Origin of the sequence: Glycomyces sp. NPDC047010 (genome assembly GCF_040644205.1) — a bacterium.
In the GTDB taxonomy this organism is placed as follows: Bacteria; Actinomycetota; Actinomycetes; order Mycobacteriales; family Micromonosporaceae; genus Glycomyces.
In genome coordinates, this window is the sequence record NZ_JBEYVY010000013.1 from 1 (window position 1) to 187,256 (window position 187,256).

Sequence of the window (187,256 nt, forward strand, 5' to 3'; positions counted from 1 at the left end):
TACCGCCAGGTGCATGGCTGGTTGGCTACGTTCGGGAGCGATAACCGCTGAAAGCATCTAAGCGGGAAGCGTGCTCTAAGATGAGATCTCCGTCAGCAGTAATGCTGGTGAGGCGCCCTAAAGATGATGGGGTTGATAGGCCCGACATGGAAGAGCAGCAATGCTTGGAGTGGACGGGTACTAACCGCCGAGAACTTAACATTACACACGGCCTACAAGGTCGGAGCGAAACATGACATTCACGCACGCTATGCGATTCTGAGACAACACGCTCAGGCTCGATCGCGCACCCCCGCCCCGGAACGGGGCTGGGTGCCGCAGTCGCCGAGCAGACCCTCAAGGGTTTGTTTGGTGGTGAGAGCGGAAGTGACACACCCGGTCCCATTCCGAACCCGGTCGTTACGGCTTCCAGCGCCGATGGTACTGCACTCGAGAGGGTGTGGGAGAGCAGGACACCGCCAAACATTAAACGAACAGAAAGGCCCGACACACAGTGTCGGGCCTTTCTGCATGCCTGGCTGCATAGCTGGAAGCGGTTATGCGGCAATGAAAAAGGCCCCCACCTCGCGGTGGGGGCCTTTTGTCGTCTAGACGTACGGGCCGTCGATGTGCTCGCCGGCGTGCTGGCGGTACCAGAGGCCGCGGTAGCAGCGCCACGGCTGGGGGCGCAGCTGGGTGGGCGCGAAGATCTGTTCGAGGAGGCGGCGGGCCTCCAGGAAGAAGTCGAGGCGCTCGTCGGGGGCCGCGACGTGCTGGGAGTCGTCGACGGGGGTCTCCGCAGGGAGAATCGTCAGCGACGGCCACATCGTGGTCTGCTCGGCGAGGGGGAGGAGCCAGGCGCGCATCTCGTCGAGCGGTTCGCTGCCCACCGTGTAGGTGAACGAGGTGCGGTGGCCGGCTTCCCTAGCCGCCGAGAGGATCTCGGAGAGGCGTTCGGACTGGCGGCTGGCGACCGGCATGACCGGGTCGGCTGCCGCGGCGTCCTCGGGGACGATGGGTTCGGCCGCGAGTTCGGCGCTGTCGTCCTTGTACGTCTCGGTCGTGAGGAACAGCAGGACCGGGCCGACCTTCTCGGCGAGCTCGTTGAACGCGGTCTTGCTGCGCAGGGCCGGGGTCAGGACGCCGAGGGTAGTGGAGTCGGGGAGTCCTTCTGCGGTCATTGCCTCGCGGACCGCGAGGAGGTGCTCGACGATCAGCTGCTCGTCGCGGGCGCCGCTCGCGGAGAGGGTGACCTCGTCGAAGAGGTGCTGCTCGCCGTCGTCGGTCAGGTCGGAGGCGAGGGCTTCCAGGAGGTCCCGGTAGCACTTGACCAGTTCGGCGGACTCGACGTCGGCCTGGAGGAGGAGGGTGGCGGCGGTGCCGTCGGCGCGGAGGTACCCGCGGACCTCTTCCCCTGGTTCGGCTTCGATGATCTCGGCGACCGGGGTGCCGTCGACGCAGAGCTCGCTCAGGCCGTGCTGGGGCGAGGACGGGTCGACGTGGGCGCGGAGGCTGAACGGCGACGTCGCGCGGTCTGCCGGGAGGACGAGCATGAACTCCTCGTCCTCGGAGTTCAGCCGCAGGCGCATGCCCTCGCTGTTGTTGCCGCGCAGGCCGTAGAGGTTGAGTGCGATGAGCAGGAGCTCGCTCCACTCAAGGTCGTGTCGCACTGCGAGGCGCCGCCAGCGGTGCACCGTAGACGAGATCGGCCCGGCTGAATCAGCTGGTTGTATCGGCTCTTCCATGACCAGTTCCGATCTTTCCTCTCGTCCCCACCGCGGAAACTCCACCGTACAAGAGACTCGGCCGTACAGGTGGACGCGGTCCACCTCTATGCTAGGGCCGCTGACGGACAAAAGCACCCGTCGTGAGCTGCGGCACGCGGCCGGAATCGGGGCGGTCGTCACTAGCCGCGCGGCAAGGTAGGCTTTGCGCGGTGTCGGACCTGCGGTTCGGCGCGAATCCGTCCCCCCCGTTCGGCGATGGCCGGCGGTTGCGCAAAGGAGTCCCCCGTGGTCGACCAGGGTGTGGTCTGTTCCGTCGATCCCCACGTCAGCCGGATCGGCGCCGACGTGCTCGCGATCGGCGGCAACGCCGTCGACGCCGCGATCGCCGCCGGTGCGGCGCTGACGATCGTGGCCCCGCACCTGTGCGGCCTGGGCGGCGACCTGTTCGCACTGGTCCACGTGCCGGGCGAGGACGCTCCGGCGTACCTGAACGCCTCGGGCCGCGCCGGATCAGGCGCCGACGCCGAGGGGCTGCGGGCCGAAGGGCACAAGGCCATGCCGTTCCGGAACGACCTGCGTTCGGCGACCGTGCCGGGCTGCGTGGACGGCTGGTTCGCGCTGCACGAGCGGTACGGGTCGCGGCCGATGGCGGAGCTGCTGGCGCCCGCGATCGAGCTGGCGTCCAAGGGCTGGCCCGCCACGGCGATGCTCGCGAAGGCCGGGAAGATCCTTGAGGGCGTCCCCGGTGCCGAGGACCTGGTGGGCCTCGAAGCGGGGGCGACGGTGACGCGCGAGCGGACCGCCGCGGCGCTGCGCGCCGCCGCTGAGGGCGGGCGCGACGGGTTCTACCTGGGGGACTTCGGGCAGGGGCTCGTGGAGATCGGCAAGGGCCTGTTCACGGAGGCGGATCTCGCTGTGGTGCAAGCGCAGTGGGAGGAGCCGATCAGCGTGGACGCGTTCGGGCACCGGATCTGGGCGGCGGCGCCGAACTCGCAGGGGTACCTGCTGCTGCTCGCATTGGCGATCGCCGACAAGCTTGACCTGCCCGTGGACGCCGGCGACCCGCTGTGGGCGCACTACCTGGTCGAGGCCGCACGCCAGGCCGGGTACGACCGGCCGGAGCGGCTGTTCGACGGCGCCGACGTCGCGGACCTGCTGGCGGCCGCGGGGGAGCGGGCCGGGCGGATCAGTGCCGACGCGAAGGCCGACGTGCCGGTGCACCAGGCCGCGGGCGGCACCACTTACATGGCGGTGCTGGACCAGAACGGCATGGGCGTCTCCTACATCCAGTCGAACGCGGCCGGGTTCGGGACGTGGCTGTTCGAGCCGCGCACCGGCATCGGCCTCCAGAACCGCGGCACCGGGTTCAACCTGGAGCCGGGTCACCCGGCCGAGTACGGGCCGGGGAAGCGCCCGCCGCACACGCTCGTGCCGGCGCTCGTGACGCGCCCGGACGGGTCGCTGCGGCTCGTCGCCGGGTCGATGGGCGGCGACTCGCAGCCGCAGATCGTGTCGCAGCTGATCGCGAGGGTCCTGCACGGCGGCGAGACCGTCGAGGCCGCGGTCGCGGCGCCGCGGTGGCGGCTGTTCCCGGGCGAGACCGGGTTCGGGACGTGGACCGGCGTGTACGAGACGGACGTGGAGCTTGAGGCAGGGAGCCCTGAGGCGTGGGCCGAAGGCTTGAGCGACCGCGGGTTCGCGGTCGCACCGGCCGCGGCCGGGAGCGGCTTCGGGCACGCGCACCTCATCGAGATCGACGAGGCCGGACGCGTTGCGGGAGCGGCGGACCCGCGTGCGGAGACCGGGACCGTGGGGACGGCGCCGAACCGGGGCTGACGGATTGTCGGACCCCGGCGGTACGGTCGGGGGCGATCGGTGTGGCTCTCGGAGAGGACTGGTGCAGTGCCTGAGTCGTTGCGGCTGGCGGATGCGCGGCGGATCGCCATCGCCGCGCAGTTGCGGCCGAAGGCCGCGCGTTTCAAGACGGTGCTGGAGCGGCTCGGGTGCATTCAGCTCGACACGATCTCCGCGGTGCGGCGCGCGCACGAGCTGACGCTGCTCGCGCGGGACCTCGACGTCGAGGAGGCCGTGCGGAGCCTGGACCGGCGCAAGGCGCCGATCGCGTTCGAGTACTGGGCGCACGCGATGTCGCTGCTGCCGGTGTCGGCGTGGCCGTACCTGGCGCGGCGCCGGGCCTCGTGGCGCGAGCGGTACGCCGACGACTCACTTGCGGAAGCCGAGGCCGAGGTGCTGGCGCTGCTGCGCGAGCGCGGGGCGATCACCGTGTCGGACTTCCCCTCCGGTGCGATGCACCGCGGCCAGGGCGCCGGGAACATGGGCGACTCCTGGAACCTCCGCACCGACCACAAGCACGCCGTGGAGCGGCTGCTGTGGTTCGGGGAGGTCGCGTGCACGCACCGGATCGGGTTCAAGCGCGTCTACCAGCTCGCCGAGCGCGCGATCCCCGCTGAGCACCTGTGGGACGCCGATGACGCGGAGTGCCTGCGGTACATGGTGTCCACGGCGCTGCGGAACCTCGGCGTGGGCACGACGAAGGACGTCGCGGACTACTTCCGGCTCAAGATCGCCGACACCGAGCGGGTGCTGCGCGAGCTTGAGGTTGAGGAGGTCGCCGTGGAGGGCTGGAAGGGCCGCGCCTGGATCGACCCGCAGGTGAAGCGCACCCGGGTCACCGGCGCGGAGCGGGCCGTCGCGGTGTCGATGTTCGACCAGCTGGTGTGGCTGCGTGAGCGCATGGACCGGCTGTGGGGCCACGGCTGGAAGATCGAGATCTACGTGCCGGAGCCGCAGCGCACGTTCGGGTACTACTGCCTGCCGGTGTTCGTCGGCAGCGACCTGCCCGGGCGGGTCGCGCTGCGCCGCAGCAGCGGCGAGCTCGTCGTGGAGGCGGCGCAGTGGGACGACGCGCGGGCCGACCGGGAGCACCTGCACGCGGCGGTGGACCGGGCGGCCTCGTGGGTCGGGGCCGAGGTGCGGTGGAAGGCCGAGGTCCGGGGGTTCGACACCGCCTGAGGGCGAGGAAGGGGGCGCGGTTGGCGACGACATAGACAGGGGCGCGGAGAAGCCCCGGCCTAGGGTGGCGACCGGGGCTCCTGGGGTCCGAGCCGTTGCGGCTCAAGAGGTTCGGGCCCGGCCGTTGTCGATCCGGCCGGACCCTGCATTCGGTCCTACGTCGTGACGAGCGTCAGGCCCCACGCGGAGAGGGCCGGGCCGATCGGCTGGAAGTAGGTCGTGCCACCGGAGGTGCAGTTGCCGTTGCCGCCGGAGGTCATGCCCTGGGCGGAGTTGCCGGTGATGAACGAGCCGCCGGAGTCGCCGGGCTCGGCGCACACGTTGGTGCGGGTCAGGCCGGAGACGCTGCCCTCGGCGTAGTTGACGGTCTGGTTGAACGCCTGGACCGTGCCGCAGTGCCAGCCCGTGGTCGAACCGGAGCGGCAGATCGAGGACCCGACGGCGGCCTGGTTGGCGTTCGCGACGTCGCGCGAGCCCGAGTACATGTTGACCTCGTCGTAGAGCGGCTCGCTGGCGCCGACCGCGACCCAGGCGCGGTCAGCGCCCGGGAACACCGAGTTGCGGAAGGTGCCCGGGGCGGCCTCGCCGCTGGTCACCTGGTCGCCGGCCGAACCGCAGTGGCCCGCGGTCACGAAGCCGGGGGTCGAGCCCTGGCGGACCGAGAAGCCCACGGAGCAGCGCCACGAGTTCTCGATGATGTACGAGTCGCCGCCGCGCACGAAGAACAGCTCGGGCGCCTCGGCGGTCGCGAGGGAGACGAGCGCCGGGTCGATGCCCGCGGCGTCCACGGCCTCGGCCGCGACGGCCTCGTCGGCCGCCTCGACCACGAGCGTGTTGTTCTCCAGGTCGATGTAGTGGCCGTACAGGCCGTCGAGCGCGAGGGCGTCGAGGCCCGCGCCGGCCGCTTCGAGATCGGCGAGGGCGTGCTCGACGAGGACCGGGGTGGCCCCTTCGGCGCGCAGCTCGTTGAAGTCGGCGCGGTCGGTGGTGGCGACGAGGATCTCGTCGGCGCCCTCGGCGACCCACAGGCCCCCGTAGGAGGCGTCGAGCGAGTCCGGGACCTCGGTGAGGAGGTCGGACGCGACGGCCTCGACGGCGAGGCGGTCGTACGCCTCGGACTCGCTGAGCCCGAAGGTGTCAGAGAGCTCCTCGACGAGTGCGGGGGAGACGTTCCCGAGCAGGTCGGCGCGGGCGTCCGCGGCCTTGGCGTCGAGGATCTCGGCCGAGGCGGGTGCCGCGCCGGCGGCGAGCGAGAGCGCGGTGGCTACGGCGCCGGCGGCCGTGACCGCAAGTGCGCGTTGGCGATTCATGTGATGCATGCCTTTCGGGTGAGGGCATCGACGGCCGACGGGGTTCGCGACCGCCATGGCAGGGCCGGATGCGACCGCTGGTTGCGGTCTCACCCGAGGTGATGGGTGAGCCATGCCATACATGGAGATTAGAGGTAAACCGCACAAAATTAAAGATAGAAATAATTCAGTGAATATCGGGCTAAGTGGTCTTCGGTTTCAGAAATGCGAACAGACCTGTGATTTCACAGATTCACGCCAAAAGGGGCGTCGCTCCGGTCGGAACGACGCCCCTCGTCTCGGGCGGCTACTTGAACGCGTCGGCGTGCTCGCCCGCCCACTGCGCGAACGTGCGGGCCGGGCGGCCGGTGACCCGCTCGACCGTGTCGACCACGGTCTTCCCCTCCGGCGGCGTGTTGCCAAGGGCCTCAAGGAGGAACGCGATGAGGCCCTCGTGGAAGCCCTCGCCGCTCCACTTCTCGCGCGCCTCTTCGACGGTGAGCTCCACGTACTCGACCTCGCGGCCGATCGCCTCGCCGAGGATGCGGACCCGGTCCTGGAGCGTGAGGACCTCGGGGCCGGTGATGACGAGGTCGCCGCCGTCGTGCCCGCCGTCGAGGAGGACCCGCGCGGCGACGGCGCCGATGTCGGCGGGGTGGACCATCGCGCTGCGGCGGTCGCCGAAGGGCTCGCGGATGCGGCTCTCGGCCTTGATGGGCGCGGCCCACCACATGAGGGAGTTCGACATGAACTCGACGGGGTGGAGGAAGGTCGTCTCGATCGCGCTGGCGGCGAGGAGGGTCTCGAAGGGGCCGTCGGCCATGCCGCCGAGGACGGTGCAGCGGCGCACGCCCGCGGCCTCGGCGAGGGCGACGACGGCGGCCGGGTCGGGGATCGCGCCGTACTGCTCGCCCGCGAAGTTGATGAAGTGGACGGCGTCGACGCCCTTGAAGGCGTCGGCGAGGGTCTCGGGCGCGGACAGGTCGCCGACGGCGGTCTCGACGCCGGCGGGGAGGACGGCCTCGGCATTGCGGGTGAGGGCCCGCAGCTCGGCGGTGGGGTCGGCGGCGGCGAGCTGCTCGACGACGTTGCGGCCGACGGTTCCGGTGGCGCCGGTGATCAGGATGCGCATGGGGACTCCTCAGGAAAAACTCTGGAACGGAATGACTTGTTCCAAGTATATCAGAGCGGAATGATCCATTCCAATAGGTGGGTCGAAGTTTTCGGAAGGAGACGGGTTGCGGAGATGATGGCGCAGGTGGGAGGGCGTGTCGACCCCCGCGGTCGGGCGTGTCGGCGCGCAGACGCCCCCGGCTTCAAAGGTGCCCGGTAGGTACGACAGCGGAGGCGGGGTGGGGTTCTTGGGCAGGAGTGATGGTGGGGCGCGGTGAGTCGCCCCCGGCTTCAAAGGTGCCCGGTGGGTACGACAGTTCGGGTGGGCGAGGGGCAGGCGGGCTACTGCTCGCGGGGGTCTCCCGCGGTGACCAGGCCGGTCTCGTAGGCGCAGATGACGGCCTGGGCGCGGTCGCGGAGTTCGAGCTTGGCGAAGATCTTGCCGACGTGCGTTTTGACGGTCTGCTCGGAGACGAACAGGGCCGCGGCGATCTCGGGGTTGGACAGGCCGCGGGCGATGAGGCGCAGGACCTCCTCCTCCCGCGGGGTGAGGGCGTCGAGCCTGGAAGAGCGGCGCAGCGCCGGGCGGGCCTTGAAGCACTCCTCGATGAGGCGGCGCGTCACCGACGGGGCCAGGAGGGCGTCGCCGTCGGCGACCACGCGGACCGCCGCGATGAGGTCGCCGGGCGGGGCGTCCTTGAGCAGGAACCCGCTGGCGCCCATGCGGAGCGCCTCGTACACGTAGTCGTCGATGTCGAACGTCGTGAGCATGAGCACCCGCGGCCGCCGCTCCTCCGGCGCCGAGAGGATGCGCTTGGCCGCCTCCAGGCCGTCCATCGTCGGCATCCGCACGTCCATGAGGACCACGTCGGGGCGCAGGCGGGTGGTCTCGGTGACCGCCGCGACGCCGTCGGGGGCGTCGCCGACGACCTCGATGTCCTCCTGCGCGTTCAGGAGCGCCGCGAAACCGGCGCGGACCATGGCCTGGTCGTCGGCGATGAGCACCTTGATCGTCACGCGGACTCCTCTGCGGTCGAGCGGATCGGCAGGACCGCGCGGACGCGGAACCCGCCTTCGGGGGTCGGGCCCGCCGCCAGCTCGCCGCCGTCGAGGGCGACGCGCTCGCGCATGCCGACCAGGCCCAGCCCGGAGCCGTCGCGGCCCGTCGGGCCGGGGCCGCCGGGCGGCGGGCCGTTCACCACCGTAACCGCAATCGTCCCGTGCTCGGCCGCGACGGAGGCTTCCACCCGCGCGCCCGGGGCGTGACGCATCACGTTGCTCAGCGCCTCCTGGACCACGCGGAACACCGTGAGCGCCAGGGTCTCCGGGAGGTCCTCGGGGAGGTCGCCGACCACGAGGTCCACGGGCGTGCCCGTCCTCGTCACCGCCTCCGCGAGGCCGTGCAGCGCTTCAGGTCCCGGCTGCGGTTCGCGAGCGCCCGCGTCGTCCTCGGCGCGCAGCACCCCCAGCAGCCGCCGCATCTCCGCGAGCGCCTCGCGGGCCTGGTCGCCGATGGAGCGGAACTCTGCCTTCGCGTCCTCGTCGAGCCCGGCGATGCGGTACTCCGCGGTCGAGGACTGGACGGTGATCACCGACATGTGGTGCGCGACGATGTCGTGGAGCTCCCGCGCGATCCGGGCGCGCTCCTCCAGGAGGCGGCGGCGCTGGCGCTCGCCTTCGGCGACGCGCTCCTCCTCGGCGACGCGGGAGCGGCCCTGGCGCCAGATGCGCACCGTCAGGCCGACGAGGAACGCGAACGCGCCCAGGAGCAGGCCGAGCGTCAGGTTGTCGGAGGCCGGGTTCGGGTTCGCTTCGAGCACCGGCTGCGGCATGGGGCTCAGCTGGTGCGAGTTGACGCCCCAGACCGCGCCCGCGCCCACGGCCGCGTACCCGAGCCAGCAGAGGACGCCGACCCACGCGCGCCGGTCCCGGCCGAGTGCGAACAGCACGGTCATAAGGGCGAACAGGCTGGGGACGGTCAGCGGCCACGGCTCCCACTTCGTGGTCTCCGTCCAGAGGGCGGTCGCCACGAACGAGGCCATGACCAGCAGCCACGCCTCGACAGGCCGGAACCGCGCGAGGATGATCGCGGCTCCCGTGGCGATCGTGATGGGCGCGCCCACGGCGATGCCGTAGTTCGTGGCCATCAGCCCGTTCTGGATGGCGAACATCATGAGCGCGAACGGGACCGAGCCGGGGCCGAAGAGGGCGAAGGTGGAGGTGAAGCGCCAGCGCCAGTCGCCGTCGCCGAGGGGCGCGACGGGCACCAGGTAGCTGATGACCCGGCGGACGGGATGCGGGTTCGGTGCGGTCTCGGCGGTCACGTGCCTACGGTATGCCGCCGGGGACCTGCGCGCCCTCACTCCGGGGTACGGGGCGGGCGGGGGCGTCTCACCCCTGGGGGTGAGGCCGGATTCCACGCCTCGGCTTGAGGGAAGGGGACTTCCCGGAACCTACCGTTCGGCGCATGAACCGAGACTTCTTCCGAACGCGCGCAGCCGAGGTGACCGCCATGTCGGGGATCGCCGCCTCCCAGGCGGGCTTCGCGGTGATGCACTTGACGCAGGCACATGACGTGGACCCGGTGGCGATCCCGGTGTCCGCGTACGCCGTGACCTGGCCGGGGGTCCTCCTGTTCCCGCTGTCGGTGATCGCGCTGGCGGCGACCTGCTTCATCCTGGCGATGCGCGGGGTGGGGCTGGCGCGGGAGGGCTTCGTGCGGTTCCTGCTGGGGGCGACGGCGGTGATGCTGGTGTGCGCGGCGGTGTTCCGCACGGGGACGCCGGAGTCGGGGCTGACGTGGTGGGCGCAGATCCACCGGTATTCGGCGGGGGCGGCGTTCGTGCTGCTGACGGTGGTGGCGGGGATCTGCGCGGCGCGGATGCGGCATGCGGACGCGCCCGCGTGGGTGCGGCACGGGACGTGGTGGGCGACGGTGCTGGCGGCGCTGACGTTCCTGACGACGACGGTGAACACGTTCCTGCCGGGGGTCCTGGACGGCGGGGACTGGCGAGGGATTCCGCAGCGGGTGCTGCTGGTGGTCCTGTCGTCGCTGCTGTGGTTCCTGGTGGCGAACTCGATCCGGGCGGCGGTGCCGGTCCCGGTGGAGGAGCCGGTGCGGGTGCCGGTGCTGGCGGGGGTGCGGTCGTGAGGGCGTGGTTCGCGCGGGTGCGGATGGCGCTGGGGGGCTGCCGGTCCCGGCGCGGGGAGTTCGTGTTCTTCCACGGTGAGGGGCCGGGCTCGGAGTTCGGGAGCTGGTTCTAGCGGGGCGGGCCCGGCGTCGTCGCCGGGCCCGCCTTGTCATGCGGCGGCTTTGACGAGTTCCGGTGCGGGCGTGCCGGTCTCGGCGGAGCGCCCCGGGAGGAACGCGGCGATGGCGAGTGCGGCGAGGGACGCGAACGCGGCGATGAGGAAGATGATCTGGAAGGCGTCCTTGGACGGGACGGCGGTCCCCGCGAAGTCGACGGTGACGTGGGCGAGGACGACGCCGGCGATGGCGCTGGAGACCGAGGTGCCGATGGACCGCATGAGGGTGTTCAGGCTGTTGGCGGCGGCGGTCTCGTGGACGGGTGTGGCGTCCATGATGAGGGCGGGCATGGCGCCGTAGGCGAGTCCCATGCCGGCGCCCATGAGGGTGGCGACGAGGACGAGCTGCCAGATCTCGGCCATGAGGAACGCGCCGAGGCCGTAGGCGAGGGCGACGACGACGGCGCCGGCCATGAGGGTCGTCTTGGGGCCCTTGGCGTTGGTGATGCGCGCGGAGACCGGGGACATGGCCATCATGACCAGGCCGGAGGGCATCATGACGAGGCCGACCGTGAGCATGGACTGGCCGAAGCCGACGCCGGTGGCCTCGGGGATCTGGAGGAGCTGGGGCAGGACCAGCGACATGGCGAGCATCGCGAAGCCGAACACGACCGAGGCGAGGTCGGTGAGGAGGACTTGGCGGCGGGCGGTGGTGCGCAGGTCGACGAGCGGCTGCGGGGTGCGCAGTTCCCATGCGCCCCAGGCGAGGAGGACGACGATCGCGCCGAGTCCGAGGCCGAGGGTGAGCGGGTCGGTCCAGCCCCAGTCGGCGCCCTTGGAGACGGCGAGGAGCAGGCCGAGGAGGCCCGCGGAGAGGCCGACGGCGCCGACGGGGTCGAACCTGCCGCCGGACTTGACGCCGGATTCGGGGACGGTGGCGGCGACGAGGAGCAGGCACAGGAGTCCGGCGCCGGAGGCGACCCAGAAGAGGACGTGCCAGTCGGCGTGGTCGGCGAGGAGTGCGGCGGCCGGGAGGCCGAGGGCGCCGCCGATGCCGAGGGACGCGCTCATGAGGGCCATGGCCCCGGCGAGCTTGGCCTTCGGGAGTTCGTCGCGCATGATGCTGATGCCCAGGGGGATCACGCCCGCGGCGAGGCCCTGGATCGCGCGGCCGGTGATGAAGGACGCGAGGTTGGTGCTGAGCGCGGCGACGACGGAGCCGGCGGTGAGCAGCACGAGGCTGATGAGGAGCATGCGGCGCTTGCCGAACATGTCGCCGAGGCGGCCGACGACCGGGACGGCGACGGCGGAGGCGAGGAGCGTCGCGGTGACGGCCCACGAGGTGTCGCCGACCGAGGCGCCGAGGAGTTCGGGCAGTTCGGGCAGGAGCGGGATCACGAACGTCTGCATGAGCGAGACGACGATCCCGGAGATCGCGAGGACCGCGATGATGCGGTTCGAGCGGGCGGGTGTTCCGTCCGGCTCGGCGGTGTTCTGAGTCATCGGTGGTGGTTTCCATCCTGGTAGTGCATGTGACCCGAAATATTTTAAGTCAACTGCTTGACTTACTGTACTACGAGGGGTTGAATAGTGGGCAAATCGAACTGCCGCCGACGTATCAGGAGGACCACATGTCCGAGAACACCGCCCTCCAGTACCCCATCCCCAACGACGCCGTGCTCGACCCGCCGGCCGAATGGGCCGAGCTCAGGGGCAAGTGCCCCGTCGCGCATGTGACGTTCGCCTCGGGCGACCCGGCGACCCTCCTCACCCGGTACGAGGACGTCAAGGCCACCCTCGCCGACCCGCGCTTCACCCGCACCTCGGCCGAGGGGAACAGCGCCCGCGTCAGCGAGGAGTCCGGCGGCGTCCTCGACTCCGAGATGGCCTCCGTCCTCCCGCAGCAGGGCGAGGCCCACCTCGTGTGGCGCCGCACCCTCAACAAGTGGTTCACCGCCAAGCGCATGGCCGCGCTCCGCCCCGGCATCACCGCCATGGCCGACCGCCTCGTCGACGAGATGACCGCCGCGGGCGACACCGCGGACCTCAAGGCCGCCTTCGGGTTCCCCCTGCCGGTGTGGGTGATCTGCGAGATCCTCGGCGTCCCCGAGGACGACCGCGACAAGTTCTCGTACTGGTCCGACACGCTCCTGAGCATGACCAGGTACACCCAGGACGAGATCGTCGCCGCCCAGACCGAGTTCCACGTCTACCTCGCCGGGCACGTCGCCGCCAAGCGCGCCGAACCCGGCGACGACCTCCTCTCCGAACTCGTCACCGCCTCCGCCATGAGCGACGCCGAGATCATCGCCACCGGCCAGGGCCTCCTCGTCGCCGGGCACGAGACCACCGCGAACATGATCGGCAAGATGGCCGCGATGCTCCTCGCCGACCGCACCCGCTGGGAGGCGCTCCTCGCCGACCCGAAGCTCATCCGGTCCGCCGTCGAGGAGTCCCTGCGCATGGACGTCAACGCCGGGTTCGGCATGGTCCGCTACATCGACGAGGAGTTCGAGGTCGGCGGTGCCGTCATCGACCCCGGCACCACCGTCGTCTGCTCCATGGCCGCCGCCAACCGCGACGACGCCGCGTTCGAGGACGCCGCCGCCATGGACCTCGCCCGCACCCCCAACCCCCACTTGGCGTTCGGCGCCGGAGCGCACTCCTGCCTCGGGCAGGCCCTCGCCCGCACCGAGCTCCAGGTCTCGCTCGAAGTGCTCCTGCGGCGCCTCCCCTCCCTCGAACTCGCCGTCGCGCCCGAGGACCTCCAGCGGGTGGAAGGACTCCTGGTCGGCGGCATGGCCACCGTCCCCGTACGGTGGCGGACATGAGCACCAGCACCAGGGCCTCGCGGGTCGCGGCGACCCGCGAGGCGATCATCGCCGCCGCCGAGCGGCTCTTCGCCGAGCAGGGCGTCGCCGCCGTCTCCAACCGCCAGATCTCCGAAGCGGCCGGGCAGGGCAACAACACCGCCGTCGGCTACCACTTCGGCACCAAGGCCGACCTCGTCCGCGCCATCATCCGCGGGCACATGGAGGACATCGAGCGGGCGCGCATCGAGCGCCTCGACGCCATGGGCGACGAACCCGGCCTGCGCGACTGGGTCGAGTGCTTCGTCATGCCCACCATGGACCACCTCGGCGCGCTCGGCGAGCGGACCTGGTTCGCGCGCTTCGCCGCCCAGGTCCTCACCGACCCGGCCATGCGCGACGTGATCGCCGCCGAGGCCATGGAGGCGCCCTCGCTGCGCCAGGTCACCGCCGGGCTCAACGCCTGCCTGCCGGACCTGCCGCCCGACGTGCGCGACGAGCGCGACGGCATGGTCCGCCAGCTCGCAGTCGTCGTCCCCGCCGTCCGCGAATCCAAGATCGCGGTCGGCGAGGCCGTCGCCAGGGACACCTGGCATGAAGCGGGCCTCGGCCTGGTCGACGCCATCGTCGGCCTGTACGAGGCCGAAGTCACCGAACTCAGGGGGTTACACCGCCATGAAAGTCACCGTTGACGAGGACAAGTGCTGCGGCGCAGGGTCGTGCGTGCTCGTCGCACCCGACGTGTTCGACCAGCGCGACGAGGACGGGATCGTGATCCTCCTCGAACCCGTCCCCGCCGCCGAGTACCACGAGGCCGTGCGCGAGGCCGCGAGCGTCTGCCCGGCGCTGGCCATCGACGTCAGCGAGGTCGCGTGACGGCGAGCGTCCTCGTCGTGGGCGCCTCCGCGGCGGGGCTCGCCACCGCCGAGGCGCTGCGCCGCAAGGGCTTCGACGGACGCCTGACGCTCCTCGGCGCCGAACCGCACCTGCCCTACGACCGGCCGCCGCTGTCCAAGCAGGTCCTCTCCGGGGCCTGGGAGCCCGCCCGGGCGCAGCTGCGGCCCGACGCGATGCTGTCCTCACTGGACGCCGAGTTCGCGCTCGGCGAGGCCGCGACCGGCCTTGACGTGGCGAACCGGACCGTCACCACCGAGAACGGGCGGACGCTGGCGGCCGACGCGATCGTCATCGCCACCGGCATCCGGGCCCGGACGCTTCCGGGCGCGGCCGGGCTCGGCGGTGTGCACGTGCTGCGCACCATCGAGGACGCGCTGCGGCTGAAAGGCGAACTTGCGCAGGCGGAGCGGCTCGTGGTCGTCGGCGACGGCGTCCTCGGCGCCGAGATCGCCGCCACCGCGACCGGGCTCGGACCGGACGTGACGCTCGTGGGGCCGCAGGCCGCGCCGATGGAGCTCCAGCTCGGCTCCGGCGTCGCCAAGCACCTGGCCGAGATGCACACCGAGCGCGGTGTGCGGCTCCGGCCCGGGGTCGGCGTCGCGGGCCTGGAGGAGCGCGACGGGCGCGTCACGGGGGTGCGGCTCGACAACGGGGATACCCTGCCCGCGGACGCGGTGGTCGTGTCGATCGGGTCGATCCCGGTCACCGAGTGGCTCACCGGCAGCGGCCTGCGGATCGACAACGGCATCGTGTGCGACGCGAACTGCCTTGCCGCCGAAGGCATCTGGGCGGTCGGCGACGTCGCGCGCTGGCACCATGCGGGGCTCGGGCGCGACCTGCGCCTGGAGAACCGCACGAACGCCACCGAGCAGGCGGCCGCGGTGGCCGCGAACATCCTCGGCGCCGACCTGCCGTACAAGCCGGTGCCCTACTTCTGGACCGACCAGTTCGACGCGAAGATCCAGGTCTACGGCCTGCCTTCGGTCGACGGCGAACTCGACGTCCTCGAAGGCGACCCGGCCTCGCGCCGCTTCGTCGCCGCGTACCGTACGGACGGCCGGATCACCGGCGTCGTCGGCTGGTCCATGCCGAAGCAGGCCCGACAGCACCGTCAGTCTCTAGTGGAGTCGTTCGCCTAGCGTCCTCCGCGCCCCCGGATCTCATAACGCCCTTGAGCGTCGCCGTGCTGTGCCCAGGAACCAGTGCGGCGACTTGAACACCCGAACCGAAAGGAACGCGCGATGACCGACCAGGAGACCCCGGCCTACCCGATGGAGCGGGCCATGAAGTGCCCCTTCGACCCGCCGCCGCAGCTCAAGTCCCTTCAGGAGGAAGGGCCGATCACCAGGGTGCGCTTGGAGGACGGCCAGACGCCGTGGCTCGTCACCGGCTACGACGACCAGCGCACCGTCCTCTCGGACCCGCGCGTCAGCTCCGACACCGCGAGCCCCGGCTACCCGAACGCGGCCGTCGCCAAGAACTACGAGGCCGAGGGCGAAGCGCCGCAGGAGCAGCGGCCGAAGATCGGGTTCATCCTCATGGACGACCCCGAGCACGCGCGCCTGCGCCGCATGGTGACCGCGCCGTTCGCGATCAAACGCTCCGAGGCGCGGCGGCCCGCGATCCAGAAGATCGTCGACGACGCCATCGACGCGATGTTGGCCGGGCCCAACCCGACCGACCTCGTGGACGCGTTCGCGCTGCCCGTGCCGTCGCTCGTCATCAGCGAACTGCTCGGCGTCCCGTACGCCGACCACGACTTCTTCCAGGAGAACAGCAAGGTCATCGTCAACCTCGACGTCGCTCCTGAGGAGCGCATGATCGGGATGCGGAACCTGACCGTGTACCTCGACGACCTGGTCGGGCAGAAGATGAAGGCGCCGGGCGACGACCTCCTGTCGGGGCTCGTCGGGCGCGTCGAGTCCGGGGACATCACGCGCGCGGAGGCCGCGCAGATCGGCGTGCTCCTGCTCATCGCCGGGCACGAGACCACCGCGAACATGATCGCGCTGGGGACCTTGGCGCTCTTCGAGAACCCGGACCAGCTCGCGCTCCTGCGCGACAGCGACGACCCGGTCGTGGTCGCCAAGGCCGTCGAGGAGCTCCTGCGCTACCTCCACATCACCCACAACGGCCGCCGCCGGGCCGTCCTGGAGGACATGGAGATCGCCGGACAGGCCGTCAAGGCCGGCGAGGGCGTCATCCTCCCCGGCGACATCGGCAACCGCGACCCCGCCGTCTTCGCAGACCCGGACCGCCTCGACCTCACCCGCGACGCCCGCCGCCACATCGCCTTCGGCTTCGGCGTCCACCAGTGCCTCGGCCAGTCCCTCGCCCGCGTCGAACTCCAAGTCGTCTACAGCACCTTGTACAAGCGAATCCCCACCCTCGCCCTCGCCGGCGACCTGAAGGAACTCCCCTTCAAACACAACGCCGCCGTCTACGGCGTCTACGAACTCCCGGTGACCTGGTAGCGAACCGCCGGGCCCGCACGTCAGCGGGCTCGGCGGATTACCGCTCTTGCCGCTGGGAGGTAGGCGGGGTGGGGTTGCCAGGGGTGGTTGTCGGCTGTGGCGGCGTACTGGTCGGTGATCATTCGGTACATCAGGGCGCGCACTGTCATTTGGGGCCAGGATTCGAGGTTTGACCAGTGGTCGAGGAGCGTCGAGTCGGCTCCGTTCCAGCAGAGGGCGTCTACGGCGGTTACGGCGGCGGCCCAGGAGGTCGGGCGCCAGTAGGGCGGCCAGTCGATGATGGCGGGTGGGAGGCCCGGCTCGTAGAGGATGTTGCCCAGGAGGTCACCGTGGACCAGTTGGTGGGGGACGTCGATGGGGGTGCGGAACTCGGCGAGGGCGTGGAGTGTGGGGTCGGTTGGTTTTAGGTCGAGGTTCCAGGAGTCTCGGTCGGCCAGGGTCCACCAGTCGTCGCGGGAGGAGAGGAACCCGGGGCGGGGGAGGTGGGCGATGGCGGCGTGGAACGCCGCCCCGGCCGTGACGGCGTCGTTCCAGCGCTTCGGGTCGGTCGCACCGGGGAGGAGTGCGGTGGCCTCCCAGCCGTCCGCGGTCCAAGCGCCTTCGTGGGTCCGGATCGGGCGGGGGACTCGGAAGGTAGTGGACTCGGGGAGGGACGAGAGGGTCTCCGCGCGCCATTCGGCTTCTGCCTGGTTGTCCACAGGTTTGAGGACGACATCGCCGCTTCGCCAGGTGCGGCCCTGGCCGCCGTCGAGGAGCGTGGGCTTTTCGACGGCGCCGAAGGCTTCGAGGACGGTCCGGGGCGGCTGCATGGGGTGAGGGTAGCCGGGCGGGGACGGGTGGGCGAGGGGTTTGTCAGCGCCAGTAGGCCATGGTGTGGAGGCGGTCTTTGGGGAGGGCGAGGTCCTTGCGGGCGAAGGCGGTGAGGGCTCGGGTGGTGCGGGCTTCGCAGGTTATCCACAGGTATGTGGACGGGGTGGCGAGGGCGGGGAGGGCGGCTCGGACGGCGGATTCGAGGGCCGTGCCGTCGCCGCGGGGGATGAGGTGGAGGTCGTGGGCGTCGCGGGTGCGGAAGGGCAGGTCGTCGTCGGTGGTGGTCTCGAACCAGACGGTGGCGGGGGTGTCGGGGAAGGAGTCGAGGAGGGAGTTGATCGCGGGGAGGGACGCCGGGTCGCCGACGAGGAGGAGGCGCTCGGGGAACGGGTCGGGGGTGGCGAAGGCGGTGCCGTAGACGGTGGCGGCGATGGTGTCGCCGGGGGCGGCCGTCTCGGACCAGTTGCTCGCGACGCCGTCGTGGAGGGCGAACTCGATGTCGAAGGTGCCGGCCTCGGGGTCCGGGTCGACGAGGGTGTAGCCGCGCTGGTGGGGCTTGCCGTCGTACTCGAACCAGAGGCGGACCCACATCGCGGGGTGGACGGGGAGCTCGGCGAGGAGCCCGCCGTCGGTGAACGAGAGCCGCCGGTAGCGCGGGGCGACCTGCTCGGCGCCGGTGACCGTGAACTTGAAGTCCTTGGCGCGCAGGAGTTTCAGTACCGCGCCTTCCCAGCCCTTGCCCATGCCGGTCCTCTCGAAACTAGGGGTTCTCTTCAGTTAGGTTAGACTAACCTAATTATGAGGTTCGAATGCTATCGGGATTCCTGGGGGATCCCGCACCTGCGGGCACCCGACGCATCGGCGCTCGCCTACGCCCAGGGCTGGAACGCCGCCACCGACCGGGCCTGGCAGCTGGAGCTCCTCCGGCGCCGCGCCACCGGGACCGCCTCCGAGCTGCTGGGGAGCGAATGGGTCAACTGGGACCGGCTCGTCCGGCAGGTCCAGGTCACCGCGTCGGCGCGAGCCGCCTTCGATGGGCTTGAACCGGAGACGCAGGAGTGGGTCTCCCGATTTGTCGATGGGATCAATTCCGTTGGGACTTACGAGGGTTGGGAGCCCTGGACTCCGCTTGCCATCTGGCATGCCGAGCACCTGACGTTCGGGTCCGGGTTCCCCGCCAAGATCTGGCGCCAGCGGGTCCGCGAGACCCTCGGCGCGGAGGCTGTTTCAAGGTTCGCCATGGACGGGCCCGAACCTGTCGGATCGAACGGGTGGCTCGTATCGGGGGCGTTGACCGAGTCCGGTTCAGCGATCGTCGCCGGGGACCCTCACCGGTTCATTCAGCTTCCCGGGTCTTACCAGCAGATTCGGTTGTCCTGCGATGAGTTCGATGTCCTCGGGCTCGCCATGCCCGGTATCCCGGGCATCGCTCATTTCGGTCACGCCGGGGACGTCGCCTGGGGCATCACGAACGGCATGGCCGACACCTCGGACCTGTTCCAGGAGCAGCTGCGGCGCAACGCGGACGGGTCGATCGAGGCGTTCGGGCCCGACGGGTGGGAGTCGGTTCGGGCGTCGACTGAGACCTTCTCGGTGGCCGGTGGCGACGACCAGGTCGTCACGGTGCTGGAGACGCCCCGCGGGCCGGTTGTCGAGGACGGGCCCGAGGGCGTGCTCAGCCTTCGCGGGCCGGTGACCGCCGAACCGGATCTTGGCTTCGCCGCCCTGCCGAAGTTGCTGCGGGCTCGGACTGTTGCTGATGTCGATGCCGCCCTTGACGACTGGGTCCTTCCCGTCAACGTCGTCATGGCTGCCGACACGCGAGGTGGGCTGCTGCATCGCGCCGCGGGGAAGGTGCCGAAGCGTGACTTGGAGAATCGGAAGTATCCCGTTCCCGCCTGGGACGCGCGGTACGCCTGGCGTGGCTGGGAGCCCATGCCCCGCAAGGACGTCGACCGGGTCGCGACCATGGCGAACGACCGCGGGGTCGCCGCGCCGCTCGGGGTCGAGTTCTGCCAGCCGTATCGGGCCGACCGGATCCGCGAGCTGATCGAGGAGCGGACCGATTGGGCCGCAGCGGACATGGCGCGCATCCACACCGACACCCTCCTGCCCTCGGCCGGGATCGTCCTCGACCTGCTGCCCGCGCTCAAACTCGGACCCGAGGGCCGCGCCCTCCGGGAGCGGCTGCTGTTGTGGGACCGGCGCATGGACGCCGACAGCGTCGAGGCCGCCGCGTTCGCGCGCGTCCGGGGCGCGTTCGTGGAGCGGCTCGCCGAGCTGCCGGTGTTCGCGCCGCTCACCGAGTCGACTGGGTACTCGCCGTTCTTCGCCGGATGGCTGGCCCTGCTGCCGCGCATCGCGTACGCGCTGGAGCACGTGCTCGCCAGCGGCCTCATGAGCGACGAGGAGCGCGACGCCGCGCTGGCGACGGCGGTCGAAGAGGTCGCCGGACGCGAACCGGTCGCCTGGGGCGAGGTCCACCGGCTCGCGCCGTGGCATGACGCGGCGGAAGGGGACGAGGCGGTCGAGCCGCTCGACGGCATGGCCGGGGACGCCGACTGCGTGCTCTCCACTGCGGGCGGGCTCGGTGCGAGCGAGGACTTCCTGCGCGGGCCCGCCGCGAGGTGGGTGTGGGACCTCGCGGACCGGGGGAGCAGCCGGTGGATCGTCCCGTTCGGAGCGTCGGGTCGGCCCGGGGCGCATCAGCGGGACCAGTTCCCGCTGTGGAAGCGCGGAGAGCTGGCGAGGATCGAGACCGATTGGCATGAGCTGCAACTGGAGTACCGGATGATCGAGCGCCCGGCCGTGTTCGAGGAGCGGGTGGAGGGCTTCGGGCGCGTCGCGATCGTGCCCGTGCGGCCCGCCGAGGACCTCGACCTCATCTACGGGTGGGTCACCGAGGAGCGGGCGCGGTTCTGGGGGATGACCAAGCACTCCAAGGACCACGTGCTGGAGATCTACGAGTACCTGGACTCGCTCGACACGCACCACGCGTTCCTGATCCTGCGGGACGGGACGCCGATCGCCCTGTTCCAGACGTACGAGCCCGAGGCCGATCCGGTCGGCGAGTGCTACGAGGTCGAGCCCGGCGACATCGGGGCGCACCTGCTGGTCGCCGGGGCGAACGGGCGGGCCCTGCCCGGGTTCACCGGGCGGCTCATGGGGGTGCTGGCGCTGTACCTGTTCGCCGACCCGGCCCATCAGCGGATCGTGGTCGAACCGGACGCGAGGAACGTGCAGGCCGCGGCCCGCATGCGCCGCATCGGGTTCGACCTCGGGCCGCAGATCGAGCTGGGGGACAAGCGCGCGCAGCTGGCGTTCCTGCGGCGCGAGGACGCGCCCTGCCGTCTGAAGTAGACGTATGAGCGGCGGCCCCAACCCCAGGGCCGCCGCTCGCGGTTCAGCGGTGGTGCGGCTCAGGTCCCAATACCGGGCTGCGGGCCGCTGAACCGGCTCAGGAGGGCCGGCACCGCGCGGGCGGGGTCGAGCCGGTAGTCGTAGAAGTCGCGCGGGTCGAAGCCCTCGCCCTGCTCGGTGATCAGGCCCTCGTCCCAGGTGCAGTCCACTGTGACGTTCCCGCGTTGCACGAGCTCGCCGTCGACCGTGTAGTACGGGTTGTGGACCCGCTCGAAGAAGCTGTTCTCGATGACGCCGTTGGAGAAGCCGCGCACGTAGTTCCCGTACGCGCTGACGTCCTGCAGGTGGTTGTTGTACATGTGCAGGTTCGCGATGTTGTCGGCGCTGGGGTTGCGCTGCACGGTGTCCTTGAACCAGTTGTGGTGGATGGTCATCTGCGCGGTGACGTTCGGGGTCCAGCCGATGCCGAACGTCTTGTTGTTCTCGTGCAGGCGGTTCCACGAGACGGTGAGGAACGTGGTGTCCTTGCGGCTGTCGATGAGCCCGTCGTTCATGCGGGTCAGCGTGTTGTGGTCGATCCAGACGTGGTCGGCGGTGTCCATCTGGATGGCGTCGAAGTCGAACTCCTTGTCGTCCGGGTCGTCCTCGGGCATGAGGGTGTCGCGGATCGTCAGGTTCCTGATGATGACATTGTGGACGCCCGCGGCGAGGAAGAAGCCGCCGCCGACGATCTGGCCGCGGGTGCCGACGCCGACGATCGTCTTGTTCGAGGCCACGCGGATCTCGGTGCCGCGCGGGGCGATGTCGATCGCGGCGGCGACGCGGATGACGTACGGCTCTGCGGCCGTGGCGTACGCGTTCAACGCCTCCTGCGTGGTGACCGTGACGACCGCGCCCCCGGCGCCGCCGGTGGTCGGGCCGCGGCCGAGGCCGGGGAGGGACGCGAAGCCGTCGGCGCAGTCGGACCAGCGTCGCCCGGCGGCCTCCGCGGCGGTCGGCACGCCCGCGGCGAAGGCGCCCGCGACGGCGGCTGCGCCGAGGGTCCGGCGGGTCATTCTCGTTGTCTTCCAGGGGTTCACGCGAGGCTCCTTCGACTCGGGGAGGGCGGCGTCAGGGAGCAGTCTAAGCAGGTCGATTGATTATGGTCAATGGATTGCCCTAATCTCGGACCAATTTTTTTCATGACTTGACATAACCTCGGGAACGGTCGTAACCTGAGCGCCCAACCATCGAGTCCGATCGATACGCCGGGCCCTCGGCCCGCGTGAAGGGACCGCAAGCGTGACCACAGCACAACCCCCCTCCACCCCTCGGCAGGCGGTCAGCCGCCGCAACCTCATGAAGGCCGGCGGCCTCGGCCTCGCCGCCGCCCCCGCGCTCGCCGCCTGCGGCCGCGGCTTCGGCGGCGGCGGAGACGACGACTCCGGCGGCGGCGTCACCCTCAACATGGTCTGGTGGGGCGACGCCACCCGGGCCGAGAAGACCCAGGCCGCCCTCGACGCCTTCATGGAGCAGAACGAAGGCGTCAAGATCGAGGTCGAGTACCAGGACTCCGGCCCCTACCAGGACAAGCTCGCCACCCGCTTCGCCGCGGGCGACCCGCCCGACCTCATGGCCATGCGCATGGACTCGCTCCGCGAGTACGCCGACCGCGGCGCCCTCCTCGACCTCAACGAGTACGCCGAGGACCTCGACCTCAGCGGCCTCAGCGACAACGCCGCGACCATCGCCGAAGTCGGCGACAGCATCTACGGCGTCCCCGCCGGGCTCAACACCATCGGCTTCGTCGTCAGGAAGGACTTCGCCGACCAGTACGGCGTCCCCATCCCCGACGGCGACACCTGGGGCTGGGAAGACCTGGCCGCCTTCGCGAAAGCCATCACCGACGCCAGCGGCGGCGAGGTCTACGGCACCGGCTTCGAGGCCCAGACCCTCGCCAACATCCTCGTCTTCACCCGCCAGCGCGGCGAGGACTTCTTCACCGACGACGACCAGCTGGGCGTCACCGCCGCCACCGTCCAAGCCTGGTTCGAGCTCATCAACGGGATGCGCGCCGACGGCGGGTTCCCGCCCGCCGGGTTCTTCGAGAACATCGGCGGCTCGGCCGACCAGTCCTACATCGCGCAGGGCAAACTCGCCTCGCAGATCATCCCCACCAACAACTTCCTCGGCTACAACGAGGCGTGCGGCGGGACCCTCGAACTGCTCCGCGTCCCCGGCGAGACGCAGGGCGCGCGGCGCGGCCAGTCCATCGACTGCCCGCACCTGTGGTCGGTCGCGTCCGCCTCCGAGCACCCGGAGACGGCGCTGAAACTGCTGGACTTCCTGCTCAACGACCCGGACGCGTCCCTCGCGACGGGCACCACGCGCGGCGTCCCCGCGAACTCCGAAGTGGCCGAGGAGATCAAGTCCTCGCTGGAGCCGGACGACCAGCTCGCCACCGACTACCTCATCGCCCTCCAGGGCGAGGACCTGCCGCGCTCGCTGCTGTACCCGCCGGGCGGGTCCGCCGTGTTCGACTTCCTCGACGCGCTGGCGGTCGAGGTCGAGTTCGGGCGCGTCAGCCCGGCCGACGCCGCCGCGCAGTTCATCGAGCAGGCCGAAGGGGCCATCGCAGGGTGAGCACCGAGACCGCCGTCATGCCGGAGGCGGACGTTCCGCCGGCCCCGGAAGGAGGGCGCCCGTCCGCAGGGCGCTCCCGGGGCCGGCGGGCGCGTAAGGACCGCGCCGGCTACCTGTTCCTGCTCCCGTGGTTCATCGGGATGCTGTTCACCGTGGTGCCGTTCTTCGCCTCGCTGTACCTGGCGTTCACGGACTACAACCTCCTGAACGATCCGAAGTGGATCGGGCTTGAGAACTTCACCGCGATGTTCCAGGACCCGGTGCTGCTCAAGTCGTTGAAGGTCACGTTCGTCTACACGTTCGTGTCGGTGCCGCTGTCGCTGGCGGCGGCGCTGGGCGTGGCGATGATCCTGAACAAGGGCATCAGGGCGCTCCCGGTGTACAGGGCCGTGTTCTACCTGCCCTCGCTCCTCGGCGCGAGCGTCGCGGTCGTCCTGCTGTGGCGCTACGTCTTCGGCCTTGACGGAATCGTGAACGCGTTCCTCGGCTGGTTCGGGGTGCCCGCGATCGCGTGGACCTCCGACCCGGACTACGCGCTGACGACGCTGATCATCCTGCACATCTGGACGTTCGGTTCGCCGATGGTGATCTTCCTGGCGGGGCTGCGGCAGATCCCGGTCATGTACTACGAGGCCGCGGCGGTCGACGGGGCGTCGCGCTGGCGCCGGTTCCGCTCGATCACCTTGCCGCTCTTGAGCCCGATCATCTTCTTCAACCTGATCCAGTCGCTGATCGCGTCGTTCCAGACGTTCACGCAGGGCTTCGTGATGAACGACGGCGGCGGGGGTCCGGCGAACTCCACATTGTTCTACAACCTGTACCTGTACCAGCAGGGCTTCAACCAGTTCCACATGGGCTACGCCTCGGCGATGGCCTGGACCCTGCTGGTCATCATCGCCGCGTTCACCGCCCTGACGTTCTTCTCCGCGAAGTACTGGGTCAACTACGACAACTGAGGCCGCATAGATGTCAACGACCTTGCAAACGCCGAAGGCGCGCGAAGACGACGATGCGCTGATCGAGCGGTACGGTTCGAGCCGCAAGAGCCGCTTCACCAGGCATGTCGTGCTGTGCCTGATCGGCCTGTTCATGATGTACCCGCTGCTGTGGCTGGTGTCGAGCTCGCTCAAGCCGAACGGGCTGATCTTCTCGGACCTGTCGCTGTGGCCGGCCGAGTGGAGCCCGCAGAACTACTCGGACGGCTGGACGGCCTTGGAGTGGGACTTCGGGGTCTACTTCTCGAACTCGATCATCATCGTGGTGCTCAGCATCGTGGGGAACCTGTTCTCGTGCTCCCTTGCGGCGTACGGGTTCGCGCGGTTGAACTTCACGGGCCGGAAGCTGTTCTTCGCGCTCATGCTCGGGACGATGATGCTGCCGGGGCACGTGCTGCTCATCCCGCAGTACATCCTGTTCGCGAAGCTCGGCTGGCTCAACACCTACTACCCGCTGCTGGTGCCGAACTTCCTGGCCACCAACGCGTTCTACATCTTCCTGATGGTGCAGTTCATGCGCCAGCTCCCGCAGGAGCTCGACGACGCGGCCCGGATCGACGGCTGCGGGCCGTTCCGCACGTTCTGGAGCATCATCCTGCCGCTGTGCCGCCCGGCGTTCGCGACGACCGCGATCTTCACGTTCATCTCGGTGTGGAACGAGTTCTTCGGGCCGCTGCTGTACCTGACCGACCCGGAGCTGTACACGGTGCCGCTGGCGCTGCGGCAGTTCGTGGACTCGGAGGGGCAGTCGCAGTGGGGGCAGATGTTCGCGATGTCGGTGCTGTCGCTCGCGCCGATCATCGGCTTCTTCATCGCCGGACAGAAGTACCTGGTCAAGGGCATTGCCACGACCGGGCTCAAATAGAGGGAACGCCTTGACGAATCCGCTCCACGCCGACGCCCGCGGAGGCGCGAGTCCGATATGGACCGCCGATCTCGGCGACGGCACGTACCGCAACCCGGTCCTCAACGCGGACTGGTCCGACCCGGACGCGATCCGGGTCGGGGACGACTTCTACCTGACCGCCTCCAGCTTCCACCGGGTGCCGGGCCTGCCGGTCCTGCACAGCCGGGACCTCGTGAACTGGACGATCATCGGGCACGCGCTCACGAGGCTCGTGCCCGAGGAGGACTTCCGGACCCCGCAGCGCGGCGGCGGCGTCTGGGCCCCGGCCCTGCGCCACCACGCGGGGCGGTTCTGGATCGTGTACCCGGACCCTGATCGCGGGTTGTTCGTGACGAGCGCGGAGGACCCGGCGGGGACTTGGAGCGAGCCGCTGCTGTTGAAGGGCGGCAAGGGGCTCATCGATCCCTGCCCGCTGTGGGCCGAGGACGGTTCGGCGTACCTGGTGCACGGGTGGGCCAAGAGCCGGTCCGGGATCAACAACCGGTTGGCCGTGCACCGTATGAGCGCGGATGCGACCGAGCTGCTCGACGAGGGCACGGTCGTGATCGATGGTGACGAGCTGGAGGGGTACCGGACGCTCGAAGGGCCGAAGTTCTACGAGCGCGACGGCTGGTACTGGATCTTCGCGCCCGCGGGAGGGGTCGCGCAGGGCTGGCAGTCGGCGTTCCGGTCCCGGGACCCGTTCGGGCCGTACGAGGACCGGATCGTCCTCGCGCAGGGCTCGACGGTGGTGAACGGGCCGCACCAGGGCGCCTGGGTCGACACCCCGGGGGGTGAGGACTGGTTCCTGCACTTCCAGGACCGGGGGTTCCTGGGGCGGGTCGTACACCTTCAGCCGATGCGCTGGGGCGAGGACGGCTGGCCGGTCATCGGTGACGGCGGTGAGCCGGTGCTGCTGCACGAGAAGCCGATCCAGGGTGAGCCGGTGGCGGCGCCTGCGGCGGGTGACGACTTCGCGGACGGGATCGGACTCCAGTGGTCGTGGCAGGCCAATCCGGGTAAGGGGTGGATCGGCGACGGCGACGGCGACGGCGACGGTGACGGCGACGGCGGTGGGGGCGCTGGGGCGGCGCGAGTGGGGAGCCTGCGGCTGAACTGCGTGCCGGGACCTGCCGATCTGCGGTTCCTGCCGAACCTGCTGGGGCAGTTGCTGCCCTCGGACGACTTCCGGGCCGAGGTCGCAGTGTCGCTGGACGGCGCTGCGCCCTGCGACCGGGCCGGGCTCGCGATCGTCGGTGACACGTACGCGTGGATCGGGCTGGAGCGCAATGAGAGCGGGACCTTCCTCGTGCACCGCACCGCGGAGGATGGCGTGGAGACGGATGCGGCCGAACCGGTGGCGGTCGACGGAGCGGTTACGCTTGCGGTCGAGGTCGAGCCTGGGGGCCGGTGCCGGTTCTTCGCCGCGTGGAGCGGGGACGACTCCAAGTGGCAGAGAAGACGGATTCAAAACCCGTACAGTGTGGGTTCGAATCCCACCCGGGCTACCGAGCTTGTCGGCGGACCGTTCCAGGCGACCGAGGGCCGCTGGGTCGGGGCCGCGCTCGGATTGTTCGCGAGCGGCGCCGGGGGCGGCGGGTCTGCGGTGTTCGGGCCGTTCATCGTTGAGGCGTGGTCGGGTGACCATGGATGAGCAGGTCACGTTTGTTCAGACGCATCCGTTGAGCCTCGGTGGGGCGACGGTCGCGGAGTACGTGTGGCATCCGCATCTGCCGAGCCTCTTGTCGCCGCGGCCGTACCTCCATCCGGTGCGGACCCTTTCAGGGACCGAGGTCACCGAGGCGATGCCTGTGGACCACCTGCACCACCTCGGGGCGAGTGTGGCCGTACCGGACGTCGGGGGCGTCAACTTCTGGGGCGGGCGGACCTACGTGCGCGGCAAGGGATCGGTGCCGCTCCCGAACCACGGGGTGCAGCGGCACCACCGGTGGGAGGCCCGGACCGACGCCGTGATCGCGCACGAGCTGCGGTGGGTCGGGCCCGACGGGGCGACGGTCCTGCGGGAGCGGCGGCGGATCGCCGCCCGACCCCTTGACGACCGGGCCTGGGCGCTCGACTTCCGGTACGCGCTGCACAGCGCCGCGGCCGGGCCGCTGGAGTTCTCCAGCCCAGGGGCGAAGGGGCGCGACGGTGCCGGGTACGGCGGGTTCTTCTGGCGGGCGCGGCGCGGGCTGCGGAGCGTGCGGATTCTCGGGCCCGGTGCCGAGGGCGCGGCGCGGTTGCACGGGTCGCGTGGGCGGTGGGTCGCGCTGAGCGCGAGCGCGCCCGATCCGTGGACGCTCGTTTTTGTTGACGTTGCGGCGCAAGGCGACCCGTGGTTCGTGCGCGGGGACGACTACGTGGGGGTCGGCGCGTCCCTGGCCTGGGCGGAGGCGTTCTCGGTGGCGCCGGGGGAGGGACCGCGGCGTCGTATCATCACGGTAGTCGCGGACGGCGCGCTCGGGCCCCGGGAGGCCGAGGAGCTGGCGGCGTCGGTGTCCGCGGCCCCGGTGGAGCCCGGCCATGGATCGTAGATCCTATAGGATATCGGATCACGGGTCCGGTATCGTACGGCCGGGACCGGCCGTTCTCTTGGGAGGCGCAATGGAGCACTCCGGCACGACGGGCTCGGTGGTCGCCGAGCGGCCCGACGCGCTCGCATTGCACGTGGACGGGCGCGAGGTCGCCAGCTACGTGTGGCGCTCGCGCCTGCCCGCCTCGACCGCGCCCAGGCCCTACCTCCACCCCGTGCGCACCCTCGCGGGCACCGTCGTCACCGACGCGCGGCCCCACTCGCACACGCACCAGCTCGGCATCAGCATCGCCGCCCCCGACATCGGCGGCCGCAACTTCTGGGGCGGACGCACCTTCGTCCCCGGGCACGGCCCCGCCTGGCTCGACGACCACGGCGCACAGCAGCACCGCCGCTGGCTGCGGCACACCGAGTCCGAGCTCGCGCACACCCTCAACTGGGTCGACCGCGACGGCGCCGAACTGCTCTACGAGCGCCGCGAGATCGCCTGCCACCCCCTCTCTTCCGGAGCCTGGACGCTCTCGGTCCGGACAAAGCTAGCCAACGCCACCGACAGTCCCCTCCAGATCCGCAGCCCCGCCGCCCTCGGCCGCGTCGGCGCCGGGTACGGCGGGTTCTTCTGGCGCGGGCCGTCGCGGTCCGAGCGGGTCCGCGTGCTCAGCCCCGCCGGGGACGGCGAGCGCGCCGTCAACGGCACCACCGCCGAATGGGTCGCCGTGTCCGGTGCGGGCCAAGGCGAATGGACGCTCGTGTTCGCGCCCGCCGACGCCGTCACGGCCGCCGACCGGTGGTTCGTGCGCTCCCGCGACTACCTCGGCGTGGGCTCCTCGCTCACCTGGGACCGTCCACTGGTGCTGGAGCCGGGCGGCTCCATCGTGCGGCATATCCTCGCTGTCGTGGCGGACGGCACCCTCGACTCGGAAGCGGCCGGCGCGCTGGCCGCGGCGGCGCGGTCCGCGCCGTGACCGGCGACCCCGCGCGCCAGGAGCGCCTCCGCGAACTCAACTTGGGCCTGGTGTTCCGCGAGGTCCTCGCCGCCGACGCCCCGCTCTCCCGCACCGAGCTGGCCGCGGCCACCGGCCTGACCCGGCCCACGATCACCCGGATCGTGGAGGAGCTGCTCGCCGGGCGCCTCGTCACCGAGACCGGCACGAACCCCGACGGCCGCGCCGGGCGTCCCCGCGTCGGACTCACCCTGTCCCGCACCGGACCCGCGGGGCTGGGCCTCGACATCCGGTCCGACGGGCTCGCCGCGTGCGTCGTGGACCTGGCCGGGCGGGTGCGGCACCTCGCGTTCGCGCCGCTCACCGACACCGACGCGCCCGCGGTTCTCGACCGGTTGGGCCGCATGGCCGCCGAAGCCGTCACGGCCGCCGCCGCGGAGGACCTGACGGTGGTCACCGCGACCCTCGCCGTCCCGGGGCCCGTGGACGGCGGGATCGTGCGCACCGCGCCCGCGCTGGGCTGGCGCGACGTGCCAGCCGCGGAACTCCTCGACGCCGCGCTGTCGGGCCTGGGCCTGGCGACGGCCGTCGACTCGGAGGCGAACCTCGCCGCCCGCGGCGAACTGCACGCGACCGGCGCCGACCGGACGCTGACTCACTTCGTATACGTCTCAGGGGGACTCGACATCGGCGCTGGCCTGGTCATGGACGGGCGGCTCATGCGCGGCGCCCGCGGCTGGGGCGGCGAACTCGGGCACGTCACGGTCGACCCGGAGGGCAAGCCGTGCCGGTGCGGGTCGCGCGGGTGCCTCCAGACCTATGCGAGCCTGCCCGCGCTGCTCGGCGGCGAGGTCGTCCCGGCCGGGGCCAGCCCCGAGTCGGTGATCCTCGGCCGCGCCGACGCGGGCCGCCCGGAGACCCTCGCGGCCCTGGAGGCGGCCGCGAGCGCCCTCGGGGTCGCACTCGCGAACGTGTGCAACCTGCTCGGGGTGGACACGGTGTTCCTCGGCGGGAGCTTCGCGCTCATGGACTCGTGGCTGTCGGCGGGCGTGCGGGCGGAGCTGTCGCAGCGGGTGCTGTTCGCGGACTGGGCGCCGGTCACGGTGCGGCCCGCGACGATCGGCCCCGACGCCGCCGCGATCGGCGCGGCCCTCGCCGTCGTCGACCGCGTCAGCGCCGACCCGTCCGCCTGGTTGGCGGCCAATCGCTAGGCGGCCCTACCGGATGCCCGCGAACGGCCCTTCCAGTGCGGCCCACTGGAGGAGCAGCACGGTCTTGGCGTCGGCGATCTCGCCGGTGCGGACCATGTTGAGCGCCTTGGTGAACGGGAGCTCCACGACGGCGATGTCCTCACCCTCCTCGGCGACGCCGGCGCGGTCGGCGAGCGGGGCCGAGCCGTCGTACGGGGCCGCGAAGCAGTGGAGGCGCTCGGTGACCGACCCGGGGGACATGTACGGCGCGAACACGCGCTGCGGCTCGCCGATGGCGAGGCCGGTCTCCTCGGCGGCCTCCCGGCGGATCGCCTCCTCGGGGGCGTCGCCGTCGAGCAGGCCCGCGGGGACTTCGAGGAGCATCCCGTCGGGGTGCCCGTTCACGTACGCGGGCAGGCGGAACTGGCGGGTGAGGACGACCGTGGCGCGCTCGGCGTCGTAGAGGAGGACGGCCGCGCCGTCGCCGCGGTCGTAGGTCTCGCGCTGCTGCCGGGTCCAGGCGCCGTCGGGTCCGCGGTAGTCGAACGTGGTCTTGCGCAGCACGTACCAGTCGCTGGAGAGCAGCTCGACGTCGACGATGCGCACGTCCACGTTGCCGTCCAGGCCCCGGCCCTGCCGGTCGAGCCCGGTGCGGCCGCGGCGGTCCGGGGTGTCGATCCCTGCGGTCATCTCGACTCCTCTGCTCGATCATGAGTGAATATGTTCGATTTTGATGATATGCCGAGCCGCCGTGGAATGCACGGTCGCAAGCGTTTACGGGTTGCGCGCGTCATGGTAGTCTGCGTTACATACCGACCAGACGGTTTGGAGTCGTGCATGCAGAGGTTCGCGGGCAGAGTCGCCCTCATCACCGGTGCGAGCAGGGGGATCGGCTTCGCCGTCGCCCGGCGGCTCGTGGACGAAGGAGCGTCGGTCGTCGTCACCGGCCGCGACGAGGAGGCCCTCAAGGCCGCCGTCGGCGAACTCGGCGACGAGCGCGCCGCCGGGGTCCCCGGGAAGGCCGACGACCAGGGGCACCAGGCCGCGGCCGTCGCCCATGCCGTCGAGCGGTTCGGCGGCCTCGACCACCTCGTCAACAACGCCGGGATCAACCCCGCCTACGGGCCCCTCACCGCCATCGACCTCGACGCGGCCCGGAAGATCCTGGAGGTCAACGTGATCGCCGCCCTCGCCTGGACCAGTGCGGCCCTCAAGGCCGGGCGGCTCAAGTCGGTCGTGAACATGGCGTCGATCGCGGGCACCGCCGCCAGCCCCGGCATCGGCTTCTACGGGGTCTCCAAGGCCGCGCTGATCAACCAGACCCAGCAGCTCGCCGAGGAGCTCGCGCCCGCCGTGCGCGTCAACGCGCTCGCCCCCGCGGTCGTCAAGTCCCGCTTCTCGAAGGCCCTCTACGAGGGCCGCGAAGCGGAGGCCGCCGCCGCGTACCCGCTGGCGCGGCTCGGGGAGCCCGAGGACGTCGCCGGGCCGGCCGCGTTCCTGCTCTCCGACGACGCCGCGTGGGTCACCGGTCAGACGATCCTCGTGGACGGCGGTGCCAGCGCCCGCCTCACCTGGTGAAGGATGGGAGCCATGAAGACGAAGAACGTCGCCGACGAGGTGCTCCGCGCGGCCCTCGGCCTGTTCGCCGAGCAGGGGTACGCCAACACCAGCGTCCAGCAGATCGTGCAGGCCGCGGGCGTCACCAAGGGCGCCATGTACCACTACTTCACGTCCAAGGACGACCTGCTCTTCGCGATCTACGAGCGGATACTGTCGCTCCAGAAGCGGCGCCTCGACGAGATCACCGCCGCGGGCGGGGAGACCGAGGACGTGCTGCGCGCGGTGTGCGAGGACGTGGTGGTGACCTCGATCGACTTCCTGCCCGAGGGCACGGTGTTCTTCCGCAGCCAGCACATGCTCACGCCCGAGCGGCAGGCGGAGGTCACGCGCCGCAGGCGCGAGTACCACGACAAGTTCGCCGAGTTGATCGTGCGCGGGCAGGAGGAGAAGCGGTTCCGCGACGACGTGCCCGTCTCGGTGCTCATCGCGCACTTCTTCTCCGACATCCACTACCTGTCGCACTGGTACTCCCACGACGGGCCCGAGAACGAGGCCGAGCTGGCCGCGCAGATCACCGAGCTGTTCCTGCGGAGCCTGCGGAGGACCGATGGCTGAGACCATGCGCGCGTGGCGGATCACCGTCCACGGCGAGCCCGCCGACGTCATGGCCGTCGCGGAGGCGCCCGTGCCCGAGCCGGGGCCGGGCGAGGTCCTGGTGCGGGTTCGCGCTGTGGCAGTGAACTTCCCGGACGTGCTGCTCGCGAGGGGCATGTACCAGGAGCGGCCGCCGCTGCCGTTCACGCCCGGCATCGAGCTGTGCGGCGAGGTCGCCGCGCTCGGGCCCGGCGCGGAGCGGTTCGCGTTGGGGCGGCGGGTGGTCGCGACCGCGATCGGCGTCATGGCCGAGTACGCGGTGGTGCCGGAAGCCTCCGTCCACGATGCACCCGAGACGCTGGACGACGCGGCCGCCGCGGCGTTCCTCATCGCGTACCAGACCGCCTGGTTCGGGCTCCATCAGCGGGCCCGGCTCCAGGCCGGGGAGCGGCTCCTCGTCCACGCTGCCGCGGGCGGTGTCGGCACGGCCGCATGCCAGTTGGGCGCCGCGGCCGGGGCCGAGGTGACCGGGGTCGTCGGGTCCGAAGCCAAAGCGCCCGTTGCCGAAGCGTCCGGGGCGTCCCGGGTGCTGCTGCGCGGGGACGACTGGATCGGGGCCGTCAAGGGCGCCGGGGGAGCGGACGTCGTGTTCGACCCCGTCGGCGGCGCCGCGTTCACCGGCTCGACGAAAGTGGTGAACTTCGAGGGCCGGATCGTCGTGGTCGGCTTCGCCTCCGGGGAGGTCCCGCCCGTGCGCGCCGACCACGCCCTGGTCAAGAACTACAGCGTGCTCGGCCTCCACTGGGCCCTGTACCAGCGCCGCCGCCCCGACCTCGTGGCCGAGGCGCACGCGGCGCTCACTCGCCTCGCCGCCGAGGGCGCCGTGCGCCCCGTCGTCGCCGAGACGGTGCCCTTCGCCGATGCGGCACAAGCGGTCCAGTGGCTCGCCAACGGCGGCACCACCGGGCGGCTCGTCGTGGCGGTGGGGGAGTGAACGGCCTGGCCGGGCGCACCGCGATCGTCACCGGCGGCGCCCGCGGCATCGGCGAGGCGTACGTGCGGGCCCTCCACGCGGAGGGGATGCGCGTCGTCATCGCGGATGTTCTTGCGGACCAGGGGAAGGCGCTGGCCGAGGAGCTGGACGGGGCGCGGTTCGTCGAACTCGACGTCGCGGACGAGGCCGCCTGGGACACGGCGGTGGCCGAGACATTGGAGGCTTTCGGAGCGGTCGACGTCCTGGTCAACAACGCCGGGATCGCGAACGCCGCCCCCATCGAGCACTTCACGCTGGAGAAGTGGAACGCGGTCCTGGCCGTGAACCTGACGGGCACGTTCCTCGGGTGCCGTGCGGTCGTCCCCGCCATGAAGGCCGCCGGGCGCGGGTCCATCGTGAACGTGTCGTCGGTGGAGGGACTGCGCGGTTCCGAACGGCTGCACGGCTACACGGCCACGAAGTTCGGGGTCCGCGGGCTCACCAAGTCCCTCGCCGTGGAGCTCGGACCCGCCGGCATCCGCGTCAACTCGATCCACCCCGGGTTCATCCGGACCGACATGACGGTGCGCATCGACCCCGACCGGCTCCAGATCCCGCTCGGGCGCCCCGGCGCGCCCGGCGATCTCGCCGGGGCCGTGGTCTTCCTCGCCGGGGACGCCTCGGCGTACCTCACCGGCGCCGAGATCGTCGTGGACGGCGGCATGACCACCGGCATCCCCCACTCCTGAGCTGCCGCAACACCTGCAACATATCGAAATGGATTCACTGTCCTCACTACATACCGTCCGGTCGGTATCTACGGTATGGTGAGACCACCCCGACCCGAAGAGGTGCGAGCATGACCACCCCCTCCCCGCCCCGACTCGCAGTCCGCGGCCTCGAAGTCGCCTTCGGCGGCCTCACCGCCCTCGACGGCGTCGACTTCGACGTCCACCCCGGCGAGACCGTCGCCCTCATCGGCCCCAACGGCGCCGGCAAGACCACCGCCTTCAACGCGGTGTGCGGACTCGTCAAGCCCCGCAAGGGGACCGTCGAGATCGACGGCCGCCCCGCCCCCGCCAAGACCACGCAGCTCCTCGCCGCGGGCGTCGCCCGCACCCTCCAGGGGCTCGGCCTCTTCGACCGGCTCACCGTCCTCGACAACGTGCGCGTCCCCCTCGTGGCGCTCCGCGACCCCGACGCGGACGCCAAGGCCCGCAGCACCATCGAGGACCTCGGCCTCACCGGCCTCGCCCACCGCCCCGCGGGCGCCCTGCCCTACCCCGACCGCAAGCGCACCGCCCTCGCACGGGCCCTCGCCACCGACCCCGCGCTGCTGCTCCTGGACGAGCCCGCGGGCGGCCTCGGCCCCGGCGACATCGACGCCCTCGCCGAAGTCCTGGACGGCCTCCACTGCGCGATCCTCCTGGTGGAGCACCACGTCGACTTCGTCATGGAGACCGCCGACCGCATCGTCGTCCTCGACTTCGGCCGCGTCATCGCCGCGGGGACCCCCGAGGAGGTCCGCAACGACCCCGCCGTCGAAGCGGCCTACCTGGGTGTGGAGGCCGCCGCATGACCGCGCTCGCCTGCGAGGGCCTCACGGTCGGGTACGGCGACGGCGCCCCCGTCATCGACGCCCTGCACCTCGACATCGCCGAGGGCACGGTCACGGCCCTGCTCGGCGCCAACGGGGCCGGGAAGACCACGCTCCTGCGCGCGCTGACCGGACTCGTGCCGCTGCGCGCCGGGAGGATCGGACTCGGCGGGCGCGACCTGACGGGCATGTCCACTGAGGATCGGATGCGGGCCGGGCTCGGGCTCGTGCCGGAAGGGCGCGCCACGGTCGTCGAGCTCACCGTGGACGAGAACCTGCGGCTCGGCGGGCTCTGGCGCCACAAGGCGAAGGCCCGCAAGGCGGCCGTGGAGGAGATGTACGGGCTGTTCCCGGCCCTCGACCGGCGCCGCCGCGCGCCCGGGCACACGCTCTCGGGCGGGGAGCGGCAGATGCTCGCCCTGGCCCGCGCACTGCTCGCCCGGCCCCGGGTGCTGCTTCTTGACGAGCCGTCGCTCGGGTTGGCGCCCAAGGCGACCGCACAGCTCCTCGGGGTGCTCCGCGAGACCGCGGCCCGGACCGGCCTGACGGTGCTCCTCGCCGAGCAGAACGCCGCGAGCGCGCTCTCGGTCGCCGAACGGGGCGTCGTGCTCTCGCTCGGCTCGGTCGCCGCCGACCGCCCGGCCGCAGAACTCGCCGCCGACCCCGCCCTCCGCCACGCCTACCTGGGGTTCTGATGGAACGACACCACACCTTCGCGTCGGCCACGCGGCGACGCTCCACCGCCGCCTTCAGCGAGCGAAGTACCGCGATCAGGAGCGACGCGGCCGCCCCGGGACACCGCCGCACACTCGCTCGGCTTAGCGAGACCGCTTGGCGCCCAACGGTGGCGCCGCGACGGCGCCTCGCGTTCGCCGCTGCGATGGCAAGGGCGCAGCGCTGATGGACCGCTTCGTCTTCCTCCTCGCCGCCGGGCTCGCCCGCGGCGCCGTGCTGGCGCTGTTCGCGCTGTCGCTCGTGATCGTCTGGCGCACTGCGAGGGTCGTGAACTTCGCGCAGGCCGCAATGGCCGCCGCCGCCGTGTACGCGGCGTTCGCCGTCACCGCCGCGACCGGGTCGTACTGGGCCGGGCTCGCCACCGGGCTCGCCGCCGGAGCGGTCCTCGGGGCCGCAGTCGAGCGCGGGCTCATGCGGCGCCTGCCCGCGCACGCGCCGCTGCCGGGGATCATCGTCGCGATCGGGCTGGTGATGGTCCTCCAAGCGGGGCTCGCCATCGCGTTCGGGCCCGAGCACCGGCCGATGCACCCGCCGTTCTCGCAGCGGCCCTTCGTGATCGGCGGCGTGCCCGTGCTCTCCCCGTACGACCTGTTCACGCTCGCCGCCGCCGCGGCCGTCATGACCGGCCTCGCACTGCTCTTCAACCGCACGACACTGGGCCTGCGGCTGCGGGCCGCGGCGTTCGCGCCCGAGACCGCCCGGCTCGCCGGGGTGCGGGTGCCGCGGATGGTCGCGCTCGGGTGGGCCCTGTCGGTCGCCGCCGCGTCGCTCGCCGCACTCCTGCTGGTGCCCACGGAACTCGGGCTCAACCCGCACGCCGTGGACCTCCTGTTCGTGAACGCGTTCGCCGTCGCGGTCATCGGCGGCCTCGACTCTCCGGCCGGGGCGCTCCTCGCCGGGATCGGCACGGGCCTGCTCGTCAGCCTCGTCACCGGGTACGCGTCCGCGTCGGCGGCGCCGCTCGCGGTGCTCGCGCTCATGACCCTCGTGCTCCTGGTCCGCCCCGGCGGCCTGCTCGCCGCGAAGGAGGCCCGCACCGCATGAGGACCCCGCTGCGCGCCCTGCTGCTCACCGTCATCGCCGTCGGCGGCACGTTCGGGCTCGACCCGTTCCGCAACTACCAGCTCGCCACCGCCGCCGCGTGCTTCGCCGCCGTCGCCGGACTCACCGTGCTCGTCGGCCTCACCGGGCAGCTGTCCCTCGGCCACGCCGTGCTCATGGCCGCGGGCGGATACGGGTTCGCCTACGCCGCTTCGGCAGTGGACGGCCCGGCGCCGCTGGCCCTGCTCGTCGGACTGCTCGCGGCGGCCGTCGTCTCGGGCCTGCTCGGGCTGCTCCTCGGCGCGGCCGCCGCGCGCCTGCGCGGCCCCTACCTCGCCGGGCTCACGCTCGCGCTCGTCATCGCGCTCCCTGCCGCGGCGAGCACCCTGCCGCTCGGCGGGGACCAGGGCGCCCGCGCCCCGTTCTTCCCCGTCCCCGAGGCGCTCTCGGCGCTCATCGCCGTCGAGCAATGGCACGCGTGGCTCGCGATCGTCATCGCCGCGCTCGCCGTGACGCCCCTCGTCGTCCTCCGCTCCGGCCGCGCCGGACTGCGCATGCGGGCGGTCCTCGACGACGAGACCGCCTCCCGTCTGTCCGGAGTGGACCCCGGCCGGGTGAAGACCGGCGCGTTCGTCGCGAGCGCCGTCCCCGCCGGGCTCGGCGGCGCGGTCCTCGCCATCGCCACGCAGCAGGTCACGCCCGGCGGGTACGGGCTCGCGTTCTCGCTGTCGCTCGTCGTCGCGGCCGTCGCCGGGGGCCTCGGCAGCATCGGCGGCGCCGCGATCGGGTCGGTCCTGGTCACGGTGCTGCCTTGGGCCGTGGACGAACTCGTCGCGCTCGCCCCGGCCGACCTCGGGCAGCGGCTCGACGGGAACCTCGCCGTGCTGCTCTTCGGCGCCGGCCTCATCGCCCTCACCCTCGCCTGGCCCGGCGGCCTCGCCCGCCTGCCGCGCCCGGCCCGGCTCCTCCGCTTCGCAACCCCTTCCACGACCACAGAGAGGTGATCGTCATGCGAAACTTCCGACCCTTGAGGAGCGCGGCGGCACTTGCCGCGGCCGCGCTCGCGGTGACCGCCTGCTCCACCCCCGGCGGCGACGAGTCCGTCCCGGGCGTCACCGACGACACCGTCACCATCGGCACCCACCAGCCCCTGACCGGCCCGGCCGCCGCCGGGTACTCCGCGATCTCCGCGGCCACCGCCGCCTACTTCGAGTACGTGAACGCCAAGGGCGGCATCAACGGCCGCGACATCGAGTACCTCGTCAAGGACGACGCCTACGACCCCGCCGCCACCCAGACCGCCGTGCGCGAACTGGTCACCGAGGACGAGGTCTTCGCGATCGTCAACGGCCTCGGCACCCCCACCCACACCTCCGTCCTCGATTACCTCGACCAGCAGGGCGTGCCCGACCTGTTCGTGTCCTCCGGCTCCCTCACCTGGAACCAGCCGCGCGTGTACGAGAACACCTTCGCGTTCAACGCCGACTACGTGACCGAGGGTGCCGCGCTCGCCCAGTACGCGACCGAGCAGGACCCCGACGCCGTCATCTGCGTGCTCGGCCAGGACGACGACTACGGCGCCGGGATCACCGAGGGCGTCGAGGCCGTCGTGGGCTCCAACGAGCTCGCCGAGGTCCAGGAGTACTCCGTGTCCAGTGAGGACCTCACCGCGCAGATCGGCGCCATGATGAGCGCCGGGTGCGAGGTCAACGTCCTCGGGACCATCAACGGGTTCACCGCGATGGCCGTGGGCACCGCCGCCCAGATGGAGTGGTTCCCCAAGTGGTTCGTGTCCTCCTCGGGCGCCGACTACCCGACCCTCGCGGGCTACCTCGGCGAGGACCTCGCCCCGGTCCTGCTGCAGGGCATGGTGAGCGTCAACTACCTGCCCTCCAGCGCGGGCGGGGAGTGGGACGCCCTGTTCCGGCAGATCAACGACGAGTACAACGACGGCGCCCCGTACACCGGGAACACGATCTTCGGGATGAGCGTCGGCCACCTCTTCGCCGAGGCCCTCGCCGCCGCCGGGGACGACCCCACCCGCGAGTCCCTCGTGGCCGCCGTCGAATCGGGCGACCTGGTGGGCAACGGCATCGTGCCCCTCTCGTACTCCGCCGACGACCACGCCGCGTACCGGGCCGTGGGCGTCACCGTCGTCAACGAGGGCGTCCAGGACTACGCCGGGCCCGTGTACGAGGTGGCCGCGGGCGGCCAGGTGACCGCGATCGAAGCGTCCCCCGTTCCGCTGGAGAACGAGGGCATCCCGGGCTGAGAGGCCCACCGACAGAAGGAGACCGATGACCGACCTACCGGGGCTCGACACGGGCGGGCTCGCCCGCTGGCTGGCCCGGGAGCATCCCGGGCTCGCAGGGGAGGGCCCGCTGCGGGCCGCGCTGATCGACGGGGGCCGCTCGAACCTGACGTACCGCGTCGACGGCGCCAAGGCCCCGCTCGTGCTGCGCCGCCCGCCCCTGGGCCACGCGCTCCCCACCGCCCACGACATGCGCCGCGAGCACCGGGTCATCACGGCCCTGCACGGGACGATCCCCGTCCCGGACACCGTGGACGTCGTGGACGACACCGGGGCCCGCGAGGTCACCGGCACGGTCTTCTTCGTCATGGCGTTCGTCGACGGGGCGGTCCTCGACCGCCCCGCCCGCAACGCCGACTGGACCCCCGCGGGCCTCCACGGCCTCGGGATCGAGGTCGCCGAGATCCTCGCCGACCTCCACGCCGCCGAGCCCGAGGCCCTCGGGCTCGGCGGCTTCGGCCGCCCCGACGGGTACCTCGCACGCCAGATGGCCACGTGGGCAAGGCAGCTCGACGCCTCCCGCTCCCGCGAGGTCCCCGCCCTGGACGCGCTCGGCACCCGGCTCGCCGCGGCCGTCCCCGACTCCGCCCGCACCGGCATCGTCCACGGCGACTACCGGCTCGACAACATGATCGTCACCGGACCGCCCGGGGCGCCGCGCGTCGCGGCCGTCCTCGACTGGGAGATGGCGACCCTCGGCGACCCGCTCGTGGACCTCGGGATGCTCGGCATGTACTGGCACATCACCGAACTCGCCGGAGGCGAGCAGGGCGCGGGCGCCATCGTCCCCGGCGCCGGGTACCCGGACTTCGACGAAGCGGTCGACGCGTACGCCGCGCGCGCCGGGACCGCCGTCCCCGACCTGCGCTGGTACCGCGCCTTCGCCTGCTACAAACTCGCCGTGATCCTCGAAGGGGTTCACTTCCGCTTCACGAAGGGCCACACTGTAGGCGAGGGCTTCGATGCGATCGGGGCGCTCGTTGCGCCCCTGGCGGAGGAGGGGCTGTGGATTTCCGACCTGACGAGATGACCCGCGTGTTCGCCGACGAGGCGGCCGCGTTCATGGACGAGCACGTGCTGCCCGCCGAAGCCGTGCTCGCCGAGCAGGTCGCCGCCACCCCCGACGACTGGAGCACGCGCCCCGTCGTGCGCGCCCTCCAGGAGGCCGCCCGCGAACGCGGCTTGTGGAACCTGTTCCTCCCGCCCGGCCCCCACGGCTACGGCGGCGGCCTCTCCACCCTCCGGTACGCGCCCGTCGCCGAACTCACCGGCCGCAGCCCACGGCTCGCCCCGACCGCCATGAACTGCGCCGCGCCCGACACCGGCAACATGGAGCTCCTCGCCCACTTCGGCACCCCCGAGCAGCAGGAGCGCTGGCTCGAACCGCTCCTGGACGCCCGCATCCGCTCCGCGTTCTGCATGACCGAGCCCGGCACCGCCTCCTCCGACGCCTCCCAGATCGGGACGCGCGTCCACCGGGACGGGGACGAGTGGGTCGTCAACGGCCGCAAGTGGTTCGCCACCGGGGCCATGAACCCCGAGTGCGAACTCCTCGTCGTCATGGGCAAGACCGACCCCAACGGGCCCCGGCACCGCCAGCAGTCCATGGTCCTCGTCCCGCGCGGCACCCCCGGCGTCACGGTCGTGCGGCCCCTGACCGTCCTCGGCTACGACGACCGCGACCACGGCGGCCACGCCGAGATCCGCTTCGACGACGTGCGCGTGCCCGCCGCGAACCTCCTCGGCGGCGCGGGCGACGGGTTCGCCATCGCGCAGGCCCGCCTCGGGCCCGGCCGCGTCCACCACTGCATGCGCGCCCTCGGCATGGCCGAACGCGCCCTCGACTTGGTGCGCGCCAGGGCGAACGAGCGCATCGCGTTCGGCACGACCCTCGCCCGCCAAGGCGTGGTGCGCGAATGGGCCGCCGACGCCCGCGTCGAAGTGGAGGCTCTGCGGCTCCTCGTCCTCAAGACCGCCTGGCACATGGACACCGAGGGCAACCGGGCCGCCATGACCGGCATCCAGGCGATCAAGGTCGCCGTCCCCCGCGCCGTGCAGCGCATCCTCGACCGCTCCATCCAGCTGTTCGGCGCCGCCGGACTCACCGACGACCACCCGCTCGCGGCCATGTTCGCCGCCGCGCGGGCGCTGCGCCTGGCCGACGGACCCGACGAAGTCCACGTCGCCGCGCTCGGCAAGGCCGAACTCCGGCTACCCTCATCCACAATGGAAGGAGTTGTGCAATGACGCACCGACCCGACCCCTCTATGGACGGTCCCGGACACGGGACCCTCTCGATCGCCGCCATCCTCGCCGACACCGCCCGCCGCACCCCCGACGCGCCCGCCCTGCACTTCATGGGCCAGACCCTCCACTACGGCGACCTGTGGGACCAGACCCGCGCCTACGCCGGGGCCCTCGCCGCCCGCGGCGTCGGACGCGGCTCCCGCGTCGCGATGCTCGTGCCGAACGTCCCCGACTTCCCGCGCGTCTACTACGCCGCGCTCGCCCTCGGCGCCGTCATCGTCCCCGTGCACCTCCTGTTCAAGGCCGACGAGATCGCGTTCGTCCTGGAGGACTCCGGCGCCGAGCTCCTCGTCGCCGCCGCGCCCCTCCTCGCCGAGGCCGCGCCCGCCGCCGCCCGCGCCGGCGTGCCGCTCGTCTCCGTCCTCGCCCCCGAGGGCCTCGAAGTCGGCGGCCACCCGCTGCCGCGCCTCGAAGCCGAAGCGGCCCAGGCCGAACCGATCGAGCGGTACGCGTCGGTCAACCCGCTCGACGCCGCCACGATCCTCTACACCTCGGGCACCACCGGCACCCCCAAGGGCGCCGTGGGCTCGCACCTGGCGATGGTCGAGCAGGTCAACGTCTCGCTCATCGACTCGTTCCCGCTCGTCGTGGAGGACGTGGTCTACGGCGGCCTGCCGTTCTTCCACTCCTTCGGGCAGATGGCCGTCCTCAACGTCGCGTTCCGGCGCGGCTGCTCGATCATCCTGCTCCCCAAGTTCGACCCCGACGACGCGCTGGCGCTGCTGAACCTGCACGGCGGCACCGTGTTCACGGCTGTGCCGACGAACTTCGCGGGCATGGTCGAGGCGGCGAAGCGCAATCCGCAGCGGCCGCCGCTGCGGTTCGCCGTGTCGGGGGGTGCCGCGCTGCCGGTGGCGCTGCTGGAGGCGTTCGAGGCGGCCTTCGGGGCCCAGGTCCACGAGGGGTACGGGCTCACCGAGACCGCGCCCTCGGCGACCTTCAACAAGGAGGGCGAGCCGATCCGGCCCGGGACCGTGGGCACCCCGATCTGGGGCGTGGACGTCGCGGTCGCGGACGCCGAGACCGAGGACCGGATCGCGCTGCTCGCCCCGGGCGAGCTGGGCGAGATCGTCATCCGCGGCCACAACCTCATGAAGGGCTACCTCGGGCGGCCCGACGCGACGGACGCGGCCATCGTCGACGGGTGGTTCCGCACCGGCGACCTCGGCACGGTCACCGCCGAGCACGTGGTGACCATCGTGGACCGCAAGAAGGACATGATCATCCGCAACGGCTACAACGTGTACCCCACGGAGGTCGAGGCGGTGCTCGCGCGCCACCCGGCGGTGTCCATCGCGGCGGTCTTCGGCGTGCCGCACGAGACGCACGGCCAGGAGGTCCACGCCGCGGTCGTCCCGGCCGAGGGCCGCGAGGTCGACGCGGCGGAGGTCGTGGCGTTCATGAAGGAGAAGGTCGCGGCGTACAAGTACCCGCGGGTGGTCCACGTCGTGGAGGCCCTCCCGCTCGGCGCGAGCGGGAAGGTCCTCAAACGCGAACTGGTGCAGCGGTTCACGCCCTAGCCCGCGGCCTCGCCGATCCGCAGCTCCGCCTCCACGGCGGCGCGGACCGGCGCGGGCACCGGCACCGGGCGGCGGCCGGCGCGGTCCACGAACACGTGCGTGAACCGCCCCAGCGCGAGCGGCGACCCCCGGTCGGGGGCGCCCTCGCGCAGGATCGCCAGGTCCCACGTGATCGAGGTGGTCCCGAGGCGGGCCACCGCGATGTCCACCTCCAGGACCTCGGGGAACGAGGCGGGCGCGAGGAACTCGCACGACGAGGCCCGCGCCAGCCCGATGACGTCCCCGGCCGGGTCCAGGCCCGCGCGGCGCATCATCCAGGTGTTCACGCCCGAGTCCATCGCCTCGTAGTACACGGTGTTGTTCATGTGGCCGTACTGGTCGTTGTCGTTCCACCGCAGGGGGAACGGGTAGCGGCTGGTCACGGCGGCTCCTTCGGGGGGCGGCATGGGCATCGACATGCCACTAACATACCGACCGGTCGGTCTCAATGATCGGCCCGACCCGCGAGGAGACGCGATGACCGACGCACCCACCGGCCTCGACGCCGACTTCTACTCCTTCCAGGACCTCCTCGACCCCGTCGAGCAGGAGGCCGCGCTCCGCCTCCGCGACTTCATGGAGCGCGAGGTCCGGCCCATCGCCGACGACTACTGGGACCGGGCCGAGTTCCCGCACCACCTCATCCCCGGGATCGCCGCCACCGGCGTCATCGGCACCGCCTGGCCCGAGTCCCGCCGCTTCCCCAACAGCGCCCTCTTCCGCGGCTGGGCCGCCGTCGAGATCGCCCGCGTCGACGCCTCCTTCGCCACCTTCGTCGGCGTCACCTCCGGACTCGCCATGGGCGCCATCGGCGTCGGCGGGTCCGAAGAGCAGCGCGCCGAATGGCTCCCGCCCATGGGGCGCGGTGAGGTGATCGGCGCCTTCGGGCTCACCGAGCCCCTCGCCGGGTCCGACACCGCCCGCGGCCTGCGCACCACTGCCGTCCGCCGCGGCGACACCTGGATCCTTGACGGTGCCAAGCGCTGGATCGGCAACGCCACGTTCGCCGACATCACCCTCATCTGGGCCAAGGACATCGACGACGGCCAGGTCAAAGGGTTCATCGTCCGCAAGGACGCGCCCGGGTTCAAGACCGAGAAGATCGAGCGCAAGCAGTCGCTGCGCGGCGTCCAGAACGCCGACATCACCCTCAGCGCCGTCGAGGTCCCCGAGGCCGACCGCCTCCAGCGCATCGACTCCTTCAAGGACCTCGCCGGGGTCCTCGGCCCCACCCGCGTCGGCGTCGCCTGGGAGGCCATGGGCATCGCCGTCGGCGCCCACGAGGCCGCCGTCCGGTACGCCAAGGAGCGCGAGCAGTTCGGCCGCCCCATCGCGTCCTTCCAGCTCGTGCAGCAGAAGCTCGCCGAGAACCTCGCCGACGTCACCGCCGGGCTCGCCGTCTGCGTGCGCGCCGCCCAGCTGGAGGACGCCGGGAGGCGCCGCGACGAGCACGCCGCCATGGCGAAGGCGTTCTGCACCTCCCGCATGCGGGACGTCGTCGCCCGCGCCCGCGCCGTCCTCGGCGGCAACGGCATCCAGCTCGACCACGGCGTCGCCCGCTACTTCGCCGACGCCGAGGCCGTCTACTCCTACGAGGGCACCTACGACATGAACACCCTGATCGTCGGCCGGGCGATCACCGGACGCCAGGCGTTCGTCTAGAGAGGACACCACCGCATGACCGAGGCATACATCGCCGCCACCGCCCGCTCCCCGATCGGGCGCGCCCGCAAGGGCGCCCTGAAGGACGCCCGCGCCGACGACCTCGCCACCCAGATGGTCCGCGCGGCCGTCGGCAAGGTCCCCGGACTCGACCCCGCCCGCATCGACGACCTGCTCCTCGGCTGCGGCATGCCCGGCGGCCGCCAGGGCATGAACCTGGCCCGCATCGTCGCCGTCATGCTCGGGTGGGACACCGTCCCCGGCGCCACCGTCACCCGCTACTGCTCCTCCAGCCTCCAGACCACCCGCATGGCGTTCCACGCGATCAAGGCCGGTGAAGGCGACGTGTTCGTCTCCGCCGGAGTCGAGTCCGTCTCCGGCATGGACATCGGCTCCAGCGACGCGATCCCCGGCGCCAAACTGGAGAGCCCGGTGTTCGCCGACGCCATGCGCCGCACCGTGAAACACGCCGAGGGCGCCGCGGACTGGACCGACCCGCGCGAGGAGGGCCTGCTCCCCGACCCCTACATCGCCATGGGCCAGACCGCCGAGAACGTCGCCGCCCTCCGCGGCGTCACCCGCGAGGAGCAGGACGCCTTCGCCGCCCGCAGCCAGCAGCGCGCCGAGCGCGCGATTGCGGACGGGTTCTGGGCCAAGGACATCACCCCCGTGACCCTCCCCGACGGCACCGTCGTCGCCGCCGACGACGGACCCCGGCCGGGCACTACCGCCGAGTCGCTCGCCGCACTCGACCCGGTGTTCCGGCCCGGCGGGACCGTCACCGCCGGGAACGCCTGCCCGCTCAACGACGGCGCCGCCGCCCTCGTCGTCGTCTCCGACCGCGTCGTCGCCGAACTCGGCCTCGAACCGATCGCCCGCATCGTCTCCACCGGTGTCTCCGGGCTCTCCCCGGAGATCATGGGCCTCGGCCCGGTCGAGGCGTCGCGGCGCGCCCTCGCCTTGGCGGGCTTGGGGATCGGTGACATGGACCTGGTCGAGATCAACGAGGCGTTCGCCGCGCAGGTGATCCCCTCGGCCCGGGACCTCGGCGTGGACGAGGAGCGGCTCAACGTCAAGGGCGGCGCGATCGCCGTCGGCCACCCGTTCGGCATGACCGGCGCGCGGATCACCTCGACGCTGCTGAACGCCCTGGAGGACACGGGCGGGCGGTACGGCCTGGAGGCCATGTGCGTCGGCGGCGGCCAGGGCATGGCGATGGTGCTCGAACGCCTCTGAACCGGATTCCGCACGAGAGCGGCGCGGCCCCACGAGGGCCGCGCCGCTTCCCTATGCGGGGACGTAGAGGGTGAGCGTGCGGGCCACGAGCGCGGGTTTCGCGGCGCCCTCGATCTCCACGGTGACGTCGTACGCGGCGCGCACGCCCTTCGGGGTCGCGTCGGCGGCGGCGAGCTCGACGACGGCGCGGACGCGCGAGGCGGCCGGGACCGGCTGGAGGAACCGCAGCCGGTCGAGGCCGTAGTTGACGGACATGGCGAGGCCCTCGATCACGATGAGGCCCTTGAGGAGCCCTGGCAGGAGCGAGAGCGTCAGGTAGCCGTGGGCGATCGGCCCGCCGAAGGGCCCTGCGGCGGCGCGGGCGGGGTCGGTGTGGATCCACTGGTGGTCGCCGGTGGCCTCGGCGAACGCGTCGATGCGGTCCTGGTCGACCGTGAGCCACGCGCCGGTCGCCTTGGCGCCCAGCAGGTCCACGAGGTCGGCGGGGGAGGCGGCGGTGATCGTCATGCCTTCGGGCCCCCGGCGACGTAGAGGACCTGGCCGGAGACGTACCCGGCGTCCTCGGAGCAGAAGAACGCGACGGCGGCCGCGATGTCCTCCGGCTGCCCGACGCGCCCGACGGGGACCTCCTTGGCCGCGTGGGCGAGGAAGTCCGCGAAGGGGACGCCCACGCGTTCGGCGGTGGCCCTGGTCATCTCGGTCTCGATGAACCCGGGCGCGACGGCGTTCGCGGTGATCCCGAACTTCCCGAGCTCGATCGCGAGGGTCTTGGTGAGGCCCTGCATGCCCGCCTTCGCGGCGGCGTAGTTCGCCTGGCCGCGGTTGCCGAGCGCGGAGGTGCTGGAGAGGTTGACGATCCGGCCCCAGCCCGCGTCCACCATGGACGCCTGGACGGCGCGGGTCATGAGGAACGCGCCGCGCAGGTGGACCCCGAGGACGGCGTCCCAGTCGCCTGCGCTCATTTTGAACAGGAGGTTGTCGCGGAGGATCCCGGCGTTGTTGACGAGGATCTGCGGCGGGCCGAGCTCGGCGGCGGTGCGCGCCACGGCGGCCGCGGCGGCGGCCTCGTCCGCGACGTCGGCGCCGACGGCGATGGCCTTGCCGCCCTTGGCGTTGATGTCGTCCGCGACGGCCGCCGCCTGGTCCTCGGCGAGGTCCAGGACGGCGACGGCGTGCCCGTCGGCGGCGAGGCGGCGGGCCGTGGCGGCCCCGATGCCGCGCGCGGCTCCGGTGACGATGGCGGTCCGTGAGGTCATGGGCGTCCTTTCGGTCAGAACATGATGAGCTGGCGCAGTGCCTCGCCCGCGGCGAGCCGGTCCAGGGCGGCCGGGAGGCCGTCGAGGCCGATCCGGTCGGAGACGAGCCGGTCGAGCGGGAGCCGCCCGGCGCGCCACAGGTCCGCGTAGCGGGGGACGTCGTCGCCGGGGACGGCGGAGCCGAGGTAGGAGCCGACGACGGTGCGGGCCTCGGCGGTCAGGCGCAGCGGCGCGATCGACGCGCGCGCGTCGGGATGGGGGAGGCCCACCGTGACGGTGGTGCCGCCGGGCGCGGTGAGCGCGAACGCGGTCTCGAACGCGCGGGCCGAACCGGCGGCCTCCACGACCACCGGAACCCGGAGTCCTTCCGCCGCTTCGGGAGTGCGGGCCTCGGCGCCGAGCGAGCGGGCCAGGTCCAGTTTCGCGGGCACGGTGTCCACGCCGATCACGGTATGCCCCAAGGCTTGGGCGACGAGGAGCGCGGCCATGCCGACCCCGCCGAGGCCCACGACGGCCACCGTCGCGCCCGGTTCGGGCCTTCCGGCGTTGACGACCGCGCCGCCGCCGGTGAGCACCGCGCACCCGAGCAGGGCCGCGATGTCCGGCGGCACGTCGTCCTCGACGGGGACGACGGAGCTTGCGGACACGACCGCGTGCGTGGCGAAGGCGCTGACGCCGAGGTGGTGGGCAACGGGCTTCCCGTTGCGGCTGAGCCGCACCGCGCCGCCGACGAGCGTTCCCTCCGCGTTGGCCGTGGACCCGACCGCGCACGGCAGGCGCCCGAGCGTGCCGCACTCCTCGCAGCGCCCGCAGCGCGGCAGGAACGTCATCACGACCCGGCGCCCGACCGCGATCCCGGCACCGGGCCCGGCCGCCTCCACGATCCCGGCGGCCTCGTGGCCCAGGAGCATCGGCACCGGCCGCACCCGGCTGCCGTCGACCACCGACAGGTCCGAGTGGCACAGCCCCGCGGCCTCCACGCGGACCAGCAGCTCGTCCGGTCCGGGGCCGTCGAGTTCCAAGGGCCCCACGGTGACCGGCCGCGACTCGGCGTACGGCGCGGGGGCGCCGCAGCGCTCCAGCACGGCTCCGGTGATCTCCACGCCGACCTCCTCGTCGTCCGTCCGATGCCGTTCAGCATACCGACTGGACGGTTTGTAGCGCTACCCCGGCCCGCGGAATCCTGTGGCGATCCGCACAAGCGGATGCACTCAGTGCATCGTTGCATTTAGTGTAGGCGGCATGGCCGCACCCACCGGACCCGCCGAGCCGACCCCCGCCCCTCCCGTCGACCGCCGCGCCGCGCTCAAAGCCAAGAGCCGCAAGGCGATCCTCGACGCCGCGGCCGACCTCATGCGCGAGCGCCACGGCACCGGCTTCTCCGTGGACGAGCTCGCCGCGGCCGCCGACGTCTCCCGCCGCACCGTCTTCAACCACTTCAAATCCCTCGACGACGTGGCGACCGAGGTCGCCGGCCTGATGCTCGTCGAGGTCGTGGACCGCATGTCCGCCCACGCCGCGAGCGCCGACCGCGAACCCGACACCGTCCTCGCCGACCTCGTGGCGACCGCCTCCGGCGAGCACCTCGTCCCCGTCGTCGTCGAGCTCTTCGGCATCCTCGGCGGCGGCCCGCAGCCCGGCGACCGCGAGGCCCTGCTCATGCAGCGCGCCTTCAACCTCTTCACCGAGCGGATGACCGCCGCGATGACCCGCCGCCACCCCGGCACCGACCCCCTCGCCGTCCTCCTCCTCGTCGCCGCGTTCTGCGGCGGCCTCCTCGGATTCGTCCACAGATGGATCGAGGAGACCGGCGCCGCGGACACCCCCGCATCCCGCCGCGCATGGGACCGCCTCGTCGGCCGCGTCACCGAAGTCCTGCGAGAACCAGGCACCTGAGCACCAGGAACACCCGAAACCACTACCAGGAGAGCACCTTGGCAGAATTCCTGTACCGCGTCGGGCGCTGGTGCGCCCGCCGCGCCAAGACCGTCATCGCCGCATGGGCGCTGATCCTCGCGGCCGCCGCGGCCGCGTTCCTCCTCTTCGGCGGCGCGTTCGCCACCACGCTCTCGATCCCCGGCACGCCGACCGAGGAGGTCACCGACCACCTCGCCGAGGCGCTCCCGGAGGCGTCGGGCGGCACCGGCAGCATCGTCCTCTCCACCGAGAACGGCGACGCGTTCACCGACGAGCAGAAGGCCGCGATCTCGGCCCTCATCGCCGAGGCCGCCGACGTCGACGGCGTCGAGACGGTGGTCGACCCGTTCGCCACCGAGGCGCAGCGCGACGAGCAGCAGACCCAGATCGACGAGGGGCGCACCCAGATCGAGGCCGGGCTCGCCCAGGTCGAAGAGGGCCGCACCCAGATCGCCGCGGCCCGCGCCGACCTCGCCGCGTCCCAGCAGCAGCTCGACGCCGCGCGAGAGCTGGCCGGCGACTCCGCCGAACTCGACGCGCAGCAGGCCCAGCTCGACGCCGGGACCGCCGAACTCGACGCCCAGGAAGCGGAGCTCGAAGCGGGCGCCGCCGACCTCGACGCGCAGTCGCACGCGCTCGAAGACGGCGCGGTCCTCCTCGAACTCGCCGCCGACGCGGGCGTCGTCTCCTCCGACGGCAGCGCCGCCATCGTCACCGTCGCGTTCACCGAGCCGCAGATGGACGTCACGCCCGAGACCAAGGAAGACGTCACCGCGGTCTTCGACGACTCCCCTGTGGACGGCGTCGCGTTCGACTACTCCTCCGAGATGCAGGACTCCGTCCCCGCCATCGCGGGCGTCAGCGAGGTCATCGGCCTCGTCGTCGCAGGGATCGTCCTGGTCCTCATGCTCGGCACGTTCGTCGGCGCGGTCCTGCCGCTCGTGACCGCCCTGGTGGCCGTGGGCATCGGCGCGCTCGCCAGCATGTCGCTCTCCGGCGCCGTCGAGATGACCTCGGTGACCCCGATCCTCGGCGTCATGCTCGGCCTCGCCGTGGGCATCGACTACTCGCTGTTCATCGTCAACCGCCACCGCCGCCAGCTCAAAGAGGGCTACGACGTCGACGAGTCGATCGCGCTGTCGACCGGGACCTCCGGGAACGCGGTCGTGTTCGCCGGCGCCACCGTGCTCATCGCCCTGGTGGCGTTGAACATCACGGGCATCCCGTTCCTCGGCCTGATGGGCTCGATCGGCGCGTTCAGCATCGCGGTCGCGGTGCTCGTCGCCATCACGTTCATCCCGGCGCTCCTGCGCCTCGCGGGCCTGAAGATCCTCAGCAGGCGCGAGCGCAAGGCCCGCGAATCGCACGGCTCCGCCGAGCGCAAGCCCGACCCGCAGCCGATGCACACCGGCCGCGCCGTGCTGCGCGTCCTCGTGGGCCTCGGCGCGCTCGTCGCCGTCGCGCTCCCCGCGATGGACCTGCGGCTCAACCTGCCCGACGGCTCGTCGGAGCAGCACGACACCACGCAGTACCAGGCGTACGAGACCATCGCCGAGCGCTTCGGCGAGGGCCAGAACGGCTCGCTCCTCGTCGTCGCGGACCTCGCCGAGGCCCCCGACGACGCGGCGTCGCTCGCCGGCCAGGTCGCCGTCGCGCAGGCCGTGGCGGCCGAGGACGACGTGGTCGCCGTGGCGCCCATCGGGACCTCCGAGGACGGCAAGACCATGGCGTTCCAGGTGATCCCCGAGGAAGGGCCCACCTCAGAGTCCACTCAGGAACTCGTGCACGCCCTCCGCGACCTCACCGTCGACGGCGTCACCGACATCGGCGTCGCCGGGTCCGCGAGCGGCAACATCGACATCTCCGAGATCCTCGCCGACGCGCTCCCGGTATACCTCGCGGTCGTGGTGGGCCTGTCGCTCATCATCCTCATCCTGGTGTTCCGCTCGATCGTCGTGCCGGTGCTCGCGACCCTCGGGTTCATCCTCAGCTACTTCGCGGCCCTCGGCGGCGTCGTCGCGATCTACCAGTGGGGCTGGCTGTCCAGCGTCTTCGGTGTGGACACGCCCGGCCCGATCCTGAACTTCCTGCCGACGCTCCTGGTCGGCATCCTGTTCGGGCTCGCCATGGACTACATGCTGTTCATCGGCTCGGGGATGCGCGAGGCGTACGCCCACGGCGCCCCCGCGCGGCAGTCCGTCGTCCTCGGCGTGCGCGCCGGCCGGTCGGTCGTCACGGCCGCCGCGATCATCATGATGGCGGTCTTCGGCGGGTTCATCTTCTCCCACTCGACGATGATCCGGCCGATCGGCTTCGCGCTGGCCTTCGGCGTGCTGGTCGACGCGTTCCTGGTGCGGATGCTCATCATCCCGGCGCTCATGCACCTCGTGGGCGACAAGGCGTGGTGGCTGCCGAAGTGGCTCGACCGCATCCTCCCGGACGTGGACGTGGAGGGCGCCGCGCTGGAGCGCCGCCACCCGCACGTGGAGAAGGCCGAGGACTAGTCGGTCTCTGTCTGGGCCCCTTCGCCTTCGGGCGAGGGGGCCTTCCACTTGGGGTCACGGCCGAGGTAGGCGAGCAGCTCCTCCATCGTGCTCGCGTCGGCCGCGGCGGTCACCGCGGGGGCGAACGGCGCGTAGGGCCCGGTGCGGGCGGGGCCGGTCGCCGGGACCGAGAGGACCAGCGGCAGCACGGCGTCGAGCAGCGGCTGCGCGAACACGGGCGGGCGGCCGAGCGAGACGCCGACATCCCATGCGTGGACCACGTAGTCGATGAAGTGGAACCCCATCGCGGTCTCCCCGGGGACCTGGATCTCCTGGTCGGCCCCGGCCAGGATCGACCAGTTCCGCCCGGCGGCGCCTTCGGAGGCGAACGCCTCCAGCACCTCTGCGGCCGAGGCCCGGAACGCGGCGGGCGTCGAGGGCATCTCCGCCCAGGTCCGCACCTCGAAGCCGTCGCCGCGGGCCGCGGCCGCGAACCCGAGGTTCTGGCCCGTCATGTGCGCGACCAGCCGTTCGAGGTCCCACCCGGTGCAGGGCGTGGGCAGGTCGAGGCGCTCGGCCCCGTCCACGAGCTCGACGGTGGCGTTCAAGGCGACGGCGTGCATTTCGAGGAGTCCGGTCATGACCGGGATCATAGGCCCCCGCCGCCCGAGCGGATACGATGCCGGACGGCGCCCCCGCCCCCAGGGGCCGGGCCGCCGATCACCGAAGGAGCACGACATCAGTTCAGAGACCGACCGCCTGGTCGCGTTCAGCACCCAACTCCGCACCGTCCACCAGCGCCTCCGGCAGGCCCTCGACCTGGCCCGCCGCCAGATCGACGACGAGTTCGACGACCGCAACGGCGAGGACCTCCTCGTCTACTGCCGCGGCTTCTGCGCCGCCCTCAGCGGCCACCACCAGAGCGAGGACCGGGGCCTCTTCCCCGAGATCACCGCCGCCCACCCCGAGCTGGGGCCCGTGATCGCCAACCTCATGCGCGACCACAACATGCTCGAACACCTCCTCGGCGGCTTCGCCGCGGCCCTCGACGCGGGCGCCGACGACGACACCCTTCACCGCCACCTCGACGGCATCGGCGCGGTCATGGAGACCCACTTCGGGTACGAGGAGCGGCAACTGCTCACCGTCCTCGACGCCCTCGCCCTGGACGCCGACCCGAAGCACCTCCTCGGGGACCTCGCCTAAGCGCAGGCGGTGGCGAAGGCCGCCCAGATCACGGGGGAGTCCTCAAGGCGGCCTTCGGCTTCCCAGCGGTCGGCTTTCGCGCGCTGCCAGGCGTTCAGTGCGGCGACCGGGTCGGCCGCGCCGTGGGCCCCGTCCACGGCGCGGATCGCCTCAGGGAGGACCGTGGTCGCTTCCCTTGCGCCCGGAGCGAAGTGGCGCAGGCCCTCGTCAGTGGGGAGCGTCCAGCGGGTGGCGGTGACGTACGAGGCGCCGGTGTGGATCGCGGCCGCGACCAGGCCGACCGGTTCGGCGAAGCGGACCTCGCCGCCGCTCTCGCAGGCGATGAGCGCGACCCGGTTCGGCATCCGCCACGGGGCGGCGGGGCCGGGCCGGTGCCCCAAGAGGAGGTCGGCCGCGGTGAGGGGCCGGTGGCCGTTGACGACGGCGGCGCGGCCGGTCGTGCCGGGGCCGCAGCTCAGGTGGAGGCGGGCGTCGAGGCCGTGCTTGGAGGTCGTCACGTGGCCCACGTAGAGGAAGCGCGCCGCGTCGGCGAGGCGGGGCTCCAGGGCGTCGCGGTCGATCACCTCGCGCAGGCTCCCCAGGTCCTTGAGGCCGGAATCGTCGCCCAGGACCGAGCCGAGGTCCCGGCCCGCCCCCGGGATCTTCGGGTCCAGGACGGTGACGACCTCGCCGTCCGGGTCCCAGGCCGTGCGGCGCCGCTCGGGCGCGTTCCGGACCGTGGCGGGCGGGAGGACCGACACGTCGGCGTTCGTCACGAACCGCTCGCCCTCGTCCACTCGCAATGCCTCCCAAGGGACCTGCGCGGTCGACAAGGACGGCTGGATGCGCACGTGCGGTCGTAGGCCCTGCTCCAGGAGCGCGTTCATCTCCATCGCGAGCTGGAACGGGATGAGCGACGCGGCGAGGGCCGTCGCCAGCCCGGCCTCGCGGCCGCGGTCGGTGAGCGGGCCCGTGAGGGACCGCTGGAGGGCCTGGTCCACGGTCTCGCCCGGGAGCGGGGTCGGGAGGGCCTCGGCGAGCGCGTCGAGTGCGGGCTGCACGCGGCCGGGCTCGACCATGATGTTCTGGATCGCGCCGAGGTCGTGCTCCCAGCGCCACGAGTAGAACAGGCCGTCGGCGTCGACCAGCTTGAGCTGCACGGTCGGTCGGTTCACCATGTGTCGATCACCTCGTCGGAGCGGATCGGGAACCCGTATCGGCGCTCGGTCTCGCGGATCCACGGCTCCAATTGGGACTCCCGCCACGGGTTGACGCGCAGGCGCGGCGGGAGTGCGAATCGCGTCGCCGGGAAGTCGGGGGAGTTCCCCGTGATGAGCGCCGACGCCGTGAACGAGAGCCGTTCCCCTTGGGCCGGTTCGAGGGTCGGGAAGTCCGGGACCTCGTCCACCGCGTCGAACTCGACCGGCGCCGACGCGTGGAGCGACACGGTCGCGCTCATGTGCTCCAGCAGCTCCGACACGAGTGCGCCGTCGCGGAGGGCCGCGGCGAGGCTCAGCGCGTGGGCCATCGCGGGGATCGCCACCGTTGCGGCCCAGCGCTCCCGGGCGCGTCCGGGCGCGAAGCCGTGCCGGATCGCGTCCGTCGCGAGGGCCGAGGTGAGGGACAGGTCGAAGGCCCGGCGGAGCAGGCGCGTGCGCTGGCGTTCGGTGCGGGCGGCCGCGGCCTGGTCGGCGACGGCGAACGAGCGGCGCATGTCGAGGCGGGCGAGGTGGTAGCGGGCGCCGGACTGCTCGCAGACCTGCCAGGCGGCGAGGTACGACTCTTCGGCCTTGTCGTAGTCGCCCGCGGCGGCGAGGATGTCGCCTTGGACCGCAAGGGCTTCGGTGAGCATGGCCGCGTGGCCCGCCTGCCGCAGCACCTCGATCGCCGGTCCGAGGAGCTCGGAGGCCAGGGCGGTGTCGCCCGCTTGGAACGCGGCGTGCGCCCGGCTGTAGCGCAGCTCCGCGGCCCGCAAGGGCTGCTGGCCGTCGCTGAACGCCTGCTCGGCCGCGGCGAGGAGCCGCTGCCCGGCCTCGGCGTCCCCGGCGCGCATCGCCGCCCGGCCCTGGTTCGCGACCGCGAGCGCCGCCGAGACGGCGTCGCCCGCCATCAGGTGGACCTGCTCGGCGAGCCGCAGGTAGTCCATCGCGGCCTCATGGTCGTTGAGCGCCTGGGCGATCACCGCGAGGTTCGAGTACGGGTACCCGGTCAGGCGCGGGTCGCAGGCCGCGGCGAGCCGGAGCGTCAGCTGCGCGGCGGCCTCGGCCTCTTCGAGGCGTTCGAGTCCGATGAGGAGCACGGTCCGGGTGTTGTTGGCCGACACGGCGAGGTACGCGCCGTCGCCCTCCTCGCCCTCGCCCACGATGTCGAGCGCGCCGTTGACGTCGGCGAGCGCTTCATCGAGGCGGCCGAGGAGTTGGAGGGTCTGGCACCGGTTGACGAGGACCGAGGCGCGCACGGCCACGGTGCCGAACCGGTCGCCCGCTCGGGCCTCCGCGGCGTAGCAGGCTTCCAGCGCTTGCTCGGCGAGGCGCAGGGCCGCATCGGTGTCGCCCTGGCCTTCGGCGAGGCCCGCGAGGTTGCCGAGCGCGCGGGCGCGGCCGTCGAGACCCGCCGCGTCGACGTCATCGACGTAGGTGAGTTCGAGGGCCCGGTGGAGGAGCGCAATCGCCTCGGCCGCCTGGCCTTGGCTCGCGAGCTTCGCGGCCTTGTTGTTCAGCTCGCGGAACCCGGCCCACCGGGGGCCGCTGGTCTCCTTGCCGCGCAGGCCGATCACGTCGTCGTCGGTCATGCGGCGGACCGTTCGGTGAGCGTCGCGGCGGGGGAGGCGAGGCGTTCGCGGGCGAAGGCGATCAGGGCGGCGCGGCGTTCGGCCCGATCCGGGTCGGCGTCGTCCGCGGCGTAGCCGGGGGAGTGGACCTCGATCGGGCGGCCGCGGCCGAGACGCATCGCGAACTCGGGCGGCGCGGGCGCTTCGCCGCTGAACGTGTTGGTGTCCGGGTCCAGGTGGAGCGGGACCTCGACGGTGTCGACGACCGCGGTCAACGAGGCGGGGACCGCGCCGGGTGCCGCTGGCGCGGACACCGCGAGCATCCATGCGCCGGAACGGTTCTCGAACCGCCACGCCGCTTCGCCCGCGGCGTCGAGTGCGCGGGCCGGAACCCGCGACCAGTCGATCGGGGCGCTGCCCGAGGCGACCGCGAGGCCGGGTTCCGCTCCGCCCGCCGCCAGCGCCCAGTCCTCCCGCCGCAGTGCGGCGCTGCGGAGTTCGACGCCGAACGCGTCCGCGAGGTCGGCGAGCCCGGCGGCGAGGGCCGCGGTCTCGTGGTCGGTGCGCCCGGTCAGCGCGGTGAGGTCGACCTCGGCGAGCGCGCGTTCGACCGCGGCTTCGTCGTCCAGGAGGTGGTCGAGTCCGGCTGCGTACCAGGCGGTCTCGGCCCGCAGCAGGTCCACGGGCAGCGCGGGGATCGCGGCCGCGTAGGACGCGGGCCACCAGGCCCCCGCCCAGCGCAGGAGCGCCAGGTTCCGGGCGGCGTCGAGGACGGGCGATGCCCATTCGGTCGCAATCGATCCGGCCTCGCCGAGGACTGCGGCGGCCGCCTCCGGGCCGTAGACCTCCCAGAGCCAGTCGCCCGCGGCCCGCGCGTCGAAGATTTCCGCGGCCGGGTGGACGCGCAGGTCCAGGGCGTCCCAGTACAGGAGCGCCCCGCGCGCCTCCACGAGCATCGTCCGCTCCGGGTGCGGCGGGCGGTCGCCGACGAGGACCGCGCCCGCGTCCCGCCGGACCGTGAACGCCGTCATGACCGGTCCTCTTCGCGCTCAAGGGAACGCTTCAGCCGGTCGCGCTGGTCCATGACGACCGAGCGGAGGGCGCCGTCGAGGAGGTCCCACACCTCGTCGGCCGCGGTGGCCTCGCCGCGGAGTTCGCGGCCGTGGAGGCGCACCCACAGGCGCCGCAGGTACGCGCGCCGGGTGCCGCGCACTTCGACGCCCATCGCGGACGGGTCGGGGAGGCGCAGCACGCGGTGCACATAGGACTCGCGGCGCCAGCGGTTCAGCAGGCGGGCGTTGGCGTCCGAGGCCGCCTCGGGCTGGTAGTCGGCGCCCAGGCCGGCGCTGGCGTCGCGGCCGAGGGCCATGGCGACGCGACTGGGCTCCTCGGCGAGCTGCCAGGGGGCGGCCGAGCGCTGGATCTCGCCGGTGACCAGGGACGGGATGTCGGACATGGACTCGCGCTGGAACCAGGTGGTGAACGCCGCGAACAGCCGCTCCATGATGGACCGGTCGAAGGGCCTGGGGAGCTTGCGCTTCGAGGCCCGCTCGCCCAGTTCCGGGGCAGACGGCAGGTCGCGGTCGGTGAGCCCGTAGTCCCGGGCCACCCCGCTCCCGGCGAGGCCCGCGGCCTCGGCGGTGCCCACCGAGTCGGCGGCGAGGGCCTTCCACAGGCGCGGGTCGGGGGCGGTGGCGCAGTCGTCGAGGAACGCGGCCACCCCCGGGTGCGCCTCGGAAGCGGCGGGCGCGGGCCGGTGCGACCAGGCGTCCCGCAGGAGCCCGGCGAGTTCGGCGCTGCGCGCGGGGTCGGTGAGGAAGCGGCGCAGGCCGTCCACCGACACCTCGCCGCGCTCGGCGTGGACCTCGGCGACGGCCTCGGCCGCGATCTCGGCGGCGCCCGGGAGCGCGGCCGGGTCGCCGTGGACGTGCGCGAGCTCGTAGCAGCGCTGGAAGTACAGGTCCTGCGGGTGGCCGTCGGTGACGCCCGCGCGGCGGCGGGCCCGCTTGAGGAGCTGGAACCAGGCGGCCGTCGCGGCCAGGGCCGGGCCCGCGTCGAGGATCGCGGCGCGGAGCGCGTCCACGTGCTCTATGGCGACGACCCCACCGGAGAACCGCGGGTTCTGGGCGGGCCGGAGCACGAGCGGGTCCAGCAGGAGCTTCACGGTGCGCGCGAGGGGCCGGCCCGAGGCGTTGCTCAAGGGCGCCACGGCATCGCCGAGCTGGGACCAGGCGTCGGCGACGAGCATGCCGCGCGGCACGGCCGCCGAGGCCGCGAGGCCATGGACCATGCGCGAAGTGTAGCCGGGCCGTACGACTTCTACGGAAACCTGTGATCGGTAGGTGCGCGCGCGGGGCGACGCTGACGGCGTCGCCCCCACCGCACGCCCCCACAAGGAGGCCCCGATGTTCCAAGACTTCCGCGCGGCCGGTCCGCTCCCGCCGCACTCGCAGCTCGTGCGCTCCCCGTACGGCACCCCCGAGCACCCGCTCGAACCGAAGCGGCGCCCGCGCGGCGCGGGCGCCGGGATCTTCGGGTTCGCCCTCCTGCTCACCGCCGGGATCGCCGTCACCGCGATCGGCGGCGAGTACCTGACCGCGCCCGCACCGGACGTCATGCTGCGCACCGGGATCGCGTTCTCCGCCGACGGCCTCGCGCTCGTCCCCTACGACCGCGCCGGGTCCGGCGGGGTCCTCTCCGAGCTCGCCACCGACGTCAACGCGGTCCGCCTCGCGGCCGTCGACCTCGCCACGGGCGAGACCCGCTGGGACGTGCAGCTCGCCGACGAGCTCGACTGGGACGCCGCCGCGGTCGCCGCGGGGGAGGAGTACGCCTACATCGCGACCGCCGACGGCCTGGAGATCCGCGACCTCGACGACGGCGCGCTCGTCACCGAGGCGGGCGACGTGCCCGGCCTGGAGGGCGCCGGAACCGGCACGGCCGCATACGGTCTCGACCCCGAAGCGGGGGTCGTGGCGCTCGGCTTCGACGGCGGCCTGCGCACCCTCGCCCTCGACGCGCTCGAAGCGGCCCCCGCCGACGTCGCGGTCGCCGAGACCTGGGCGGGCCGCCTCGCCGCCGAAGGCGCCGCGCCCCAGCTCGGCGGCATGACCACCACCGAGGCGTCGATCGGCGAGGACGCGACGATCCGCGTCGAGCCGACCGCCGACGGGGCCGTCACCTCCGGCCTCGCCGTCATGGACGGCGGGGACCGCCGCGCCCTCGGCACCCGCACCTACACCGAGGCCGCGATCGTCCTCGACCAGACCGTCACCACCACGACCTGGGACCTCGACGTCGACGTGGACGGCCTCATCGACGACCTCCTGAACGACCCGAGCGCCGCCGAGGAACTCATGGACGACCCCACCGGGTCCATCGACCTCACCGTCCCCGCCGGGACCGCCGCGGGCGCCGCCTCCGGCCACGCCCTCGTCGAGCACAAGCGCGCCCCCGGCGGCGACGACTACGCGCTCACCGTCATCGACCTCGCCGACGGCACCGTCACCGCCTCCATCGACACCTCCGACCACGTCGGCCGCAGCATGACCGCGCCCGGCGGCCAGACCGTCGCCATCGTCGCCCCCGCCGACGGCCTCTACCAGAGCGACCTCCTGATCGTCGCCGCCGACGGCTCCGTCGACCGCGCCGTCTTCGGCGCGTTCGACCTGCTCGGCGACCCCGACATCGAATGACCCGCACCGAAACCTGTGACCGGTAGCCGCCGGTCCGGCCCGAGACTCATCTCATCAGCCACCGAGAAGGGAACACCCCGATGTTCAAGATCATCAACACCGTCCTCGTCATCGCCGGCCTCGCCTGCACCGCGATGTTCGTCATCACCGGCCTCAACGGCGAAGGCCCCGTCCCGTGGGTCAACGGCTGGATGGCCGGCCCGATCATCCTCCTCACCGTCCTCCCCGTCACCGGCATGATCGGCCGCCTCGCCGACGGCCCGCTCCGCGAACTCAGCGGCCGGGTCGCCAAGGGCTTCGAGAACACGCCGATCGCCATGGGCACCGTCGTCTCCGTCTCCCGCACCGGCCTCACGGTCAACGACCAGCCGCAGCTGGAGATCCTCTTCGACGTCGACACCATGGACGGCCAGTCGTTCCGCGCGGTCTCCCGCAGCCTCGTCGACATCACCGAACTCGCCGCGGTCGTCCCCGGCGCGATGCTCCCCGTCCGCTACCGGCCCGGCAGCACCGACGGCCGCGTCGCCATCGCCGTCGACGCCCCCCAGGCCGAGATGCAGGCCGCGTTCGACCGCGTCCGCGTCGCCAAGGGCCTCGTCACCCCCCGCCAGCTCCACATCGCCGAGCAGGGCCTCGACGGCCGCGCCGTCGTCCTCGCGCTCGCCCCCACCGGCGAGATCCAGGGCGACCGGGCCGTCATGGACATCGACCTGCGCATCACCCGCTTCGACGGCACCACCTTCGACCTGAAGCAGCGCAAGCCCATCGACGGCGGCGCCGTCGCCCAGATCCAGCCCGGCATGGTCGTGCGCGTCAAGTACCTCCCGCACGACGAGTCCGAGGTCGTGATCCTCACCGCCCTCAACCCCTGAACCGCCGTCCGCCCGGGCCCTCCCCGCAGGAGGGTCCGGTACGGGCGGAAACGCCCGGAACCCGCAGTTCAGGCGCAGCCCGCGCCCCCGGTCCCGTCACCCCCTCCGGGTATCCTCGCGAGGGCCCGCCCGGACAACGGCCGCCCGGATCCACCGGACCGGCCCCAGGGTCCACCGGCCCATCGCGGACCCCCCGTCCCTTCGCAGCCCCGAGTGAGTAGGACCCGTGAACGCTCCCGTTTGGCTCGCCGTCGACCTCGGCACCACCCACACCGTCGCCGTCATCGGCCGCGGCGGGGCCGAGCCCCGCTCCCTGCTCTTCGACGGCTCCCCGCTCCTCGCCTCCGGCGTGTTCCTCGACGCCGCGGGCGAACTCCACACCGGCCGCGACGCCCAGCGCCTCGCCGCCGCCGACCCCGGCCGGTTCGAGCCGCACCCCAAGCGCCGCATCGACGACGGCACCGTCCTCCTCGGCGACAGCGAGATCCCCGTCGAGGAACTCCTCGCCACCGGCCTGCGCCGCGTCGCCGAAGAGGCCGCCGCCTCCGGCATGAAGCCCACCGACACCGTGCTCACCTGCCCCGCCGACTGGGGCCCCGTGCGCCGCGCCAAACTCGAAGCGGCCGCCCGCCTCGCCGGACTCGGCGAAGTGCGGCTCCTGCCCGAGCCCATCGCCGCCGCCACCTACTGCGCCGAAGTCCTCGGCCAGGAGATCCCGGTCGGCGGCACCGTCGCCATCTTCGACTTCGGCGGCGGCACCTTCGACGTCGCCGTCGTCCGCCGCGACGACCAGGGCCTGCGCACCCTCGCGTTCGGCGGCCTCGACGACCTCGGCGGCCTCGACGTCGACATGGCCCTCGCCGCGCACCTCGGCCGCGTCATCGCCGGACGCGACCCCGAACTGTGGAAGCGCCTCAGCGAACCCGAGACCACCGCCGACCTACGCGACCGCCTCGCGTTCTGGGGCGAGGTGCGCGCCGCCAAGGAGATGCTCTCGCGCACCTCCACCGCGCCCGTCGCCCTCCCCGGCCACAACCCCATGGGCCTGCACCTCACCCGCGACGAGCTCACCAGCCTCGCCGACCCCCTCGTCGCCCGCGCCGTGGACGAGACCCGCCGCACCGTCGAACGCGCCGGGGTCGAACCCGCGCAGCTCACCGCCGTGCTCCTCGTCGGCGGCTCCTCCCGCATGCCGCTCGTCGCCACCCGCCTCCACTCGCGGCTCGGCGTCGCCCCGTCGGTCCCCGAGCAGCCCGAACTGCCCGTCGCGTTCGGCGCCTTCAAGCACGCGCTGGCCGAACCGGAGGCGCCCGCCCCGAGCCCGCCCGTGACGCCGGTCGGCTACGCGCCCTACCCGGTCGGCAGCCCGCCGCAGTACTCCCCGCAGGGCGGCCTCCCGCCCCACGGCTCGCAGCCGACCCCGCCGTTCGCGCCCTCACAACCGAACGCCCAGCCGAACGCCCAGTTCCCGCCGCCGCAGCCGACGCCGGCCGGGGCCGGTCAGCAGCCGTTCACCGTCCCGTTCCGGCCGACCGTCCACACCGGACCGCTGCCGACCGGCCTGCGGCCGTCGAAGCGGTGGGTCGCGATGTCGGTGGGCTCCTCGATCGTCACCGTGATCGTCATCCTCATCGTGATCGCCGTGAACAACCTCGGCATCAACGGCGTCATCGACGACCTCACCAGCGGGGACCTCCTCGACGGCATCGGCGACCTCGGCGGCGACGACGCCACCGAGGGCACCGGCCTCGACCTCGTCTACGAGCACACGCTCACCGGCACCGGCGCCGCCTCGGTGGCCGCCGCCGACGGCGTCGCCGTCATCGCCGAGGTCAACGGCGGCAAGACGAAAGTGGACGCGTTCGACGCCGCCGGAACCTCACTGTGGACGAACGAGTACGACCTGGAGCCGACCGAGCTGCACCTGTTCACCGTCGGGAACGTCCTCGTCATCGACGCCACCGCCTCCGCCACCGACGAGGGCCAGAACATGCGCGCGGCCGTCGCCCTCGACACCGGCGAGTTCCTGTGGAAGCAGCCGTGGGTCGACCGCAACGACGTCGCGTTCTACGGCACCGACGCGATCGTGGAGCAGCGCACCGGCTTCGACGACAACGCCGTCGTCCGCATCGACCTCACCACCGGTGAGGAGGTGTGGAAGAAGAAGGGGCCGGAGGACCTGTTCATCATCGACGAGTACCGCATCCGGGCGGAGACCGTCTGGAACGACGGCGAGGAGCACCCCGGCGCGGTCCCTCCGAACTCCTACTCGCTCTACGACAACCTCGCCGTCTCCGACCGGATCGTGGACCTCCAGCCCTACGAGGGCACCGCGACCGTGCGCAGCGCCGCCGACGGCGGCTCGCTCGTCAGCGGGGACCTGCCGCTGGACTCCGAGATGTGGACCGCGTTCGACGGCCTCGCGATCGGGCAGCTCTCCGACGAGGCGTCCCCGGGCCGCGCCGCCCTCGCCGGGTACTCCCTGGACGACCTCGGCCAGGCGTGGCAGCACGACTTCGACGCGGGCTACACCATCACGAACGTCAAGTCCTGCGGCGAGCACCTCGTCTGCGCCGCAGTGGAGAACAGCACCGCCGAGCAGTACCAGACCGTCGCGGTGAACACCGAGGACGGCACGCTCCTGTGGGAGCTCAACTCCATCGACTGGTCCGTCGAGGAGAGCTGGTACTCCACGCCCGCCGCCGTGCTGCACGGCGACCAGGTCTTCGACACCCTCGACGAGGTCCGCGTGGCCGACTTCGCGGGGGCCCTCAAGGACGCGGACGAGCCGTACATGTCGGTCCTCGCCGTCAAGGACGGCCGCGCCGTGGTCGACCAGGTCAGTTCCGGCATGAGCACCGTGTGGGAGGTGTTCGTCCTCGACCCGGCCACCGGCGACCGCACCCCCGTCCAGGACACCGGGCCCGAACTGCCCGAGCACGTCTCGATCGCGGGCGACCTCGTCGCCGTCCACACCGGGGACGGCCGGGCGCAGATCCTCGCCGCCTCCGGACTGGGTTAGTCGGCAGGGGCCACAAGGACTTTCGCGGCCGTCGACTGGAGCTCCTCCAGTCGCGGCGCCGGGATGCCGGGGTCGACCACGACCAGGTCGAACCCGGCGACCGGCGCGAGCCGGTACAGGCCGCGGCGGTCGAACTTGGTGTGGTCCACCAGGAGCACGCGGCGGTCGCACGCGTCCATGAGCGCCCGCTTCACCGCCACCGTCTCCGGCGACTGGTGGTAGCACGAGCCGCGGGTGATCGCCGTCGTGGACGCGAACAGCAGGTCCGCGTGCAGGCTCGAAATCGAGTCCACCGTGCGCAGACCGAGAAAGGCGTCGTACGCCGGGTAGTACGTGCCGCCCAGGGAGATCAGCTCGATCCCCGGGCTCCCCGCGAGCGTCTGGATCACCGGCCCGAAGTACGTGATCACCGTGAGCGGCGCGCGCTCGGGGAGCAGCTCGGCCAGCGCGAGCGCCGTCGTGGACTCGTCCAGCAGCACCGACTGCCCCGGCTTGACCAGGCGCAGCGCCGCCCGCGCGATGGCCTCCTTCGCTTCGGCCATGGCGCCCATGCGGTGCCGCACGTCCCCGTGGAACGCGGTCGAGGGCTGCGCGGTCGCGCCGCCGCGCACCTTCCGCAGCCAGCCCTCCCGCTGGAGGTAGTCGAGGTCGCGGCGGATCGTCATGGTCGTGACGCCGAGGTCGGCGGCGAGCTGCTCGATGCGCACGAACCCCTCGTCCACCACGCGGGCCCTGATCATTTCGCGGCGGGCGCGCGGGGCGCGGCCCCCTTCGCCTGCGGGATCGGGTTCCGGCGCCATCGTGGACCTCTGTTCGTTCCGTGTGAAGTGAACAACCCCCGGCGGCCGCGCGGGCCCGGGGTCCGGGCCCGCTGAGCGGCGTCTTCCTCGGTTCGGTGCAACGAGGAGCGATCGCCGCGGTGTGCGGCCCCGGACCTTCATAACACAATTACGGAGTCGCTTACAACACCGATGCTGTTCGTTTCGCGCGCGGTAGTGACATCCGGGCCGGTGCGGGTCTACGGTCGCAGTCACGACACAACCCCTCCCGTCAGGGAACCGACAAAGGAGTCGTCGATGAGCAGACTTGCAGCCGGTGCGCTCACCGGTGTGCTGGCCCTGGCCGCCCTCGCGGCCTGCGCCGAAGAACCCGGGGCCGAAGGCGGCGGGGACGGCGCCGGCACGGTCGCCTTCCTCATGCCCGACCTGGCCTCGACCCGCTACGAGCAGTACGACGCGCCCCTGTTCGAGGAGCGCATGGGCGAGCTGTGCGCCGACTGCGAGGTGATCTACCAGAACGCCGACTCGGACGCGGCCCTCCAGCAGCAGCAGGCCAACTCGGCCATCGCCCAGGGCGCCGAGGTGATCGTGATCGACCCGGTCGACTCGACCGCCGCGGCCACGATCGTGCAGACCGCGCAGTCCCAGGGCGTCAAGGTCGTCGCCTACGACCGGCCCATCCCCGACAAGCCCGCCGACTTCTACATCTCCTTCGACAACGAGGCGATCGGCGAGGCCATCGGCCAGTCCCTCGTGGACCACCTCGACGCCGAAGGCGCGCAAGGGGGCCTGCTCCAGGTCAACGGCTCGCCCACCGACGCCGCGGCCGGACTCATCAAGCAGGGCATCCACAACGCGATCGACGACTCGGGCTACGAGCTCCTCGCCGAGTACGACACCCCCGACTGGTCGCCCGAGGACGCGCAGCAGTGGGTCAGCGGCCAGATCGCGCAATTCGACGGGCAGATCGCGGGCGTCGTCGCCGCGAACGACGGCACCGGGGGCGGCGCGATCGCCGCGTTCAAGGCCGCCGACGCCGCCGTCCCGCCGATCACCGGGAACGACGCCGAACTCGCCGCGATCCAGCGGATCATCGCGGGGGACCAGTACAACACCATCTCCAAGCCGATCCGCATCGTCGCCGAGGCCGCCGCCGACGCCGCGTACGCGCTCATGCAGGGCGAGGAGCCCGAGGCCACGCACGACCTGTTCGACACCCCGTCGCAGCTGTTCGAGCCCACCGTGGTCACCCAGGAGAACCTCGCCGAGGTGATCTTCGGCCCCGACGGCGTGCTCGCGCCCGAGGACGTCTGCACCACCGAGTACGCCGACGCCTGCACCGCGCTCGGCATCGCGTAACCCCTTCGCACGCAAAGGAAATGACCAGACCATGACGAAGACAGGAGCGGCGACGGTGCTGTCGCTGCGCGGGATCTCCAAGAGCTTCGGCGCGGTCGCCGCCCTCGCCGACGTCGACCTCGACGTCGGCGAGGGGGAGGTCGTGGCGATCGTCGGCGACAACGGCGCCGGGAAGTCCACGCTCGTGAAGGTCCTCGCGGGCGTCCACCCGCCCGACTCGGGCACCATCGAGTTCGAGGGCCGCGAGGTGCGGCTTGAATCGCCCACGCAGGTCCACGCCCTCGGCATCGCGACCGTGTTCCAGGACCTCGCCCTGTGCGAGAACCTCGACGTGAAGGCGAACCTGTTCCTGGGCAGGGAGATCCGGCCGTTCCTCCTCGACGACGTCGCCATGGAGAAGCGCTCCTGGGAGCTGCTGCGGCAGCTCTCGGCGAAGATCCCGACGCTGAGCGTCCCCGTCGCGGCCCTGTCCGGCGGGCAGCGCCAGACCGTCGCCATCGCCCGGTCGCTCCTGGGCGACCCGAAGGTGATCCTCCTCGACGAGCCGACCGCCGCGCTCGGCGTGGCCCAGACCGCGGAGGTCCTCAACCTCGTGGAGCGCCTGCGGGACAAGGGCCTCGGCGTCGTCATGATCTCCCACAACATGGAGGACGTGCGCGCCGTCGCCGACCGGGTGGCCGTGCTCCGCCTGGGCCGCAACAACGGCGTCTTCGACGCCCGCACCGTCTCCACTGAGGACATCATCGCGGCGATCACGGGCGCCGCCGACAACGCCGTGTCGCAGCGGGCGTCCCGCACCGCCGACCGCGCCTCCCAAGCCCCCGCCCCTGAAGGGAGCGACGCCCGATGAGCCCCGAGACCCCGACCCTCGACCTCCAGGACGAGCGCCTGGTCGCCCCGCAGACCTTCGGCGACTCCGTGCGCGCCGCCGTGCGCCGCGTGCGCGACGGGGACCTGGGGATGCTCCCCGTCGCCGCCGGGATCGTCGTCATCTGGACGGTGTTCCAGCTCCTCAACCGCACGTTCCTGTCCAGCACCAACCTGGTGAACCTGTCGTTCGACATCGTGCCCGTCGGGTTCCTCGCCCTCGGCATCGTGTGCGTGCTCCTGGTCGGCCAGATCGACCTGTCGGTCGGCTCGGTCAGCGGCGTCGCCGCCGCCGTCACCGCCCTCGTCATGGTCCGGTACGAGCAGCCGATCTGGCTCGCGATCCTCGCCGCCATCGCGTGCGGGTGCCTCATCGGGTACGTGTACGCGCAGGGCTTCAACCGGTTCGCCGTGCCCTCGTTCGTGATGACCCTCGCCGGGCTCCTCGCGTTCCTCGGCGTGCAGCTGTGGCTGCTGCGCGGCCAGAACGCCGTCAACCTGCCCTACGACTCCGACCTGGTGCAGTTCGCGCAGCTGTGGTTCGTGCCCGAGTGGATGTCGTACCTGTACGTCATCATTGCGGCAGCGGGCTTCTTCGGGACGAGCCTGCTGGGGGCGCGCACGCGCAAAGCCGCCGGGCTGTCCGCGCCGTCGGTGCGGCTGCTGGTGCTCCGCGCGGCCCTGGTGCTGGCCGCGCTCGGGTTCACCGCGTTCTACCTCAACCGGACCCGCGGCGTCGCCTGGATGTTCGTGCTGTTCGTCGTCGTGGTCCTGGTCATGCACTACGTGCTCTCGCGCACGAAGTTCGGGCGCTCGATCTACGCGGTCGGCGGGAACCCCGAGGCCGCGCGCCGCGCGGGCATCAACGTGAAGTCCGTGTACGCGTGGACGTTCGTGATGTGCTCGACCCTCGCGGCCGTCGGCGGCGTGCTCGCCGCCGCCCGCCTCGCCGCCGCCACCCAGTCCACCGGCACCGGCGACGTCAACCTGAACGCCATCGCCGCGGCCGTCATCGGCGGCACCAGCCTCTTCGGCGGGCGCGGCTCCGCGTTCTCGGCGCTCCTGGGCATCCTGGTCATCCAGTCGATCTCCAGCGGCCTGACGCTCCTCAACCTCGACTCGTCCTACCGGTTCATGATCACCGGCGCGGTCCTCGTCCTCGCCGTCGCGCTCGACTCGTTCGCCCGCCGCTCGCGCCAGGCCCACGGGAGAGGATGACGCCATGACCTCCATCTCGATCGACGCGGGCACCACCGCGATCAAGGCCGTGGCCCACGGCGACGACGGCACGGAGCTGTTCGTCGCCCGCGGAGCGGTCGGCGTGCAGCGCCCCCGCACCGGCTGGGCCGAGCAGGACATGGCCGAGGTCTGGCGCGCGACCGCCGCGGCCGTCCGCGAAGCGGCCCGGCACCTCCCGGGCCCGCCCGACATGATCGCGCTGACCGCCCAGGGCGACGGCTGCTGGCTCGTGGACGCCGAAGGGCAGCCGACCGGGCCGGCCGTCCTGTGGTCCGACGGGCGCGCGGCGCCGATCGTCGACCGGTGGCGCGACGCGGGCGTCCTCGACGAGGCGTTCCGCGCCAACGGATCGCTCACGTTCCCGGGCCTGCCGAACGCCGTCCTCGCCTGGCTCGTCGAGCGCGACCCCGACCGCCTCGACCGGTCCCACGCCGCACTCACCTGCGGCGGATGGGTGTTCCACAACCTGACGGGACTGTTCGCGGCCGACGAGTCCGACGCGTCCGCGCCCTTCCTCGACCCCGCGACCCGCGACTACTCGCCGCGGCTCGTCGAGCTGTTCGGCCTCTCCCGGGCCGCCCGCCTCCTTCCGCAGGTCCTCGGCGACGCCGACCGCGCCGCCGCACTGCGCCCCGAGGCCGCCGCGGCGCTCGGACTCCCGGCCGGAGTACCGGTCGTCATGGCGCCCTACGACGTCGCGTCCACCGCGATCGGCGCCGGAGCCGCCACCGCGGGCACCGGCTGCGCGATCCTCGGGACCACCCTGTGCACCGAGATCGTACGCGCGGGGACCGACACCACCGGTGAACCCGCAGGTCTCACGGTCGCGCTCGACTCGGCCGGCCAGTGGCTCCGCGTCTACCCGACCCTCGCCGGGACCGAGGTGATCGACTGGGCCACTTCCATGCTCGACCTCCCCTCGCCCGAAGCGCTCGGCGACCTCGCCGCCGCCGCGCCGCCCGGCGCCGGGGGCCTCGTGTTCCTCCCGTACCTGTCCCCGGCCGGCGAGCGCGCCCCGTTCCTCGACACCGCCGCCCGCGGCACCTTCTGGGGCCTCACCCTCGAACACGGTCGCGGGCACCTCGCCCGCGCCGTCTTCGAGGGACTCAGCCTCACCATCAAGGACTGCCTCGCCGCCTCCGGCGCCCACGTGCAGGAGCTGCGGCTCTGCGGCGGCGGCGCGGGCAGCGACCTGTGGTGCCGCATGATCGCCGACGCCACCGGCGTCCCCGTCGTGCGCACCGCCGACACCGAGATCGGCGCGAAGGGCGCGTTCCTGTCCGGCCTCGTGGCCACCGGCGCCGAACCCGACCTCGCCGCGGCCGCATCGAAGTACGTGCGCCCCGGCGACCGCTTCGAGCCGCAGGAGACGAGCGTCTACGACGGCCTGTACGCCGAGTTCCTCGCCCTGCGCGACATCGCCCGCGCGGGCTGGCGGGCCCAGGCGGGGCGCCGTGGCTGACCGCATCTGGATCGGCGCCGACCTCGGCACGCAGAGCGTCCGCGTCCTCGCCGCCGACGACGCCGGACGCGTCCTCGGCCGCGGTGCCGCCCCGCTCACCGGCACCCGCGACGGCGCCCGCCACGAGCAGGACCCCGAGCAGTGGTGGACCGCGTTCCGCACCGCCGCCCGCCAGGCCACCGCGCCCCTCGACGTCTCCCGCATCGCCGGGATCGCCGTCGACGGCACCTCCGGGACCGTCCTCCTCGCCGACGACGCGGGCCGCCCGACCACCCCCGGCCTCATGTACGACGACGCCCGCGCCGAAGAGGAAGCCTTGCGCGTCAACGAGACCGGCGCGGAAGTCTGGGACCGGCTCGGCTACCGGCGCATGCAGCCGGGCTGGGCGCTCCCCAAGCTCCTCCGGCTGGTCGAGCGGTCCACGGGCGGAACCCGCCTGCTCCACCAGCCGGACCTCGTCACCTGGCGACTCGCGGGCCGCCAGCTCGCCGCCGACGCCAGCCACGCGCTCAAGACCGGGTACGACCTCGTCGAGGAGCGCTGGCCCGCCGACGTGCTCGACGCGCTCGGCATTCCGTTGTCGCTCATGCCGGACGTGGTCCGGCCCGGCACGGTCATCGGCGACGTCGGCCCCGACGGCGCCGCGGCCACCGGCATCCCCGCGGGGACGCCGATCGTCGCGGGCATGACCGACGGCTGCGCGGCCCAGCTCGCGGGCGGCGCGCTCGCCACCGGCTCCTGGAACGCGGTCCTCGGCACCACGCTCGTCCTCAAAGGAGTGTCCGAGCACCTGGTGCGCGACCCCGGCGGCGTCGTCTACTGCCACCGCGGCCCCGGCGGCACCTGGCTGCCCGGCGGGGCCTCCTCCAGCGGCGCCGGGGCCCTCGCGCGGCTCCTCCCGGGCGCCGACCTCGACGCGCTCACCGCCGTCGCCGCGCAGCGCGGCCCCGGACCCGTCGTCTACCCGCTCGCCGGGGCGCGAGGCGAGCGGTTCCCCTTCGCCGCAGCCGATCTCGAACCGTTCACGCTCGGCGAGACGCACGACGACGCCGACGTCCTCAGCGGCGTCCTCACCGGCCTCGCCTGCGTCGAGCGCCTCTGCTTCGACTACCTCGACCACCTCGGCGCGCCGACCGGCGGCGACCTCGCCTTCACCGGCGGCGGCAGCGCCAACCGGTACTGGTCCCAGCTGCGCGCCGACCTCCTCGGGCGCCCCGCGCGCCTCCCCGAGCACGCCGAGTCCGCGGCCGGTATGGCCGTCCTCGCCGCCACCTCCACCGGGAGGTCCATCGTGGACGTCTCGGCGTGGATGACCGGCACCGGCGACGCGATCGAGCCGGACCCGTCCCGGCACCGCGCGCTCACCGACCTGTACCTGCGCTTCACCGACCATCTCCATGAGCGGGGCCGGATCGACCGGCCGTTCCACGCCCATGTCCACCGGAGGGCCGAACACTGACCGACATCGTGATGGTGCGCCACGGCGAGACCGTCTGGCACGCCGAGAACCGGTACACCGGGACCACCGACGTCCCGCTCACCGACCGCGGCCGCGACCAGGCCCGCAGCCTCGGCGCGTGGGCCGCGGGCGCCGGACTCGACGCCGTCTGGTCCTCCGACCTGACACGCGCCGTCGAGACCCTCGCGCCCGCCGCCGCCTCGACCGCCCTGCGCCCCACCAGCGACGACCGCCTCCGCGAGGTCGCGTTCGGCGACGGCGAGGGCCTCACCGGCGCCGAGATGCGCGAGCGGTTCCCGGACCGCTACGCCGCCTTCGAGAAGGACCCCGTCGGCGACCACCTCCCCGGCGGCGAGGACCCCGTCGCGGCCGTCGCCCGCGCCAGCGCCTGCCTGGACGAGATCGCCGCCGCCCACGAGGGCGGGCGCGTGCTCGTCGTGTGGCACTCGACGCTCATGCGGCTCGTGCTGTGCGACTGGCTCGGCATCCCGCTCTCGGAGTACCGGCGCCGACTTCCCATGGTGCGCAACGTGGGGCTCACCGAAGTGCGGGTCGGTGCGGGGCGGCGCTCGCTGCTCCAGTACAACACCCCCGTCTGGACCGATGAGGAGGACCACCGATGACCCGAGTGCTCGCCGCGGGCGACAGCTTCGTCCTGCCCGGCCTGCTCGCCGCCGCGCTCCGCGAGCGCGTCGCCGGGCTGGAGATCCGCGAACTCGCCCTGGACTGGCCCGACACGCCGTTCGGCCCCGTCGCCGAGGTCGTGGAGGCCTCGGGCACGGAGGACGCGATCATCGAGGCGCTGCAAGGCGTCCGGGTATGCGTCACGCAGATGGCGCCGATCACCGCGCGCGTCCTGGAAGCCTGCCCGGACCTCGCATTCGTCGCGGTGGGCCGCGGCGGCCCCGTCAACGTCAACCTCGACGCGGCCACCAAGCACGGCGTCGCGGTCTCCAGTGCGCCGGGCCGGAACGCGACGGCCACCGCCGAGCACACGATCGCGCTCATGCTCGCGGCCATGCGCCGCATCCCGCAGGTCCACGGCGACCTCGCGGCGGGCACCTGGCGCGGCGACTACTACCGGTACGACTCGGTGGGCCTGGAGCTGGAGGGCCGCACGGTCGGCCTGATCGGCTACGGCGCCATCGGGAACCGGGTGGCGCGCATCGCGAACGGCTTCGGCGCGCGCGTCGTCGTCCACGACCCGTACGTCGACCCGGCCCTCCTCGCCGGCGTTGCCGAGCCGCTGGACCTGCCCGAGCTCCTGGCGCAGGCCGACGTCCTGTCGCTCCACGCCCGGCTCACCCCGGACACGCGCGGCATGATCGGCGCGGCCCAGATCGAAGCGCTCAAACCCGGCTCGGTCCTCGTCAACTGCGCCCGCGGCGCCCTCGTCGACTACGACGCGGTCTGCGACGCCCTCGACTCCGGCCGCCTCTTCGCCGCCGCCTTCGACGTCTACCCCGTCGAACCCATCCCCGCCGCCTCCCGCCTCCTGCGCACCGAAGGCATCGTCATGACCCCCCACCTCGCGGGCGCCAGCCGCGAGACCGCCCACAACGCCGCAGCCATCACCGCCGACGAGACCGCCAGGTTCCTCGCAGGAGCACCCCTCCTGCACTGCCAGAACCCCGACGCGCTCGGCTGACCGGATCGTTCCGGTCCCGGCCGGGATCGTGCCTGTCGGCGGGGGCGCGTCGGCGGCAGGATTGGGTGCATGAACCGAGCGCTGATCGTCATCGACGTCCAAGAGTCCTTCCGGCAGCGGCCCAACTGGGCCGCGACCTCCGACCCGGACGTCGCCGGGAAGGTCGCCCGCCTGGTCGACCACGCCAGGGCCAGGGGCGACCTGGTCGTGTGGGTGCTCCACCACGAGCCCGGCACCGGCAACGTGTTCGACCCCGCCCGCGGCTTCTGCACCTACATCGAGGGCCTGAAACCCGAAGCGGGCGAGCCGGAGCTCGCGAAGACCTCGCACAACGCGTTCACCACCACGAACCTCCAGCAGGTCCTCACCGAGCGCGGCGTCCGCGAGGTCGCGGTCTGCGGCATCCGCACTGAGCAGTGCTGCGAGACGACCGCGCGCGTTGCCTCCGACTTCGGGTACGCGGTGGACTTCATCGTGGACGCCACCGCGACCCACCCGATCCCGCACCGGGACTCGGACTACGACCGGCCCGTCGAGGAGGTCCTCGCCGACCCGCTGACGCTCCAGACCGCCGACGTCATCGAGCGCACCGTGTACGCGCTCGCGGGCCGGTTCGCGACGATCAGTACCGTGGACGAAGTGACCGCGCGCTGACCGGATCGGGAGGGCCCGCATGACCAGCGTCGTCTTCCTGCTGGTGCCGCAGCTGCACCTGCTCGACCTGGCCGGACCGGCCCAGGTGTTCTCGACGGCCGCCGACCTGGGGCTGGACTACCGGACCTGGTTCGTCGCCGACGACGAGGACGTGGCGACCGCGCAGGGCCTCCCGCTGCGCGCCGGGACCGAGTGGCCCGAGCTGGGCCCGGGGGACCTGGTGCTCGTGCCGGGCTGGCGCTCCCCGAAGACCGCGGGCGGGCCGCGCCTCACCGACGCTCAAGTGGCGCAGCTGCAAGCGCATCACGAGCGCGGCGGCACCGTCGGGTCCGTGTGCTCCGGGGCGTTCGCGCTCGGGCAGGCCGGGCTGCTCGACGGGCGCCGCTGCACCACCCACCACTCGCTCCAGGACGAGCTGGCGTCCCGGTTCCCGCGCGCCGTCGTGGAGCGCGACCGGCTGTTCGTCACCGACGGCCGGGTCGTCACGTCCGCAGGGATCGCCAGCGGCATCGACCTCGCGCTGCACCTGGTCGCGGTGCGGCACGGCCCGGCCGAGGCCGCGCGGATCGCCCGCGACATGGTCGTCTACGCCCGCCGCGGCGGCGACGCCGCGCAGGACTCGGCGATGCTGCGGCACCGCTCGCACCTCTCGGACGCCGTGCACCGCGTCCAGGACCTCATCGACGTGCGGTTCGCCGAACCGCTGCGCCTCGCCGACCTCGCCGCGGCCGCGGGCGTCTCCGAGCGCACCCTCACCCGCCGGTTCACCGAGGCCACCGGCATGACGCCCCTGCGCTACCAGTCGGTGCTGCGCCTCGAACGCGCCGAGCACCTCATCTCCCAAGGCGCCCAAGTGGAGTCCGCGGCCCGCACGGTCGGTTTCGGCGACGCCCGGATGCTGCGGCGGCTGCGGACAGCGGCAGGGGCCCGGACGTCCGCCCGGGCCCCTGCCGCCCCCTCTCGGAATCGAGTCTCGTTACGCCGCAGTCGACTACGGCACCGTGTACCCGGCGGTGCGCAGCAGCTCGTACCATTCGGCGCGCGTGAGCGGCACCTCCGAGCCCTGCGCGGAACCGGTGATCCGCTCGACGTTGGTGGTGCCGATGACCACCTGCATGTTCGCCGGGTGGCGGGTGATCCACGCGACGGCGATCGCGATCGGCGGGACGCCGTACTTCGCGGCGAGCCGGTCGACCGTCGCGTTCAGCTCGGGGTATCGCTCGGAGCCGAGGAATGGCCCGTCGAAGAACCCGGCCTGGAACGGCGACCACGCCTGGACCGTGATGTCGTTGAGGCGGCAGTAGTCCACGATGCCGTCGTCGCGGGACACGGACTGGTCGAGGCCCTGCATGTTCGCGGCCACGCCCTGCGCGATCAGCGGCGCGTGCGTGATCGACAGCTGCACCTGGTTCGCGACGATCGGCTGCGTCACGTACTTGCGCAGCAGGTCCATCTGGCGCGCGGTGTGGTTCGAGACGCCGAACGCCCGCACCTTGCCCGAGGCGGCGAGGTCGTCGAACGCGCGGGCGACCTCCTCGGGCTCCACGAGGGCGTCGGGCCGGTGCAGCAGCAGGATGTCCAGGTAGTCGGTGTCGAGCGCCGCGAGCGACTCGTCCACCGAGGTGGTGATGTGCTCGTACGAGAAGTCGAAGTGCGGGCCGGGGTGGCGGATGCCGGTCTTGGTCTGGATGACCAGGCGCTCGCGCTCGGACGGCGTGAGCTTCATGGCCTCCGCGAAGCGGCGCTCGCAGCCGTGGCGGCTACTGCCGTAGATGTCGGCATGGTCGATGAACGTGATCCCGGCGTCGAGCGCGGCGCCGACGATGGCCCGCACCTCCTCGTCGGTCTTCTCCTGGATGCGCATGAGCCCGAGCACCACGTTCGGTGCCTCGATCTCCGTGCCGGGCATGGTGAAGGTCTTCATCTGCGGTTCCTCGTGTCTCAGGCGGCGGACAGGCGCGCGACCTGGTCCTCGGTCAGGTGGAGCTCGGCCGCGCCGGCCGAGTCGCGGATGCTCTCGGGCCGCGAGGCGCCCGGGATCGGGACGACCACCGGCGCCAGCGCGAGCTGCCACGCCAGGGTCACCTGGTAGACGGAGACGCCGAGCTCCGCGGCGACCTCGTTGAACGCGGCGTGGCGCGACCCGAGTTCGGGCGCGCTCTTGATGCCGCCCAAGGGGCTCCACGGCAGGAACGCGACGCCGAGCTTCGCGCAGTGGTCGAGTTCCCCTTCGCTGGAGCGGAACCGCGGCGAGAACTGGTTCTGCACGGAGGCGAGTCGCCCGCCGAGGATCGCGTTCGCCTCGTCGATCTGCGCGACCGACGCGTTCGAGATCCCGGCGAGTTCGATGACGCCCTCGTCGAGGAGGTCGCGGATCGCGCCGACCGAGTCCGCGTACGGGACCTTCGGGTCGGGGCGGTGGAACTGGTAGAGGCCGATCGCGTCGACGCCGAGGCGCTGCGCGGACGCCTTGACGGCCTCCTTCAGGTACTCGGGGCGCCCGTCCTGGGTCCACGTGCCGTCGCCGGGGCGCAGGTGGCCGCCCTTGGTGGCGACCAGGACGCCGTCGGCGCCGGGGCCGTACGACTTGAGGGCCTTCGCGATGAGCGTCTCGTTGTGGCCGACCTCGTTCGCGTCGCGGTGGTAGGCGTCGGCGGTGTCGATGAGCGTCACGCCCGCGTCGAGCGCGGCGTGGATCGCGGCGACCGACCGCTCCTCGTCCGGGCGGCCCTCGATGGACATCGGCATCCCGCCGAGCCCGATCGCCGATACCTGCCGGTTCCCGATGGTGCGCTGCTGCATTGATGCACTCCCTGCTGCTGGGCCCGCCCCCGGCGGTGCGCACCCCCTGCGCGCCCGCCGGCCGACGGATGTCCAGGCCGATGCTAGGTATCCTCGATCTAGAAGTCCAACAACTGACGCTTCTGATATTGAGAATCCAGGGGAATGATTCATGGACCTGCGGCAGATGGAGTACCTGGTCGCGCTCGCCGATGAGAGGCACTTCACACGGGCGGCGGAGCTCATGGGGATCTCCCAGTCCGGCCTGTCGGCCGCGATCCGCAGCCTGGAGGACGAGCTCGGCACCGCCCTGTTCGTCCGCACCACCCGCCGGGTCGAGCCCACGGAGGCCGGTTTCGCGCTGCTCCCGTACGCGCGCATGATGCTGGAGCAGGCCGCGGGCGCCCGCGACGCCGTCGTCAAGGCCAGCCGCGCCGTCTCCGGGTCGCTGTCGATCGGCGCGGAGCAGTGCCTCGGCCTCATCGAGGTCAGCCCCCTGCTCGACCGCTTCCACCGCCGCCACCCGCAGGTCGAGACGATGTTCACGCAGTGCGGCTCCCACGACCTCATCGGCATGGTCCGCGCCGGGGAACTGGACGTCGCGTTCGTCGCGACCGACCGGCACCTCTCCGGCCTGCCGCACCGCGAGATCGGCAGCGAGCCCCTCGTCGTCGTCACCCCGCCCGACCACCACCTCGCCGCCCGCGCCTCCGTCCCGTGGGCCGCCCTCGACGACCAGGACTTCGTCGACTTCGGCGCCGCGTGGGGCGTGCGGACCCTCAACGAGTCGGTGTTCGCCGCCCGCGGCCTGCGCAGGCGCGTGCGCTGCACCGTCAACGACGTCCACACCCTCCTCGACCTGGTCTGCCGCGGCCTCGGCATCGCCGTCGTCCCCCGCCACGTCGCCGCCAAACCCCAGGCGGGCGCGCTGCGGGTCCTCCCGCTCGCCGACCAGGACGTGCCGCAGTGGACCGTCTCGGTCGTCTCCACCGCCTGGGACCAGGCCGACTCGCCCGCCGCCCACCTCCTCGAACTCCTCGAAGAGGGCCAGGTCCCCGACACCGCCCCGGCCGCCGCGTAAAAGAATCCGGAAAAGATCCGCCGGGGATGTCGAAAACCGCGGACCGGCCCCGTCGTCCCGGTGAAAGGTAAGACCCGACCGGCCACCAGGAGGCAGCCATGAAGTACGTCATCCTCATCCACTCCAACCCGCAGCCGTGGGGCCACCCGACGAGCGACTACGTCGCCGAGCACCAGGCGCTCCCCGCCGAGCAGCGCGAACGCCTGAACGCCGAGTTCGAGCGGCTCCTCACCGAGATGAGCGCCAACGGCGAGCTCATCACCGGCGAGGCGCTCGCCGACCCGTCGACGTCCACGCTCTACCGCTGGGGCGGCGGCGAGCCGCTCGCCACGGACGGCCCGTACTCCGAGACCAAGGAGCACCTCGCCGGGTTCTTCCTCATCGACGTGTCCGGACCCGAGCGCGCCCGGGAGGTCGCGCTGGCGTTCTCCGGCCCCGGCGAGACCGTCGAACTGCGCCCCGCGATGTGGCCCGGCGGCGAGGAGCACTGATGGATTCCGGTGTCGAGGACGTGTGGCGGCGCGAGTCGCCGCACGTCCTCGGTGCGCTCGTGCGCCGCTACGGGCACTTCGACGCCTGCGAGGACGCCGTCCAGGAGGCCCTCCTCTCCGCCGCGCTGCACTGGCCCCGCGAGGGCCTTCCCGCCAACCCCCGCGGCTGGCTGATCCGCGCCGCCTCCCGCCGCCTGGTCGACGCCCTCCGCTCCGACCGCGCCAGATCCGACCGCGAGGACGCCGCGAACCGCCTCGCACCAAGTGAAGCACCGCCCACCGACAGCGACGACTCGCTGCACGTGCTCCTCCTGTGCTGCCACCCGTCCCTGACCCCCGCCTCCCAAGTGGCCCTGACGCTCCGGGCCGTCGGCGGCCTCACCACCGAGCAGATCGCCGCCGCGTTCCTCGTCCCGCCCGCCACCATGGGCCAGCGCGTCAGCCGCGCGAAGGCGAAGCTCGCCGCCGCGGGCGCCCGCCTCGGCGACGTCACCCGCGCCGACCTGCCCGCCCGCGTCCAGTCCGCCCGGCAGGTCCTCTACCTGGTGTTCAACGAGGGCTACACCGCCTCCGGCGGGATCGATCTTATTGACGTGTCGCTCACCGCCGAGGCCATCCGCCTCACCCGCGAACTGGCGCAACGGCTCCCGAGCGACACCGAGACCGCCGGGCTCCTCGCGCTCATGCTCCTCACGGAGGCCCGCGCGCCCGCCCGCACCGACGAGACGGGGGACCTCGTACCGCTCGCCGACCAGGACCGCGCGCTGTGGGACCCCGTCCTCATCGCCGAAGGCGTGACCCTTCTGGAGCAGGCGCTCCCGTCGGGTCCGGTCGGCCCGTTCCAGCTCCAGGCCGCCATCGCCGCCGTCCACGACGAGGCCAAGACCTACGCCGAGACCGACTGGCCGCAGATCGCCGAGCTGTACCGGATGCTCGCCGCCCTCGCGCCGAGTCCGGTCGTGACCATGAACCGCGCCGTCGCCGTCGCCATGACCGACGGCCCTGACGCCGCTCTCGCCATGCTCGACCCCCTCCTCGGCGACCCGGCCCTCGACCAGCGCCACCGCCTCCACGCCGCCCGCGCCCACCTCCTGGACCTCGCCGGGCGCCGAACCGAAGCGCGCCAAGCCTTCCGCGAAGCCGCCCGCCTCACCACCAGCACCCCCGAGCAGCGCTACCTCCTCCGCCGCGCCGGATGACCGCTCGGCGCACGTTCGGCGCATCCAGGGCGCCGTCCGGCGCAGCGGGCTTGCCGCCGCACCGCCTTAAATCGATAATTCTCAATGTCTAAGTCAATCGCCATCGCTCCATCGTCCCCCTCATGACGACCACGGCCCTCACCCCGGGAACCGTCGACGCCGACTGATGCGCCCGTACTCCCAAGGAGGGCACATGCACGGCATCAGCCGCCGCATCAGACCGCTCATCGCCACCCTGTCCGCACTCGCGTTCGCCGCCGCGACCGCCGTCGCCATCCTCATCGCCAGCCCCGCGCAGGCCCAGACCTGCAACGGCTACGTCGGCCTCACCTTCGACGACGGCCCCAACCCGAGCACCACGAACAGCGTCCTCAACGCGCTCACCGCGAACGGCCTGCGCGCCACCATGTTCAACACCGGCCAGCGCGCCGCCGCCAACCCCGGCCTCGTCGCCGCCCAGGTCAGCGCGGGCATGTGGGTCGGCAACCACTCCTACACCCACCCGCACATGACCGGCATGTCCGCTTCCCAGATGGCCCAGGAGATCTCCAGCACCCAGTCGGCGATCCAGCAGGGCGGCGGCGGCACCCCCGTCCTGTTCCGCCCGCCCTACGGCGAGACCAACGCGACCCTCAAATCCGTCGAGGCCCAGTACGGCCTCACCGAGGTCCTGTGGACCGTCGACTCCCAGGACTGGAACGGCGCCAGCACCGCCGCGATCGTCGCCGCCGCGGGCAACCTCCAGAACGGCGGCGTCATCCTCATGCACGACGCCTACCAGACCACCATCAACGCCATCCCCCAGATCGCGTCCAACCTCCGCTCCCGCGGCCTCTGCGCCGGGATGATCTCCCCGTCCACCGGCCGCGCCGTCGCCCCCACCGGCTCCGGCGGAGGCGGCGGCGGGGGAGGAACGGCCACCGACCTGCTCCGCTCCACCTCCGCCGGCAAGTGCATCGACGTGCCGAGCGGGAACACCGCCAACGGCACCCGCGTCCAGCTCTACACCTGCTACGAGGGCGCGAACCAGCAGTTCACCGTGACCTCCGCGCAGGAACTGCGCGTCCTCGGCAAGTGCCTCGAACCGTCCGGGACCGCGAACGGCGCACTGGCGCAGATCAACACGTGCTCCGGTGCGGCCAACCAGAAGTGGACGTTCGGCTCCGACTCCACGATCCGCAACACCGGCACGGGCCTGTGCCTCGACGTCTACAGCTCCGCCGACGGCGCCCCCGTCCAGCTCTACTCCTGCTGGACCGGCACCAACCAGAAGTGGACCCGCGTCTGATCCGAACCACCGGTCCCGCGGCTCGGCCGCGGGACCGGCATCCGATACTTCCGTCACCCCGGTCCGATACCGCCGACCGATCCGCGAGACCTCCGTTTTCCCTACCTTCAGGGCATGACCGCCACCGAGACCGCGCGACCCGCCGCCGCGAGCACCGCCAAACGCACCCTCGCGCCCGACCTCGGCCGCGGCCTGATGCTCCTGGCGATCGCCCTCGCCCACGCCCACCTGGCCCTCTACGTCGCCGACTACCGGCCCGCGCCCGCCGACCAGGCCGCCGTGCTCCTGCGCGAACTCCTCGTGGACGACCGCGCCCGCCCGATGTTCTTCTTCCTCTTCGGGTACGGCCTCGTGCAGCTCACCTCCCGCCTCGCCGCCCGCGGCGCCGACCCCCGCAGCGTCAAGTCGCTGCTGCGCCGCCGCGGCTGGTGGCTGCTCCTCTTCGGGTTCGCGCACGCCGCGGTCATCGGCGTCGACATCGTCTCGGTCTACGGCTTCGCGCTCCTGTGCTTCGCGGGGCTCCTCGCCCGCAGCGACCGCACGCTCCTGCGCATCACGGCGTGGACGACCGCGGCGCTGGCGGCGTTCTTCTTCCTCATGTCGTGGAGTGAGGCGACCTCGAACGCGCTCATGGGCTTCGACCTCGCCGCGGGCGCCACGGACCTCGGCGAGATGCTCTCGTGGCGGTACACGGGCTGGGCGTTCGTGCTCATCGCGTTCGGCTGGCAGGTCCTCCCCGCGATGCTCCTGGGGGTCTGGGCCGCGCGCCGCCGCATCCTGGAGGAGCCGCACCTGCACCTCCCGGCCCTGCGCCGGACCGCCGTGGGCGGCATCGGGATCGCGGTCCTCGGCGGCCTCCCGTGGGCCCTGGTGTCGAGCCGCCTCATCGAGATCGACCCGCTCCCGGCCGCCGCCCTCGGCTCGCTCCACGCCGTCACCGGCCTCGCCGGGGGCATCGGCGTGATCGCTGCGATCGGCCTGGCCGCCAACCGGATCGGCCCCGACCGCGGCCCGCTCGCCACCGCTGTCGCGGCGCTCGGCCAGCGGAGCCTGACGTTCTACATGTTCCAGTCGGTGGTGTTCCTGCTCGTCTTCTCGCCGTTCACCACCGGCCTCGGCGCGCGCACCGGCTTCACCGGGGCCGCCCTCGCCGCCGTCGCGACCTGGCTCCTGTCCCTGGCCCTCGCCGAGGCGATGCGGCGCCGCGGGTCCCGCGGCCCGGCCGAGGTCCTGCTGCGCCGCTTGACGTACCGGTGAGGCGGCGGGCCCTCCGGCCCGCCGCCCGCCCGTCAGGCGCTCACCAGCTCCGGCTCCGCGGCCACGCGCTTGCGGCCGAGGTTGAACACCCCCACGGCCACCGCGACGACGGCCGCCGCGAGCGGCACCAGCAGCGCCGCGCGGTACCCGTCCAGGAGCGCCCCGGGCTCGCCCGAAGCCGTGGCGGCGACGTTCACCGCGGCCACGCCCGCCAGGCCGAGGGCCGCCCCGAACTGGAACGACGTGTACAGCAGGCCGCCCGCGAGCCCCTGCTCCTCCTCGGGGATGCCGTTGGTGGCGATGATCGTCATGGGGCCGTAGGCGAGCGTGAACGCCAGGCCCACGAACACCAGGCTCGGCAGCAGCTCCCAGTACGTGGAGTCGTGCCCGGCCGTCAGGAACAGCGCGAACGCGATCGCGGCCGACGCGAGCCCGGCCAGCAGCACCGGGGCGTTCCCGAAGCGGCGCACCAGCTTCGGCGTCAAGGTCGGTGCCAGCGCCACGTCGATGCCCATGACGAGCATCGCGAGGCTCGCCTCGATCGTCGTCCAGCCGCGCAGCTCCTGGAGGTACAGCACCGCGAGGAACTGGAACCCGAAGAACCCGGCCATGAACAGCATCCCGATCACGTTGGCGCGCAGCAGCGACCCGGACTTGAAGATCCCGAGCCGCACCAGCGGCGCGGCGTGGCGGCGCTCGACCGCGACGAACACGGCGAGCAGCACGGCGCTCAACGCCACCGTCCCGGCCGTCCAACCGATCCCGACGTGCGCGGCGCGCTCGACGCCCAGCACGAGCACCACGACCGCCGCGGTGACGGTGAGCCCGCCGAGCAGGTCGAACCGCTGGCCGGTCCGATCCGGCGGGGCCTGCCGCGGGATGAGCACGACCGCGGCGACCAGCAGCACCAGCGACAGGCCCACGGGCATGAAGAACACCCACCGCCAGTCGAGGGCCGTCAGCAGCCCGCCGATGACCATCCCGAGCGTGAAGCCCCCGGCGCCGATGGCGCCGTAGATCATCAGGGCCCGGTCGCGCTTGGGGCCCTCCTCGAAGCCGGTCGTGATGATCGACAGCCCGGCGGGCGTCATGAACGCCGCCGCGAGGCCGGTCACGAACCGCGCGGCCACGAGCACGGCCCCGTCCTCGGCGAGCCCGCCGAGGCCGGAGAACAGCAGGAACACCAGCAGCGCGGCCAGGAACACCCGGCGGCGGCCGAGGATGTCGGCGGCCCGGCCGCCCAGCAGCATGAAGCCGCCGTAGCCGAGGACGTAGGCGCTCACGACCCACTGGAGCGACCCGGTGGACAGCCCCAGGTCGTCGCGGATCGAGGGCAGGGCGATGTTGAGCATGGCGATGTCGATGCCCTCCAGGAAGATCGCTCCTGAGAGGACGAGCAGCACACCCCATTCACGGGCTTTCACGGGTTTCTCCTCTTGACGGGTTTCCCTTGCCCGCCAATCGTCGGTCCGGAGCCGTGCGGGAACAACGGCGAAGACCGCAACGTTCATTCAGTCAGACTTACCGATGGAGGACCCCGTGGAACGCGACGAACTCGAATGCTTCCTGATCCTGGCCGAGGAGCTGCACTTCGGGCGCACCGCCGCCCGCATGCGCCTCTCCCGCGCCCGCGTCTCCCAGCTCGTCCAGCGCCTCGAACGCCGCGTCGGCGCCCCGCTCTTCGAGCGCACCAGCCGCACGGTCGTCCTCACCGACCTCGGCGCGCGCTTCCGCGACGACGTCGAACCCCACCACCGCGCCATCGAGGAGGCCCTCGCCCGCACCGCGGCCGCCGCCAGCGGCTTCGGCGGGACGCTGCGCGTCGGCTTCTCCGCGTCCCTCACCGGCGAGATCGCCCTGAACGCCGTCGACGCCCTCCGCGCCGCCCACCCCGAACTCGCCGTCGAGATCTGCGAGATGTCCTTCACCGACCCGTTCTCGCAGCTCCGCGACCGCTACTACGACGTCGTCCTCATGGAGCTCCCCGTCCGCGAAGACGACCTCGCGAAAGGCCCGACCCTCCTCACCGAGGGCCGCATGCTCGCCGTGCCCGCCGACCACCCGCTCGCCGAGCGCCCCTGGCTCACCATGGACGACCTGGCCTCAGTGAACCTGATCGCCACCGACGGCGACCTCCCCGACTACCGCCGCGTCCTCCAGTCCCCGCAGGCGACCCCGTCCGGCCTCCCGATCCCGCGCGGCCCGATCGTCACCAGCCTCCAAGAGGCCCTGGTCTTCGTCGCCGCAGGCAAGGGCGCCCTCCTCATCGGCGCCCACGCCGCCGCCTACCAGGCTCGGCCCGGCATCGCCCACGTCCAGGTCGTCGACGCCGAACCCGTTCGCTACGGCCTCACCTGGCGCGCGGGGGAGCACACCGCCGCCCTCGACGCCCTCGCCGAGCACGTCACCGCCGCGATCCCGGCGGCGCACCGCTCCCTCACGGCCGCTTAGGCTTTCATGACTCTCAGCAGGGCGGGCAGTCCCTTGGCAAGCCCGTCCCGCTCCTCCGCGCTCATTGCCGACGCCCACGCCTCGTACCGCGCGTGCAGCACCTCAGCAGCGCTGCGGTGCAGCTTCCGCCCGGCCGCGGTGATCTCCAACCGGTAGAGCCGCCGGTTCTCCGGGTCGCGCTCGCGCGCGACCAGCCCGTCCGCCTCCAGATCGGCGACCAGTCGGCTGACGCTGCTCTTCTCCAACCCGAGCCGCTCGGCGAGCTCCCGCTGCGACATTCCGGCGTGGTGGTCCAGCTCATGGAGCGCGAACAACTGCGACATCGACATCGCCCGCCCGGGCACCACGTCCTCCATCAGGGCGAACTCCGCGGTGCGCACGACGTCCATCAGCAGGTGGTGCAGGTGATGCGCATCGGAACTCATAGTTGCATCCTACAACCAATCGGCGTACTCTCAAAGTTGTACAGCACAACTATGAAGGAGTAAGAAGATGCCGCACGGCCACGAAGCCCATTCCCACCGGCACGGTGAAGCCATTGAAGGAGGCCACAGCCGCCACTACAACCGCCTCGCCCGCCTCCTCATGAAGCCCCAGTACCGCCGCATCGCCGCCGACATCGCGGCCGCCGCCCCTCACAGCGCCGCCGTCCTCGACATCGGCACCGGCCCCGGCCTCCTCCTCCAAGCCCTCGCCGCCACCCGCCCCGACCTCCGCCTCACCGGCATCGACCTCGCCAAGGACATGATCGACCACGCCACCAAGAACCTCGCCGACCTGGACGTCGACCTCCGCGCAGCCGACGTAGCGGACCTCCCCTTCGACACCGCCGCCTTCGACCTCGTAGTAACCACGTACAGCTCCCACCACTGGTCCAACCCGGTAGCCGCCGCCGTAGAAATCAAGAGAGTCCTCCGCCCTGAAGGCCGCCTCCTCAACTACGACTTCGAAAGGGCCCCATTCAAAACCCTGGAAGAGGCCCTCCCGCGCACCTCCCGCACGAAGTTCCGCGCCCCATGGTCGTTGCTCATGAAGACGATCCGCTTCGAGGCAAGGCGACCGATGACCGAACAATGACGGTGCGATGCCGAACGCCCCTACCGTCCCGGGCATGAACCTGAACCCACTGTCGCCCGAACTCCACCAACTGGCCGAGCAGACCAGCCTCGGCACCCGAAGGGCCGAATACCGGCCCCGCCCGACGCCCTTCGTAGTCCCGCTCGCCGTCGCGCTTACGATCTACGCGCTGGTCATCGCCTGCCTCGCCGGAAGCAACATGCTGGAGAACAACTTCGGCGTCATCATGCTGGTCGTCTTCACCGTGTTCATCGGGCTCGGCGTCCTCAACATCCTCCACATGAAGCGCAAGTCAGGCGCCGGCGACGAGCTCCACCTCTTCGACCACGGCCTGATCGTCAAGGGCCCCAAGGCCCTCGTCTCGCTCCACCACTGGGACGACGCCACCGTCTACCAGCGCCTCTTCCACTACCCCCAGACCGGCCTGACGACCTACAACTACCTCCTCGTCGCCCCCGACGGCGCCGCCATCAGCATCGGCGACCCCAAGGGCGCCACCGGTTCCGCCCTCATGAACCTCCCCGACCTCGACCACTTCACCCTCGGCGCCGCCTTCGACCGCCCCGACGAATGGGGCCCGGCCGTCCAGTCCCACATCACCCGCGCCCAGCTCCCCGCCGTCCTCGCCCGCATCGCCGCCGGCGAGACCGTCACCTTCGGCCCCCTCACCCTCGACCGCGACACCCTCACCGTCGACGGCACCGCCATCCCCCTCACCGGCCTCCAGGACGCCGCCGTCAACGACGGCACCGCGGTCTTCAAGTCCTACAACCGCTACTTCAAGACCCGCGAACCCATCTACACCATCCCCAACTTCTTCGTCTTCAAAGAAGCCCTCCAATCCCAGACCAACCGCCCCTGGTCCTAGCGAGAACCGTTGCGGGAGTTGCCTAGGATGACGCCCATGTCAGTGAACATTCATCTGTACCTCGACGTGGACGACCTCAAGTCGCCGGACGAAGCCGACCGCATCGGAACCGCGGTGGACCTCGTCCTGAAGGACCACGGCATCGAGTCATGGATGGTCGTCCGCGTCCTCCACGAACCGCCGTCCCTCACCGCCAGCAGCGAGCCCTATCCGATCATCATCAGCGGATTCGGCAAGTGGAGCACCCGGTTCGAACACGACATCAAGACCGCGATCCACACCGCCGCCCCCCACGCCCGAATCCGCCTCGACTGGGGCTTCCCCGACGAGGAATAACCCCCGCAAGGGCCCGTGATCCGGCGATGCGGGTTTCAGGTCTCGGCCGGGGCGAAATACTCTGGCAGGATGGCACCACTCACACCGGAGGACCGGCTGCGGCTGGCCCGGGAGATGGACGAGACCCGGCTGCGCATGTTCCGCATGAACGTGCTCCGAGAGCGGCCGGGCATTGAAGCGCAGGAACTGAATCGCACCGTCCTGGACTGGATGGGCCGAGCAGGGATCCAGGACTTCGAAGACTCCGGTGGCGAGCATCCAAAGGCGCAGGAGACGTCCGAGGGGAACGGCCTTGAACGCTCCTACGCCCGCCTCGCCAGAGCATTCGACGGACTCGAAGCGCCATGGTCGCTCGCCGGGAGCCTCGCGGTCTCGGCCCGGGTCGAACCGGCGTACATGGCCCAGGCAAGCGTGATCCTGGCCGTCAAGGACGAGCAGGTCGCGCACGGCATCCTCGACGGTCTGGAGGAGTCGGGTCTCCGCGTGCTCAGCTTCACCGACCAGATGTCCGTCAAGGACTGGGACGACGAGCACGGCCGCCCGGCCAACCCGGAGAACTTCGAGATCGAGCACCACCCCAACGGCCTGGTCGCCGGAGCCCGCCTCGTCGACGAGGCCGGCGACCGCGACCTCGAAGTGGACTTGATCTTCGCCGCCTCCGGCATCGAAGCCGAGATCACCGCCGCCGCCGAGCCGCTGGAAATCCTTCCCGGCCAGGTGTTCCGGGTCGCCCGCACCGGCCACCTCATCGCCCTGACCCTCCTCACCCTCGGCGACACCGGCAGACAGCCCCGGCCCGAAGAGTTCGCCGAAATGGACGCCTTCGCCTCCGAACAGGCATTCAACGGCATCCGCGAACGCGCCGACCTCACCACACTGACCAACGCCGCCACCCCCGAGGACTGGCACCTCGCCTGGAAAGCAGTCGACCTGATGGCAACCCGAAGCGCCACCAGATCCCGAAACCTCCGCGCAGAACTAGCAGCATTCCTAGCCGACTCCGAAGGCTGACCCCCACCACCGTCAGGAGGCACGGGCACTGAAATGGCCCGGACCGAATGGTCTGTGCCTTTCTCACGCACGGTCGGACACAGGTGGAGCGCGCACGACCTGCCTTGCCCAGGATGCGCCCACGCACAAACCCGGTGCGCGGCGAGCCCTGGGCATGCCAAAGTCAGACCACCCCCTCGCTGAACGGAACCTGCACGATGCCTGATTCGAAGACGATGACCCTGTGGCGCCCCTGCGGTTCAGCCGAGCTTGCGCTGGTACGCGAGTCCGGATGGACCGCATGGCCTCCCCGCCTGCCCGACCAGCCGATCTTCTACCCGGTCCTCAACGAGGACTACGCGACGAAGATCGCCCGCGACTGGAACGCGCCCCGAGATGGCATCGGCTACGTGACCCGCTTCCAGCTCGACGGCGCCTTCGTCGAGCGCTACCCGGTCCAGCAGGTCGGCGGCAGCACCATCCTCGAACTCTGGGTCCCGGCCGAAGACCTCGACGATTTCAACCGCCACATCATCGGCCGCATCGAAGTGACCGCCGAGTACCGCAAGAGCGAGGCCTGAACCGGCTCGTCCGACCGTGCATGAACCAGCAAAAGCAAGGTGCTCACGCTTTCCCGACGGTCTCGACTGCGGCTCGGAGCCGCTTCTGCGTGTCGATGAACTTCGGCCAGGCGTCGGTGTCCTCGATCGAACCGAGTCGGTAGTCGGCGATCCTGCTCGCCTTCCTGCCCTCCAGCGCCTCGAATTCGAGCGAACTACCGTAAGAGGTCTCGAAGCTCGTTGACGGCTCAATCTGCTCCCGGTTGTGCAGGTAGAGCTCGGAGCGAAGTGAATCCCTGGTGAAACTCATCCCGTATTGCGTTCCACGAGGAGCCCCGGTCGAGAAGTCGATCCAGTTGACCGAGTTCCTACGACCGGGGCGGCACCATCCATGACCGCGCTGGCTGATCGCATTGGTCAGCTGTTCCCAGAACTCAAGGTAGATCGGTCTTTTACCCTCGCCGTGCTGCTGGGCCGCGGCGGTCGACCGGACTCGTTTCCCCCAGTCATTCGGGGCTGCGACGGTGCTCCTCGCGGAAGTGTCGCGCGATCCATACGACGGCCGCCGCATCGGTCCCTGCGGCGTAGGTCAGCAGCTGGCCGAGGTGGCCGTGGTCGGTGTCGGCGAGCTGGTTCTCGATGATGACTCGATCTCCGGTGGCGGCATCAGTACCGATGAGATCGAGCGAGAAGTCGCCGACCGGATGCTCCGCCAGGGAGGCCGCTCTGGAATCCACACACCGTCCATCTGCTCAGTCTTGTTCTGAGGGTTGTACAGAGAGTGCGGATACGCTAACGTCCTTCATGTAGTGAGGGCGTTACGCAAAGTGGGGGTAAGTCTGACGCCGTTCCTTCCCAAGGGAGGCAGCGTCATGACCGGAAGCGTTCGGGACATCCTTGACCACATTCGAGTCGCGTCGCAGACCAATGCGGAACGAGGCAGACGATTCGAGCAGCTCATGCTTGCCTTCTTCCGTACCGATCCGCAATGGCAGCAGCAGTTCTCCGAGGTGTGGATGTGGGCCGACTCCCCTCTTGCCGAGGACAATGCCACCGACATCGGCATCGATCTCGTGGCGCGAGAGCCCGGATCCGAAGCATTCTGCGCGATTCAGTGCAAGTTCTACGAGCCGGACAAGGTGATCCGCAAAGTCGACCTCGACTCCTTCTTCACCGCCTCGGGCAAGAAGGGCATCAACCGACGGATCATCGTGTCCAGCACCGACAAATGGGGCCCGAACGCCGAGGCCGCCCTCGCGGACCAGCAGGTCGAGGTGACCAGGGTCGGTATGTCCCAGCTCGACACGAGCCCGATCGACTGGAGCAAGGTCGCCTCCGAGCACGCGTGGGCCGCAGGGGAGCGTCTCGGGCCGCGCTATCTGCGCGCCAAGAAGGCGCCCATGTCGCACCAAGACGAGGCGATCGAAGCCGTGCTCGCCGGGTTCGAGACCCACGACCGTGGTCGTTTGACCATGGCTTGCGGCACCGGCAAGACCCTGACTTCGCTCAAGATCGCCGAACGGCTCGCCTCTGCACATGAAGATCCCATCAGCGTGCTGGTCCTGGTGCCGTCGATCGCCCTCCTGGCCCAGACCATGCGCGAATGGGTCTCCGAGGCAGAGGCCGCCTTGCGGCCCTTCGCGGTCTGCTCGGACTCGAAGGTCTCGAAGCAGCCCAAGCAGGCCGATTCAGGGGACCAGGCGGTGCACGACCTCGCTTTGCCCGCCACCACGAACGCAGTAAAGCTCGTTGACCGTATCCGCGGTGGCGACTACGGGCCCGGAATGACCGCGGTCTTCTGCACGTACCAGTCCCTTCCCGTCATTGCCGATGCTCAGGCTTCAGGCATGGACGCCTTCGACCTCGTCGTCTGCGACGAGGCGCATCGCACCACCGGCGCAATGCTTGCCGGGCGGGACGAGTCCAGCTTCACCCGGATCCACGACCCGCAGTACATCGCCGCCGAGCGGCGCCTGTACATGACCGCGACGCCGCGGATCTTCACCGAGCCCGCCAAAGCGGACGCCCAGCGGGCGAGCGTCGAGCTCTGCTCGATGGACGACGAGGCGAGGTTCGGACCTGAGTTCCACAAGCTGGGTTTCGGAGAGGCGGTCCAGGCCGGGTTGCTCGCGGACTACAAGGTCTTGGTGTTGAGCGTCGATGCGGGATATGCGGTCAAGACCTTGCAGGTAGAACTCGCCGACGACAACATGGAGCTCAATGTCGCCGACGCCGCAAAGCTCATCGGGGTTTGGAACGGACTATGCAAGCGCCTCGGGCCCTCGATCGAGGAGAGCGGGTTCCGCGCAGATGAGGTTCCCATGCGGCGAGCCGTCGCCTTCGCACAGAACATAGCCGCGTCGAAGCACTTGACCGAGGTGTTCTCCCAAGTGACCGAGCGGCTCGGTAGGACCTCCGAGGAGAGCCTCCGTTGCGAAGTGGAGCACGTCGACGGGACGATGAACGCGCTGGAACGCGGCAGGGCGCTCGAATGGCTGAAGTCCGACCCGGGTCAGGGAACCGCCCGAATTCTCTCCAACGCCAGATGTCTGTCCGAGGGCGTGGACGTGCCAGCGCTCGACGCGGTGCTGTTCCTGCACCCGCGCAATTCGGTCATTGACATCATCCAGGCCGTGGGCCGAGTAATGCGGCGGGCTCCTGGAAAGGAGTACGGCTACATCATCCTGCCGATTGCCGTTCCGGAAGGCGTACCCCCGAACGAGGCGCTCGACGACAATGAGCGCTACAGGGCCGTATGGCAGGTCCTCAACGCCCTCCGCTCTCATGACGACCGATTCAACGCCGAAGTCAACCGCATCGGACTCAACAAATCCCGCTCCGACAGGATCCTGACTGGGCACATAGCCGCCGACGACCCAAGCGACCTTGGGAACCTTGTGCAGGCCGCCCGCAGCGGCATGGCATCGGTCGAGGAATGGCGCGACGCCATCTACGCGCGGATCGTGCAGAAAGTGGGCACGCGGGTCTACTGGAAGGAGTGGGCCAAGGAGATAGCGGATATCGCGGGCAATCACATGACCCGTATCCGAACAGCCCTCGCTCTCCCCAGCAAGCGAGAAGCGTTCGACGCGTTCGTGGCCGCCCTGCGCGCGAACCTCAACCCCTCCATTTCAGAACAAGACGCGATCGAGACGCTCGCCCAGCATCTGATCACGAAGCCGGTCTTCGACGCTCTCTTCGAGCGGTACGCATTCGCGACGCACAACCCGGTCTCCCGAGCCATGGAGACTGTGCTTGATGTGCTGGACGATCAGGCATTGGACTCGGAACGCGATAGGCTCAAACGGTTCTACGAGCAGATTCGAGTCCGGATCGAGGGCATCGACAATCCCGCCGGACGCCAGAAGATTCTCCTGGAGCTGTACGAGCAATTCTTCAAGAACGCCATGCCGCAGGTTTCTGATCGGCTCGGTATCGTCTACACCCCGGTTGAAGTCGTCGACTTCATTCTCCAGCTCACCGACCAGGCACTGCGCAAGTACCTCGGCGCCTCGCTGAGTGACGAAGGGGTTCAGATCATCGACCCGTTCGCGGGAACGGGTTCGTTCATTGTCAGGCTCCTCCAGTCAGAACTCATCCGGCCCGAGGACCTCGTTCGGAAGTACAGCAGTGAACTGCACGCGAACGAGATTATCCTGCTCGCCTATTACATCGCGGCAGTCAACATCGAAGAGGCGTTCCACAGTCGGTCTGGGAATGCTGAGTACCGGCCGTTCGATGGCGTTGTCCTGACTGACACATTCCAGCTCTATGAAAGCCGACCTGAGGCTTCAAGCGGCGTACTTGGGGACAACATCAACCGCGCGGTGCATCAGCAGAGCGTCCGCATCATCGTTATACCCGCCAATCCACCGTACTCCGTGGGCCAGAACAACCAGAACGACGGCAACCAGAACCTGAAGTATCCGGAACTCGATCGGCGTATCCGCGAGACATACGCAGCCAGATCGACCGCCACCAACAAGAACTCGCTGTATGACTCCTACGTGCGGGCACTGCGCTGGGCGAGTGACCGGATCGAGGACGATGGTGTGATCTGTCTTGTCCTGAACAGCGGGTTCATCGACGGGAATACCGCCGCAGGGCTGCGCCGCACCCTCACCGAGGAGTTCGACGCGATCTACTGCTTCAATCTCCGAGGCAACGCGAGAACAGGAGGCGAACAGCGGAGAGCAGAGGCCGGCAATGTTTTCGGGGCCAGCACTCGCGCAGGGATTGCGATCCTTCTGCTTGTCAAAGGCGGCAGAGCGGCTGAGGGCGACGCGTGCCGTCTCTTCTACGGAGACATCGGTGACTATCACGATCGAAAGCGCAAGTTGGAGATAGTGGTGAACGGAACCAACCTAATCCGGGCGAAAGGCTTGGATGCCTTCGGATGGCAGCAACTCGACCCTGAAGCGGACGGCGATTGGATCAACGTTCGAGACAAGCGATTTCAGGGCTTCCTCGCGATGGGAGACAAGAATGCGGGGGCCATGGCACCGATCTTCGAGACGCATACGAGCGGGCTCAAGACAGGGCGAGACGCATGGATGTACAGCTTCTCCGGTCCTACTGTGAGCAGCAATGTGCAGCCGATGATCGACTTCTACAACGGCCAGGTGGACCGGCTGGAATGGTCGAGTGGAGGCGAGACCGACAACGTCTCGGCCGCTGGTGTAGCCAGCGAAGATATCGTCGCCGGCGAAAGCCGATTCAGTTGGAACAGAGCGGATCTAGGAAGGCTGCGGCGAGGAGAGCGGATTCGGTTCAATGAACACCGGGTATTCGAGGCCTATTACCGGCCGTTCACCAAACAACATGTCTACTTCACGGCCGATACCAGTGATTGTGTCTACCAGCTTGAACGATCATTTCCCGAACCGGACCTCGGGAACGTGGGTTTCTATACCGTCGGAGCGGGCTCGGCGGTCCCGTTTTCCGTGCTGGCGACCGACGCCGTTCCGAACCTGCATGTGACCGGAGCCGGTAGCGGCGGAAAGTTCTTCCCGAGATTCACCTACCTCAAGAACGCACCGGGTGGAACACTGTTCGATCAGAATCCTCCCCGGTACACACGAGAAGACAACATCAGTGACACCGCCTTGGCGGACTACCGGGAGACCTACCGAGACGGCTCGATCTCGAAGGACCACATTTTCCACTACGTCTACGGCATCCTGCACTCGCCGGTGTACCGGTCTGAGTTTGAAGCGGACCTCCGAAAGTCGCTGCCTCGCGTCCCCAAAGTCGCGCAGTTCCACGAATTCGCTCGTTTGGGTAGCCGACTGATGGGGTTGCACCTCGCCTACGAGTCGGTCGAGCCGTATTCCGGCATCCGAGAGATCGTTGGCGAAGCCAAGGCGGCCGCCCCTGCGGACCTCTACCGTGTCGACCGCAAGATGCGATTCGCATCCCGACAGGATCGCACCCGGATCGTCTACAACTCCCACGTCACGCTCACCGACATCCCTGAAGCCGCCTACCGCTACCAGATCGGCTCCCGTTCGGCCGTCGAGTGGATCATGGACCGCTACTACGTCCGCACCGACAAGGCCAGCGGCATCGTCAACGACCCCAACGACTGGTCCGAAGATCCGCGCTACATCGTCGACCTACTCAAGCGCATCGTGACCGTCAGCCTGGAGACCATGGCGATCGTGGACGCCCTCCCGCCGCTGGAGATCCTGCCGGATCAATGACCTGATCTCACTGCGAACAAGCCGAACTCTGCCAGAAGTCCGCGTTCCGGGGGCGTGTCCGGTATGCGACACGTTCGAGGGACGCCCGATTCGATGGAAGTCGGTAATATCCCCACTACTGCACGCCCCCTCATCGAAGGGCAGTCGGCCCATGGACTCGATTCCGCACCAGGAATCCCGAGCTGAAATCATTCGTGCCGTCAAGGCCAAGTCGACGCGGCTCCGGACCGCAACCTCGAACACCCTCGTCGCCGTCATCGGGGCCGCGGCCCTCGCGCCGGTCATCGCCGCGGGCGCCGGTTCGGCTCCGATCGCACTCGCGGTCGCCGGGGTCATCGGCGGTGTCGGCGGAGGCCAGCTCGTGACGCTGCTGCAACGCAGCGCCGATCGCATCCGCGGGCAGCGCCCAGGGACTCCCGACACCGATCTCCCCCAACTCATCCAGCAGACGATCCAGACCGAGATCGCGACGCGACTGGATCGCGGTGACGCCGAGGCCGGACACCTGCTCGCCGAGGTCGTGCAGTTCATTGAGCGCGTCGACGGGTTCGAAGCGGCCCTGGACGGCGCCGCCGGCGAACTGCACGACCGCCTCCGCGCCGAGTTCGCTGCCCTGGAGGGTCGCACTGGAGACATCCTCGAATCACTGGCGGACATTGAAGCCGGGCAGACTCATCTCATCGACCGCTTCGACGAGTTCGAGAAGCGGTATTCGCACGGATCCCGGCTGCCGGCATCGCCGACGCTTCCGGCCGGGAATCTCGGTGTCGAACCGGACGACCTGTCTCCGTCCGTGCAGATCGCCCTTCCACCGCCGCAGCTCGAAACCTGGACCCCAGGGGCCGAGATCACCGCAGGCCGGGAGCGCTATCTGCTCTACGACCGCCAGACCGCCGAGCGGCTCGCACCGGACAGCTCCATCCGACTCAGCGCCGCTCTCGCACAACGGCTTGCTCCGACCCGGGACCGAGGCGCCCGCTTCGTATGGCTCCGGCAACTCAAACGGCTGCGGCCCGGGCTCATGGCCCGCGCAGCCGAGAGCGGGCTGCGACGGGAGCACGAACTCCTGGCCGAGATCGGCTCCGAACGCGGAGTCGCTCGGGCGTTCCCGAAAGCCGTCCAGCTCGAGACCGATGGCACCACCATGACTTCGGCACTGGCATGGCCGACGCAGCGGCGCGGCACCGCCCCCTGTGATGGACTCGACGGCCTCGCCCCAGACGATGGGCGGCCGCTGAGCGAATGGGCGCTCGCCGAACTTCTCGCCGGTCTCGCCGGTCTGTGCGATGCGCTCGGAATCCTGCACCGTCGCGGACTCAGCCACCGCGATCTCACGCTTGAAGGCATACTCCTGGCAGAGGCCCGGCGACTGGCGCTGCGGGATCTCGGCAGAACAGGGAGCGCACCCGCCCACGGCGAGACACAGAGCCCTTACGCCGCACCGGAACAGCGGCGCCGAAGTGAAGCACCGCCGGGGCCGTCCACCGACGTGTACCAGCTCGCCGCGCTCACCTACCAGCTCGCGGCGGGACACCCGCCGCCCGGCGTCTCCGCACCGCCATTGCGTACGCAGGCTCCGGATGCACCCGGGAAGCTCGCCTCCGAGATCGACAGCGCGCTCTCCGCCCGGCCCGCCGACCGGCCCACCGCTCCCGCCCTCGGTGACGCGTTCCGCGCAATCGCCGACGAACTCGCATAAGGAGACCGCTTGCGCACCCTCGTGCTCCCGCGTCCGATCGTCCTGGTCCCCGGCAAGAACCTCCCAGGAAAACTCCGCACGGCCGCCAGTGACGACCCGCGAATGCCCGGCGATGTCGGACAGGTCCTCCGGAAACTCGTCGAGCTCAACAACGGCAGCGGGATCCCGGCGACCGTTCCCGCACCGAAGCAGGGCCAGGACTGGGGATGGTTCGCCTACACCCCCGATTACAAGATCCGCCTGTTCCTCACCCGGGATCGGGACGCCTACATGATCGCGTTCGTGGCGTCCCTGAGATACGACGATCATCAGCGCCTTGCTGAAGGCTGCCTCAAACTGCGGGCACCCGGTTGGACGGCGGTGCCCAGCCCGCCGCAGATCCCTTACGGTTCGGTGGCCTATTCAAGGGAGATCGCGGACGCGTGGAAGCAGTTGGAAGCCGAGCGAGCCGCCGCACGCGGGTCAGCGCCGCTGAACCCGCGCCAGACCGGGTTCCTGGACATGCTCGACGAGATGATCGACGCCACTGAGACGATCAGTCGGAACCAGACCGAGAAGTCCAATGCTGCCCTGTACCGAGCCAAGCACTCCACTGGCGAGCAGCGCTTCGGCCGCCACTCGGTGTACCGGTTCGACATGGCGGGCGAGCATGAGCTGGGCGAGGGCAAGTACGTTCATCACGTCGAACGGCCCGACATCAAAGGCCAGGTCACCAGAGTCAGCGGCGGCACCGTCACGGTGAAGTTCGACGTGCCGATCGACTGGGATGCGCTACCGCAGGTCGGCGAGCTGCGAGAGACCCCGAACGCCACGGTCTTCAGGACCCAGCGAGAATCGGTCGAGCTCCTGCGTGCGGGCAGATCCGAGAACCCGCATCTGCTCCGAACCGTCGTCGACCACCGAGTCGGGCCGATTCCGGGACGTTCGTTCACTCCGGATGAGCCGCTCGACGCGGAGCAGCGGCTCGCGTTCACGAAGGCGCTCAACGTGGAGGACCTGCTGCTAGTGCACGGCCCCCCAGGCACCGGGAAGACTCGGACCATCAGCCAGACGGCCCGATCGGCCGTCCACGACCTCGGCCAGAAGGTACTGATCTCGTCGCATTCGAACCGGGCGGTCGACAACGTCCTGGCCACGCTGCCGAACGACGTCGAGGTGATTCGCGTCGGCTACCGGGAGGCGGTCACTCCCGATGGCCACGCCTACCTCCTTGAGAACCGCGAAGCCGAACTTCGCGAACGGGTGCGGGTCGCGGCGGCGATGAAACTGGAGCCCTACGGACACCTTGCCACGGCCGAGGCATGGGTGTCGGAGTTCAACGCCCGGACCGACCGGCTCAGCACGGCCGCAGGCCTGGTGGCGGACGCCGACAAGGCGGTCGCGGCGCGCACCTCCGCCGCGGCAGCCCCGTTCCAACCGCAGATCGGGCAATGCGAGCGCGAGATCGCGTCGGTATCGGGCCGCCTCGCGCGCGTTCGCGCCCGCCAGAAGCGAATTGCGACGTGGAAGAGCGGAGCCGAAGCGAGAGCCGGCAACCTGCTCATCGGGTGGATGCTGCGCTTCGTCATCGCCGTGCTGGCGCGTATGGAATCCTCCGCCGAAGGGCGAGGCGACCGTATCGACACCGAGCTGCACGAACTTGAGACGCTGCACGCCGAGGCCGCGGCTGCGCGAGACCGGGCGATCGCAATCGATGCCGGAGTTATCGAGGCACGGCAGCGGCGCACCGCGTGTGAAAGCGAGGGCCAAGGCGATTGGCACGAAGTGCGAAAAGCCGCTGAGGCGCTGCGCACGGCCCTGCGTGGACTCATCGCAGTCGACCATCCGCCGCGACCTCCTGAACGGCCCGCCGCCGAAGACACGGATCTGCGCGCGGCGGCCGCCTGGGCCGGCACGCAACGCGAACGGCTGCACCGCGAACTCCCGCTCCTGCGCGGCCGCCGAGACCTGCTCACCAGGTGGCACGCGGCCGTCGACACCGCAAAGGACCAGCTGAACGGCGAACTCATCCGCTACGCCGACATCATCGCCGCCACCTGCACCGGATCCGCCTCCCGCCCAGAGCTGTCAGGAGTCGAATTCGACCTCGCCGTGATCGACGAAGCCGGCCAGATCGGCATCACCGACGTCCTCGTTCCGCTCACCCGCGCCCGCCGAGGCGTGCTCGTCGGCGACCACCAGCAGCTCCCGCCGTTCCTCGACACCGAGGTCGACGCTTGGGGCGCCGGCCTCCGCAACCCGCAGATCCGAACCCTGCTCTCCAAGAGCGCCCTGGAGGTCCTCACCGGCGCACTGCCTCCGAGCAACCAGGTCTCGCTGATCCGACAGCGCCGGATGCCCGAGGTGCTCGCCGACTTCATCTCCCGCAACTTCTACCAATCCCGGCTCGAAACCGAACACGCACGGCCCCATCGCGACCCGCTCATGCAGACTCCGATGACTTTTATCGACACCTCCGGACTGCCGCCGCACCGGCGTTTCGAGCAGTCCGGGAAGGTGCGCGAACGGTGGGCGTCGAGCGGCAGTGCCAACGACGCCGAGGCCGAGATGCTCGCCGGACTCGCGGCGTACTACCACGACCAACCGGGGGACTGGTGCGTCATCGTTCCCTACCGCGCCCAACTGCAACTGATCAGAGCCAAACTGCGCAGACTCATCTCCGACCCCGAGGCCATCGAACGCGACACCGGCACCGTCGACGCCTTCCAGGGCGGCGAACGCGAGGTCGTCCTCTACGGGTTCACCCGGAGCAACAAAGCCGGCCGCGTCGGATTCCTGCGTGAATTGCGGCGCGTGAACGTGGCTTTCACCCGTGCCCGCTCGCAGCTGATCATCACCGGCGACCTCTCCACCCTCTCCCGCAGCACCGACCCGGGATTTCGCGACCTCATGGAGGACATGCAGTTGCACCTCAACAGCCGGGGCGACATCCGGCCCTACAAGGAGATCGAAGTGCTCCTCAAGGACCTCCGCGGCGAAGGCGGCGCACATGGCAGGCGGTGAGTCGGCGTTCACCTATCGGCGCGGGAGGGCCATCGAACACGCCCGCCACGAACTGGGCCTGACACCCACCAGGATCTTCGCCTGCCTGTTGCCGCTGTGGCGAGTAGAGATCCAGGCCACGGTCACCCTGGGCCGACCCTACGACCTCATCGACCGCTTCCTGGAGGAGGCGATCGCCACGGCCGGACTCGACACGGCTTCCGCGCTGGCCGACTTCTACTCCCTCGACGACATCCTCGTCGATCGGGCGCTGCGGTTCCTCGTCCGTATCGACCACCTGGTCGAGCACCGCGGGCGCTATCGGCTGACCGATCTCGGTCGACGTTCGATCCAGGAGGGGGAACGCTTCGAGCGCAAGAAAGGGGATCGCAGGGTGCTCTACTTCGAGGCGCTGACGTCACAGCCCCTGACCCGCGAGTACTACGACACCAAGAGCGTCTCGATCGTGGAGTCGCACGAACTTCAACGTTTCACCAAGCCCGACAAAGGCGTCCGGTTCCAGCCGGTGGGGCCCGTGGACGGCCTGCACGCGAATGCGCTCCAAGCCCTCGCCCGGCGGCCCGACCGCGATCGGTTCAACCTTCCCGGCGGCGTGGAGGACCTCGTGGCGCTCGGTGCCGATCGGCAGGTGTATCTGCCGGCGTACGTGATCCGCGCCGAACCGCAGGGCGGCGGACGGCCCCATTGCCTGGTCTACTCGCAAGTCGGGGCCAAACACGACCCCGAACTCTCCGAGGCTTGCACGAGTCATGCGTTCCTGGCAGCGCGGCTTGAGCAGATGGAGACACAGGGTGTCGGTGGGTTCGACCGTGAACGGATCGCCGAATGGCTCGACCGCCAAGGTTTCAGCTCGCGGACTCCGGTCAAGCGGGTCCGGGGCGTGTGGCGGGTGGAGCTCCCGGAGAAGACGTTCGGAGGCAAGGACCGGCCGGCGACCAGAAAGATCGGCCAGTACGAGGTGACCCGCGAGATGATCCTGCAACTGTGGTGCGGCTCGCCGCACGCTCGAACGAGGGCGCTCCTGGCGCGCGCCGCCGTCTACCTCGCCTCCGCCTACTCACCGAAGCCCGACCAGGCCAAAGCACGCCTCACCCTGTTCCGTCAGCAGCTCGAACTCGACCCGATCGGCCTCGGCCGCTTCGCCGATCTCGCCGCCGAGGCCGGCCACCACCATCTCGCCGAGCAACTCCGTGAACTGCGGTGAGGCCCGACCGAGATCACGTTCGGTCGGGACCAGAAGCCGGCGATCGGCGACCCTAGATCAGGGGCCAGTCGACGGCGGTGATTCCGAGCATTGCGAAGAGGGTCGCGAAGATCAGCAATGCGAGGACGACGATGGGAATCAGGCCGCGTACGGTCGGTTGGATGCGTTGGATCCGGCCTTCGAGGCCCTCCGGCCTCATCATTTCGAGGTCGGGATCGGGCCGGCAGTCGGCGCCGAATGCACCTACCTTGCTTCCGAGCGCGATCATTGCCACTGCTCTGGACGGGTTCGACAATGCCACGGTGAGGTCTTCCAGGACCGATCTGACGTCTTCGGGCAGATCGGCGTCGAGACTCCTTGATGATCTCGAGTACTCCCCGAGGAATCGGGCCGACCCGAGCAAGACGAACACATCTGCACGGTTGCCGCTACCACCTGAGAATCGGAGTGTTCGGATAAGACGACGGGCCTCGCGGCCGAGGAGGACCGGCAGCTCATCGCGTCGCGAGTGGGCCTTTCGGAGAGGTTCGTCGCTCGGGCGTTGAAGCTCCTGCAATGCGAGGTTCAACGCTCTGGATCGTGCATACCCCCGGCGGCAGCAGCGCAAGCATACGAATGCGGCGGTGAACGCTCCGAGCGCGATGCCGAATCCGAACGCTTCAAGCTCTGTGTTGCTGAAACGCCCGTAGGCGAATGTCAGATAGAAGAACTCTGCCGCGAGGACGTATCCGGTTGCCACCGCGGCCCATCTCGTGAACCAGTAGCGACCGAGCTCGTATTCGCGCTTGCGTTTCTCACGCCGGTCGTCATCCGAACTGATCTCGATACGATCGTGTAGCCCGGGAAAGTACCGCTTCATCTGGGGTCCTTCGAAGTTCCATCTCGACGAACTGACGCTGAGCATCACAAGTGAAGAGAAATACAGAGCCGAGATCGCAATAAGCACGGGTGACCCGAAGTGCCCTCGATTCACCTGGATCGGCCACGCCGCCCAGCCGTAGACGACGGCGGCGGCGAATCCGGTTCCGATGAGGCTGAGGATTGCGGCAGACAGGGGATGTGCAAGCCTCATCAATCGGCGGGCGCCGCTGTCGACGACCAGGACGAGCATGAATGGAATGCCGAACATCGCCGATCCTCCGACCAGCCAGCCGACCAGCAGTCGCAAGAACTCTTGAAAGGCCATAGCGGAACTCCTCACGCGAGATCTGAAAATTTGCACTATATGTGTATTTCAAGCGATAAATGAGTCGGTGTCACTCGCATGGTTCAAAGGCCGGTTCGAAGCCTTCGGTCGGTCTGAGCCGCCATCGCATTGCCGGACTCCGATATGAGTGGGGCGCTGGTAGTCTCGTAGGGCGTTGAGCAGGGTTGACAGTTGCTCAGAGACGTCGACACCGGGAGGCCGTTCTATGCCCGCACAGCAGTCCGCGGAGCGTGAAGGAGTGCCGTCGGTCGGGGACCGGGTCGAAGTGCGCGGGTCCAGGTGGATGGTCGCTGACGTGATCGTGTCCGGCGCGGACACGATCGTCGAAGTGAACAGCCTCGCCGACGACGCCTTCGGCGAGCAGCTGCGACTCGTGTGGGAACTCGAACCGGGACGCCGCGTGCTGCCGTCCTCCGGCCTGCCCGAGGTGACCCGCGACGGCTTCGACAAACCCGCGCAGCTCGCCGCCTTCCTCGACGCCATGCGATGGTCGGCCCTCACCAGCGCCGACACCCGCAACCTCCAGGCGCCGTTCCGGTCCGGAGCGGACATCAAGCTCTACCAACTCGAACCGGTCTGGCGGTCCCTGTCTGCTCCGCGCGTGAACCAGCTCCTCGCCGACGACGTCGGCCTGGGTAAGACCGTCGAAGCCGGCCTCGTCGCCAGCGAGCTGATCCTGCGCAATCGCGCCAAGCGCGTCATGATCGTCTGCCCGGCCGGGCTCACCACTAAATGGCACGACGAGATGCGCAGGCTCTTCGGCCTGGAGTTCACCATCGTGAACGCCCAGACCTACACCGACCTGCGGCGCGAGCGGGGCAACGGCGCCAACCCCTTCGAGGTCTATCGCAACACGATCGTCAGCCTCCCGTGGCTGCGCGGCCCCAAGGCCGAGCGCCTGCTCTTCGGCGAGCTGCTGCGCGGCGCGGGGGAGGACACGCGTCCGTACTTCGACCTGCTCATCCTTGACGAGGCCCACCACATCGCCCCGTCCGCCCCGAAGCAGCGCTACGCCGTCGACTCCCAGCAGACCAAGACCATGCGGGAGCTCGCGAAGCACTTCACGCACCGCCTGTTCCTCTCTGCCACCCCGCACAACGGCTACCCGGAGTCGTTCACCGCGCTCCTGGAGATTCTCGACCCGGCCCGCTTCGCCCGCGGCGTCGCGCCCTCGCAGCAGGCGCAGGACGAGGTCGTGATCCGCCGCCTCAAATCCACGATCACCGGGTCCGACGGCAAGCCGGAGTTCCCGGAACGCAAGGTCCGGGACCTGCGGCTCGACTACGCCGAAGACGAGATCGACGTGCACCGCTGGTTCAGCGAGTTCACTCAGGCCCGCCGATCCCGCCGCGTCAAGGGACGCCGCGGCCGGGCCGCCGCCGACCTGGTGACCCTGCTGCTCAAGAAGCGGCTCCTGTCGAGCCCGCAGGCCTTCGCCAACACCTACGAGACCTACGCCGGCGCACTGCCCGCCGCCCCGGCCGCCGCCAGCGACGAGGTCCCGGAGTTCTACGACGAGGTGTGGGACGAGGAGGCCACCCTCGACGACGACGAGCTCTACGACTTCGAGGACGAGCACCTGCGGCGATCGGCCTCCCACCAGGAGCGCCTGGACCCGGCCGAGCACGAGCTCTTGTCCCGTATCAACGACTGGGCGAGGAAGCACCTGTCCGCGCCCGACACCAAGGCCGCCCGCCTCCTCGCCTACCTCGGCGAGGTCTGCAAGGCCGGTGACGACTGGACCAACGAGCGGGTCGTGGTCTTCACCGAGTACCGCGACACCCTCCACTGGTTGCAGGACCTCCTCGACTCCCGCGGCTTCGACCGCGACCGCGTCGCACTGCTCCACGGCGGCATGGACATCGACGAACGCGAGCAGATCCGGCTCGCGTTCCAGGCCGACCCCACAGAGAGCACTGTGCGGGTCCTCCTCGCCACCGACGCCGCCGGTGAGGGCATCGACCTCCAGAACCACTGCCACCGGCTCGTCAACTACGACATCCCCTTCAACCCCAACAAGCTCGAACAGCGCGCCGGGCGCATCGACCGCTACGGCCAGCGCCACAGCCCCGAGGTCTACAACTTCGTGCCCGCCCCGACCGCGGGCGACTCCGCGTTCCTCGGCGAGATCGAATTCCTCGCCCGCGTCGCGGAGAAGGTCAGCCAGATGCAGACCGACCTCGGCTCCGTCAACCCGGTGCTGGCCGAAGGACTCCAGCGGCGCCTCGCCGGGGACACCACGGTCGGGGACGTGGAGACCCTGGCCCAGCAGGCTGCCGCACGCGGCAAGAAGGCCGGCGAGGTCAAGGCCGCCGCGAACGTCTCCGAGCAGGTCGAACGACTCGGCGAGAAGTACGAGAACAGCGTCGACGAACTCCACCTTCACCCCGAACGCATCCGGCGGGTCGTGGACACCGCGCTCGGCCTCGCCCACCAGATGCCGCTCAAGCCACGCCCGATCGGATACGGCCACCCCGCGACCGAGTTCGACGTCCCGGTGATGACCGGCGAATGGGTGCGCGCCACGAAGAACCTCGTAGCGCCGTTCACCCCCGAGGGGCAGGAGCCGCACCAGCGCCCGGTCACCTTCGATCCGCTTGTGGCCCACGGCCGCGACGACGTGGTCCTGGCGCACCTGTCGCATCCGCTGGTCGACATGTCATCGCGCCTGCTGCGCGCCGCGGCCGACTCCGACCGGATCGACCTCCACCGCGTGACGGCCGTCGTCGGCCCCGACGACCTGGAGGACATGTTCGTCGCCGCCTACGCCAAGTACACCGTCACCGGCGGCGGCTCGACCCAGCTGCACCAGGAGATCATGGCCGTCGGCGGCTGGCTCGACGCCCGCACCGGCCGGTTCCGCCGCGAGAACCTGACCCGGACGGGCCTGATCCTCGAAGCGGCCCTTGACAAGGGCACCGAGGCCGGACCGGGCACCAAACTGCGCCTGTCCGAGCACTGGCCCGAAGTCGACCGCGGCCTGCGCGACGCGCTCACCCGCCGCACCGCCGAACGCGACGAGTCGCTCCAGAAGAAACTGGAGCAGCGCGTCGCCGAGGAGCAGGAGCGCATCCGCTTCGCCTACCGGCAGTTCCGCGCCTCTCTCGAAGAGGCCATCCACGGCCGCAAGACGAACGAGGATGAACTGTTCGGCCTCGCCGAACTCGAACTCGACCAGGCCCGCCGCGACGAGGGCCACTGGGCCGAGCGTCTGGAACAGCTCGAGACCGAGAGCGAACGCGAACTCGCCGCCGCCCGCGACCGCTACGCCGATCCGAAGGGCCACCGCACGCCGCTGGCGATCGTGTGCGTCGTACCTGAGAGGGACAACCGTTGAGCCGCATCATGAACCGCAAGCGCCGCACCGGCTCCGACCGCACCCAGGTCCACCAAGACTGGATCGAGCTCATCGACACCGACGGACCCTGGCTGTCCCTGCCGGTGCTCACTGAGACCTGGCCCGACCTCGACGCCGTCACTCCTGAGCGACGCGCCGAACTGCGCGCGGCCCACGGCGAATGGGCCGACGACCCCCGCGACGCCACCCGCTGTCGCGCCTGGACGCAGACGCTCCTCGCCGACTTCCTCGGTTGGGGCGACGGCCTGCACTGGGCCGCTGAGCCGGGAGCGGCGGTCGACGGCATCGAGCCGGTCCACATCGGCCAGCACGACACCACCGTCAGCCCCGACTTCACCCTCCACGACGCCGACGCGCCCCGCATCATCGGCCTCATCACCCCGCCCGACAATCACCCCGCCAAGCGCATGAAGGGCGAGACCTGGGCCGCCACCCCGATCGACCGAGTCCTGCGCCTGTGCGCCGCGAACAAGATCGAACTCGGCCTCGTCACCGACGGTCGCTTCCTCGCGCTCGTCTACGCACCCGCCGACGGACCGAGCGCCTACGGCGTCTTCGACACCATGACCATCACCGACCACTCCGACCTGGTGGTCCTGCGCGCCCTGTTCAGCCTCCTGAACCGCCGCCGCTTCACCGACTACCAGACTGAACAGCAGCTCCCGAACCTGTTCCACCAGTCGGCCGACCGCGAGGAAGAACTCACCGAGACCCTTGGCGTTCAGGTCCGCCGCGCGGTGGAGCTCCTGGTCGAAGCCATTGGCCGCGCCCACAAGGCCAAGAAAGAACGCGACGGCATGGGCATCACCGTCATCGGCGAAGACGGCACCCGCCGCCTCGTCGAAGCCGACGAGGCCTACCGCGGCGCGGTCACCGTCATGATGCGCCTGGTCTTCCTGCTGTTCGCCGAGGAACGCCGACTCCTGCCGGCCGACAACCCGCTCTACGCCGAGGCGTACTCCGTTGCCGAATCCGCGCAGGTCCTTCAAGAGCGTGTCGACTCCGGTAGCGAAGCACTCCTGGAGCAGAGCCACCGCGCCTGGCTGCGGCTCTTGGCGCTGTTCAACGCCGTCCACCGCGGAGTCGACACCGAAGAGTTGTCCATCCCGGCCTACGGCGGCTCCCTGTTCGACCCTGAGGCATACCCGTGGCTGTTCGACCAGCAGCAGCCGCTCGTCATCGACGACCGGACCCTGCATAACGTGCTGAAGTCCGTCACCACGGTGTGGATGAGCGCCGGAAAACAGAAGACCCCCAAGTCCCTCAACGGCATTCAGCTCGCCGACCCGAAGCGCAGGCCTAAAGGCGAATACCGGACGCTGAACTTCGACCGCCTCGGAGTCGAGCAGATCGGGTACGTGTACGAGGGCCTGCTGGCGTGGGAGGGCCGCTGGTCCACCGAGGTTGTGGTAGGGCTCGTCGGTAAGGAGAGTAAGGAAGCCGAGGTCTCACTGAGGGACCTGGAGGCGATGTGGGCTCGCGCGGGCGAGGATGTGGCGGCGCTGGCGGAAGCGCTGTACGAACGTTTCGAGAAGCACGGCAAGTCTGGCATCGGCACGGCCAAAGCGATCGAGAAACTTCTTGAACCGATGGACGCTGAGCAGCGGGAGCGCGCTGAGCGGGATCTGTTGTCGGTCACCGGAAATGACCCGCAGTTGACGGCTCGGCTAATGCCGTTCTATGGGGTCATCCGGGCGGATTTGCGCGGCCAGGCGACGGTGGTACTGCCCGAGACGCTGTACATGACCGAGTCGGAGCTGCGAGGGAACACGGGCGCGCACTACACGCCGAGGAAGCTCGCGGATGAGGTTGTACAAGGCGCACTGGATCCGCTCGTGCATGAGCCAGGGCCGCTACAGACAGCGGACACGGATGCGTGGCTGCTCAGAGGGAGTGCCGACATTCTGAGTCTGAAGGTTGCTGACATTGCGATGGGCTCAGCGGCGTTCCTGGTGGCGGCTTGCAGGTACTTGTCAGAGCGTTTGATCGAAGCTTGGGGCTTCGAGGGCGACCCGCGCGGCGCGGTCGCCGAGGGAAGAATTGGCGCTGGGGGCGAGGACCCGAACCTGATCGAAGCTCGGCGGCTTGTTATCGAACATTGCCTGTACGGGGCGGATATCAACCCGGCAGCGGTCGAAATGGCGAAGCTATCGTTGTGGCTGGTGTCTATGGACAAGGATCGACCGTTTACCTTTCTCGATGACAAGCTGGTCTGCGGCGACAGCTTGCTGGGGATCACGAGCGTGGAGCAACTGGAGTACATGCACCTGAATCCGGCCGAAGGTCGGAAGCTTCATGAAGGAACGATCCTCGATTTCACCGCTCAAATCAGGGAACTGGTGAGGGAGGCGGCCGAGACCCGCAGGGAGATCGCCGAAATTGGCGATAAGAGCGCTGAGCAGCAGGAACAGAAGCGCGAACTGTTCTCCCTCGCAAACGACCTGACTGCTGAAGCAAGCCGGTATGGGGACTTGCTGGTCGGTGCAGGGTTGTCTGGCACCGGCGAATCCTGGCTGAGAGCGGCAAACCTTGGTCGCGAACGGACGGAGGAGAGCCGAGCCGAGCTTGACCGGCAAGCAGCCCAATGGCTAAGAATCGACAGGCCTGAAGGCGCGTTTGACCGACTGCCAATTCATTGGCCTTTGATCTTCCCAGAGGTTTTTGAGAGAGACGGTTTTGATGCGGTGATTGGCAACCCGCCATTTCTTGGTGGCAATAAGGTTACCAATAGCGTTGGTGTTGCGTACAGGGAACTAATCGTTAAATTTGTAGGAAATCAGGCTAGGGGGAGCGCAGACCTTGTTGCCTATTTCGTCCTAAGGGCGGCCAAGTTGTTGTCAACTAACGGCCAGTTGGGATTGATTGCAACTAATACTCTGGCGCAAGGGGATACAAGGGAGGTAGGTTTGGACTCTCTTGTACGACAAGGAGTCGATATGCGTTCGGCAATCAAGAGTGAAGCCTGGCCGTCGAGAAGTGCGATGTTGGAATTCTGCGCGATCTGGATGTCAAACTCGTCAATTCTGGACTCGGCACAACGATTGTATGATCGTCGCCTAGTAAAGCAGGGCATCAACTCTTCGCTGGATCTTATATCGCGTGTTGCTGGAAACGCGGAGCGTTTGCATGAGAATGAGGAACAGGCCTTTAAGGGGTCTTGTGTGCTCGGGACTGGCTTCACTATGTCTCCCGAGGAGGCGCAGCTACTTCTTGAAAGTGACAGTCGAAACTCGGATGTAGTGTTTCCATACTTGAATGGAAAGGATCTCAATCAGCGCCCGGGTGCTTCGCCCAGTAGATGGATAATCAACTTCCATGATTGGGATGAAGAGCGAGCCAGAAGGTACACAAGATGTTTTGATCAGGTGTATCGTCTTGTGCGCCCTGAGAGATTGAAAAATAACAGGGAAGCGAGGAGGAGGTATTGGTGGCACTATGCCGAAAAAGCACCTCGATTGACTAAGGCCATCTCGGGACTGAGTCGCGTAATTGCACTGACTCAGTCGAGTTCCACCCAAATTCCACTATTGGTCCCGAATGGTCAAGTTTTTGATCAGAAGCTCGTGGTTTTTGCGACGGAAGATACTGCTGACCTTGCGTATCTTTCGAGTGCTGTTCAGCGTTGGTGGATATCGAAGCAAGGTTCGACGCTCAAGAATGATCTCGTTTACACGCCATCTGATGTGTATCTAACTTTGCCTCGGCCGGAATTGAATGCAGCGCTTCGAGGGCTTGGGGAGCGGTTGGATGTTGAGCGGCGGGATCTCATGCTGGCTCGGCAGGCGGGGCTCACCGACACCTACAACCTGGTTCATGATCCCTTGAACTCAGATGCCGACGTCTTGAACCTTCGGGAGATTCATCGGCTCATCGATGAGGAGGTCTGCCGGTGCTACGGCTGGGATGATCTCATTCCCCAACTGGCCCATGACCATTACGAGACCCGGCAGGGGACTCGGTACACGATCGCCCCTGGGCCTCGGCAGGAGATCCTTGACCGGCTGCTTGAGGAGAACCATCGGCGATATGCCCTTGAGGTCGAGCAAGGGTTGCACTCCAAGAGCAAGGCTGCCAAGAAGGCGACCTCGAAGGCCGCCAAGGCAAAGCCTGAGGCTCCTGGGCAGGGTTCGTTGTTTGACAATCTGTCCGAATAGTGTTCGGGGTCGAGCTCGCTGGCTGTCGGATTCTTGACAGAACAGGGGTTACGTAGGCGTGTTACGTCTCTTCGCTTGTGGCAAACGGCGACCCGAGGGTTGTGTCCGATGTAGTGAGCCTGCCACTATGCGTGTCATGAGCGCGAAGGCTTTCCTCACCATCATCCAGATTGCACGGTTGCTCGTGCAGTACCGCAAGCGGGCCGGGCTGACCCACAAGGCGGTCGCCGACAAGGTTCAGATGAGCGTCACCAAGATTCGCGACCTCGAACACGCTCGATGCACTCAGGTTCGTTGGGGCGACATGCTGACCTTCGCCCACATCTACAAGCTCAGCCCGGAGGAGACCAGCAACCTGGTTCGTCTCGCGGAGGAGTCTGAGAAGCCGGACCTGTTCCACACCTTCGACATTCCCTCGGCTTTCTATACCTTCCTCCAGATGGAGATGGTCGCCTCGAAGATCATGATCTACGAGACTGAGCTGGTCACAGGGCTCTTCCAGATCGAGGCGTACATGCAGGCGCTTCGAGATGGGGTCGAACCCGAGTTCCGAGGCCCAGCAAACGGCGCGGGATTCCGACTCGATCGTCAGCGGCAGTTCATGGAACGCGACTGGCTCCCGGAGGTCGTCTATGTGACCTCTGAAGCGGCCCTTCAGCAGCAGATCGGCGGGCCGGAGGTCATGGCCTCGCAGCTTGATCACCTGAAGCGTCTGGCCCGGGAGTTCTCCCTGTTCACCTTCAAGGTGGTGCCGTTCTCCGCCGGGAAACATCGTTCACTTGGTGGGGCGTTTGAGATCTTCGAGTTCGAGGGTGGGGAGTTCCCCAAGACGGTCTATCTAGAATCCCTTGAAGGGGCGCGCTACATCGAGCGACCTGAGCGGGTCGTTTCGTTCCAGCTCGCCTTCGACGATTCAGAGAAGAAGGCCGACCTGATCAAGGACTACACACCATCATGACAACTTCGAAGTGGCGCAAGTCGAGTCGTTCTGGCGCAGACCAGACGAGCAGTAACTGTGTTGAGGCTCGCGCCGCTGGGTCAAGGTTCGAGGTTCGTGACTCCAAACTGTCTGAGGACTCCCCGGTCTTCGGACTCACTCAGGGCGACTTCACCGCCCTGCTTGGGACCGCTCAGCGCTGAGCCACAGCGCCGAGAGTCCGCGTTCAACCTCATGGCCCGACACCTCCCCGTGCTGACAACCCGTGCAGGTGCCACAAGGCCAGCCCGAGCAAACCGGGCATCCAGCGGCAGAAGCCAACAGCGCCAACAACACAGCATCAACCGTTACCAAGCCGGGACCCGCAACCGCGAGTCCCGGCTTCCTCGTCGCTGCCGTCATCCACCCAAGGGAAATTCGGATCAGGTGTCGCTCATCGACACCAACCCTGGTCGTCGTTCAGCGTCATCTCTCAACGTCTTCCGTGGAGCCGTATTGCCCAGCTGTTCCGGATTAAATCCCAGGTCAGAGGCTTGGAAACGCCTCTGTGCTCCCGTACGTTCAACGAGTCGGCGCGCGGTGGGGCGCACCGGCTCGGCGAGGGGAGGCGGCGTTGGCGCTGCCGATGGGTGGGCCTCCTCTCGCCGGTCCTTCCAGGATCGAACGGAGGCGGCCATGCCGCAACACCAGACCCTGAACGAATCGCTCGTGGAAATTCTCGGCGAGATCGACATCGCCGGAAGCCCGGCCACGGTCAGCTCGCCCTTGGGTGGGGACGCCGTCGGGCTCGACTTCACCGGTCAACGCGTCCGCTTCGGCATCGTGGTGGACCTTGAAACCGACCCGAGTCTGCGGGTCGAGCCCGCCCATGCCGGCCTGCTCGACGTCGAGGACCGCCTGCTCGTGATCGAACAGGTCGCCGCGCTCTGGTACGGGGCGGCACTCGTGCCCGACGCCGTCCGACGAAGGAGGAGCCGCCGATGAGTCGCTTCGCGAACGAGGGGTCGCGGCTGCGAGCTGTACCCGTCGGCGGGCCGGAGGCCAGCGGCAAGACCGATAAAGACCGGTTCTGCCACCGCCTCGGCGAGTTCAGGTTCGCGAGGACAATGACCTTCACCGTGTTCGGTGATGATGAGCGCGATCCGAAGGCCGCGCGGGTGGTGCTCGACGACGGCATTCAAGACCCGTACCCGATCCTCACGATCGAAGGGCTCGGCCGCCTCAGCCCATCGCCCGAGGTCGAATGGCGCAAAGGCTGGATCGACGCCCGCGACCCTTGGGCCCGCGTGATTTACGGCAACACCATCGGGGTGGTCAGACAGGCGCGGTCGGCCCAGGACCCGCCGCCCGTCTCCTGAACGAGCGCTCATCCACGAGGGGTGCCCGATCTCGACCACGGGCGCCCCGCGTGTCGGTGGGGTCGGGCAGAATGTTCAGATCCGCTATTCGCGGGATCAGGGCAGATCGGAGCGTCATGGTCACACCGTCCAGCCGCACAGGCCGCGCCTCGGGGGCACCCGAAGGACCGACCCCGGCCCAGTTGCTGCACGACCCCCAGGACTTCGAGGAAGCCACCTCGTACGAAGTCCGCGACGGCATGATCGAGTACCTCACCCGCGACCTCCTCGGACCCTGGGGCGGCGAGACCGAGCAACTCACGCACTACACCCCGCGCGACCGCTACCTGGTCGGCCAGCTCGGGCCGAAGACGCTCCGGCCCGTCGGGGAGCCCCGCGACGCCGAGGATCCCGAGAACGACCCGTCCGAGCTTGATGACGGCACCGGCCCGATCGCCTCCACCGAGGACACCGAACTCCCCGAGCAGACGCCCCCTGTCGATGCCGGGCGCCTGTGGGCTTCCAGCATGGGCCTGTCGTTCAAACTCTCGCCCGAGACCGAGACCATCCACGTCACCGCCTCCTGGGGCCGTTATCTGAAGGTCATACAGGAGGACGAGGACGGCAAGTCCAAGCGAGTGTGGCAGCGCGAAACCGTCCCTTGCCCGACGGAGGTCCGGCTGAAGGCGGGAACCGAGCGCATCGCGCTCACGGGCTCCTCTGCTGACGAGGCGTGCGTGATCCTCCAGGTCGAGACCAAGGTCAAGAACGACTGCACCGTGGTCGACGTCAGCCTCGTCAACGGCCAGCGCGAACCGCGCTCCAACGGCGACGAGGCCTGGCTGTTCCAGCCGCAGCTGACGATCCGGGCCCTCGACGGGGCCGCCCCGATCTTCCTGCCGCTCGACGACCCGCTCATCGACGACATTCCCTCGACCTGGGTCGAGGACGCCGAGGACATGCGCCTGCGGCTGCTCTACCGCAACAAGCTCCAATATGTGATGGGCCGCAACGTGGCCGTCGCCGCTGAGGAAGTCGACGGGACCCGGCGTGCGAACCTGCTGCGCACCGAGTGGCTGCCTACTACCGACGTGCCCGGTACGTCCGCGCCCACCCCGGAGGAGTCTCCCCGGTTGGCCGGTCTTGAACTGTCGATGGCGGCGCTGGCCCAGGCCGAGACTCCGGCGCTGCGCGCCGGTCTCGCACCGCTCGCCGAAGGCTATGTTGACTGGCTCGTGGAGCAGGCCGGCCGCCTCCCAGGGCTTCCCGCGCAGCTTCGTCCGTACGCCGAGGCGTCGTTGAAGGACGCCCACCGGATCGCCGCTCGCATCGGAGACGGCGTGCGGCTGCTCACCGATGAAAGCGCGGAGCACCACGCCGATGCATTGCGGGCGTTCAGGTTCGCTCAGGCGGCCATGAAGGAGCAGCGGCTCCACACCCAGATCGCGGCGCGTCGCTCCGCCACCGGCGAGGATTATCCGACCGCGAAGGCCGCGATCGAGGCGAAGGGCCCGGGCGCGGCGTCGTGGCGTCCGTTCCAGTTGGCGTTCCTGCTGCTCAACATCTCCAGCTTGGCCGACCCAGGACACGAGGAGCGCAAGGCCAACCATGACGGTCTGGTGGACCTCCTGTTCTTCCCGACCGGCGGCGGCAAGACCGAGGCCTACCTCGGTCTGGCGGCGTTCACGCTCGCGATGCGGCGCCTTCAGGGCGTCACCGGCACGGGGGAGGAGGCTCGGGACGCCGCCGCCGGTGTCGCCGTGTTCATGCGGTACACGTTGCGGCTGTTGACCTCCCAGCAGTTCCAGCGGGCCTCGGCACTGGTGTGCGCCGCCGAGCTGCTGCGCCGGGCCGAACCTGCGGTGTTCGGCGACGAGCCGTACCGGATCGGCCTGTGGGTGGGCCTGAAGGTCACGCCCAACTCCTTCCAGGACGCCGAGGACGACATCGCGGACATGCGCGAGTCCGGCAAGATCGCCGGATCGAAGGTCCTCCAGCTCCAGGCGTGCCCGTGGTGCGGCGAGCCCTTCGACCCCAACGCGGTCGAGATCGACGGGGACCGCCAGCGCGTGCTCGTCTACTGCCCGCGCAGCAACAGCGCGGAGGACCGCTGCCCGTTCTCGCGGCGGGAGTCCCCCGACGAGGGCGTGCCGATCGTGAGCGTGGACGAGGAGATCTACCGGCTCCTGCCCGCGTTCGTCATCGCCACCGTCGACAAGCTCGCGCAGCTGCCGTTGAAAGGCGAGGCGGGAATGCTGTTCGGCCGGGTGAGCGGCCGCTGCCCTCGGCACGGCTACAAGCACCCCGACCTTGACGGGAAGGTCGACTGCACGGGCCAGCACAAGGCCAAGGGGCGCTGGCCCGCGGTCAAGGCCGTGCCGGTGGTCCGGCCGCGTCCGTGGGACCTCATCATCCAAGACGAACTGCACCTGATCTCGGGTGCGCTCGGTACCAGCGTGGCCCTGTTCGAGTCGGCCGTGGACTACCTGCTCCAGTGGGAGCTCGACGACGGCCGCACCGTCGGCCCGAAGATCGTCGCCTCCACGGCCACGACCAAGCGCTCCGCATCGCAGGTGCGAGGCATCTACGACCGGGGGGTGGCGCTGTTCCCGCCGCCGGTGCTCGACATCGAGGACACGTTCTTCTCCAAACAGGATGCGGTCACCCAGCAGACGCCCGGCCGCCGCTACCTGGGCCTGTGCGCGCACGGAGTGCGGCTCAAGCAGGCCGAGATCCGTTTGTGGGACACGATGCTCCTGGTGGGGCAGGCCCTGTTCGACAAGCACGGGACGGCCGCCGACCCGTACATGACTCCGGTCGGGTACTTCAACGCCACTCGGGAGCTCGCCGGGATGCGCCGCTACCTCGACGACGACGTCTCGATCAGGATCAGCCGGCCCCGAGACGGCTTCCCCCGCAGGTTGGTCGGCGGGGAGACGCTCAAGATCACCGAGCTGACCTCCCGCATCGCCTCCCGCGAGGTCGCGGCCACGCTCGCGGACCTCGAAGTCGGCTTCGACCCCGATTGCGATACGACGCAGCGCAAACGCGGGTGGCGCGGTGAGTACTCGGTGGCCAGGAAGCAGCGGCGCGAGGTCGACCCGCGGGCGAGGGAGATGAGCGAGCGCGACCCGCGCACCGGAGCGGTCCTCGCCACGTCGATGCTCCAGGTCGGTGTGGACGTCTCCCGGTTCGGTCTGATGGTGGTCACCGGGCAGCCGAAGAACACCGCGGAGTACATCCAGGCGTCCTCACGAGTCGGCCGCGATGCGAATCGTCCCGGCCTCGTTGTGGCCCTTTACAACTGGACCCGGCCCCGCGACCTCGGCCACTTCGAGGACTTCTACCACTACCACGCGAACTTCTACCGGCAGGTCGAAGCGCTGTCGGTGACACCGTTCACCAGGCGCGCCCTCGACCGGGGCGCGACCGGCGCACTGGTGGCGGCGATCCGGCAGGGCGACATCGCCTCATCGGCGAACCCCTCCGCAGCAGCGTTCGAGCGGACCTCGACCGCGGTCCGGGACGTGGTCGACAGTTTCGCCGAGCGGGCCCAGGACGTCGCCGGTCAGGCCGGCGGCTACCTCCGCGAACGGGCCGAAGCCCTGTTCGACGCTTGGGAGAACGAACGGGCCGTGGGGAACCTGGTCTACCGTGCCGGCCAGAGCCAGACGAACCGCAACGGCCTCCTGGAGACCGCGGACGGCTCGGAATGGGGAACGCGCACCGTCGCCAACTCGATGCGCGAGACCGAAGGCGAGGCCAAGCTCCTGTTCCCGGTGCAGGACGAGGTCTACGCCCGAGTGCCGGGCACACCGGACTGGGGAGTCAAGAAGCGGCCCGGCGATGCGAAGGACGGTGTGTAGGCGATGGCCCCGAAACAACCGATCAGGGCGGTCGGCTCGGCCCGGCCCAGCCACCTCATGTTCACCGGCGGGATCGGCGCGATCGTCGACCTGCCGAACATGGCCGCGCTCATAGGCGGACTCGACGACTGGGAACCCCACTACCGCAACGACACCCGCGTCGTCCTCGAACCGCGCCTGCTCGACGAGGTGCGCAGGAAGGTCGGCCGCAAGGTCGGCGAACTGCGGCTCATCCCCTTGTCCGAAGAAGATGACAAGGCGAACATCGGGGTGCCGGCCCGGCCCTTCCCCGCCTGGCTGCGATGCACCAAATGCAACCGGCTCGACTCGATCGAGAGCAAGAACTTCACCTACGTCAACGACAAGCGCAAGCGCCCCGACCTCGCCAGATTCGAGCACCGCAACTGCGGCGGCAAGAAGGACTACAAAGCGGTCCCGGCGCGGTTCCTCCTCGCCTGCCGCGCGGGCCACCTCGACGAGTTCCCTTACGCATGGTTCGTCCACCGCGCCGCGCCGTGCCCAAAAGCCGAGAAGCCGCGCTTGACGATGCATGACCGGGCCGGAAACCGGGCCGTCAACGTACAGATCAAATGCGAGGACTGCGGCTCCGAACGGAACCTCCGCGACGCCATGGGGGAACTCGGGAAAGCGAACCTGCCCGGCTGCCGCGGACGCCACCCGCACCTGAACACCTTCGACGACTGCCTCGAAGACCTCTCACCGCTCATCGTCGGCGCCTCCAACCTCTGGTTCCCGCAGACGGCATCGGTGCTCTCGGTCCCGCCCGACAGCGCCGACAAGCTCGCAGGACTCGTCGCGGACCACTGGGAGACGGTCAAGGAGTACCAGGAAGCGCCCGATGGCCTACTCGGCAAGATGATGCTGGGCATGCCGGACCTCAAGCCCTTCCGGGAGTTCGAAGCCGCCGAATTGCGAGCCGCCATGGACGCGTACATTCCCGGCGCTCAAGACACTGAGCGGCGGGACCTGCTCGAACCCGAATGGAAGGCCCTCACCGCGAAGACCCTCCCCGACGACGGCCGCAACTTCACCGCCGTACGAGACCCCGAAGGGGTCCCGGAACGGCTCAAACCCTTCTTCACCGATGTGGTCCGCGCCGAACGCCTCCGCGAAGTCCGGGCCTTCTACGGCTTCACCCGCCTCGACGCCCCCGACCCCGAGCAGCCCGACCTGGTGCCGACCGCGCCCATCAGCCGCCGCGAACCCACCTGGGTGCCCACCAGTGAGGTCTTCGGCGAAGGACTCTTCCTCCGCATCGACGCCGACGCGTTGCAGCAGTGGACGGCGAAGGTCGAATCCAGCGACGCCGTGCAGCGCCTGCAAAGCGCCTGGCGCCAGTTCCGCGAGAACCGCCACTCCAACCGGCTCACCGGCGGCTTCGACCCCATGGCCGGCTGGCCCGGCACCGGATACGTCGTCCTCCATACGCTCTCACACCTGCTCATCCGCTCGATCGCCCTCGAATGCGGCTACAACTCGGCCAGCCTCGCCGAACGCATCTACAGCAACGGAGACCAGGCCGGCATCCTCATCTACACCGCCGTCCCCGACGCCGAAGGCACCCTCGGCGGCCTGGTCAGCCTCGCCGAACCGAACCAGCTCACACGGATCGTCGGCAAGGCGCTCACCGGAGCCGAACGCTGCTCCGGCGACCCTGTGTGCGCCGACCACCTCCCCGCCGATCCCGCAGACTCGCTGCACGGGGCCGCCTGCCACTCCTGCCTGTTCGTCTCCGAGACCACCTGCGAACGCGGGAACCGATTCCTCGACCGCCGCTTCGTCACCGACCTCGGCGACGACCTCGCCTTCTTCCCGTCATGGGCGTGAACGGCAACGAGGTCCGCACCGCGGCACCTCGACTGCTCGACCTCATCGGACCGACCGCGCTGGCGGCCAGCGCCCAGGAGATCGCGGCAGGCGGAGAACCGGCGATCATCGCCGACCGGCTCGGCAGACCCGACGCCGTCGAGAGCATCGCCCACCTCGTCCACTCCTGCCGCGAATGGGGCGTCGACCGCGCCGAGTCCTACCTGCTCGGCCTCGCCGACGGCCGGACCGGCGACAGGGAGTCCGCCGAACTCATCTGGACCGGTCCGTCCGTCCACGGCGTACCGGTCCGCGCCACCGGCCCGACCCTGCTCGCCGTGGTCGACGCCAGCAGGCATGAACTCTGGCTCACCACCTACTCGGCCAAACCCTACGAGCCGCTGCTCCAGGCGATCAGACGCGCGATCGGGCGCGGTGTGGCAGTCGCGATCGCCGTCGAGACGCTCGCAGGCGCCGGGTCGGCCATCAGCGGTTCCGAACCGGCCCATGCATTCGCCGGCGTCGACGGACTGAAACTGTACGGCTGGCCGCCCGCGTCGCGACCCGACGACGCCAAGCTCCACGCCAAACTCGCCCTCGCCGACGCCACGACGCTCCTGGTGACCAGCGCGAATCTGACCGGCTCCGGACTGGGGCGCAATATTGAGGCGGGCGTGCTCGTCAAAGGGGGCCCGGCACCGCAGCGAGCCGCCGAGCACCTGCGAGCCCTCGTCGGGAACGGCACGCTCGAACGCATCGGGTAACCGCGGCCCGGACGGGGCGTGTGCGGAGCCGGTACTACTGGAAAGATGACGGACGGTAATATCTTCACCTCGTATTCGGTGCAGAGATCTGACCCGTCCCCCTCAGGGAGCGCATGCATGACCGAGTCCCAGGAAGCCGTGCTGTCGATGGACCGCGGCGCGACGCGGAAGCTCGCGAAGCTCGACCGCAACATCTACGCCCGCTTCGTGGACTTCCAGAAGAAGTTCTGCGCGAACATGAACCAGCCCGGTCTCCGGCTCAAGCGGCTCCAAGGCGACAGGCGGCTCTGGTCGGCGCGGGTCACCGACGACTACCGGGCGATCCTCTACGAGATCACCAGCGCCCAATACATGCTGCTCGACGTGGTGCCCCGGCAATCCGCCTACGACGGGATCGAGAGCCGCTACGGCGCGGCCGTCAACGCGGTCACCGGAGCCTTCGAAATCACCGACTTCGAGGAACTGCGCGCCGCGGTCCGCGGAACAGACCAGGCCGAACCGGTTACACCGCAAGCGTTCACACCTCGTTCCGGTCCGGTCTCCGACGACCGGTTCAAAGACCAGTCGGACGAGGTGCTGATCAACCTGGGCGTACCGGCGCCGCTCCTGCCCCTGATCCGGGAGATCAGCACCCTCGACCAGCTGATGTCGTTCTGCGAGTGGGCGCCCCACCACACCGCTGAAGTGCTGCAAGCCCTCGACGAAGGCTTCTCCGCCAAAGAGGTCGAGGAGATCGTCACCGACCCTGTCAGGGCCGCCGAACCGGTCGACACCGCCGACCTCGAGGCCGCTGTGCAACGCCCTGCCAGCTACGTCACCAGCTCCGACGCAGCCGTCGCGGCCATGCTCGACGGCCGATTCCAAGAATGGCGCTTGTGGCCCCACCCCACCCAGAAGCAGATCATCCAGCGCACCTACAACGGTCCCGCGCGGATCGGGGGCGGGCCGGGAACGGGCAAGACCGTCGTCGCGCTCCACCGCGCCGCGCGCCTCGCCAAGAGCCTTGACCCCGACGGTGACGACCGGCTCCTGCTGACCACCTTCACCCGCAACCTCGCCGTGGACCTCAGAAGCAAACTGGCCCTGCTGGTCGACGAGAAGACCATGGGACGCATCGACGTCGAACATCTCGACAGCGTCGTCTACCGGCTCGCCGCCGAGCAGACCGGCGGGCTCGGCAGCGCGGTCGGCGACAACAACCTGATCGGGTGGTGGCGACTCGTCTGCCAGGAGCAGGGAGAAACCGAGTTCACTCCCGAGTTCCTGCTCGAAGAGTGGACCGACGTCATCTGCGCCCAGTTGCTCACCCGGCGCTCTGACTATCTTCAGGCCAGACGAGTGAAGCGCCCGCGCCGTCTGAACCGACTCCAGCGGGCCAGAGTGTGGGAGCTGTCCGAACGGTTCAGCGCCCGCTTGGTCGAGAAGCAGACCTGGTGCTGGCCGCAGATGCGAGCGACCACTGCACTGGCCGAACGACACCGCTCGGACGGCGGTTACCGCTACCGGCACATCGTCGTGGACGAGGCGCAGGACCTCACCTCCGCGCACTGGGTGCTGCTTCGGGCGCTCGCGCCGCAGCGCAGCGACGACCTGTTCATCGCCGGCGACACGTTCCAGCGCATCTACGGCCGGCCCGTCACGCTCGGACAGCTCGGCATCGAGATCCGGGGCCGCTCGAAGCGCCTGACCCTCAACTACCGCACCACCAAGGAGATCCTCAAGACCGCGCTCGCGATCGAGGCTGGCGCGGAGGCCGACAACCTCGACGGAGAAGCCGACAGCCTCGCCGGGTACCGATCGGTGATGAGCGGGGCCGCACCCGATTTCCGGCCCCAGGCCGACGAAGACGCGGAACTCGCCGCGATCGCCGCCCAAGCGCGGGCCTGGACCGACGCGCATGGACCCGGGGGCATCGCCGTCGCGGTGCCGCAGAAGCGACTGATCAACAAGGTGCTCAGCGCCCTTCACGAAGTGGGCATCGACGGCTTCCAGCTCGGGTCCGATCAGGAGCCCGAAGCGGAGACCGTTCACGTCGGCACCATGCACCGAATGAAAGGCCTGGAATACCGGTTCATGCTGATCAGCTGCATCGGAGCGGAGTACTTTCCCTACGATTTCGTTCGCGAGCTGGCGGAAACCGATCCGCACCGTCACGGGCAGGAACTCGTCAAGGCCCGCAACCTGCTGTTCGTGGCCGTCACCCGAGCCCGGGACGAAGTCGTCTTCACCTGGGCCGACGAACCGAGCCCGCTGCTGAGTCTCGAGCGCACTGCCTGATCTCGGCAGTATTGTGCTGCAACCTAAAATGCCATAACATATCACTCGGTGGGGTTACAGGAGAACGGTCCGTAGTGAACGGAGCCTGGTAATGGTCCACCCCCTTACGCATGTCGGCGAAGCGATCCACAACCGGCTCGGATCCCTCGGTCTCGACTGGGAGATCCTTGATGACGCGTTCACCTTCGGCCTGGAGGAAGCCAGCACTTGCACCGATCGCGATGCGGGGTTCTGCAAAGGCGTCATGCTCTACTCGAGGCTGGGACGTAGGCTCCAAGAGCGCTTGTCCCGTTTCGATTGGATCGGTGGACGCCCCCACAACCAGCAATGTGTATGGAGCCTTCACGCGGGCGTCAGGGTCCTCCATGTGACCGGCAATGTCGAGACGGGCAATCCAGATCCATCCGCACAAGTTGCTCCAGAGCGTCCAGGTGGATCCGCTCGGAGAGATCTGATCTTGATGAATGCGCAACGATCGCTCTTCGATGAGCTGGATCCGGGATCGGGCTTCCGGGAGCTGAAGACCTGGTTCTTGCTCTACCGCATGGGTAAGTCGAGCCTGCGTTCGGAACTCTCTTACACTGAGAATCTGTCGGACGACGGCGGTGGCATTTCCTGGTCCGAACGGATCATCCTTCCAGAAGTTCCGCTCCCGGCCGGGCTCGGCATGGGCGACGACCGCTGGGCCTTCGACCACATCGCATCGAAGTGAGCCTTAGGCACCCTGACGCAGCGAGTCGAGCGTCTGGACACCGTCCCCCGGTGATTCGACCGACCAATACGTCCAGCCGTCGCGCGCTGCACCCGCGGCGACCCGCGCGGCATCATCCGGACCGTCGTAGACTGCGCCGTCGAATTCGAGTCTGCCGTCGGCCAGCACCATGGCTTGGACCTGATCGGTCTCGTTGAGCAGCGATTCGCCGGGGACGACCAGGCCCTCGGCGATCAAGTCCGCGAGATCCTCCGTGGTCTCCGGCACGGTTCCCGCCGGCTCCGGATACACCGCGAGGTAGTCGTCCTTGGCGAGGCGGTCGAAGGCGTCTTTCACGACCCCGGCCATCAACCGCCGACGCTGCGCGAGGAACTCCCCGTACGGCATGTCGGTCCAGCCTTCGGGGAGCGAGTGCCAGTAGACGTGTCGGTCCAGGTCCGCTTGCGAAAGCCGGTTGGCCTGCACCTGCGTCGGCCAGTACTCGGCCGGGGGACGGTCCGAGACGGCGATGTTGTCGGCCCACTCGACCAGCGCCATGTTCGCGATCTGGTTGATCTTGCGGGTCTCCTGAACCTTGAGGGTGCTCTTCAGGTAGTTCTGGGGAAACAGGTGGTGGCGTTCGATGCCCTTGCGCGCCTTGATCGACGGATCCAGCCGAGAGCGGACCTTCACCTTCGACAGCAACGCGTCGGCGTCGAGGATGTTCAACGCCGCGATGTACGCGCTGAGCACGGGAGACCTGCTCGCGGAGGTCTCGAGGTCACCGGGAAGTGTCACCGTCCACCAGTCACTGGTCATCCGCTCGTCGATGAGCCGGCCGAGCAGGTTCTCGAAGCCCTCAGCGTCCCCGGCCTTGAGCCCGGAGATCTGCGACAGGTCTCGCTCCACCTGCGTCTCGAACGACCCGGAATACCGACTGGTGGTATGGGCCATGAAGAACCAGCGGGCGACCAAGTGTCGCAATCGGTCGATCGGAAGCTTGAAATCGATACGGCCGATCAGCCACATCACGTAGGCGAACACCACCGCGTTGTCGGAGGTGATCATCTTCTGGCCTCTGAATCCGGCCAATTCCAGGCATTGCAGGAACTCATGCCAGTGCAGCAGGTTCAGCACTTTGTCCTGGGCTTCGGAGAGCCGGTGGAACTGCTCGTCGATACGCTTGGCCCGCTCGGGACCTTCGGGCATGTCCCGACCGCTCAGGAGGGTGTACACGCTCTCGAGTCGGGCCCGACGGAACGCCAAGGCGAAGTCGGCGCGCAGCAGCGCGACCGGTTTCGGATGCAGGTGCCAGTTGAACGGCGAGGGATTCCCGTCGATGCGTGGAACGCGGGTGTCCGCGCAGAACCGTTCGAGGTCGCGACGGCCCTTCTCCCAGTAGACGCTCATGAGCGTCAGCAGGAAGTCGGAGCGGTTGAGTTCGGTGCCGGCTGAGTTGATCCGGACGAAGATCTCCGAGACTTCCTCCACGCCCGCTGACGCCGACAGCTCGATGACCTTGAAGTCGGCGTTCGCCAAGTCCTGCAGCTGGTTCAGTGCGCGGGCGATGCGGCCCTGCTCGTCGGCGGAGACCTCGCGGTGCTCGACAAGGCGCGCGATGAACGCCGTCGTCTCCGAGAAGTGGTCATAGCCTGGGGCGAAGATGTGCGAGATGTCATTCACGAACTCGGGATCGTTCCTGGTGGCGGCGTTCGCGACCTCGAACGTGGCGTCAGTGGGTCGGAACGCGATCGTGATACGGGTGCTCGTGTAGTCCTTCTTCAGCACCTCGCGGCCGGTGAGCACCGCGTAGATCGCGGTGGTCCGCTGCTGACCGTCGATGATCAGCTGCGCGGCCCGCTCAGCGTCGTTCTCGCCGATGCCGCGACGGGAGGAGTCGGCGCCGGTGGCCCAGAACAGCAGGTACCCGACCGGGTAGCCGCGATACATGGAGTCGAACAGGTTCCGTACCTGCGTCGTGTTCCACACGAACGGCCGCTGCAACTCTGGGAGTGCGAGACGTCCGTTGCGGATGTCTTCGACGAGGTGGTGAACTGAATACGTGGTGTCCTTGTACAGGCGCATATGCGGCGACTCCAGCATCGGGGCGGGGGTTCGAATCGAGCCTCGCACATCGTATCGAAGACGGTCGGGTTCCGCGGCTTCCGCAGCGGCGCACTCCTGGGAGGGAGATCAATTGAAGTACTCGGGATCAGCTTGCTTGAACACGAACGAGTGAGATGCAACCGCGATGTCATAGCGCAGCATCAGCTCGCTCAGATACTGGCCGTCGATCAGGCTGATGTGCTTGGAACTCAGCTCGGCGGCCTGCCGGGCCTCGTCGGTGAACCTGCTGGTCGTGACGAACACGCCCTCATGTCGTCGTTTGATGTCCAACGCGCCGATGAAGTCTCGGATGTCGCCGGGCCCGATCGGGCGGGACTTCGCGTAGCGCTTCGCCTGGCAGTAGAGCTTGCGCAAGCCGAGCTGATCCTCGATTACCACACCGTCCACACCTCCGTCGCTCCTGCCTCCCAGAGTCTTGGACCACCCGTCGCTACCCGAATATCCCATTGCCGCGAGCAGATCGACAATGACCCGTTCGAGGAACTCCGGGGGTTGCCGTAGCAATTGGTCGAGCAGGGATTCACCGACCAGGCGATGCCACTGCGACAGATATTCGGCGAGCTGCTCGACATTGTCGACGCTGTCGTCGGGCACGGTCACGATCGACACCGACCGCCCCTTCTGAACTTCCTCTCCGCGTGACCGATCGGAGACCGCCTTCACGAGCTGGAGCATTTCATCGACACCGATCGCATCCCCTCTTTCAGTGACCGTCCATACTGCCCGTTCAGTGCTCTCCAAGAGACCCGCCTTCTTGAGATAGCTGCGAGCCCAAGCCATTCGATAAGGAATGAGTTCGCGACCATTCGAACCGACCGTCTCAAGCTGTGCTTTGGAGTACCGCTCGGAGGCGATGACCGCCTCGTCGATCTGCGGGTTCGAGGCGGTGCCACCGAGCCGACGAAGGGCATCGAGGACGGGGAACAGCAGCTCCCACATGGTGGGCACATGGGTCTCGGATTGCATCAGCGGCTCCAGGCGGACGGCATTGAAGGGGTGGTCGCGAATCAATGATATGAAACCGGCATGTGCCTAACAAACCGGCGAGCTGTGAACGTGACCGCGGTGCCCGCCGTCGACGCTGTATTGGCTTCACCGCATGAGGGCTCAACTAATCCGGCTGCGCCAGATAGGATCTGACTACCTCTGCGAGCGTATATTCGGCGAACGTTCGGATTGGCTCCCCTCTGCCACGACCCTCGATGGATGTTCCCCTTGGATTCTCAATGGTTCGGTGACACCCGTACCGTTCACACCGCCGTGTACGGCGGCCCTGACTCGGATGACCCCATGTTCCTGCCGCTCGAACCCGTCGGCTACGACCGGTTCTTGCGGACACGCAACCGGCACGCCTTCTTCTGCGGCCACCAGCTAGGCGGCTGTGGCGGACGTTTGAAGCCTCGACGCTACAAGGACCGTGTCTGCCACTTCGCACATGAGTCGACGTCGAGAGGTCAGCGTTGCAGTCGATCGCGCATCGGTGAGGACAGTGCGGATCACCTGTTCATCGGCAAAGCGTTGCGGAGTTGGTTGACGGCCTCCGGAATCGGACATGACGCACCGGAATACCCTCGAAGGGCTGACGGTCGGGCGATCGCGGTGCAGGTTCGCTTCGGGGCGCTGCGGGAGCGCCTCATCCACGTCCAGCTGCTAGCGATTGGAGCTGAGTACTGGCGTCGACAGAGGTCCGAGCTCGCGCAAGAGTTCGTCGATCCAGTTCTGATAGTCGTGGAGTCGACGCTGCTTGCGGAGATCGAAATCAGAGAAGCCGGACGTGCCGTCGTGCTCAAGTGCGAGACCGACGCCGATACCCGACGGGTCCTTGTCGGGACCCGCCGAGGAAAGAAGCCCGCGGACTGGACGACGTTCGAGCAGCACACGCTGAGCACCGAGGGTTTGACCCTCCGCGCCTCTGACTCAGTACAACCGGAGCCGATGCCCCGGGACACGAAGCGAACGGTGCCCAACCCCGCACAGGTACACGCGCTGCATTCGGGAGGCCCGTACGACGAGAAGTTGGCGAAGTGTTCGCGGTTTCATGCCGATGGCGCTGCATGCGGCAGGGAGACCCGCAGCCCTGACGGCTGGTGCCGCAGTCCCGGGTGCGGCGGTTTTCGGACCACCTTCGTTGATCCATCGGTGCGGGTTCGGTCGTTGCATGCGCCGAGCGAAGGAAACGCGAAGACTCGGCTGTATCCATCGGACGTCGACATCGGGCAGGTACAGGTCGCTGCGAACGCCCGGAACGCGTTCATCTCGAAGCACCGCGGCGATCCGAAGGAAGCCGCAGTGGAACTCCACGCGATGCTCCGACCGTTCCTCGACGGAGGAACGCACTTTCAGATGCCTGATGGCACATGGATTCTTGACCGCGACGGCTTCCGCCTCATCCTGAATGAAAGGGCCGACATCATCGCCGGCTACGACAACATGCATGCTGAACGCTCCTGGGCACAAGCGCAGGCAGGGGTTCCCTCGCGCCTTGGCCATCGGGCCCGAGCCGAGCGGCGATTCCTCCTCACCCCGCAGTCCAATGCGCCGGCGCCCGAACAGGTCGACCCCGAGACAGTAAGAAATGTCGCTGCGGAACAGTTCGCGGTGACCGCGCTCGCCTGCATCGGCTACGAGAAGCTCAACGCTTCGACCAAATCCCTAGGTGACCAGGACTTCATCAATGAGCTGTACGCAACCCTCAGAGCGGACCTCGAATCCGGCAAAGTGATCGACGACGGCGACCAGTTGACCCTCCTCGGTGAGCGGACCTGGTGGGTGCTCGCCGCCACCGAGCCGGCCGTGCTCGCAGTTCACCAGGCGGGTACACGAGCGCTCGCCCGCGCTCCGGAGCAGACCTCATCGAACGACTCGGACACTTCGCCTTTCGCAGAGTTGGAGCCCATCAGTATGGAACCTGAAGCGAAAACGCCGATCACCCGTGCCGAGTTCGACGCCATGGTAGGTGAGCGCATCCAGAAGGAGCGCGAGGACTTCCGCCATGAGGCGCTGCGCTACGCGGTGCTCGCCGCATTGCAGGAGCGAGCTCAGAACGAGGGCGGCGCCGCGAACTACGGGACCTATGTGGATGCCTGGTATGAGAGCGACAACGAGTCGGTGGTGTTCGAGGTTCTGGAGGTTGGAGGTTACGAGTACCAGGATTTCCGCAGGGCCGCTCTTGACCTGATGGAGGTCGCCTACCTTCACACGGCTGGACAGGGAGCGATCATGGTCCTGGTCTCCGAGCAGCCGCCGAATGAGGAATGGGCTCCGAACACCCTCAGCAACGTCTTCAACGTCAAGGTCGCCTGGAGGAGCGGGGCATCGTGGGACGGGCCAGGGGCATCGCACATCGTGCCGATCGGGTTAGGGACGCAGTAGCCGCCATGGTGGCCTGCCCCTCCTTGACGAGTTCACTCGCAAAACGTTGCCCTGCTTAGAATATCGATGAAATGCCCGATTCGCGCATCGCGTCCGCTCCGGACGCCGCACCCCACCGAGATGAGACATCCTCATGAACATCCCGAACGGCCCCGACCTGCACGAGCGCTTGCAAGAAGCCATCGATATCGCCGAAGGCGATGTGAAAATCCCGGTCGAAGCGGCGACCGAAGCCTCCAGCTGGACGATCGACGCTTGGACGCTCGGCGACTACCTCTCCGACCATAAGCACGCCATCGTAGGCAAATGGATCAGCCAGGTCGAAACACTCGCGACGATCGGTTTCCATGCACGCGCGATCGCGTGGGCCGAGCTGGTCGCCTTGCGCGACGGTCGCGGGCATGCAGGATCGAAGATCACTGAAGCTCCGCTGCTGACGCTCGCCGAGCTCGAGAAGAAATTCCCCTTCGAAGGGATCGACGACGTCACCGAGGAGGAGCGCGAACCTGGCGAGGTCAACAGGCATCGCGTCGGCAGGTGTCACGATGTCCTTGAGGAGCAGTTGGCAATCCTTGGAGACCAGTGCGGTCATCTCACATGGGCCGCCAGTGTCGGCAATACAGATCAAGTCATCGAGGCGCTCGAAGCGATCGATCGAACCGCCTCGGCCATGGCACGCGCGTACGGGCTCTGGATGCGACACCTCAAACCGATCTGGGCACCCCCCACCGGAGCACCCGACGACATCGCTGCGGATTACGGTGATTGGACCGAGTTCGCGGCGTTCGCAAACGCGGAGTAGTTCCTCATCAGCGGTGCCTGGAACGGTGCCATCCAGCCGTAAGTCCATGTCGAGCCTGCCGGGCCCGGCCCATGCGGTCCGTCTTTGACCGCCTCCCCCCCCAGGTGTTCCAGCTGGTTGAGCATGGTTGAGGCCCCGCACCGCATTCCCATGAGATTGCGACCATTTGAGGCCGGAAACGACGAAAACCGGGCCGCTGCTTGCGACCCGGTTTTCGGATAATGCCGGTCTTGCAGAAATGATCGAGGCGTACGGGAACCTATACCCGCAGGTCAGGGCGGTGGCTGATAGCCTCACCCCTGGATGACTTGGTGATGTCGGCTGTTGTGAGCTGATCGTCGGACGGTATCTACGATTTCTTGACGCTCTCAACTGCTGCCCGAAGGCGCACTTGCGTGTCGATAAACCAGTCGATGAACTCGGGCCAGGCATCGGGGTCCTCGACCGAACCGGGTCGGTACGCGGCGATCCGGCTGGCCTTCCTTCCTTCAAGCGGCTCGAATTCGAGCGCTGTGCCAAATGAAGCCTCCAATTCTTCCCGACGCTGAAGAAAGAACTCGAAATCGCCCAACGGCTCGGTTCGTTCGGGAGAGTGGAAGTACAGCTCTGATCGCAGCGAATCCTTGGTGAAACACATGCCGAAAACAGCGCCACGTGGAGCATCGATCGAGAAGTTGATCCAGCTGGCCGAGCGCTGGCGTCCCTGCCTGCACCACTTGTGCCCGCGCTCAATGATCCCATCGGTCAATCGGCTCCAGAATTGGAGGTAGAGCGGACCTTTTCCTTCACCTCGCTGTTGAGCGGCGGCCGTCGATCGGACACGTTTTCCCCAGTTGTTAGGGGCAGCGACCACGTCGAACTGCAGTGCAGGGGCTGAGTTGCCAATACGCCAGACACGAAGAGCGACCCCGAAGAAACGGGTGTCCGAGTCGGTGCGTTCATTGAGCCAATCCAGTGCGCTGCGGTGTTCCTCCCGGAAGTGGCGTGCAATCCAAACGACGGCTGCCGCGTCGGTCCCGGCGGCGTAGGTCAGCAGCTGGCCGAGATGGTTGTGGTCGGTGTCGGCGAGCTGGTTCTCGATGATCACGCGGTCACCGGTTGCGAGGTCCGTGCCGATGAGGTCGAGCGAGAAGTCGCCGACCGGGTGCTCCGCTCGTTCAAGCTCCAGATCCATACCGAGGGCCTCGGCCAAGGTGTCGGCGTTGTTCAACAGCCACGGGGTGAAGTGGTGGGCCTCGTGCTGCCAGACTTCGCGAAGTTCGACTGCTTCGAGACGAGAGATGAGGGGATTGCTGTCCATGGGTTGTCCTGTCGAGGTTCTGGCCGGCGAGGCACGCGGAGCCGGGATAGGGACGGGCACTCTCTCAAGTGCAAGTCAATCTTCGCCCAACTTGGTCGGCGAGGCATCACCCATGGATCCCCTTTTGTCGCCCGTACCGGCAACGAAATCCACCTATCGGCGTCGACCATGTTGGGCAGCTTCCGGTTACGATGTCGCGGTACCTAAGTTGCGGCCCGCCGGGCTTCCGCCGAGAACGGACGGATATGCCCCCATACCGCACGAGTTTCTCGTGTGCCTGGGGGAAGTCCATTGGCGGTTCTGCGACGGTCCGTGAAGAGCCTGACTCCGGTCGACCCTGCGTTCCTGCCCGGTCCTCAGCTCAGCGTGGTAATCACAGACCAGTACCTTCGTCATTGCGGGGCGAAGCCCAACAAGGGCGAGATCAGATCCTGGGAGCGCAGCATTCCGATGCTGGTCCAAGACCTGGCAGACGTTGGCCTGGACGGTGTCGAACTCATGATTGAACACCGACTGCCGCTCACGGCGAAACGCGCCGATGTCGTCCTGGCGGGAATCGGGCACGGCGGTGAAGACCGCTACGTCATCGTGGAACTCAAACAGTGGAGCTCGGCGGAGCTGTTCGAAGACGATCCGAATCTAGTACTTGTCCCAGGGATGCGGGGTGGGCCGAAGCTGCACCCTGCATTGCAGGCGAACACCTACCGGGACTACCTGCTTGATTTCACAGAAGGCTTGCAACCCTCGCAGGTCGACAGTATCGCCTACCTCCACTACGCGCAGGACGGCGATGTGTTCGACCTCCTCGGTGATTCGGGAGCCGCCCCGACGCGGATGTTCACCGCCAGCCGAAGAGGCGAGCTCTTGAAGTATCTGGCGAGCGTGTTCGCGCCGCTTTCGGGTGCGGCTGCGGCGGACCGTCTCGAAGCGGCCCGCATCAGACCCACGAAGCAGTTGCTTCGGCACGCCGCGCCGGTGTTGAAGGGGCGCGACCACTTCGTTCTGCTCGACGAGCAGCGTCTCGCGTTCGAGCTGGTCCGCCATGCCGTGGAGAAGGCGCATCGTTCTGACCACAAGACCGTGGTGATCGTTACCGGAGGCCCAGGATCCGGCAAGAGCGTCATCGCTCTCTCCCTGCTCGCCGATATGGCAGCCCGGGACTATGCCGCGATGCACGCCACTGGATCCAAGTCCTTCACGGAGACGTTGCGTCGCTACGTGGCACGGGGATCGACCAGGACCAAGAATCTGTTCAAGTACTTCAACAGCTTCATGAAGGCGACCCCGAACGACCTTGATGTGCTCATCAGCGATGAAGCGCACCGAATCCGCGAGACCTCTGCGAACCGCTACACACGTGCCGAGGATCGCTCCGGTCGGGCGCAGTTGGACGAGTTGATCTCGGCTGCGCGTGTGCCGGTGTTCCTGCTTGATGAGCACCAGATCGTCCGCCCGGGTGAACTCGGGACTGTAGGCGACATCCGCGCCCATGCGATCGCGCGGGGCCTTGATGTCCATGAGGTCGAACTCGACGCACAGTACCGCTGTGGCGGATCACGCCTCTATGAGAACTGGGTACTAGGACTTCTCGAGCTGGGGGGCGAGCAGCCGGTTGTGTGGTCCGGCGACGAGAACTTCACCGTCGAAACGGTGGGAACCCCGCATGCACTGGAATCCCGGCTCTCTATGCACATTGAGGAGGGCTACTCCGCGCGCATGACCGCCGGCTATTGCTGGAAGTGGTCGAAACCGAAGACAGACGGCACGCTCGTACACGATGTGGAGATCGGTGACTGGTCCAGGCCGTGGAACGTCTACGGCGATCGCTCGGTGGGAACCGCACCTCCGTCCGTTCTCTGGGCCACGCATGAGGGTGGCTTCGGTCAGGTCGGCTGCGTCTACACCGCCCAAGGGTTCGAGTACGACTACAACGGCGTGATCATCGGGCCTGACCTCATCTATCGCGACGGCCGCCTGATCACCAACCGCGCCGCGAACCGCGACCCGGCAATCACCAAGAAGGTTGCTGACGCCGAGGCCGACCGACTTATCCGGAACACGTACAAGGTGCTGCTCACACGCGGGCTGCGGGGCACGATCTTGTACTCGTCCGACCCCGAGACCCAGGACTACCTTGCATCCCTGATGCGGACCGCGGCCGAGCCACGCAACGCATGAACTGGATTGTCACTTGAAAGCCAAGTGGCCTGAACAGCATGGTTTAAGTTGCACATACGCGAACAACGTGTCCGACGAGATCCCCGCGCACCGGCCTGACTCGGCACTGCTCGAACCCGAGCCCCGCAGGAACTGAGCGTTCACCGGTCGAGGATGCGTTGTTCCTTCTCAGGTGCGATGCCGATCTCGGCCGACCTGTCGTTTACTTCGAGGGCCGCATCGTGCATCCACTCCCAGGTGTCCCGAACGGTGTCGGCGATCGGCCGGGTCGCCAGGCCCGCGGCCCGCGCCTTCGCGGAGCTGACGTCCCAGGTCCCCGGCGAAGTCCGCCACAGCGGCAGCTCCGACCACTGCCGCACCCCGCACTCCAGCAGCACCTCATCAGGTGTCCAGACCAGCTCAGGAACGACACCGGTTGCCTTCGCGCAGGCGTCGAGGAAGTCCGCGAACGTCGCCTCACCCGAACCGGTCAGATTGAACGCCCCTTCGACGCCGTTCGCGACCGCATTGATCGCGAAGCCCGCGATGTCCCTGACGTCGATCGGCTGGATGCTCCGGGCAGGGTCGCCCGGGGTGAGGACACGTCCGCCGCGGGCGATGCGCTGCAACCACCAGGGGAGGCGACCGACGTACTCGTGTGGGCCGAGGACGACGCCGGCGCGCAGGAGCGTGCTGCTCGCGGTCCCGAACACTTCCAGGACCGCGGCCTCGCAGCCGGACTTCTGGTAGCCGTACTGCGTGGGGCCGTTCTCGGTATTGGTCCCGAACGTCTCGTCGGCATCGGGCGGGCATGGCAGGACCGGCGACTCCTCGGTCAGCGGCTGCACCGGCCATCCCTCGTAGACCGAGAGGGTCGAGACGAAGACGTACCGCTGCACCGACGGCTGCAGGACGCGTGCGACTTCGAGGACGTTCCGTGGCACGTAACCGGAGGAGTCCACCACCGCGTCCCATGTCCCCGACGCTGCCAGGCGCTCAAGGTCGGCGCGGTTCCCGCGGTCGCCTCGGACCGCCTCGACGCCGGGCAGATCGAGACCGGAGCGGCCTCGGTTGAACGTGGTCACGTCCCAGCCGCGTGCGAGCGCTTCGGCGACGATCGCCCGCCCGACGAACTGGCTTCCTCCGAGGACGAGCAGTCGCACGTCGTCACCCCTTCTGGTCGGCACCGGTGGAGCCATCGATCACCTCGATGACGGTGCGGACTCGATCATCCCGTTGATACCGCTGATGGGCAAGCATGCCCCTGACGCGGCGCAGCCGACCCGCGATCGAGGCGTTGCCGATCAGCGAGGACCTCAAGACCGACTCCAGCAGCGCGACCGCTTCACCGGCCCGGCCGGACAGCAGTTGCGCGGCGGCCAGGTCGATCCTGGCTCCGGCGACTTGGGAGACGCTCCGGTTCGAGAACGGCGTGGCGTCCATGGCTTCGAGCGCCCTCATTGCCCAGCGTTCGCTCTCGGCCCCGAGCCCGGAGTCGAGGCAGGCGGTCGCCAGGCACGCCGCCGCCCTGGCCTCGCCGAAAGCGAACTCGCCGCCGATCCGGCCGGCCAGCCGGTCTTCGGAGTTCGGGGTCCCCTCGGCCTCGATATCGCCGAGGAGCCTGCGCAGGGCGCTGACGTCGCCGAGCAGAGCGAACGAGCGGGCCATGATCGCCCGAACACGAAGCGCAGGTTCGCCCTTCGGAGCCAGCACCGACGCCTCCTCCAGAAAGACCAGCGCCGCATCGGGATCGGACCGCCAGTTCGCGGCCGATGCTTGAAGGCCCAGCACCCAGGCTTGGAGCGAGTCGTCCTCACCGAGCGAGGCGTAGGTGCGAGCCGCGATGCTGATCTGGTCGCAGGCGTCCCATTCCCCGAGGTCGAACGCAGACGAGGCCATGAGCCCATGCAGCTGCCCAGCGGATCGATGCGCGGCAGTGAGCTTCGAGGGACGCCGTGTCAGGTCGGCCAGGACCGCGACGCGAGCTGCCACCTGCTGCGCGGACTGCAGCGTCTCCACAGCGGGGCGATTGCTGCGGGCGAGTGCCTTGACGGCCTGTTCGACTTGCTGCAGCGCATCGTCGTCGACGTCCAGCTCGAAGAATTCGAGCCGCTGCTCCAAGGACTGCGCCACCTGGGCGGCGAGTCCGGTCAAGCCGACTGCCGCGACCAGCAGATCACGTCGATGCACACTGTCCTCCCTGACATCGTCAGAAACGCGAGACTCCAGCATGCCTCTGAGGAGGGGCGCTCCGCCTGTGTCAGAGGCCGTTTCAGCGAGGTTGTCCGATTGTTCGGCGCGCTTGTCCTTTTCCCGCTCCACGAGCGGAAGGGCTCGTTGGAAGAAACCCTCGGTGCGAAGCACCTGATCAAGGCGGCGGGCAGTGTCGGCCTGCAGCCCGCGGACCCCGAGTTCCAGTTTGCTGATGAGCGAGGAGTCGACCTTGGCGAAGTCGGCGAGTTCCGCCTGCTTCAAACCGGCCTGCAACCTGCGATGGCGCAGCTCGGCGCCGACCCACGCATCCACACTGCGACCGGGGTCCTGAGCTTTGAGTGGCTTCGGCACTTCGCCTCCGATCCGGTCCCAATCGGACCAGCAATTGGACGGGTTGGCTTGTCCGTTTCAAGTGCTTGAACACGTTGATGTCCTGCTCCAGGCTACACATGTGACAGCTTGTGCCGGAACCCCAACGGAACGGGACCGCTGTCGATGCAATGGCGGATCACCGAGGCGCGCACGCCGCTTCCCGATCCGCCTCCGCCGAACGAAACGGGAGTCGAGATGAACGGCGAGACCGGCCTTCACGACGGCATGGTGTCTGATGAGACTTCGACCGTCGAGCTGCAGATTCCGGACCGGATGACCTTCTGCAGGTTCTGGACCACCGACGATCACGTCAACGTCGAGATCTACGTCGACCCCCAGCTCGGTGACGGGTTCATCCTCCTGTTCTCCGAGGACGACCAGACGTCCGGTGAGATCTCAGACGCCAACAACCGCTTCGAAGTCGAGTGGTCAGGCGACCTCGGCCGCCCGACGACATGGCTCAACGTCCAGCGGGTCCGAGCAGCGCACGTCTACACGGAGCGTCGGCGATGACGGGCCACGGACTCGCCTTGGTACTCGGCAAGCGCCCCGAATGGGACGTCGAGCCTCCGGCCTCCGCACCACGCCGGCCTCTGGAGTGGTACCTCCAGCGCGCCCGCCGACGAGAAGCCGAACGAGTCTCCCGGGGCAACATCCCGATCCCCACAGACTGACCCGCCTCCCCAGGCGCCGCCGATCCGGCGGCGCCGCCCCCTGGGCCGCCGCGCATGGTGGGCGCGGCGGCCCACCCCACCAGCTCCGTCACTCGACCCCCGAGAGGACTGACCCGATGACACTCAGAGCCGCGGTCGTCGGCCTCGGCGCACAGGCCCGCGAAGACCACCTTCCCGGCCTGGCCGCCTCAGACGCCGTCGAACTCGTCGCGATCTGCGACGACAACCCCGACGTCATCCACGAACTGCAGTACGAACTGCACGTCAAGGGCTACACCGACTATCGCGAGATGTTCGCGTCAGAAGCCCTCGACCTGGTCGTCGTCTGCGTGCCGCATCATGTCGGCCGCGATGTCGTCGAATGCGCCGCCGAGCACGGCGTGAACGTGCTCAAGGAGAAGCCGTTCGCGACCAGTCTTGAAGAGGCGCGCGAACTCGCCACGATCTGCGACGCCGCGGGGATCAAGCTGATGGTCACCCTGCAGCGGCGCTTCAACCCGATCTACTCCAGCTTCATCCAACTCGCCGACCAGGTCGGTACGCCGATCGTCATCGACGCCCAGTACACGCTGCATATCGAGGACCCGTCCGAAGGCTGGCGAGGCCGCATCGCCCAAGCCGGCGGCGGCTGCGTCATCGACATGGGCTACCACCTCGTCGACATGATCCTCTGGTACTTCGGCCTCCCCGACCGGATCATCGCCGACACCTCGGCCTCCGCCCGGCCCGACCGCGCCTATGACGCCGAGGACACCGCCCTCGTCCACTTCGCGTACGACTCCGGCCTCTACGGCTCCGCGCTCCTGTCCCGCTTCATCGGTCCCAAATGCGAGCAGATCCGCCTCGTCGGCTCCAAAGGCATCGTCGCCCTCGAACGCGGCCGCATCCGCCGCCTCGACAACCACGGCAACGTCATCGAATCCCTCACCCGCGAGCAGTCCTGGCCGGCCGCGGCCACCGCCCAGATCGACCACTTCGCCCGCGTCATCAACGGCACCAGAACCAACCCGAGCGGCCCGGCCGAGCACCTCGCGCACCTGGCCTTCATCACCGCTTGCTACGAGTCCGTCCGCCGACGCATCGCCGTCAACCCGAAGGAGCTCCTGTGACCTCCCCGCTCGCCCTACTTGGCGGCGCGCCCGCCATCGATCGGCCCGGCCCGCACTTCACCTGGCCGCCGATCACCGACGCCACGCGCAAAGCCGTGGCCGACCAGCTCGACAGCGCCGTCTCGATCTACGACCGCTCCGGCGTCATCGCCGACCTCGAAGACGCCCTCGCCGAGTACTTCGGTGTCCGCCACGCACTCCTCACCAGCTCAGGAACTGCGGCGCTCTACTCGATGTACGCGGCCGCTGGGATCGGCCCCGGCATGGAGGTCATCGTCCCGGCCTACACGTTCTTCGCCACCGTCACGCCGCTCCTGCACCTCGGTGCGACACCGGTCCTCGCCGAGTGCGACGAGCGCGGCAACCTCGACCCGGCCGACGTCCTCACGCGGATCACCCACCGCACCAGAGCCATCGCCGTCACCCACATGTGGGGCATCCCCGCCGACATCATCGAACTGCGCCGGATCGCTGACCTCCACGGCCTGCGCCTTTTCGAAGACGGCTCCCACGCCCATGGCGCCACCGCCTCCGGCCGCAGGATCGGCTCGTTCGGCGACGCCGCGGCCTTCAGCATGAACGGTCCCAAGCCTCTCTCCGCAGGCGAAGGCGGCTTCCTCCTCATCGACGACCCCGAGATCTACCACCGCGCACTACTACACGGCCAGTACAACAAGCGCTGCCGCAACGAAATCCCCAAGACCGACGAGCTCTACCGCTATGCAGTCACCGGCATGGGCCTCAAACACCGCATCCACCCGCTAGCCGCCGCGATAGGCCTTGAACAACTCGGCAACCTCGACACCTACCTCGCCGGCCGCGACAAGACCGCGACCTACCTCCGCGACCGATTCAGCAACGTCCCCGGTATCGAACTGATCGCTCCCGCCGAGAGCGACCGGTCCTCCTGGTACGGCCTGATCCTCCGCTACCGCCCCGACCAGCTCAACGGGCTCACCCTCAACCGCTACTTCGAAGCTCTCCAGGCCGAAGGCGCCCTTGAAGCCGACCGTCCCGGCTCAACCTGCCCGCTGAACCTGCTCCCGCTCTTCCAAGAACCCGGCCCGCTGTTCCCGGCTCTCTCCCGCCGTTTCGCTTATGCTCCAGGACAGTTCCCCCGAGCCGAAGCGTTCCACGCGAACACCATCAAGCTCCCCGTCTGGCACCACGAAGACGACCAGCACACCGCCGACGCATACCTCGAAGCCTTCCGCAAAGTCAGCACCCACCACACCGACCTCATCGAGACAGGAGCCCAGCATGGATGACCAACTCATCGACAAACTCACCGCCCAAGCAGCCGAAGACGGCATCATCCAACTCGTCGTCGGCGCCGTCATCACCGACACCGAAGACCGAGTCCTCCTCCTCAAACGCCCCGCCGACGACTTCATGGGCGGCCTCTGGGAACTCCCCAGCGGCAAAGTCGACCCCGGCGAACGCCTCGACACCGCCCTCACCCGCGAAGTCAAAGAAGAAACCGGCCTTAACCTCACCGAGATCACCACCTACCTCGGCCACTTCGACTACACCAGCGGCAGCGGCAAACCCACCCGCCAATTCAACTTCGCCATTACTACCACCGCGATCGAACCACTCTCCCTTACTGAACACGACCAGCACCAGTGGGCGAATATCTTCGGCATCCTCCCGGTCTCGGATGCAGTGAAGAGAATGCTTGGCAGGGGCTATAGCCGCTGATCCGGGTGCCCAGACATCAAAGACGGACCATATGAATTCGGCCCGATTCGAATCTCCAATCGAGTACTTCGATTGGCCGGGAGCTGCGAGCGCATCAGCCGAACCTGTGCCACCTCGTTCGACACCGGCAGAGCAGCACGCACCCAGGATGTCGCAGCCAAGGTGCAGATCGAGTCACAGGTTGTCTTTGAGGAGGTGAGGCTTGTCGGCTAGGTCCCTGGCGCTGGACCGAGTGATCGCCGAATCCACCAAGCAGCTTGGTTACGCCCCTGCTGGTGGTTGTAATCGCTACACGGACCAGGCAAAACCGTTCGTAACCCCGCGTAATTTCGCCTGCAACGTCGACAATGAGGCCAGGAGGTCTTGTGTCGCATTCAGGCGGTGCTCTACACTTCTCGAAGACCTTAGATTTAGACTCGTTTCATTCTGCGCGTTTGCTTTTCGACAGGCAGAACCGGCACCCGGAGCGTTCCCGTCGGTACTCATCGCAGTACCAGCGGACCTCGGTGTCGCGTAGGACGGACGGGTTTACCTAAGCCACATCTAGCAACTTCGGACTTAAAAGGAGGTCGGATGGACCAGGCCAACGCAGACTTCCGCTTCGCCGACCTCTTCGCCGGCCTGGGCGGCTTTCACGTTGCGCTTAAGGACCTCAGGGGTGTGGGCGTCTTCGCGGCCGAATGGGACCCAACGCTCAACGCTCTCTACCAGGAAAACTTCGAGTTGGAAGCCTGGTCGGACCTGAACCACCTCAGCGATGCGGAGACGATCGCTCGCGAAATCCCAGACCATGACGTTCTCACCGCGGGGTTTCCGTGTCAGCCGTTCTCCAAAGCCGGTGAGCAGCTCGGTTTTGAGCACACGTTGCAGGGGCAGCTGTTTTTCAAAGTCCTCGATATTCTCAAGGAGAAGAAGCCGCGCCGCTTCATCCTTGAGAACGTGCCGAACATTCTCAAGCACAAGGGCGGTGAAACCCTCGATACCATCAAGAGGGAGGTCGAGAGCATTGGCTATGCAGTCAAAGTGCACAAATTTTCGCCCCATGAGTTCGGTATTCCGCAGATCCGGGAGCGCGCGTATTTTGTTGGATCTCTCGATGGTCTCGACCAATTCGAGTGGCCCGTCCCGACCCGCCGTGAGACCAATATCAAAACTGTGCTCGATCGCTCCGCGCAAGCAGGGCGAGCGATCAAGCCGCGAACGCTCCAGGCGATAGACATGTGGGACGACTTCCTGCGTCTGTCTGAAGTCGCCAAGGTCGAAAAACTGCCGTCATTCCCGATTTGGTCGATGGAATTTGGTGCAACGTATCCTTTCGACGACGATGCGACACCCCCTGCCCTCTGGAAAGCGCAAGGACCCCAGGCGCTGGATCACTATCTGGGTAGCTTCGGCTCCCCGCTCCGTGGACTACCAGAGGAATCGCAATACCAGCAGCTTCCGAGTCATTCCCGTCGCCGGGGCGACTTCAAGTTTCCATCCTGGAAGCAGGCGTTTATCCGTCAGAACCGCGATTTCTACCTTGCTAACGATGAGTGGATAGCGCCCTGGATGAAGCAGTGGCGTCCCTGGTCGTTTCCGTCGAGCCTGCAGAAGTTCGAATGGAACGTCCAGGGCGGAGTGCGGCAGATCGACGAGTACGTGCTGCAGGTTCGAGCGTCCGGGGTCCGAGTTAAACGTCCAACGACGGCGCCGAGCTTGATTGCGATGACCAGCACACAGGTCCCGATTCTCGGTCGGGAACTGGTTGGAGTGCGACGCTACATGACCCCTGCGGAATGCGCGGTCCTGCAGAGCCTTGGTTCCCTGAAGTTGCCCGACAGCGACGTTCATGCGTACAAGGCGCTGGGAAACGCGGTTAATGCGAGCGTCGTCAAGGCGATCGCTGAACCGTTGCTCCGCGGACTAAGCAGTTCGGTCGGGCTTCCGATCGGTGAAGGCATCGGGCGGAAGGCCAAGGACTAGCCCCGGCCAGCGAGCACGCAAGGAGACGCTATGACCGAGCCCCTCACTCCGGCGGCGCATCCACCGGTATTCGAACAGCCCAACCATGGAAACTAAATATGAGCGCCTGTGCGAATCAATCGCCGACATCATGTTCGGCTCTGCTCAGGCCGGACGTCCGGTATACGCGCTGCCTGATGCTGCGACGCTGCAGAAGGTTCTCGTGGAGTCGGAAGTCAAACGCCTCGACGTCGATGCCCTGGCGGAAGTCGTCAGGCCGACGCTACAGATCGAGAAATCCGGCATCATCCCATTTCGTCTACAGGCTGAGGCCGCTCACCGTCACAGGCGCCAGCCGCTTGAGACGCCGTTTGCTCTCCCTCTGCTCGTCCTGCTGTCCCTGGCAGCCGAGCAGATGCACGCTGATGGCAACCTCGCTTCGCACAACTATTACTCACGTCTTCATGGTCTCCTCCGCGTTCCGGATTTCCACCGCCAACGAGTCGAGCAGCACTACCGCCAGAATGCTGAACTGCTCTGGGACTCGCTCAACTCCTGGCTTGAGGCTTGGGAAGGCGAGCGCGGGATCCCGACCGCATACGCCGTCGGAGGGCACGCGTACGTCGGGCTTCCGATGTCGCAAGCGGTTGTTCGCCAACATGACCGCGGCGGCCTGCACGAGGTCTTCGCACTCGAAGGAATGACGCCGAGAATTCGCATTTCACCGGCCGATATGACGACCGCAATAGATCCCTACGCAGCAGCAACGGCGAGCCCGCTGAGTTCGCATTTGTTGGGTCTTTGGCGCGTGGCAGCCGCCCGCGAGCGGATCGTTGACGCTGCATGCCTGGAACTTGAGGTCTGGGACGGGTCCGGGGTTGAAACCATCGGATCCGATCGGCAGGTGGCCGCGACGCGTTTGCTTGCGTTCATGCGGACCTTCCCCCGCAGGTCGATTGCGTTCAATCTGATGCTCCCGCACCGCTCGGAAGGTCCAGGTATGGCACGGTTTCGTACTTGCGGTAGTGAGGTGACCGTACCCACCGTCGCGGGGCCAGGCGGCTCAACGCGGCTTTCCGCAGTGGAGGGCGTAAGTGCGGTATCGCTTGTGGGGGAGCGGCTTGATGGTGAATTCGGTGACAACAACAGCCGCCCGTTCGGCCGCCGTCCCAGACGTGTCGCCCCGCTGCGTTGGGACGACCTTCAGGGCGCGTTTGTTGAGGTTGAGCGTGTCTCGTTCGGAGAGGACAGCATCGTCGTGGCCCGCGAAGAGGCCCGGCGAAGTGTGGATGACTATCTTGCTGCTCATGCCCGGCCCGGCTGGGAAATCGTGGACCTGCCGGGAACTCCCGAGGGATGGTGCGTGTACCAGCATGTCCAAATTATCTCTGCGCCGACTGAGGCGCCCAATGATCTACTTCCACTCGCGCCGCGTGCTCGGACGAGCCTTACCCTGCGCGGCGGTTTCGCGCTCCCCGGTCTGCTACGCAAGTGGTCCGCATCGGACCCGCCGGAGATCGTGGCGTTCGCTGCAGGTGCGGGATCTGTGGAGGTCGCGGTTTATCAAGGCACGCGGATCGACCAAAGCCAGAGAGCTGTTCTGGCGTCGCAGGAGGGAGAGCTCCTGGTCCTGCCGCTAGCTGGCAAGGGGCTCTCTGATGGCGAGTATGTCGTCGCCATGTTCACCGACGGGGCGAGCCGGGCCGCTTCGACAGCGCTGCTCCGGTTGCGTTCTGCGGAAACACCGCAGTATCGAGTCGAAGACGTCGACATCCGCCTGGTCTACTCACCCGATACCGGACTGCGATGGCCGCTCACCGCCGGTCCGGCGAAGTGGCCCCGTTTCGTGAACGGCGCGCGAACCGTCGCACTTCCTGTTCCGGTTGAGCGGCTAGCCGTGCCGATGCGCGAATTTATGCCCCGGCAGCGAGGCGACTCAGCAGCCGCCTACGCCTCGGTCCGCGTAGGAGTCCCGATGCCGGACGAATCCTGTCTGGTGACGGGCAGCCACCGGTTCGAACTCCCGCCATTCGTTCCGGGTCTGCCGCTCACCAGGAGCATTGCAGGGGAATGCAAACTGTGTGGACTCGTCAAACGGTTCGCAGGTACACATTGGGCCGCGAGGAAGAAGGAGTCGGCGAGCAGGGAGGTGGTTGTCCCTGCGGAGGTTCCGCCGGTGGCCGACTCGACAGAGCCTCGTTTCGAGGCGGCGTTCGACGCTCTCTGCCATGTTGGCAAGGGGTCATTCGGAGCCTTCGAGCGTATTGCGGCGCAGGTCGAAGGTTCGGGACTGTACGCGGACCAGCTCCTGCGCCGGCTGGAGACAGTCGGACATGTAGATGTTGCGCGGGGCGACTACCTCCAAGTGCAGGAGTGGGCTGTGAACGCCTCGACGCTCCTTCCAATCGCGGAGTCGCAATGGGTCCTGGTTGGGAGCCGATCAGCCGGACTGCTTAATCGCCTTGCCGAGATGCTCGGTGCGGAGGGCAAGGTCGTCGCCGGTGTGGACGCGGGTCTCGTCCGTGTCGAGGTCGCCGGCGCGCTTCCTGGTCCAGCGCTCGCAGAATTGGGCATCGACGTGCTGGAGAGTTCACCGGCGGTGACCATCGCTGCCTCACTTCCCCGCCTCGGCGAGGTCGCTGTGTCACTGCACCGGACTGCCGTCCCCAAGTACCGCTCCGCCGAGTTCTGGGATACGGCTTCGGCATCGTGGCAGCCGACAGGGAACCTCGTACGCGTCGGTGCATACAGGCTCAAGGATTTCAGTTCGACTTATGCGGTCCGATCAGCGGAGGACGTCGAACGCGGCACCCTCGGGATCGGCAACGCCCAGATCGTCAAGCACATCGCAAACATGTGGGCCGGCGACCCACTCGTCGGCTACAACTCACGCAGCGGTTCGGTGGTCGCTCCACTCGACGCCGGCCTGCCCGGGCTCTACGGTCGAGTGCTGTCGCTCTGCTCGGGACGCGCGCCGAGAGAAATTCGCTCCCACTGGATGCTGCAGTATCAGTCCGTCCCGCGTGCGGTCGCCGACATCGTTTTCGACCGCGTGAGACAGTGAGGTGCCATGTCGTTTCCAACTCCGGTGAACATCGCCGCCGACCTCCAGGACGCGTTCCTCCGTTACATCGACACCGCATATGCACTGCGGCACAAGGAGCTCGCCGCAGAGCGACGACGTCTGCTGCTCGACGGTCAGGGGAACCTGTTCGCTCCCCTAATGCTCGAGCCGGTACTCGCTTACGACGGTGTTGCCTCGGCCGAAGAGTCTGCGCAGCGCGCAGGCGTCAACGCCCGCGATCTCGGCGATGTCATGAGAGCCGTTTTTGGGTTGAAGGGTGCATCGCTCGCGGGCGCAAAACTCCGCGGACATCAGGCCGCCGCGCTGGAGGTACACTTCGCCGCTGGCGCCGCGCATAACCCGGTGGTGACCTCGGGCACTGGGTCAGGGAAGACCGAGTCGTTCCTCATTCCGCTGCTGACACGTATCGCTACCGAGAAGCGGTCGGAGACAGCGCTTCCTCCGATTCACGAGTGGTGGGACCTGCAGCGCCAATCCCAGCAGTGGCAGCCTGCGCGAAGCCCGGGACCGGCTCCGGCAGCGGTGCGCTCGGTGATCATGTACCCAACGAACGCTCTGGTCGAAGACCAAGTTGCGCGCCTGCGCCGCGCGGTGCGTGCGCTGCGCGAGCAGGAGACGCCGATCGATCTCTGGTTCGGCCGCTATACCGGCGCCACCCCCGGCTCAGGGGCCCCTCCGACTGGGCGAGTCTCAGCGCAACGCACGTCCGATGTCGCCCGCAACATGCGGGACCTGGCGAGGCTGAACTCGCGCCTGGCCGGACTCGGCAACGCCGACCTCATGAGCCAGTTCCAGGATCCCGGTGCTGGCGAACTCATCACCCGCTGGGACATGATCACGACGCCGCCAGACGTCCTCGTAACGAACTACTCAATGCTCAACGTGATGCTCATGCGCGACATCGAGGAGCCGGTCTTCGAGTCCACACGGCGTTGGCTCCAGCTCTCCGCAGACCATGTGTTCACCCTTGTCGTCGACGAACTGCACCTCTACCGAGGGAGCACTGGAGCCGAGGTCGGCATGGTCGTGCGGAACCTCGCCTCACGGCTCGGCCTGGAATCGTCGTCCGACCAGTTTCGCATCATTGCGACCAGCGCATCACTGCCTGGGGACGACTCCGGCCTCGAGTACCTTGAGCGCTTCTTCGGCGTCGACCGCGCCTCCTTCGTGATCGAGTCGGGGCAGCCCCGGACTCCGATCCCAGGCGGAAGGCCGAGGGCAGACGAAGTGCTGCGGGTCGGACCGGCGGACCTGGCCCCAGCTGCCGAACGGGAACGCTGGGCAGAGACGGTTGCGGCGGCGTGCACGGACCCGCAAGATTCGAGGTTGAAGGCCACGCGGGTCGACTTGGTCGCCGCCCGCCTGTTCGGCGATGACCCCATGCGTGACGAGGCGCTTGCTGTGATGCTCGAAGGCCTCGCTGCAGTCCCTGATCCGGTCCTGCAGTTCCGAGGGCATGTGATGATGCGCGGCATGCGAGGGATGTGGGCTTGTTCCGATCCCTCTTGCGCTGGCGGTGCCCATTCGGAGCCGCGTCGCATTGGCCGGATGTACGACACCCCGCGGTCGACCTGCGCCGACTGCGGGGCGCGGGTTCTAGAGCTCCTCTACTGTTTCGAATGTGGCGACGTAAGCCTCGGCGGCTACCTCGTCGACCGACCGGGCCTGGGTGAAGTGGTGCTCTCGACCACTCCAGTGGCACCGGGCGACAACTCGGGCGACTTCGTTTTCCGGCGCAATGACAACGAGTACCGGTGGCTCTGGCTCGGCTCGCCGGTGCCCGACGCGCCGATCAGACACCGACTGCCCGCAGACTTGGACGAGAGCCGCAGGGAAGTAGTGACCAATTTCGGCGCCGCGACTTGGAACCCGAAGCTCGGTTTCCTGACTCTCGGTGGGTCCAGCGACGGCACCCCCGCGGTCATCCTGAGCCACAACGCCGGAGAGGACAGCGGACTTACGCTGCCGGCACTGCCCGAGTCCTGTCCGCGATGCGGAGGGAGCCAGAGCAACCACGACGCTACGGTCTACTTCTCCGGCAGTGTGCGGTCGCCGATCCGAGCCCACACCTCTGGCCGGTCCCAGCTGAACCAGATGGCTGTGTCACAGCTGTTCCGCAGCCTTGGCTCCGAAGCGGCTGAGTCGAAAACGATTGTCTTCACGGACAGCCGCGACGATTCGGCCCGGATCGCGGCGGGCATCGCGCTGAACAACTTCCGGGACCAGGTGCGACAGGTCGTGCGCCAGCTACTCCACAGCCGCGAGAACCCGGTCCCGACGTTGCGCGCGCTGCTTCGAGGAGAACTCGGCGGCGCCGACCGCGACAAGGCCGAACAGCTTCGCTCGACCCGGAAAGAACTCTACGACAAGCTGCGGCTCGATCATGTCGGCGCAGCAGACCCTGCCGACCTTTCGACGATCGCAGCGGCAGAACGCGAAGCCGAGTCGCTGCCCTGGGCGACATTGATCCACGAGGCCGAACGAGTGATGATCGAGGCTGGCGTGAATCCCGCCGGGTCCGGCCCATCCGTGGAGCACAGCGAAGGCGACGCACCCTGGTACCGCGCTTACGATCCCCCAGCCCCGAACGCCTGGGAGCCGCTTGCGGATGCAGTCGCACGTCCGATCAGACACGACCGACGCCGTCTGATTGCAACGGCGGTAGCCGAAGCCGTTTTTGACCGCGCCTCTCGCGACCTGGAATCCACCCGACTCGGCGTTGTCCATGCTAGACCGCCTGCCCCGGACGACTGGGGGTTCTCCGCGAATACTGCCGCTGAGGTCTTGGCAAGCGTGATTCGTCTACTAGGAATCGCGAAGCGATTCGAGGGCGGGTACGTGGCCCGGTCCAATGCGGCACCGAAGGCCATTGGTACCTATCTTAAGCGGGTCGCCGCGAGGCACCGGATCGACTGGAAGCAGCTAACGGTAAACGTCGGCGAGTTCCTCAGGTCGAACGGACTGACCGACGGCGTGTGGACGCTTAGGACGCAGACCGGTCAAGATTCGCTCGAGTTGCGCATGCCCAGCGATAAGGCATGGATCTGTGGAAACTGCGGCTCAGTCCACTTGCACCCGTCGGGTGGCGTCTGCACGAACGAGGAATGTCTCAATGGTGTTCTCGGCGAGGAGGATCGCGCAGAGACGCCTGACTACTATGGCTGGCTGGCCTCGCAGCCACTTCGCCGGATGCGGATCGCCGAGCTGACGGGCCAGACCGGGCTCGCGGGCCAGCGAACCCGCCAGCGGCTCTTCAAAGGCGCTGTCCTCCCTTATCCGGAGGAGAGCGAACTGGCTGACCAGCTCGACCTCCTCTCGGTAACTACCACGATGGAAGTCGGCGTCGACATCGGCTCTCTTCGGGCGGTGGCAATGGCGAACATGCCGCCGCAGCGCTTTAACTACCAGCAACGCGTGGGCCGCGCCGGGAGATCCGGCCAACCGTTCTCGTTCGCTGTTACCGTGTCACGAGATCGAGCGCACGACGACTACTATTTCCAGGCCCCCGAGAAGATGACTGCGGCAGACCCGCCACCCCCATTCATCGACTTGTCCCGCCCCCGGATCGTGCGCCGGGTCATTGCCGCGGAACTGCTGCGGCGCGCATTCCTCGCCTCGCCGAACCCGCCACGGCGCACCGGCGAAAGTATCCATGGCACGTTCGGGATTGCGGACGACTGGCCTCAGCGGCGCGCGGGCGTCGAGGAGTGGCTCCACACGTCAGCTGAGGTTCCTGCTGTCTGCAAGCGGTTCAGCGCGTTCACTGCCCTGGATGCGGACGGATTGGAGGTGTGGGCGCGCGAGGACTTGACAGGCGAGATTGACGATGCCGTTGGTAACCCGTACTTCGGCCACTCGGAACTCAGCGAACTTCTTGCCAACGCTGGTGTGCTCCCGATGTTCGGCTTCCCGACTCGTGTGCGTCCGCTCTACTCTAAGCCGGTTCGCAGCACTGACGATACGGAGTCCAGCACTGTCGCCGACCGCGACCTCCGCATGTCGATCACGGCGTTCGCGCCGGGAGCGGTGGTAGTTAAGGATGGCGCCGAGCACCTCGCTATCGGGTTCGCTGCATACGACTTCGTCGGTGCAGCCGCTGAGGCCAAAGATCCTCTCGGTACACCCCTGCCGGTCCGCCGCTGCGGGCAGTGCGGGAGCCTCGACGCGCGGCCGGCTGGACAGTTGTCCCAATGCTCGGTCTGCCGCGCCGACATGAGTGCGTTCTCGCTCTACCAGCCGGAGGGCTACCGAACGATCTACAGCCAGCCCGACTACGACGACGCCCACATCACCCCTATGTATGCGGGGTACTCCGAACTCTCCGCCAATACCGAACTAGGGCGAGAGACCAGACTGCATGGCGCTTCACTGCGCCTTATGGAGCAGGCCGAAGTCGTCACAGTGAACGACAACAATCGGAAGCTGTTCGATTTGACCAGGCAGCCCGACGGGTCCGTCATCGCTAGGAACCAGGGCCTGTACCGGCGCCCGCTGCCGCCATTCTTGAGGACCGGCGGTCAGCCGCTCGGCTCGGCCGCAATCGGGGAAGTGCGTCGAACTGACGTCCTGTTGCTCGAACTCGATGCACTTCAGCTCCCCGAAGGGGCCATCGCAACTCTGCCGTGGGCCTGTCCTGCAGGAAAGGGGGCACTGCTGTCATTCGCCGAGCTGCTCAGGAACGCCGCGAAGGAGTACCTCGACATCGAGCAGTCGGAACTTGAGGTGGGTATTCAGCCTACGCTCTGCGGCGACACTGTGTCGGCGCGCGTGTTTCTCGCGGATGCCCTCGACAACGGAGCCGGCTACGCCTTGGAGATTGGTGAGTCGGCGACGTTCGAGATGCTCCTCAAATCTATCCGGGATGAAACCGGACGAAGGCTTCGCAATGCTCCGCATGGCCAGGCATGCACGTCGTCATGTCCTGGTTGCCTTCGCAACTATGAGAACCGGTTCAATCACTGGGCCCTAGACTGGCGACTCGGCCTCGACGTCGTCGACCTCATACTCGGGCACACCCTCGATCCATCACGCTGGGCCGATCGCACCGCAGCGCTGATGCAGAGCTTTGCGGAGGGCTACGGGCCGCACTTCCAGATTGAGCAGGAGACCATCGCAGGCCTGCCTGTGCTCGTCGCACGCGAGGATCCTGGTTCGGCCGTCGTGGTCGGGCACCCTCTATGGCGCCATGAAGAGCCGCACTGGAATGCCGCAGTTCGAGGTGCTGCTGCGGCCCTCCGCGATCGCGGGCTGGCCCATGTGGCCGTCTCAGACACCTTCGTCCTCGATCGCACGCCGATCAAGGTCTTCAACATGCTGCTCGACGGGGAGGGGTAGGCCGCGGCATCAGGTTGGAGAGGCCGAAGGCGGCGGGCCCGGTGCCTCAGAGGGTCCAAGCGACCAATGCTTGTCAAACCGCCTGTACTGCGCTGCTAGCTTGCTGGCGATGAAGCTTATAAACTCAGCAACCGAAATCGGCTTGAGTCCGAGTACATCCGGTATCCGCCACGCTCCGCGGTGACTCGGCCCTCGACTTGCACCCTCAGCCCATTCCGATGCGCATCAATTGCACGTCCGTAGTCCTGCTCCGATACGAACACCCAGAGTGTCATATCCTCTCGCTCCCCTTCGCGATCCGCGATGCCTTTAACTTGAATCCGACGCCGGAAGAGTTGGTCCTCGGTGTGCAATCCGATGACCTTTCCTTCGACCAGTGCTGGGCCGGAACGAGCAAGTTGCTCAAGTCGCTTGCCAAAACTATGCAGGCAATCAGCCATAAGCTCGGTGAATGGAACCGAAGAGCTCGATGGGGCATTGTCATGCCCGAACCCCCAGTCAAAGCTGATCTCGAACGGGTAATCCCTGCTTTCTCCACCCAATTCGGCGATGGCCAAACAGAGATTTGATGAAACTCCCAGGTCGGACGGGTTGCTGATGATTACACCTTCCGCAAGCTTCTCTGCAACATCATGCGCCTTGGTGACCATTGACTGCAGATTTACCGCAATCTCATGGTCAGAGGGAACTTCCACCACTTCATCTAGTACCGGTATGGGTGATCCAGTATTATCGGCATATTCTTTGATGCGTTCCCGTGCTGAATTGCGTTCACCAATACTGGTTGAGAAAATGTAACTACCAGGCAGAGTAAGGTTGAGCTGCACTCGGTCAAGAAAATCTTGGACGGCGTTCACTGGCTTATTCTTGTGGTACAGACGGGGTCCTTCGATTGCGTTCCGGCCCGCGTCACGAAGAACTCGGTAGATCGCCTCAACTGCCTTACGGCCATGCGACAGCGGGATCGTTCCCGACGGAGTGTGCGGTTGCAAGCGGAAGCGCTGGACATCGACGCGAGGCCGGGCAAGATCGGCGAGCAGTCGATCTGGAGAGCGCTCCTCCGTTGCAGCAAGTTCCGCCAGCGCCTGGTGAAGTAGTCGGCGGCCCGACGAACTATAGGGTTCATCCGGCAGCATGAGTTGATCGGACTCCGGGCCTTGCTCCCAGACAGTGGTTCCACGCCAGGTGGCCACTGGCTGCCAACGCCTGGAAGTGAGATACGAGATAAGAACATTCGGTTCTACTTGCAGGTTGCTCTCGTCCATCAGACCCCTCCCCTCATCTGACCTGGCACCGTTGGCGTGAACCCCTGGCACGCCTTGTTGTAGAGCTCGATCAAGCTTTCAACGGTGAGAACCTGCTCGCAGGGTACCGAGATGGTACGACTTCGTTTGTGTGGAACTCCGTCGTCCATGCCCTCAAGTGAGTGCCAGTAGGTCTTTGCCTTGAATGATGTGCCAGGCATACCGGACGGCATGTATTCGTGCTGGATTTTCGGAACCCTCACCAAGAACAAGTACGCTGGCGGACCCTGGCTGTCAGTCCTTGACAAGTCTTGGAATGCTTGCTCGTCAAGCTCATACCGCCAGTCATCTCCGGCCAGTTTCATGGTTCTGGAACTCTTGACCTGCACGTCCAAGACCGGCCCTCGCCGAAGTCTCCCGCTGAGGCGCCTGATCGAGAAGTCGATGCCGTTATCTGGTTCCCATGGCGCGAGAGTGAAGCCGGCGGCGGCGCAGATCGCCCGCACCACGGACTCACCAAAATGCCCTTGATGCCGTTCTTGGTCAACACCCTCGAAGAGTTCTGCGCCCAGTGATACGGGCGACTTGTCCTGTGGCAGCGTCGGAGCCTCCAGAAGTGCAGGCCCCTCGGGGGTTTGGGACCGAATCAACAAATGATAGCCGCTTGAGGTTCGACCACGAGGTCCCATGTCCAGCAGGCCGTCACCTAGAGATTGTTCTCAGAGCTGCGCGGTTCCTTCTCCAGATCCTCGGCCAAGCCCCGGTTATTGGCACTCTGGCTGAGCATGATATTTGCGGCTCCGGAAGACGGATTTGCGCTGCTCGCAATGAGGAAGCGGTACCCGATAACCAGAATTTTGGTGGCCTTCGTCGTGTCTAGCACCCGAAGACGCAAACCGGATGGCTGCAGGATTCATCGAGGGGCTGTCCGTTGTATCAGGTTTCGTATGGATCGACAGGTCGGATCGCAGGGTTTTGAGCAGCGGAAACTTATTCCTTTCGGCGTCTCCATCTGGCGGCCCCGTTTTTTGGGGATGGTTAGAACTGACTGCATCATTGCGCTCGATGCAGGATTGCTTCGGATTCTTGGTGCCTGCGGCGTCGGCGCTTGTTGGGGTGCTCTTCAAGCCTGGGCGAGCTGCCACACTGCAGATTCGGCCGCCCCTCGTGGAGGAGGTCGGCGACCGGTGTCGGGCCTCGCTTGTAATGATGACGCTGAGCACCACTTGCGTTGAAGCGTGCTCGCCGCTCAGGCTGGTGGATCGCCGGCATCAAGGACCCGGAAAGCATTGCCGAGCACTCCTGGCGAGCAGCTCTGACCGGCAAGGTGCTTGCCAGCCTCGAAGGGGCGGATCCTGCGCGTACCGCCAAGCTGTGCATCCTTCACGACACCCCGGCCACCACTACCTGGACGCGACTGATTCTAAGACGATCGTGGCCGGCCAGACCGCGGAGTGCTCTGACTGCGTCGCGGGCACCATCCGCTGCCATCGCTGAGTTCGAGGCGGGAGAGATGCCTGAGGCGAGAGGACTGGGGGCAACATGGGTAGAGCACGGCGATAGAGCAGCGATCAACGCAGCTGCTCCAGTTGCTGTATGGTGCGGATCTGCCTCGATGTGAAATGTACTCACGAGTGATCGATGAGGTAAAAGGCGGATCCCGTCATTGCCCTAGCATTCTCTATAAAGGGGTTCCATGAATGGGCTTTCCCTTCTTATCACGCTCGACGATTTGCAGCGCTTGGATAATCGCCGCAAAACCGGCAAACGCTAGAAGCATCGACAGTGCTGCGAGCACCTGCCAAAAACCTCCGCGAACCATAAGCCAAACGGTGATATAGCCGAAAACCAGAGCAAAGAACATTCCGGATAGTGCCCGCATTGGATCGCGCCGCCCTACGGTTTCGAGGCGATCAATCTTGGCGATATGGCTGGCGATCAAGTTCAGTGCTGATTTGTATGCTTGTGATTCTTCCGGGAGGCTTTGGAGTACCTCGGTGTAGCCCTTGAGTTTCTTGAGCTCGTGGTCGCGGTTCATTAGTCCGAAGATCGCGACGGCCACGGTCATTACCGGAGGGATGAGCTGGGTAAGTAGGGAGCCTATGTCCACGCTTACTTAACGAAACCAGCGCGTAGTTGGTTGCGGCTTGGGCCTAGTAAAGTTGAAGCATGATCGGTTTTTGCGATATATTGCCTTCGGGCAACCTGTATGCATATCTATGGTGAATCGAAGTGCTTGACGGCCTGTGCTATCTGATCTATTCGCGCTGCTTTATGGATAGTTTTACTGCTGACGCCCAGTCGTCCGGCAATCCAGAATCTGAATATCAGTACTGACCTCCAGAAGTTTTCTCGAAGATCTTTGGGCATAGGGGCTGTACGGTTTGCATGCTTGACTGAATTATAGAGTTTTGTGGTGTCTCTTATCCATCTGGTTCCATCGGTGGGCGGTTGAGTCTTGATGTCATTCCAGATATTCTGAAGTCGATTTTCGAACGTTTGATCCCCGGCCTTCTTCTTGGAGACCCCTTTCTCAATAGCGATCAGATACCCAAGCGCTTCTAGCCCGATGCCGATTTGGGCGAACGCGCTGTTGATGGTGCCGTTTTCTAGATCAAGAAGACTAATGATCGGGTCGATTCCTCGTGCCATGGAATCGTGTAGTTTGATCCAGGTCGAAATCCCGCTTTTAGAAAGATCTGAATAAGAAAACAGAAAATTGACAGAACCTTCTGAGGGATTCTCCGCGACTTTAGTCCGAAAAGTATGGACTTCGTACCAGACGCGTCCGTGACCTGCCCCGTCAAGTGTGCGAAGGGGATCATCTTCGCGAGTGGCTTTGTGTGAAAGAAAGTTCAACTGTCTCCACGACGAAAGCCTAAGGAGATCGCGCATCTTAATATGCAGGTTCAAGTGCTCATCCCAGGAACGCGACCTCTTGACCAACGACTCGACGTACATTCGCTCATTTATAACTGTTTCGTCGGGCCGTGGGCCACGATCGTACTGAAATGACGGAACAACCTTGAGGTTGAGGTTTCTATGGACTCGCACTTCTTCGGGGGACTCAAGCTTCATTTCTACAGTTCTTAGCCTGCCGTCTGCGTCGGAAGTATGTTTGATGCTGAGGCTGCTAAGGTTCATCCAAGTTCCAAGACCTTCAATCTCTGATCGGAACCCGTTAATCGAGGAATAGTTCTCGGCTGAGGTGGCTCCTAGAATTGCGTAGTCGACACCAATGATGCCAGTTCCAATCCGAGAGATTGGGTTCCTTTTGGATCCCCGGCTATGACAACCTGACAATACGATGCGCCCGTTGGAGTCTTGGAAGTCGATTTGCTGTGGTGGATTGTACTTGAATTTTGTTTTTTCTGGATCATCGCCCCATTGAATTCCATCGCCAAACCATCGCTCATATTCGGGGCGACTTGAGTGATTCCACGGGACACGGACTATGATTCCATCCTCTGTCAAACTCAAATCTGCTACCATATTCGAGTCTGGAATGCCGTCCCCGGAAAGAAAACCGATGCGCGATCGATTTGGATCAAGAGTATTGGCCATCATTGCTCCATTTGAATTGAAACTCTAATGTATGTCGAGCGGAGGTGCTTCCTGTGCTCAGGGCGCAGGGAGAAGTAATACTTCAGGCTATCACTAGGGGAGTTCTGATGGTCGAACTATGAATGAAATAGTGCGGGGCACGCCTCCACCTGGCGTGCCCCGCTGTAGGAGAAGGTCAGAGTTGGCCTGCGGTGGTGGCGCGGGTCAGGATGGATTCGGATTCTTGGCGCCAGCGGCGTTTGCGGTCGTTGGGGGTGCTCTTCCAGCCGGGGCGGGCTGCCATGCCGCAGATTCGGCCGTCTTCGTGGAGGAGGTCGGCGACTGGAGTCAGGCCCCCGGTCACGTTGACGACGCTGAGCACCGCGTGTTCTGAAGCCGTGGTGGGTTCGACGGCGAACCGGAAGCCGTCGATGTTGAAGGTGCCGAGGACGGTCTCGGGGAGCTCGGTCTTGAGAGGTCTGGGTTGACCGGCGTGCCAAGCGGCGATGAGAGCGGCGACGTGTTTGCGTTGCTCGGTCTTCCAGACGTCGGTCTGCTCATTCCAAGGCTCTTCCCACCGAACTTCACGCACGACTCCGCCGGCGTGGAGGGCGTACCCGATTCGTACGGGCTTGCCGTGCCAGCTCAGCCAGACGGATGCGTATCCCGACGTTTTGCGGGCCTTGAGCGTGAGTCGGTTCCCGGATGGAGTCTCCCATTCGCCGAGAATCTCGAAGACGGCCTTGGGATCCTGGCCGTTGCTGGGTGTTGACGCGTTCATATACCGGTTCTCCCCTCGGCGGTCGGTCTGTCGATCTGATGAGGGCGTTGACTTGTCTCACCAGGTCGATGACACTTGACGCTACGTAGACCAGGGGTTTTGAAACACTGACTGGCGGTACGGGTTTGAGAGGTGCGGTGGGCCTTGAGACGTGAGACGCGGCCTTATGGGGGCGTCAGTGGATTCCTCCTGAAGGCGGCCCGCTGTTCGATCCCGGTTAGCCAAGAGAGCTTCTCGGAGACTGTGGGTGTTGACCCGACGACGGTCCAGAGTTGGGAATCCGGGCGTAGGCCCTTGGCTTCGGTCGCAGTAGCGCAGCTTCGGCAGATCAGTCAGCAGTTGCTGAAGCTCGGGGCAGATTTGGAACTGGCTGCGCTGCTTCCTGTGGCGGTTGAAGCGGATCTTGTCCTCACGGCTGTGGTCAGTCCTTGGGAGTCAGTCGACGTGGATCGCCATCCGCTTGCCGGCTGCGTCATGGATCTGCGCCTGACGGAGCTGCTTACTTGGGCGTTCTCTGGGGTGGCTCCGACCTTCACCCGAAGGTTGCCGAGCCGTCGGCGGCGAGGTCCAACCCCGGCTGGTCCGGAGCTTGGTCGTGATGACCGGCGACAGATGGAGACGAACCTTCTCGAGCTCACGGAGTACCGCTCACGGGCGATCGAAGGGAATGTACTTCTACGGCGGCAGGCATGCTTCCTTGCCGGACTTGCAGGTCTCGACGTGTCGGAGGGTCTGTCTTCTCTAGCGTCTCGGTACCTCGTGGGAGGGGAACCGTGGTCGCCATCTTGGGCTGATGCGAGGTCGTTCGTGGTGTCGCGAGCCTACCGAGGTGATCCGCAGCCGCTTCGCGACTTCATCGCACGCGCCCATCCCAGCGAGGACTGCGAGATAGCGGCCCTGAACTACACGGCCTACTGGGTTGGCGATTTGCGGGATCGCGAAGGTGACGACGCCTTCATGGTGCGCAGCGACCGGCGATGGCACGGCACCCGCATGTACGTGCATCTCGTGAAACGCCTTCACGCTGACCACCCGTTGGTCGACCTCAACATTCACAACCTCTGGTTGCTCCTGCGCTCGCAGCGGGGGCTGCTGGTCGACGACCCGGATACGACGCGGATGCTCGCGGAGCATCTCGAGCCGCTCGCTGACAGCGGTCGAGTTTCTGATCTGTCGCGAGAAGAACTAGGCTCGATAGGCGAGGCTCTCGCCGGCCTCAGGAGTTGAGCTGGAGAGGCAAGCCATGACAGAACTGGCCGGAGCTGCCGGGTATCTACTCGAGGCTGGGCTTCTGAAGCGTGCTCGTCGCTCGGGCTGGTGGATCGCCGGTATCAGGGACCCGGAGAGCATTGCCGAGCATTCCTGGCGAGCAGCTCTGACCGGGATGGTGCTCGCCAGTCTCGAAGGGGCGGATCCTGCGCGCACCGCGATGCTGTGCATCCTCCACGACACCCCGGAGACCCGGATCGGGGACATTCCGAAGATCGGCCACCATTACCTTGACGCGACCGATCCCGAGACGATCGTGGCCGACCAGACCGCGGAGTGTCCTGATCCGGTTGCGGGCACGATCCGGGATGCCATCGCCGAATTCGAGGCAGGCGAGACTGCCGAAGCGCAGTGCGCGAAAGATGCTGACAAGCTCGAATGCCTCATCCAGGCCGTGGAGTACCGGCATCAGGGAGTCGCCACCGTTGGTCGCTGGATCGACAGCAGTCTGGCGGCGTTGAAGACCGATACCGCACGTGAACTTGCCCAGGAAGTGCTCGAAGCGAATCCGCTTGCTTGGGAGCAGGTTCGAGCACGGCCGTCTGGCTGAGATTTGAGTTTGCCGCAGGGAAGTTGCTTTCTGGGCGATAGTGCTCAGTCCGGGGACTGAGGGGGCTGTATGGGTAGAGCACGGCGTCGCTACTGATACGGCCCGACAGGCATTCACTTCACCGGCGGGGGCGCTCGAGCTCAACCTGCCGCTGTTGGAAGCGGAGCATGCAGGTAGGGAATCTGCCTCTTCGCGAAGGTTACTGGCTTGGTTACCGACCACCTACGGATCTCGACATGCGAGCGGTGGTTCAGCGTGCGGGGGCTTGTGACACCGCTAAGAAGATCGGCAGTGTGTCTCCGATTGACCGCCTCGCGGCCGTTCTGCGATCTCGATCCTGCGCCCCTTCCGGACTGGGGCTTCCAGGCTGGGGCTTCCAGATCCCCCCTTCCACGGATACTTCCCTGTTGCCATGCCCAGTAACCCAGCGTTTCCGCAGGATGAGTGGCAGTTTAAGCCAGTCGTAGAAACCCTGAATATATACATATCCCCGTAAGGCGCTATGGGGGAAACTGCCCAGCGGCACCTTATGCCGGGCCTGAAGCCACGCCTGCGCGACGAAGTGCCAGCCGCAGCCACCTTGAGACCGGGGCCTCCCCGAGCTCGTCAAGGTTACTGATCCAGCGGGCTTCGGTGAGCTCAGGAGAGCAGGTGACACTGAGAGCTGGCAGTCAGAATGGTCAACGTGTCTCGCTTCGCATCAAGGGGATGAGATGTAGGTGGTGAGTTTCTGGTCGGGAACTGATGCTTGACTCTGTGTGATCATTGGGATACGATTGTTGGTCGCCCAGGCTGCATTGCGATGTCGACGAGACACGCCTCATGCATGACCGCATCTCACCACCTTTTCTCAGGCTGCCCTGCCTTGGCTGTGCTCCGCCCTCCATCCGGAGCGGTCAGCTTGCCTGGAGGCGCCGATATTCCGGTCGCTCGACAGGTGTGCGAACCGAGCATACGGTGGCAGCGGCACGTAAAATACCTGGTCAAGCGCGGTGGCTTCCGTGGTTACCGGAGAGCCCAGGGTTCGCGTCGTAGGGGAGCCTCGCGAAGAGATCGACATTGCCTCGATCGCGGCAATCCTGGTCGACGTGGCCCTCCTGATCGCGGAAGACGACCCTGCGGCAGCCAGACCTGCGTGCCAGACCGACGAGCACGATCGGAAGGCCGACGGCGCATGAGCGAAACGTCAAAGAAGAAGCGAGCGGTGCTGTACCTGCGGGTGTCCTCCCGGAGCCAGGTCGACACCGACTACGACCCCGAGGGGAATTCCATCCCGGCACAGCGCAAGGCGTGCCTCCAGAAGGCCGAGGATCTCGGGTTCGAGGTCCTCGACGAGTACCTTGAGCCAGGCAAATCGGGGATGACCGTTGACGGCCGGCCGAAGTTCCAGGAGATGATGGCGAGGGTCCGCAACTCCAAGGATGTGGACGCCATCATCGTCTACGCGCGCTCGCGCATGCACCGCGATACGACCGATGCGGCGATCACGAGGCGGGAACTCCGGAAGCTCGGGGTGCAGCTCGTCTCGATCATGGACTACACCGAGGACAGCTACATCGGTGATCTGGTAGCCGCGATCCTCGACGGTGTGAACGAGTACCAGTCGCGCGCGTCCGGGGCGGACGTGGCCTACAAGCTGGCCGCGAAGGCATCCCGCGGCGGTATCCCATGCCTCGCGCCGCTCGGGTACCTGAACGTGGGGGAGAAGGTCGACGACCGCGAAGTCAGGACCATCGCAGTAGACCCCAAGCGGGCGCCGTTCGTCGCCATGATGTTCGAGCTGTACGCGACGGGGCGATATGGCTTCAAGGACCTCCAGCGGGCGGCCACGGAGGCGGGGCTTCGTACTCGTCCGAGGAAGGACGTGCCCAGCGGTCGGCCGGTCACGATCGAGACCATCGGGCGGTTGCTCCGCGACCGCAGGTATCTGGGCCGCGTCGTGTTCAAAGGCAAGGAATACGACGGTCGCCACGAACCGCTGATCACCCAGGAGCTGTTCGACAGGGTTCAGAGCGTGCTCGTGAACCAGCGCGGCGCGGGCACCCGTGAACGGGTCTACGACCACCCGCTGAAGGGGCTGCTGTGGTGCGCGAACTGCCGGACGCGGTTCTACCTCGACACCGTCAAGAACCGCCGGGGCCTCATGTACTCGTACTTCCTTTGCAGCGGTAGGGCGAACAAGCACTGCCAGAGCCCGAGGCTGCCGGTCGCGAAGATGGAGGCCGCCGTCGCTGCGCACTACGCGACCCTGAACGTTCCGCCCTCGCTTGCGGGGGAACTGCGGGCAGCGGTTGACAAGGCGTTGCGGGAGAAGGGGCTTCTGACGACGTCACTTCGGAAGAAGCTGGAGGCCGAGCATCGGCGACTGGTCGAGCAGCAGGACCAGCTCCTCGATCTCGTCGGCAATCCGGCGTGGCCGCAGGATCGGTTGGAGTCCAAGATGTGCCGCCTTCGCGATGAGCTGGCCTCGGTCGCGGAGCGGTTGAACGAAGTCGGGGACGTGAAGGTGGAGCGGGCTGGCGAGGCGATCGGGATGCTGTTGGGCCTGCTGGACGATCCGAGGCGACTGCTGAAGGCGCTGCCGGAGGATTTCCACAAGCCTTTCCACAGGTCGTATTTCAAGCGGCTGCTTGTTTACGTTGACGAGGGGTCCGGGGAGCCATGTGTTGCTTCGGACGAGATCAGTTCGCCGTTCACGCCGCTGCTGCCCGAGCGGCGCGACCACTTGAGGCCCGAAACGCCGAAAACCGGGCCGCTCATTGCGACCCGGTTTTCGGATAATGCTGGTCTTGCAGGAGTGACAGGACTCGAACCTGCAACCCTCGGTTTTGGAGACCGATGCGCTACCAATTGCGCCACACTCCTTCACCAGCCCGTTGCCTGGCTGGCCGCAACTATCTTACGTGTCGCGGTTCAGCCGGTGCAAGCGGGTTGGCGGTGATGGAGGTGCTGGTTAGGAGGCCGGGACGACGGAGCCGTCGGCCCAGGTGTCGAGGATGAACTGCTTGACCTCGTCGGACTGGAGGAGCTCGGCGAGCTTCTGGATGTCCTCGTTGTCGGCGTTGGCGGCGGTGGTCACCAGGTAGTTGGCGTACGGGTTGCCGTCGGGGGACTCGCTGTAGAGGGCGTCCTCGGCGGGGCTGAGGTCGGCTTCCAGGGCGTAGTTGCCGTTGATGACGGCGGCGTCGACGTCCTCCAGGGAGAGGGCGAGCTGCGCCGCTTCGAGCGGGACGAACTCCAGGTTCTTCGGGTTGTCCGCGATGTCGTCCTCGGTGGCGAGGGTCGAGTCCACGCCGTCGGCGAGCGTGATCAGGCCCGCGTCGGCGAGGAGGGCGAGGGCGCGGCCGCCGTTGGAGCCGTCGCCGGGGATGGCGATCTGGGCGCCGTCGGGGATCTCCTCGACCGAGGCCACGGAAGACGAGTACAGGCCCAGCGGCTCGATGTGCACGGCCGCGACGGTCACCAGGTCGGTGCCGTTGGCGGTGTTGTACTCGTCGAGGTACGGCTCGGTCTGGAAGAAGTTCGCGTCCACGGAGCCGTCGGACGTCGCGACGTTCGGCTGCACGTAGTCGGTGAACTCCTCCACCTCGACCGTCAGCCCGGCGTCGTCCGCCAGGTTCTCGGCGATGAAGTTCAGGATGTCCGCGTGGGGGACCGGCGTCGCGGCCACGACGACGGTGCCGTTCGTCTCCGTCGCTTCAGAGTCGCCGGAGTCGTTGCCGCAGGCGGCGAGTGTCAGAGCGGCGGCTGCGGCGACCGAGGTCCCGATCAGGGCACGGCGATTGAACATAGTCTTCTCCTAAGGGAAGGTGCGGGTTTACTGGTTTATCGGCGGTCGAGGGTGCGGGCGCACCGGTCGCCGAGGATCTGGAAGAGCTGCACGAGCACGACGAGGATCACGAGGGGCCAGATCATGTACTCGGTCTCGAAGCGCTGGTAGCCGTAGCGGTACGCCAGGTCGCCCAGGCCCCCGCCGCCCACGATCCCGGCCATCGCCGAGTAGGAGACGACCGCGACGAGCGTGACGGTGAAGCCGCGGATCAGGCCGGGCGTCGCCTCGGGGAGGACGACCCGCCAGACCAGGCCGGGCGTCGACGCGCCCATCGAGCGGGCCGCTTCGATCAGGCCCGGCTGGACTTCGAGGAGCGCGCCTTCGACGAGGCGCGCGAAGAACGGGATGGACGCCACGGTGAGTGGGACGATCGCCGCCTCCGTGCCGATGCTCGTGCCCGTGATCAGGCGGGTCAGCGGGACCACCGCGACCATGAGCAGCACGAACGGCGCGCTGCGCCCGATGTTGACGATCAGTCCGAGCGGCGCGTTGACCACCGCGATCGGCTTCGGGCCGGTCTTCGACGTCACGTACAGGACGGTGCCGAGCAGCAGGCCCCCCAGCAGGGTCCACAGGCCCGCGACGGAGACGATGTGGAGCGTCTCCCAGAAGGCTTCGATCAGCAGCTCGACGAGGCGGTCGGAGTTGTTCATCGCGACACCTCCTCACCGAGGAGGCGCGCGGCCAGGCGGCGGGCCTGACCTCCCAGGCGCGACTCAGGGTCGGCCAACAGCTCCGGGACGTTTCCGATCTCCACGAACCGCCCGGACTCCATCACCGCCGCGCGGTGGCAGATCCGGGTGATGACCTCCAGCTCGTGCGTGATGAGCAGGACCGTCAGCCCCAGGTCGCGGTTGAGCCGCGCGAGCAGGTCGAGGATCTCGTCCGTCGTGTCGGTGTCGAGCGCGCTCGTCGCCTCGTCGGAGAGGAGCACGTCGGGACCGGACGCCAGCGCGCGGGCGATCGCCAGGCGCTGGCGCTGGCCGCCCGAGAGCTGCCCCGGGTACGCCTTCGCCTTGTCGGCCAGGCCGACCAGGTCCAGGAGCGAACGGGCGCGTTCGCGCCGCTCGGCGCGCTTCGTCCCGCGGAACCGCAGCGGCAGGGCCACATTGGATTCCGCGTTGCGGTTCGACAGAAGGTTGAAGTGCTGGAAGATCATCGCGGTCTGCGACCGGGCCTCGCGCAGCTCCCGGCCGCGCAGGGCCGTCAGGTCGCGGCCGGCGACCTCGACGGTGCCGACGTCGGGACGGGTGAGGAGGTTCGCGGTGCGCAGCAGCGTCGACTTGCCGGCGCCGGAGCGCCCGAGGATGCCGAAGATCTCGCCCGGCGCGACGTCAAGGGAGACGTCGTCGAGCGCGACGAGGTCGCCGAAGCGTTTCGTCACACCGGACAGGCGGATGCTGGGACTGGAGTCCATGAGAAGGGAAGGTCGCTTTCGCTGTGGGTGATCGCCGCTTCGGGGCGCGGCGGTGCGGGAGCCCTCAGCTGGCGCACATTCGGCAGCACGACGCGGCGGCGCGGTCGGCGTCGCTGAGGCGTTCGATGTGCTGCGAGTTCATAGCCTAGAAGTCAAGCAGGAATTCATGCCGAATCCAAGCGGCTGTGACGAACGCCGCGTCAGCCGAACGTCACCGAGCTGAGATAGGGTTCCGACCATGACTGTTGCGACGATTCCGGCTCCGGCGTTCGCGATCGAGCGGTTCCGACTCGCGAACGGACTGCGCGTGGTCCTCGCGCCCGACCCCGGAGCGCCTGTCGTCGGCGTCGCCGTGGTCTACGACGTGGGGATGCGGTCCGAGCCCGAAGGGCGCACCGGGTTCGCCCACCTGTTCGAGCACATGATGTTCCAGGGCTCCCACAACGTCGGCAAGGCCGAGCACATGCGCCACGTCCAGTCCGCGGGCGGCACCTTCAACGGCTCGACCCACATCGACTACACCGACTACTTCAACCTCCTCCCCGCGAACGGCCTCGAACTCGCCCTGTTCCTGGAGGCCGACCGCATGCGGGGCCCCGCGATCACCGAGGAGAACCTCGCCAACCAGGTGAGCGTCGTCAAAGAGGAGATCCGGGTCAACGTCCTCAACCGCCCCTACGGCGGCTTCCCGTGGATCAAGCTCCCGCCGGTCATGTTCGACACCTTCGCGAACTCCCACGACGGCTACGGCTCCTTCGTCGACCTCGACGCCGCCACCGTGGACGACGCCCGCTCGTTCTTCGACGCCTACTACCCGGCCTCGAACGCCGTCCTGTCCGTCGCCGGGGACTTCGACCTCGAAATCGCCCGCGACCTCGTGGAACGCCACTTCGGGAACGTCGAGGCCCGCCCCGCGCCCGTCCACCCGTCCTTCGACGAGCCGGACCTGAGCGAGGAGCGCCGCCTCTCCTACACCGACGAGCGCGCCACCCTCCCGGCCGTCGCCGCCGCCTGGCGCGTCCCCGACCCCGTCAAGGAGCTCGACGAGTTCCTCCCGTACGTGGTCCTCGGCGAGCTGCTCACCGACGGCGACGCGTCCCGCCTGGTCGAGCGCCTCATCCACACCGACCGCAGCGCGACCGCCGTCGCCGCGCACTGCACGTTCATGGCCGAGCCGTTCGCCTCCCGCGGACCCACGGTCATGCTCGTCCAGGCGTTCCTGCCGCCCGGCACCGACGTCGACGCCGTCCTCGGCACCGTCGACGAAGAGCTCGCCCGCGTCGCCGACGGCGTGGACGAAGCCGAACTCGACCGCGTCAAGGCCCGCGTCGCCGCCCAGCTCCTGCGCGGCGACGACTCCGTCATGGGACGCTCGCGCCGCTTCGCGACCGCCGAGATCTTCCACGGCGACGCCGCCATGTCGACCCGCTTCGCCGGACTCCTCGGCGAGGTCACCGCCGAGTCCGTCGCCCGCGCCGCCGCCGCGCTGACGCCGAACCGCCGCGCCGTCCTCGAAGTCGTTCCCGGAGGAGCCCAGTGAGCAGCCAAGTGAGCCACGCCGTCCCCGGCCTCGCGCCGGAAGTCCCGCTGACCCTGCCGGTCCCCGTCGAGCGGACCCTCCCGAACGGCCTCCGGGTGCTGCTCACGCGCCGCCCTGGCGTCCCGCTCGCCGAGGTCCGCCTGTCGATCCCGGCCGCGCACACCGAGCTCGCCGCCGCCGACCTCCTCGCCTCGACCCTGTTCGCGGGCACCGAGACCGCGTCGATGACCGACATCGCGCGCCGCCTCCAGGGCGTCGGCGGCGCACTCGGCGCCGGAGCCGACCCGGACCGGATCGCCGTGTCCGGCAACAGCCTCGCCACCGGCCTCCCCGAACTCCTGGAGACCCTCGGCGACGTCCTCAAGGCCGCCGAGTACCCCGAGGCGCCCTTCGAGGTCGAGCGCTCCCGCATCATCGACGGCCTCTCCGTCGCCGAGCAGCAGCCCGACTTCCAGGTCAACCGCGTCCTCGACGCCCGCCTGTGGGACGGCCACCCGTACGGCCACCAGCAGCCGACCGCCGCCGAGGTCGCCGCCGTCCAGCGCCAGGCCGTGCTTGCACTGCACGCCTCCCGCGTCCACCCCGCCGGCGCCCGCCTCGTCATCGTCGGCGACATCGACCCCGACAGCGCGTTCGCCGCGGTCGAGAAGGCCCTCGGCGACTGGAACGGCGCGGGCGAGCCCCGCACCATGGAGCCGCTCCCCGGCATCGAACCCGGACCGCTCGTCCTGGTCGACCGGCCCGGTTCCGTCCAGTCCGCGATCCGCGTCGCCTACCCGGCCGTCGCGCGAACCCACCCGGACAACGCCGCGCAGCACCTCACCAACCTCGTCTTCGGCGGCTACTTCACCTCGCGCCTGGTCATGAACCTGCGCGAGACGAAGGGCTACGGCTACTCGCCGCGCTCGCGCGTCGACCACGCCCCCGCCGGGTCGATCCAGCTCGCCGCCGTGGACGTCGCCACCGAGGTCACCGCGCTCGCGCTGGCCGAAGTGCGCGCCGAGCTGCGCGGCATGGCCGAGAACCCGCCGGCCGCCGAGGAACTCGACCTGGCCCGGCGGTATGCGCTCGGGTCGATCAAGCTCGCCACTGCCACGCAGGCGGGCGTCGCGAACTACATCTCCGTGCTCGCCGCCGCGGGCCTGCCGCTTTCGTGGCTCGCCGAGCACTCCGAGCGGCTGCGGGCCGTCACTCCCGCCGACGTGCAGCGGGTCGCGGCCGAGCGCCTCGACCCCGAACGCGCGGTGACCGTCGTCCTCGGCGACGGCGCGGTGATCCGCGACTCGCTCGCCGAGCTGGGGGAGATCGCCGCGCCATGATGCACCCGCCGCTCGCGGTCGACGAGGTCGACCGGTTCGCCGCCCACCGCGGCGACGACGCCTGGCTCGGCGACGCGTGGGAGAAGGCGCAGATCGTCCTCTGCGACCCCGAGCGCGAGCGCATCGACGCCGACGAGGAGGGCCTGCGGTACTACGACGCGGGCTCGGCCCCCGACGGCCCGCGCGTCTACCTCGGCGGCGAGGACCCGCCGGTGTTCGCGGTCTTCGCGGACCTCCCCGAGGGGCTCCCGGGCCGCTGGATCAAGCCGACGTGGGCGCCGCGCGACCTCGCGATCGCCGTGGAGGCCATCGGGATCGGACACTGGCACGCCACGTACCGGTTCCACCCGACGACCGGCGAGCCGCTCAGCGCCCGCATGGCCGGGTGGGAGCTGTCGGGCGAGCACGGGCGCCCCGTGTTCCCGCGCACCGACCCGGCGGTGATCGTCCTCATCGACGACGGCGCCGACAGGGTGCTCCTCGCGCAGCACCAGCGGTACGGCGGCCAGCCCAAACCCGCGGTGGCGCAGAACACGATCGGCGCGTCCGCGCAGTCCACCCGCAGCGGCCGGTACGCGTGCATCGCGGGGTTCGTGGAGCCGGGCGAGTCCGCCGAGGCCGCGGTCCACCGCGAGGTCGCCGAGGAGGTCGGCATCCGCCTCGACCGCCTCGACTACGTCTCCAGCCAGCCGTGGCCCTACCCGCGCTCGCTCATGCTCGCGTACCGGGCCACCGCCGACCCGTCGCAGACCCTCGCGCTCCAGGCCGAGGAGATCGCCGACGCCCGCTGGTTCACCGCCGACGAGGTCCGCCAGATGTGGGTCGACTCCGCCGACGGCACGCCGAGCGCGGTCCGGATCTCCGTGGCGCGCTTCCTGATCGAGAACTGGTTGGACGAAGAGGGCGGTCGCTAGACTTTCGTCACGGCCGCTTCTTCGGCTTCTTCCTCGACGCCGGTGCGCTTGGCCGCGACCGCGCGCTGCGCGGTGAAGACGCCGGCGATGACGACGAGGCCGCCGATGACCTGCGGCACCGTCAGGGCCTCGCCGAGGAGGGCCCAGGCCGCGAGTGAGGCGATGACGACCTCCGCGTAGCCGATGGCCCCGGCGACGGGCGCGGTCACGAAGCGGAGGCCGCTCAGGCCCAGGCCGTACGCGACGGCGGTGCACAGCACGAGCGCGATGATGCTCACCAGGGCCGTCGTGTCGACGCCGCCGAGCGTCACCTGCGAGGACAGGACCGCCCAGTCGAGCGCCCACGGGGTCGCGAGCGGCGCGAGCGCGATCGCGCCGACGGTGAAGCCGACCGCGAGGAGCACGCGCACATCGACTCGGGCCGTGAGCTTCTCGCCGGAGAGGAAGTACGTCGCCTGGCACGCCGCCGCCGCGGAGCCCGCGACGAGGCCGACCGCGTCGAGGCGCAGGCCCGTCCACACCTCCACGACGATGCACAGGCCGACGAGGCTGAGCAGCACCCCGATGACGGCCGAGCGCGGCAGGACGGTGCGCCGCACGAACCGCACCCAGGCCACGACCACGATGGGCCCCATGAACTCCAGGAGCAGCGCGATGCCGACGGGAAGCCGCTCGACCGCGATGAAGTAGAACGCCTGCACCGCGGCGATGGCGGTGAGCCCGAACAGGGCCAGGCCGCCCCACGGCAGCCGCGTCCCGTCCCGCAGTGTCCGCACCAGCGGCACGGCCGCAATGGCGACCGCGAGCAGCCCGACCCCGCAGATGCGCAGCCACGTCACCTGGATCGGGGTGAGCCCCGCCTGGATGACCACTTTGCCGAAGGGCCCGCAGACCCCGAAGAACAGCGAGGCGGCGAGGACGAGGGGGACGCCGAGGGCGGCGCGGGGTGAGGTCATGGGGGCTCCGCTGGTGGGTGGGAGGGCTGGAGGCAGAGAAAAGGCCCGGGACGGATCCATCCCGGGCCTGAATGCTTAGCGACCACCCCTCGAAGTCGCTAAGCAAGCTTGACGAGTCAACTATAGGGCATCGTACCGGCTTTGTGTCCTAAACGTGACCATAGTCTCGGTATGTGGCACAGGTCAAGCTGCGATCTTCTCTTTCACCTGCGCCAGAGAGGGATTGGTGAGCGCGGAGCCGTCCGGGAAGCGGACGGTCGGGACCGTGGCGTTGCCGCCGTTGACCCCCATGACGAACTCGGCGGCCGCCGGGTCCTCCTCGATGTTGACCTCTTCGTAGGCCAGGCCCTCCCGGTCGAGCGCGGACTTCAGCCGCCGGCAGTAACCGCACCAGGTGGTGCTGTACATGGTGATCATCGATCCTCCTTCTCCATCGACGATAACGCGATACCGCCCCGGGGCATTCCCTCGATCGTGTCGCTCCTCACGTTGGGGCCCAATCAGGTGAACGGTCCCCGAGTTCTCGTCGGAGGGCTCTGGAACACTGTCGGGATGAGCGCGCGCGACGAGGCCATCCACCTGCTCCTCTCCGGACTCGATCCCGAGCAGTGCGAGGCGGTGACCGCCGAACCCGGGCCGGTCTGCGTCCTCGCGGGCGCCGGGACCGGCAAGACCCGCGCCGTCACCCACCGGATCGCCTGGCGGGTCCTGCGCGGCGACATGCGCGGCCAGCACGTCACGGCCGTCACCTTCACCGCGCGCGCCGCGGGGGAGATGCGCGACCGCCTCCGCGGCCTCGGCGTCGCGGGCGTCAACGCCCGCACCTTCCACTCCGCGGCCCTGCGCCAGCTCCGCTACTTCGGCACCAAGCGCTTCGGCGGCCAGCTCCCCGAGCTCGTCGACTCCACGCTCAAGTTCACCGCCATCGCCGCCGCCCGCGCAGGGCTCCAGACCTCCCGCGCCAAGAACTACGACCTCACCACCGAGATCGAATGGGCCGCATCGTCGCTCATCGGCCCCGACGACTACGTCAGCGCCATCGCCGCGATCGGCCGCGACGCGCCCGCGGCCCCCGAGGACGTCGCGAAGGTCTACGCCGCCTACATCGAGGCCAAGCGCCGCGCCGGGGTCATGGACTTCGCCGACGTCCTCGCGTACACCGCCGACCTCATCACCGACGTCGACGCCGCCGCCGACCAGATCCGCAACCAGTACCGGTTCTTCGTGGTCGACGAGTACCAGGACGTCACCCCGCTCCAGCAGCGCCTCCTCGACGCGTGGCTCGGCGACCGCGACGACATCACCGTCGTCGGCGACGCCAGCCAGACCATCTACTCCTTCACCGGCGCCACCTCCGAGCACCTCCTCGGCTTCACCCGCAAGCACCCCGGCGCGCAGCTGGTGCGCCTCGTCCGCGACTACCGGTCCACGCCGCAGGTCGTGGGCCTCGCCAACCAGATCATCGGCGAGTCCAAAGGGCGCGAGGCGAAGATGCGCCTCGAACTCATCGGCCAGCGGCCCGACGGGCCCGCCGTCAGCGCCGAGGTCTTCGCCGACGAGGCCGAAGAGGCCGACATGATCGCGCGCCGCTGCCGCCAGCTCATCGCCGACGGCACCAGCCCCTCCGAGGTCGCGGTCCTCTACCGCACCAACGCCCAGTCGCAGGCGTACGAGGAGGCGCTCGCCTCCTACGGCGTGCCCACCGTCGTCACCGGCGCCGCCCGCTTCTTCGACCGGCCCGAGGTCCGCCAGGCCGTGATCGCGATGCGCTCGGCCGCCAAGACCGACATCGGCGAGATGCCGCTCGCCGAGGCCGTCGCCGCCGCGCTCGACGCGGTCGGCTGGCGCGCGGACGCCGCGCCCTCCGGCGGCGCCCAGCGCGAAGCATGGGAGGCGGTCGCCGCGCTCGCGTCCCTGGCGGACCAGTTCCTCGACCACCACCGGGCCGACCCCGACAAGGACGGCCCCGACCCGGACCTCGACGCGTTCTGCGCGGAACTGGGGCGCCGTGCCTCGGAGCAGCACGCGCCCGCCGTCGAAGGCGTCACCCTCGCGAGCCTCCACGCCGCCAAGGGCCTCGAATGGGACGCGGTGTTCCTCGTCGGCCTCGCCGACGGCACGCTCCCGACCACGTTCGCGCGCACCGAGACCGCGCTCGAAGAGGAGCGGCGCCTGCTGTACGTCGGCATCACCCGCGCCCGCGAGCGCCTCCAGCTCTCCTACGGCCTGGCCCGCAACTCGGGCGGCCGCGAACGGCGCCTGACCCGCTTCCTAGCCCCGCTCGGCCTCGGCGGATTCCCGAAGACGCCCGAGCCCGCGCCCGGGAAGCCCCGGTCCTCGAAGAAGGCCGCGAAGGTCCTCGACTGCTCCGGGTGCGGCAAGCCGCTCACCGACGCCCGCGACCGCAAGCTCGGCCACTGCGCCGACTGCCCGGCCACGATGGACGAGGAGCTGTTCGAGCGCCTCCGCGACTGGCGGGTCACCGTCGCCAAGCGCGACGGCAAACCGGCCTTCACCGTCTTCACGGATGTGACGCTGATCGCTATCGCGGAGCGCTGTCCGGGATCCGACAGGGAGCTGGCGGCCCTCCACGGCATCGGCAAGTCGAAGCTCGACAAGTACGGACCGGCGGTGCTCTCCCTGGTCAACGGCGGAACCGTGGACGACGCGGTCGCCATGTGCGAGGAGGCCGGATGACTTCCCCCGGAGACCGCAAAAACTTTCTTTCAAAACCCCGGAAAAATACGTTGCGCTCCCGAACGAGACGGGCGTAGCGTAGCTCAAGCCGGGGAGAGGTGTGCGCCTCAAGCCTCGGCAAGTAGGAGATGAAGACCAATGTCAACCACGGAACCCGGAAAGGAGGGGTAGACGATGTTGCTGCTCAGCGAACCCAAGCAGACGACGACCTTCGGCGCGTCCGCGCATGAGCCGGCCACTGCCGTGTATCGCAGCATCGCGCCCGTCTTCGTCCAGCTCCGTGGCACCACTCTGCCCGCTGCCGTCCTGACGACCACGGCTCCGAGCACCGTCAACTCCGTTGACAACACCGATATGGGCGCCAACACGCTTCGTGGACGCGGCACTGCTATCGCAGGCTTCGGTTGGCAGCCGGTGGACACCGGCTCTGAGAAGCGTCACGGCGTCACCCGCGGGAGACCGCCTCGAGAACACCACCTGTTGGGCTTACAGGAGAAAGCCCAGCTCGGAACTCTCGAGGCCGCGAATCCCGCAACCGGGATCGCGGCCTTTTTGTTTGGCGTGAAACGCCAGGTCGCGGCCCGTCAGTAGAAGAACAGACGAGACAGATTGCGAAGCAATTGAGTCCTCAGACAGCACTGATGCGACCGACCATCGACACGAGAGAGGAGACCGAGCCCATGACCGACACCCTCATCGGGCCTGAGCTGCGAGAGCAGGCCCGCGAGACCGGGAGCGACCTCGCCTGCCGCGAGTACGACGCCGACCTGTGGTTCTCGGAGCAGCCCACCGAGCTGGAGTTCGCCAAGTCCCTGTGCGCCGACTGCCCGGTGCGACTGGAGTGCCTGACCGGCGCCCTGGAGCGCCACGAGCCCTGGGGCGTGTGGGGCGGCGAGATCTTCGAGAAGGGGAACGTCGTGGCCCGCAAGCGGCCCCGCGGCCGGCCCCGCAAGGACGCCGCGCTCGTCGAGCAGGCCGCGCAGGCCGAGCTGGCCGCGCGGACCCGGGAACTCGCGCTCGCGGGGGTGGCGGTGTCATGACCGTCGACTACCTGAGCCGCCACCTGAAGCGTGACGTCGGCGTCGAAGACCTCGGACCCTCCCTCGCGGAGGAGGTCGAGGCGGTCCGGCCGCTGGCGCCGACGACCGTGATGTTCGGACGCCTCCGCATGCGGGGCCTCTGGACCGAAGCCGGTTACAAGCGAGTCGGCCTCCGCGGCGGGAAGCACCGCCGCCGCAGGCATTGACCGCGCGATAACCGCGTTGGCTGAAAGGGCCCGCCCCCGAGAGGGGGCGGGCCCTTTCCGTTTGCCTAGACCCGGTTCGGGTCGGTGCCCTCCGGGTCGGCGAAGCCGGGGAGCCAGTCGACGAGGATCTCGCGCCAGTTCGCGGTCGCGCCGAGCTGGCACAGGACCCCGATGGAGCCCATGGTGACGCGGTGGATGAGCAGGTACGCGGGCGGGAAGCTCAGCTGCTTGTTCAGCTTCGCGGCCTCCGAGCCCTGGCCGGTGAGGCGGGTGCTCTCCTTGCGGAGCCACTCGCGCGAGAACTGGAACTCCTCGCCCGCGATCGGCTCCAGCATCGGCACGAGCAGCTCCAGCATCGCCTTCGCGTCGATGTGGAGCGCCGGCGGCACGAAGCCCTCGCCGCGCAGGCCCGCGACGACGTCGTCGGCCCGCCCGTCGAGCGTCAGCCGCGTCAGGCGCCCCACCTGGACGGGCATCCCGCCGGGCAGGCGCGCGGCCGCGCCGAAGTCGTAGACGACGAGGCGCCCGTCCTCGCCGATCGCGAAGTTCCCCGGGTGCGGGTCGGCGTGCAGGAGCCCGGCGCGCTTGGGCGCCGAGAAGTGCAGCGTGCAGAGGCGCAGCCCGGCCGCGTCCCGCTCCTCCTGCGTGCCCTCGCGGATGACCTCCGAGAGCGGCCGCCCCGGGAGCCACTCGGTGACGAGCACCTCGGGGGTGGCGTGGACGACCTCGGGGACCGCGATGAGCGGGTCGCCGCGGAACGCCTCGGCGAACTGCTGCTGCGTGGACGCCTCCAGCTCGTAGTCGAGCTCTTCGAGGAGCCGCTCGCGCAGCTCCACGGTGATCTTCTTGACGTCGAAGTTCGGTTGCAGCACCTTGAACATCGGGGCGATGCGCGAGAGGTGCCGCAGGTCGGACCGCAGCGCGTCCCCGGCGCCGGGGTACTGGATCTTGACGGCCACGGGCCGCCCGTCCTTCCACACCGCCCGGTGCACCTGGCCGATGCTCGCCGCGGCGGCGGGCGCGTCGTCGAACTCCTCGAACCGGTCGCGCCAGTCCGCGCCGAGCTGGCGCTCCAGGACGCCGTGGACGCTCGCCACCGGCAGCGGCGGCGCCGCGTTCTGGAGCTTCGTCAACGCCTGCCGGTACGGTGCGGCGAGGTGCTCGGGGAGGGCCGCCTCGAAGATCGACAGCGCCTGGCCGAGCTTCATCGCACCCCCCTTGAGCTGCCCGAGCACGCTGAACACGTGCTCGGCGGTGCGCCGCTGCGCCTGCTCGCTGAGGATCTCGTCGGCCAGCCCGGTCACGCGCTTGCCGAGGCCCACCGTCGCCCGTCCCGCCAGCCCCAGGGGGAGCGAGGCCAGCTTCATGCCCCGCACGATCGCCCGGCGCGGGAGGTCATCACCCGAATGGGCGGGTCCATGCCTGTCGCTCACGTTCCCAATGCTCTCACGGACGGGCCCGGTCGCGGAGGTCGAGCGCGGACCGGAACCGCGTTCGCCGTATCACCTTCCGCCGCGTGCGGCCTACGCGTGTCACCCGCACGGGTGAAGCGGCGCGGCGGGACTTACAGGCGTGAAATCTGTGGCATTCTGAGGCTGAACGGTTGCACAGCGTGACCGTCGCTACATGGGGGGTACCAGTGGCTACTGCTACGGAGACTTACAACGGGTACTGCGTCAAGTGTCGCGAGAAGCGCGACTTCGAGGGCACCGTCGTCGTCTCGGATTCGGGCCGCCGGATGGCCAAGGGGACGTGCCCGGTGTGCGGCACCAAGATGAACCGGATCCTCGGCAAGGCCTCGTGATCGCTGACCGGAAGGTCGACCCCTCGTCTGATCCCACCATGCGGGAGTCTGGCGAGGGGATTTTCATTGCATAGCACCATGCAAGCCGCAATCGAGACATCTGCGTTAGGCGATTGTCACCCCTGCGGATTAGTGTGCGTTCATGGCGCGCAAAGTGCATCCCCCCGTCGAAGTGCGGCGCTCTCCCCGGCGCCGTGCCACCGTAGCGGCCTACGAAGAACGAGGCCGCGTGGTCGTCATGATCCCGGACGCCTTCTCTGAGAAAGAGGAGCGCGAATGGATCGACCACATGCTCGCGAGGCTCCAGCGGCGCGAGGCCCGAGACGGCCGCGCGTCCGACGCCGCCCTGCGCGACCGGGCCGTCAGGCTCGCCCAGCGCTACTACCCCGAGCACCCCGAATGCGCCCGGCCCGAGAGCGTCCGCTGGGTCGACAACCAGCACCGCCGCTGGGGCTCGTGCACCCCGTCCGACGGCTCGATCCGGCTCTCCCGGCGGCTCACGATGATGCCGTCCTGGGTCATCGACTACGTCCTGCTCCACGAGCTGGCGCACCTGGTCCACCACGACCACTCGCGCCCGTTCTGGGACATGGTCGGCCGCTACACCAAGGCCGAGCGGGCCCGCGGCTACCTCGAAGGCATCGCCGACGCCGAGGCCAGCGACCCCCGCTAGGCACCGGGCGCACCGCGCCGGCCGCCGAGGCGGCCGGGCGCTGCTCCGCGCCTTACTTCTCTTCGGGCCCGTCCCCGTCGTCGTCCTTCGGGTCGTTCACCGCGAGCTGGTCGAACATCGACGGGTCCAGGTCCTCCAGGGCCTCGGAGACCGCCGCGAACGACTCGGGCCGCTCCAGGTCGGCGGCGCTCGGCATCAGGTCCGGGTGCGCCCACACCGCCTCGCGCCCCTCGGTCCCGCGGGCCTCGGCCAGCGACTGCCACAGCCGCTCCGCCGCCCGCACCTTCGCCTGGTCGAGCTGGAGCCCGACGAGCGCCTCGAACGTCTGCTCGACCGGCCCGCCGGAGGCGCGGCGCCGCCGCGTCGACTCCATGAGCCGGTCCATGGTCGGCAGCCGCTCGCCGACCGCCTCGGCCACGACCGTGTTGATCCATCCGGCGATGAGCGCCAGGGTCGTCGCCAGCCGCGCCAGCGCGGCCTTCTGCTGCTCGGTGTCCTCGGGCTTGAACACCTCGCTGAGGTCGAGCGTCGCCGCCGCCTCCTGGTCGGTCAGGTCCATCTCCGACATGGCCTCCTCGATGGCGGCCTCGTCGATGCGGATCTCCCGCGCGTACGCCTCCAGGGCGCCGAGCAGGTGGGCGCGCAGCCACGACGCGTGCGTGAACAGGCGGTGGGCGGCCGCCTCGCGCAGCGCCACGAACAGGCGCACCTCCTCCACCGGGAGCTCCAGGCCCTCGGCGTAGGCGGTGATGTTGCCGGGCAGGAGCGTCGCGACACCGGTCTTCCCCAGGGGCAGGCCGACCTCCGTGGAGGACAGCACCTCCCCGGCGAGCTTCGCGAGGGCCTGGCCCATCTGCGCGCCGAACAGCGCGGAGCCGACCCCCTTCATGAGGTCGGCCATCGGGCCGAGCATCCCGGCCATCTCCTCGGGGACGAGGGTCTGCATCGCCTCGCCCATCTGGGCCGCGAGGGGTTCGGCGAGCTGCTTCCAGGAGTCCTCGGTGCGCGCGATCCACTGCTTGCGGGTCCACGCGTCGGTGGCCGTGACCCCGGAGGGCCAGTTGACGACCGAGTCGAGCCAGAGGTCGGCGAGGCGCACGGCCTCGGCGACGTGCGCCTGGTCGGCGGGGCCGACGGTGTTCTCGGCCTCCAGCTCGGACTCGGCGAGCTGGCGCGCGAGCTGCCAGTTGACCGGACCTGAGGTAAGCGACTGCGCCATCATCTGTTGCAGCTGCTGCATCATCTGCTGCACACGCGGATCGTTCGGGTCGGGCAGGTCGCCGCCCAAGTTGCCGAAGCCGAATGGAATATCGGAGCCCATGCGCCAACCGTACGTCAGAGGAGGGGGGCCGGGCCACGGCTGGCCGATCTGGAGGGCCCCCGTTCGCTGCGGGCCGAAAGCGCGCGTGAGCTTGCGCATGTAGGCTTCCCCGCATGCGAAGGCGTGGAATCACCGTCCTGTTGGGCGCCGTACTCGTGGCGCTGCTGACATGGCAGGCGCTCTCGATGGACGTCGCCTACGTGGTGTTCAGCCCCGGCCCCACCGAGGACGTCCTCGGCTCCGAGGAGATCGAAGGCGTCGACCACCCCATCATCACCGCGTCGACCGAGTACCCCTCGGAGGGGCAGCTGCGCCTCACCACCGTGCGCGTGAAGCAGTCCGTGACGCTCGCGCAGGCGCTGCGCTACTGGGTGTCCAATGAGAACCAGTACGCGATCATCCCGCGCGACCTGATCTACCCGCCCGGCGAGTCCGAGGAGGAGATCGCCGAGGAGCAGGAGGCCGACTGGGTCGAGTCCCAGTCCAACGCCGAGCAGGCGGCCCTCGCGCACCTCGGCGAGCCCGCCGTCATCTCCGTCGTGGCCGACTCCGCGGGCCTCCTCGAAGGGGACGTCGTCACCGCGGTCGACGGCACCGCCGTCACCTCCCTGACGGCCCTGGCCGATTACGCCGACAGCGAAACCACGGTGACGGTGACGCGCGGCGGCGCCGCGCTCGACGTGCCCGGCGTGGTCCTCGGCGAGGCCGACCTCCAGTCCGTCCACGACGACCCGTACGGCATCGAGATCGACACCGAGGCCCTCGACATCGGCGGCCCCTCCGCGGGCCTGATCTTCGCGCTCGGCATCGTCGACCGGGTCACCGAGGGCGACCTCACCGACGGCATGGTCGTCGCCGGGACCGGCGAGATCGATCCAGAAGGGAACGTCGGCGGCATCGGCGGCATCCAGCAGAAGATCGCCGGAGCCTCCGCCGCGGGGGCCGAGGTCTTCCTCGCCCCGGCTTCGAACTGTTCGGACGCCGTCACCGGAGCCCCCGAGGACATGACTATTGTCAGAGTCGAGACGCTCGAAGACGCGGTCTCGGCGCTCGAAGCCCTAGCGGCCGGCGGGGAAGTCACGACCTGCTGACCCCACCCGTGCCGCCAGACCCTAAGGAGTTGCATCAGTGGCGAACCGGACGCCCACCCCACCACGGATGAGCCGACGAGGACGCTACGTCCTGATACTCCTCGTGGGCGCGATTGTCCTGCTCTCGGTCCTCGGATGGCTCGTCAGCCTCCGCACCGACTACCTCTGGTACGACTCGGTCGGGTACACCACGGTGTTCTCGACGATGATGTGGACGCGCCTGGCGATGTTCGGCGCCTTCACACTCGCGATGGCCGCCTGGTGCGGCCTCAACCTCTACCTCGCCTACCGCTTCCGGCCCGACACGTGGCCCGCGACGAGCGAGCAGGAGGGCCTGGAGCGGTACCGCGAGCTCATCTCCCCGAAGGCGGGCTGGTGGATCGGCGGCGTCGCGATCGTCGTCGGCGTCTTCGCGGGCATGTCCGCGCAGAGCCGCTGGGAGACCTGGCTGCTGTTCCGCGAGGGCGGGCAGTTCGCGTGGACCGACCCGGTCCTGGACATGAACGCCGGCTTCTACGTGTTCCGGCTCCCGTTCTGGCAGTTCCTCATCGGCTTCGGCTTCGCCGCGGTCGTCGTCGGCATCCTCGCCTCCCTGAGCGCCTACTATCTCTACGGCGCGCTGCGCTTCTCCGGCCAGGGCGACCGCATGACCAACGTCGCGCGGATCCACCTGTCGGTCCTCGTCGCGCTCTTCCTGGGGCTCAAGGCCGTCGCGTACTACTTCGACCGCTTCGACTTCACCACCCAGGAGAACCCGGTCACCGACATCGTCGGCGGCGGGTACACCGAGATGACCGCCCTCATGAACGCCAAGAACGCGCTCATCTGGGTCTCCGTGATCGCCGCGATCGTCATCCTGATCTTCTCGTGGGGCTTCACCCGCTCGCTCGCGCTGCCCGCCGCGGCCCTCGGCCTCGTCGTCGTCACCGCGATCGCCGCGGGCGGCATCTACCCGGCCGTGGTCCGCAACTTCCAGGTCGAGCCGAACCGCCCCCAGCGCGAGGGCGAGTACGCCCAGCACACGATGGACGGCACCAGGTTCGCGTACGGCATGGAGGACCTCGACACCATCACGTACGGCGTCGCCTCGCAGCCGAACGCCACCGCGATGTCCGAGGACCAGTCCACGGTCCCGTTCGTGCGGCTCATCGACCCGTTCGTCGTCTCCGACGCGTTCACCCAGGCGCAGCAGCCGCGCAGCTTCTACGACTTCAACGAGAAGCTCGACATCGACCGCTACACCTACACCGAGGAGGACGGCACCGAGGTCACGCAGGACTTCGTCGTCGGCCTCCGCGAACTGAACCCGGGCCAGCTGACCGACGAGCAGCAGGACTGGACCGTCGCCCACACCGTGTACACGCACGGCTGGGGCTTCGTGTCCGCGTCGACCACCGAGAGCGACAACGGCGCCCCCTGCTTCACCTCGGGCGTGCTCTCCGACGACCCGGGCAACTGCCAGATCGGCAACGACATCATCGACGTCGAGAAGCCGCAGATCTACTACGGCCTCCTCAACAACGAGTACGCGATCGTCGGCGTCCCCGAGGGCGACACGCCCCGCGAGTACGACCGGCCCACGGACGTCGCCGTCAGCGACGAGGACTCCGACGAGGACCCGGCCGAGGAGATCGGCGACGACCGCTACACCACCTACGAGGGCGAGGGCGGCGTCGAGGTCGGCTCGGTCGCGCGTCGACTGCTGTACGCGTGGGAGTTCCAGGAGCCGCGCTTCCTGCTCTCCGACCAGATCAACGACGAGTCGCAGCTGCTCTACAACCGCAACGTGCGCGAGCGCGTCCAGATGGTCGCCCCGTTCCTGACCGTCGAGGCCGACCCGTACCCGGCGGTCGTGGACGGCGAGATCGTGTGGATCGTCGACGGCTACACGACCACCAACGAGTTCCCGTACTCCGACCGGGTCAACCTCGCCGACGCGACGAACGACACCTACTCGGGCCAGGGCGTCGCCAACCAGGCGTCCGAGGAGATCAACTACATCCGCTCCTCGGTGAAGGCCGTCGTGAACGCCTACGACGGCTCGGTGAAGCTGTACGAGTTCGACGAGGAGGACCCGATCCTCCAGGCGTGGAACGCGATCTACGGCGGCGACCTGATCATCCCGAAGGAGGAGACCCCCGAGGCCCTCGTGGACCACTTCCGGTACCCGCAGGACATGTTCAAGATCCAGCGGAGCCTCCTCCAGCGGTACCACGTGGACGAGTCCCGGACCTTCATCGAGGGCGGCGAGGCGTGGGCGACCACGAACGACCCGTCCCAGGCCCAGTCGGTCACCCAGCCCGCCTACTACGTGTACGCGACCTACCCGGAGCAGGAGCAGCCGTACTTCCAGCTGACCAGCACCTTCACCCCGAGGAACCGGGAGAACGCGCTCGCGTCGCTCATGTCGGGCTACTACGACGAGAACGGCGATCCGAGGCTCACGGTCTACGACGTCGTCGGCGGCGACGACCAGTCCGTCAGACAGATACACCAGATCATCACCTCCACACCGGAAGTGGTGACGACGCTCCGCGACGCCACCCAGGCGGGCACCACGGTGGAGTGGGGCAACCTGCTCGCGCTGCCCGTCGGCGACGGCATCCTCTACCTCGAACCGATGTACCTGCGCAGACAGGCCGGCGGCCAGGGCGAGGACCTGCCCCGGCTGACGAACGTCGCGATCAGCTACGGCGGCTACGTCGGCTTCGCGCCGACGTTCGAGGAGGCCGTGGCGATGGTGGTCGAGAAGTACGTCTCCGGGGCTCCGAGCGAGGCCGAGCAGACGGAGGGCGAGGACGGCGGCGAGTCCCCGTCCGAGACGCCCTCGGAGACGCCGACCACCGAGGCCCCGACGACCGAGGCGCCCGGGACCACCGAACCGCCTGAAGTGGAGGCCGCGATCGAGAGCGTCCTCACCGCGCAGCAGGCGTACGAGGAGGCCCAGGCATCGGGCACGAACGAGGAGGAGGGCCGCGCCCTCGACGCGCTCCTCGCCGCGCTCGACCAGCTCGAAGCCGCCCGCGCCGCCGCGGGGGAGTAAGCAGCACAAGGGGAAGCGCCCGGAGCCGATCGGCTCCGGGCGCTTCCCCGTCTTCGCTTACTGCCCTTCGCCCCCGGGCCCGGGGGTCTCCTCGGACTCGCTCTTGCACGCCTCGGCGTCGGCGGCCCGGCGCACCGTGATCTGCACGGTCGCGCCCTGGTCGGCCTCGCTGCCGCCGCCGGGGGACTGGCGCACGACGCTGCACTTCGCGTCGCCCTCGCCCTCGTACTCGACCGCCGGGGTCAGCCCCGACTCCTCGATGCGCGAGCGCGCGTCGGCCTCGGACTGGCCGACCACGCCGGGCACGGTGGCCTTCGCGGGCGGCGCGGGGGAGGAGCTGCTCTCGGTGGGGCTCGCCGACCCGGACGGGTTCAGCGACGGACCCGGCGAGACGGGCGCGGACGGGTCGGTGTCGCCTGTGGCGGAAGCGGAGTCGCTCGGGTCGGGCGTGGTCGCGCCCTCCTCGTCGCCCTCGTCGTCCACCCAGTAGCCGTCGTCGCCGTTCTGGCCCTGCACGTCGCTGTCCGAGGTCCCGGACCGGTTCACCAGCGGGCCGTCGCCCCCGTCGTCGTCGCCCCACGGCAGGGTCGTGGCGAGCGCGCTCACCGCGGCGATCCCCGCGAGGGTCCCGGCGAGCGAGATCCACAGGCCGCGGCGTCGCGGCCGCTCCTTGGGCTGCTCCTGCGGAGGCGGGACGAGCCCGGTCGGCGGCGTGGTGACGCGGTGCGAGCCGGTGACCGGCGGCAGCGAGTGGCCGTCGGTGCGGTACACGGCGTGCTGCCCGGTCCCCGCGGGGCGCCGGTGCGCGCCCGTGCCCGGCCCGGTCGGCGGCGACTGCACCTGCGGCGATTGGACCTGCGGTGACTGCACCTGCGGCGCAGGCGAATGCGCGGGGGACGGCTCGTTCACGTCCCGCTGGTCCATGACCCGGGTCCGCGCGGGCGCGTTGCGCCGCTGCGTCAGGAGCGCGGTCCGCACCTCCCGGCACGCCGTCGCGAGCGCGGCCGCGTCGGGCCAGCGCGTGGACGGGTCCTTCTGGAGCGAGCGCCGCACGATCTCGGTGACCTCGTACGGCACCTCGGCGGGCAGCGGCGGCGGGGCGTTGCGCAGGTGCGCCGAGAGCACCCCGAGCGGGGTGTCGGCGCGGAACGGCGGGGCCCCGGCGAGGCACTGGTGGGCGACGACGCCCAGCGAGTACAGGTCCGATGCGGGCGTGAGGTTCTCCCCGGCGGCCTGCTCGGGGGACATGTACGTGACGGTGCCGAGCACCACCCCGGTAGTGGTGAGCGTGAGGTTGTGGTTCGCGCGGGCGATCCCGAAGTCCACCAGGACGACCGAGCCGTCGCCGCGGACGAGGATGTTGCCGGGCTTGATGTCGCGGTGGACGATCCCGGCGGCGTGCGCGACCTGGAGCGCCTCGGCGACGCCGCCGACGACCTGGAGGGTCTCGGCGGTGCCGAGCTTGCCCCAGAGGCCGAGGAGCCGCGAGAGCGGCTTCCCGTCGACGAACTCCATGATGAGGTAGGCGAGCTGGGCGTCCTCGTCCTCGATCTCGCCGTAGTCGTAGACCTCGACGACGCCCGGTCCCTGCATGACGGCGATGGCGCGGGCCTCGCGGCGGAACCGCTCGCGGAAGCCGCGGTCGTCGACCAGGTCGGCGAGGAGCACCTTCACGGCGACGGTGCGCCACAGGATCGTGTCGGTGCCTTCCCAGACGTCGCCCATGCCGCCGCCGCCGACGCGGCGTTCGAGCCGGTAGCGCCCGTCCAGGACATCGCCGGCCTTGAGGTTGCGCGTGCTCAGCATCGGGCGGGTTTCCCCTTCTCGGCGAAGCCCTGCCAAGTGCTCCACCTTGAGTCGGATATCTCTCCCGGGTCTAACGACCGGAGGCCGCTGAGGCTACGCGCTGGATCGGGCGATCTTCGGAACCGTCGCGTTTCCGGGGGAGGGCCGCCGCGGCGCCGCTGCCGTGCGGCGCCGCCGGTCAGTGCTCGGTGAGTCCGGTGAGCGCGAGGGGCCGGGACGGGGCGCTCACGCCGGCCCCGTCGTCAGCGGCCGGGGCCTGCGCGGGGGCGTCGGACTGGTGCACGGCCTGGCCGAGCTGGCCGTCCCAGCACGCCCACGAGTGGCACGGCCAGGACTGGCCGCAGTGCGCGCACACGGGGTGCTTCGCGCCCTGCTGGTCGAGGGCGGGCGTGTGGCGCTTCCACCAGCGCGCCTGGACGCGCCAGAGGCTCGGCACCAGCACTTCGCTGGGCGGCTCGTCCGGCGGCGGATTGTCGAGTGTGTACGGACTGCGCAACGCAGGCTGCCTTTCAGGTCTTCGTAACGGACTGGATCCCTTGTGGCCCTGCGTGATCGGGCCCAGGAACCGCAGTGTGCCCTGGTCGTCGCCGAGGTGCGGTGTCGAATCGGTACAGTCGGGGGAGGCGGGTAGCCCCTCCGTACAGTAGAATTGCACATGCAGATTTTGGATGCAAGAGGTATAACCGGATCGGGTGGCGATTCCTCCTCCCGACAGGCGCGACCGGACGAGCGGCCAGAAGTCCTCCCCAACCGGTGCGTCCTCACCGAATCCGGAGAGATCAGGGTGTCAAATGGGAACATCGAACGACAACGCTGACAGCGATCTGCCGAAGAAGTTGGGAGGCAAGGCGATGCCTTCGAGCGGCAGCCCCACCGTCCGTCGCCGCCGGGCCGGGAGGATCCTGCGGGACCTGCGCGAGAAGTCCGGGAAGGGCGCCGACGCCGCCGCGGCGGCCCTGGAGGTCACCAGCTCCACGATCTACCGGATGGAGCTCGGCCGCGTCGGGATCAAGCCCCGCGACGTCCAGGCCCTCGTCGAGGTCTACGGCGTCGAGGACGCCGAGCTCGTCGACGAGCTGGTGCGCCTGGCCCGCGACGGCCGCAAGCGCGGCTGGTGGGCCCGCTACTCCGACACCATCTCCCCGCCGTACGCGACCTATGTGGGCCTCGAACAGGACGCCTCCAGCCTGAACGTCTACGACGGCCTCATCATCAACGGCCTCCTCCAGACCCGCGAGTACGCCCGGCACACGTTCAGCATGGTCCCTGAACGCTCCCTGCGGTACATGGACCAGCGGATCGACCTGCGCATGGAGCGCCAGCAGCGGCTGCGCGGGGACCTGAAGATCTGGAACGTCATCGACGAGGCGGCGATCCGCCGCGTCCTGGGCGGCCCCAAGGTCATGATCGACCAGCTCCAGAACCTCCTGGAGCTCGGCTCGCTCCCGAACGTGCACCTCCAGGTGCTGCCCTTCGAGGGCGGGGCCTACCCGGGGATGCTGTCCTCGTTCACGATCCTCGGCTTCGGGGAGCTCGACGGCGAGGTCGACCCCGGCTACCGCCACCCCGACGTGGTCTACATCGAGGGCCACAACGGCGACGTCTACGAGGAGGGCGAGGACGTGGAGCCGTTCCACGAGATCTTCGGCTTCCTCCGCTCGGCCGCGCTCGACCCCGGCCGCAGCCTGGAGTTCATCGAGCGCCAGGCCCACCACCTGAAGTCGCTCTGACGGCCGATGCGAGGGGGCGGCCACCGCGATAGGCGGTCGCCCCCTCGCTCCGTCCCTACCTGCCGGATGTCCGCAGCAGCGAGGCCCAATCGGCCCGACCAGCGCGCAGGACCGGGCTCACCGTCAGCTTGGTGTCCCTGATCTCCACGCCCTCATCGCCGAGCCTGGCCTCAACGCAGGCGCCGTTCGGGCCTGACCTGCTGCTCTTCCTCCATGTGTGGGTCAACATGGATCTCCTCCTTCCAAGGAGCCTTTCGAGTCCCCAGGACGGCTCTTACCATAGCCGCCGCATGGCAAGCGAAACGTCGACTATCCGTCACTATCAGGTTTTGGACAGTGGCGTGTCGGCGTTCCCTAAAGTGCTGCGCCGCATGCGGCCTCGGGGTTTTCCGCGAATCGTGCTCGCGGAAGTCGCGAGCGGCTTTCACTCCAACGGGTCGGACGGACGGCACGTTCGAGTACTCATCGCGACATGCGCATGCCTGCATGCGTACTGCGGACGCGGGCTCGCGGGTTGGCCGGACCCCCTCCTGGGCAACCCCCGATCAGATCACGGTTCCGCGGCTTTTTCCCGAGAATTCACGGAATCGCCGAACCAGGGGGACTTTCACAATTGCAGGGCCCGAATGGAATAATATTCAGACCGACATCGACAACACTGGTCACGGGGGGTGACGATGAAAGACGCCATTGAAACCTCTACCATCGCGTTCGCCGCAATCGTCGCGATCGTCCTCATCTTCGCCGCGGTCCTCGGACTGCGCTCCTTCATCGAAGGCAGGCGCCGCCGAAAAGCCCGGGCCAAGACCGACGCGGAAGCCTGGACCGAGCTCCTGGGGAAGCAGCTCCAGATCGCTCCGGCCTCCGTCGGCGACACCGAGGCCGCAGCGGCACTGGACCGCGCCCGCAAGCTCCACTACGGCGCCGTACAGAAGCTGAAGACCGCGAAGAAGCGAAAGCAGTTCGAGCGCATCCGAACCTATGCGCTCGCCGGACTGCACAACTTGAACATCATGCGCCGCCGCCTCGGCAAGGCACCCGGACCGCAGGGCCCGATCCCGTTCAACGCGGGTGCGAACACCAAGGCGTCCAAGCGCGACGACAACATCCGCGACGTCGCGACCGGGCCGTCCACCGGACTGCCCTTCTAGGGACCGAGCAACGAAGGAAGGGGGCGGCCGACCGGCCGCCCCCTTCCCTCGTGTCGTCCTGCTACTCGACTTCCTGTCGCCGCGGGGTCAGCAGGTCCATGACCCACATCGCGATCCACACGATGATCGCGCCCCAGAACGCCGGCCAGAAGCCGTCCACGGTGAACCCGAGCGAGAGCTTCTCCGAGACCCAGCCGGTGAGCCAGAACATGAGCGCGTTGACGACCAGGCCGAACAGGCCCAGCGTCAGCACGTACAGCGCGCACCCGACCATCATCACGAGCGGCTTCACGAGTGAGTTCACCAGCGTGAAGATCAACGCCACCAACAGGAGCGAGACGAACTTCGCGCCCGTGGAGTCGCCGTACAGGGTGATACCGCCGACGATCGCCGTCGCCAGCCACAGGGCCAGCGCCGTGAGCACCAGCCGCACCAAGAATCTGAACATGGCGCCAAGTATCGCCGCCGCCACCCGCCGCCGTCCAGTTTCCGCCGATTCCAAGGGGAACGGAGGCGAGACCGACCCGGGCCCTCGCGTTCACCCCCGGTTCACCGGAGAGTGAATCCGCCGCTACTCCACCGGCCTATCCTCGGCGCAGCCCTGCTTGACATCCCGACCTGCGTCCAATGCAGAAGGAGCGATCATGAGCGACCCGGCACTGCCCGCGGCCCGCCCCACCGTCGACCCGCGGCGCCTCACCGCGGCCCCCCAGCCGGCGACCCAGCGGGCCCCCGGCGGCGGCGCCGACACCGCCACCGTCTTCGACATCGCGAACGTCGACGTCTTCTACGGCTCGTTCCACGCCGTCAAGGACGTCAACTTCACCGTCGCCAAGAACGAGATCACCGCGCTCATCGGCCCGTCCGGCTGCGGCAAGTCCACGCTGCTGCGCTCGCTCAACCGCATGAACGACCTCGTCCCCGGCGCCCGCGTCGCCGGCACCGTCGCCTACCGCGGCAAGAACATCTACGACCAGGGCGTCGACGCCGTCGAGGTGCGCCGCCGCATCGGCATGGTATTCCAGAAGGCCAACCCGTTCCCGAAGTCCATCTTCGACAACGTCGCGTACGGCCCCCGCATCCACGGCGTCAAGCGCTCCGAGCTCGCCGACATCGTCGAGGACTCCCTGAAGAAGGCCGCCCTCTGGGACGAGGTCAAGGACAAGCTCAAGCAGAGCGCCCTGGCCCTCTCCGGCGGGCAGCAGCAGCGCCTGTGCATCGCCCGCACGATCGCGCTTGCGCCCGAGGTCGTCCTCATGGACGAGCCCTGCTCGGCGCTCGACCCGATCGCGACGGCCCGCATCGAGGAGCTCATGGTCGACCTGGCCAAGCAGTTCACGATCGTCATCGTCACGCACAACATGCAGCAGGCCGCCCGCGTCTCCGACAAGACCGCGTTCTTCTCCACCGAGGTCAACGAGCTCAGCGACACCCGCACCGGCGTCCTCGTCGAGTTCGACGACACCCAGCGGATCTTCACCACCCCCTCGGACGAGCGCACCGAGAACTACGTGACCGGCCGCTTCGGCTAGACCCCCGGACACGAATGAAGGGCCCCGCCTCCCGGCGGGGCCCTCCGTCTTTGCGAGACCAGGTTCGCGGTGCGCTAGCGCTTGTCGATGGCGAAGCGCGCCGCGATGATCCGGGACAGGATGGTGAACACGAAGACGATGGCGATCAGGGTCAGGGCCGCGCCCCAGGCGCGCTCCTGCGAGGCGGCGAACGGCTGGCTCGCGTTGCGGAAGATCTGCGCCGCGAGCGTGGTGTTCTGGCCGTCGAACAGGTCGGGCTTGTAGATGTACGTCAGGCCCACCGTGACGATGATCGGCGCGGTCTCGCCCGCGGCGCGGGCGACGGCCAGGAGCGAGCCCGAGGTGATGCCCGACGAGGCCGCCGGGAGCACCACGCCGAGCGTCGTGCGCCACTTGCGCGCGCCCAGGCCCGACGACGCCTGCCGCAGCTCGTCGGGGACGAGCCGCAGCATCTCCTCGGTCGAGCGGATCACGATCGGCAGCATCAGGCACGCCAGGGCCAGGGCCCCGCCGAAGCCGGTCTTGTCGCCGATGACGATCACGTACCCGACGTAGATGAACAGGCCCATCATGATCGACGGGACGCCGGTCATGACGTCGGCCATGGTGCGGATGAACCGCGCCAGCGGCTTGTTCTTGCCGTACTCGTTCAGGTAGACCGCGCCGAGCACGCCGATCGGGATCGACAGCAGCGCGGCCATCCCGGTGATCGTGAGCGTGCCCAGGATCGCCGGGCCCATGCCCGGGCCCTCGGTGCGGTAGTTGCGCGGGATCTCGTCGATGAACCACGCCAGGCTCCACGCCGACGCGCCCTTCGAGACGACCTCCCACGCCACGAGCGCCAGCGGCAGGGCCGCGACGAGCACGCACAGCGCGATGAGGGTGGTGGCGGCCCGGTTCGCGAAGGCCCGCCGGAACGACAGGTTGCGGCCCGACAGGTCGGGCGGGGTCTGCCCTTGCAGGGTCGTCATGAGTGGGCACCCTTCATCTTGATCTCCGCGCGCCGGACCACGGTGCGGGCGAGGAAGTTGATCAGGACCGTGATCGCGAACAGCACGACGCCGATCCCGATGAGGGCCTCGGTGTGCATGCCGCTCGACTCGCCGAACTGCTGGGCGATGACCGCGGCCATGGTGTTGCCGGGCTCGAACAGGTTGGTGCCGATGGTCAGCGAACCGCCGATGACCAGGGCCACCGCGATCGTCTCGCCCATCGCCCGGCCCAGGCCGAGCATCGAGGCGCCCACGAGGCCGCCGAACGAGTGGGGGAGGATCGCGCCCTTGATCATCTCCCAGCGGGTCGCGCCCAGCGCGTACGCGCCCTGCTTGTCGATCTCGGGCACGGTCGCGAACACCTCCCGCGAGATCGAGGTGATGATCGGGATGCACATGACCGCGAGGATCAGGCCGGCCGTGAAGTAGTTGCGGCCGGTGTTCGTCTCGTCGAAGATCGCGTTCAGGCCCGGGATCGGGGCCATCAGCCCGGCCCACCACTGGTAGATCGGGGTGACCCACGGGATCAGGACGATGCTGCCGACCAGGCCGAAGACCACCGACGGGACGGTGGCGAGCAGGTCGACGATCGTGACGATGTACTTGCGGGAGCGCCGGTGCGCGACCTCCGTGATGAACAGCGCGATCCCGATCGACACCGGAACCGCGACGACCATCGCGATCACCGAGGTCACCAGGGTGCCGTACAGGAACGGGAGGGTCCCGAAGATCTCGTCGCCGGGGACCCAGTCGGTCCCGGTGAGGAACTCGATCGGGTCGTGCGCGATCGCGGGCCACGCCTGCACCGACGTGGTGACCAGGATCAGGCCCAGCACGATGAGCACGGTGAGGCCGGCGAAGGTCACCAGACCGGTGAAGCCCTTGTCGGTCCGGCGGGAGCGAGCCTCCCCGCCGAGGTCCACCTGCGGGGGCGATTCGGGGGATGCCGTAGTGGTCAAGAGAGTCTCTCCGTTTTCGTGAGCGGAGCGGCCGAAAACCCCAGCGGCGCTGCGGCCGTTGGGGTCATCGGTTCCGTGGTCCTAGGCAATCGTCTCGTTCAGGGCGTCGACGGCCTGCTGGCGCAGCGCGTCGGGGAGCGGGGCGAAGCTGTTGTCCTCGGCGATGTCCTGGCCGTCCGTGAGCAGGTAGTTCACGAACTCCTTGACGCCGGCGGCGACGTTCTCGTCCTCGTACTCGGTGTGGAGCAGGATGTACGTCGGCGCGACGATCGGGTAGGTCTCGGCGCCGGCCGCGTTCAGCGGGTTGTACGACAGGTCCTCGGCGACCTCGGCGCCCTCGAGGGCGGCGGTGGTGGCCTCCAGCGTCGGCTGGATGAAGGAGCCGTCGGCGTTCTCGATCGACGCGGTGACCAGGCCGGTCTCGGTCGCGTCCGCGAGGTCGACGTAGCCGATCGCACCCTCGGTCTGGGTGATGACGGTGGCGACACCGGTGTTCTTCTCGCCGCCGATGGAGCCCTCGGGCCAGGTGATCTCGTCACCCGCGCCGAGCGTCCACGCGTCGGTGGCCTCGTCGAGGAACTTGGTGAAGTTCGAGGTGGTGCCCGAGCCGTCCGAGCGGTGCGCGATCGTGATCGCGGTGTCGGGGAGCTCGACGCCCTCGTTGGTGGCGGCGATCGCCGGGTCGTTCCAGGTGGTGATCGCGCCCTGGAAGATGTTCGCCAGGGTCTCCTGGTCGATCTGGAGGCCGTCCACACCGGGCAGGTTGTAGGAGATCGTGATCGGGGCCGCCACGGTCGGGATGTACTGGAACGAGCCCTCCGCGGGTCCGTCGCCGTCCTTCACCAGGGAGTCGGAGCCCGCGAAGTCGTTCAGGCCCTCGCCGAACTCGGACTTGCCGGTGCCGGAGCCCACGGCGTTGTAGGTGACGATCAGTTCCGGGTTGACCTCGGCGTAAGCCTCGATCGCCGCCGCGTAGAAGGCGTCCGGGAAAGAAGCACCCGAGCCGGTGATCTCACCGGAGACGAGCTCGCCGTCGCCGGCCGCATCGTCGTCGCTGCCGCCGCCGCAGGCCGCCATGCTCATGGCCAGGGCACCCGCGGTGATCGTGCCGAAAATGGTCCGGCGGTTCAGTTTCATGTTCACAGCTGGTCTCTACTCCGTCTCCCGGTACGGGACCGGGTCGCTTATTCACTGTCCGCAGCCATCAAACCCAGAGCCGGTGTTCACCCGCTGACGTGTAGTTGAACTCAAGGTGAACGACTGAGCGCGATTCGCAACGGTGTCGTAGAAACCAAAAAAGCGGGCCTCTGACCTGGGACTTTAACCCGGTCTCAGCCCGCTCGTGACCAGACCGTTATGAACGGTCGAGGTGGACGTCCCCTGTGACGGCGTAGACCACCTGGTGCGAGATGCGCACCGCGTGGTCCCCGAACCGCTCGAAGAACCGCGCCAGCAGCGCCACGTCCCCCGCCGTCTGCGGCCCGTACCCCAGGCCCGGGAGCTGCGCGTGGATCCGCTCCTGGATCGCGTCCAGCTCGTCGTCGTCCAGACCCATCTGCGTCGCCTGCAAGTGGTCCTGCTCCTCCAGCACCACCACCAGCTTCTCCGCGACCCGCACCGCCGCCGCCCCCATCGCCGCGAAGTCCGGCCGCAGCGAATCCGGGACCACCGCCGCCGGCGTGCGCAGCAGCACCGACTTCGCCACGTGCTTCGCCAGGTCGCCCATCCGCTCCAGGTCCACCGAGATCCGCACCGCGCCCAGCACGAACCTGAGGTCCGACGCCACCGCGTCGTACTGCGTCATGAGCTCGATGATCCGGTCGTCCACGCGGAACTGGAGCGCGTTGACGTGCTGGTCCTCCGCCACGACCGCCTCGGCGGCCTCCGTGTCGCCCTCCAGGAGCGCGGCGCTGGCCCGCTCGATCGCGTCGGAGACGCGGCGGGCCATGTCGACGAGGAGCTCGTTGAGCTCGTCCAGGTGCTGGTGGAACGGGTTCTGCATGATCGGCCAATCGCGGTTCGGGAAGGGCTGACGCGAGCCGCGTCGCGGGCACTTCCGAGTCTAGAGGCCCGCTCCCGCGCCCGCACCGAGCGCGCCCCCGGCAAACGCCGGGCGAACCCCGTTGGACCCACGGCGTTACAGTGAGGGCGAAGCACGAACGATCCCCCAGGGAGTGGACCAGATGACCTACCCCTCGCAGCCGGGCTACCCGAGCCCCTACGGCCAGCAGCAGCCCCCGGGCCGCCAGCAGAACACGCTGTGGCTCATCGGCGGCACGGTCGTCATCGTGCTCGCCATCGTCTTCACGGTGATCCTCGTCGCCGTCCAGGGGAACAAGGACGACAACTCCGCGGACGGCGGCAACGAGACCACCGACGGCGGGAACGACGGCGGCGGCGACAACGGCGGGGACGACGGAGGCGACGACAGCGGGAGCCAGTCCGGCGTCGAGATGAACGCCGACGCGTGCGGCGCCTTCAGCCTCGACTCCTTCACCGAATCCTACGGTGCCGTCGACGAGGGCTCCACCTACAGCTCCGCGTCCTCCAGCGGCGGCGTCAGCTCCCTGACCTGCACGTTCTACAACGAGGACTTCACCTCGGTCACCATCTACGTCAGCGACTACGACAACGCGGGCGACGTCACCGACCGGGTCACCAGCGACGCCGACTACTACAACGAGGCCAACGGCTACACGTACTCCGAGTGGAGCGACTACGGCGACGCCGGCAGCCTCTACTCCTACGACTACGGCGACAGCGTCTCCTCGACCCTGCACGTCGCCCTCGGCAGCCTCGACGTCTCGATCTCCTCGACCCTCTACGACAACGAGAGCGTCACCACGGACGCGGCGCTGGCCACCATGGCCGACTTCGTCCAGCAGTGCGACTCGCTCTTCTCGGACTACACCTAGACACGAGAGAGGCCCGGCCGCCGGTGGGAATCCACCGGCGGCCGGGCCCTTGCTCTATCCCGTTCCGCACAAACCAAAAGAGGCCCTGTGACCAGGACCTCTTGTGTGGTGCGCCGCCAGGGACTCGAACCCCGAACCCGCTGATTAAGAGTCAGCTGCTCTGCCAGTTGAGCTAGCGGCGCTTGATGATTGAGTCGACATGGCGCTTTGCGCCGGTGTCCCTCGCACGAGGAGAAACTTTAGCATGTGCTTCGGCCTCCGTCTCCAGGGGTCCCCGGGGTGGCTACCCTTGAGCGGTGACAAGTTTCGTAGACCGCGTGAATCTCCAGGTCATTGCCGGTAAAGGTGGCAACGGCTGCGTGTCGGTCCACCGTGAGAAGTTCAAGCCGCTCGGCGGCCCCGACGGCGGCAACGGCGGCCACGGAGGTGATGTGGTCTTCGTCGTAGACCCCAACGTGCACACGCTGCTCGACTTCCACTTCCAGACCCGCCTCCAGGGCGGCAACGGCAAGCACGGCCAGGGCTCCAACCGCGACGGCGCAACGGGCGAGTCCATCAAGGTGTCCGTCCCCAACGGCACCGTCATCTACTCGGGCGGCGAGATCCTCGCGGACCTGACCGGTGACGGCACCGAGATGACCGTGGCCCAGGGCGGCCGCGGCGGCCGCGGCAACCGCGCCCTCGTCAGCTCCAAGAGGAAGGTCCCCGGCTTCGCCGAACTCGGCGAGCCCGGCGACGAGCTCGAAGTGGTGCTCGAACTCAAGAGCGTCGCCGACGTCGGCCTGGTCGGCTTCCCCTCCGCGGGGAAGTCCTCCCTCATCGCCGCGATGTCCGCCGCCCGGCCGAAGATCGCCGACTACCCCTTCACCACGCTCACGCCGAACCTCGGCGTCGTGTCCGCGGGGGAGACGACCTACACGATCGCCGACGTCCCGGGCCTCATCCCGGGCGCCGCCGCCGGCAAGGGCCTCGGCCTGGAGTTCCTGCGGCACATCGAGCGCTGCGCGGTCCTCGCCCACGTGGTCGACACCGCCAACCTCGAAAGCGACCGCGACCCGGTCTCCGACATCGACGCCCTGGAGCACGAGCTCGCCGAGTACGGCGGCCTCGCCGACCGGCCGCGCATCGTCGTCCTCAACAAGACCGACCTCGCCGACGGCCGCGAGCTCGCCGAGTACGTCCGCGGCGACCTTGAGAAGTACGGGTGGCCGGTGTACCTCGTCAGCGCCGTCAGCCGCGAGGGCCTGAAGGAGCTGAACTTCGCCTTCGCGAAGCTCGTGCAGGACTACCGCTCCGCGCAGCCCCCGGTCGAGGCGACCCGCACTGTCATCCGCCCGATGGCGATCGACGACTCCGGCTTCTCCATCAAGAAGGTCGTGCCGGCCTATGAAGGGGACGTCGAGTTCGTCGTCTCCGGTGCCAAGCCCGAGCGCTGGATCGGTCAGACCAGCTTCGAGAACGAAGAGGCGGTCGGCTACCTCGCGGACCGGCTCGCCAACCTCGGTGTCGAAGACGCCCTCGTGAAGCAGGGCGCCGTCCCGGGTTCGATCGTCCGCATCGCCGACCACGAGTTCGAGTGGCAGCCGACCGACCCGAACATCATCGCGACCGTCGGCCCCCGCGGCACCGACGCCCGCTTCGAGATCAGCGACCGCAAGGGCGCCGACGAGCGGCTCGCCGAACGCAAGGCGCGCCGCCCCGAGACGCTCGAACGGGTCGCCAAAGAGAAGGAATCCAGGGGCAAGAGCCGCCGCGGCTAAGCCCGATTGCGGACTGACCAGCGGAAACGTGGGGTTCGCAAGAGTGTGGCGCCGAGCACGCACCCCCCTTGCGAACCCCTGTCATCCGTCGCGTAAATTTGTCTTTGCCCGAGGGGGAAACGGACAGGAAAACCGAAAGGACCTGGACGAAGACCTAAAGGGCAAATCTCCGAATGAATCGATCGGGGGGCCAAAACGGCCCGAAAACCGGTCTGATAAGTTACTGGAGCCGCTCCGGTCGGAGAGGAACTTCCAAGAAGTTTCAAATCTGATTAGTGCGTGTTGTTTGAGAACTCAACAGGGTGTTTGGATGGTCAGCGTGTGGGCTGACTGGAGTCTTCTGGCCTAGGTGCTGGGGGGTTTCTGGTTGGTACTGTTTTTGACTGTCTTTTCCTTGGGGCACTTGCTTGGTGCCCTGTGAAAAT

Annotated in this window: 151 protein-coding genes, 2 tRNA genes, 2 rRNA genes and 3 pseudogenes; 103 read left to right on the forward strand and 55 right to left on the reverse strand. The window is 68.8% G+C overall.

Annotation, left to right across the window (positions count from 1 at the left end; translation table 11 throughout):
• Both AB0A65_RS23200 and rrf read left to right on the forward strand, forming a co-directional pair.
• Nucleotides 1–203 (forward strand): 23S ribosomal RNA (locus AB0A65_RS23200); the annotation flags it as partial.
• 144 nt (nucleotides 204–347) lie between these two features.
• Nucleotides 348–464: ribosomal RNA gene (rrf, locus tag AB0A65_RS23205) — 5S ribosomal RNA — on the forward strand.
• Between the two features lie 123 nt (nucleotides 465–587).
• Here the strand turns inward: rrf and AB0A65_RS23210 are convergent.
• Nucleotides 588–1,649 carry a hypothetical protein gene (locus tag AB0A65_RS23210; protein ID WP_359954337.1) on the reverse strand — a complete coding sequence of 354 codons (1,062 nt, stop codon included), beginning with the start codon at nucleotides 1,647–1,649 and terminating at the stop codon, nucleotides 588–590.
• 342 nt (nucleotides 1,650–1,991) lie between these two features.
• Here AB0A65_RS23210 and AB0A65_RS23215 point away from each other — a divergent pair, with 342 nt between their 5' ends.
• Nucleotides 1,992–3,542 (forward strand): gamma-glutamyltransferase, encoded by a 1,551-nt coding sequence (locus tag AB0A65_RS23215; protein ID WP_359954339.1) that lies wholly within the window; start codon nucleotides 1,992–1,994, stop codon nucleotides 3,540–3,542.
• A gap of 66 nt (nucleotides 3,543–3,608) precedes the next feature.
• On the forward strand, nucleotides 3,609–4,739 hold the full coding sequence (locus AB0A65_RS23220) for a crosslink repair DNA glycosylase YcaQ family protein (RefSeq protein WP_359954341.1): 1,131 nt from the start codon (nucleotides 3,609–3,611) through the stop codon (nucleotides 4,737–4,739).
• Nucleotides 4,740–4,894: 155 nt separating this feature from the next.
• Here AB0A65_RS23220 and AB0A65_RS23225 read toward each other — a convergent pair whose 3' ends face one another.
• The 4 genes from AB0A65_RS23225 to AB0A65_RS23240 all read right to left on the reverse strand — a co-directional run bounded on the left by AB0A65_RS23225 (nucleotide 4,895) and on the right by AB0A65_RS23240 (nucleotide 9,465).
• On the reverse strand, nucleotides 4,895–6,049 hold the full coding sequence (locus tag AB0A65_RS23225; protein ID WP_359954343.1) for a S1 family peptidase: 1,155 nt from the start codon (nucleotides 6,047–6,049) through the stop codon (nucleotides 4,895–4,897).
• Nucleotides 6,050–6,335: 286 nt separating this feature from the next.
• Nucleotides 6,336–7,160, reverse strand: coding sequence for an NmrA family NAD(P)-binding protein (locus tag AB0A65_RS23230; RefSeq protein ID WP_359954345.1), 825 nt, complete (start codon nucleotides 7,158–7,160; stop codon nucleotides 6,336–6,338).
• Between the two features lie 323 nt (nucleotides 7,161–7,483).
• Nucleotides 7,484–8,158 carry a response regulator transcription factor gene (locus AB0A65_RS23235; protein ID WP_359954347.1) on the reverse strand — a complete coding sequence of 225 codons (675 nt, stop codon included), beginning with the start codon at nucleotides 8,156–8,158 and terminating at the stop codon, nucleotides 7,484–7,486.
• The gene (locus AB0A65_RS23240; RefSeq protein ID WP_359954349.1) at nucleotides 8,155–9,465 is read right to left on the reverse strand and encodes a histidine kinase; all 1,311 of its coding nucleotides are present in this window, start codon (nucleotides 9,463–9,465) and stop codon (nucleotides 8,155–8,157) included. The genes AB0A65_RS23235 and AB0A65_RS23240 overlap by 4 nt, the downstream gene beginning before the upstream one ends.
• A 143-nt stretch (nucleotides 9,466–9,608) precedes the next feature.
• On the opposite strand from AB0A65_RS23240, the gene AB0A65_RS23245 reads away from it, so the two are divergent.
• Complete coding sequence (locus AB0A65_RS23245) at nucleotides 9,609–10,292, forward strand: DUF998 domain-containing protein (protein ID WP_359954351.1); 684 nt, start codon at nucleotides 9,609–9,611, stop codon at nucleotides 10,290–10,292.
• A gap of 149 nt (nucleotides 10,293–10,441) precedes the next feature.
• Here AB0A65_RS23245 and AB0A65_RS23250 read toward each other — a convergent pair whose 3' ends face one another.
• Nucleotides 10,442–11,890 (reverse strand): MFS transporter, encoded by a 1,449-nt coding sequence (locus tag AB0A65_RS23250; RefSeq protein WP_359954353.1) that lies wholly within the window; start codon nucleotides 11,888–11,890, stop codon nucleotides 10,442–10,444.
• A 128-nt stretch (nucleotides 11,891–12,018) separates the two neighbouring features.
• Here AB0A65_RS23250 and AB0A65_RS23255 point away from each other — a divergent pair, with 128 nt between their 5' ends.
• The 5 genes from AB0A65_RS23255 to AB0A65_RS23275 all read left to right on the forward strand — a co-directional run bounded on the left by AB0A65_RS23255 (nucleotide 12,019) and on the right by AB0A65_RS23275 (nucleotide 16,568).
• A complete protein-coding gene (locus AB0A65_RS23255; RefSeq protein WP_359954355.1) occupies nucleotides 12,019–13,218 on the forward strand; it encodes a cytochrome P450 in 1,200 nt (399 codons plus the stop codon).
• Nucleotides 13,215–13,889, forward strand: a complete 675-nt coding sequence (locus AB0A65_RS23260; RefSeq protein WP_359954357.1) for a helix-turn-helix domain-containing protein — start codon at nucleotides 13,215–13,217, stop codon at nucleotides 13,887–13,889. Before AB0A65_RS23255 ends, AB0A65_RS23260 begins: the two co-directional genes overlap by 4 nt.
• Nucleotides 13,873–14,073: a ferredoxin gene (locus tag AB0A65_RS23265; RefSeq protein WP_359954359.1), complete on the forward strand. Its 201-nt coding sequence runs from the start codon at nucleotides 13,873–13,875 to the stop codon at nucleotides 14,071–14,073. Before AB0A65_RS23260 ends, AB0A65_RS23265 begins: the two co-directional genes overlap by 17 nt.
• Complete coding sequence (locus AB0A65_RS23270) at nucleotides 14,070–15,233, forward strand: FAD-dependent oxidoreductase (protein ID WP_359954361.1); 1,164 nt, start codon at nucleotides 14,070–14,072, stop codon at nucleotides 15,231–15,233. The genes AB0A65_RS23265 and AB0A65_RS23270 overlap by 4 nt, the downstream gene beginning before the upstream one ends.
• Nucleotides 15,234–15,335: 102 nt before the next feature.
• Complete coding sequence (locus AB0A65_RS23275; protein ID WP_359954362.1) at nucleotides 15,336–16,568, forward strand: cytochrome P450; 1,233 nt, start codon at nucleotides 15,336–15,338, stop codon at nucleotides 16,566–16,568.
• A gap of 20 nt (nucleotides 16,569–16,588) precedes the next feature.
• Here the strand turns inward: AB0A65_RS23275 and AB0A65_RS23280 are convergent, their stop codons facing one another.
• Both AB0A65_RS23280 and AB0A65_RS23285 read right to left on the reverse strand, forming a co-directional pair.
• Complete coding sequence (locus tag AB0A65_RS23280; protein WP_359954364.1) at nucleotides 16,589–17,377, reverse strand: TIGR02569 family protein; 789 nt, start codon at nucleotides 17,375–17,377, stop codon at nucleotides 16,589–16,591.
• Between the two features lie 43 nt (nucleotides 17,378–17,420).
• A complete protein-coding gene (locus AB0A65_RS23285) occupies nucleotides 17,421–18,122 on the reverse strand; it encodes a siderophore-interacting protein (RefSeq protein WP_359954366.1) in 702 nt (233 codons plus the stop codon).
• Nucleotides 18,123–18,176: 54 nt separating this feature from the next.
• Here AB0A65_RS23285 and AB0A65_RS23290 point away from each other — a divergent pair, with 54 nt between their 5' ends.
• A complete protein-coding gene (locus AB0A65_RS23290; RefSeq protein WP_359954367.1) occupies nucleotides 18,177–20,738 on the forward strand; it encodes a GNAT family N-acetyltransferase in 2,562 nt (853 codons plus the stop codon).
• 59 nt (nucleotides 20,739–20,797) lie between these two features.
• On the opposite strand, the gene AB0A65_RS23295 is transcribed toward AB0A65_RS23290, so the two are convergent.
• Nucleotides 20,798–21,793 (reverse strand): pectin esterase, encoded by a 996-nt coding sequence (locus tag AB0A65_RS23295; RefSeq protein WP_359954369.1) that lies wholly within the window; start codon nucleotides 21,791–21,793, stop codon nucleotides 20,798–20,800.
• Nucleotides 21,794–22,019: 226 nt separating this feature from the next.
• Between AB0A65_RS23295 and AB0A65_RS23300 the strand changes: the two genes are divergently transcribed.
• The 7 genes from AB0A65_RS23300 (at nucleotide 22,020) to AB0A65_RS23330 (ending at nucleotide 29,929) form a co-directional block, all read left to right on the forward strand.
• Nucleotides 22,020–23,360 carry an extracellular solute-binding protein gene (locus AB0A65_RS23300; protein WP_359954370.1) on the forward strand — a complete coding sequence of 447 codons (1,341 nt, stop codon included), beginning with the start codon at nucleotides 22,020–22,022 and terminating at the stop codon, nucleotides 23,358–23,360.
• Between the two features lie 17 nt (nucleotides 23,361–23,377).
• Nucleotides 23,378–24,316: a sugar ABC transporter permease gene (locus AB0A65_RS23305; RefSeq protein ID WP_359954591.1), complete on the forward strand. Its 939-nt coding sequence runs from the start codon at nucleotides 23,378–23,380 to the stop codon at nucleotides 24,314–24,316.
• 10 nt (nucleotides 24,317–24,326) lie between these two features.
• Nucleotides 24,327–25,220, forward strand: a complete 894-nt coding sequence (locus AB0A65_RS23310; protein WP_359954372.1) for a carbohydrate ABC transporter permease — start codon at nucleotides 24,327–24,329, stop codon at nucleotides 25,218–25,220.
• 10 nt (nucleotides 25,221–25,230) lie between these two features.
• Entirely contained in the window at nucleotides 25,231–26,895 is a 1,665-nt protein-coding gene (locus AB0A65_RS23315) for a family 43 glycosylhydrolase (protein ID WP_359954374.1), read from the forward strand.
• Complete coding sequence (locus AB0A65_RS23320) at nucleotides 26,888–27,775, forward strand: PmoA family protein (RefSeq protein WP_359954593.1); 888 nt, start codon at nucleotides 26,888–26,890, stop codon at nucleotides 27,773–27,775. Before AB0A65_RS23315 ends, AB0A65_RS23320 begins: the two co-directional genes overlap by 8 nt.
• A 70-nt stretch (nucleotides 27,776–27,845) precedes the next feature.
• The gene (locus AB0A65_RS23325) at nucleotides 27,846–28,739 is read left to right on the forward strand and encodes a PmoA family protein (RefSeq protein WP_359954375.1); all 894 of its coding nucleotides are present in this window, start codon (nucleotides 27,846–27,848) and stop codon (nucleotides 28,737–28,739) included.
• Nucleotides 28,736–29,929, forward strand: a complete 1,194-nt coding sequence (locus AB0A65_RS23330) for an ROK family transcriptional regulator (RefSeq protein WP_359954377.1) — start codon at nucleotides 28,736–28,738, stop codon at nucleotides 29,927–29,929. Before AB0A65_RS23325 ends, AB0A65_RS23330 begins: the two co-directional genes overlap by 4 nt.
• A 6-nt stretch (nucleotides 29,930–29,935) precedes the next feature.
• Here AB0A65_RS23330 and AB0A65_RS23335 read toward each other — a convergent pair whose 3' ends face one another.
• The gene (locus AB0A65_RS23335) at nucleotides 29,936–30,598 is read right to left on the reverse strand and encodes an NUDIX domain-containing protein (RefSeq protein WP_359954379.1); all 663 of its coding nucleotides are present in this window, start codon (nucleotides 30,596–30,598) and stop codon (nucleotides 29,936–29,938) included.
• Nucleotides 30,599–30,745: 147 nt separating this feature from the next.
• On the opposite strand from AB0A65_RS23335, the gene AB0A65_RS23340 reads away from it, so the two are divergent.
• The 12 genes from AB0A65_RS23340 to AB0A65_RS23395 all read left to right on the forward strand — a co-directional run bounded on the left by AB0A65_RS23340 (nucleotide 30,746) and on the right by AB0A65_RS23395 (nucleotide 42,546).
• Nucleotides 30,746–31,486 carry an SDR family oxidoreductase gene (locus tag AB0A65_RS23340; RefSeq protein WP_359954380.1) on the forward strand — a complete coding sequence of 247 codons (741 nt, stop codon included), beginning with the start codon at nucleotides 30,746–30,748 and terminating at the stop codon, nucleotides 31,484–31,486.
• Between the two features lie 12 nt (nucleotides 31,487–31,498).
• Nucleotides 31,499–32,083 (forward strand): TetR/AcrR family transcriptional regulator, encoded by a 585-nt coding sequence (locus tag AB0A65_RS23345; protein WP_359954382.1) that lies wholly within the window; start codon nucleotides 31,499–31,501, stop codon nucleotides 32,081–32,083.
• Nucleotides 32,084–32,087: 4 nt separating this feature from the next.
• Nucleotides 32,088–33,056 carry an NADPH:quinone oxidoreductase family protein gene (locus AB0A65_RS23350; RefSeq protein WP_359954595.1) on the forward strand — a complete coding sequence of 323 codons (969 nt, stop codon included), beginning with the start codon at nucleotides 32,088–32,090 and terminating at the stop codon, nucleotides 33,054–33,056.
• Entirely contained in the window at nucleotides 33,053–33,784 is a 732-nt protein-coding gene (locus AB0A65_RS23355) for a glucose 1-dehydrogenase (protein ID WP_359954384.1), read from the forward strand. The genes AB0A65_RS23350 and AB0A65_RS23355 overlap by 4 nt, the downstream gene beginning before the upstream one ends.
• A 110-nt stretch (nucleotides 33,785–33,894) precedes the next feature.
• Nucleotides 33,895–34,614, forward strand: a complete 720-nt coding sequence (locus tag AB0A65_RS23360; protein WP_359954386.1) for an ABC transporter ATP-binding protein — start codon at nucleotides 33,895–33,897, stop codon at nucleotides 34,612–34,614.
• Complete coding sequence (locus AB0A65_RS23365) at nucleotides 34,611–35,327, forward strand: ABC transporter ATP-binding protein (RefSeq protein ID WP_359954388.1); 717 nt, start codon at nucleotides 34,611–34,613, stop codon at nucleotides 35,325–35,327. The genes AB0A65_RS23360 and AB0A65_RS23365 overlap by 4 nt, the downstream gene beginning before the upstream one ends.
• 205 nt (nucleotides 35,328–35,532) lie before the next feature.
• On the forward strand, nucleotides 35,533–36,411 hold the full coding sequence (locus AB0A65_RS23370) for a branched-chain amino acid ABC transporter permease (RefSeq protein ID WP_359954390.1): 879 nt from the start codon (nucleotides 35,533–35,535) through the stop codon (nucleotides 36,409–36,411).
• Nucleotides 36,408–37,412: a branched-chain amino acid ABC transporter permease gene (locus AB0A65_RS23375; protein ID WP_359954391.1), complete on the forward strand. Its 1,005-nt coding sequence runs from the start codon at nucleotides 36,408–36,410 to the stop codon at nucleotides 37,410–37,412. Before AB0A65_RS23370 ends, AB0A65_RS23375 begins: the two co-directional genes overlap by 4 nt.
• Nucleotides 37,413–37,417: 5 nt before the next feature.
• The gene (locus tag AB0A65_RS23380; protein ID WP_359954392.1) at nucleotides 37,418–38,680 is read left to right on the forward strand and encodes an ABC transporter substrate-binding protein; all 1,263 of its coding nucleotides are present in this window, start codon (nucleotides 37,418–37,420) and stop codon (nucleotides 38,678–38,680) included.
• 25 nt (nucleotides 38,681–38,705) lie between these two features.
• Nucleotides 38,706–39,749 carry a phosphotransferase family protein gene (locus AB0A65_RS23385; protein ID WP_359954393.1) on the forward strand — a complete coding sequence of 348 codons (1,044 nt, stop codon included), beginning with the start codon at nucleotides 38,706–38,708 and terminating at the stop codon, nucleotides 39,747–39,749.
• Complete coding sequence (locus AB0A65_RS23390; protein ID WP_359954597.1) at nucleotides 39,746–40,966, forward strand: acyl-CoA dehydrogenase family protein; 1,221 nt, start codon at nucleotides 39,746–39,748, stop codon at nucleotides 40,964–40,966. The genes AB0A65_RS23385 and AB0A65_RS23390 overlap by 4 nt, the downstream gene beginning before the upstream one ends.
• A complete protein-coding gene (locus tag AB0A65_RS23395; RefSeq protein ID WP_359954394.1) occupies nucleotides 40,963–42,546 on the forward strand; it encodes an AMP-binding protein in 1,584 nt (527 codons plus the stop codon). The genes AB0A65_RS23390 and AB0A65_RS23395 overlap by 4 nt, the downstream gene beginning before the upstream one ends.
• Here the strand turns inward: AB0A65_RS23395 and AB0A65_RS23400 are convergent.
• Entirely contained in the window at nucleotides 42,543–43,004 is a 462-nt protein-coding gene (locus tag AB0A65_RS23400) for a thioesterase family protein (RefSeq protein WP_359954395.1), read from the reverse strand. The genes AB0A65_RS23395 and AB0A65_RS23400 overlap by 4 nt on opposite strands.
• A 58-nt stretch (nucleotides 43,005–43,062) precedes the next feature.
• Here AB0A65_RS23400 and AB0A65_RS23405 point away from each other — a divergent pair, with 58 nt between their 5' ends.
• Nucleotides 43,063–44,247: an acyl-CoA dehydrogenase family protein gene (locus AB0A65_RS23405; RefSeq protein ID WP_359954396.1), complete on the forward strand. Its 1,185-nt coding sequence runs from the start codon at nucleotides 43,063–43,065 to the stop codon at nucleotides 44,245–44,247.
• Nucleotides 44,248–44,262: 15 nt separating this feature from the next.
• Complete coding sequence (locus AB0A65_RS23410; RefSeq protein ID WP_359954397.1) at nucleotides 44,263–45,483, forward strand: acetyl-CoA C-acetyltransferase; 1,221 nt, start codon at nucleotides 44,263–44,265, stop codon at nucleotides 45,481–45,483.
• 51 nt (nucleotides 45,484–45,534) lie between these two features.
• Here AB0A65_RS23410 and AB0A65_RS23415 read toward each other — a convergent pair whose 3' ends face one another.
• From AB0A65_RS23415 to AB0A65_RS23425, 3 genes are read right to left on the reverse strand one after another with little or no spacing between them, the layout of a single operon-like run.
• Nucleotides 45,535–45,990, reverse strand: a complete 456-nt coding sequence (locus AB0A65_RS23415) for a MaoC family dehydratase (RefSeq protein ID WP_359954398.1) — start codon at nucleotides 45,988–45,990, stop codon at nucleotides 45,535–45,537.
• Complete coding sequence (fabG, locus tag AB0A65_RS23420; protein WP_359954400.1) at nucleotides 45,987–46,739, reverse strand: 3-oxoacyl-ACP reductase FabG; 753 nt, start codon at nucleotides 46,737–46,739, stop codon at nucleotides 45,987–45,989. The genes AB0A65_RS23415 and fabG overlap by 4 nt, the downstream gene beginning before the upstream one ends.
• Before the next feature lie 14 nt (nucleotides 46,740–46,753).
• The gene (locus AB0A65_RS23425) at nucleotides 46,754–47,842 is read right to left on the reverse strand and encodes an alcohol dehydrogenase catalytic domain-containing protein (protein WP_359954402.1); all 1,089 of its coding nucleotides are present in this window, start codon (nucleotides 47,840–47,842) and stop codon (nucleotides 46,754–46,756) included.
• Between the two features lie 139 nt (nucleotides 47,843–47,981).
• Between AB0A65_RS23425 and AB0A65_RS23430 the strand changes: the two genes are divergently transcribed.
• Complete coding sequence (locus AB0A65_RS23430) at nucleotides 47,982–48,635, forward strand: TetR/AcrR family transcriptional regulator (RefSeq protein ID WP_359954403.1); 654 nt, start codon at nucleotides 47,982–47,984, stop codon at nucleotides 48,633–48,635.
• Nucleotides 48,636–48,673: 38 nt separating this feature from the next.
• Nucleotides 48,674–51,160, forward strand: a complete 2,487-nt coding sequence (locus tag AB0A65_RS23435; protein ID WP_359954405.1) for an MMPL family transporter — start codon at nucleotides 48,674–48,676, stop codon at nucleotides 51,158–51,160.
• On the opposite strand, the gene AB0A65_RS23440 is transcribed toward AB0A65_RS23435, so the two are convergent.
• On the reverse strand, nucleotides 51,157–51,780 hold the full coding sequence (locus tag AB0A65_RS23440; protein WP_359954407.1) for a TIGR03086 family metal-binding protein: 624 nt from the start codon (nucleotides 51,778–51,780) through the stop codon (nucleotides 51,157–51,159). The genes AB0A65_RS23435 and AB0A65_RS23440 overlap by 4 nt on opposite strands.
• On the opposite strand from AB0A65_RS23440, the gene AB0A65_RS23445 reads away from it, so the two are divergent.
• A complete protein-coding gene (locus AB0A65_RS23445) occupies nucleotides 51,779–52,345 on the forward strand; it encodes a hemerythrin domain-containing protein (RefSeq protein ID WP_359954409.1) in 567 nt (188 codons plus the stop codon). The two genes, AB0A65_RS23440 and AB0A65_RS23445, sit on opposite strands and share 2 nt — an antisense overlap.
• Here AB0A65_RS23445 and AB0A65_RS23450 read toward each other — a convergent pair.
• Genes AB0A65_RS23450 through AB0A65_RS23465 form a run of 4 tightly spaced genes read right to left on the reverse strand, consistent with a single transcriptional unit; the run spans nucleotide 52,342 to nucleotide 57,384 of the window.
• Nucleotides 52,342–53,502, reverse strand: coding sequence for a CHAT domain-containing protein (locus tag AB0A65_RS23450; protein WP_359954411.1), 1,161 nt, complete (start codon nucleotides 53,500–53,502; stop codon nucleotides 52,342–52,344). The genes AB0A65_RS23445 and AB0A65_RS23450 overlap by 4 nt on opposite strands.
• Nucleotides 53,496–55,115, reverse strand: a complete 1,620-nt coding sequence (locus tag AB0A65_RS23455; RefSeq protein WP_359954413.1) for a tetratricopeptide repeat protein — start codon at nucleotides 55,113–55,115, stop codon at nucleotides 53,496–53,498. The genes AB0A65_RS23450 and AB0A65_RS23455 overlap by 7 nt, the downstream gene beginning before the upstream one ends.
• On the reverse strand, nucleotides 55,112–56,125 hold the full coding sequence (locus AB0A65_RS23460; protein ID WP_359954415.1) for a hypothetical protein: 1,014 nt from the start codon (nucleotides 56,123–56,125) through the stop codon (nucleotides 55,112–55,114). The genes AB0A65_RS23455 and AB0A65_RS23460 overlap by 4 nt, the downstream gene beginning before the upstream one ends.
• Complete coding sequence (locus AB0A65_RS23465) at nucleotides 56,122–57,384, reverse strand: hypothetical protein (protein ID WP_359954417.1); 1,263 nt, start codon at nucleotides 57,382–57,384, stop codon at nucleotides 56,122–56,124. Before AB0A65_RS23465 ends, AB0A65_RS23460 begins: the two co-directional genes overlap by 4 nt.
• A 115-nt stretch (nucleotides 57,385–57,499) precedes the next feature.
• Here AB0A65_RS23465 and AB0A65_RS23470 point away from each other — a divergent pair, with 115 nt between their 5' ends.
• The 3 genes from AB0A65_RS23470 to AB0A65_RS23480 all read left to right on the forward strand — a co-directional run bounded on the left by AB0A65_RS23470 (nucleotide 57,500) and on the right by AB0A65_RS23480 (nucleotide 62,683).
• Nucleotides 57,500–58,789 carry a PA2928 family protein gene (locus tag AB0A65_RS23470; protein ID WP_359954419.1) on the forward strand — a complete coding sequence of 430 codons (1,290 nt, stop codon included), beginning with the start codon at nucleotides 57,500–57,502 and terminating at the stop codon, nucleotides 58,787–58,789.
• Between the two features lie 80 nt (nucleotides 58,790–58,869).
• Nucleotides 58,870–59,661 (forward strand): hypothetical protein, encoded by a 792-nt coding sequence (locus AB0A65_RS23475; protein ID WP_359954421.1) that lies wholly within the window; start codon nucleotides 58,870–58,872, stop codon nucleotides 59,659–59,661.
• A 226-nt stretch (nucleotides 59,662–59,887) separates the two neighbouring features.
• Nucleotides 59,888–62,683, forward strand: a complete 2,796-nt coding sequence (locus AB0A65_RS23480; protein ID WP_359954423.1) for an Hsp70 family protein — start codon at nucleotides 59,888–59,890, stop codon at nucleotides 62,681–62,683.
• Here AB0A65_RS23480 and AB0A65_RS23485 read toward each other — a convergent pair.
• The gene (locus AB0A65_RS23485; RefSeq protein ID WP_359954425.1) at nucleotides 62,680–63,483 is read right to left on the reverse strand and encodes a DeoR/GlpR family DNA-binding transcription regulator; all 804 of its coding nucleotides are present in this window, start codon (nucleotides 63,481–63,483) and stop codon (nucleotides 62,680–62,682) included. The genes AB0A65_RS23480 and AB0A65_RS23485 overlap by 4 nt on opposite strands.
• Nucleotides 63,484–63,759: 276 nt before the next feature.
• Here AB0A65_RS23485 and AB0A65_RS23490 point away from each other — a divergent pair, with 276 nt between their 5' ends.
• The 9 genes and pseudogenes from AB0A65_RS23490 to AB0A65_RS23530 all read left to right on the forward strand — a co-directional run.
• The gene (locus AB0A65_RS23490) at nucleotides 63,760–64,821 is read left to right on the forward strand and encodes a substrate-binding domain-containing protein (protein ID WP_359954426.1); all 1,062 of its coding nucleotides are present in this window, start codon (nucleotides 63,760–63,762) and stop codon (nucleotides 64,819–64,821) included.
• Between the two features lie 31 nt (nucleotides 64,822–64,852).
• Nucleotides 64,853–65,671: an ATP-binding cassette domain-containing protein gene (locus AB0A65_RS23495; RefSeq protein WP_359954428.1), complete on the forward strand. Its 819-nt coding sequence runs from the start codon at nucleotides 64,853–64,855 to the stop codon at nucleotides 65,669–65,671.
• Nucleotides 65,668–66,906 carry a sugar ABC transporter permease gene (locus tag AB0A65_RS23500; RefSeq protein ID WP_359954430.1) on the forward strand — a complete coding sequence of 413 codons (1,239 nt, stop codon included), beginning with the start codon at nucleotides 65,668–65,670 and terminating at the stop codon, nucleotides 66,904–66,906. Before AB0A65_RS23495 ends, AB0A65_RS23500 begins: the two co-directional genes overlap by 4 nt.
• Before the next feature lie 4 nt (nucleotides 66,907–66,910).
• Nucleotides 66,911–68,389 (forward strand): FGGY family carbohydrate kinase, encoded by a 1,479-nt coding sequence (locus tag AB0A65_RS23505; protein WP_359954431.1) that lies wholly within the window; start codon nucleotides 66,911–66,913, stop codon nucleotides 68,387–68,389.
• Nucleotides 68,382–69,848 (forward strand): FGGY family carbohydrate kinase, encoded by a 1,467-nt coding sequence (locus AB0A65_RS23510; RefSeq protein WP_359954433.1) that lies wholly within the window; start codon nucleotides 68,382–68,384, stop codon nucleotides 69,846–69,848. The genes AB0A65_RS23505 and AB0A65_RS23510 overlap by 8 nt, the downstream gene beginning before the upstream one ends.
• Nucleotides 69,849–69,859: 11 nt before the next feature.
• Nucleotides 69,860–70,471, forward strand: coding sequence for a histidine phosphatase family protein (locus AB0A65_RS23515; protein WP_359954599.1), 612 nt, complete (start codon nucleotides 69,860–69,862; stop codon nucleotides 70,469–70,471).
• Nucleotides 70,468–71,496: a 2-hydroxyacid dehydrogenase gene (locus tag AB0A65_RS23520; protein WP_359954435.1), complete on the forward strand. Its 1,029-nt coding sequence runs from the start codon at nucleotides 70,468–70,470 to the stop codon at nucleotides 71,494–71,496. The genes AB0A65_RS23515 and AB0A65_RS23520 overlap by 4 nt, the downstream gene beginning before the upstream one ends.
• A 69-nt stretch (nucleotides 71,497–71,565) precedes the next feature.
• On the forward strand, nucleotides 71,566–72,150 hold the full coding sequence (locus AB0A65_RS23525; protein ID WP_359954437.1) for an isochorismatase family protein: 585 nt from the start codon (nucleotides 71,566–71,568) through the stop codon (nucleotides 72,148–72,150).
• A 19-nt stretch (nucleotides 72,151–72,169) separates the two neighbouring features.
• Nucleotides 72,170–73,063 (forward strand): annotated as a pseudogene (locus AB0A65_RS23530) (DJ-1/PfpI family protein); the annotation flags it as partial.
• Between the two features lie 78 nt (nucleotides 73,064–73,141).
• Here the strand turns inward: AB0A65_RS23530 and AB0A65_RS23535 are convergent.
• Nucleotides 73,142–74,074, reverse strand: coding sequence for an aldo/keto reductase (locus AB0A65_RS23535; protein ID WP_359954439.1), 933 nt, complete (start codon nucleotides 74,072–74,074; stop codon nucleotides 73,142–73,144).
• A 17-nt stretch (nucleotides 74,075–74,091) separates the two neighbouring features.
• On the reverse strand, nucleotides 74,092–74,952 hold the full coding sequence (locus AB0A65_RS23540) for an aldo/keto reductase (protein WP_359954441.1): 861 nt from the start codon (nucleotides 74,950–74,952) through the stop codon (nucleotides 74,092–74,094).
• Nucleotides 74,953–75,103: 151 nt separating this feature from the next.
• On the opposite strand from AB0A65_RS23540, the gene AB0A65_RS23545 reads away from it, so the two are divergent.
• The 5 genes from AB0A65_RS23545 (at nucleotide 75,104) to AB0A65_RS23565 (ending at nucleotide 80,247) form a co-directional block, all read left to right on the forward strand.
• Complete coding sequence (locus tag AB0A65_RS23545) at nucleotides 75,104–76,012, forward strand: LysR family transcriptional regulator (RefSeq protein WP_359954443.1); 909 nt, start codon at nucleotides 75,104–75,106, stop codon at nucleotides 76,010–76,012.
• A 98-nt stretch (nucleotides 76,013–76,110) separates the two neighbouring features.
• Nucleotides 76,111–76,503 (forward strand): YciI family protein, encoded by a 393-nt coding sequence (locus tag AB0A65_RS23550; protein ID WP_359954445.1) that lies wholly within the window; start codon nucleotides 76,111–76,113, stop codon nucleotides 76,501–76,503.
• Nucleotides 76,503–77,702 carry a DUF6596 domain-containing protein gene (locus AB0A65_RS23555; protein WP_359954447.1) on the forward strand — a complete coding sequence of 400 codons (1,200 nt, stop codon included), beginning with the start codon at nucleotides 76,503–76,505 and terminating at the stop codon, nucleotides 77,700–77,702. Before AB0A65_RS23550 ends, AB0A65_RS23555 begins: the two co-directional genes overlap by 1 nt.
• Nucleotides 77,703–77,895: 193 nt before the next feature.
• Nucleotides 77,896–78,990 carry a polysaccharide deacetylase family protein gene (locus AB0A65_RS23560; protein WP_359954448.1) on the forward strand — a complete coding sequence of 365 codons (1,095 nt, stop codon included), beginning with the start codon at nucleotides 77,896–77,898 and terminating at the stop codon, nucleotides 78,988–78,990.
• Between the two features lie 114 nt (nucleotides 78,991–79,104).
• On the forward strand, nucleotides 79,105–80,247 hold the full coding sequence (locus tag AB0A65_RS23565) for a DUF418 domain-containing protein (RefSeq protein WP_359954450.1): 1,143 nt from the start codon (nucleotides 79,105–79,107) through the stop codon (nucleotides 80,245–80,247).
• A gap of 32 nt (nucleotides 80,248–80,279) precedes the next feature.
• On the opposite strand, the gene AB0A65_RS23570 is transcribed toward AB0A65_RS23565, so the two are convergent.
• Nucleotides 80,280–81,671, reverse strand: a complete 1,392-nt coding sequence (locus tag AB0A65_RS23570; protein ID WP_359954451.1) for an MFS transporter — start codon at nucleotides 81,669–81,671, stop codon at nucleotides 80,280–80,282.
• Nucleotides 81,672–81,786: 115 nt separating this feature from the next.
• Between AB0A65_RS23570 and AB0A65_RS23575 the strand changes: the two genes are divergently transcribed.
• Nucleotides 81,787–82,698 (forward strand): LysR family transcriptional regulator, encoded by a 912-nt coding sequence (locus AB0A65_RS23575; protein WP_359954453.1) that lies wholly within the window; start codon nucleotides 81,787–81,789, stop codon nucleotides 82,696–82,698.
• Here the strand turns inward: AB0A65_RS23575 and AB0A65_RS23580 are convergent.
• The gene (locus AB0A65_RS23580) at nucleotides 82,695–83,123 is read right to left on the reverse strand and encodes a MarR family transcriptional regulator (RefSeq protein ID WP_359954454.1); all 429 of its coding nucleotides are present in this window, start codon (nucleotides 83,121–83,123) and stop codon (nucleotides 82,695–82,697) included. The genes AB0A65_RS23575 and AB0A65_RS23580 overlap by 4 nt on opposite strands.
• A 67-nt stretch (nucleotides 83,124–83,190) precedes the next feature.
• Here AB0A65_RS23580 and AB0A65_RS23585 point away from each other — a divergent pair, with 67 nt between their 5' ends.
• From AB0A65_RS23585 to AB0A65_RS23605, 5 genes are all read left to right on the forward strand, one after another.
• Nucleotides 83,191–83,775, forward strand: a complete 585-nt coding sequence (locus AB0A65_RS23585) for a class I SAM-dependent methyltransferase (RefSeq protein WP_359954456.1) — start codon at nucleotides 83,191–83,193, stop codon at nucleotides 83,773–83,775.
• A 34-nt stretch (nucleotides 83,776–83,809) separates the two neighbouring features.
• Nucleotides 83,810–84,643 (forward strand): DUF6585 family protein, encoded by an 834-nt coding sequence (locus AB0A65_RS23590; protein WP_359954458.1) that lies wholly within the window; start codon nucleotides 83,810–83,812, stop codon nucleotides 84,641–84,643.
• A 36-nt stretch (nucleotides 84,644–84,679) separates the two neighbouring features.
• Nucleotides 84,680–84,979: a hypothetical protein gene (locus AB0A65_RS23595; protein WP_359954460.1), complete on the forward strand. Its 300-nt coding sequence runs from the start codon at nucleotides 84,680–84,682 to the stop codon at nucleotides 84,977–84,979.
• A gap of 69 nt (nucleotides 84,980–85,048) precedes the next feature.
• A complete protein-coding gene (locus AB0A65_RS23600) occupies nucleotides 85,049–85,990 on the forward strand; it encodes a hypothetical protein (protein ID WP_359954462.1) in 942 nt (313 codons plus the stop codon).
• A 197-nt stretch (nucleotides 85,991–86,187) separates the two neighbouring features.
• Complete coding sequence (locus tag AB0A65_RS23605) at nucleotides 86,188–86,550, forward strand: hypothetical protein (RefSeq protein WP_359954463.1); 363 nt, start codon at nucleotides 86,188–86,190, stop codon at nucleotides 86,548–86,550.
• 43 nt (nucleotides 86,551–86,593) lie between these two features.
• Here the strand turns inward: AB0A65_RS23605 and AB0A65_RS23610 are convergent, their stop codons facing one another.
• Together AB0A65_RS23610 and AB0A65_RS23615 are read right to left on the reverse strand one after the other, a co-directional pair.
• Nucleotides 86,594–87,100 (reverse strand): DUF4268 domain-containing protein, encoded by a 507-nt coding sequence (locus AB0A65_RS23610; protein WP_359954465.1) that lies wholly within the window; start codon nucleotides 87,098–87,100, stop codon nucleotides 86,594–86,596.
• Entirely contained in the window at nucleotides 87,036–87,266 is a 231-nt protein-coding gene (locus tag AB0A65_RS23615; RefSeq protein WP_359954467.1) for a hypothetical protein, read from the reverse strand. The genes AB0A65_RS23610 and AB0A65_RS23615 overlap by 65 nt, the downstream gene beginning before the upstream one ends.
• Nucleotides 87,267–87,401: 135 nt before the next feature.
• On the opposite strand from AB0A65_RS23615, the gene AB0A65_RS23620 reads away from it, so the two are divergent.
• The 4 genes from AB0A65_RS23620 (at nucleotide 87,402) to AB0A65_RS23635 (ending at nucleotide 98,137) form a co-directional block, all read left to right on the forward strand.
• Nucleotides 87,402–92,231, forward strand: coding sequence for a type ISP restriction/modification enzyme (locus tag AB0A65_RS23620; RefSeq protein ID WP_359954469.1), 4,830 nt, complete (start codon nucleotides 87,402–87,404; stop codon nucleotides 92,229–92,231).
• A 151-nt stretch (nucleotides 92,232–92,382) separates the two neighbouring features.
• Nucleotides 92,383–93,930 (forward strand): hypothetical protein, encoded by a 1,548-nt coding sequence (locus tag AB0A65_RS23625; RefSeq protein ID WP_359954471.1) that lies wholly within the window; start codon nucleotides 92,383–92,385, stop codon nucleotides 93,928–93,930.
• A gap of 9 nt (nucleotides 93,931–93,939) precedes the next feature.
• Nucleotides 93,940–96,933 (forward strand): AAA domain-containing protein, encoded by a 2,994-nt coding sequence (locus tag AB0A65_RS23630; RefSeq protein ID WP_359954473.1) that lies wholly within the window; start codon nucleotides 93,940–93,942, stop codon nucleotides 96,931–96,933.
• Nucleotides 96,920–98,137 (forward strand): hypothetical protein, encoded by a 1,218-nt coding sequence (locus AB0A65_RS23635; protein WP_359954475.1) that lies wholly within the window; start codon nucleotides 96,920–96,922, stop codon nucleotides 98,135–98,137. The genes AB0A65_RS23630 and AB0A65_RS23635 overlap by 14 nt, the downstream gene beginning before the upstream one ends.
• Nucleotides 98,138–98,189: 52 nt before the next feature.
• On the opposite strand, the gene AB0A65_RS23640 is transcribed toward AB0A65_RS23635, so the two are convergent.
• On the reverse strand, nucleotides 98,190–99,323 hold the full coding sequence (locus AB0A65_RS23640; protein ID WP_359954477.1) for a hypothetical protein: 1,134 nt from the start codon (nucleotides 99,321–99,323) through the stop codon (nucleotides 98,190–98,192).
• A gap of 226 nt (nucleotides 99,324–99,549) precedes the next feature.
• Between AB0A65_RS23640 and drmD the strand changes: the two genes are divergently transcribed.
• From drmD to AB0A65_RS23695, 11 genes are all read left to right on the forward strand, one after another.
• Nucleotides 99,550–102,681 (forward strand): DISARM system SNF2-like helicase DrmD, encoded by a 3,132-nt coding sequence (gene drmD / locus AB0A65_RS23645; protein WP_359954479.1) that lies wholly within the window; start codon nucleotides 99,550–99,552, stop codon nucleotides 102,679–102,681.
• 8 nt (nucleotides 102,682–102,689) lie between these two features.
• Nucleotides 102,690–106,856, forward strand: coding sequence for a DNA methyltransferase (locus tag AB0A65_RS23650; RefSeq protein WP_359954481.1), 4,167 nt, complete (start codon nucleotides 102,690–102,692; stop codon nucleotides 106,854–106,856).
• Nucleotides 106,857–106,992: 136 nt separating this feature from the next.
• The gene (locus tag AB0A65_RS23655) at nucleotides 106,993–107,814 is read left to right on the forward strand and encodes a helix-turn-helix transcriptional regulator (RefSeq protein ID WP_359954483.1); all 822 of its coding nucleotides are present in this window, start codon (nucleotides 106,993–106,995) and stop codon (nucleotides 107,812–107,814) included.
• Nucleotides 107,811–107,996, forward strand: coding sequence for a DUF397 domain-containing protein (locus tag AB0A65_RS23660; protein ID WP_359954484.1), 186 nt, complete (start codon nucleotides 107,811–107,813; stop codon nucleotides 107,994–107,996). The genes AB0A65_RS23655 and AB0A65_RS23660 overlap by 4 nt, the downstream gene beginning before the upstream one ends.
• A gap of 472 nt (nucleotides 107,997–108,468) precedes the next feature.
• Complete coding sequence (locus tag AB0A65_RS23665) at nucleotides 108,469–108,777, forward strand: hypothetical protein (protein WP_359954486.1); 309 nt, start codon at nucleotides 108,469–108,471, stop codon at nucleotides 108,775–108,777.
• On the forward strand, nucleotides 108,774–109,151 hold the full coding sequence (locus tag AB0A65_RS23670; RefSeq protein WP_359954488.1) for a hypothetical protein: 378 nt from the start codon (nucleotides 108,774–108,776) through the stop codon (nucleotides 109,149–109,151). Before AB0A65_RS23665 ends, AB0A65_RS23670 begins: the two co-directional genes overlap by 4 nt.
• A gap of 182 nt (nucleotides 109,152–109,333) precedes the next feature.
• Nucleotides 109,334–112,996 carry a DISARM system helicase DrmA gene (gene drmA / locus AB0A65_RS23675; protein ID WP_359954489.1) on the forward strand — a complete coding sequence of 1,221 codons (3,663 nt, stop codon included), beginning with the start codon at nucleotides 109,334–109,336 and terminating at the stop codon, nucleotides 112,994–112,996.
• Between the two features lie 3 nt (nucleotides 112,997–112,999).
• On the forward strand, nucleotides 113,000–114,844 hold the full coding sequence (locus AB0A65_RS23680; protein ID WP_359954491.1) for a DUF1998 domain-containing protein: 1,845 nt from the start codon (nucleotides 113,000–113,002) through the stop codon (nucleotides 114,842–114,844).
• Nucleotides 114,841–115,587, forward strand: coding sequence for a DISARM system phospholipase D-like protein DrmC (gene drmC / locus AB0A65_RS23685; protein ID WP_359954493.1), 747 nt, complete (start codon nucleotides 114,841–114,843; stop codon nucleotides 115,585–115,587). The genes AB0A65_RS23680 and drmC overlap by 4 nt, the downstream gene beginning before the upstream one ends.
• A gap of 117 nt (nucleotides 115,588–115,704) precedes the next feature.
• Nucleotides 115,705–117,864, forward strand: a complete 2,160-nt coding sequence (locus tag AB0A65_RS23690) for a UvrD-helicase domain-containing protein (RefSeq protein WP_359954494.1) — start codon at nucleotides 115,705–115,707, stop codon at nucleotides 117,862–117,864.
• Nucleotides 117,865–117,955: 91 nt separating this feature from the next.
• Nucleotides 117,956–118,576 carry a hypothetical protein gene (locus AB0A65_RS23695; RefSeq protein WP_359954496.1) on the forward strand — a complete coding sequence of 207 codons (621 nt, stop codon included), beginning with the start codon at nucleotides 117,956–117,958 and terminating at the stop codon, nucleotides 118,574–118,576.
• A gap of 3 nt (nucleotides 118,577–118,579) precedes the next feature.
• Here the strand turns inward: AB0A65_RS23695 and AB0A65_RS23700 are convergent, their stop codons facing one another.
• Together AB0A65_RS23700 and AB0A65_RS23705 are read right to left on the reverse strand one after the other, a co-directional pair.
• Nucleotides 118,580–120,640: a DUF262 domain-containing protein gene (locus tag AB0A65_RS23700; RefSeq protein ID WP_359954498.1), complete on the reverse strand. Its 2,061-nt coding sequence runs from the start codon at nucleotides 120,638–120,640 to the stop codon at nucleotides 118,580–118,582.
• 108 nt (nucleotides 120,641–120,748) lie between these two features.
• A complete protein-coding gene (locus AB0A65_RS23705) occupies nucleotides 120,749–121,648 on the reverse strand; it encodes a restriction endonuclease (RefSeq protein ID WP_359954500.1) in 900 nt (299 codons plus the stop codon).
• 324 nt (nucleotides 121,649–121,972) lie between these two features.
• Between AB0A65_RS23705 and AB0A65_RS23710 the strand changes: the two genes are divergently transcribed.
• Both AB0A65_RS23710 and AB0A65_RS23715 read left to right on the forward strand, forming a co-directional pair.
• A complete protein-coding gene (locus tag AB0A65_RS23710; protein WP_359954502.1) occupies nucleotides 121,973–124,054 on the forward strand; it encodes a hypothetical protein in 2,082 nt (693 codons plus the stop codon).
• Nucleotides 124,055–124,187: 133 nt separating this feature from the next.
• On the forward strand, nucleotides 124,188–124,856 hold the full coding sequence (locus AB0A65_RS23715; protein ID WP_359954504.1) for a hypothetical protein: 669 nt from the start codon (nucleotides 124,188–124,190) through the stop codon (nucleotides 124,854–124,856).
• Between the two features lie 349 nt (nucleotides 124,857–125,205).
• On the opposite strand, the gene AB0A65_RS23720 is transcribed toward AB0A65_RS23715, so the two are convergent.
• Nucleotides 125,206–126,156, reverse strand: coding sequence for a DUF4268 domain-containing protein (locus AB0A65_RS23720; protein ID WP_359954506.1), 951 nt, complete (start codon nucleotides 126,154–126,156; stop codon nucleotides 125,206–125,208).
• Between the two features lie 312 nt (nucleotides 126,157–126,468).
• Here AB0A65_RS23720 and AB0A65_RS23725 point away from each other — a divergent pair, with 312 nt between their 5' ends.
• Nucleotides 126,469–128,334 (forward strand): DUF2075 domain-containing protein, encoded by a 1,866-nt coding sequence (locus AB0A65_RS23725; protein WP_359954508.1) that lies wholly within the window; start codon nucleotides 126,469–126,471, stop codon nucleotides 128,332–128,334.
• 140 nt (nucleotides 128,335–128,474) lie between these two features.
• On the opposite strand, the gene AB0A65_RS23730 is transcribed toward AB0A65_RS23725, so the two are convergent.
• Nucleotides 128,475–129,476: an SDR family oxidoreductase gene (locus AB0A65_RS23730; protein WP_359954509.1), complete on the reverse strand. Its 1,002-nt coding sequence runs from the start codon at nucleotides 129,474–129,476 to the stop codon at nucleotides 128,475–128,477.
• Between the two features lie 4 nt (nucleotides 129,477–129,480).
• Nucleotides 129,481–130,878, reverse strand: a complete 1,398-nt coding sequence (locus AB0A65_RS23735; protein ID WP_359954511.1) for a helix-turn-helix transcriptional regulator — start codon at nucleotides 130,876–130,878, stop codon at nucleotides 129,481–129,483.
• A 144-nt stretch (nucleotides 130,879–131,022) separates the two neighbouring features.
• On the opposite strand from AB0A65_RS23735, the gene AB0A65_RS23740 reads away from it, so the two are divergent.
• The 7 genes from AB0A65_RS23740 to AB0A65_RS23770 all read left to right on the forward strand — a co-directional run bounded on the left by AB0A65_RS23740 (nucleotide 131,023) and on the right by AB0A65_RS23770 (nucleotide 144,746).
• Nucleotides 131,023–131,412, forward strand: coding sequence for a hypothetical protein (locus AB0A65_RS23740; protein WP_359954513.1), 390 nt, complete (start codon nucleotides 131,023–131,025; stop codon nucleotides 131,410–131,412).
• A 277-nt stretch (nucleotides 131,413–131,689) separates the two neighbouring features.
• A complete protein-coding gene (locus AB0A65_RS23745; RefSeq protein WP_359954515.1) occupies nucleotides 131,690–132,682 on the forward strand; it encodes a Gfo/Idh/MocA family oxidoreductase in 993 nt (330 codons plus the stop codon).
• Complete coding sequence (locus AB0A65_RS23750) at nucleotides 132,679–133,950, forward strand: DegT/DnrJ/EryC1/StrS family aminotransferase (protein WP_359954517.1); 1,272 nt, start codon at nucleotides 132,679–132,681, stop codon at nucleotides 133,948–133,950. Before AB0A65_RS23745 ends, AB0A65_RS23750 begins: the two co-directional genes overlap by 4 nt.
• The gene (locus AB0A65_RS23755) at nucleotides 133,943–134,383 is read left to right on the forward strand and encodes an NUDIX domain-containing protein (RefSeq protein WP_359954519.1); all 441 of its coding nucleotides are present in this window, start codon (nucleotides 133,943–133,945) and stop codon (nucleotides 134,381–134,383) included. Before AB0A65_RS23750 ends, AB0A65_RS23755 begins: the two co-directional genes overlap by 8 nt.
• 573 nt (nucleotides 134,384–134,956) lie before the next feature.
• Entirely contained in the window at nucleotides 134,957–136,348 is a 1,392-nt protein-coding gene (gene dcm / locus AB0A65_RS23760) for a DNA (cytosine-5-)-methyltransferase (RefSeq protein ID WP_359954521.1), read from the forward strand.
• Nucleotides 136,349–136,433: 85 nt separating this feature from the next.
• Nucleotides 136,434–139,391, forward strand: a complete 2,958-nt coding sequence (locus AB0A65_RS23765; RefSeq protein WP_359954523.1) for a hypothetical protein — start codon at nucleotides 136,434–136,436, stop codon at nucleotides 139,389–139,391.
• Between the two features lie 24 nt (nucleotides 139,392–139,415).
• Entirely contained in the window at nucleotides 139,416–144,746 is a 5,331-nt protein-coding gene (locus AB0A65_RS23770; RefSeq protein ID WP_359954525.1) for a DEAD/DEAH box helicase, read from the forward strand.
• A 116-nt stretch (nucleotides 144,747–144,862) separates the two neighbouring features.
• Here AB0A65_RS23770 and AB0A65_RS23775 read toward each other — a convergent pair whose 3' ends face one another.
• Both AB0A65_RS23775 and AB0A65_RS23780 read right to left on the reverse strand, forming a co-directional pair.
• On the reverse strand, nucleotides 144,863–146,011 hold the full coding sequence (locus tag AB0A65_RS23775) for a hypothetical protein (RefSeq protein WP_359954527.1): 1,149 nt from the start codon (nucleotides 146,009–146,011) through the stop codon (nucleotides 144,863–144,865).
• Nucleotides 146,011–146,499 (reverse strand): DUF4365 domain-containing protein, encoded by a 489-nt coding sequence (locus AB0A65_RS23780; protein WP_359954528.1) that lies wholly within the window; start codon nucleotides 146,497–146,499, stop codon nucleotides 146,011–146,013. The genes AB0A65_RS23775 and AB0A65_RS23780 overlap by 1 nt, the downstream gene beginning before the upstream one ends.
• 722 nt (nucleotides 146,500–147,221) lie before the next feature.
• On the opposite strand from AB0A65_RS23780, the gene AB0A65_RS23785 reads away from it, so the two are divergent.
• Nucleotides 147,222–147,611, forward strand: a complete 390-nt coding sequence (locus tag AB0A65_RS23785) for an HD domain-containing protein (RefSeq protein WP_359954530.1) — start codon at nucleotides 147,222–147,224, stop codon at nucleotides 147,609–147,611.
• A 60-nt stretch (nucleotides 147,612–147,671) separates the two neighbouring features.
• Here AB0A65_RS23785 and AB0A65_RS23790 read toward each other — a convergent pair whose 3' ends face one another.
• From AB0A65_RS23790 to AB0A65_RS23800, 3 genes are all read right to left on the reverse strand, one after another.
• The gene (locus AB0A65_RS23790; protein WP_359954532.1) at nucleotides 147,672–148,058 is read right to left on the reverse strand and encodes a hypothetical protein; all 387 of its coding nucleotides are present in this window, start codon (nucleotides 148,056–148,058) and stop codon (nucleotides 147,672–147,674) included.
• 149 nt (nucleotides 148,059–148,207) lie between these two features.
• Nucleotides 148,208–149,557 (reverse strand): HEPN domain-containing protein, encoded by a 1,350-nt coding sequence (locus AB0A65_RS23795; RefSeq protein ID WP_359954533.1) that lies wholly within the window; start codon nucleotides 149,555–149,557, stop codon nucleotides 148,208–148,210.
• Nucleotides 149,558–149,729: 172 nt separating this feature from the next.
• On the reverse strand, nucleotides 149,730–150,314 hold the full coding sequence (locus AB0A65_RS23800) for a hypothetical protein (RefSeq protein ID WP_359954535.1): 585 nt from the start codon (nucleotides 150,312–150,314) through the stop codon (nucleotides 149,730–149,732).
• Between the two features lie 810 nt (nucleotides 150,315–151,124).
• Between AB0A65_RS23800 and AB0A65_RS23805 the strand changes: the two genes are divergently transcribed.
• The 3 genes and pseudogenes from AB0A65_RS23805 to AB0A65_RS23815 all read left to right on the forward strand — a co-directional run.
• The gene (locus tag AB0A65_RS23805) at nucleotides 151,125–151,541 is read left to right on the forward strand and encodes a hypothetical protein (RefSeq protein ID WP_359954537.1); all 417 of its coding nucleotides are present in this window, start codon (nucleotides 151,125–151,127) and stop codon (nucleotides 151,539–151,541) included.
• Nucleotides 151,542–151,557: 16 nt separating this feature from the next.
• The gene (locus AB0A65_RS23810; RefSeq protein WP_359954539.1) at nucleotides 151,558–152,133 is read left to right on the forward strand and encodes an HD domain-containing protein; all 576 of its coding nucleotides are present in this window, start codon (nucleotides 151,558–151,560) and stop codon (nucleotides 152,131–152,133) included.
• Nucleotides 152,134–153,307: 1,174 nt separating this feature from the next.
• A pseudogene (locus tag AB0A65_RS23815) lies at nucleotides 153,308–154,360 on the forward strand (recombinase family protein); the annotation flags it as partial.
• Nucleotides 154,361–154,462: 102 nt separating this feature from the next.
• Here the strand turns inward: AB0A65_RS23815 and AB0A65_RS23820 are convergent.
• The 5 genes and pseudogenes from AB0A65_RS23820 to AB0A65_RS23840 all read right to left on the reverse strand — a co-directional run.
• A complete protein-coding gene (locus AB0A65_RS23820; RefSeq protein WP_359954541.1) occupies nucleotides 154,463–154,729 on the reverse strand; it encodes a hypothetical protein in 267 nt (88 codons plus the stop codon).
• Nucleotides 154,730–154,925: 196 nt separating this feature from the next.
• Nucleotides 154,926–154,998, reverse strand: a tRNA-Trp gene (locus AB0A65_RS23825).
• 88 nt (nucleotides 154,999–155,086) lie between these two features.
• Nucleotides 155,087–155,923: a MetQ/NlpA family ABC transporter substrate-binding protein gene (locus AB0A65_RS23830; protein WP_359954543.1), complete on the reverse strand. Its 837-nt coding sequence runs from the start codon at nucleotides 155,921–155,923 to the stop codon at nucleotides 155,087–155,089.
• 35 nt (nucleotides 155,924–155,958) lie between these two features.
• Entirely contained in the window at nucleotides 155,959–156,618 is a 660-nt protein-coding gene (locus AB0A65_RS23835; RefSeq protein ID WP_359954545.1) for a methionine ABC transporter permease, read from the reverse strand.
• Between the two features lie 53 nt (nucleotides 156,619–156,671).
• Nucleotides 156,672–157,382 (reverse strand): annotated as a pseudogene (locus AB0A65_RS23840) (ATP-binding cassette domain-containing protein); the annotation flags it as partial.
• A 238-nt stretch (nucleotides 157,383–157,620) separates the two neighbouring features.
• Here AB0A65_RS23840 and AB0A65_RS23845 point away from each other — a divergent pair.
• The 3 genes from AB0A65_RS23845 to nudC are packed head-to-tail and all read left to right on the forward strand — an operon-like array spanning nucleotide 157,621 to nucleotide 161,155.
• A complete protein-coding gene (locus AB0A65_RS23845; protein WP_359954547.1) occupies nucleotides 157,621–158,922 on the forward strand; it encodes a pitrilysin family protein in 1,302 nt (433 codons plus the stop codon).
• Entirely contained in the window at nucleotides 158,919–160,241 is a 1,323-nt protein-coding gene (locus tag AB0A65_RS23850; protein WP_359954548.1) for a pitrilysin family protein, read from the forward strand. Before AB0A65_RS23845 ends, AB0A65_RS23850 begins: the two co-directional genes overlap by 4 nt.
• Nucleotides 160,238–161,155 (forward strand): NAD(+) diphosphatase, encoded by a 918-nt coding sequence (nudC, locus tag AB0A65_RS23855; RefSeq protein ID WP_359954550.1) that lies wholly within the window; start codon nucleotides 160,238–160,240, stop codon nucleotides 161,153–161,155. Before AB0A65_RS23850 ends, nudC begins: the two co-directional genes overlap by 4 nt.
• On the opposite strand, the gene AB0A65_RS23860 is transcribed toward nudC, so the two are convergent.
• Nucleotides 161,152–162,111 carry a DMT family transporter gene (locus AB0A65_RS23860; RefSeq protein WP_359954552.1) on the reverse strand — a complete coding sequence of 320 codons (960 nt, stop codon included), beginning with the start codon at nucleotides 162,109–162,111 and terminating at the stop codon, nucleotides 161,152–161,154. The genes nudC and AB0A65_RS23860 overlap by 4 nt on opposite strands.
• 183 nt (nucleotides 162,112–162,294) lie before the next feature.
• Nucleotides 162,295–162,528 (reverse strand): mycoredoxin, encoded by a 234-nt coding sequence (locus AB0A65_RS23865; RefSeq protein WP_106366363.1) that lies wholly within the window; start codon nucleotides 162,526–162,528, stop codon nucleotides 162,295–162,297.
• A 135-nt stretch (nucleotides 162,529–162,663) separates the two neighbouring features.
• Between AB0A65_RS23865 and AB0A65_RS23870 the strand changes: the two genes are divergently transcribed.
• The 4 genes from AB0A65_RS23870 (at nucleotide 162,664) to AB0A65_RS23885 (ending at nucleotide 166,054) form a co-directional block, all read left to right on the forward strand.
• Nucleotides 162,664–164,808 carry an ATP-dependent DNA helicase UvrD2 gene (locus AB0A65_RS23870; protein ID WP_359954554.1) on the forward strand — a complete coding sequence of 715 codons (2,145 nt, stop codon included), beginning with the start codon at nucleotides 162,664–162,666 and terminating at the stop codon, nucleotides 164,806–164,808.
• Between the two features lie 174 nt (nucleotides 164,809–164,982).
• Nucleotides 164,983–165,399, forward strand: coding sequence for a hypothetical protein (locus AB0A65_RS23875; RefSeq protein ID WP_359954556.1), 417 nt, complete (start codon nucleotides 164,983–164,985; stop codon nucleotides 165,397–165,399).
• An 89-nt stretch (nucleotides 165,400–165,488) separates the two neighbouring features.
• Nucleotides 165,489–165,848 (forward strand): WhiB family transcriptional regulator, encoded by a 360-nt coding sequence (locus tag AB0A65_RS23880; protein ID WP_359954601.1) that lies wholly within the window; start codon nucleotides 165,489–165,491, stop codon nucleotides 165,846–165,848.
• A complete protein-coding gene (locus tag AB0A65_RS23885) occupies nucleotides 165,845–166,054 on the forward strand; it encodes a hypothetical protein (protein ID WP_359954558.1) in 210 nt (69 codons plus the stop codon). Before AB0A65_RS23880 ends, AB0A65_RS23885 begins: the two co-directional genes overlap by 4 nt.
• 65 nt (nucleotides 166,055–166,119) lie before the next feature.
• Here AB0A65_RS23885 and AB0A65_RS23890 read toward each other — a convergent pair whose 3' ends face one another.
• Nucleotides 166,120–167,421, reverse strand: coding sequence for an AarF/ABC1/UbiB kinase family protein (locus tag AB0A65_RS23890; protein ID WP_359954603.1), 1,302 nt, complete (start codon nucleotides 167,419–167,421; stop codon nucleotides 166,120–166,122).
• Between the two features lie 272 nt (nucleotides 167,422–167,693).
• Here AB0A65_RS23890 and AB0A65_RS23895 point away from each other — a divergent pair, with 272 nt between their 5' ends.
• A complete protein-coding gene (locus AB0A65_RS23895) occupies nucleotides 167,694–167,858 on the forward strand; it encodes a DUF5679 domain-containing protein (RefSeq protein ID WP_181245930.1) in 165 nt (54 codons plus the stop codon).
• Nucleotides 167,859–168,000: 142 nt separating this feature from the next.
• Nucleotides 168,001–168,531, forward strand: a complete 531-nt coding sequence (locus AB0A65_RS23900) for a M48 family metallopeptidase (protein WP_359954560.1) — start codon at nucleotides 168,001–168,003, stop codon at nucleotides 168,529–168,531.
• 52 nt (nucleotides 168,532–168,583) lie between these two features.
• On the opposite strand, the gene AB0A65_RS23905 is transcribed toward AB0A65_RS23900, so the two are convergent.
• Nucleotides 168,584–169,852 carry a zinc-dependent metalloprotease gene (locus AB0A65_RS23905; RefSeq protein ID WP_359954562.1) on the reverse strand — a complete coding sequence of 423 codons (1,269 nt, stop codon included), beginning with the start codon at nucleotides 169,850–169,852 and terminating at the stop codon, nucleotides 168,584–168,586.
• Nucleotides 169,853–169,965: 113 nt separating this feature from the next.
• On the opposite strand from AB0A65_RS23905, the gene AB0A65_RS23910 reads away from it, so the two are divergent.
• Together AB0A65_RS23910 and AB0A65_RS23915 are read left to right on the forward strand one after the other, a co-directional pair.
• Entirely contained in the window at nucleotides 169,966–170,943 is a 978-nt protein-coding gene (locus AB0A65_RS23910) for a S16 family serine protease (RefSeq protein ID WP_359954564.1), read from the forward strand.
• 67 nt (nucleotides 170,944–171,010) lie between these two features.
• On the forward strand, nucleotides 171,011–173,986 hold the full coding sequence (locus AB0A65_RS23915) for a UPF0182 family protein (RefSeq protein WP_359954566.1): 2,976 nt from the start codon (nucleotides 171,011–171,013) through the stop codon (nucleotides 173,984–173,986).
• 57 nt (nucleotides 173,987–174,043) lie between these two features.
• Here the strand turns inward: AB0A65_RS23915 and AB0A65_RS23920 are convergent, their stop codons facing one another.
• Together AB0A65_RS23920 and AB0A65_RS23925 are read right to left on the reverse strand one after the other, a co-directional pair.
• A complete protein-coding gene (locus tag AB0A65_RS23920) occupies nucleotides 174,044–175,792 on the reverse strand; it encodes a protein kinase (protein ID WP_359954568.1) in 1,749 nt (582 codons plus the stop codon).
• 178 nt (nucleotides 175,793–175,970) lie between these two features.
• Nucleotides 175,971–176,288 carry a hypothetical protein gene (locus AB0A65_RS23925; protein ID WP_359954569.1) on the reverse strand — a complete coding sequence of 106 codons (318 nt, stop codon included), beginning with the start codon at nucleotides 176,286–176,288 and terminating at the stop codon, nucleotides 175,971–175,973.
• A gap of 355 nt (nucleotides 176,289–176,643) precedes the next feature.
• On the opposite strand from AB0A65_RS23925, the gene AB0A65_RS23930 reads away from it, so the two are divergent.
• Nucleotides 176,644–177,522, forward strand: coding sequence for a helix-turn-helix transcriptional regulator (locus AB0A65_RS23930; RefSeq protein ID WP_359954571.1), 879 nt, complete (start codon nucleotides 176,644–176,646; stop codon nucleotides 177,520–177,522).
• A 55-nt stretch (nucleotides 177,523–177,577) separates the two neighbouring features.
• Here AB0A65_RS23930 and AB0A65_RS23935 read toward each other — a convergent pair whose 3' ends face one another.
• On the reverse strand, nucleotides 177,578–177,751 hold the full coding sequence (locus AB0A65_RS23935; protein ID WP_359954573.1) for a DUF397 domain-containing protein: 174 nt from the start codon (nucleotides 177,749–177,751) through the stop codon (nucleotides 177,578–177,580).
• A 448-nt stretch (nucleotides 177,752–178,199) separates the two neighbouring features.
• On the opposite strand from AB0A65_RS23935, the gene AB0A65_RS23940 reads away from it, so the two are divergent.
• On the forward strand, nucleotides 178,200–178,673 hold the full coding sequence (locus tag AB0A65_RS23940) for a hypothetical protein (protein ID WP_359954575.1): 474 nt from the start codon (nucleotides 178,200–178,202) through the stop codon (nucleotides 178,671–178,673).
• A gap of 61 nt (nucleotides 178,674–178,734) precedes the next feature.
• Here the strand turns inward: AB0A65_RS23940 and AB0A65_RS23945 are convergent, their stop codons facing one another.
• A complete protein-coding gene (locus AB0A65_RS23945; protein WP_359954577.1) occupies nucleotides 178,735–179,121 on the reverse strand; it encodes a phage holin family protein in 387 nt (128 codons plus the stop codon).
• A gap of 196 nt (nucleotides 179,122–179,317) precedes the next feature.
• Between AB0A65_RS23945 and pstB the strand changes: the two genes are divergently transcribed.
• Nucleotides 179,318–180,205 (forward strand): phosphate ABC transporter ATP-binding protein PstB, encoded by an 888-nt coding sequence (pstB, locus tag AB0A65_RS23950; RefSeq protein ID WP_359954579.1) that lies wholly within the window; start codon nucleotides 179,318–179,320, stop codon nucleotides 180,203–180,205.
• 74 nt (nucleotides 180,206–180,279) lie between these two features.
• Here the strand turns inward: pstB and pstA are convergent, their stop codons facing one another.
• The 4 genes from pstA to phoU all read right to left on the reverse strand — a co-directional run bounded on the left by pstA (nucleotide 180,280) and on the right by phoU (nucleotide 184,158).
• On the reverse strand, nucleotides 180,280–181,176 hold the full coding sequence (pstA, locus tag AB0A65_RS23955; RefSeq protein ID WP_359954581.1) for a phosphate ABC transporter permease PstA: 897 nt from the start codon (nucleotides 181,174–181,176) through the stop codon (nucleotides 180,280–180,282).
• Nucleotides 181,173–182,156 carry a phosphate ABC transporter permease subunit PstC gene (gene pstC / locus AB0A65_RS23960; protein ID WP_359954583.1) on the reverse strand — a complete coding sequence of 328 codons (984 nt, stop codon included), beginning with the start codon at nucleotides 182,154–182,156 and terminating at the stop codon, nucleotides 181,173–181,175. Before pstC ends, pstA begins: the two co-directional genes overlap by 4 nt.
• A gap of 81 nt (nucleotides 182,157–182,237) precedes the next feature.
• On the reverse strand, nucleotides 182,238–183,293 hold the full coding sequence (gene pstS, locus AB0A65_RS23965) for a phosphate ABC transporter substrate-binding protein PstS (protein WP_359954584.1): 1,056 nt from the start codon (nucleotides 183,291–183,293) through the stop codon (nucleotides 182,238–182,240).
• 217 nt (nucleotides 183,294–183,510) lie between these two features.
• Complete coding sequence (gene phoU / locus AB0A65_RS23970) at nucleotides 183,511–184,158, reverse strand: phosphate signaling complex protein PhoU (protein ID WP_359954586.1); 648 nt, start codon at nucleotides 184,156–184,158, stop codon at nucleotides 183,511–183,513.
• A 181-nt stretch (nucleotides 184,159–184,339) separates the two neighbouring features.
• Between phoU and AB0A65_RS23975 the strand changes: the two genes are divergently transcribed.
• On the forward strand, nucleotides 184,340–185,071 hold the full coding sequence (locus AB0A65_RS23975) for a hypothetical protein (protein WP_359954588.1): 732 nt from the start codon (nucleotides 184,340–184,342) through the stop codon (nucleotides 185,069–185,071).
• Between the two features lie 106 nt (nucleotides 185,072–185,177).
• On the opposite strand, the gene AB0A65_RS23980 is transcribed toward AB0A65_RS23975, so the two are convergent.
• A tRNA-Lys gene (locus tag AB0A65_RS23980) sits at nucleotides 185,178–185,253 on the reverse strand.
• A 114-nt stretch (nucleotides 185,254–185,367) separates the two neighbouring features.
• Here AB0A65_RS23980 and obgE point away from each other — a divergent pair.
• Entirely contained in the window at nucleotides 185,368–186,831 is a 1,464-nt protein-coding gene (gene obgE / locus AB0A65_RS23985) for a GTPase ObgE (RefSeq protein ID WP_359954590.1), read from the forward strand.
• Nucleotides 186,832–187,256 lie beyond the last annotated feature (425 nt).

Excerpts from the sequence above, each read along its gene's own strand:
- AB0A65_RS23225 (WP_359954343.1), bottom strand. The coding sequence starts at position 6,049 with ATGAATCGCCAACGCGCACTTGCGGTCACGGCCGCCGGCGCCGTAGCC.
- AB0A65_RS23230 (WP_359954345.1), bottom strand. The coding sequence starts at position 7,160 with ATGCGCATCCTGATCACCGGCGCCACCGGAACCGTCGGCCGCAACGTC.
- AB0A65_RS23245 (WP_359954351.1), top strand. The coding sequence starts at position 9,609 with ATGAACCGAGACTTCTTCCGAACGCGCGCAGCCGAGGTGACCGCCATG.
- AB0A65_RS23250 (WP_359954353.1), bottom strand. The coding sequence starts at position 11,890 with ATGACTCAGAACACCGCCGAGCCGGACGGAACACCCGCCCGCTCGAAC.
- AB0A65_RS23255 (WP_359954355.1), top strand. The coding sequence starts at position 12,019 with ATGTCCGAGAACACCGCCCTCCAGTACCCCATCCCCAACGACGCCGTG.
- AB0A65_RS23260 (WP_359954357.1), top strand. The coding sequence starts at position 13,215 with ATGAGCACCAGCACCAGGGCCTCGCGGGTCGCGGCGACCCGCGAGGCG.
- AB0A65_RS23265 (WP_359954359.1), top strand. The coding sequence starts at position 13,873 with ATGAAAGTCACCGTTGACGAGGACAAGTGCTGCGGCGCAGGGTCGTGC.
- AB0A65_RS23275 (WP_359954362.1), top strand. The coding sequence starts at position 15,336 with ATGACCGACCAGGAGACCCCGGCCTACCCGATGGAGCGGGCCATGAAG.
- AB0A65_RS23280 (WP_359954364.1), bottom strand. The coding sequence starts at position 17,377 with ATGCAGCCGCCCCGGACCGTCCTCGAAGCCTTCGGCGCCGTCGAAAAG.
- AB0A65_RS23285 (WP_359954366.1), bottom strand. The coding sequence starts at position 18,122 with ATGGGCAAGGGCTGGGAAGGCGCGGTACTGAAACTCCTGCGCGCCAAG.
- AB0A65_RS23290 (WP_359954367.1), top strand. The coding sequence starts at position 18,177 with ATGAGGTTCGAATGCTATCGGGATTCCTGGGGGATCCCGCACCTGCGG.
- AB0A65_RS23295 (WP_359954369.1), bottom strand. The coding sequence starts at position 21,793 with ATGACCCGCCGGACCCTCGGCGCAGCCGCCGTCGCGGGCGCCTTCGCC.
- AB0A65_RS23305 (WP_359954591.1), top strand. The coding sequence starts at position 23,378 with ATGCCGGAGGCGGACGTTCCGCCGGCCCCGGAAGGAGGGCGCCCGTCC.
- AB0A65_RS23310 (WP_359954372.1), top strand. The coding sequence starts at position 24,327 with ATGTCAACGACCTTGCAAACGCCGAAGGCGCGCGAAGACGACGATGCG.
- AB0A65_RS23320 (WP_359954593.1), top strand. The coding sequence starts at position 26,888 with ATGGATGAGCAGGTCACGTTTGTTCAGACGCATCCGTTGAGCCTCGGT.
- AB0A65_RS23325 (WP_359954375.1), top strand. The coding sequence starts at position 27,846 with ATGGAGCACTCCGGCACGACGGGCTCGGTGGTCGCCGAGCGGCCCGAC.
- AB0A65_RS23335 (WP_359954379.1), bottom strand. The coding sequence starts at position 30,598 with ATGACCGCAGGGATCGACACCCCGGACCGCCGCGGCCGCACCGGGCTC.
- AB0A65_RS23340 (WP_359954380.1), top strand. The coding sequence starts at position 30,746 with ATGCAGAGGTTCGCGGGCAGAGTCGCCCTCATCACCGGTGCGAGCAGG.
- AB0A65_RS23345 (WP_359954382.1), top strand. The coding sequence starts at position 31,499 with ATGAAGACGAAGAACGTCGCCGACGAGGTGCTCCGCGCGGCCCTCGGC.
- AB0A65_RS23350 (WP_359954595.1), top strand. The coding sequence starts at position 32,088 with ATGCGCGCGTGGCGGATCACCGTCCACGGCGAGCCCGCCGACGTCATG.
- AB0A65_RS23360 (WP_359954386.1), top strand. The coding sequence starts at position 33,895 with ATGACCACCCCCTCCCCGCCCCGACTCGCAGTCCGCGGCCTCGAAGTC.
- AB0A65_RS23365 (WP_359954388.1), top strand. The coding sequence starts at position 34,611 with ATGACCGCGCTCGCCTGCGAGGGCCTCACGGTCGGGTACGGCGACGGC.
- AB0A65_RS23370 (WP_359954390.1), top strand. The coding sequence starts at position 35,533 with ATGGACCGCTTCGTCTTCCTCCTCGCCGCCGGGCTCGCCCGCGGCGCC.
- AB0A65_RS23375 (WP_359954391.1), top strand. The coding sequence starts at position 36,408 with ATGAGGACCCCGCTGCGCGCCCTGCTGCTCACCGTCATCGCCGTCGGC.
- AB0A65_RS23380 (WP_359954392.1), top strand. The coding sequence starts at position 37,418 with ATGCGAAACTTCCGACCCTTGAGGAGCGCGGCGGCACTTGCCGCGGCC.
- AB0A65_RS23385 (WP_359954393.1), top strand. The coding sequence starts at position 38,706 with ATGACCGACCTACCGGGGCTCGACACGGGCGGGCTCGCCCGCTGGCTG.
- AB0A65_RS23390 (WP_359954597.1), top strand. The coding sequence starts at position 39,746 with ATGACCCGCGTGTTCGCCGACGAGGCGGCCGCGTTCATGGACGAGCAC.
- AB0A65_RS23395 (WP_359954394.1), top strand. The coding sequence starts at position 40,963 with ATGACGCACCGACCCGACCCCTCTATGGACGGTCCCGGACACGGGACC.
- AB0A65_RS23400 (WP_359954395.1), bottom strand. The coding sequence starts at position 43,004 with ATGTCGATGCCCATGCCGCCCCCCGAAGGAGCCGCCGTGACCAGCCGC.
- AB0A65_RS23405 (WP_359954396.1), top strand. The coding sequence starts at position 43,063 with ATGACCGACGCACCCACCGGCCTCGACGCCGACTTCTACTCCTTCCAG.
- AB0A65_RS23410 (WP_359954397.1), top strand. The coding sequence starts at position 44,263 with ATGACCGAGGCATACATCGCCGCCACCGCCCGCTCCCCGATCGGGCGC.
- AB0A65_RS23415 (WP_359954398.1), bottom strand. The coding sequence starts at position 45,990 with ATGACGATCACCGCCGCCTCCCCCGCCGACCTCGTGGACCTGCTGGGC.
- fabG (WP_359954400.1), bottom strand. The coding sequence starts at position 46,739 with ATGACCTCACGGACCGCCATCGTCACCGGAGCCGCGCGCGGCATCGGG.
- AB0A65_RS23430 (WP_359954403.1), top strand. The coding sequence starts at position 47,982 with ATGGCCGCACCCACCGGACCCGCCGAGCCGACCCCCGCCCCTCCCGTC.
- AB0A65_RS23445 (WP_359954409.1), top strand. The coding sequence starts at position 51,779 with ATGACCGGGATCATAGGCCCCCGCCGCCCGAGCGGATACGATGCCGGA.
- AB0A65_RS23440 (WP_359954407.1), bottom strand. The coding sequence starts at position 51,780 with ATGACCGGACTCCTCGAAATGCACGCCGTCGCCTTGAACGCCACCGTC.
- AB0A65_RS23450 (WP_359954411.1), bottom strand. The coding sequence starts at position 53,502 with ATGGTGAACCGACCGACCGTGCAGCTCAAGCTGGTCGACGCCGACGGC.
- AB0A65_RS23455 (WP_359954413.1), bottom strand. The coding sequence starts at position 55,115 with ATGACCGACGACGACGTGATCGGCCTGCGCGGCAAGGAGACCAGCGGC.
- AB0A65_RS23460 (WP_359954415.1), bottom strand. The coding sequence starts at position 56,125 with ATGACGGCGTTCACGGTCCGGCGGGACGCGGGCGCGGTCCTCGTCGGC.
- AB0A65_RS23465 (WP_359954417.1), bottom strand. The coding sequence starts at position 57,384 with ATGGTCCATGGCCTCGCGGCCTCGGCGGCCGTGCCGCGCGGCATGCTC.
- AB0A65_RS23470 (WP_359954419.1), top strand. The coding sequence starts at position 57,500 with ATGTTCCAAGACTTCCGCGCGGCCGGTCCGCTCCCGCCGCACTCGCAG.
- AB0A65_RS23475 (WP_359954421.1), top strand. The coding sequence starts at position 58,870 with ATGTTCAAGATCATCAACACCGTCCTCGTCATCGCCGGCCTCGCCTGC.
- AB0A65_RS23485 (WP_359954425.1), bottom strand. The coding sequence starts at position 63,483 with ATGGCGCCGGAACCCGATCCCGCAGGCGAAGGGGGCCGCGCCCCGCGC.
- AB0A65_RS23490 (WP_359954426.1), top strand. The coding sequence starts at position 63,760 with ATGAGCAGACTTGCAGCCGGTGCGCTCACCGGTGTGCTGGCCCTGGCC.
- AB0A65_RS23495 (WP_359954428.1), top strand. The coding sequence starts at position 64,853 with ATGACGAAGACAGGAGCGGCGACGGTGCTGTCGCTGCGCGGGATCTCC.
- AB0A65_RS23500 (WP_359954430.1), top strand. The coding sequence starts at position 65,668 with ATGAGCCCCGAGACCCCGACCCTCGACCTCCAGGACGAGCGCCTGGTC.
- AB0A65_RS23505 (WP_359954431.1), top strand. The coding sequence starts at position 66,911 with ATGACCTCCATCTCGATCGACGCGGGCACCACCGCGATCAAGGCCGTG.
- AB0A65_RS23515 (WP_359954599.1), top strand. The coding sequence starts at position 69,860 with ATGGTGCGCCACGGCGAGACCGTCTGGCACGCCGAGAACCGGTACACC.
- AB0A65_RS23520 (WP_359954435.1), top strand. The coding sequence starts at position 70,468 with ATGACCCGAGTGCTCGCCGCGGGCGACAGCTTCGTCCTGCCCGGCCTG.
- AB0A65_RS23525 (WP_359954437.1), top strand. The coding sequence starts at position 71,566 with ATGAACCGAGCGCTGATCGTCATCGACGTCCAAGAGTCCTTCCGGCAG.
- AB0A65_RS23535 (WP_359954439.1), bottom strand. The coding sequence starts at position 74,074 with ATGAAGACCTTCACCATGCCCGGCACGGAGATCGAGGCACCGAACGTG.
- AB0A65_RS23540 (WP_359954441.1), bottom strand. The coding sequence starts at position 74,952 with ATGCAGCAGCGCACCATCGGGAACCGGCAGGTATCGGCGATCGGGCTC.
- AB0A65_RS23545 (WP_359954443.1), top strand. The coding sequence starts at position 75,104 with ATGGACCTGCGGCAGATGGAGTACCTGGTCGCGCTCGCCGATGAGAGG.
- AB0A65_RS23550 (WP_359954445.1), top strand. The coding sequence starts at position 76,111 with ATGAAGTACGTCATCCTCATCCACTCCAACCCGCAGCCGTGGGGCCAC.
- AB0A65_RS23555 (WP_359954447.1), top strand. The coding sequence starts at position 76,503 with ATGGATTCCGGTGTCGAGGACGTGTGGCGGCGCGAGTCGCCGCACGTC.
- AB0A65_RS23560 (WP_359954448.1), top strand. The coding sequence starts at position 77,896 with ATGCACGGCATCAGCCGCCGCATCAGACCGCTCATCGCCACCCTGTCC.
- AB0A65_RS23565 (WP_359954450.1), top strand. The coding sequence starts at position 79,105 with ATGACCGCCACCGAGACCGCGCGACCCGCCGCCGCGAGCACCGCCAAA.
- AB0A65_RS23580 (WP_359954454.1), bottom strand. The coding sequence starts at position 83,123 with ATGAGTTCCGATGCGCATCACCTGCACCACCTGCTGATGGACGTCGTG.
- AB0A65_RS23585 (WP_359954456.1), top strand. The coding sequence starts at position 83,191 with ATGCCGCACGGCCACGAAGCCCATTCCCACCGGCACGGTGAAGCCATT.
- AB0A65_RS23590 (WP_359954458.1), top strand. The coding sequence starts at position 83,810 with ATGAACCTGAACCCACTGTCGCCCGAACTCCACCAACTGGCCGAGCAG.
- AB0A65_RS23595 (WP_359954460.1), top strand. The coding sequence starts at position 84,680 with ATGTCAGTGAACATTCATCTGTACCTCGACGTGGACGACCTCAAGTCG.
- AB0A65_RS23600 (WP_359954462.1), top strand. The coding sequence starts at position 85,049 with ATGGCACCACTCACACCGGAGGACCGGCTGCGGCTGGCCCGGGAGATG.
- AB0A65_RS23605 (WP_359954463.1), top strand. The coding sequence starts at position 86,188 with ATGCCTGATTCGAAGACGATGACCCTGTGGCGCCCCTGCGGTTCAGCC.
- AB0A65_RS23610 (WP_359954465.1), bottom strand. The coding sequence starts at position 87,100 with ATGCGGCGGCCGTCGTATGGATCGCGCGACACTTCCGCGAGGAGCACC.
- AB0A65_RS23620 (WP_359954469.1), top strand. The coding sequence starts at position 87,402 with ATGACCGGAAGCGTTCGGGACATCCTTGACCACATTCGAGTCGCGTCG.
- AB0A65_RS23625 (WP_359954471.1), top strand. The coding sequence starts at position 92,383 with ATGGACTCGATTCCGCACCAGGAATCCCGAGCTGAAATCATTCGTGCC.
- AB0A65_RS23635 (WP_359954475.1), top strand. The coding sequence starts at position 96,920 with ATGGCAGGCGGTGAGTCGGCGTTCACCTATCGGCGCGGGAGGGCCATC.
- AB0A65_RS23640 (WP_359954477.1), bottom strand. The coding sequence starts at position 99,323 with ATGGCCTTTCAAGAGTTCTTGCGACTGCTGGTCGGCTGGCTGGTCGGA.
- drmD (WP_359954479.1), top strand. The coding sequence starts at position 99,550 with ATGCCCGCACAGCAGTCCGCGGAGCGTGAAGGAGTGCCGTCGGTCGGG.
- AB0A65_RS23650 (WP_359954481.1), top strand. The coding sequence starts at position 102,690 with ATGAACCGCAAGCGCCGCACCGGCTCCGACCGCACCCAGGTCCACCAA.
- AB0A65_RS23655 (WP_359954483.1), top strand. The coding sequence starts at position 106,993 with ATGAGCGCGAAGGCTTTCCTCACCATCATCCAGATTGCACGGTTGCTC.
- AB0A65_RS23660 (WP_359954484.1), top strand. The coding sequence starts at position 107,811 with ATGACAACTTCGAAGTGGCGCAAGTCGAGTCGTTCTGGCGCAGACCAG.
- AB0A65_RS23665 (WP_359954486.1), top strand. The coding sequence starts at position 108,469 with ATGCCGCAACACCAGACCCTGAACGAATCGCTCGTGGAAATTCTCGGC.
- AB0A65_RS23670 (WP_359954488.1), top strand. The coding sequence starts at position 108,774 with ATGAGTCGCTTCGCGAACGAGGGGTCGCGGCTGCGAGCTGTACCCGTC.
- AB0A65_RS23680 (WP_359954491.1), top strand. The coding sequence starts at position 113,000 with ATGGCCCCGAAACAACCGATCAGGGCGGTCGGCTCGGCCCGGCCCAGC.
- AB0A65_RS23690 (WP_359954494.1), top strand. The coding sequence starts at position 115,705 with ATGACCGAGTCCCAGGAAGCCGTGCTGTCGATGGACCGCGGCGCGACG.
- AB0A65_RS23695 (WP_359954496.1), top strand. The coding sequence starts at position 117,956 with ATGGTCCACCCCCTTACGCATGTCGGCGAAGCGATCCACAACCGGCTC.
- AB0A65_RS23700 (WP_359954498.1), bottom strand. The coding sequence starts at position 120,640 with ATGCGCCTGTACAAGGACACCACGTATTCAGTTCACCACCTCGTCGAA.
- AB0A65_RS23705 (WP_359954500.1), bottom strand. The coding sequence starts at position 121,648 with ATGCAATCCGAGACCCATGTGCCCACCATGTGGGAGCTGCTGTTCCCC.
- AB0A65_RS23710 (WP_359954502.1), top strand. The coding sequence starts at position 121,973 with ATGTTCCTGCCGCTCGAACCCGTCGGCTACGACCGGTTCTTGCGGACA.
- AB0A65_RS23715 (WP_359954504.1), top strand. The coding sequence starts at position 124,188 with ATGAACATCCCGAACGGCCCCGACCTGCACGAGCGCTTGCAAGAAGCC.
- AB0A65_RS23720 (WP_359954506.1), bottom strand. The coding sequence starts at position 126,156 with ATGGACAGCAATCCCCTCATCTCTCGTCTCGAAGCAGTCGAACTTCGC.
- AB0A65_RS23740 (WP_359954513.1), top strand. The coding sequence starts at position 131,023 with ATGCAATGGCGGATCACCGAGGCGCGCACGCCGCTTCCCGATCCGCCT.
- AB0A65_RS23745 (WP_359954515.1), top strand. The coding sequence starts at position 131,690 with ATGACACTCAGAGCCGCGGTCGTCGGCCTCGGCGCACAGGCCCGCGAA.
- AB0A65_RS23755 (WP_359954519.1), top strand. The coding sequence starts at position 133,943 with ATGGATGACCAACTCATCGACAAACTCACCGCCCAAGCAGCCGAAGAC.
- dcm (WP_359954521.1), top strand. The coding sequence starts at position 134,957 with ATGGACCAGGCCAACGCAGACTTCCGCTTCGCCGACCTCTTCGCCGGC.
- AB0A65_RS23765 (WP_359954523.1), top strand. The coding sequence starts at position 136,434 with ATGGAAACTAAATATGAGCGCCTGTGCGAATCAATCGCCGACATCATG.
- AB0A65_RS23775 (WP_359954527.1), bottom strand. The coding sequence starts at position 146,011 with ATGGACGAGAGCAACCTGCAAGTAGAACCGAATGTTCTTATCTCGTAT.
- AB0A65_RS23790 (WP_359954532.1), bottom strand. The coding sequence starts at position 148,058 with ATGACCGTGGCCGTCGCGATCTTCGGACTAATGAACCGCGACCACGAG.
- AB0A65_RS23795 (WP_359954533.1), bottom strand. The coding sequence starts at position 149,557 with ATGATGGCCAATACTCTTGATCCAAATCGATCGCGCATCGGTTTTCTT.
- AB0A65_RS23800 (WP_359954535.1), bottom strand. The coding sequence starts at position 150,314 with ATGAACGCGTCAACACCCAGCAACGGCCAGGATCCCAAGGCCGTCTTC.
- AB0A65_RS23810 (WP_359954539.1), top strand. The coding sequence starts at position 151,558 with ATGACAGAACTGGCCGGAGCTGCCGGGTATCTACTCGAGGCTGGGCTT.
- AB0A65_RS23830 (WP_359954543.1), bottom strand. The coding sequence starts at position 155,923 with ATGTTCAATCGCCGTGCCCTGATCGGGACCTCGGTCGCCGCAGCCGCC.
- AB0A65_RS23835 (WP_359954545.1), bottom strand. The coding sequence starts at position 156,618 with ATGAACAACTCCGACCGCCTCGTCGAGCTGCTGATCGAAGCCTTCTGG.
- AB0A65_RS23845 (WP_359954547.1), top strand. The coding sequence starts at position 157,621 with ATGACTGTTGCGACGATTCCGGCTCCGGCGTTCGCGATCGAGCGGTTC.
- nudC (WP_359954550.1), top strand. The coding sequence starts at position 160,238 with ATGATGCACCCGCCGCTCGCGGTCGACGAGGTCGACCGGTTCGCCGCC.
- AB0A65_RS23860 (WP_359954552.1), bottom strand. The coding sequence starts at position 162,111 with ATGACCTCACCCCGCGCCGCCCTCGGCGTCCCCCTCGTCCTCGCCGCC.
- AB0A65_RS23865 (WP_106366363.1), bottom strand. The coding sequence starts at position 162,528 with ATGATCACCATGTACAGCACCACCTGGTGCGGTTACTGCCGGCGGCTG.
- AB0A65_RS23870 (WP_359954554.1), top strand. The coding sequence starts at position 162,664 with ATGAGCGCGCGCGACGAGGCCATCCACCTGCTCCTCTCCGGACTCGAT.
- AB0A65_RS23875 (WP_359954556.1), top strand. The coding sequence starts at position 164,983 with ATGTTGCTGCTCAGCGAACCCAAGCAGACGACGACCTTCGGCGCGTCC.
- AB0A65_RS23880 (WP_359954601.1), top strand. The coding sequence starts at position 165,489 with ATGACCGACACCCTCATCGGGCCTGAGCTGCGAGAGCAGGCCCGCGAG.
- AB0A65_RS23885 (WP_359954558.1), top strand. The coding sequence starts at position 165,845 with ATGACCGTCGACTACCTGAGCCGCCACCTGAAGCGTGACGTCGGCGTC.
- AB0A65_RS23890 (WP_359954603.1), bottom strand. The coding sequence starts at position 167,421 with ATGAAGCTGGCCTCGCTCCCCCTGGGGCTGGCGGGACGGGCGACGGTG.
- AB0A65_RS23900 (WP_359954560.1), top strand. The coding sequence starts at position 168,001 with ATGGCGCGCAAAGTGCATCCCCCCGTCGAAGTGCGGCGCTCTCCCCGG.
- AB0A65_RS23905 (WP_359954562.1), bottom strand. The coding sequence starts at position 169,852 with ATGGGCTCCGATATTCCATTCGGCTTCGGCAACTTGGGCGGCGACCTG.
- AB0A65_RS23910 (WP_359954564.1), top strand. The coding sequence starts at position 169,966 with ATGCGAAGGCGTGGAATCACCGTCCTGTTGGGCGCCGTACTCGTGGCG.
- AB0A65_RS23915 (WP_359954566.1), top strand. The coding sequence starts at position 171,011 with ATGAGCCGACGAGGACGCTACGTCCTGATACTCCTCGTGGGCGCGATT.
- AB0A65_RS23920 (WP_359954568.1), bottom strand. The coding sequence starts at position 175,792 with ATGCTGAGCACGCGCAACCTCAAGGCCGGCGATGTCCTGGACGGGCGC.
- AB0A65_RS23930 (WP_359954571.1), top strand. The coding sequence starts at position 176,644 with ATGCCTTCGAGCGGCAGCCCCACCGTCCGTCGCCGCCGGGCCGGGAGG.
- AB0A65_RS23935 (WP_359954573.1), bottom strand. The coding sequence starts at position 177,751 with ATGTTGACCCACACATGGAGGAAGAGCAGCAGGTCAGGCCCGAACGGC.
- AB0A65_RS23940 (WP_359954575.1), top strand. The coding sequence starts at position 178,200 with ATGAAAGACGCCATTGAAACCTCTACCATCGCGTTCGCCGCAATCGTC.
- AB0A65_RS23945 (WP_359954577.1), bottom strand. The coding sequence starts at position 179,121 with ATGTTCAGATTCTTGGTGCGGCTGGTGCTCACGGCGCTGGCCCTGTGG.
- pstB (WP_359954579.1), top strand. The coding sequence starts at position 179,318 with ATGAGCGACCCGGCACTGCCCGCGGCCCGCCCCACCGTCGACCCGCGG.
- pstA (WP_359954581.1), bottom strand. The coding sequence starts at position 181,176 with ATGACGACCCTGCAAGGGCAGACCCCGCCCGACCTGTCGGGCCGCAAC.
- pstS (WP_359954584.1), bottom strand. The coding sequence starts at position 183,293 with ATGAAACTGAACCGCCGGACCATTTTCGGCACGATCACCGCGGGTGCC.
- phoU (WP_359954586.1), bottom strand. The coding sequence starts at position 184,158 with ATGCAGAACCCGTTCCACCAGCACCTGGACGAGCTCAACGAGCTCCTC.
- AB0A65_RS23975 (WP_359954588.1), top strand. The coding sequence starts at position 184,340 with ATGACCTACCCCTCGCAGCCGGGCTACCCGAGCCCCTACGGCCAGCAG.